Source organism: Stenotrophomonas maltophilia, from assembly GCF_023518235.1.
Lineage (GTDB): Bacteria > Pseudomonadota > Gammaproteobacteria > Xanthomonadales > Xanthomonadaceae > Stenotrophomonas.
This window is the reverse complement of sequence record NZ_CP090423.1, coordinates 624252-852452: the sequence shown is the minus strand read 5'-3', so window position 1 is coordinate 852452 and position 228201 is coordinate 624252. Positions and strand designations below refer to the sequence as shown.

At 67.7% G+C, this 228201-nt stretch carries 199 protein-coding genes and 3 pseudogenes (2 of these 202 running past the window's edge); 92 read left to right on the top strand and 110 right to left on the bottom strand.

Annotated elements, in window-relative coordinates; all coding sequences use genetic code 11:
• A protein-coding gene (locus LZ605_RS04140) for a tyrosinase family protein (protein ID WP_249843926.1) crosses the window boundary here: on the top strand, positions 1-1346 show its 3' portion. 319 nt of this gene lie to the left of the window's left edge; 1346 of the gene's 1665 nt are visible here — the last part of the coding sequence; its start codon lies off the left edge, out of view; it ends in the stop codon at positions 1344-1346.
• A gap of 97 nt (positions 1347-1443) precedes the next feature.
• Here the strand turns inward: LZ605_RS04140 and LZ605_RS04135 are convergent.
• Positions 1444-1497 (bottom strand): annotated as a pseudogene (locus LZ605_RS04135) (hypothetical protein); the annotation flags it as partial.
• Between LZ605_RS04135 and LZ605_RS04130 the strand changes: the two are divergent.
• The 4 genes from LZ605_RS04130 (at position 1487) to LZ605_RS04115 (ending at position 5584) form a co-directional block, all read left to right on the top strand.
• Positions 1487-1816: a hypothetical protein gene (locus LZ605_RS04130; RefSeq protein ID WP_249843925.1), complete on the top strand. Its 330-nt coding sequence runs from the start codon at positions 1487-1489 to the stop codon at positions 1814-1816. The pseudogene LZ605_RS04135 and the gene LZ605_RS04130 sit on opposite strands and share 11 nt — an antisense overlap.
• Before the next feature lie 102 nt (positions 1817-1918).
• Positions 1919-2527, top strand: a complete 609-nt coding sequence (locus tag LZ605_RS04125) for an AprI/Inh family metalloprotease inhibitor (protein WP_249843924.1) — start codon at positions 1919-1921, stop codon at positions 2525-2527.
• A 1-nt stretch (position 2528) separates the two neighbouring features.
• On the top strand, positions 2529-3719 hold the full coding sequence (locus LZ605_RS04120; RefSeq protein ID WP_249843923.1) for a M23 family metallopeptidase: 1191 nt from the start codon (positions 2529-2531) through the stop codon (positions 3717-3719).
• A gap of 140 nt (positions 3720-3859) precedes the next feature.
• Positions 3860-5584, top strand: a complete 1725-nt coding sequence (locus LZ605_RS04115; protein WP_249843922.1) for a sensor domain-containing diguanylate cyclase — start codon at positions 3860-3862, stop codon at positions 5582-5584.
• Positions 5585-5608: 24 nt separating this feature from the next.
• Here the strand turns inward: LZ605_RS04115 and LZ605_RS04110 are convergent, their stop codons facing one another.
• Together LZ605_RS04110 and LZ605_RS04105 are read right to left on the bottom strand one after the other, a co-directional pair.
• Entirely contained in the window at positions 5609-6736 is a 1128-nt protein-coding gene (locus LZ605_RS04110) for a DNA glycosylase AlkZ-like family protein (RefSeq protein WP_249843921.1), read from the bottom strand.
• A 12-nt stretch (positions 6737-6748) separates the two neighbouring features.
• Positions 6749-7351 carry a TetR/AcrR family transcriptional regulator gene (locus LZ605_RS04105; RefSeq protein WP_249843920.1) on the bottom strand — a complete coding sequence of 201 codons (603 nt, stop codon included), beginning with the start codon at positions 7349-7351 and terminating at the stop codon, positions 6749-6751.
• A 282-nt stretch (positions 7352-7633) separates the two neighbouring features.
• Here LZ605_RS04105 and LZ605_RS04100 point away from each other — a divergent pair, with 282 nt between their 5' ends.
• Positions 7634-9799 (top strand): TonB-dependent receptor, encoded by a 2166-nt coding sequence (locus LZ605_RS04100; RefSeq protein WP_423172562.1) that lies wholly within the window; start codon positions 7634-7636, stop codon positions 9797-9799.
• Between the two features lie 59 nt (positions 9800-9858).
• Here LZ605_RS04100 and lanKC read toward each other — a convergent pair whose 3' ends face one another.
• Both lanKC and LZ605_RS23075 read right to left on the bottom strand, forming a co-directional pair.
• Positions 9859-12552, bottom strand: coding sequence for a class III lanthionine synthetase LanKC (gene lanKC / locus LZ605_RS04095; RefSeq protein ID WP_249843918.1), 2694 nt, complete (start codon positions 12550-12552; stop codon positions 9859-9861).
• A gap of 169 nt (positions 12553-12721) precedes the next feature.
• Positions 12722-12847 (bottom strand): hypothetical protein, encoded by a 126-nt coding sequence (locus LZ605_RS23075; RefSeq protein WP_012511180.1) that lies wholly within the window; start codon positions 12845-12847, stop codon positions 12722-12724.
• Positions 12848-13104: 257 nt separating this feature from the next.
• On the opposite strand from LZ605_RS23075, the gene pip reads away from it, so the two are divergent.
• Positions 13105-14052, top strand: a complete 948-nt coding sequence (gene pip, locus LZ605_RS04090; RefSeq protein WP_249843917.1) for a prolyl aminopeptidase — start codon at positions 13105-13107, stop codon at positions 14050-14052.
• 124 nt (positions 14053-14176) lie between these two features.
• Here the strand turns inward: pip and LZ605_RS04085 are convergent, their stop codons facing one another.
• Genes LZ605_RS04085 through LZ605_RS04070 form a run of 4 tightly spaced genes read right to left on the bottom strand, consistent with a single transcriptional unit; the run spans position 14177 to position 20500 of the window.
• Positions 14177-15535 (bottom strand): heavy metal sensor histidine kinase, encoded by a 1359-nt coding sequence (locus LZ605_RS04085; RefSeq protein ID WP_249843916.1) that lies wholly within the window; start codon positions 15533-15535, stop codon positions 14177-14179.
• A complete protein-coding gene (locus LZ605_RS04080; protein WP_107230645.1) occupies positions 15532-16221 on the bottom strand; it encodes a heavy metal response regulator transcription factor in 690 nt (229 codons plus the stop codon). The genes LZ605_RS04085 and LZ605_RS04080 overlap by 4 nt, the downstream gene beginning before the upstream one ends.
• Positions 16218-19331 (bottom strand): multidrug efflux RND transporter permease subunit, encoded by a 3114-nt coding sequence (locus tag LZ605_RS04075; protein ID WP_249843915.1) that lies wholly within the window; start codon positions 19329-19331, stop codon positions 16218-16220. Before LZ605_RS04075 ends, LZ605_RS04080 begins: the two co-directional genes overlap by 4 nt.
• Complete coding sequence (locus LZ605_RS04070) at positions 19328-20500, bottom strand: efflux RND transporter periplasmic adaptor subunit (protein WP_249843914.1); 1173 nt, start codon at positions 20498-20500, stop codon at positions 19328-19330. The genes LZ605_RS04075 and LZ605_RS04070 overlap by 4 nt, the downstream gene beginning before the upstream one ends.
• 258 nt (positions 20501-20758) lie before the next feature.
• Here LZ605_RS04070 and LZ605_RS04065 point away from each other — a divergent pair, with 258 nt between their 5' ends.
• The 6 genes from LZ605_RS04065 to LZ605_RS04040 all read left to right on the top strand — a co-directional run bounded on the left by LZ605_RS04065 (position 20759) and on the right by LZ605_RS04040 (position 27055).
• A complete protein-coding gene (locus tag LZ605_RS04065) occupies positions 20759-21055 on the top strand; it encodes a hypothetical protein (protein ID WP_249843913.1) in 297 nt (98 codons plus the stop codon).
• A 281-nt stretch (positions 21056-21336) separates the two neighbouring features.
• Positions 21337-21636, top strand: a complete 300-nt coding sequence (locus LZ605_RS04060) for a hypothetical protein (RefSeq protein ID WP_107230649.1) — start codon at positions 21337-21339, stop codon at positions 21634-21636.
• Between the two features lie 62 nt (positions 21637-21698).
• Positions 21699-24458 (top strand): magnesium-translocating P-type ATPase, encoded by a 2760-nt coding sequence (gene mgtA / locus LZ605_RS04055; protein ID WP_249843912.1) that lies wholly within the window; start codon positions 21699-21701, stop codon positions 24456-24458.
• 31 nt (positions 24459-24489) lie between these two features.
• Positions 24490-25227, top strand: coding sequence for an MgtC/SapB family protein (locus tag LZ605_RS04050; RefSeq protein ID WP_249843911.1), 738 nt, complete (start codon positions 24490-24492; stop codon positions 25225-25227).
• A 138-nt stretch (positions 25228-25365) separates the two neighbouring features.
• Positions 25366-26421, top strand: coding sequence for a sensor histidine kinase (locus LZ605_RS04045; protein WP_249843910.1), 1056 nt, complete (start codon positions 25366-25368; stop codon positions 26419-26421).
• Positions 26414-27055 carry a response regulator transcription factor gene (locus LZ605_RS04040; RefSeq protein ID WP_249843909.1) on the top strand — a complete coding sequence of 214 codons (642 nt, stop codon included), beginning with the start codon at positions 26414-26416 and terminating at the stop codon, positions 27053-27055. Before LZ605_RS04045 ends, LZ605_RS04040 begins: the two co-directional genes overlap by 8 nt.
• Positions 27056-27069: 14 nt before the next feature.
• On the opposite strand, the gene LZ605_RS04035 is transcribed toward LZ605_RS04040, so the two are convergent.
• Both LZ605_RS04035 and LZ605_RS04030 read right to left on the bottom strand, forming a co-directional pair.
• Positions 27070-27462, bottom strand: coding sequence for a DUF3224 domain-containing protein (locus tag LZ605_RS04035; RefSeq protein ID WP_306803832.1), 393 nt, complete (start codon positions 27460-27462; stop codon positions 27070-27072).
• A 31-nt stretch (positions 27463-27493) separates the two neighbouring features.
• Positions 27494-27928: an EamA family transporter gene (locus LZ605_RS04030; RefSeq protein ID WP_249843907.1), complete on the bottom strand. Its 435-nt coding sequence runs from the start codon at positions 27926-27928 to the stop codon at positions 27494-27496.
• A 307-nt stretch (positions 27929-28235) separates the two neighbouring features.
• Between LZ605_RS04030 and LZ605_RS04025 the strand changes: the two genes are divergently transcribed.
• The 3 genes from LZ605_RS04025 to LZ605_RS04015 are packed head-to-tail and all read left to right on the top strand — an operon-like array spanning position 28236 to position 32386.
• Entirely contained in the window at positions 28236-29432 is a 1197-nt protein-coding gene (locus LZ605_RS04025; RefSeq protein WP_249843906.1) for a cell surface protein, read from the top strand.
• Position 29433: 1 nt separating this feature from the next.
• Positions 29434-30933: a DUF6384 family protein gene (locus LZ605_RS04020; RefSeq protein WP_249843905.1), complete on the top strand. Its 1500-nt coding sequence runs from the start codon at positions 29434-29436 to the stop codon at positions 30931-30933.
• Between the two features lie 16 nt (positions 30934-30949).
• Positions 30950-32386 carry a hypothetical protein gene (locus LZ605_RS04015; protein ID WP_249843904.1) on the top strand — a complete coding sequence of 479 codons (1437 nt, stop codon included), beginning with the start codon at positions 30950-30952 and terminating at the stop codon, positions 32384-32386.
• On the opposite strand, the gene LZ605_RS04010 is transcribed toward LZ605_RS04015, so the two are convergent.
• Positions 32383-33561, bottom strand: a complete 1179-nt coding sequence (locus LZ605_RS04010) for a low temperature requirement protein A (RefSeq protein WP_249843903.1) — start codon at positions 33559-33561, stop codon at positions 32383-32385. The genes LZ605_RS04015 and LZ605_RS04010 overlap by 4 nt on opposite strands.
• A gap of 9 nt (positions 33562-33570) precedes the next feature.
• Positions 33571-33837, bottom strand: coding sequence for a hypothetical protein (locus LZ605_RS04005; protein WP_213919266.1), 267 nt, complete (start codon positions 33835-33837; stop codon positions 33571-33573).
• Between the two features lie 204 nt (positions 33838-34041).
• Here LZ605_RS04005 and LZ605_RS04000 point away from each other — a divergent pair, with 204 nt between their 5' ends.
• The 3 genes from LZ605_RS04000 to LZ605_RS03990 all read left to right on the top strand — a co-directional run bounded on the left by LZ605_RS04000 (position 34042) and on the right by LZ605_RS03990 (position 37911).
• Positions 34042-34566 (top strand): RNA polymerase sigma factor, encoded by a 525-nt coding sequence (locus tag LZ605_RS04000; RefSeq protein WP_107230660.1) that lies wholly within the window; start codon positions 34042-34044, stop codon positions 34564-34566.
• A complete protein-coding gene (locus LZ605_RS03995; protein WP_249843902.1) occupies positions 34563-35405 on the top strand; it encodes a FecR family protein in 843 nt (280 codons plus the stop codon). Before LZ605_RS04000 ends, LZ605_RS03995 begins: the two co-directional genes overlap by 4 nt.
• A 76-nt stretch (positions 35406-35481) precedes the next feature.
• Positions 35482-37911 (top strand): TonB-dependent receptor domain-containing protein, encoded by a 2430-nt coding sequence (locus LZ605_RS03990; protein ID WP_249843901.1) that lies wholly within the window; start codon positions 35482-35484, stop codon positions 37909-37911.
• Positions 37912-37984: 73 nt separating this feature from the next.
• Here the strand turns inward: LZ605_RS03990 and LZ605_RS03985 are convergent, their stop codons facing one another.
• Positions 37985-38806, bottom strand: a complete 822-nt coding sequence (locus LZ605_RS03985; protein WP_249843900.1) for a hypothetical protein — start codon at positions 38804-38806, stop codon at positions 37985-37987.
• Between the two features lie 186 nt (positions 38807-38992).
• Here LZ605_RS03985 and blaL1 point away from each other — a divergent pair, with 186 nt between their 5' ends.
• Positions 38993-39862 (top strand): L1 family subclass B3 metallo-beta-lactamase, encoded by an 870-nt coding sequence (gene blaL1, locus LZ605_RS03980; protein WP_249843899.1) that lies wholly within the window; start codon positions 38993-38995, stop codon positions 39860-39862.
• Positions 39863-39939: 77 nt separating this feature from the next.
• Here blaL1 and LZ605_RS03975 read toward each other — a convergent pair whose 3' ends face one another.
• Complete coding sequence (locus LZ605_RS03975; protein ID WP_249843898.1) at positions 39940-40470, bottom strand: DUF411 domain-containing protein; 531 nt, start codon at positions 40468-40470, stop codon at positions 39940-39942.
• A gap of 482 nt (positions 40471-40952) precedes the next feature.
• Entirely contained in the window at positions 40953-43238 is a 2286-nt protein-coding gene (locus tag LZ605_RS03970) for an FdhF/YdeP family oxidoreductase (protein ID WP_249843897.1), read from the bottom strand.
• A 242-nt stretch (positions 43239-43480) separates the two neighbouring features.
• Between LZ605_RS03970 and fdhD the strand changes: the two genes are divergently transcribed.
• The gene (fdhD, locus tag LZ605_RS03965; RefSeq protein ID WP_249843896.1) at positions 43481-44326 is read left to right on the top strand and encodes a formate dehydrogenase accessory sulfurtransferase FdhD; all 846 of its coding nucleotides are present in this window, start codon (positions 43481-43483) and stop codon (positions 44324-44326) included.
• A 76-nt stretch (positions 44327-44402) separates the two neighbouring features.
• Here the strand turns inward: fdhD and LZ605_RS03960 are convergent, their stop codons facing one another.
• Positions 44403-44939: a carboxymuconolactone decarboxylase family protein gene (locus tag LZ605_RS03960; protein WP_249843895.1), complete on the bottom strand. Its 537-nt coding sequence runs from the start codon at positions 44937-44939 to the stop codon at positions 44403-44405.
• 106 nt (positions 44940-45045) lie between these two features.
• Here LZ605_RS03960 and LZ605_RS03955 point away from each other — a divergent pair, with 106 nt between their 5' ends.
• Positions 45046-45936 carry an AraC family transcriptional regulator gene (locus LZ605_RS03955; protein ID WP_249843894.1) on the top strand — a complete coding sequence of 297 codons (891 nt, stop codon included), beginning with the start codon at positions 45046-45048 and terminating at the stop codon, positions 45934-45936.
• A 161-nt stretch (positions 45937-46097) separates the two neighbouring features.
• Here LZ605_RS03955 and LZ605_RS03950 read toward each other — a convergent pair whose 3' ends face one another.
• From LZ605_RS03950 to LZ605_RS03915, 8 genes are all read right to left on the bottom strand, one after another.
• A complete protein-coding gene (locus LZ605_RS03950) occupies positions 46098-46655 on the bottom strand; it encodes a TetR/AcrR family transcriptional regulator (protein ID WP_249843893.1) in 558 nt (185 codons plus the stop codon).
• Between the two features lie 4 nt (positions 46656-46659).
• Complete coding sequence (locus LZ605_RS03945; protein ID WP_249843892.1) at positions 46660-48192, bottom strand: MFS transporter; 1533 nt, start codon at positions 48190-48192, stop codon at positions 46660-46662.
• A 124-nt stretch (positions 48193-48316) separates the two neighbouring features.
• Positions 48317-49051, bottom strand: a complete 735-nt coding sequence (locus tag LZ605_RS03940) for a hypothetical protein (protein WP_249843891.1) — start codon at positions 49049-49051, stop codon at positions 48317-48319.
• Positions 49051-49671, bottom strand: coding sequence for a DUF3299 domain-containing protein (locus tag LZ605_RS03935; protein WP_249843890.1), 621 nt, complete (start codon positions 49669-49671; stop codon positions 49051-49053). The genes LZ605_RS03940 and LZ605_RS03935 overlap by 1 nt, the downstream gene beginning before the upstream one ends.
• Positions 49661-50212 (bottom strand): DUF3299 domain-containing protein, encoded by a 552-nt coding sequence (locus LZ605_RS03930; RefSeq protein WP_249843889.1) that lies wholly within the window; start codon positions 50210-50212, stop codon positions 49661-49663. The genes LZ605_RS03935 and LZ605_RS03930 overlap by 11 nt, the downstream gene beginning before the upstream one ends.
• A gap of 2 nt (positions 50213-50214) precedes the next feature.
• Complete coding sequence (locus tag LZ605_RS03925) at positions 50215-51468, bottom strand: ABC transporter permease (RefSeq protein WP_249843888.1); 1254 nt, start codon at positions 51466-51468, stop codon at positions 50215-50217.
• Positions 51461-52156: an ATP-binding cassette domain-containing protein gene (locus tag LZ605_RS03920; RefSeq protein ID WP_249843887.1), complete on the bottom strand. Its 696-nt coding sequence runs from the start codon at positions 52154-52156 to the stop codon at positions 51461-51463. Before LZ605_RS03920 ends, LZ605_RS03925 begins: the two co-directional genes overlap by 8 nt.
• Positions 52153-52677, bottom strand: a complete 525-nt coding sequence (locus LZ605_RS03915) for a ZrgA family zinc uptake protein (protein WP_249843886.1) — start codon at positions 52675-52677, stop codon at positions 52153-52155. The genes LZ605_RS03920 and LZ605_RS03915 overlap by 4 nt, the downstream gene beginning before the upstream one ends.
• A gap of 32 nt (positions 52678-52709) precedes the next feature.
• Here LZ605_RS03915 and LZ605_RS03910 point away from each other — a divergent pair, with 32 nt between their 5' ends.
• Positions 52710-53183: a MerC domain-containing protein gene (locus tag LZ605_RS03910; protein WP_249843885.1), complete on the top strand. Its 474-nt coding sequence runs from the start codon at positions 52710-52712 to the stop codon at positions 53181-53183.
• A gap of 97 nt (positions 53184-53280) precedes the next feature.
• On the opposite strand, the gene LZ605_RS03905 is transcribed toward LZ605_RS03910, so the two are convergent.
• Positions 53281-54183 carry a LysR substrate-binding domain-containing protein gene (locus LZ605_RS03905; RefSeq protein ID WP_249843884.1) on the bottom strand — a complete coding sequence of 301 codons (903 nt, stop codon included), beginning with the start codon at positions 54181-54183 and terminating at the stop codon, positions 53281-53283.
• 118 nt (positions 54184-54301) lie between these two features.
• Here LZ605_RS03905 and dkgB point away from each other — a divergent pair, with 118 nt between their 5' ends.
• The 8 genes from dkgB to LZ605_RS03865 all read left to right on the top strand — a co-directional run bounded on the left by dkgB (position 54302) and on the right by LZ605_RS03865 (position 60885).
• A complete protein-coding gene (gene dkgB / locus LZ605_RS03900) occupies positions 54302-55105 on the top strand; it encodes a 2,5-didehydrogluconate reductase DkgB (RefSeq protein ID WP_249843883.1) in 804 nt (267 codons plus the stop codon).
• A gap of 11 nt (positions 55106-55116) precedes the next feature.
• Positions 55117-56064 (top strand): TIGR03571 family LLM class oxidoreductase, encoded by a 948-nt coding sequence (locus LZ605_RS03895; RefSeq protein ID WP_249843882.1) that lies wholly within the window; start codon positions 55117-55119, stop codon positions 56062-56064.
• Between the two features lie 26 nt (positions 56065-56090).
• Entirely contained in the window at positions 56091-57029 is a 939-nt protein-coding gene (locus tag LZ605_RS03890) for a cyclase family protein (protein WP_249843881.1), read from the top strand.
• The gene (locus LZ605_RS03885; RefSeq protein ID WP_249843880.1) at positions 57026-57349 is read left to right on the top strand and encodes a MoaF-related domain-containing protein; all 324 of its coding nucleotides are present in this window, start codon (positions 57026-57028) and stop codon (positions 57347-57349) included. Before LZ605_RS03890 ends, LZ605_RS03885 begins: the two co-directional genes overlap by 4 nt.
• Before the next feature lie 126 nt (positions 57350-57475).
• Entirely contained in the window at positions 57476-57853 is a 378-nt protein-coding gene (copC, locus tag LZ605_RS03880) for a copper homeostasis periplasmic binding protein CopC (protein ID WP_249843879.1), read from the top strand.
• 9 nt (positions 57854-57862) lie between these two features.
• A complete protein-coding gene (gene copD, locus LZ605_RS03875) occupies positions 57863-58747 on the top strand; it encodes a copper homeostasis membrane protein CopD (protein ID WP_249843878.1) in 885 nt (294 codons plus the stop codon).
• A gap of 45 nt (positions 58748-58792) precedes the next feature.
• A complete protein-coding gene (locus tag LZ605_RS03870; protein ID WP_249843877.1) occupies positions 58793-59491 on the top strand; it encodes a heavy metal response regulator transcription factor in 699 nt (232 codons plus the stop codon).
• Complete coding sequence (locus LZ605_RS03865; RefSeq protein WP_249843876.1) at positions 59488-60885, top strand: heavy metal sensor histidine kinase; 1398 nt, start codon at positions 59488-59490, stop codon at positions 60883-60885. Before LZ605_RS03870 ends, LZ605_RS03865 begins: the two co-directional genes overlap by 4 nt.
• 63 nt (positions 60886-60948) lie before the next feature.
• Here LZ605_RS03865 and LZ605_RS03860 read toward each other — a convergent pair whose 3' ends face one another.
• Genes LZ605_RS03860 through LZ605_RS03850 form a run of 3 tightly spaced genes read right to left on the bottom strand, consistent with a single transcriptional unit; the run spans position 60949 to position 66442 of the window.
• The gene (locus LZ605_RS03860; RefSeq protein ID WP_249843875.1) at positions 60949-64023 is read right to left on the bottom strand and encodes an efflux RND transporter permease subunit; all 3075 of its coding nucleotides are present in this window, start codon (positions 64021-64023) and stop codon (positions 60949-60951) included.
• Positions 64020-65198, bottom strand: coding sequence for an efflux RND transporter periplasmic adaptor subunit (locus LZ605_RS03855; RefSeq protein ID WP_249843874.1), 1179 nt, complete (start codon positions 65196-65198; stop codon positions 64020-64022). The genes LZ605_RS03860 and LZ605_RS03855 overlap by 4 nt, the downstream gene beginning before the upstream one ends.
• Positions 65195-66442: a TolC family protein gene (locus tag LZ605_RS03850; protein ID WP_249843873.1), complete on the bottom strand. Its 1248-nt coding sequence runs from the start codon at positions 66440-66442 to the stop codon at positions 65195-65197. Before LZ605_RS03850 ends, LZ605_RS03855 begins: the two co-directional genes overlap by 4 nt.
• Before the next feature lie 62 nt (positions 66443-66504).
• Between LZ605_RS03850 and LZ605_RS03845 the strand changes: the two genes are divergently transcribed.
• The gene (locus LZ605_RS03845; RefSeq protein ID WP_249843872.1) at positions 66505-67179 is read left to right on the top strand and encodes a response regulator; all 675 of its coding nucleotides are present in this window, start codon (positions 66505-66507) and stop codon (positions 67177-67179) included.
• Entirely contained in the window at positions 67172-68545 is a 1374-nt protein-coding gene (locus tag LZ605_RS03840) for a sensor histidine kinase (RefSeq protein WP_249843871.1), read from the top strand. The genes LZ605_RS03845 and LZ605_RS03840 overlap by 8 nt, the downstream gene beginning before the upstream one ends.
• A 222-nt stretch (positions 68546-68767) precedes the next feature.
• Here the strand turns inward: LZ605_RS03840 and LZ605_RS03835 are convergent, their stop codons facing one another.
• The gene (locus LZ605_RS03835; RefSeq protein WP_249843870.1) at positions 68768-71119 is read right to left on the bottom strand and encodes a GH92 family glycosyl hydrolase; all 2352 of its coding nucleotides are present in this window, start codon (positions 71117-71119) and stop codon (positions 68768-68770) included.
• 458 nt (positions 71120-71577) lie between these two features.
• Here LZ605_RS03835 and LZ605_RS03830 point away from each other — a divergent pair, with 458 nt between their 5' ends.
• Positions 71578-71823, top strand: coding sequence for a hypothetical protein (locus tag LZ605_RS03830; RefSeq protein WP_249843869.1), 246 nt, complete (start codon positions 71578-71580; stop codon positions 71821-71823).
• Between the two features lie 215 nt (positions 71824-72038).
• On the opposite strand, the gene LZ605_RS03825 is transcribed toward LZ605_RS03830, so the two are convergent.
• Positions 72039-72455, bottom strand: a complete 417-nt coding sequence (locus LZ605_RS03825) for a host attachment family protein (RefSeq protein ID WP_249843868.1) — start codon at positions 72453-72455, stop codon at positions 72039-72041.
• 162 nt (positions 72456-72617) lie between these two features.
• Between LZ605_RS03825 and LZ605_RS03820 the strand changes: the two genes are divergently transcribed.
• Positions 72618-72845 (top strand): hypothetical protein, encoded by a 228-nt coding sequence (locus LZ605_RS03820; protein WP_249843867.1) that lies wholly within the window; start codon positions 72618-72620, stop codon positions 72843-72845.
• 90 nt (positions 72846-72935) lie between these two features.
• Here LZ605_RS03820 and LZ605_RS03815 read toward each other — a convergent pair whose 3' ends face one another.
• From LZ605_RS03815 to LZ605_RS03775, 9 genes are all read right to left on the bottom strand, one after another.
• Positions 72936-73565, bottom strand: a complete 630-nt coding sequence (locus LZ605_RS03815) for an AAA family ATPase (protein WP_249843866.1) — start codon at positions 73563-73565, stop codon at positions 72936-72938.
• A gap of 3 nt (positions 73566-73568) precedes the next feature.
• Entirely contained in the window at positions 73569-73910 is a 342-nt protein-coding gene (locus LZ605_RS03810; RefSeq protein WP_107230701.1) for a type II toxin-antitoxin system prevent-host-death family antitoxin, read from the bottom strand.
• An 81-nt stretch (positions 73911-73991) separates the two neighbouring features.
• The gene (locus LZ605_RS03805) at positions 73992-75578 is read right to left on the bottom strand and encodes a PAS domain-containing sensor histidine kinase (RefSeq protein WP_249843865.1); all 1587 of its coding nucleotides are present in this window, start codon (positions 75576-75578) and stop codon (positions 73992-73994) included.
• Between the two features lie 9 nt (positions 75579-75587).
• The gene (locus tag LZ605_RS03800; RefSeq protein ID WP_249843864.1) at positions 75588-75992 is read right to left on the bottom strand and encodes a response regulator; all 405 of its coding nucleotides are present in this window, start codon (positions 75990-75992) and stop codon (positions 75588-75590) included.
• 132 nt (positions 75993-76124) lie between these two features.
• Positions 76125-77579, bottom strand: coding sequence for a surface lipoprotein assembly modifier (locus tag LZ605_RS03795; protein ID WP_249843863.1), 1455 nt, complete (start codon positions 77577-77579; stop codon positions 76125-76127).
• A 90-nt stretch (positions 77580-77669) separates the two neighbouring features.
• Entirely contained in the window at positions 77670-78434 is a 765-nt protein-coding gene (locus tag LZ605_RS03790; RefSeq protein ID WP_107230705.1) for a Slam-dependent surface lipoprotein, read from the bottom strand.
• A 54-nt stretch (positions 78435-78488) separates the two neighbouring features.
• Complete coding sequence (locus LZ605_RS03785; protein WP_249843862.1) at positions 78489-81611, bottom strand: TonB-dependent receptor; 3123 nt, start codon at positions 81609-81611, stop codon at positions 78489-78491.
• A gap of 179 nt (positions 81612-81790) precedes the next feature.
• Complete coding sequence (locus LZ605_RS03780) at positions 81791-82747, bottom strand: FecR family protein (RefSeq protein WP_249843861.1); 957 nt, start codon at positions 82745-82747, stop codon at positions 81791-81793.
• An 82-nt stretch (positions 82748-82829) separates the two neighbouring features.
• Positions 82830-83333: an RNA polymerase sigma factor gene (locus LZ605_RS03775; RefSeq protein WP_249843860.1), complete on the bottom strand. Its 504-nt coding sequence runs from the start codon at positions 83331-83333 to the stop codon at positions 82830-82832.
• A gap of 336 nt (positions 83334-83669) precedes the next feature.
• Between LZ605_RS03775 and LZ605_RS03770 the strand changes: the two genes are divergently transcribed.
• Positions 83670-84101, top strand: coding sequence for an OsmC family protein (locus LZ605_RS03770; RefSeq protein ID WP_249843859.1), 432 nt, complete (start codon positions 83670-83672; stop codon positions 84099-84101).
• 62 nt (positions 84102-84163) lie between these two features.
• Here the strand turns inward: LZ605_RS03770 and LZ605_RS03765 are convergent, their stop codons facing one another.
• The 6 genes from LZ605_RS03765 to LZ605_RS03740 all read right to left on the bottom strand — a co-directional run bounded on the left by LZ605_RS03765 (position 84164) and on the right by LZ605_RS03740 (position 90948).
• Positions 84164-84493, bottom strand: coding sequence for a hypothetical protein (locus LZ605_RS03765; protein WP_249843858.1), 330 nt, complete (start codon positions 84491-84493; stop codon positions 84164-84166).
• A 98-nt stretch (positions 84494-84591) separates the two neighbouring features.
• Positions 84592-86337 (bottom strand): putative porin, encoded by a 1746-nt coding sequence (locus LZ605_RS03760; RefSeq protein ID WP_249843857.1) that lies wholly within the window; start codon positions 86335-86337, stop codon positions 84592-84594.
• A gap of 42 nt (positions 86338-86379) precedes the next feature.
• Positions 86380-87045, bottom strand: a complete 666-nt coding sequence (locus LZ605_RS03755; RefSeq protein WP_249843856.1) for a cell envelope integrity protein TolA — start codon at positions 87043-87045, stop codon at positions 86380-86382.
• 39 nt (positions 87046-87084) lie between these two features.
• Positions 87085-87498: an ExbD/TolR family protein gene (locus LZ605_RS03750; protein ID WP_005409874.1), complete on the bottom strand. Its 414-nt coding sequence runs from the start codon at positions 87496-87498 to the stop codon at positions 87085-87087.
• A gap of 10 nt (positions 87499-87508) precedes the next feature.
• Positions 87509-89293 (bottom strand): DUF2341 domain-containing protein, encoded by a 1785-nt coding sequence (locus tag LZ605_RS03745; protein WP_249843855.1) that lies wholly within the window; start codon positions 89291-89293, stop codon positions 87509-87511.
• A 38-nt stretch (positions 89294-89331) separates the two neighbouring features.
• On the bottom strand, positions 89332-90948 hold the full coding sequence (locus LZ605_RS03740; RefSeq protein ID WP_249843854.1) for a ShlB/FhaC/HecB family hemolysin secretion/activation protein: 1617 nt from the start codon (positions 90946-90948) through the stop codon (positions 89332-89334).
• A gap of 201 nt (positions 90949-91149) precedes the next feature.
• Between LZ605_RS03740 and LZ605_RS03735 the strand changes: the two are divergent.
• Positions 91150-91482 (top strand): annotated as a pseudogene (locus LZ605_RS03735) (hypothetical protein); the annotation flags it as partial.
• A gap of 81 nt (positions 91483-91563) precedes the next feature.
• Here LZ605_RS03735 and LZ605_RS03730 read toward each other — a convergent pair.
• Entirely contained in the window at positions 91564-92013 is a 450-nt protein-coding gene (locus LZ605_RS03730) for a general secretion pathway protein (RefSeq protein WP_249843853.1), read from the bottom strand.
• A gap of 115 nt (positions 92014-92128) precedes the next feature.
• Here LZ605_RS03730 and gspH point away from each other — a divergent pair, with 115 nt between their 5' ends.
• From gspH to LZ605_RS03715, 3 genes are read left to right on the top strand one after another with little or no spacing between them, the layout of a single operon-like run.
• Positions 92129-92575 carry a type II secretion system minor pseudopilin GspH gene (gspH, locus tag LZ605_RS03725; protein ID WP_279923403.1) on the top strand — a complete coding sequence of 149 codons (447 nt, stop codon included), beginning with the start codon at positions 92129-92131 and terminating at the stop codon, positions 92573-92575.
• Positions 92572-92934, top strand: a complete 363-nt coding sequence (gene gspI, locus LZ605_RS03720; RefSeq protein WP_249843851.1) for a type II secretion system minor pseudopilin GspI — start codon at positions 92572-92574, stop codon at positions 92932-92934. The genes gspH and gspI overlap by 4 nt, the downstream gene beginning before the upstream one ends.
• Positions 92931-93545 (top strand): prepilin-type N-terminal cleavage/methylation domain-containing protein, encoded by a 615-nt coding sequence (locus tag LZ605_RS03715; RefSeq protein WP_249843850.1) that lies wholly within the window; start codon positions 92931-92933, stop codon positions 93543-93545. Before gspI ends, LZ605_RS03715 begins: the two co-directional genes overlap by 4 nt.
• A 219-nt stretch (positions 93546-93764) precedes the next feature.
• Here LZ605_RS03715 and LZ605_RS03710 read toward each other — a convergent pair whose 3' ends face one another.
• The 15 genes from LZ605_RS03710 to LZ605_RS03640 all read right to left on the bottom strand — a co-directional run bounded on the left by LZ605_RS03710 (position 93765) and on the right by LZ605_RS03640 (position 120526).
• A complete protein-coding gene (locus LZ605_RS03710; protein ID WP_249843849.1) occupies positions 93765-106157 on the bottom strand; it encodes a filamentous haemagglutinin family protein in 12393 nt (4130 codons plus the stop codon).
• A 204-nt stretch (positions 106158-106361) separates the two neighbouring features.
• Positions 106362-107558: a substrate-binding domain-containing protein gene (locus LZ605_RS03705; protein WP_107230722.1), complete on the bottom strand. Its 1197-nt coding sequence runs from the start codon at positions 107556-107558 to the stop codon at positions 106362-106364.
• A gap of 310 nt (positions 107559-107868) precedes the next feature.
• Positions 107869-109068: a type II secretion system inner membrane protein GspF gene (gspF, locus tag LZ605_RS03700; protein WP_249843848.1), complete on the bottom strand. Its 1200-nt coding sequence runs from the start codon at positions 109066-109068 to the stop codon at positions 107869-107871.
• Between the two features lie 7 nt (positions 109069-109075).
• Positions 109076-110509 (bottom strand): type II secretion system ATPase GspE, encoded by a 1434-nt coding sequence (gene gspE / locus LZ605_RS03695; protein WP_249843847.1) that lies wholly within the window; start codon positions 110507-110509, stop codon positions 109076-109078.
• A complete protein-coding gene (gene gspD, locus LZ605_RS03690) occupies positions 110506-112887 on the bottom strand; it encodes a type II secretion system secretin GspD (protein ID WP_249843846.1) in 2382 nt (793 codons plus the stop codon). The genes gspE and gspD overlap by 4 nt, the downstream gene beginning before the upstream one ends.
• Positions 112884-113411, bottom strand: coding sequence for a type II secretion system protein GspM (gene gspM, locus LZ605_RS03685; RefSeq protein WP_249843845.1), 528 nt, complete (start codon positions 113409-113411; stop codon positions 112884-112886). The genes gspD and gspM overlap by 4 nt, the downstream gene beginning before the upstream one ends.
• Positions 113408-114571 carry a type II secretion system protein GspL gene (gspL, locus tag LZ605_RS03680; RefSeq protein WP_249843844.1) on the bottom strand — a complete coding sequence of 388 codons (1164 nt, stop codon included), beginning with the start codon at positions 114569-114571 and terminating at the stop codon, positions 113408-113410. Before gspL ends, gspM begins: the two co-directional genes overlap by 4 nt.
• Positions 114568-115473 (bottom strand): type II secretion system minor pseudopilin GspK, encoded by a 906-nt coding sequence (gene gspK / locus LZ605_RS03675; RefSeq protein ID WP_279923405.1) that lies wholly within the window; start codon positions 115471-115473, stop codon positions 114568-114570. Before gspK ends, gspL begins: the two co-directional genes overlap by 4 nt.
• A gap of 9 nt (positions 115474-115482) precedes the next feature.
• Positions 115483-115920 carry a type II secretion system major pseudopilin GspG gene (gene gspG, locus LZ605_RS03670; RefSeq protein ID WP_249843842.1) on the bottom strand — a complete coding sequence of 146 codons (438 nt, stop codon included), beginning with the start codon at positions 115918-115920 and terminating at the stop codon, positions 115483-115485.
• A 57-nt stretch (positions 115921-115977) separates the two neighbouring features.
• Positions 115978-116562, bottom strand: a complete 585-nt coding sequence (locus LZ605_RS03665) for a hypothetical protein (protein WP_249843841.1) — start codon at positions 116560-116562, stop codon at positions 115978-115980.
• A gap of 120 nt (positions 116563-116682) precedes the next feature.
• On the bottom strand, positions 116683-117234 hold the full coding sequence (locus LZ605_RS03660; protein ID WP_249843840.1) for a hypothetical protein: 552 nt from the start codon (positions 117232-117234) through the stop codon (positions 116683-116685).
• A 57-nt stretch (positions 117235-117291) separates the two neighbouring features.
• Positions 117292-118272: a FecR family protein gene (locus LZ605_RS03655; protein WP_249843839.1), complete on the bottom strand. Its 981-nt coding sequence runs from the start codon at positions 118270-118272 to the stop codon at positions 117292-117294.
• A 69-nt stretch (positions 118273-118341) separates the two neighbouring features.
• On the bottom strand, positions 118342-118872 hold the full coding sequence (locus LZ605_RS03650; RefSeq protein WP_249843838.1) for an RNA polymerase sigma factor: 531 nt from the start codon (positions 118870-118872) through the stop codon (positions 118342-118344).
• A gap of 16 nt (positions 118873-118888) precedes the next feature.
• A complete protein-coding gene (locus LZ605_RS03645) occupies positions 118889-119572 on the bottom strand; it encodes a TonB C-terminal domain-containing protein (RefSeq protein ID WP_249843837.1) in 684 nt (227 codons plus the stop codon).
• A gap of 489 nt (positions 119573-120061) precedes the next feature.
• Complete coding sequence (locus tag LZ605_RS03640; protein ID WP_107230735.1) at positions 120062-120526, bottom strand: Lrp/AsnC family transcriptional regulator; 465 nt, start codon at positions 120524-120526, stop codon at positions 120062-120064.
• Between the two features lie 125 nt (positions 120527-120651).
• On the opposite strand from LZ605_RS03640, the gene LZ605_RS03635 reads away from it, so the two are divergent.
• From LZ605_RS03635 to LZ605_RS03620, 4 genes are all read left to right on the top strand, one after another.
• A complete protein-coding gene (locus LZ605_RS03635; RefSeq protein WP_249843836.1) occupies positions 120652-121386 on the top strand; it encodes an AzlC family ABC transporter permease in 735 nt (244 codons plus the stop codon).
• Entirely contained in the window at positions 121383-121697 is a 315-nt protein-coding gene (locus LZ605_RS03630; protein ID WP_005409898.1) for an AzlD family protein, read from the top strand. Before LZ605_RS03635 ends, LZ605_RS03630 begins: the two co-directional genes overlap by 4 nt.
• A 219-nt stretch (positions 121698-121916) precedes the next feature.
• Complete coding sequence (locus tag LZ605_RS03625) at positions 121917-122345, top strand: PAS domain-containing protein (protein WP_249843835.1); 429 nt, start codon at positions 121917-121919, stop codon at positions 122343-122345.
• Positions 122342-123871 carry a diflavin oxidoreductase gene (locus tag LZ605_RS03620; protein WP_249843834.1) on the top strand — a complete coding sequence of 510 codons (1530 nt, stop codon included), beginning with the start codon at positions 122342-122344 and terminating at the stop codon, positions 123869-123871. The genes LZ605_RS03625 and LZ605_RS03620 overlap by 4 nt, the downstream gene beginning before the upstream one ends.
• 85 nt (positions 123872-123956) lie before the next feature.
• Here the strand turns inward: LZ605_RS03620 and LZ605_RS03615 are convergent, their stop codons facing one another.
• From LZ605_RS03615 to moaA, 11 genes are all read right to left on the bottom strand, one after another.
• Positions 123957-124625: a sulfate/molybdate ABC transporter ATP-binding protein gene (locus LZ605_RS03615; RefSeq protein WP_249843833.1), complete on the bottom strand. Its 669-nt coding sequence runs from the start codon at positions 124623-124625 to the stop codon at positions 123957-123959.
• Complete coding sequence (modB, locus tag LZ605_RS03610) at positions 124615-125298, bottom strand: molybdate ABC transporter permease subunit (RefSeq protein WP_249843832.1); 684 nt, start codon at positions 125296-125298, stop codon at positions 124615-124617. Before modB ends, LZ605_RS03615 begins: the two co-directional genes overlap by 11 nt.
• Before the next feature lie 3 nt (positions 125299-125301).
• Positions 125302-126045 (bottom strand): molybdate ABC transporter substrate-binding protein, encoded by a 744-nt coding sequence (gene modA, locus LZ605_RS03605; protein WP_249843831.1) that lies wholly within the window; start codon positions 126043-126045, stop codon positions 125302-125304.
• Between the two features lie 22 nt (positions 126046-126067).
• Entirely contained in the window at positions 126068-126844 is a 777-nt protein-coding gene (locus LZ605_RS03600) for a helix-turn-helix domain-containing protein (protein ID WP_423172561.1), read from the bottom strand.
• 68 nt (positions 126845-126912) lie between these two features.
• Positions 126913-127278: a hypothetical protein gene (locus tag LZ605_RS03595; protein ID WP_249843829.1), complete on the bottom strand. Its 366-nt coding sequence runs from the start codon at positions 127276-127278 to the stop codon at positions 126913-126915.
• A complete protein-coding gene (mobA, locus tag LZ605_RS03590; RefSeq protein ID WP_249843828.1) occupies positions 127275-127823 on the bottom strand; it encodes a molybdenum cofactor guanylyltransferase in 549 nt (182 codons plus the stop codon). Before mobA ends, LZ605_RS03595 begins: the two co-directional genes overlap by 4 nt.
• 39 nt (positions 127824-127862) lie before the next feature.
• Positions 127863-128351: a molybdenum cofactor biosynthesis protein MoaE gene (locus LZ605_RS03585; protein ID WP_249843827.1), complete on the bottom strand. Its 489-nt coding sequence runs from the start codon at positions 128349-128351 to the stop codon at positions 127863-127865.
• A gap of 3 nt (positions 128352-128354) precedes the next feature.
• Positions 128355-128615 carry a MoaD/ThiS family protein gene (locus LZ605_RS03580; protein WP_249843826.1) on the bottom strand — a complete coding sequence of 87 codons (261 nt, stop codon included), beginning with the start codon at positions 128613-128615 and terminating at the stop codon, positions 128355-128357.
• Positions 128615-129868 (bottom strand): molybdopterin molybdotransferase MoeA, encoded by a 1254-nt coding sequence (locus LZ605_RS03575; RefSeq protein ID WP_249843825.1) that lies wholly within the window; start codon positions 129866-129868, stop codon positions 128615-128617. The genes LZ605_RS03580 and LZ605_RS03575 overlap by 1 nt, the downstream gene beginning before the upstream one ends.
• Entirely contained in the window at positions 129865-130878 is a 1014-nt protein-coding gene (gene moaCB / locus LZ605_RS03570; RefSeq protein WP_249843824.1) for a bifunctional molybdenum cofactor biosynthesis protein MoaC/MoaB, read from the bottom strand. The genes LZ605_RS03575 and moaCB overlap by 4 nt, the downstream gene beginning before the upstream one ends.
• An 8-nt stretch (positions 130879-130886) precedes the next feature.
• A complete protein-coding gene (moaA, locus tag LZ605_RS03565; protein WP_249843823.1) occupies positions 130887-131867 on the bottom strand; it encodes a GTP 3',8-cyclase MoaA in 981 nt (326 codons plus the stop codon).
• Between the two features lie 266 nt (positions 131868-132133).
• Here moaA and LZ605_RS03560 point away from each other — a divergent pair.
• From LZ605_RS03560 to LZ605_RS03530, 7 genes and pseudogenes are all read left to right on the top strand, one after another.
• Positions 132134-132507, top strand: a pseudogene (locus LZ605_RS03560) (hypothetical protein).
• Between the two features lie 173 nt (positions 132508-132680).
• Positions 132681-133214, top strand: a complete 534-nt coding sequence (locus LZ605_RS03555) for a hypothetical protein (protein ID WP_249843822.1) — start codon at positions 132681-132683, stop codon at positions 133212-133214.
• Entirely contained in the window at positions 133207-133728 is a 522-nt protein-coding gene (locus LZ605_RS03550) for a nuclear transport factor 2 family protein (protein WP_249843821.1), read from the top strand. Before LZ605_RS03555 ends, LZ605_RS03550 begins: the two co-directional genes overlap by 8 nt.
• Positions 133729-133831: 103 nt before the next feature.
• A complete protein-coding gene (locus tag LZ605_RS03545; protein WP_249843820.1) occupies positions 133832-134506 on the top strand; it encodes a response regulator transcription factor in 675 nt (224 codons plus the stop codon).
• The gene (locus tag LZ605_RS03540) at positions 134503-135735 is read left to right on the top strand and encodes a sensor histidine kinase (protein WP_249843819.1); all 1233 of its coding nucleotides are present in this window, start codon (positions 134503-134505) and stop codon (positions 135733-135735) included. Before LZ605_RS03545 ends, LZ605_RS03540 begins: the two co-directional genes overlap by 4 nt.
• Positions 135736-135794: 59 nt before the next feature.
• Positions 135795-136181, top strand: a complete 387-nt coding sequence (locus LZ605_RS03535; RefSeq protein ID WP_249843818.1) for a diacylglycerol kinase — start codon at positions 135795-135797, stop codon at positions 136179-136181.
• Positions 136182-136254: 73 nt separating this feature from the next.
• Complete coding sequence (locus LZ605_RS03530) at positions 136255-138066, top strand: phosphoethanolamine transferase (protein ID WP_249843817.1); 1812 nt, start codon at positions 136255-136257, stop codon at positions 138064-138066.
• Here LZ605_RS03530 and LZ605_RS03525 read toward each other — a convergent pair.
• Positions 137970-138893, bottom strand: coding sequence for a M14 family metallopeptidase (locus LZ605_RS03525; protein WP_249843816.1), 924 nt, complete (start codon positions 138891-138893; stop codon positions 137970-137972). The genes LZ605_RS03530 and LZ605_RS03525 overlap by 97 nt on opposite strands.
• A gap of 144 nt (positions 138894-139037) precedes the next feature.
• On the opposite strand from LZ605_RS03525, the gene LZ605_RS03520 reads away from it, so the two are divergent.
• From LZ605_RS03520 to LZ605_RS03495, 6 genes are all read left to right on the top strand, one after another.
• On the top strand, positions 139038-139691 hold the full coding sequence (locus LZ605_RS03520; protein ID WP_249843815.1) for a DUF3348 family protein: 654 nt from the start codon (positions 139038-139040) through the stop codon (positions 139689-139691).
• Between the two features lie 10 nt (positions 139692-139701).
• The gene (locus LZ605_RS03515; RefSeq protein ID WP_249843814.1) at positions 139702-141933 is read left to right on the top strand and encodes a DUF802 domain-containing protein; all 2232 of its coding nucleotides are present in this window, start codon (positions 139702-139704) and stop codon (positions 141931-141933) included.
• Entirely contained in the window at positions 141930-142568 is a 639-nt protein-coding gene (locus tag LZ605_RS03510) for an OmpA family protein (RefSeq protein WP_249843813.1), read from the top strand. Before LZ605_RS03515 ends, LZ605_RS03510 begins: the two co-directional genes overlap by 4 nt.
• The gene (locus tag LZ605_RS03505) at positions 142513-142935 is read left to right on the top strand and encodes a DUF2894 domain-containing protein (RefSeq protein WP_409461446.1); all 423 of its coding nucleotides are present in this window, start codon (positions 142513-142515) and stop codon (positions 142933-142935) included. The genes LZ605_RS03510 and LZ605_RS03505 overlap by 56 nt, the downstream gene beginning before the upstream one ends.
• Positions 142936-143239: 304 nt before the next feature.
• Positions 143240-145558, top strand: coding sequence for a TonB-dependent receptor (locus LZ605_RS03500; RefSeq protein WP_249843811.1), 2319 nt, complete (start codon positions 143240-143242; stop codon positions 145556-145558).
• A 21-nt stretch (positions 145559-145579) separates the two neighbouring features.
• A complete protein-coding gene (locus LZ605_RS03495; protein ID WP_249843810.1) occupies positions 145580-147040 on the top strand; it encodes an esterase-like activity of phytase family protein in 1461 nt (486 codons plus the stop codon).
• Positions 147041-147192: 152 nt separating this feature from the next.
• Here LZ605_RS03495 and LZ605_RS03490 read toward each other — a convergent pair whose 3' ends face one another.
• The 10 genes from LZ605_RS03490 to LZ605_RS03445 form a co-directional block, all read right to left on the bottom strand.
• Positions 147193-147663 carry an REP-associated tyrosine transposase gene (locus LZ605_RS03490; RefSeq protein ID WP_249843809.1) on the bottom strand — a complete coding sequence of 157 codons (471 nt, stop codon included), beginning with the start codon at positions 147661-147663 and terminating at the stop codon, positions 147193-147195.
• A gap of 204 nt (positions 147664-147867) precedes the next feature.
• Entirely contained in the window at positions 147868-148626 is a 759-nt protein-coding gene (locus tag LZ605_RS03485; RefSeq protein ID WP_249843808.1) for a 2,3-dihydro-2,3-dihydroxybenzoate dehydrogenase, read from the bottom strand.
• Positions 148617-152507 carry an amino acid adenylation domain-containing protein gene (locus LZ605_RS03480; protein ID WP_249843807.1) on the bottom strand — a complete coding sequence of 1297 codons (3891 nt, stop codon included), beginning with the start codon at positions 152505-152507 and terminating at the stop codon, positions 148617-148619. The genes LZ605_RS03485 and LZ605_RS03480 overlap by 10 nt, the downstream gene beginning before the upstream one ends.
• On the bottom strand, positions 152504-152761 hold the full coding sequence (locus tag LZ605_RS03475) for a phosphopantetheine-binding protein (protein WP_249843806.1): 258 nt from the start codon (positions 152759-152761) through the stop codon (positions 152504-152506). Before LZ605_RS03475 ends, LZ605_RS03480 begins: the two co-directional genes overlap by 4 nt.
• Positions 152761-153393 (bottom strand): isochorismatase family protein, encoded by a 633-nt coding sequence (locus tag LZ605_RS03470; protein ID WP_249843805.1) that lies wholly within the window; start codon positions 153391-153393, stop codon positions 152761-152763. The genes LZ605_RS03475 and LZ605_RS03470 overlap by 1 nt, the downstream gene beginning before the upstream one ends.
• Positions 153393-155045, bottom strand: coding sequence for a (2,3-dihydroxybenzoyl)adenylate synthase (locus LZ605_RS03465; protein WP_249843804.1), 1653 nt, complete (start codon positions 155043-155045; stop codon positions 153393-153395). Before LZ605_RS03465 ends, LZ605_RS03470 begins: the two co-directional genes overlap by 1 nt.
• The gene (locus LZ605_RS03460) at positions 155042-156235 is read right to left on the bottom strand and encodes an isochorismate synthase (protein ID WP_249843803.1); all 1194 of its coding nucleotides are present in this window, start codon (positions 156233-156235) and stop codon (positions 155042-155044) included. Before LZ605_RS03460 ends, LZ605_RS03465 begins: the two co-directional genes overlap by 4 nt.
• On the bottom strand, positions 156232-157428 hold the full coding sequence (locus tag LZ605_RS03455; protein ID WP_249843802.1) for an MFS transporter: 1197 nt from the start codon (positions 157426-157428) through the stop codon (positions 156232-156234). The genes LZ605_RS03460 and LZ605_RS03455 overlap by 4 nt, the downstream gene beginning before the upstream one ends.
• Before the next feature lie 153 nt (positions 157429-157581).
• Positions 157582-157893, bottom strand: coding sequence for a DUF3817 domain-containing protein (locus tag LZ605_RS03450; RefSeq protein WP_249844988.1), 312 nt, complete (start codon positions 157891-157893; stop codon positions 157582-157584).
• Positions 157894-158050: 157 nt separating this feature from the next.
• Positions 158051-158986, bottom strand: coding sequence for a TIGR03571 family LLM class oxidoreductase (locus LZ605_RS03445; protein ID WP_249843801.1), 936 nt, complete (start codon positions 158984-158986; stop codon positions 158051-158053).
• A gap of 66 nt (positions 158987-159052) precedes the next feature.
• Between LZ605_RS03445 and LZ605_RS03440 the strand changes: the two genes are divergently transcribed.
• A complete protein-coding gene (locus LZ605_RS03440) occupies positions 159053-159505 on the top strand; it encodes a GNAT family N-acetyltransferase (RefSeq protein ID WP_249843800.1) in 453 nt (150 codons plus the stop codon).
• 9 nt (positions 159506-159514) lie between these two features.
• Here the strand turns inward: LZ605_RS03440 and LZ605_RS03435 are convergent, their stop codons facing one another.
• Positions 159515-160276, bottom strand: a complete 762-nt coding sequence (locus LZ605_RS03435; protein WP_249843799.1) for an SDR family NAD(P)-dependent oxidoreductase — start codon at positions 160274-160276, stop codon at positions 159515-159517.
• Between the two features lie 38 nt (positions 160277-160314).
• Between LZ605_RS03435 and LZ605_RS03430 the strand changes: the two genes are divergently transcribed.
• The 5 genes from LZ605_RS03430 to LZ605_RS03410 all read left to right on the top strand — a co-directional run bounded on the left by LZ605_RS03430 (position 160315) and on the right by LZ605_RS03410 (position 164618).
• A complete protein-coding gene (locus LZ605_RS03430; protein WP_423172559.1) occupies positions 160315-161289 on the top strand; it encodes a LysR family transcriptional regulator in 975 nt (324 codons plus the stop codon).
• A gap of 101 nt (positions 161290-161390) precedes the next feature.
• A complete protein-coding gene (locus tag LZ605_RS03425; protein WP_249843797.1) occupies positions 161391-162914 on the top strand; it encodes a thioredoxin family protein in 1524 nt (507 codons plus the stop codon).
• 167 nt (positions 162915-163081) lie between these two features.
• On the top strand, positions 163082-163711 hold the full coding sequence (locus tag LZ605_RS03420) for a superoxide dismutase (RefSeq protein ID WP_249843796.1): 630 nt from the start codon (positions 163082-163084) through the stop codon (positions 163709-163711).
• Positions 163708-164286 (top strand): flavin reductase family protein, encoded by a 579-nt coding sequence (locus LZ605_RS03415; RefSeq protein WP_249843795.1) that lies wholly within the window; start codon positions 163708-163710, stop codon positions 164284-164286. Before LZ605_RS03420 ends, LZ605_RS03415 begins: the two co-directional genes overlap by 4 nt.
• Complete coding sequence (locus tag LZ605_RS03410) at positions 164283-164618, top strand: tetratricopeptide repeat protein (RefSeq protein ID WP_249843794.1); 336 nt, start codon at positions 164283-164285, stop codon at positions 164616-164618. Before LZ605_RS03415 ends, LZ605_RS03410 begins: the two co-directional genes overlap by 4 nt.
• A gap of 5 nt (positions 164619-164623) precedes the next feature.
• On the opposite strand, the gene LZ605_RS03405 is transcribed toward LZ605_RS03410, so the two are convergent.
• Together LZ605_RS03405 and LZ605_RS03400 are read right to left on the bottom strand one after the other, a co-directional pair.
• Entirely contained in the window at positions 164624-165772 is a 1149-nt protein-coding gene (locus LZ605_RS03405) for a fatty acid desaturase family protein (protein WP_249843793.1), read from the bottom strand.
• 11 nt (positions 165773-165783) lie between these two features.
• Positions 165784-166854, bottom strand: a complete 1071-nt coding sequence (locus LZ605_RS03400) for a ferredoxin reductase (RefSeq protein ID WP_249843792.1) — start codon at positions 166852-166854, stop codon at positions 165784-165786.
• Between the two features lie 92 nt (positions 166855-166946).
• Between LZ605_RS03400 and fabR the strand changes: the two genes are divergently transcribed.
• The 3 genes from fabR (at position 166947) to LZ605_RS03385 (ending at position 170581) form a co-directional block, all read left to right on the top strand.
• Positions 166947-167603, top strand: coding sequence for an HTH-type transcriptional repressor FabR (gene fabR, locus LZ605_RS03395; protein WP_249843791.1), 657 nt, complete (start codon positions 166947-166949; stop codon positions 167601-167603).
• 271 nt (positions 167604-167874) lie between these two features.
• Complete coding sequence (locus tag LZ605_RS03390) at positions 167875-170031, top strand: TonB-dependent receptor plug domain-containing protein (RefSeq protein WP_249843790.1); 2157 nt, start codon at positions 167875-167877, stop codon at positions 170029-170031.
• Positions 170021-170581: a thioredoxin-like domain-containing protein gene (locus LZ605_RS03385; protein ID WP_249843789.1), complete on the top strand. Its 561-nt coding sequence runs from the start codon at positions 170021-170023 to the stop codon at positions 170579-170581. Before LZ605_RS03390 ends, LZ605_RS03385 begins: the two co-directional genes overlap by 11 nt.
• Positions 170582-170650: 69 nt before the next feature.
• Here LZ605_RS03385 and mntR read toward each other — a convergent pair whose 3' ends face one another.
• Positions 170651-171121 (bottom strand): manganese-binding transcriptional regulator MntR, encoded by a 471-nt coding sequence (mntR, locus tag LZ605_RS03380; protein WP_249843788.1) that lies wholly within the window; start codon positions 171119-171121, stop codon positions 170651-170653.
• A 117-nt stretch (positions 171122-171238) separates the two neighbouring features.
• Between mntR and LZ605_RS03375 the strand changes: the two genes are divergently transcribed.
• On the top strand, positions 171239-172570 hold the full coding sequence (locus LZ605_RS03375) for an Nramp family divalent metal transporter (RefSeq protein ID WP_249843787.1): 1332 nt from the start codon (positions 171239-171241) through the stop codon (positions 172568-172570).
• A 131-nt stretch (positions 172571-172701) separates the two neighbouring features.
• On the opposite strand, the gene LZ605_RS03370 is transcribed toward LZ605_RS03375, so the two are convergent.
• The 4 genes from LZ605_RS03370 to LZ605_RS03355 all read right to left on the bottom strand — a co-directional run bounded on the left by LZ605_RS03370 (position 172702) and on the right by LZ605_RS03355 (position 177018).
• Complete coding sequence (locus tag LZ605_RS03370) at positions 172702-173028, bottom strand: thioredoxin family protein (protein ID WP_107230785.1); 327 nt, start codon at positions 173026-173028, stop codon at positions 172702-172704.
• Positions 173000-173479 carry a flavodoxin gene (locus LZ605_RS03365; protein WP_249844987.1) on the bottom strand — a complete coding sequence of 160 codons (480 nt, stop codon included), beginning with the start codon at positions 173477-173479 and terminating at the stop codon, positions 173000-173002. The genes LZ605_RS03370 and LZ605_RS03365 overlap by 29 nt, the downstream gene beginning before the upstream one ends.
• 13 nt (positions 173480-173492) lie before the next feature.
• The gene (locus LZ605_RS03360; RefSeq protein WP_107230786.1) at positions 173493-174533 is read right to left on the bottom strand and encodes a ribonucleotide-diphosphate reductase subunit beta; all 1041 of its coding nucleotides are present in this window, start codon (positions 174531-174533) and stop codon (positions 173493-173495) included.
• A 106-nt stretch (positions 174534-174639) separates the two neighbouring features.
• A complete protein-coding gene (locus LZ605_RS03355; RefSeq protein ID WP_249843786.1) occupies positions 174640-177018 on the bottom strand; it encodes a ribonucleoside-diphosphate reductase subunit alpha in 2379 nt (792 codons plus the stop codon).
• A gap of 434 nt (positions 177019-177452) precedes the next feature.
• On the opposite strand from LZ605_RS03355, the gene LZ605_RS03350 reads away from it, so the two are divergent.
• The gene (locus tag LZ605_RS03350; RefSeq protein WP_249843785.1) at positions 177453-178430 is read left to right on the top strand and encodes a zinc-binding dehydrogenase; all 978 of its coding nucleotides are present in this window, start codon (positions 177453-177455) and stop codon (positions 178428-178430) included.
• Between the two features lie 193 nt (positions 178431-178623).
• Positions 178624-181251, top strand: a complete 2628-nt coding sequence (locus LZ605_RS03345; RefSeq protein ID WP_249843784.1) for a TonB-dependent receptor — start codon at positions 178624-178626, stop codon at positions 181249-181251.
• A gap of 142 nt (positions 181252-181393) precedes the next feature.
• On the opposite strand, the gene betT is transcribed toward LZ605_RS03345, so the two are convergent.
• Together betT and LZ605_RS03335 are read right to left on the bottom strand one after the other, a co-directional pair.
• Positions 181394-183373: a choline BCCT transporter BetT gene (gene betT, locus LZ605_RS03340; protein WP_249843783.1), complete on the bottom strand. Its 1980-nt coding sequence runs from the start codon at positions 183371-183373 to the stop codon at positions 181394-181396.
• Between the two features lie 145 nt (positions 183374-183518).
• The gene (locus LZ605_RS03335) at positions 183519-183899 is read right to left on the bottom strand and encodes a VOC family protein (RefSeq protein ID WP_107230791.1); all 381 of its coding nucleotides are present in this window, start codon (positions 183897-183899) and stop codon (positions 183519-183521) included.
• Positions 183900-184047: 148 nt separating this feature from the next.
• Here LZ605_RS03335 and LZ605_RS03330 point away from each other — a divergent pair, with 148 nt between their 5' ends.
• From LZ605_RS03330 to LZ605_RS03320, 3 genes are all read left to right on the top strand, one after another.
• A complete protein-coding gene (locus tag LZ605_RS03330) occupies positions 184048-184566 on the top strand; it encodes a sigma-70 family RNA polymerase sigma factor (protein WP_249843782.1) in 519 nt (172 codons plus the stop codon).
• The gene (locus LZ605_RS03325; protein WP_249843781.1) at positions 184563-185507 is read left to right on the top strand and encodes a FecR family protein; all 945 of its coding nucleotides are present in this window, start codon (positions 184563-184565) and stop codon (positions 185505-185507) included. The genes LZ605_RS03330 and LZ605_RS03325 overlap by 4 nt, the downstream gene beginning before the upstream one ends.
• Positions 185508-185575: 68 nt before the next feature.
• Positions 185576-188524 carry a TonB-dependent receptor gene (locus tag LZ605_RS03320; RefSeq protein ID WP_249843780.1) on the top strand — a complete coding sequence of 983 codons (2949 nt, stop codon included), beginning with the start codon at positions 185576-185578 and terminating at the stop codon, positions 188522-188524.
• Positions 188525-188667: 143 nt separating this feature from the next.
• Here LZ605_RS03320 and LZ605_RS03315 read toward each other — a convergent pair whose 3' ends face one another.
• Both LZ605_RS03315 and LZ605_RS03310 read right to left on the bottom strand, forming a co-directional pair.
• On the bottom strand, positions 188668-188991 hold the full coding sequence (locus LZ605_RS03315) for a DMT family transporter (protein ID WP_005409978.1): 324 nt from the start codon (positions 188989-188991) through the stop codon (positions 188668-188670).
• Positions 188991-189344, bottom strand: coding sequence for an SMR family transporter (locus LZ605_RS03310; RefSeq protein ID WP_107230796.1), 354 nt, complete (start codon positions 189342-189344; stop codon positions 188991-188993). Before LZ605_RS03310 ends, LZ605_RS03315 begins: the two co-directional genes overlap by 1 nt.
• A gap of 160 nt (positions 189345-189504) precedes the next feature.
• Here LZ605_RS03310 and LZ605_RS03305 point away from each other — a divergent pair, with 160 nt between their 5' ends.
• Positions 189505-190356 (top strand): LysR family transcriptional regulator, encoded by an 852-nt coding sequence (locus LZ605_RS03305; RefSeq protein ID WP_249843779.1) that lies wholly within the window; start codon positions 189505-189507, stop codon positions 190354-190356.
• Between the two features lie 101 nt (positions 190357-190457).
• On the opposite strand, the gene LZ605_RS03300 is transcribed toward LZ605_RS03305, so the two are convergent.
• Complete coding sequence (locus LZ605_RS03300) at positions 190458-191378, bottom strand: M14 family metallopeptidase (protein ID WP_249843778.1); 921 nt, start codon at positions 191376-191378, stop codon at positions 190458-190460.
• 131 nt (positions 191379-191509) lie between these two features.
• On the opposite strand from LZ605_RS03300, the gene LZ605_RS03295 reads away from it, so the two are divergent.
• The 3 genes from LZ605_RS03295 (at position 191510) to LZ605_RS03285 (ending at position 196246) form a co-directional block, all read left to right on the top strand.
• Positions 191510-193591, top strand: a complete 2082-nt coding sequence (locus LZ605_RS03295) for a TonB-dependent receptor family protein (protein ID WP_249843777.1) — start codon at positions 191510-191512, stop codon at positions 193589-193591.
• Positions 193592-193653: 62 nt separating this feature from the next.
• Complete coding sequence (locus tag LZ605_RS03290; RefSeq protein ID WP_249843776.1) at positions 193654-195426, top strand: chloride channel protein; 1773 nt, start codon at positions 193654-193656, stop codon at positions 195424-195426.
• Positions 195427-195529: 103 nt separating this feature from the next.
• Positions 195530-196246 (top strand): MgtC/SapB family protein, encoded by a 717-nt coding sequence (locus tag LZ605_RS03285; RefSeq protein ID WP_249843775.1) that lies wholly within the window; start codon positions 195530-195532, stop codon positions 196244-196246.
• A gap of 15 nt (positions 196247-196261) precedes the next feature.
• Here the strand turns inward: LZ605_RS03285 and LZ605_RS03280 are convergent, their stop codons facing one another.
• Positions 196262-196663, bottom strand: coding sequence for a MerR family transcriptional regulator (locus LZ605_RS03280; protein ID WP_249843774.1), 402 nt, complete (start codon positions 196661-196663; stop codon positions 196262-196264).
• A gap of 63 nt (positions 196664-196726) precedes the next feature.
• On the opposite strand from LZ605_RS03280, the gene LZ605_RS03275 reads away from it, so the two are divergent.
• Positions 196727-197554 carry a class I SAM-dependent methyltransferase gene (locus tag LZ605_RS03275; RefSeq protein WP_249843773.1) on the top strand — a complete coding sequence of 276 codons (828 nt, stop codon included), beginning with the start codon at positions 196727-196729 and terminating at the stop codon, positions 197552-197554.
• An 85-nt stretch (positions 197555-197639) separates the two neighbouring features.
• Here the strand turns inward: LZ605_RS03275 and LZ605_RS03270 are convergent, their stop codons facing one another.
• The 4 genes from LZ605_RS03270 to LZ605_RS03255 form a co-directional block, all read right to left on the bottom strand.
• A complete protein-coding gene (locus LZ605_RS03270; RefSeq protein WP_057495982.1) occupies positions 197640-197930 on the bottom strand; it encodes a DUF6959 family protein in 291 nt (96 codons plus the stop codon).
• Positions 197931-198051: 121 nt separating this feature from the next.
• Positions 198052-198894, bottom strand: a complete 843-nt coding sequence (locus tag LZ605_RS03265) for an OmpA family protein (protein WP_249843772.1) — start codon at positions 198892-198894, stop codon at positions 198052-198054.
• Between the two features lie 61 nt (positions 198895-198955).
• Complete coding sequence (locus LZ605_RS03260; RefSeq protein WP_249843771.1) at positions 198956-204763, bottom strand: ESPR-type extended signal peptide-containing protein; 5808 nt, start codon at positions 204761-204763, stop codon at positions 198956-198958.
• Positions 204764-204998: 235 nt separating this feature from the next.
• Positions 204999-205979, bottom strand: a complete 981-nt coding sequence (locus LZ605_RS03255) for a helix-turn-helix domain-containing protein (protein ID WP_249843770.1) — start codon at positions 205977-205979, stop codon at positions 204999-205001.
• 690 nt (positions 205980-206669) lie between these two features.
• Here LZ605_RS03255 and LZ605_RS03250 point away from each other — a divergent pair.
• The 13 genes from LZ605_RS03250 (at position 206670) to LZ605_RS03190 (ending at position 219277) form a co-directional block, all read left to right on the top strand.
• Positions 206670-206861, top strand: a complete 192-nt coding sequence (locus tag LZ605_RS03250; protein ID WP_107230806.1) for a Flp family type IVb pilin — start codon at positions 206670-206672, stop codon at positions 206859-206861.
• 89 nt (positions 206862-206950) lie between these two features.
• A complete protein-coding gene (locus LZ605_RS03245) occupies positions 206951-207496 on the top strand; it encodes an A24 family peptidase (RefSeq protein ID WP_249843769.1) in 546 nt (181 codons plus the stop codon).
• Positions 207493-207969, top strand: a complete 477-nt coding sequence (locus tag LZ605_RS03240) for a TadE/TadG family type IV pilus assembly protein (protein WP_107230808.1) — start codon at positions 207493-207495, stop codon at positions 207967-207969. The genes LZ605_RS03245 and LZ605_RS03240 overlap by 4 nt, the downstream gene beginning before the upstream one ends.
• Before the next feature lie 23 nt (positions 207970-207992).
• Positions 207993-209033, top strand: a complete 1041-nt coding sequence (gene cpaB / locus LZ605_RS03235; protein ID WP_249843768.1) for a Flp pilus assembly protein CpaB — start codon at positions 207993-207995, stop codon at positions 209031-209033.
• An 18-nt stretch (positions 209034-209051) separates the two neighbouring features.
• Complete coding sequence (locus LZ605_RS03230; protein WP_107230810.1) at positions 209052-210410, top strand: type II and III secretion system protein family protein; 1359 nt, start codon at positions 209052-209054, stop codon at positions 210408-210410.
• Between the two features lie 26 nt (positions 210411-210436).
• Entirely contained in the window at positions 210437-211693 is a 1257-nt protein-coding gene (locus LZ605_RS03225; protein ID WP_306803819.1) for a fimbrial protein, read from the top strand.
• On the top strand, positions 211678-213027 hold the full coding sequence (locus LZ605_RS03220; RefSeq protein WP_249843766.1) for a CpaF family protein: 1350 nt from the start codon (positions 211678-211680) through the stop codon (positions 213025-213027). Before LZ605_RS03225 ends, LZ605_RS03220 begins: the two co-directional genes overlap by 16 nt.
• 2 nt (positions 213028-213029) lie before the next feature.
• A complete protein-coding gene (locus LZ605_RS03215; protein ID WP_249843765.1) occupies positions 213030-213986 on the top strand; it encodes a type II secretion system F family protein in 957 nt (318 codons plus the stop codon).
• Between the two features lie 28 nt (positions 213987-214014).
• Positions 214015-214950 (top strand): type II secretion system F family protein, encoded by a 936-nt coding sequence (locus tag LZ605_RS03210; protein ID WP_249843764.1) that lies wholly within the window; start codon positions 214015-214017, stop codon positions 214948-214950.
• Positions 214950-215843 carry a Flp pilus assembly protein TadD gene (locus LZ605_RS03205; RefSeq protein ID WP_249843763.1) on the top strand — a complete coding sequence of 298 codons (894 nt, stop codon included), beginning with the start codon at positions 214950-214952 and terminating at the stop codon, positions 215841-215843. The genes LZ605_RS03210 and LZ605_RS03205 overlap by 1 nt, the downstream gene beginning before the upstream one ends.
• Positions 215840-216298 carry a DUF3613 domain-containing protein gene (locus tag LZ605_RS03200; RefSeq protein ID WP_249843762.1) on the top strand — a complete coding sequence of 153 codons (459 nt, stop codon included), beginning with the start codon at positions 215840-215842 and terminating at the stop codon, positions 216296-216298. The genes LZ605_RS03205 and LZ605_RS03200 overlap by 4 nt, the downstream gene beginning before the upstream one ends.
• Before the next feature lie 8 nt (positions 216299-216306).
• Positions 216307-218460, top strand: coding sequence for a TadG family pilus assembly protein (locus LZ605_RS03195; protein ID WP_249843761.1), 2154 nt, complete (start codon positions 216307-216309; stop codon positions 218458-218460).
• A gap of 100 nt (positions 218461-218560) precedes the next feature.
• A complete protein-coding gene (locus tag LZ605_RS03190) occupies positions 218561-219277 on the top strand; it encodes a DUF2968 domain-containing protein (protein WP_249843760.1) in 717 nt (238 codons plus the stop codon).
• A gap of 74 nt (positions 219278-219351) precedes the next feature.
• Here the strand turns inward: LZ605_RS03190 and LZ605_RS03185 are convergent, their stop codons facing one another.
• Positions 219352-219738 carry a hypothetical protein gene (locus LZ605_RS03185; RefSeq protein ID WP_249844986.1) on the bottom strand — a complete coding sequence of 129 codons (387 nt, stop codon included), beginning with the start codon at positions 219736-219738 and terminating at the stop codon, positions 219352-219354.
• A gap of 185 nt (positions 219739-219923) precedes the next feature.
• On the opposite strand from LZ605_RS03185, the gene LZ605_RS03180 reads away from it, so the two are divergent.
• On the top strand, positions 219924-220748 hold the full coding sequence (locus tag LZ605_RS03180) for an alpha/beta fold hydrolase (RefSeq protein WP_249843759.1): 825 nt from the start codon (positions 219924-219926) through the stop codon (positions 220746-220748).
• 353 nt (positions 220749-221101) lie between these two features.
• On the opposite strand, the gene LZ605_RS03175 is transcribed toward LZ605_RS03180, so the two are convergent.
• The 7 genes from LZ605_RS03175 to LZ605_RS03145 form a co-directional block, all read right to left on the bottom strand.
• On the bottom strand, positions 221102-222748 hold the full coding sequence (locus tag LZ605_RS03175; protein WP_249843758.1) for an MFS transporter: 1647 nt from the start codon (positions 222746-222748) through the stop codon (positions 221102-221104).
• The gene (locus LZ605_RS03170; protein WP_249843757.1) at positions 222742-224025 is read right to left on the bottom strand and encodes an alginate export family protein; all 1284 of its coding nucleotides are present in this window, start codon (positions 224023-224025) and stop codon (positions 222742-222744) included. The genes LZ605_RS03175 and LZ605_RS03170 overlap by 7 nt, the downstream gene beginning before the upstream one ends.
• The gene (locus tag LZ605_RS03165) at positions 224004-225851 is read right to left on the bottom strand and encodes an amidohydrolase (protein WP_249844985.1); all 1848 of its coding nucleotides are present in this window, start codon (positions 225849-225851) and stop codon (positions 224004-224006) included. Before LZ605_RS03165 ends, LZ605_RS03170 begins: the two co-directional genes overlap by 22 nt.
• A gap of 119 nt (positions 225852-225970) precedes the next feature.
• Positions 225971-226396 (bottom strand): DoxX family protein, encoded by a 426-nt coding sequence (locus LZ605_RS03160; protein WP_249843756.1) that lies wholly within the window; start codon positions 226394-226396, stop codon positions 225971-225973.
• Between the two features lie 2 nt (positions 226397-226398).
• Positions 226399-227055 carry a hydrolase gene (locus tag LZ605_RS03155; RefSeq protein ID WP_249843755.1) on the bottom strand — a complete coding sequence of 219 codons (657 nt, stop codon included), beginning with the start codon at positions 227053-227055 and terminating at the stop codon, positions 226399-226401.
• Positions 227052-227468 (bottom strand): helix-turn-helix transcriptional regulator, encoded by a 417-nt coding sequence (locus LZ605_RS03150; protein ID WP_249843754.1) that lies wholly within the window; start codon positions 227466-227468, stop codon positions 227052-227054. Before LZ605_RS03150 ends, LZ605_RS03155 begins: the two co-directional genes overlap by 4 nt.
• Before the next feature lie 77 nt (positions 227469-227545).
• Positions 227546-227878, bottom strand: a complete 333-nt coding sequence (locus tag LZ605_RS03145) for a hypothetical protein (protein WP_249843753.1) — start codon at positions 227876-227878, stop codon at positions 227546-227548.
• A 96-nt stretch (positions 227879-227974) separates the two neighbouring features.
• Between LZ605_RS03145 and LZ605_RS03140 the strand changes: the two genes are divergently transcribed.
• A protein-coding gene (locus tag LZ605_RS03140; RefSeq protein WP_249843752.1) for a sensor histidine kinase crosses the window boundary here: on the top strand, positions 227975-228201 show its start. 2803 nt of this gene lie beyond the right edge of the window; the window shows 227 of its 3030 coding nt (coding positions 1-227); the start codon lies at positions 227975-227977; the stop codon falls past the right edge of the window.

Sequence of the window (228201 nt, the reverse complement as noted above, 5' to 3'; positions counted from 1 at the left end):
AGACCATCCGCACGCTCAGTGGTGATCCGCAGTTCGCGATGCCCTACTGGGACTGGACCGAGCTGCCGCGCATTCCGCCGGCGATGTTCGATGGGGTGCTGTCGCCTACTGACAGCGCCTACGCCCCCTACACGCGCAACCTGGCGGTGTTCACCCGCTTCATGCGGCCGGCGCTGCAGCGTTACTGGGATTCGCTCGATGCCGGGCAGCGCGGACAACTCAAGCTGCGCGGCTATCTCACCGCAGACGATGTCTGGAACGATGTGACCGGCTACAGCGCCACCGAGAAGACCGGCATCTCCGGCAACGCGGCCTACGCGATCACCTGCGGCGCGCGCTATCTGTGGCGGGAAAACCCCGGCTTCGACGACAAGACGCGCTCGGCGGTTTCACCCGACACCATCCATGCCGGGCTGTCGCCGGTGGAGTTCTACAACGCCGATGTCAGCCGCAGCTTCACCAGTTCGCGCACGGCCTCACACGTGGTGCAACCGGATGGCGCCACGAAATTCTCGGTGCTCGAAGGCTTCCCGCACAACAAGGTGCACAACTGCATCGGCGGTGTTGGCGCGGTCGATCCCGGCCCGTACGGCAACATGACCAACTTCCTGTCGCCGCTGGATCCGATCTTCTACCTGCACCACGCCAACATGGACCGCCTGTGGGATGTGTGGACGCAGCTGCAGTACCAGCGAGGCAAGCCGATCATGCCGGTGGACGTCGAGCAGCGGCGCCAGTTCATGAACGAGCCGTTCCGCTTCTTCGTCAACGCGCAGGGTGGCTTCGTCGGCGAGCGTCCGGCCAGTGCGTTCTTCTCCACCACGGCCTTCGACTACGACTACGTCTACCCGGGCCGCAACGACCTGCTGAAGACCGCCGCGCAACCGGCCGCCGCCGGTGCGGTGCGGCTGGTGCGCGGCACGCGTTCCGACGGCGCGGTGCGCGTGGCCATCCCCGATGAAGCGGTGCGCGCGCACCTGGCATCGGCAGGGCCACGTCAGCTGATCGCCGAGGTGACGCTGGAACGACCACGCGGGTTGAACAACACCCGCGAGTTCGACGTGCTGATCAACGCGCCCGCAGGCACCACCTCGGTAGCGGCCGACAGCCCCTACTACGCGGGCACCGTATCGTTCTTTGGCCCAAGCATGCCCGGCATGGACCACAGTCATCCCACCACGTTTGCGGTGCCGTTGCCGCAGAAACTGGGGGCACTACAGGCACTCAACGCCGCCGCTGGCGGGGCGAGGACGCTGGAGATCCGTCTGGTTGCGTCGTCCGGCCAGGCGCCGCAGACATTCCCGGTGCTGGATGCGTCCATTCTTGTGGCACCGCAGCAGCCATGATGGCGTACGGCAGGTGCCGGCACTGTCCGGCACCTGCCTTCGGCACGCCGGCCAGGTCCAGCAGCAGGCCGGCAATGATGCCGGTGCGGTCCTTGCCGGCCATGCAATGGAACAGCACCGCGCCATCCTGTTGTGCGGCGATGCCCTGCAATACCTGCCTGGACTGCGCTTGGCTGTGGCCCAGCCACTGCACATCGACCTCGCCGAGTAAATCGGGGAAGTGGGTCATCATCGTCGGCGGCCACGGGCTTCACGTTGGCGGCAGTAGCCTGGGGCGCGACGGCCTGCGGTGCATCGGCGACCAGCGCCTGGGCAAGTCCATCGACGAGGAACGGATCGCTGGCCGCACCCTGCTGCTGCGTGTGCTGGTGGAGGGCCTGGCGATGCGCGCAGTGCGCGATCCGGACCTACCGCCAACCAGGGTGCGTGCCCTGCTGGCCGATGCCATCGGCCGGGTGATGGCCGATTGAGAGCGGCGACCACGGTGGCTCGGAACGCAGCGATGTACCATCACGCGCTCTCCCGCCCCGCCGGTCGGATACTCGCCCGGACTCCCGCCCGAGGATCCTGCGATGGCTGCCGTGCTTGCCCGTACCTGCCTGTCCGCACTGTGCTGTCTGGCCCTGCCCGCCCTGGCCCAGGACGCCTCGTTCGGCGTCGGCCAACAGACCACCCGCACCGACCAGACTACACAGACCAGCAGCACCCAGACCCAGAGCGCTGACGTCTCCGCCGCCGGCAACAGTGGTGCGATGACCACCCAGACCACCACACAGGGCAGCTCACATACCGAGTCACGCAGCGAAAGCAGCGGCATGGATGTCGAGGTCGGTTTCCACGACCGGAGTGACGACTGGGGGCATGAGCACCGCCGCAATGAACCCGATGTACGCGACGGCGATCTGTTCGGCCGCTGGACGCTGGGCCAGGAAAACGGCAGCAGCTGCACCATCGAACTGAAGAACAACGAGTGGTTTGGCGGCTACAGCGCCTACGTGCCCGCCGGCTGCCCGGACGGCTTCTTCTCGGCCAACCGCTGGCTGCTGTCGGGCAACCAGCTGCTGCTGACCGATACCAACAACACCGTGCTGGGCCGATTCCGTGCCTCCGGTGGGGGGCGCTGGTCCGGCGCCCGCGAATCGGACGGGGCGCGCCTGTATCTGAACCCGACGGGGCGCTGACATGTTGCGCAGGCTGCATCTGTTTCCGGCCGGCATTGCCTGCGCACTGCATGCCGCCCTGCTGCTGCCCGCCCTGTCTGGCGCCGGCGCGGCCTCCGCGGCGCCGGCGCTTGCCCCGGTTGAGGCGCGCGTACCGTTCGCCCCCTCGCCCTTCAATGGCAGCGACGGCGCGCGCCACCTGGCCTATGAACTGCACATCAGCAACTTCTACGGGGATACCGGCGCGCTGGCACCGCAGGGACTGGAGGTGCGTGCAGACACCTCGGCATCGCCGTTGCTGCAGCTGGATGCTGCGGCATTGTCAGCATGGGCGCGTCCGGCCGCCGCAGAAGGCGCACCGTTGTCGATCGCTGCCGGCAAGCGCCTCACCCTGTTCATCTGGCTGAGCCTGCCAGCCGATGCACCGCTTCCGCACGTTCTCAGCCACCACATCGATTTCACCACGGACAAGGGCGCCACCGTTTCCCTCGACGGCGCTGCGGTGACCGTCGCTGCGCAGTCACCGCCGCAGCTGGGCCCTCCGCTGAAGGAAGGGCGCTGGCTCGCGCACGAAGGCCCCGGGGCGGCGCAGTCGCATCACTGGGGCAGCCTGGTGGCGGTGAACGGTGCGCTGACCATCCCCCAGCGGTTCGCGCTCGATCTGGTGGGGGTGGACGCACAGGGCCGTGCGGTGCATGCCGCTCCCGAGCGCCTGCAACACACGCGCCACCAGGACTGGGTCGGCTATGCGGCACCGGTCATCGCGGTGGCCCACGGCGTGGTGCGCGATGCCCGCGATGGCGAACCGGAGCATGCACCGCTCACCGCGCAGCCGGAGCCCACATCGCTTACCGAAGCCGGCCTGTTCGGCAACTACGTGGTGCTGGAAATCGCGCCCGGCGTGTTCGCCAGCTATGCCCATCTGCGCAAGGGCAGCATCAAGGTCAGGCCCGGGCAGACGGTGCAGCGCGGGCAGGCCCTGGCCGAACTCGGCCAATCGGGTAACTCGGCGGCTCCGCACCTGCATTTCCAGCTGAGCAACAGCGTGCACTTCGAGGGCTCGGAGGGGATTCCCTATGTCTTCGATCGCTTCCAGTACTTCGGTCCGGAATCGGAGGCGCAGCTGTTCGGGCAAGGGCCAGCCTGGAACAGCCCGTCGCCGCAGCCACGCCGGCAGCAGCTGCCGCTCAACGATGTGGTGATCGGCTTCTGATCGAGGCGATGCGCGCGGACCAAAGACCGCCCTCGCCTCACACTGGCATCACCCGTGCTTGGCACTAGATAACTCCGGCGGCGCTAGCATCGCCGGTGCCGTCGCAGCCTCCCGCCCACGCCCCTGCCCTGTCACGCACCATGGACGAAGCCGACCGACTGCTTGAAATCGACCGACTGAGCCTTCTGGATACGCCGCCGGAGCCGGTGTTCGACGCCATCGTCGCAGCGGCCCGTTCCGCCACCGGAATGACCATGGGGCTGATCTCGGTGGTCGCCGAGCAGCGCCAGTGGTTCAAGGCCAACATCGGCCTGGAAGGTGTCAGCGAGACCTCGCGCGACATCTCGTTCTGTACCCATGCCATCGAGCAGGACACCCTGTTCGAAGTCGCCGATACGCGCCAGGACCCCCGCTTCTCCAGCAATCCGCTGGTCACCGGCGGCCCGCGCATCCGCCACTACGTCGGCATCGCGCTCGGCTCGGCCTACGGCGCCCGCATCGGCACCCTGTGCCTGCTCGACCCGATGCCCGGCGTGCTGTCACCCTCGCAGCGCGAACTGATGGTGCACCTGGCGCGGGTCACCACCCAGGTGCTGGAACAGCGCAGCGCACTGCTGGCACAGGTCGGCCAGGCCAAGGCACTGCATCGCGAACTCAAGCGCAGCGAGGATTTCCTCGAGCGCACCAACCGCGCCGCGCGCGTGGGGGGCTGGGAGCTGGACCTGCACAGCAACGAGGTGCGCTGGACCCGCGAAACCAAGCATATCCACGGCGTCCGCGGCAATTACCAGCCGACACTGGAATCAGCACTGTCGTTCTATCGCGCCGACAGCCGCAGCATCATGCAGAGCGCGGTGCAACGCTGCATCGACGAAGGCACACCCTGGGAAATACAGGTGCCGATGACCACTGCCGACCATCGCGACATCTGGGTGCGCGTGGTGGGTGGGCGGCAGCAGGTCGATGGCCACACACGTCTGGTCGGCGCGATCCAGGACATCACCGACGAGCGCGCCGTGCTGGATGCGCTGGAAGCCAGCGAAACACGCTATCGGCGCCTGTTCCATTACAGCCTGGGCCTGATCTGCACGCATACCCTGGACGGCACGCTGACCTCGGTGAACCCGGCGGCCGTGCAGTCGCTGGGTTTCGAGGAGAGCCAGATGGTCGGGCGCAGCCTCGGCGCGCTGATGCCCGCAGATCGCCGCGACGCGTTCGACGCCTACCTGGCACGCATCGCCGCGGCGCACACCGATTCGGGCGTGATCGAGCTGATCGGCGCCGATGGCCATCGCCGCTACTGGGCCTACCACAATGTGCTCGACGAAGAGGCCGATCCGCCCTATGTGCTGGGGCATGCGCAGGACGTCACTGCGCTGCGCCAACAGGAGCGCATCCTGCGCGAGCTGTCCCAGCGCGACCCGCTGACCCACTGCCACAACCGCCGCTACCTGCATCGGCTCGATGCCCTGGTTGACGCGAACTGGGCCTGCCTGCTGTTCGACCTGGACCATTTCAAGCAGATCAACGATCTGCAGGGGCATCGGCGCGGCGACGCGGTGCTGGTGGAGTTCGCCACCTTCCTGCGCCGGCCGCTGGCCGAACGCGAAGTCGTGGTGCGGCTGGGCGGCGATGAGTTCCTGGTCGTGCTGGATGCCCCGCCCGCGCGCCTGGCCGCGCTGGAAGGCTGGTACCGGCAGCATGCCGCGGCCGCACCCACGCCGTTCTCGATGGGCAGCGCCGAGCACCGCCCGGGCGAGGCTTTGGCCGAGACCATCCATCGCGCAGATACCCAGCTGTACCGGACACGCGCCCGCATCCGCCAGCAGATGCGTCCGGCGCAGGCGCCCGATTCCGGGCACTGAACGCCGCCTCCGCTGCCGCCGGTGCTAGCGCCCGGCCGCCTCCAGGAACACGCGCATCCGCTCCAGCTCGTCCTGCAACGCCTGGCCAAACACCCGATCGCGCGCCAGCGATCGCCCGGCATAGCCCACGCTCGAGGCCAGCTCGCCGTCGCGCACGCTGAGATTGGCCCAGCCCACCACCTGGTCGTGCCACAACAGCGGCAGGGCGTAGTAGCCGTACTGGCGCTTGGGTGCAGGCGTGTACGCCTCGAACCGGTAGACCCAGCCCCACAACTGCTCGAAGCGGCGGCGATCCCACACCACCGGATCGAACGGTGCCAGCAGGCGCACCTGCTCGTCCGGCGCGTGGCGGCGGGAGCGTGGATTCTCATCCGCCGGCCAGTACCACGTGGTGCCGTCCAGCGTGCAACTGGCAAGTTGCTGCCTGGCCAGTTTCAGCGCGTGCCGGGTCTGCTCGGCCAGGTGTGGTGCGCCATAGCCCAGCAGGCGCACCAGATAGGTCAGGCTGGCCGACGGCAGCGGCGCGTACTTGCGCACCACCAGGTTGACCAGCGCCGCCGCGCGCTCGATCTGCGCAGCCTCGCTGGCATCGGCCTCGGCGTGTTCGGCCAACGTGTAGATGCGCGTGCCACTGTCGCGGCGCTGCACGCGCAACAGTCCGCGGTAATGCATGCCGTCAAGCAACTGGGTGCTGGCATTGCTGGTGCCACCCCAGTAGTTGGTCACCCGGCCATGCGCGAAGGCCTGATCGACTTCACGCGGGTGCACACTGCCGCGTTCGCGTACAAAGGCCAGCACATCGGCTGCACGGCGCCGGGTCTGCGCATCCCACACGCGCCGGGACACGCGCGGATGCATCAGCGCCAGATGCTCACGCGGCAGGAAACCGTAGTTGACCAGGCAGTCTTCTTCCACCGGCAGGCGCGCGTAGCGCCGCTCCAGATCTCCCGCGCGGTAGTCCTTCACCCGGTGTCGCAGGGTCAGGTCCTGCGCACGCGCCGGGGCGCGGATCGGGTCGGCCTGTACGAAGCCGAGCCGCCGGATCGCCGCCATCAGCGTGGTGGGTGCGAACAGGGTGCGCGCCACAGCGAAGCGGCGCAGGTCATCGAGGGTGGGCGTGGCAGGCATGGCCGCATTGTAGATCCACGCCATGCGTGGATGGGGTCACGGCGATCGGTCCGCGCCGTCCTCTTTCAAGACCTGCAACGACCCGATCACCAGCGCACGCAGACCCTGCCTGAAGTCGGTGATGACCTGGCCATCCTCATCGTCGGCGATCGCGTAGATGGTGTCGGCACCGGCGATGCAGTGGAACGCCAGGGTCGCCAACAACCAACGCGCCTTGTCGATCGGCAGCCCGTACACCTCGGCCACATGCACCTGGTGGGCGGCGATCTTTTCCAGCATCGGCGTGGTCGCCACCGAACGCCGCAGCAGATACGGCGGCAGCCCGGGATGCGCCTTCACCACCTCGCACAGCGACGCCACAAACGTCAGCAGGTAGCCCTGCAGTCCGCCCGCGGCATCACGCGATGCGCGCGGGATCTGCCAGCGCTGGAACACGGCATCGGCCACCAGCCGTTTCAACGCCTCCAGATTGGCCACGCGCTTGTACAGCGCGGCCTGGCTCACCGCCAGTTCGGCGGCAACGGTGGCCATGGTCAGGCCGGGCAGCCCCAGGCGGATGCCGATGTCGGCCAGACGCTCGGGGGTGATGGTGGGCGGCCGGCCACGGGGCGCCTGTGTTGGATCGGGTTGCGTACTCATAGCGTTGTCAGGGTGACAGCAAAGGGACCCTCTTGTCCGCTTCCTGTGATTTAGTTTACTGTACTCAACTAAATTGAAGTGCGCCCGGCTCGCCACCGTGGCCCACACCCGAATCGAGCCGGTGGCTCATCTCCCGCCAGGTCCCCACCCAGCCAACAACCCTGCGCTGCGCCCCCTCCCCGTGCTTGCCGATGGCAGCGCGCCAGGCGCGTTCGCGCCTGCGATCTACAGGAACCTGGCATGACCGTGTTTGATCTACCCGCTTCGCCCGTCCGTCCGGCCATGGCCGCTGCGCGGCTGCTGACACCTCCGCCGCGCGCGGACCGGCGCCACCGCGTCTCGGGCCTCGCGCTGGGCCTGCTGGCCTCGTTCGCCGCGTTGGCCGAATCTGCCGAATCGGCACCGTCCACCCTGCCCTCGGTGCAGGTGCAGGAACAGCGGCGGGTCACCAGCGACTACGCGGGCGGACAGGTGGCCGGCGGCGGCCGTGTCGGCCTGCTCGGTGACAAGGACTTCATGGACACACCGTTCAGCACGGTCAGCTATACCGAAGCGTTCATCCGCGACCACCAGGCCCGGGACATCACCGAGGTCATCGCCGCCACCGACCCAACGGTGTTCAGCAACGGCGTCACCGGCTCGTGGAGCGAGAACTACGCCATCCGTGGCTTCGCCTCCAGTACCAGCGACACCACCTTCAACGGTCTCAGCGGCATGGCGCCGTTCTACCGCACCTCGCCGGAAATGTTCGAGCGCATCGAGGTACTGAAGGGCCCGTCGGCGTTGCTCAACGGCATGCCGCCGGGCGGCTCGGTGGGCGGCGCGGTGAACCTGGTGCCCAAGCGTGCCGGTGAGCAGCCGCTGCTGCGGGTCAGTGCCAACTTCGCCTCCGATGCGCAGTTCGGCACCCATGTGGACGTCGGCCGCCGGCTGGGCACCGACAGGCAGTTCGGCATCCGCTTCAACGGCGCCTGGCGTGATGGCGACGGCGCCGTCGGCAAGCAGCGCAAGAAGGTGCAGCTGGGGTCGCTGGCACTGGACTGGCGCGGCAGCCGTGCGCGCCTGTCGGCCGATCTGTACAGCGCCGACGACCGCATTGACGGCCCGGCGCGCGGGGTCGGTCTGGCCCCGGGGGTGGCGATTCCGCGCCCGCCGCGCGGCGATACCCTGATCAACCCGGACTGGGCGTACGTGGACAGCCGGGACAAGGGCGCGATGCTGCGCGGCGAGCTGGACATCAATGACAGCCTGATGGCCTACCTGGCCTATGGCACCAGCAGGACCGACTACCGCTACAACGGCTCGATCAGCGCACAGGTGCTCAACCCGGCCGGCGATTTCAGCACAGTGATCGGCCAGCTGGCGTTCGATATCCGCAAGCAGTCCGGTGATGCCGGCCTGCGCGGCACGTTCCGTACCGGCAGCGTCGGCCATCAGTGGGCCGCCAATGTGACCCACTACCAGCACACCCAGAACGACTATGGCCGCCGCAGCGTGCCGGGCTGGGACTGGACCACCCACCTCTACCACCCGGTGTGGGGGCCGGCCGCGCCGTTCATCGCGCCGCACATCTCGCACACCGGACTGCGCCTGGACAGCCTTGGCGTGGCCGACACCCTGTCTTTCGCCGATGAGCGCGTGCAGCTGACGCTGGGCGTGCGTCGTCAGCAGGTACTCAGCGAGACCTTCAACGTGGCCACCGGTGCGCGCACCTCGCGCTATGACGAAAGCGCCACCACCCCGGCGGCCGCGTTGCTGGTGAAAGCCAGCGACAACGTCTCGGTCTACACCAACTACATCGAAGGCCTCAGCCAGGGCGCCACCGCACCGATGACCGCGGCCAACGCTGGCGATGTGTTCGCACCCTTCCGCACCAAGCAGAAGGAGCTGGGCCTGAAGCTGGACCAGGGCAGTTTCGCGCACACCTTCAGCGTGTACGAGATCAAGCGTCCGAGCAGCTACACCGACCCGGTCACCAACATCTTCTCGTTTGGTGGCGAGCAACGTAACCGTGGCCTGGAATGGGGCTTCTTCGGTTCACCGCTGGACGGCGTGCGCCTGCTGGGCGGCCTTGCCTATGTGCAACCGAAGCTGACCCGTACCGCCGGCGGCGTGAATGAGGGCCGCATCGCCACTGCCGTGGCCCAGCGCCAGGCCAAGCTGGGCGTGGAATGGAATGTGCCGGTGCTGCAGGGGCTGACCCTGACCGGGAATGCGACGGCCATGTCCAAGCAGTACATCAGTGCCGACAACCGCCTGTCGGTGCCGGGCCGCACGCTGTTCGATGTGGGCGCGCGCTACAGCACGACGCTGGCGGGCCGGCCGTTTGCGCTGCGTGCCACGGTGAACAACGTGGCCAACAAGGCGTACTGGGGCATGCCGTTGCTGTCGAGCCTGGCACTGGGTGCGCCGAGAACGGTGCTGCTCTCGGCCACGATGGATTTCTGAGGCGCCTGGCCCGTCCAGGACGCGACGTTGCCGGGCGCCGCACCGGCAACGTCGCGGGATCATGCGCCAGGTGCCGGCGACAGCAGTTCATCCAGCATCAGCAGGCGACGGCGGCGGTTCTGCAGTCGATCCAGGAACACACCAATGCCGGAGCCCCCCATGCCGAAGTCGTTGCAGAGGCGATAGTGTGCCGGCCCGGCAAAGGCGATGCCTCCCTCGCAGTCGATCGCGTGTGGCAGGATCGCCTCGGCCTGGTAGAAGGCGGCATGGCCGAAGCGCTCATCGCCGAGAAAATGCGCCATGTCCAGCATGAACTCACCGAAGCCGGCATTGCCGCTGTCCTGCCAGATCTTGTTGGTGACCCGTGGCCGCACCGAATGCGCGCAGTCCAGCGCCGCCTCGCGGAAACGCTCACTGCCGGTAGCGACGAAGTGACGCACGCAGGCCATGCCGATGCCTGCCGATCCGAAACGGGTATGCGGGCTGGCCGGCGCGGCCGGTCCGCTTTCAACGTGCGTGGGCCATACCGTTCTCCCGGCAATGCGCAGGCCATGGGCGAGATCGAAATCCAGTGCATCGGCGGCGGCATTGAGATAGCGCTGCGCGCCGGTCGCCTTGCCCAGATAGGTGAGAAACAGCGCGATACCACTCTGTCCATCGCCCAGCCCCAGGCCGGTGCGGTCCCCTGCCTTCCAGTACAGGCCGACGGCACCGCGCTGCCCCTGCTGCAACAACGCATCGCCGATGCGCGCAGCCGCCTCAAGGTAGGCCGGGTCGCGCAACGACCGCCAGGCGTGCAGATTCAGCAGGCCCAGTCCCGCGGCGCCGAAGTACAGCCCGGGCAGCACCCGCGCGGCCGGGTCATCGTTGATCTCGGCCAGCAGGCGGCGCGCCGTGTCCGGGCGGCCTGCGCACATCATCAGCAAGGCGACGCCGCCGCGGCCGGAGTACAGGCCGCTCGGGCATCGTTGCGGGGTGGCGCCGCGTTCGATCCAGTCCAGCACAGCCGGCTGTAGTTGGCCGCCCCGTTGCAACAGGAACATCGCAACGCCGGTCGCGCCGAACTGCAGCGAGACCGGGTTGGTCATGAACATCTGCAGGCCCGCCGGCCACAGGCGATCGCTGCGTGAGAGATCGCAGGTCGAGGCGAGGTAGCGTTCGTAGCCGTCCAGTACGGCAGCAATGCGCGCTCGCGTCTGCGCTGCCGGCGCGGCCACCTCCAGCAGTTGCGCGCGTGTCGGGAACATCAATCTGTCCGGTGCGGGCGCCGGCGCCTTGGCCAGGTGCGCCAACGCACGCGCGATGCTCCAGCGTTCATCCACGTCCTGAAGCGTCAGGCCCGTCACGATCTCGTGCAGATCGGCGGGCAGGCCCAGATCATCCAGCACCTGGCGCAGCTTGCGCTCAAGCAGGGCCTGTCGGCACAGATCCAGGCCGGAGGCACAGAAGGTGATCATGTCCAGAATGAGCGCGCCGAACGCGTAGTGATCCTCCTGCACCGTAGGGCGCTGCGCTTCCAACTGCTGCTGCGAGGCGTAGCCCGGCGTCCAGCCCTTGGCCCAGCGCGAGTCGACACCGATCTCGTGCGCGAACTCCAGATCGATGAACTTCACTTCCCCATCAGCGGTGAACATCACGTTGCTGCGGGTCAGGTCGCGCAGCACGACGTCGTGGTCGTGAACGCACTGCAGCGCCTCGCCGATCTGGCGGATCTTCGTGCGGATACGCTCAAAACCGTCGCGCGACCGCTGATCCTCATCGGCGAAGTAGAACGCCATCGCACTGTCCCACAGCGTGATCGCCTCCAGCTGCTCCTGGACCAGGAACCAGTTGTTCCATTCCTTGAACAGGTCCACATATACCGGCACCCGTCCGGTCCCGGACAGTTTCTGCAGGATCCGGGCCTCGCGCTGGATCGCATTGACCATACCGTTGGGTACATCGGTGCCATCGGCGGCGGAAAAGCCACGCACCTCGCGGATGACGACCTTGCGCCCGGTGGCGGTATCACGCCCGTGATAGATGCCGCCGGTGCCGTTGAACTTGAGCACCCCCTTCACTTCATAGCGGGCGTTGAGGGTGATCGGCCCCTGCGGTGACTGCGGCGCCGCTTCGGCGGCGCGGGTGACCGGATCGATGACGCCGGGCGGCAGCCGGAATGCCGGGCCACGCACGTCTTCCTGCCATGCGCCGTCACTGAGCGGGTAGCCCTGCTGCAGACTGCCGTAGGGATCCGGCCGCGATACGCCGGCATGCGCGCCATACCGGTAGTAGACCACCGTGCTGTCGGCGTAGGGGCGATCGGTCAGCACATGCGGGCCGGCCAGATCACAGGTGGCCTGATGCAGCTGTGGCAGCAACGCCTGGAACTGCTGCGGGTCCTGCGGGTAGATCGTGATGAACTTGCCCACCTGGAAGCGCGACCATCCCTTGCCCAGCGAAAGCCCGAGCATGAAAGGATCGGAGCAGAACTTGAACGCCACGCCGGCCTCCAGCACCACCGGCAGGATCGCAGACAGTGTGCGTTCGGCGTTTTCAGGAATACTGGACAGATGGATCTTCCACCCGTGGCTGGCCGCTACGCTCTGTGCGGGACGACAGGTGGTCCAGAAGCCCCGCGCCTGCATCGTCCAGCTGGATGGCAAGCGGCTGCGCGCGATCGCTGCATACTCATCGGTCGGCCGGTAGCGGTCCGGCGATTCAAAATGCAGGCTGTCAGCCAGCGTGTACAGACGTGCCGTCACCTCACTCACTCCACACCTCCTTGTCGACACGGCGGGATCCACCGTGTCCGCATCGCACGCGCCGACAGACTGCACCGTCCACCCAGGTGAACGGCGCAGCGACTTCAACCATTGAAGACTTCGCCACTGGCGCGGCGGACGCCGGCCGGTGGCAGAAGGTTCAGGGCAGCCCGATGGACTACGCCTTGTCCGAACCTTCGTCGATGCCCAGGCCCGAGCTGTACCAGGACAGGCAGACCACACACTCGGCTTCAGCTTCCAGCGACTCGATTTCCAGCGACTGCAGAGCAAGTACGTTGTTCATTCTTCACTTCCTTATTTTGTTGGGAGATGAACACTGCTGAATGCGGCGTCGTGATTGATCCTTGTCAACGCCGCCTGAAACTTATAAGCGCGACTCCAAATGCTGTCAAACGCGCTTGCAGCAATTTTCAGTTGCGCATGCATCGCACCGTGTCTACGCGCACCGACCAGTGCATTTACAGCATCTGCAACGTGGCATGCCCTGTGCTGGCACGCTGGGGGCGCTATGCTGGCGGCCCCGTTCGTGAGACGCCTGCCATGCGCACCCTGTATCCCGCCATCGAGCCCTACCGCGAGTTCACGCTGCCGGTCAGCGATCTGCACACCCTGCACGTGGAAGAATGCGGCACGCCCGATGGCATCGCGGTGGTGTACCTGCACGGTGGGCCCGGCGCTGGCATCTCGCCCACTCATCGACGCTTCTTCGACCCGGCGCGCTACCGCATCGTGCTGATCGACCAGCGCGGCAGCGCACGTTCCACCCCGTTCGGCGAACTGCGCGACAACACCACGCAGGATCTGGTGGCCGATATCGAGAAGGTGCGCGAGCACCTGGGCATCGAGCGCTGGCTGGTCTACGGCGGCTCGTGGGGCTCAACGCTGGCGCTGGCCTATGCGCAGGCGCATCCCGAGCGGGCCACCGGCCTGATCGTGCGCGGCGTGTTCCTCGGCCGCGAGATCGAGAATCGCTGGTTCGCCGAAGTCGATGGCGGTGCGCGCTGGATCTTCCCGGAGCGCTGGGACCGCTACGAGGCCCATATTCCCGTGGCCGAGCGCGGCAACATGATCGAGGCCTACTGGGCGCGGCTGGACAGCCCGGATGAGGCGACCCGCATCGCCGCGGCCCAGGCCTGGCTGGGCTGGGAAGACAACGCCGCCACGCTGCAACACCAGGTGGACGCCGAATCCAGCGATGACCCGCTGGATACGCTGGCCAAGGCACGGATCGAAGCGCACTACTTCCGCAATGGCATTTTCCTGGAGCCGGACCAGCTGCTGCACGGTATCGACCGCATCCGCCACCTGCCGGGCGTGATCGTGCAGGGGCGCTACGACATCATCTGCCCGCCGCGCAGCGCCTGGGATCTGGCCAAGGCCTGGCCGGAAGCGCAGCTGCTGATGGTGACCTCGGGCCACAGCGCCAATGAAGCGGCCACGACCGATGCACTGGTGCGCGCCACCGATGCGTTTGCGGACAGATTCTGACGGGGCATCGAGGGCGAACAGCCGCGGATCTTCGGAGAACTCGTGAAGAATCGGCCGGGGACATGGCTGGCGCCCCGCTCCTGGCAGGGTCGAGCACTGGTCGACTCTACCCAGCGGGATTCCTTCAGCCGACACTGAACCCCACCGTGGCCAGCCCGTCCTGGCTGGCCACGAATACTTCACCGCCGTGCAGCATGGCGATGGCCTTGACGATGGACAGGCCCAGCCCGTGGTGACGCTCGCCTCGGTACTCGCGGGCTTCATCCACCCGGTAGAAGCGCTCGAACAGCAACGGCAGGTGTTCGCGGGCGATGCCGTCGCCCTCGTTCAGCACCGCAATGCGGGCACCGCTGCCTTCGGCCTGCAGCTGCACCCGCACCACGCTGCCAGGCCGCGCGTGCTGCACGGCGTTGTGCAGCAGGTTGGTCAATGCACGCCTCAGCAGCGACGGATCGATGCGTGCGCTGGCGTCACCTTCAATGCGCAGGGTCAGCCCCGCCTCCTCGAACAGCAACTCGAGGAACTCCCCGGCCGTGGCCACCTCCTCGGCCAGGGACACGGTGCGGGTGTCCATGGCGATGTCACCCTGCCCGGCACGCGACAAGAAAAGCATGTCGTTGACGATGGCGCGCAGGCGCTCCAGCTCTTCCAGATTCGACTGCATCACTTCCTGCAGGTCGGCGTTATCGCGCGGCCGCGACAGCGCGACCTGGGTCTGGCCCATCAGGTTGGCCAGAGGCGTGCGCAGTTCATGCGCCACGTCCGCATTGAAGGCATCCAGCCGCGTATATGCGGCTTCCAGTCGATCCAGCGCGCCATTGAAGGCGCCGGTCAGGTGACCCAGCTCGGCCGGCAGCCCCGCAGTGTCCAGCCGCTGCGACAGCCGCTGGGGACTGAGTGAGCGCGCTTCGTCGGACAGCGCCCGCAATGGCGCCAATCCCAACCGCGCGATCCAGTAGCCCAGGCCGGCCACCAGCAGCACGCCCAGCACACCGGCCACCCACAGTGCTACAGCAAACCGCTGCAGTGCATGCGTATAGGGCTCGGAGTCGATGCCGATCCACAGGTCCACCGGCGGCCGTACGCCTTTGCCGGGCACGTGCTCGTAGAGCGTGCGCAGCGGGTGCGCACCCTCACGCTGCAGGGTCCCCATGCCATCGTCATGACTGCCGGGCGGTTGTACCTGCGGCTGCGCACTGCCGATACGGAAGGTCGGGTCATCGCTCCAGGCCCACACCAATGTGTCGCGGTCACCAGAAATCAGGTTGCCGACCTTCTCGCGCACCTTGGTCCAGCGCTCACGGGTATCGCACATCGCCACGCTGCCGCTCACCGCGTGCAGCTTGGTCTGCAGCTCGGCATGCTGATAACGCACGACCTGCCGTTCGAGCACGCCATACACACCGATGCCGAGCAGGGTGAACACCAGCAGCGCGGCCACAGCGAACATCGCCGACAGGCGCTGCGCGATCGACCACCTCATCGCGGCCCGTCCTCGTCTTCGCGCACCTCCAGCACATAGCCCATGCCGCGCACGGTGTGCAGCAGCTTGCTGGGGTATGGGCCATCGAGCTTGCCGCGCAAGCGCTTGATCGCCACTTCCACCACGTTGGTATTGCTGTCGAAGTTGATGTCCCAGACCTGCGCGGCAATCACCGTCTTGGACAGGATCTGTCCTCGCCGCTGCGCCAGCAGGGCCAGCAGCGCGAACTCCTTGCCGGTCAGGTCCAGGCGTGCGCCGTCACGATAGGCGCGGCGTGCCAGCAGGTTCACCTGCAGGTCACCCACCTGCAGTTCGGTCGGCTCCTGCTGCCGGCCACGTCGCACCAGTGCCTGCAGCCGTGCCAGCAGCTCGATGAACGAGAACGGCTTGACCAGATAGTCATCGGCGCCCTGCCCCAGCCCGTGCACGCGGTCATCCACGCGATCACGCGCGGTCAGCATGATCACCGGGGTCTGCTTGCTGCGGCGCAGCTCGCGCAGCACGTTGAAGCCATCCATGCCCGGCAGCATCACGTCCAGCACGATCACGTCGTAGTCGAATTCGCGGGCCAGGTGCAGGCCGGTCACGCCGTCGGCAGCCAGGTCCACCGCCCAGCCCTGCTCACCCAGGCCGGTGCGCAGGTAATGGGCGGTCTTGCTCTCATCCTCGACAATCAGCAGTTTCATCCGGGCTCCGTCAGCGCGGCACCTTCCTCTGCCCTGCGCTCGCGACGACGTTGCAGGAACAGCCGGTCCAGGGCCAGGTAGATCACCGGGGTACTGTACAGGGTCAGCAGCTGGCTGATCAGCAGGCCGCCGACCACTGCCACGCCCAGAGGCTGGCGCAGCTCCGAACCGGTGCCAAACCCGATCATCAACGGAATGGCGCCCAGCAGCGCGGCCAGCGTGGTCATCATGATCGGGCGGAAACGGGTCAGGCAGGCCTCGTGGATCGCCTGCAACGGCGACAATCCGCGGTTGCGTTGCGCGTCCAGCGCGAAGTCGACCATCAGGATGCCGTTCTTCTTGACGATGCCGATCAACAGCACGATGCCGATCAACGCCATGATCGAAAACTCCAGCCCCCACAGCCACAGCATCAGCACCGCGCCGATGCCGGCCGAAGGCAGCGTGGACAGGATCGTGAGCGGGTGCACGAAGCTCTCGTACAGCACGCCGAGGATGATGTAGACCGCCAGCAGCGCGGCCAGGATCAGCAATGGCTGGCTGGCCAGCGATTCCTGGAACGCCTGCGCGGTGCCCTGGAAGCGGCCGCTGATGCTGGCCGGCATGCCCAGCTGGACCTGGGCCTGTTCAACCAGCTGCACCGCCTCGCCCAGCGATACACCCGGGGCCAGATTGAACGACAGATTCACCGCTGGCAGCATGCCGTTGTGGCTGATCGACAGCGGCCCGTTGCCCGGCGGCTGTACCTGGGCCACCGCCGACAGCGGCACCATCTGCCCGGTCAATGGCGAGCGCAGGTGGAAGTAGGACAGCGCGTCGACCTCGCCGAGCATGCCCGGCGCGATCTCCAGGATCACCCGGTACTGGTTGGTCTCGGTCTGGAACTCGTTGATCTGGCGCTGGCCGAACGCATCGTAGAGCACCTGGTCGATGTCGTTGGCGGTCAATCCGAACCGCGCCGCAGCGGTGCGATCGATCTGCAAGCGGGTGACACTGGCGCCGACCTGCTGGTCGTTGGATACATCGCGCAGCTGCGGCAGGCCACGCAGGCGTTCGGTCAGCTGTTCGGCCCAGCGCGACAGTTCGCGACTGTCCTGTCCGCGCAACGCGTACTGGTACTGCGTGCGCGCCGGCCCTGCGCCCAGATTGATGTCCTGCGCGGCGCGCATGTACACGGTGATGCCCGGCACGCTGGCCATCTTCGCGCGCAGTCGGTCGATGAACGCATGCACGTCCACATCGCGGTCGCCGCGATCCTTCAGCACGAACCAGAAGCGGCCGTTGGACAGGGTCTGGCTGCCGCCGGTGGCGCCCACCGCATGATTGTAGGCCTGCAACGCCGGGTCCTCGGCAGCGATGGCGGCCAGCTGCCGGTGCTTGGCAGCCATCTGCTCGTAGCCGATGTCCTGCGCCGCCTCGGTGGTGGCGATCACGAAGGCGGTGTCCTGCAACGGGAAGAAGCCCTTGGGGATCATCACGTAGGAGGCCACCGCCACCGCCACTGTGGCGCCGAAGCCGAGCAGCACCGTACGTTGATGGCCCAGCGCCCATTGCAGGCTGCGGTCGTAGCCGGCCAACAGGCGACCGGCCAGCGTGTCCTGGCCGTCACGATGGGCGGGCATGCGTTTCATCAGGTGCGCAGCCATCATCGGCGCCAGCGTCAGCGAGGCCACGATCGAAATCAGGATCGCCACCGTGATGGTCAGCGCGAACTCGGCGAACAGGCGGCCGACCACGCCGCCCATGAACAGCAACGGGATGAACGCGGCGATCAGTGACAGGCTGATCGAGACCACGGTGAAGCCGATCTCGCCGGCGCCCTTCAGCGCCGCTTCCATCGGTCCCAATCCGGCCTCGCGATGGCGGTGTATGTTCTCCACCACCACGATCGCATCGTCCACCACGAAGCCGACCGCGACCACCAGCGCGACCAGGGTGAGGTTGTTCAGGCTGAAACCGGCCACGTACATCGCCGCGAACGTGGCCACCAACGCGACCACCAGCACCGCACCGACGATCAGCGTGGCCGACAGCTGGCGCAGGAACAGCCCCATCACCAGCACCACCAGCACGATGGTCAGCACCAGGGTCACTTCCACTTCATGCAGCGAGGCACGGATGGTGCGTGTGCGGTCATTGAGCACCTCCACGTCGACACTGGCCGGCAGATTGGCACGCAGCGCCGGCAACGCGGCCAGCACCGCATCGGTGGTGCGCACGATGTTGGCCCCTGGCTGGCGGCTGATGATCAGGCCCACGCCCGGCTGCCCGTTCGGCCACGCCTGCACATACGCGTTCTCGGCACCGTCGACCACCTGCGCCACATCGCCGAGCGTTACCGGCGAGCCGTCACGGTAGGCCACCACCAGCTGCCGATAGTCCTGCGCGTCGAACAACTGGTCGTTGGCCTCGAAGGTGGACGTGCGCTGGCCGCCCATCAGCGCACCCTTGGCCTGGTTGAGGCTGGCGTTCTGGGCCACGCCGCGCAGATCCGACAGGGTCATGCCCATCGCCGCCAGCCGCTCGGGCTGGGCCTGGATGCGGATGGCCGGGCGCTGCTGGCCGACGATGTTGACCTCGGACACGCCACTGATCTGGCTGATCGAGCGCGCCAGCCGGCTTTCAGCCAGATCGCTCAGTTCGGTCATCGACATCTGCGCCGAGACCACGCTGAGCACCAGGATCGGACTGTCGGCCGGGTTGACCTTGCGCCAGGTCGGCAGGTTCGGCAGATCGCTGGGCAGGCGCCCGGCGGCAGCATTGATCGCCGCCTGCACTTCCTGCGCGGCAGTGTCGATGTCCTTTTCCAGATCGAACTGCAGGGTGATCGAGGTGCTGCCCAGCGCACTGGTGGAGGTCATCTCGATGATGCCGGGCACGCCGGTCAGCTGCGTCTCCAACGGCGTGGCGACCGCCGAGGCCATCGTTTCGGCGCTGGCTCCGGGCAGGTTGGCATTGACCCGGATGGTGGGAAATTCCGCTTCTGGCAGCGGCGCCACCGGCAACTGCGGCAACGCGGCCACGCCGAGCAGGATCACCGCCAGCGTCAGCAGCGTGGTGGCCACCGGATGCCTGACGAACCAGCTGGACAGCGAAACCCGCGCGCTCATGGCGCGGCCCCGCGCTTGGCTGCCGGCGCAGACGCGGCCTCGGCAACCACCACGCCCGGGCGCAACCGCGACTGGCCATCACGGACGATCACATCGCCCACCCGCAGCTCGCCCTGCACCGCCACTTTGCCGTTCTCGGATTCACCGACGCTGACCGGCAGCACTTCGACGCTGCCATCGGCCACCACCCGATACACAAAACTGCCCTCGATGCCGCGCTGGATCGCGGCGGCGTCCACCACCAGCGTGGCCGCGCTCTGCCCGGTACGCACGCGCACGCTGACCAGCTGGCCTGGCCACAGGCGATCATCGGCATTGGCAAAGCGTGCGCGCAGGCGCACGGTGCCGGAGGTTTCCTCCACCTGGTTGTCGATCACCTGCAAACTGCCTTCGGCCAGCAGCTGGCCGCCATCGCGGTCCAGCGCCTGCACCGGCACCACCCCGGCCGCAAGGGCCTGGCGCAGCTGCGGTAGCGTGTCCTGCGGCAGCGCGAAGACCACCGAGATTGGATCGGTCTGCTGTACGGTCACCAGGCCCTGGGTATCGCTGGCGCGCACCAGGTTGCCCGGGTCGACCTGACGCAGGCCGATGCGGCCGTCCATCGGCGCCAGGATGCGGGTATACGACAGCTGCACTTGGGCGGCATCCACCGCCGCCTGGTTGCCACGCCCGGTGGCCTGCAGCTGCTGCACGGTGGCGGCCTGCTGCTCCAGCATCTGCCGCGACACCAGCTGGTCGCTGGACAGGTGCTGCAGGCGCGCCAGATCGGAGCGCGCGGCATCCAGCGTGGCCCGATCACGGGCTACCGCGGCCTGCGCCCCACCCAGATCGGCGCGGATCGCCCGATCATCGATGCGTGCCAGCAGCTGCCCCTTGCGTACCTTCTGACCTTCCTCGAACAGCACCTCGGTCAGCACGCCATCCACCTGCGGCCGCAACACCGTGCTCTGCAGCGACTGCACGGTGCCCAGGCCATTTCGCCAATGGGCGATGTCCTGTTGTTCGACCCGGCCGGTGACCACCGGCACCGGCGGTGGCGCGCTGGCCGGTTGCGCATCTCCGCGCGACACACCATGGAACAGCATCAGCAGCGAGAGCACGACCAGCAGCAGCGCCCCCAGAGCCAAGTGACGACGACGCAATCGTGCGGACAGCAGCGGAATTCGCATTGTGGGGGTCCATGCCGGTGCCGGCGCGGGGGCTGCGCGGGCCTGTTGCCATCCTCTCCGGCCGGCTCGGGCACCCTGCTGTCGCCTGCCTGACAATTTCGACAGGTGGATCTCCTATAGCTGTGCGCAGGCGCGGGTGAACGGGGTCCCAATGCCAGCGCCGGCAGCGCACGATTCTTCGCGTACCCCTTACAGATCGGCGCCGATCATCCGGCGGTGGGCGCCGTGGTGGCTGCCCCCCGCCAACAGGAGCACGCCATGACCGGTTTCCGTTTCGTTCCCGCCGCCCTCGTTGTTGCAGCCGGCCTGCTGCTGGGGGCGTGTTCCAAGCCACAGGAGCCCAGCAAGACCGCCGCCGAAGAGGTAACCCAGGTAAAGCTGATTCCGCCGTATGAATCGCTGGACAAGGACAAGGACGGCATCGTCACCCTCGCCGAGGTCGATGCGGTGGCACCCGATTGGGCACAACGCCTGCACGCCTGCGATACCGACCGTGACAAGACGCTGACCCGCGGCGAGTACGACGTGTGCAGGAACACCAGCGGTTCGCACTGATCACGATTCCGGCGCGGCCCGGCAGCCGGCTATACCAAGGTATAGCCCGGCTAACCCACGGGCCTCTAGGACTGCCCCATTCAGGGGCGGACAATAGCGCCACTGGCCAGGGCAACCCCGGCCCGCCCCTTCCCTCAAGGAGACGCAGATGGACCCCGACCCTGCCGGGCGCGATGCGCCCCGCACGCCCGCTTGCTGCCTGTTCCTGGCGCCTGCCCGCCGGTCCCTGCCTGCCTGAGTGACAGGGGATCGCCAGGCGCCGCCTGCCTGGAGATCGCCCCATGTCCTACAAGATCCTCTACATCACGTTGCGCCGCCTGATCGGTGAGCGCGATGTCGCCGCCCTGCGCAGCCAGCTGCTGCAGCACGGACCGGTCATGTTCGCCCGCGCCCTGTCGCTGGGCTCGCCACGCGTGGTGGCCGATGCGCTGTCGCTGCTGCCGATCAGCGAGCGCATCAACGTGCTGCGCCACCTGCCCTACCCGCTGCGCGATGCGATGAAGCCGCTGTGCATCGGCGGCAGCCAGCGCCTGCACATGCAGCCATGGTCGCCGGCCGTGCTGGCCATGCGCCACGCCTGAGCTGTTCCATCCCATCCGTTCGTGTTCCGGCCGCGGCCGGCTCTGACATTCGAGGAGTTCCCATGAGCCTGCTCAACGCCTGGTTCAATGCCTTCCTGCGCAGCCGTCGCGCAGGCAATCTGTTCGGCCGCCGCGCAATGCCCGAGGCTGGTTTCGGCCCGGGCAGCGCGGACGCTGCACCTTTCACGCTGACCACCGGCCTGGTCACCCTCGCCCAGCAGGATGAAGCTCGATTGCTGGACACGCTGGCCTCGCATGCCGATGGCCTCAGCGCGCATGAAGCCGAGGCACGCTTGGCCTCGCTCGGCCCCAACGAGGTGGATCACGAAAAGCCGCTGGCGTGGTGGCGGCACCTGTGGCAGTGCTACCGCAATCCGTTCAACCTGCTGTTGAGCGTGCTGGCAGCCGTGTCGTGGCTGACCGAGGACGTCAAGGCGACGATCGTGATCGGTGCGATGGTGCTGCTCTCCACCCTGATCCGCTTCGTGCAGGAAGGCCGTTCCAACCGGGCCGCCGAGCGGCTGAAGGCGCTGGTCGGCAACACCGCGCGCGTGCTGCGACGCAATCCGGGCACCGAGGCGGCCGATGTGGCCGACCAGTACTTCGGCGCGCATCTGCACAGCCGAGGCCCGGCGCGGCTGTTGGACCTGCCGATCCGCGAGCTGGTGCCTGGTGACCACATCGTGCTGTCGGCCGGCGACATGATTCCCGCCGACTGCCGCGTGCTGACCGCCAAGGATCTGTTCGTCGCACAGGCGGCGATGACCGGCGAGTCGCTGCCGGTAGAGAAGTTTGCCCACCCGGGCGACGGCCTGGCCGGCCTGCTGGAACAGCACAACCTGTTGTTCATGGGCACCAATGTGGTCTCGGGCACCGCCACCGCGGTGGTGCTGGCCACCGGCAACCGCACCTACTTCGGCACGCTGGCCCAGCGCAGCACCGCCACCGACCGTGCGCCGACCGCCTTCCAGGCCGGCGTCAACAGCGTCAGCTGGCTGTTGATCCGTTTTGCGCTGGTGATGGTGCCGTTCGTGCTGCTGATCAACGGCTGGACCAAGGGTGACTGGACCGAAGCCTTCCTGTTCGCGCTGTCGGTGGCGGTGGGCCTGACCCCGGAGATGCTGCCGATGATCGTCACCTCCACCCTGGCCAAGGGCGCGGTGCTGCTGTCGCGGCGCAAGGTGATCGTCAAGCGCCTGGACGCGATCCAGAACTTCGGCGCGATGGAGGTGTTGTGCACCGACAAGACCGGCACCCTCACCCAGGACCGGATCGCGCTGGAGCGGCACACCGATGTGTTCGGCCATGACTCGGAGGACGTGCTGAAGTTCGCCTACCTCAACAGCCACTTCCAGACCGGGTTGATCAACCTGCTCGACCGCGCGGTGCTGGAGCACGTGGAGCTGCAGAGCTCGCTGCGGCTGTCGCAGGACTACCACAAGGTGGATGAGATCCCGTTCGACTTCCAGCGCCGCCGCATGTCGGTGGTGGTCTCCGAACGCGAGGACCACCATGAGCTGATCTGCAAGGGCGCGGTGGAGGAGATGCTGGCGGTGTGCAGCACCGTGCGCGAGAACGGCCAGGACATGCCGCTGGACGAGCAGCGCCTGGCCCGCGTGCGGCAGACCACCGAAGAACTGAACGAACAGGGCCTGCGCGTGGTGGCGGTGGCGATGAAGGAGACCGCCGCCAGCCAGAGCGTGTACTCGCAGGCCGATGAGTGTGCGCTGACCCTGGTCGGCTACGTCGCCTTCCTCGACCCGCCGAAGGAATCGGCCGCACAGGCGCTGCAGGCACTTGCCACGCACGGGGTGGAGGTGAAGGTATTCACCGGCGACAACGAGCTGGTCACCGCCCGCGTGTGCGCCCAGGTCGGGCTGGATGCCGACACCATCCTGACCGGCCCGCAGATCGAGCGCATGGATGACGGCGCGTTGTCGCGGGCGCTGCACCACCACCGCGTGTTCGCCCGGCTGACGCCGCTGCACAAGGAGCGCCTGGTGCGCGAGCTGCGCGCCCAGGGCAAGGTGGTCGGTTTCCTCGGTGACGGCATCAACGACGCCCCGGCGCTGCGTGCGGCCGACATCGGCATCAGCGTGGACAGCGCCGTGGACATTGCCAAGGAGGCTGCCGACATCATCCTGCTGGAAAAGAACCTGATGGTGCTTGAGGAAGGCGTCATCCAGGGCCGGCGCACGTTCAACAACATGCTCAAGTACATCCGCATGACCGCCAGCTCCAACTTCGGAAATGTGTTCTCGGTGCTGGTGGCCTCGGCGTTCCTGCCGTTCCTGCCGATGCTGCCGTTGCAGCTGCTGGTGCAGAACCTGCTGTACGACATCTCGCAGATCGCCATTCCGTTCGACAACGTGGATGAAGAGCTGGTGCGCAGGCCGCTGAAGTGGAATCCGGCCGATATCGGGCGCTTCATGGTGTTCTTCGGGCCGATCAGTTCGATCTTCGACCTGACCTGCTTTGCGCTGATGTGGTACGTGTTCGACGCGCGTACCGCCGCCGACCAGAGCCTGTTCCAGTCCGGTTGGTTCGTGGTTGGCCTGCTGACCCAGACCCTGATCGTGCACATGATCCGTACCCCGAAGCTGCCGTTCCTGCAGAGCATCGCTGCGCCGCCGCTGCTGCTGATGACCGGCTTGATCATGGCCGTCGGCGTGGCGTTGCCGATGAGCCCGCTGGCCGGCTACTTCAAGCTGCAGGCCCTGCCGGCCGGCTACTGGCCGTTCCTGGTGGCGATCCTGTTCGGCTATGCGGTGCTGACCACCGCGCTGAAACGCTTCTACATCCGTCGCTACGGCTGGCAGTAACGGCCCGGCGCCCTGTCCAGGGAGAAACATATTGGACATCAATCCGAACCTGCCGGCGTTCAACGCCGGCGCGACCCTCAGCTCGCTGATCAGCCTGTCGGTGGCCTTCGTGCTGGGCACGGTCATCGGCCTGGAGCGGCAGCTGCGCCAGCGCACCGCCGGCCTGCGCACCAACACGCTGGTGGCGGTGGGCGCAGCGGTGTTCGTCGACCTGGCCGTACGCTTCCATGACCTGTATGGCGGCCCGCCGTCGCCGCTGCATGTGGTGGCCTACGTGATCTCCGGCGTCGGCTTCCTCGGTGCCGGCGCGATCATGAAGGATGGCGCGCAGGTGTCCGGCCTGAACACCGCCGCCACCCTGTGGGGTTCGGCAGCAGTGGGCGCATGTGCCGGCATCAAGCTGCTGCCGGAAGCGGTGATGGCTGCCGTGTTCGTGCTGGCCGCCAATACCCTGCTGCGACCGGTGGTGAACCGCATCCAGCGGCAACCGCTCCCGGAAGCCTTCAGCGAGGCGACCTATGCGATCAACGTGGTCTGCCAGCGCGAGCAGCAGGCCGAGGTGCTCGACCAGCTGTTGCTGCTGCTGGAGCAGGCGCAGTATCCGGTGCGTGCGGTGGACCAGCGTCCCTTCGGCGAACGGGATGTTGAACTCGAAGCGGTGCTGTACGCCACCACGGTCGATGCCGCCGAGCTCGATGCGCTGCTGACAACCCTGGCCACCACGCCCGGCGTGCTGCAGGGATTCTGGAACGCCAGCCTTGACGGGTAGTGCCGGCCGCCGGCCGGCAACCTCATGGACTCCGGCAACACCATGCAGCTGCCGGCCAGCGGCCGGCACTACCGGGCGCGCGCGTGCCGGCCGACGGCGCTTTGCTATCCTTTCCACCCACGCCAGGGAGCTGTCCCGATGCCATCGCTGTCGCCCCGTCGCCCCTTGGTGCTGCTGGCCCTGATCGTCGTGATGGCGGCGATCTTCCTGCTCGATACCGTCACTGATTATGCCGTCGCGGCGGCCTGCTTCTACGCTGCGGTCATTCTTGCCGCCTCGCGCGTGCTGGGCGCGCGCGGGCTGATCACCCTGGCCATCGCCTGCGTCGCACTCACCGCGCTGAGCTTCTTCCTGACCCGCTTCGGCACCTACCGCATCGGCCTGGTCAATTCGGTGATCGGCATGCTGGTCATCGGCATCACCACCTACCTCGCGCTGAACATGGAAGCGGCCAAGGCCGCGGTGCACGAAGCGCAGGGCCGGCTGCTGCGGGTCGCGCGGGCGTCCACCGTGGGCGAGCTGACCACCTCCATCGCGCATGAAGTGAACCAGCCGCTGGCGGCCATCGCCAGCAGTGCCGAGGCGTGCCAGCGCTGGTTGGCACAAGACCCGCCGAACGTGGACAAGGCGCGGCAGACCGTGGCCCGGATCCTGGCCGACGCGCACCGCGCCGGCGATGTGATCGCCCGCATCCGAGGCCTGACCCAGGGCGCGGCGCCGGAACGTCACGCCTTCGACCTGAACCAGGCCGTCGAGGAAATGCTAGCACTCTCGCGCAGCGAGCTGGATCGGCATGGCGTAGTCGTCGCCCTGCTACTGGAGGCCGATCTGCCCCCCGTGCGAGCCGATCGTGTGCAGGTGCAGCAGGTCATCGGCAACCTGATCCTCAACGCCGTGGACGCCATGGAGCCAGTGCCCACCGCCGACAGGCGCCTGTCGCTGCACACCCGGCGCGACGGCCCCTGGATCAGCCTCAGCGTGCGCGACCGCGGCGTGGGCCTGCCGGCCGACCAGCCCGAGCGGGTGTTCGATGCGTTCTGGACCACCAAGTCACACGGGCTTGGGCTCGGCCTGAGCCTGAGCCGTTCGATGATCGAGGCCAACCACGGCCGGATCCGAGCTGAGCGACCCGCCGGTGGCGGCGCCTGCTTCGTGTTCGAGCTACCCATCGCCACGGAAGCGCCCCATGCGTAAGCCTGCTGCCCCCCCCGCCGATCCGGCACCCATCGTCTATGTAGTCGACGACGATCCGTCGGTGCGCGCCGCGCTGGAAGACCTGCTGGCCTCGATGGGCTTGCAGGTTCGGGCCTTCGCCTCGACCCAGGCCTTCCTCGAGCACGAACGGGAAGATGCACCGGCCTGCCTGGTGCTGGACGTGCGCATGCCCGGCCAGAGTGGTCTGGAGTTCCATCGCACGATGGGCAACCTCGGCCTGCAGCTGCCCGTGGTGTTCATCACCGGCCACGGTGACATCGCGATGGGCGTCAACGCGATCAAGGACGGCGCCATCGAGTTCCTGACCAAACCGTTCCGTGACCAGGAATTGCTGGATGCGATCCACAAGGGCATCGACATCGACCGCCAGCGGCGCCGCGAAGGCGAGGCGCTGGACGCGCTGCAGCAGCGCTGGAACACGCTCAACCCAGGCGAGCGCGAGGTGGTTGATGGCGTGGTGCGCGGCCGCCTCAACAAGCAGATCGCCGGCGACCTCGGGGTCAGCGAAATCACGGTGAAGGTGCGTCGCGCGCAGGTGATGCGCAAGATGGGCGCGCGCACCCTAGTCGATCTGGTACGCATGTACGACCGCTTGCAGGCAGGCCCGGGCTGACTGCGGTCAGCCGTCTAGCCCGCATCCGGCAGGCTGTACAGCAGCCGGTAGTCGTGGCGTCCCTGGGTGATGCTGATCTCCAGCGTCCCGGCCAGGCCCTGCAGGCCATCGCTGCCCGAATCAGGCACCACCACCACGCTCAGCTCGGGCGTGCCGCGGGTCATCAGCCCGTTGTGCTGCAGGGTGAAAGCGCCCTCGCGGCCGGCCAGTACCGCGGTCACCCGTTCCATCGCCACGTACCCGGCCGAGCCTTCCACCGGCGTGCGGAATGCCAGCATCTGGCCGACGCTGCTGCCCTGCAGATCGCCATGGAAGATCTTGTCGATCGACAGCACGCCGATCGGGCCGTCGTTGCCGCCGATCGGCAACAGAGTCACCTCAAAGGTCCCGCGTGCTTCGCCCTGCATCCCGCACCCCCGGTTGATGGATGGATTCCGGCTACTTCTTTGTCGCCAGTACGATCACCCCGGCCAGCACCAGGCCGATGCCGCTCCATTCGCGCAGGCTCGGCCGCTCATCCAGCAGCAGGTAGGCCAGCACGATCACCAGCACTACGCTGAACTTGTCGACCACCGCCACCTTGGCCAGTTCGCCACCCTGCAACGCGCGGAAGTAGAACAACCACGAGGCGCCGGTCGCCAGCGCCGACAGTACCAGGAACAACTGGGTACGCCCGGGCAGCAGCAACGGGTTGGACCATTTACCGGTCATCACCACCATCGGCACGATCACCGCAGCGACCACCAATGTGCGGAGGGCCATGGCCAGGTCCGAATCGACCCCCTTGACGCCAATCTTGGCAAACAACGCGGTCAGCGCCGCGAACACGGCAGACAACCCGGCCCACACCAGCCACTGCGGTAGGTTCTGCACGGTCGCCTCGCCGGTCGCCCTCGATGGGCGTCCGGCAAACGCTACTCCACCCTGCCATCGGTGGGGCTTCACCTGACCCTCACCCTCGCTACAATGGGCCCAGAATCGCCAGGGGGCGATCTGCAGGGAACGCGTCATCCATGTTCGACCAGGACACCCTCCCCGCCCGCATCGGGCCGGTGGCCCTTGCCCGGGCCACCCTGCCGCGCAGCCGATGGCTGCCGCGCCCTATTCCCTTCGTTGCGCAGCACCCTGCCCGCTCGGCGCGGCAGGTTCCTCATTGCACGCCCTGACCGGAGCCATCGACATGTCCGACAACAACCTCCTTGCCACGCCGGCCGCTGCGGCGCCGATCAAGTACCTGGACCGCGCCATGGCCACCCTGCGCAGCCTGGGCCTGGCTGCACCGCAGGAGAACAACGCGCCTGCCGTCGCGCTGGTCTCGCAGCTGGCGACGCTGGACCAGGGCCGCGTGGTGGCGATTGCACGCGTGCTGCAGCAGTCGGGGCATTTCAACGCCGTGATGCGTGATGAAATCAGTTCGGCCAAGGTCTCCGACCGCTACACCGAGATCATCCGCGCTTTCGACAGCATCCGTGACGATGCCAGCAACATGGTCAAGCAGGTCAGCGACGGCAAGATCGACATGGGCGAGCGCCTGCAGAACCTGTGGATGAAGGTCACCCGCGGCGACATTCCCAGCCGCTTCGAAAAGATCCGCCACACGTTCCTTGACGTCAGCCGCGATTCGGCCGAGCAGCTGCAGCGCGAGTCGCGCGTACTGGAGATGTACGGCGATTTCCGCCTGTCGATCAAGGACGCCGAAATCCAGGCCCACGAGCTGCTGAAACTACAGGAACAGGCGCTGGCCGATGCGCGCGACGTACTGAAGCAGGCCCAGCAGCGCGTGGAATCCGCCGACCCGGCCGCCGATGCCGCCGACACCGGGCGCCTGGTGATGGCGCGCGACGAGGCCCTGCGCAATCAGCAGAACGAGGAATCGCGCTTCCAGCTGGCCAAGGACCTGGCAGAGAACCTGCAGGTCAACTACGCCACCTCCGAGGCGATCATGCTGCGCGTGCACCAGTCGCACGAGGTCAAGCGCCGCGTCAACGAGCGTTCGGTGGTGTTCTTCTCCACCAATGAAACCAGCTTCACCGCCTTGAACCTGGCCTTCACCACGCAGATGGGCCTGCACGAATCCACCCAGGCGCTCAACGCAATGACCGAGGGCACCTCCAAGGGCCTGGAGGCGGTCGCCGGCATCGGCGACGAGGTACTGCACCAGGGCCTGAAGGCCGGCTACGGCGGCACCATCGGTGTCGATTCGGTACGCAAGCTGGTCGATGCGGTGGTGCGTTTCCAGGAGACGTCGCTGCAGGAGATCGAGCAGCTGCGCAGCCAGGCCAGCCGCGATTCGGCGGAAATCGCCAGCTATGTCGAACAGGGCAAGCAGCGCTTCGCCGCTCTGCTGCAGGCACCGCCGAGCCCGGAGCCGCGCTGACGTGAGTGCGACGATGGCACCTGCCGAGCTGCAGGATGCGCTGCTGACCATGGATGTGGTCGACCAGCTGCGCTACCGCAATGCCGAGATGAAGGCACTGGCCGACAGTGGCCACGACAACGCGACGCTGAAGCAACGCCTGCTCGAGCTGTACCGCTCGCAGGGCATCGAGGTTTCCGACGAGATCCTTGAGGCCGGCATCCGGGCCCAGCGCGAACAGCGCTACGTGTACACCGCGCCGCGTGGCTGGAAGGCGTGGCTGGCCAGGCGCTGGATCGATCGCAGGCGGGTGCTCAGATGGGCGCTGATCGTCGCGGCGGCGCTGCTGGCACTCGGCATGGTGCTGCTGCTTGCGCGCGGCTTCGGCGCCTTCGTGCGTGAGGCCAACATCGAGAAGAATGTCCAGGTACTCAACGCCAGGGTCACCGCGCAGCAGCAGGCCATCGGTCTCGCTCGCCACGCGCTGGCCGCGCAGGAACAGGCGCTGCAGGGGCTGTTGCCGCGTACCACGGCCAGCGGTGAGCGCCTGCAACCGCTGACCGAGGGGGCACAGGCCGCGCTGTCTGAAGCGCAGCGGCGCTTCGCCGAGGTGCCGGCAGCGGACACTCTGCTGCCAACCCTGGTGCGCCGCGACCAGGTCACACGGGTCAGCCACGGCAGCACGGCCACCGCCGGCCAGGCCGCTGATTGGGTGGAACAGCAGCGCCAGGCCGCCGAGCAGGCGCTGACGCGGGCACAGCAAGCCCTGCCGGTACTGAGCGAACGGGTCGGCACGCTTGGCCAGGCCGCCGATGCAAGCGAACTGCTCGATGCCACCAACCTGGCCGCCAAGGCCGCACGGCTGACCCCGGATGCCGAACGGCTGCGCGCCCGCATCTACACCGACGGCGACGTGGCCCTGCGTGCTGGCGACATCGCAACGGCTGGCCAGGCCACGGCCACCCTCAAGGAGCTGATCGGCAGTGCCGGCAAGCTGGCCGCGCTCAATGAGCGCCTGGCCCAGCTCAGGACCGACGGCCTGGCCACCGGGGTTGCCGGCGACGACCGCAAGCGCCTGCAGCGTGCGCTGGATCATGCGGCCACCCTGATCCGCGTCGAGACACTGGCCGACGCCGGGCCGGCGCTGGACCAGGTCGCCGGGCTGGTGGCGATGCTGCAGCAGACCCTGGTCTACCGCATCGTCAACCGCGACGATGAGCGCACCGGCGTCTGGCGATACAACGAGAACGCCAATGGCGGGCGCAACTACTACCTGGTGACCGAGGCGCTGGACGAATCAGGCAACGCCGCCACCATCACCGTCCGCAACGAGGAAACCGGCAAGGACGAACAGGTCACGCTGTTTGGCGTGCGCGTGCCACAGGCCACCTACAACCGTGTGGCGGCCGACAAGCAGGACAACGGCATCATCGAAGACGACCAGATCGGCAGCAAGCCGCGCGGCAGCCTGTCGCCGCGCTTCCGCATGCCCACCACCGGCGGCTACATCACCCAATGGTGATGCCTGAGGAACTGACATGAGTGACTTGAATACCGCGTTGGCCGACGTCGAAGCCGAGATCGCCGACCTGCAGGCCCGCCTGGCCAGCCAGGGCAACCAATGCCGGGAGCTGGTCAAGGAACAGGACGTGCTGCGCGAGCAGACCCGTGCCGATTTCGATGCACTGGCCCGGCTGCAGGCCGAGGCCAGCAACGAGGTTGAACCTGCCGTTGCCCGCGATCTGCTGCTGCAGTCGCGTGCCGACCTGGACCGCCGTGAACGCAAAGGCCGTACGCTGGACGACGAACTGAAGCGGCTGCTGGATGAGGAGCAGGCATTGCAGCAGCGCTCGCTCGATGCCGCAGCCGCGCGTGATGCCGCCGGCGAGCGGCTGCAGCAGCTGCGGGATCAGGTGGAGGCCACACTGCGCAGTGACAGCGACTTCCTGGCCCAGCTGGACACGCTGCAGCTGGCACAGGCGCGATGGGATACCGCTGAGCGCATGGCCGCTTCGGCCCATGCCGAACATGACGCCAAGGCTGGTGCCTACCAGGCCGACCCGATCTTCATGTACCTGCTGTCGCGCGACTTCGGTGGCAGCGGCTACCGTGGCTGGCCGCTGCTGCGCACCGTCGATGGATGGCTGGCCGAGCTGTGCGGCTACGACCGTGCCCGCCGCGAGTACCGTACCCTGACCGAGCTGCCGGGCTACCTGCAACAGCATGCGGCGCAGGCCCGCGAAGAGGCCGAGCAGGCGCACGCCCCGGTACAGGCCGCCCGCGATTCAGCCGCGGCGCTGTCCGGTGGCGGTGTGCTGACCAGCATCCTGCGGGATGCGCAGGGTGCCTTGGCCCAGGCACTGCTGGACGAACAGCGGCAACGCCAGGCGGTGGATGCCCAGCAGGCGAGGATCACCGACTTCCGCAGCTGGTCCGACACCGAGGGCCGTTCGGTGCTGGTCACCCTGGCGCGCGCCCTGTCCTCGCGCAACCTCGACGATCTGTACCGCCGCGTCGCCGCGACTGCCACGGCCGAGGACGATGCGGTGCTGGAGCGGATCCATGCCCGTCGCCTGCGCCTGGCAGAGATCGAAGGAAGCGTCGGCCAGCACACGAGCGACATGGAGACGCTGAAGGCGTCGCTGGCATCGCTGCAGGCCACCCGCCGCAGCTACCAGCTGGCGCTCGATGCCGAGCGCAGCAGCTATCGCGCCCCGGCCCGCAGCGTCGCCGAGCCGATCATGACCTCGCTGTTCGCCACCGCCAGCAGCCGCCCGCGGCGCTCCAGCACCGCCTCTTCCGGCGGCCTGTTCGATTGGGGATCGAGCAGTTCCAGCAGCTCGGACTCCCGTTCGAGTTTCTGGTCGGGCTCCAGTTCCAGCACCCGCTCGGACTCCGGTTCCAGCAGCGGCGGCTTCCGCAGCGGTGGCGGTATCAGCGGCGGTGGCGGCTTCAAGACCGGGGGCGGCTTCTAGCCGCTTGCCTGCTGGATGCGCCGCTTCAGTCGCGTATCCAGCAACCCCACACCCAGCAGCACCAGGCTGGTCAACCAGCCGGCTGCCAGCAGGTGGGTCAGTGGCAGCAGCAGGCCCAGCACCAGCAGTGCCACGGCGCCGTACAGATGCGAGCGTGGCGCCCGGCCATACACCACGCGCTTGTAGAGCGCGCTGCCCAGCAGGTAGATCAGCGGGCCAGCCACCATCAGCGCGGCGTACGCCGGCGTCACCGCCGCCTCCGGGTGGTCCATCACCAGGTCGTTGCCGACCGCGGTGGCAATGATGCCGGCGATCAGCAGCGCATGCACATAGTGGAAGTTGGCGCCCATCCGCCCCGGATCGTCGGCATGGGTGATCGCCTCGGTGGCGTCGCCGCTGGAGATGCCGAAATACAGCCACCACATGGCGAGGGTTCCGGCGAAGGTGGCCAGCACGGCAGACACCACCGCACCGCGCCAGTGCTCCACCTCGCTGAGCACACCGCCGGTGGCCAGCAATGTCTCTCCCAGCGCGACGATGACGAACAGCTGGCAGCGCTCGGCCAGATGCCCACCTTCGATGGTCCATTCGCGTGTGTGCGAGCGGCCCAGCCCGGGAAAGGCAAAACCGAACATCGGCGAAACGTACTCGCAGGCCACCGCCAGCGCCCACAGCGCCAGCCGTGCATGGCCCTCGGCCGCCGCACCGGCCAGCCAGAAACAGGCCGACACGCACACCCAGGCCAGCATGCGGCGGAAGTTCGGCGCCAACGCATGCGTGCCTCCCACCTCGTACAGCACAAAAGCGGTGCGTCCCACCTGCATCGTCGCGTAGGCCCCGGCGAACACCCAGGCGCGGTCGGCAAAGGCCTCGGGAATGGACGAGGACATCAGCAGTGCCAACAGCATCGTGGCAAACAACAGCCCGCGGATGCGCGGCGCCTGCGGGTCGAACCAGTTGCTGACCCAGCAGGCGTACTGCCAGCCCAGCCAGACCGCAAACCACAGCACCAGCGTCTGCATCACCCCGGCCAGCCCCAGGTGGTGCAGCAGGTGGTGGCTGAGCTGGGTGACCGCGAACACGTACACCAGATCGAAGAACAATTCTTCGTAGGTGACCCGGGCGTGGTGGCCATCGCGCTGGCGCAGCGCCGGCAGGCGCAGGGGTGTGCTCATCGGACGCCCTCAGCGCGCCAGGCGCCAGTAGACAAGACCGGCCAGCAGCGCCGGCACCGCAAACACCAGCAGCAGGATCGGCACCTCTTCCCTGAAAGCGTAGCCGGCCCGGTAGACCCCCACCCACAGATTGGCCAGCGCCAGCACCAGCCAGGTGGCAACGAAGGCCAGCAACGCCGCCGGCAACTGCGAGCTGCCCACGCTCCAGAGACGCCCGAACAGCATGAACACCGCCAGCAGCAGCACACCGGCGATGATGACCAGAAGTACGTGCATGTCTCGCTCCCCTCAGCCCGGGTGCAGGCTGGCACGGGCCGATTCTGCGCGCCAGACGATGATCGTGTTTTCACCATCCAGGCCCACCGAACAATGGCCTGCATGCGGCATGGATGGCAAATGCGAACCGTTCCCATTAATATCCCATCACCGCGCAGGGATCGTCCTGTTGCGCGACCCGCCTTTCACCCTCGCCCGTTCCGGATGCACGAGTCGCCCTCATCGCCACTGCCCGCCGCGCCGCTGCTGTCGTCACTGGTGCGCCACTACGAGGAACTGGTCGACTACCTGCGCCGTCGCTTCCGCTCGCCCGGATTGGCCCGCGAAGTGGTGCACGAGGTCTGCCTACGCCTGCTTGAGCGCCCGGCCGTGCAGGACGCACGGCAACCGATCGCGCTGTTGCGCCGCATCGCCCACGATGCTGCGGTCGACCGTTGCCGTGCCGAAGACCTGCGCCGGCACTGGGTGGAGCCGCGCGCCGAACTGCCCGATGGCGCCTGCGCGCGCCCCGGGCCGGAACAGCAGGCGCAAGGCCAGCAGGCGCTGCAGCGCTTGAGCACCACCATTGAACGCATGCCCTGCCGGCGCCAGCAGGTGTTCATCCTGCACAAGATCCACGAGCTGCCGCAGGCCGAAGTGGCACAGCGCATGGGGATCGGCCTGAAGGCGGTCGAGCGCCACCTGCGCCTGGCCATGGCCGATTGCCGACTGCACGCCGGGCCGCAATGAAGCCGGTGCCTCCACCGCAGCCGCCGACCGAGCCGGTTGCCACCGAGCAGGTGCTGGAGCAGCACCGCGACGCGCTGAAGCAGCGCTTTCCGCTGCCGCCGCCGGCCGCCCTGCAGCGCCGACGCGGCGGACGCATCGCAAAGACCGTCCTGCCCGCGCTGCTGGTGGCCATCAGCGCCGTGTGCATCGCCGACCCGGCCTGGCAGGTGCGCGACTACCAGACCGCCGTGGGCGAACGGCGCCAGATCACGCTGCCCGATGGCAGCCATGTGCTGCTCGATGCCGGTACCCGGCTGCAGGTACGCCGCCACCTGCGTTCGCGGCAGGTGCTGCTGGCACAGGGCCAGGCGCGCTTCGACGTGCAGCATTCGGCGTGGCGGCCGTTCCAGGTCGAGGCCGGGCCGGTGCACGTGCGCAACTACGGCACCGTGTTCGATGTTGACCGCCAGGGCGACCTGAGCGAGGTGACCCTGTGGCGCGGTGAGGTCGGCGTGCGCGTGGAGGGCGGCGGCGCCGAACAGCGGCTGAAGCCTGGGCAGCGCGTGCTCGCGCAGGCGGGCTCACTGTCACCGCCGGAGCCGGTCAGCCCGGATCGCGCCGACTGGACCCGCGGCCGCCTGCAGTTCGATCGCCTGCCGCTGTCCGAAGTGCTGCGCATCCTGCAGCGCTATCACGACCGCCCGATCGTGCTGGACGATCCGGCGCTGGGCCCGTTGCAGGTCTCCGGCGTGTTCGATGCCGACCGCGCCGAAACCGCCGTGGCGCTGTTGCCGGAGATCCTGCCGGTGCAGGTGCTTACCGCCGCCGACGGCAGCCTGCACCTGCGCGCGCGCCGGTGATCCTCCCTGCAAGGCCGAGGGTGGGTTGCGCGCCGTCCCATCCGGCAGGTGCTTGAACCCCTCCGAAGGACCCCGCATGACCCGCCCCGTTCCGCCCGCCGCCCTGCGCCGGCTGGCCCCCGCCCTGCTCGCGGCCTGCCTGTGCGCCGCGTTGCCCGTTGCCGCGCAGACCCGCGCCCCCGCCACCGTGGAGTTGCACCTGCCGGCCGGTCCACTGCAGGCGTCGCTGAACGCACTGGCCCGGCAGAGCGGCATCCAGCTGCTGTTTGCCGCCGACAGCACCCGCGGCCGCAGCGCGCCCGCGCTGGAAGGCCGCTACACCCCGCGCGACGCGCTGCAACGCCTGCTGGCCGGCCACGCGCTGACCCTGCAGGAACGTTCGCCCGGCGTGTTCGTGGTGAGTGCCGCTGCGGCACCGGCACCGGCCCCCGCCAAGGCCAGCGCCCCGGCGCAGGCCACCCCGGCCGCGGGCCCGACCTCGCTGGCACGCGTCACGGTCTCGGCTTCCACCGCGCGCATGCCGCAGGGTGAAACCGCCATGCCCAACACCATCACCGTGCTCACCCGCGAGGACATCGCCCAGCAGCTGGCGCTGGGCTCGGACGTATCGCGCGTGCTGTCGGCGCAGATTCCGGCCTTCGCGCCCGCGCGCGAGAAGATGTCCAACTACGGCGAGAGCATGCGTGGCCGCGGCATCCTCTACATGGTCGACGGCGTGCCGCAGTCCACCCCGCTGCGAGATGGCTCGCGCGACTCGCACACCATCGACCCGGCGATGATCGAGCGCATCGAGGTCATCCACGGTGCCAACGCGTTGCAGGGCATCGGCGGCACCGGCGGCATCGTCAACATCATCACCCGCAGTGCCCCCACCGAGCCCGGCGCGTTCCTGCTGGACAGCAACCTGACCTACAGCAGCGCCCTGCCCAATCGCCATGATGACAACGGCCAGCGTGCCTCGGCCCTGGTGGGCGTGCGCGGCGATCGTTTCGACCTCGTCGCCGGCCTCGCCTACGAGCGCCAGGGCCTGTTCCATGACGGCGAAGGCCGCTCGATCGGTACCAATGCGCAGGGCGAGCTGATGGACTCGACCTCCTCCAACGTGTTCGCCAAGCTGGGCTGGAACCTGGCCGAGGGCCATCGCCTGCAGGTGATGGCCAATCGCTACGAGCTGCGCGGGCTGGACAACTACGTGGCGGTGAATGGTGATTTCCGCACCGGCCGGCCGACCCTTTCGGTGCCCGGCGATACGCCGCTGGACCCGCCGATGAACCGCTCGCGTTCACTGACCGTGGATTACAGCGCCGCCGATCTGCTGGGTGGCCGCTTCCAGGCCCAGGCCTTCGCGGTGGACTTCGAAGGACGCTATGGCGCCAGCCAGTGGGATCCGTGGGGCAATACCGGTGCCAACGCGGCCTGGGACCAGACCCAGAACGAATCGGACAAGCGCGGCTTCAAGCTGACCCAGAGCTGGACCCGCATTGCCGATACCCCGCTGGATGTGACCGTGGGCCTGGATGGCCTGCGCGATCGTACCCACCAGGTGCTGCTGGCCAGCGGCATGAACTGGGTACCGTTGACCACCTACCAGAGCCTGTCGCCGCTGCTGCAGCTGCACTGGTGGCCGACCGATCACCTGATGCTGTCCGGCGGCCTGCGTTACGAGAAGGGCGAGCTGGAAGTGGGTGACTACACCACCCTGCCGCGCTACGGCGCGCGCAAGGTGGCCGGTGGCAAGCCGACCATGAGCGAGACGCTGCCCAACATCGGCGCAGTCTGGTACATCAACGACCGCCTCAATGCCTACGCCTCGTACTCGGAAGGCTACACGGTGGCCGACGTCGGCCGCGTGCTGCGCGCGATCAACCGCGACGGCCAGCGCGTGGACAACCTGGTCGACCTGTCGCCGGTGGTGTCGGACAACCGCGAGATCGGCCTGGAGTACGACGACGGCCGCTTCAGCGGTGACATTGCCTACTACACCTCCGAATCGAAGCTCGGTTCGGTGCTGGTCTACGATGCGGGCATCGACGCCTACAACGTGCAGCGCCAGGCCACCCGCGTGGAAGGCTTCGAAAGCAACCTGCGCGTGCGCCTGGGTGATGCCCGCCTGGGCCTGGGCTATGCGCGCGCCAACGGACGCTACGACGCCAACGTCGATGGCCGCCTGGACAGCGACCTGGCCGGCGTCAACATCGCGCCGAACCGGCTGACCGCGTTCTGGGAGCAGAACTGGACCCCGCAGCTGAGTACGCGCCTGCAGGCCAGCCATGCCTTCGACCGTGATTTCGACCAGCTCGGCAACCGCGTGGCGACGTTCAACGGCTACACCACGATGGACCTGGTGGCGCGCTATGCGTTGGACAAGCACAGCTTCACCCTGGGCGTGCAGAACCTGGCCAACAAGCAGTACATCAGCTACTACTCGCAGACCACGCCGTCGAATCCGAGCTATTTCGCCGGCCGTGGACGAGTGCTGAGCCTGGGCTGGCAGTACCGGTACTGAGTCATCGCCGCAGCAGCCCTTGTGGGGGCTGCTGCATCTGCGGCAGGCCAGGCTCCCAAGTCTGCCATCCCTGTCAGGATTGATCGAACAGCCTCGCCCGGACCTCGCCGCTTATCTTCGGTTGGCCTTCGAGGTACGGCATCGCTGCAAGGTACTTCTCTGGATCGAAGCGGTATCCGACCTCGTGGCCCAGCACCGAGTTCCGGACCGTTCCAGAGTGCGTGACGACAATGGCAGCCTTCATTCCCACCAGCCCTTTGTCTTCACTGAACAGACGCAGCTCGCTGGCTTGGCCATGCTCACTCATCAGCAGCTCGATGTAGTTGACGAGCTTGATCTTCTCCACATCGGCCAATGCATTGAACGCGGCCTTGTCGTCCGCCTCCACGCTGGGCTTCAACAGCCCACGCGCGCGTTCGCTGCCCAGTGGGCATGCCAGCACGACGAGTGACAGCGGGTCCTGGAGCTCCCTGCCAGCGTCCCGCACGAACTCGACGACGCGATTGAACTCCTTCCGGACCATATTACCTGCGGTCTGTTTGGACAGCAGGCGCTGCGCCGAAGCAATGAACTGAAGATCCCGGGCCTGGTTCTGCGTCAACGAATCCAGGAACTCTCCGGATAGCACATGCTGCTCGGACACCAGATACTCTGAATCAACACGCGCCCTGCGGAAGAACCTACGCATGACAGCCTCCTCCCGGGTAATGCTCTCAATCACCGCAGCAGCATCACGGGACGCGCTCCTGCCAGTCTCGAGGACAGACAGCAGGGGGCTTGCGAAGTTCTTCCTCTTGTCGATCTTACGTACTTTGGCACCCATCGACGACCAATGGCCGGCGTTCATTCTCTCTATTTCGATTACAGCATTCCGGTCCAGAACATACTTTGGCATGCCAGCCTCCTTGCAACATTTGCCCATCAACCCGACGGACAGGGGACCGGAATGCTAACAGCTCCCCATTGAACGATCCGACCAATCGAGCCATGAGTAGCGCTCATGGCTCGGGTGAGAAATCAGCGAATCACTGGCGGAAAATGGCGTGCTAGCCTCGCTCCATCTTCCAGATAGGCCATTTACATGCATCTGCGCCTGCTCGCCTTCGCCCTGGTCGCCACAGTCCAGATCACTCACGTGGCGGCAGCTGAGGCGCCGCTGCCGCAGCTGCGGGCATACACCGTGGACGCGTCCTGGCTGCAGCCGATGGCACCGCTGCAGATTGCCGACCACACCTGGCAGATCGGCACCGAGAACCTGACCGCGCTGCTCGTACAGACCAGCGAAGGTGCGGTGCTGCTGGACGGCGGCATGCCGCAGATGGCCGACCACCTGCTGGCCAACATGAAAACACGTGGGGTGGCCCCGCAGGATCTGCGATGGATCCTGCTCAGTCATGCGCATGCCGATCACGCAGGACCGGTGGCGGAACTGAAGCGGCGTACCGCTGCGCATCTGGTCGCCAATGCTGAATCGGCCGTGCTGCTGGCGCGCGGCGGCAGCAACGATCTGCACTTCGGCGATGGGATCACCTACCCGCCGGCCAGCGCCGACCGCCTCGTCATGGACGGTGAGACTGTCTCCCTCGGTGGCATCACCTTCACCGCCCACTTCATGCCCGGCCACACCCCGGGCAGCACCGCCTGGACCTGGACCGACACCCGCGATGGCAAGCCGTTGCGCATCGCCTACGCCGACAGCCTGAGTGCACCGGGCTACCAGCTGCGTGGCAACGCGCGCTATCCCCGCCTGGTCGAGGACTACCGACGCAGCTTCGCTACGGTGCGCGGCCAGCCCTGCGACCTGTTGCTGACCCCGCATCCGGGCGCCAGCCGCTGGGATTATGCGGCCGGCAGCAAGGCGGCGGTCAACGCAATGAGCTGCAACGCCTACGCCGATGAGGCCGAGAAGAAATTCGACGCGCAGCTGGCCAAGGAAACCGCATCGCGCTGATCCTGTAGAGCCGAGCCGATGCTCGGCTTGCCGGCCGCAGACAGCCGAGCGTGGGCTCGGCTCTACAGGGAAGGCGATTACGGGTGCTGGGCGAACGGCTCAGTGCTGCCATCGGTGCGCACCAGCTCGACGGTGTACGGTTGCACGTAGCCATCGGGCATTTCCATGCCCGGCGAACCGGCCGGCATGCCCGGCAACACCAGCCCCCGCGCAACCGGGCGTTCGGCCAGCAGGCGCTTGATGTCCGCAGCCGGAATGTGGCCTTCCACCACATAGCCGCCGATCTCGGCGGTGTGGCAGGAGGCCTTGCCGACCGGCACGCCGAGGCGGACCTTGATCGGGTTCATGTCGTCGGTATCGCGCACATCCACCTGGAAGCCGGCGGCTTTCAGGTGGTCCACCCAGACGCCGCAGCAGCCACAGCTGGCGGTCTTGTGCACGATCGCAACCGGCAATGCCGGATCGACCTGGGCCACGACGGCCGGTGCAGGTACAGGTGCAGCGTCGCTGGCGACCGGGGCGGCGCTGGATTCGTCGGCAGCGCGCGCGCAGGCGGCGGTGGTCAGAACGGTGCCCAGCAGCAGGCCGAGGGAGAGAGAACGGCTCATGGAATGATTCCTTTGCAGTAGCGGGCAATGCAGCCCGCCGCCCGCGCGTTGAAGGCGCAGGCAGAGACAAGAATGTGTCGTGCAATCGAGACGGACGCAGCACGCCCGCAGGGAATCAACCGATGGGGGGCCGCAACGGGTCGAGCATCGGCGGCGGCGCGCGTTGCGATGAACTCACCGCCAGCGGAGCCTCGCGCCGGGGCGAGGCCGGTGTTCGATTCGCGGTCGCCAGCATGCCCAGGCAGGCAGGCGGGCACTCACACTCTCCGCTCTGGCAGGCCATCGAAGCCGCATCATCGCAGCAGCCAGCCCCGGTCATCGCGGCCGAGTGCGGTGCGGCACAGTGCTCCTGCCCGGCTGTTCCGCTGTATGCAGGCACGGCAAACGCCAGCGCCGGTGCATTCAGCACCAGGGCAACGAGCAGCATCCATCGCAGCAGCAGGCCAGGCAGGTTCACCCGCCGATGATAGCCGATGCAGATGTCACGCAGAGACCGTTGCCATCGCCCGCATCCGCACTGGAATCGACTTGGCCGCCGGGGTGCCACTGATCCGGTCATGGTAATCCAGCGGCAGCAGCGGATTCAGTTCCGGGTAGTAGCCTGCCAATGCACCGCGCGGCATCGGGTAGTCCAGCACGGTGAGCCCCTCGATGCGCCGGTCCACGCCGTCGGCGCTGATCGTTTCCAGGCTGACCAGCGCTTCCTTGGCCAACCCGCGCGCCAGCCGGTCTTCGATGTTCATGAACAGCACCATGCGGTCGTTGTACACGCCACGGTAGCGATCGTTGTAGCTGTAGATGGTGGTGTTGTACTGGTCATGCGAGCGCACGGTAGCCAGCCGCAGCATCTCCGGGTCGTCCACCGGGTCATCCACGTCCAGCCCGGGCATCAGCAGGATGTTGGCCTTGCCATTGGGCGTGGGCCACACGCGGCGGCGCGGCGGGATGTCCAGATGGAAACCGTGCGCCTGCTGGATGCGCGTGTTGAAGCCGGTATAGATCTCCGGGTACACCGCAGCAATCAGCTCGCGGATGGGCGCATAGTCGTACATGCAGCCTGCCCAGTCGACCCGGCTGTGCGGCAATGTGGCCATCGCCATGCGGCAGACGATCTCCACTTCGGGCAGCACTTCGGCACTGACCGGCTCCAGCACGCCGCGCGATGCGGTGACGTTCGACATCGCATCCTCGATGGTGACGAACTGCTCGCCAGCGGGCGTCACGATACGTTCCGAGCGTGCCACCACCGGCAGGATCAGAGCATCACGGCCATGCACCAGATGCCCGCGGTTGAGCTTGGTGGCGATGCCCACGGTCAGCTCCAGGCCGCGCATCGCCTCATAGGCGCGTGGTGTATCGGGCACGGCATGGATGAAGTTGCCGCCCAGCCCGATGAATACCTTGGCGCTGCCGTCCAGCATCGCCTCGATCGACTCGACCACATGATGGCCATGTTCGCGCGGCGGATCGAAACCGAACACCTGCTGCACCCGGTCCAGATAGGCCGGCTTGGGCTTCTCGTCGATGCCCACGGTGCGATCGCCCTGTACATTGGAATGCCCGCGGATCGGGCCGATGCCCGCGCCGGGCTTGCCGAAATTGCCGCGCAGCATCAGCAGGTTGGCCACCTGCTGAAGCAGGCGCGAGCCGTACTGGTGCTGGGTCAGGCCCATTCCATAGCAGATCACCGTGGCCTTGGAGCGGATGTAGATTTCCGCACAGCGGCGGATCTGCGCCTGCGAAATGCCGGAGACCCGCACGATCTCCTCCCAGTCCTGCCCCATCACATCCTCGCGCAGCGCCTCCAGGCCCACTGTGTGTTCGGCCAGGAAGTCGTGGTCGAGCACCCGTTCGCCCTGCGCTTCACGCTCGAACATCACCTTCATCATGCCCTTGATCAGCGCCAGGTCGCCGCCGATGCGGATGTGCACGAATTCGCTGGTGATCTCGGTCGAACCGAACGTAGCCATCTGCACCACGTCCTGCGGCTCGGCGAAGCGGATCAGGGCGCGCTCGGGCATCGGGTTGACCGCCACGATTGGAATGCCGCGTTTACGCGCCTCGACCAGGTTGCTCATCATCCGTGGCGAATTGGTGCCGGTGTTCTGGCCGATCACGAAGATCGCCTCGGCGTGCTCGAAGTCCTGCAGCACGATGGTGCCCTTGCCCACCCCGATGGCCGGCGGCAGACCCCGGCTGGTCGGCTCATGGCACATGTTCGAGCAGTCCGGGAAATTGTTGGTGCCGAACTCGCGCACGAAGATCGAATACAGGAACGCCGCTTCGTTGGGCGTGCGCCCGGAGGTGTAGAACTCGGCCTGATGCGGACTGTCCAGCGCCTGCAGATGACGACCGATCAGCGCGAACGCCTCGTCCCAGCTGCACGGCACGTAGTGATCGGTGGTCGCGTCGTAGCGCATCGGCTCGGTCAGCCGGCCCTGCATCTCCAGCCAGTAGTCGCTCTGCGCCATCAGCTCGGTGACCGTGTGCTGCGCGAACAGCTCGCGGCCAGCGCGGAACTGCGTTGCCTCCCAGGCCAGGGCCTTGGCGCCGTTCTCGCAGAACTCCAGCTTCTTGCGCTGGTCGGCATCGGGAAATGCGCAGCTGGGGCATTTGAATCCGCCCGGCTGGTTCATCGCCAGCAGCGCCTTGGAACCCTTGCCGATCACGCTCTGCTGCAGCAGCACCTTGGCGGTGGCGCCGGCGGCACCCCAGCCACCGGCCGGTTGGTTGTAGGGCTTGTAACGCGGCGGCTTCTGCTCGGACATGTTCGGCGACCCGGTCTGAGGAACTCCACGACGAACGGCCGCACAGTATCGGCCGCCTGCGGGCGCCTTGCCCGCCGCTTCAGTCAATCACGGCGCCCTGCCAGCGCGCCAGAGGGCCGTGCTGCTTTGCGGCCAGCCTGGCATGGCAACGGTTACACCTGCGTCAGCGGCCGGGTACTGCGCTATCCTCGATTTCGCAGGCACTTCGTTGCCTGCGCACCTTCCCTGCCCGGATGCGCTGCATGCCCGACCCGACGCCGCCACACACCCCGCCTGCGGGCACGGCCCAGCGCCCGCTGCATCGCTGGCGTGGCGGACTCCCGCAGCTGCAGCTCGACGTGGTGGCCGAGGAGGTACCGGTTGCGATGCGTTACAACGGTGCCGCGTTCTCGGTGATGATGGCCACGCCGTGTGACCTGGAGGACTTCGCGCTGGGCTTCTCGCTCAGCGAGGGCTTGATCACGGCGCCCGCGCAGCTGCTGGCGGTCGAGGTGAGGCCGCAGCTGGAAGGTATCGAACTGCAGATGACCGTGGCCGCGGATGCGCCCGGCGCCGCGCTGGATCCGGATGAAGAACGCCTGCTGCCCGGTCGTGGCGGCTGCGGTCTGTGCGGTACGCGCCAGCTTGAGGATGTGCTGCGGCCCCTGCCGCCGATCCGCGAACGCCGCACCTACGCACCGGCTGCGCTGCAGCGTGCCCTGGCCGAACTGGCACAGCACCAGCCGATGAATGCGGCGAGCGGCGCCATTCACGCCGCGGCCTGGGCCGACGCCAGCGGGCGGATCGGCTGGGTGCGCGAAGATGTTGGCCGCCACAACGCGCTGGACAAGCTGATCGGCGCCTTGCACCACAACGAGCACGCCATCGACGGCGGCCTGCTGGTGATTTCCAGCCGCGCCAGCTACGAGATGGTCAGCAAGGCAGTGCGTGCCGGCGCCAGCGTGCTGGCCGCCGTGTCGGCGCCGACCGCACTGGCGATCGACCTGGCCCGCAGCGCCGGGCTGTGCCTGATTGGGTTTGCGCGTGAGAGCGGGTTCAATGTGTACACCCATCCAGAGCGGCTCCAGGCCGACGAACCATCTCGGTAGAGTCGACCGTTGGTCGGCCAACTGAGCGAAAGGCAGTCGACCAGCGGTCGACTCTACCGGAACGCGAAACGGTGGGTCAGCGCAATGCCACCTTCGGGAAATCCACTGGCACATCGAAGGCCACGTTGACGTAGTTGGTGAACAGGTTGAGCGCCACGTGCGCCAGGATCTCCACGATCTGCTCATCATCAAAGCCCGCCGCGCGCAGCCCCTGCACGTCGCCGTCTGCGATCTGTGCACGCTGCTCGACCACCTTCAGCGCGAACACCAGCGCTGCCGCAGTGGCCGGATCGCTGGACTGGCCGATCTGTGCGGCCGCCATCTGCTCGCTGCTGGCCCCGGCCTTGCGGCCCAGCGCGGTGTGCGCGGCCAGGCAGTACTCACAGGCGTTGCGGTTGGCGATGGCCACGGCAATCTGCTCACCCAGCAGCGGCGACAGTCGCCCGCCTGCCAAGGCGCCGAACGAAGCCCACATGCTCTGCAGGGCGGCCGGCGAGTTGGCCACGGCGCGGAACATCGCCGGGGTGGCGCCAAAGGCGGCGTGGACCTGGCCCAGCAGGGTCTGGCGATCGGCCGTGGTGTGGGTGGCATCGATCAGGGGGATACGGGACATGGGGAATCTCCTTGGAAACGCGCCCGGGATTGGACGACCCGGCCATCCTAGGTAGACTCCATGGACGATACGTGCCATATAAGCCACATCCATTATCCATTCGTCCATGACCTTCTCCGCCGACCCCGTTGGCCGCCCGGCGCCTGATCGCCTCTCCTCCCTGCTGGAGCGCTTCCGCGTGCAGGCCGCGCTGTTCCACAGCGGGCCACTGTGCGGGCGTCATGACTTCGCGCCGCAGCCCGGGCGCGCCTTCCTGCACATCCTGCGCCAGGGGCAGATGGAAGTCCGGCACCCCGATGGGGATGCGGTCCTGCCTCGTCTGAAGATCGACACCCCCAGCCTGCTGCTGTATCCGCAACCGCTGCACCACGTGTTCCACAACGCACCGCTGGATGGCCCGGACTTCACCTGCGCCACGCTGGATTTCGATGGTGGCGCGCGCAACCCGATCGTGCAGTCGCTGCCGCCGGTGATGGTGGTACCGCTGGCCGCCATCGGCGAGCTGGACGACACCCTGCGCCTGTTGTTTGCCGAAGCCGACCGCCAGCGCTGCGGGTCGCGGTTGCTGACCAATCGCCTGTTCGAAGTGGCACTGATCCAGATCCTGCGCTGGGTGGTTGATCACCCGGACGCGGCCGGGGTCAGCCATGGGTTGATGCGGGGGCTGTCCGATGCGCGGCTGGCACGCACGCTGGTGGCGATGCACCAGGCGCCCCAGGACGAATGGACACTGCCACGCATGGCTGCAACCGCCGGGATGTCTCGCAGCGCCTTCGCTGCGGTGTTCAAGGAGGTGATGCAGGCCACACCGGCCAGTTATCTGCTGGACTGGCGGCTGAGCCTGGCGTGCGCGCAGTTGCGGGCCGGCGTGGCGGTCAAGCAGGTGGCGATCGAGGTGGGGTTTGCCGATACCGCGTCACTGTCCAAAGCCTTCCGCAAGCGGTTGGGCGCATCGCCGCGGGCGTGGTTGGCCGCAAGCGCAGCACATGCCCGGTAGATGGATCAGGGCTAGAGTCGACCGCTGGTCGACTATCGCGCGAAGCGCGGGGTTTTCGTGGCCTGACCGGAAGGCAGTCGAGCATGGCTCGACTCTAAGTGGCAGCCGACCAGCGGTCGGCTCTGCCACAAGCGATGTCCGCGCGCGCGTTGGCCCATGGCCTAACTGGCCGCCCCGTCGTTCTTCGCCAGCAACCCGGCGATGCGCTCGGCCACCTGCGCGCGCACCGCTTCATCCAGCTGGCCTTCGTACATTGCTTCGTAGATCCACAGGCCATCTGCCGCCAGCCGCGCCACGAAATTGTCGAGCGCGGTGGAATCAACACGGCCGGCCTCCGGCGCGGAGGGTGCCCAGCGGCGTACCGCCGGCCCCCATGGGCGCTCATCGGCCTCCGGGTCGGCCGATTCGAGCATGAACATCAACTCGGCGCGGGTGGCGCTCTGCGCCGACACCCGCACGAAGGTCTGGTAACGCTCCAGTGCGGTCGCCTCATCCGCACGCTTGCCCAGCAGCGCCTCCATCGACGCCTCCCAGGCCTGCACCAGATGCTCGTCAATGCCGCGCAGCAGCGCTTCGCGCGACGGGAAGTGGTACAGCAGGCCGCCGCGGGTCAGCTGGGCTTCGGCCGCTACCGACTCGAAGGTCACCGCACGCACACCGTCACGATTGATCACGTTGACGGCGGCGTCGAGGATACGGTCGCGCTTGCTGGTTCTCATCGCGTCATTTTACGCGATCGGCCGCACCCTCGCGGCCACCGACCCGGCCACGCAGCAGGCGCGCGATGATCGCCGCGCCTGCGGCCAGTACCACGGTGATCGCCAGCAGCACGATCTGGTAACCGCGGTCATAGGCCGCCGCGGCCAGCGCGAACCACTCGCCCTGCCCGCCCGCACGCGCGGCATGCAGCGCCTGGGTGAAGCCTTCGCGGGCCAGCGCCGGCATATCGGCCGAGACCGGCAGGAACGCGCTGTACATCGCCGCGCTGAGGCTGCCGAGCATCGCCACTGCCAACAACCCACCGAATTCGTAGGACACCTCTTCCACCGACGAGGCCATGCCCGCACGGTGGGGCGGCACGTTGTTGAGGATGGCCGTGGACGCCACCGAGATCGCCGCGCCCATGCCCAGGCCGGTGATCGCCATGCCCGCCACCACCCATTCCAGGCCATGCGGGAAGCCGAAGGCCACCACCGCCACACCCAGCGCGCCGGCCGCCAGGCCGCAGCAGATCAGCGGGCGCAGGCCAACCCGATGCAGGATGCTGCCGCCCAGCAGCGCGCTGGGCAGGCTGCCCAACGCTGCCACCGACACCAGCAGGCCAGCCTGCAGGGGCGTGAAACCTGCCACCAGCTGGAAGCGCTGGGTGGTGAGCAGCTGCAGCCCGGCCATCGCGAACAGGGTGAACACCGCCGACAGCGTGCCGGCCAGGAACGCCGGATTGCGGAAGATCGCAAAATCCAGCAACGGGTACGGCAGCTGCTGCTGGCGGCGCGCGAACGCCGCGCCGGAAACCATGGCCAGCAGCAGTGCACCGGCGCCCAACGCGTACGACGGCGGCGTGGCGATCAGCGATTTGATCGCCAGCACCAGCCCGGACAGCGCCGCCAGTGCCAGCAGCGAGGACAGCAGATCCCACGGGCGCGCGGTGTCGCGCTGTCCTTCCGGCGCCAGCAGCACGGTGGCCACGAAGGCGACCACCACCACCGGCACGTTGACCAGGAACACCGAGCCCCACCAGAAGTACTGCAGCAACCAGCCGCCGATGATGGGGCCCAGTGCTGCACCGACAATCGCCACCGAGCCCCAGATGGCGATGGCGATATTGCGCTCGCGTTCTTCGTGGAAGCTCAGGCCGATCAGCGCCAGGGTGGCCGGCATCATCGCCGCCGCGCCCACCGCCAGAAACGCACGTGCCGCGATCAGCTGCGCCGCGCTGCCAGCGAAGGCCGCGCCCAGCGAGGCGATGCCGAACACCACCACGCCGATCAGGAACATGCGGCGATGGCCGATGCGGTCGCCCAGCGTGCCTGCACCCAGCAACAGGCCGGCCATCACCAGCGGATAGGCGTTGATGATCCACAGCGCCTGCCCAGCACTGGCCGAAAGTTCTTCGGTCAGCGTGGGCAGCGCGGTGTACAGCACGGAGTTGTCGAGCGTCACCAGCAACAAGCCGGCGGCAACGCTGAACAACAGCGCCCAGCGACGGGCGCGCGACAGGGCCGGAGCACCGGCCAAGGGCTGGGACAAAGCCATGGGACAACCTGACAAGGAGGGATACGGCCATAACTATACCGGACGTCCTGTATAGTTATGAGGCATCAATGCAGCGATTCAGGTTGGCTGGCGGGCAATGTTCATGTTCCAGCGCAACCCGGCGTCACCGACAGTCCTGCGGCAACGCAACGATCGCCGCCACCACCGCCGCCTGCATGCCCTGACCCACGGCCGGGTCCAGCTCACCGTCGATGCCGCCATGCTGGCGACGCAGCTCGTCCTCGCACAGCCCCCGCACCCGCGCGCGTGCATTGGCGCGCAGGCTGCTGCACCGCCAATCGGTACCGCCCAGCGGCAGCACCGAGTACACCACGCTGTTGCAGGCGTTGTCGGCCCGCTGTTGCAGCGGCAACCCTGCGAAGTCACGCGGCTCACTGCTGCGCTGCGGGTCGAAGTAGCTGTCGGGGAAGGTACGCGCGTACTGCTCGACATCCACCGCCATGCTGCCACCGGCTGCCAGCGGCATCTGCAGCGGCTGGCCACACCGCACCTGGTCTGCGCGATGCTGGATGTACTGGTAAATCGGCCGATCCAGGGTCGGATCCTGCGACGTCACCGCGCTGACCGCCGCCAGCACCGGCAATGACGCACGGTTGGCCATGCGCGCCAGCAGACCTGCCTGCGCCGGTTGGCAGCGGTCGCGCAGCGTGGCCGCCAACAGGAACAGCACGTCGTTGCGGAAGGCGATGTCTTCCACCAGCCGCTGTTGGATGCGCCGCGCGGCGTCGGCGGCCGGCGCAGGAAATGGCACCGCCATGGGCCGTGGCCAGCACGCCACCAGCACCGCTGCCGCAGTCGCTGCCAGCAGGCCCGCAGCCAGGATCCAGCGCGCACGCATCAGGTGCCGATCGCCGTCAGCGTCGCCGCTGCCGCATCGTAGGAGGCACTGGCGATGTCCGCATCGAAGCGCTTGATCTGCAGGCGCCCGGCCAGCCGATACGGATCCCACAGGTTACCCAGCGCAATCGGTGTGGCCAGGGTTACATGGATGATCTGGTTCGGCGGCGGTGGTGGCACATGGATGCAGGCCCCATAGAACGGCACGAACAGAAGCTCGTCCACCAACCCGGCATCATTGGTACCCAGCGGCACCACAAAGCCGTCCAGATCCACCATGCGACCGTCGAGAGCATCGACCACGCGCGAAGAACCGAACTGGCTGGCCCGCTCCGGGCTGGAATGGTCGATCGCCTGACCGGGCGGCGTACCGGAACCGGTGTCGTCGATCAGGCCGCCCACGCCGTCCATGCCGTTGCGCGACAGGCCGATCTGCGGCGGCGGTCGCTGGTAGGTCACCTCATCGGGGCGCAATGCATCCCAGCGCTCGATGGCGGCATCGTGTGCTTCTGCGCTGGCCGCAGGTGCAGCCCGTGCTGCTGTCACGTCATCATCAACGCGCGGCCCGCAGCCGGCCAACGCCAGGCAACCTGCGAGTACCAACAGATGTCTACGGTTCATACGCCCTCAGCTGCGCATCGCGCATGGTGTAGGCCGAACCGGCCAGTTCGTCATCCAGCCGCTCGGCCTGCAGGGTGCCGGCCAGGAAGAACGGCGAATACATGTCCGGCATCGCGATCGGTCGCGACAGCAGCACATGCACGATCTGGTTCGGCGGTGGCGGCGGCACGTGGATGCAGGCGCCGTAGTACGGCACGAACAGGAATTCGGTCAGGCGCCCGTCCTGCGCAGTGGCCAGTGGCACCACGTAGCCCGGCAACCGCACCGGCCGCTGCAGCACCGCGCCCACGGTGCGGAAGGTGCCGAACTGCGGCATGCGCCGGTTGCCGTTGTGTTCGACCTGCGGGCCCTCGCCGCGCTCCAGCGCCGCCAGCTCGTCACCGGGCATCATCTGCAGCCAATCCAGTTCCTGCTCCTGCATCGCCGCCGCAGGTTCGTGATCGACCACCGGCGACGGTGGCAACGCCTGCACACCGGTATCGACCGGTCGCTGGCAGGCCGCCAGCACCAGCATCATCGGCAGCAGCCGCAGTACGCGCATGCTCAGGCCCCCGGCGACAGGCCATCGGCCAGGGTACGGCGGTAGGCCAGCCACGCAGGCAACAACCCGGCCACCGCGCTGATCGCCAGTACGCCTGCCACCCAGGCCAGCTCGCGCAGCTCCGGCCAGACATGGGTGATCGACAGGCCGAAGGTGGCCAGGGCCCAGCCGCGCCCAGCAATGCTGGCGGCCACCAGAAGCGCCAACGCCAGCACACAGGCCACCGCGCTGGTGGCCACCGCTTCCACCACCAGCAGGCCGGCGATGTAACCCGGTCGCGCGCCGATGGCACGCAGCACCGCCATCTCACGACGCCGCTCCTGCAGCGTGGAAACCAGCAGTGCCACCAGCGAGACCATGCCCAGCAGCACCACCATCGCGCTGATCAGCTGCAACGCCCGCTCGGCCGTGCCCAGCGACTGCCACAACTGCTGCAGGGTCACACCGGGCAATATCGCCAGCATGGCTTCGTCGGGATACTCGTTGATCCTGCGCTGCACCGAGAAGGTCGCCACGCGCGAGTTCAGCCCGAGCATGAAGGCGGTGACGCTGGTCGGGGTCAGATCCAGCTGTCGGGCCTGGTCGGCGCTGACATGCTGGCCGGGCAGCTGCACCCCGGAACGCCAATCGATATGGATCGCCTCGATGGCTGGCAGCGATACCAGCAGCGATGAATCGACCGGCGTGCCCGTCCGCTGCAGGATGCCCGCCACCCGGAACGGCTTGTCGGCATGCGTGGCCAGGGTCACCGTACCGGTGCCGTGGGCCAGTACTACCTCATCACCGATGCCGATCTTCTGCGCGCGCGCTACCTCTGCGCCGATCACCGCATCGTACAGATCGTCGAACGCATGCCCGCGCGTGAATGCCAGTGCGTGGCCCGCGCCGTAGCGGTAGTGCTCGAAGAAGCCGTCGCTGGTGCCGACCACCCGGAAGCCGCGCCAGGAATCGCCCAGCGACAGCGGCACCGCCCACTTCACCTGCGGCAGCGATGTCAGAGCCTGGTAGGACTGCCAGGACACATTGTTGGTCGGGTCGCCGATGTGGAACACCGAGTACAGCAGCAGATTCACCGGCCCCGAACGCGCGCCGACGATCAGATCGGTACCCGAGACGGTGCTGGCGAACCCTTCGTGTGCCTGCGTGCGCACGCGTTCGACGCCCAGCAACAGCACCACGCTGAGGGTGATCACCAGTACCGAAAGGCCCACGCTCAACGCACGACTGCGCAGGCTGGCCCAGGCAAGCTCAAGCATGGGCCGCCCCTGCCTGATTGATCGCCGACAGCGCGACCGTACGGTCGAACAGCGGTTCCAGGCTGTCGTCATGGCTGACCACCAGCACGGTGGTGCCGGCGGCCTGGCATTGGGAGGACATCAGCCGCAGGAACGCGGCGGCCGCCTCACGGTCGAGCGCCGAGGTCGGTTCGTCGGCCAGCAGCAGCGCCGGACGACCGATCAGTGCACGCGCGGCGGCCACCCGCTGCTGCTGGCCGACACTGAGCGTGCCGGCCGGGCGCCGCATCAGTGCCGGGTCCAGTTGCAGAGCGCGGAGCAAGCGCACGATCTCGTGATCCAACGGTCCACTGATGCGCGCACTGCGCAGCGGAGAGAAGCGCAATCCCAGCGCGATGTTGTCGCGCACGCTGAGGAAGGGCAGCAGATTGAACTGCTGGAAGATCACCCCCAGGTGGTCGGCGCGGAAACGGTCGCGTGCCGGACCGCGCATGCCCGGCAGCGCGTGGCCAGCCACTTCCAGCCTTCCCCGGCTCGGCAGCAGCACCCCGGCCAGCAGGCCCAGCAGGGTGCTCTTGCCGCCTCCGCTGATGCCACGCAGCAGCACGCTGCTGCCCTGTTCGATCCACAGCCGCGGAATATCCAGTACCAGACGCAGCCCGTAGCCGAACTGCACATCCTCCAGCGCGATCACCGGCCGTACGCTCACGGTGCCAGCACCACGCGCAGATTGCCTGCGTTGAGCACGCTGCGACCCTGGCCACGGTCGGTGGCGGTATGGACGATGACCTCGTGCAGGCCCGGGAACAGTGTCGGCAAGCGCACGACCAGAGCGCGCAACGCCAGCGGGTTCGCACAGCGATACTGCAGGCTGGCGCTGAAGCCGGCATGGCGGTGCTGCCCGGCCGCGGCGGTTGCTTCAAAGCCCTCGGCCTTCGCGCTGCTGCGGGACAGGCGGCAGTGCGCTGCGGTGGGCAGGGTCACCCAGCTGCCACTGTTGAGCACAGCGGTGGCGCGTGCCAGCGCCGCGCGCTCGGCAGCGGTGGCCGGTGCGCGCTCGAAATCGACGATGCCGATACCAGGCGCCTGCAGCTCCAGCGCGAGGGTGGCCTGGTCCAGCGCCAGATCGACGGTGGCCTGGCCGTGGACGTGCGCACCCAGATGGCGAAGTTCGTGGGCCTGCGCGGTGCTGGCAACCAGCAGCAGAAAAAGAGCAGCAGGGCATTTCATGGGGGAGGCTCCAATTGTTACTATGTAACATTATGGACCACAACCCCACGACGCCCGCAAGAGCCCTGCCCCAGCCGCCAGCATCGGCACGCTGGCATCCCCGCTTCGATCTGGCTGGCGCCGGGCTGTCCCTGGCCTGTGCCGCGCACTGCGTTGCGCTGCCCCTGCTGCTGGCCTTCGTGCCGGCAGCGATGATGGCGCTTCGTTCGTTCCAGCATCCCGGCCACGCGCTGATGACCACCCTGCTGCTGATGTCGCGTTGGGAATGGCTGTTCGCGCTGCTGGCCTCGGCGATCGCCCTTGTCAGTACCCTCGCCGGTTCGCACCGCCACGGCCAACGCTGGCCCCGGCGGCTGGCGGTGGCCGGCACCACGCTGCTGTTGTCCGCATCGCTGTACCCGCCGTTGAAGGAATCGCTGCTCTGGCATGGCCTGGCGACCGCCTGTGGCGGCGTGCTGCTGGCGGCGGCGCACCTGGCGAACCGAAGCGCATTGCGCAACCGGTAGTGCCGGCCGCTGGCCGGCAGGAATACGGCATCCCCGCATGGCGTGGCTCTGCCGCAGCCAACGGCCAACGCCGGCCAGCGGCCGGCTCTACCCATCTCTATTCGTCGAACGGGCGCTGCCCCAGCGTCTGCGTCACGTGGTCGACGAAACAGGTGATGCGCGCGGCCAGCGCGGTATTGCGGTAGTACACCGCGTTGATCGGCTGCCGTACCTCCTGCGTCTGCCGGGCGAACAACTGCACCAGCCGGCCATCACGCCGGTCCTGGCGGGTCAGGAAGTCGGACAGGCAGGTGATGCCCAACCCGGCGACCGCCATCTGCCGCAGCGTCTCGCCACTGGACGAAGCAATCGCTGGCTCGATCACGAAAGGCCCGCCATCGGCATCGTGCAGCGGCCATTCGTTCAACGAACTGGGCTGGGTGAAGCCCAGCAGGTCATGCTTGTGCAGCTGCGCCACGCGCGTGGGCGTGCCGTGCCGACGCAGGTATGCGGGGCTGGCCACCACGCGGATGCGGCTGTGACCGATCGGTCGCGCATGCAGGGTGGAATCACGCAGCACGCCGATGCGGAACGCCACGTCGGTGCGCTTCTCGATCAAGTCGGTGATGCCTTCATTGGAATTCAGCTCCAGCTCCACCTGCGGGTAGCGCTCGCGGAAGCCCTCCAGCAACGGCACGATCACGTGCAGCATGAACGGCGTGGCGGCGTCCACGCGCAGGCGCCCCACCGGCTGCAGCCGCCGCGCGGCCATCTGTTCTTCCGCCTCGTCCACGGTGGCCAGGATCGTGCGCGCGTACTCCAGGAACGCCGCGCCCTCCTCGGTCAGCTCCAGCCGCCGCGTGGTCCGGCGCAGCAACGTGGTCTGCAGCTTGTCCTCCAGCCGCGCCAGGGTGCGGCTGGTGGCCGAGATGGTCAGCTCCAGCGCCTCGGCCGCAGCGGTGATCGAACCACTGTCGACCACGGCCACGAAGGCCTTCAGCTCATCCAGGGTTGTTTTCATTTTTTACCTGTACGCAAAAGCATTTCCCGTATACACGGCTTAATCAACAAATGTAAAGCACCCACACTTCGCCCTGTCCCGAGCCCATCGGCTCTCAATGAAGTCCCTGGAGTCCAACATGCGCGTTCCTTCCTTTGGCGTCGGCACCTTCCGCCTGACCGGCCAGACCGTCATCGACTCGGTGCGCGACGCCCTCGAGATCGGCTACCGGGCGGTTGATACCGCTCAGATCTACGGCAATGAAGCCGAGGTCGGCCAGGCCATCGCCGAATCCGGCGTACCACGCGACCAGGTGTTCCTGACCACCAAGGTCTGGGTGGACAACTACGCCGCCGACAAACTGGTCCCGAGCCTGCGCGACAGCCTGGCCAAGCTGCGCACCGACTACGTGGACCTGCTGCTGATCCACTGGCCGGCGCCGGGCAACGGCGTTGAACTGCGCGAGTACATGACCGCGCTGGCCGAAGCCAAGGCGCTGGGCCTGACCCGCCAGATCGGCGTGTCCAACTTCAACATCGCACTGACCCGGCAGGCGATCGACGTGGTCGGCCCCGGTGAGATCGCCACCAACCAGATCGAACTGAGCCCCTACCTGCAGAACCCGGCACTGACCGCTTTCCTGCAGGCGCAGGACATCACCGTCACCTCCTACATGACCCTGGCCTACGGCAAGGTGCTGAAGGACCCGGTGCTGGCCGCCATCGCCGACAAGCACCAGGCCACCGTGGCCCAGGTCGCGCTGGCATGGGCGCTGCAGCGGGGCTACTCGGTCATCCCGTCCTCGACCAAACGCGAGAACCTGGCCAGCAACCTGCTCGCCCAGGACCTGCACCTGGATGCCGATGACCTGGCCGCCATCGCCGCGCTTGACCGCAACAGCCGCCAAGTCGATCCGTCGGGCCTGGCGCCGGCCTGGGACTGAGGTGCCTGGCCATGCGCAGTGCATTGACGCAGCTGCGGGCCGGTGGCTTCAGCATCGGCATCGAAGCACCGCTGGACAATGACTGGACCCCGCTGGGCGAGCAGGCACGGCGCGCCGCGCGACGCCTGCCCGGCGAACCGGACCTGCGGCGCCACGCAGAACTGGCACGGTTGTCCGACCGCCTCGGCTTCCGTGCGCTGTGGGTGCGCGACGTGCCGGTATACGACCCGGCCTTCGGCGATGCAGCGCAGGTGTTCGAGGTGTTCAGTTACCTCGGCTACCTGGCCGGCATCACCGAGAACATCCTGCTGGGTACCGCCGCGGTGGTGCTGCCGATCCGCGAGCCGCTGCTGACCCTGAAGTCGGCGCGCAGCGTGCAGCGGCTGAGCGGTGACCGCCTGCTGCTGGGCGTGGCCAGCGGCGATCGCCCGGTGGAGTACCCGCTGTTCGGGCGCGACTTCGACAGCCGGGGCAACCGCTTCCGCGAGCAGATCGCACTGCTGCGCGAAGGCGCCGCCGCCCACCTCCCGCAGGGCTTGGACGTACTGCCCACCGGTGGCCCCGCCCTGCCGCTGTTGGTGGCCGGCCTTGCCCAGCAGCAACCGGCGTGGATCGGCCAGCACATGGACGGCTGCCTGGCCTACCCGGGCTCGCCACAGGACCATGCGCAACGGGTGGCGGCCTGGCGCGCCGTGGCCGGCAACAAGCCCTATGCCAGCTTCATCCACCTGGACCTGATGACCGATGCAGATGCCCCGCTGCAGCGCTGGCGCTTTGGCCTGCGCGGCGGCCGCAACGCCCTGCTGGCCGAGCTGCACGCCCTGCAGGCAGCCGGTGTCGACCACATCGGCCTGCAGTTCCGCCGCAACGAACGGCCGTTGGCCGAGACCTTCCACGAAATCGCCGAGTACGTGCTGCCGCACTTCCCGGCCCATGCCGGCGCCGCCGCGACGGCCTGACCGTCAACAGTTACCGGAGCTTTGCCATGAAGATGAAGACCCTGGCCGCGCTTGCGCTGGCCACCCTGCCGCTGTCCTTCCAGGCCACCGCCGAAGACTGGTATCCCTCTGCCTACGGCCCGAACGACGAGATCGGTGCGGCCAACCTGCTGACCGCAGAGGTGGTCAAGCATGCGGTCTCGCTGGTCAGGACCGGCAAGACCTATCCGCTGGCGGTGCCGGTGGACAAGAACCTGCCCGCGTTCCGCCATCGCAGCTTCCGCCTGTACAACGTGCAGGTCGGCCAGCAGGCTGGCAAGTCGCTGGGCCCCAACAAGTTCACCTTCAACGATGAACTGGTCAACGCCTGGACCGGCGTTGGCACCCAGCTCAACGGCATCGGCCACATCGGCATCGACAACGTCTACTACAACGGCAACAAGGCCGCCGACTTCGTCAGCGTGGACGGCGTGCGCAAGCTCGGCGTCGAGAAGGTGCCGCCACTGGTCACCCGCGGCGTCGTGCTGGACATGACCGCGTACTACGGCAAGGCGATCGTGCCCGGCGGCACCGAATTCAGCGTGGCCGACATCCAGGCCGTGCTGAAGAAGCAGGGGCTGCGCCTGCGCAAGGGCGACGTGGTTCTGTTCAACACCGGCTGGCTGGAACTGATCGGCAAGGACGACGCGCAGTTCCTGGCAGTGGAACCGGGCATCGGCATGGAGGCCGCGAAGTGGCTGGCCGACCAGGGCATCGTCGCTTTTGGGGGCGACACCTGGGCCTCGGAGGTCTACCCGAATCCGCACGGTGCCGAGGAGTTCCCGATCAACCAGTACATGCTGGCCAAGCGCGGCATCTACAATCTTGAGCTGATCGACAGCCGTGCACTGGTGCGCGACAAGGCCTGGGAATTCCTGTTCGTGCTCGGCCAGCCGCTGTACGTCGGCTCGACCCAGGTCAACATCAACCCGGTGGCGATCCGATGAGTACCGCCACCGCCCTGCCGCTGTTCGCCGGCCGCTGCTTCCGCGTCAGCTATGACGGCCTGGCTGCCGACAACGTCTACAGTGCCGATAGTCGCCACGTGCACTACGCCATCGTCTCCGGCGCCCATGCCGGTGCACGCGGCGAAGCCGCCTGCCAGTGGCAGCAGCTCAGCGAGGGGGTCTATGCTGTTTCGTGGCAGGAAGCCGATGGCGCTACCGTCGTGCATGTCGATGAATTCGTGGGCGGGCGTTCGCTGGCCTGGTTCACCGCCGCCGATGGCAGCTTCCATCGCATGCAGGGGCCGCTGCGCGTGCTGTGATGCCGGCCAGCGGCCGGCATGACCTGTTGGCAGACGGAACCTGACAGATCGGTAATGTACGGGTCAGGGCAGCGAAAGGCGCGGCCCTCCACCCTGAGGGCCATGTCTTCCACAGGTATCCTACGCATGGCCCGCCCCCTGCTGCGCTCAACCGCCCTTCTCGTCCTCGTGTCCGGCCTCGCGATTGCGCCACTGGCACTGGCCCATCCAAGCCTGGTGCGCTCGACGCCGGCCGCCGACGCAACCGTGGCCCCGGCCAGCCAGATCGAGCTTCAGTTCAGTGAGAAAGTGATGCCCCGTGCCACGCGCATCGAGCTGAGCATGGACCATGGCCGCATGAAGATGGCCATGCCGACCGCCACGCAGGAGATCTCAGAAGATGGACATAGCCTGCGTGTCCGCTTCGCCGCGCCGCTGCCCGCAGGCAGGTATGCACTGCAATGGCGTGCGGTCGGCCAGGACAGCCACCCGATCACCGGCAGCTACCGCTTCGCGGTGAAGTAGGCCCGGGTCATGGCCGAGCTCTCCACATATGCGCTGCGGCTGGCGCTGTACCTGGCGCTGATGCTGCTGTTCGGGCGGACGCTGTTCGTCCGGCCCGCGCTGCCGCGCGCTGCCGGCTTGGCACTGCCCCTGATCGCGCTGGCACTGGTGATCATCGACGCGGTGACCCGTCTGTCCGGCGTGCTCGGCGTTGCGCCGCTCGACCTTGATCACGAGACGGCGCACTGGTTCCTCACCGGTACACCGGTGGGTGAGGCGGGGCTGCTGCGCATCCTCGCCGTGCTGGCGATGCTGCCGCTGCTGGCCTTGGACCGGCCGCTGCAGGGGCTGCGCCGGTGGGTCGCACTCGTGCTTGCGGCCACAGCCCTGGCCAGTCTGTCCTGGAATGGGCACGCCGCCGCCGGCGATGGGTTGGGCGGCGTTCTGCGGCAGATGGCAGGCATCGTCCACCTGCTGGCGGCCGGCGCCTGGGTCGGCGCGATCGCCGCCATCCTGCAATTGGCGCTGCGCCCGCAGGGCCTGCGCCTGCGCGAACGCACCCATGCGCTGTGGCAGGCCGCGCATGGGTTTGCGCTGCCCGGCACGATCATCGTTGCCACCCTGGCGATGACAGGCACCTACACCTATGTCGATCTCGGTGGCTCCGCACAGACCCTGACCGGCACCGCGCATGGGCGCTGGCTGCTGTTGAAGCTGGCGCTGGTGGCCGGCATGCTGGGGCTGGCTGCACTGCATCGCTGGCGCCTGGTGCCGGCGCTGGCCACCTCCATCCGTGGCGGCTGGCAACCGCGGCCGCTGCGCGCGCTGCGCCACAGCCTGGCCTGCGAGTCGGCGCTGGTGCTGCTGGTGCTGGCCTGCGTCGCTGTGCTGGGCACGCTGGACCCGCTGGCATGAACCCTGCCTGCCGATGACAGCTCAAACTGCGATGATGGGCGCACCATGAAGCTGCTGATCGTCGAAGACGAACCCAAGACCGGAAACTACCTGCGCCAGGGCCTGATCGAGGCCGGCTACGTGGTCGATCTGGCCTGCAATGGCCTTGATGGCCTGCATCTGGCGAGCGGCGGCGAGTACCAGCTGGTCATCCTCGATGTGATGCTGCCGGGCATGGACGGCTGGAACGTGCTGTCACGCCTGCGCGCCACCGGCGGGCAGGTGCCGGTGCTGTTTCTCACTGCGCGCAGCAGCATCGCCGACCGGGTGCAGGGCCTGGAGCTGGGTGCCGACGACTACCTCGGCAAACCCTTCGCCTTCGCCGAGCTGCTGGCGCGCGTGCGCACCCTGCTGCGCCGTGGCCAGGTGCTGCCGCAGGCCGAACGCATCGTCATCGCCGACCTGGTGGTGGATACCCTGCGCCGCCGGGTGGAGCGCGGCGGCCAGCGCATCACCCTCAGCCCCAAGGAATACACCCTGCTGGAGCTGCTCGCACGCCGCCGTGGTGAAGTGCTGCCGCGCTCGCTGATCGCCTCGCAGGTGTGGGACATGAACTTCGACAGCGACACCAACGTGATCGATGTGGCGATCCGGCGCCTGCGAGCGAAGATCGACGATGGCTTCGATGCCAGGCTGATCATCACCGTGCGCGGCATGGGGTACGTGCTGGAGGCGCCTGACGAGGGCGCCGCCCGCGAAGGATGAGCCTGCGCCGTTCCATCGCGGTACGCCTGACGCTGCTGTTCGCCACCGTTGCTACGCTGGTACTGGCGGCGCTGGGCGTGGCGATCTATCTCAGCGCCCGTCACGATCTGGTGGCGCAGGATTTCATCGAACTGGAGAACAAGGCGGCCTTGATCCGCGACCTGGCCGGCAACGCCCCTGCATCCGGACGCGCTCAGCGCCTGGGCGAGGCGCTCGGCCACCATCCTGATATCGCCTTCCACATCCTCGATGACCGCGGTGCCGTCCTGTTCTCCACCGCCCCGGCGCTGCTGCGCGAACACGCACGCCGCCAACCCATCGACACCACGCCGCGCCGGCACGACTGGATCCTCACCGATGGCCGCTGCATGCATGCCCTGCATCTGCGGCAGACTCTGACCGACGGCGGCTCGCTGGTGACCCTGCTGGCCATTGACGACGATCGCCACGCCGCCTTCCTGCAACGGTTCCGCCATCTGCTGGCAATTGCCATCATCGGCGCTGCCCTGGCCAGCAGTCTGCTGGGGAGCTATGTGGTGCGGCGCACCCTGCGGCCGCTGCACACGCTGGCTGACGAGGCCCGGCAGATCACCGCCGGTCGATTGCAGCGCCGGCTGAGCGCACGCAGCGCGCCGGCCGAACTGGAACAGCTGGCACAGACCCTCAACGGCATGCTGGCACGCCTGCAGCAGGACTTCGCGCGGCTGACCGGGTTCTCCGGTGATCTGGCCCACGAACTGCGCACGCCCATCACCAATATGCTCACCCAGGTGCAGGTGGTGCTGGCGCACCCCCGCAGCAACGAGGCCTATCGCGAAACCCTGGCGTCCTGCGCCGAAGAGCTGCAGCAGCTGGCCCAGACCGTGGGTGACCTGCTGTACCTGGCGCAGGCCGAAGCACCCGGTGCCCTGCCCTCACGCGAGCCGGTGCCGCTGGATGCCGTGGCGGACGCGCTGCTGGAGTTCTACGAGCCGCTGGCCGAGGATCGGCAGTTGACGCTGCGCCGGGAAGGCATGGCGAGGGTCAACGGCAACCGGCTGATGCTGCACCGGGCGATTGCCAACCTGCTTTCCAACGCACTGAAGCACGCCGCTGCCGGCAGTGAGGTGCGGATGCGGCTGGCCGAAGCCGAAGGCCTGTGCAGGATCAGCGTTCATAACATCGGCATGCCGATAGCCATCGAGGCGCTGCCGCGCCTGTTCGACCGCTTCTACCGTGGCGAGCGTGGCCGGCATGAAGGCGCCGGGCTTGGCCTGGCGATCACCCGTGCCATCGCGCAGGCGCACGGCGGCAGCGTGAGTGTTGTCTCCGACGAAGCGGGTACCGTGTTCGAGATGGTGCTGCCGGTCGCGCAGCGGCAGGCTCCATCCACGCATGGCGTGGATCTACTGTAGAGCCGAGCCACGCTCGGCTGCTTTTCGTGCGGAGGCCAGAAGCAGCCGAGTGGGGGCTCGGCTCTACAGTCTGGCCTCCCGTCGCCGGTGCACCCAGTAATACAGCGTCGGCAGCACCAGCAACGTCAGCAGCATCGCCGACAGCAGGCCACCGATCACCACCACCGCCAGCGGCTTCTGGGTCTCGGCGCCGATCGCGTGCGAGGTCGCCATCGGCAGCAGGCCGAACATTGCCAGCAGCGCGGTCATCAGCACCGTGCGCAGGCGCTGCAGCGAGCCCTGCACAACCGACTGCAGCAGGTCCATGCCCTGCTCTCGCAGCTGCGCGAAGCGACTGAGCATCACCACCCCGTTCAGCACGGCCTGCCCGAACAATGCAATGAAGCCGATCGCCGCCGACACCGACAGTGGAATGCCGATCAACCACAGCGCGAGGATGCCGCCGATCATCGCCAGTGGCACGTTGGCCAGGATCAGGGCGGCACTGCTGATGTCCTTGAAGGCATCGAACAGCAGCACGAAGATGATCAGCACCGACAGCGGGATCACCCAGCCCAGCCGCTTCATCGCACGCTGCTGGTTCTCGAACTCACCGGACCACTCCAGCCGGTAGCCCTCGGTCAGCTGCACGTTGGCGTCCACGCGCTTGCGCATGTCGGCCACGACGCTGCCCATGTCACGCCCGGCAATGAAGATGCTGACCGCCTTCACCCGTTGGGCGTTCTCGCGCGAGATGTTGATCGCGCCGCTGGCCATGCGGAAATCAGCCACGTCGGACAGCGCCACTGTATGGCCGTCGCCGATGCCGACCGGCACCATGCGCAGGTGTTGCAAGTCACGGTCAGCGTCGTCCAGGCGCAGCGTGATCGGGAACCTGCGGTCGCCTTCCCACAGTTCGCCGACCTGGCGCCCGCCCAGTGCGGTCTCGATCACCTCGTCGATGTCGCGCACGTTCAGGCCATAGCGCGCAGCACGGTCACGGTCGATCTCGATCTGCAGCTGCGGCAGCGAACCGTCGCGGTCGATGAAGGCGCTCTCCACGCCCTCCACGCCACGCACCTGGCCCAGGATCGCCTGCGCCTGCCGGTTCAGCACGTCCAGGTCCGAGCCGCTGACCTTGATCACCACCTGACCCTTGATCTGCGAAATGCTCTCCAGAATGTTGTCTCGCACCGGCTGCGAGACCGAGAACTCCGGCCCGGGAATGCGTTGCTCCAGCGCACGTTGCAGGTCACTCACCAGCTGCCGCTTGTCCACGCCCTTCGGCCACTCCTTCTCCGGCTTCAGCGCTACCAGCGCCTCGATCTGGTTGGCGCCCTTGGCATCGGAGCCGTCTTCCGGGCGACCGAGCTTGGCCACCACCGTCGACACCTGCGGGAAGGTGCCGACCAGCTCGCGGATCCGCCGCGACTGCTGCTGCGCTTCGGCCAGACTGGTGCTGGGATCGAGTGTAGCGGTCAGCCAGATCGAACCCTCGTCCAGCTCCGGCAGGAACTCCGAACCCAGCCGCGTACCCAATGCCAGCGTGCCGACCAGCAACGCAACCGCGGTCAGCACCACCGCACGGGGTCGCGCCAGGGCGCGCTCCAGCACCGGCTGGTACCAGCCGGCCAGGCGGTCCATCAACGGATTGCCGTCGCGCATGCGGTCGCGCCGCAACCACCAGTAGCAGAACAGCGGCACCACGGTCAGCGCCAGGATCAACGCACCAATCAGCGCCGAGGTCACCGAGTAGGCCATCGGCGCGAACATGCGGCCTTCCTGGCGCTGCAGGGTGAAGATCGGGATGTGCGCGGCGATGATGATCAGCATCGAGAAGAACGTCGGCCGCCCCACTTCGGATGCGGCCGAGAGGATGGTCGAGAAACGCGTCTTCCGGTCGGCGTTGGGTGGCAGCTTCGAGAGTCGCGAAACGATGTGCTCAGTCACGATCACCGCGCCATCGATGATGATGCCGAAGTCCATCGCACCCAGCGACAGCAGGTTGGCCGGCACGCCCCACAGGTGCAGGCCAAGGAAGGTCGACAGCAGCGCCAGCGGCATCATCGCCGCCACGATCAGCGCGGCTCGCGCGTTGTACAGGAACAGCCACAGCACCAGGAACACCAGCACCGCACCTTCCAGCAGGTTGCGGAACACCGTCTTCAAAGTGGTCGAGACCAGCCACGAGCGATCGTAGAACGGCTCGATGCTTACCCCGGCCGGCAGCTGGTTGGCCTGGATCTCGGCAATGCGTGCATGCAGCGCATCGAGCACGTCGGACGGGTTCTCGCCCTTGCGCATCAGCACCATGCCGAACACCGCATCATCGTTGTCGTCCTGTCCAACCAGGCCCTGCCTTGGCAATCCGGTATCGGCGATGCCGGCCAGGTCGCGTACCAGCACCGGCGTACCCCCGCGCTGCGCCACCACCACGTTGCCGATGTCGGCCGGCGTGCGCATCAGGCCAACACCACGAATCAGGAACTGCTGCTGGCCACGCTCCACATAGCCGCCACCCGCGTTCGAGCTGCCCTTCTCCAGAGCCTCGGCAAACTCGCCGAGACTGACACCGCGGTCGCGCAGCTTGTCCAGGTCCGGTTTGACCTGGAACGTTCTGGCGAAACCGCCGAAACTGACCACATTGGCCACTCCCGGCACGGTGCGCAGTCCACGCTCCATCACCCACTCCTGGGTGGTGCGCAGCTGGGTGGACGTCATGTGCGGGCCTTTCAGCACGTAGCGGTAGATCTCGCCCACCGCCGAACTCATCGCCTCCAGCTCCGGGGTCACCCCTTCCGGCAGTTCCACACCCTGCAGGCGCTCCAGCACCTGCTGCCGCGCGAAATAGTCATCGGCCTTGTCGTCGAAGGTCAGGATGATCATCGACAGGCCGAACTGCGTATGCGAGAACACCCGAACCGAATGCGGAATGCCGGACAGCGCCACTTCCAGCGGCATCGTCACCTCGCGTTCCACCTCTTCGGCGGCACGGCCCGGGTGCAGCGACACCACGGTCACCTGGGTGTCGGACACATCCGGGAAGGCTTCCACCGGCAGCACGCGGAACGCGGCGATACCGGCGCCGATGAACAACAGCAACGCCAGCATCACCATCAACGGCTGGCGCAGGCAATAGGCAATCAGGCGATCGATCATGGCGCGGCATGCCCCGTGCCACCCACGGTAGCCGCAGCAGCCGGTGCGCTGTCCACCAGCTGCTGCAGCAGCAGCCCGCCCTCGACCACCACGCGGCTGCCGGCCGCCAGGCCCTCACGTACCCACAAGCGGCCATCACCGAGTTCTTCGGCATGCACGGCATGGCGCACGAAACGGCCCCTGCCTTCTTCCACGAACACCACCTGCTTGCCATCGATCAGCAGCACCGCCGCATCCGGCAGGCTGACGCCACCCTCGGCCGGCAGCGCCACCTGCGCGCGCACGTACTGCCCGGCCTTGAATCCGCGCGTGCGGTTGTCCAGCTCGGCGCGTGCCTGCACCACGCGGCGCTCGCTGTCGACGAAGTCGTCCACGTGCTGCAGCGTGGCTTGCAACGGCGTGCCGTCGGCGCCAGGTACGCTCACCTGCATGCCGGCCTTCAAGCGTCCGGCCAGGCTCTCGGGAATGTCCAGCAGCAGCCACAGGCGATCCGGGTCACCGATCACCGCCAACGGCTGCTCGCTGTCCGCGCTGACCGCCATGCCCGGGCTCATCCGCCGCTCCACCAGCACGCCATTGATGGGCGCGCGCAACGGCAGGCGCTGATCGACGTGCTGGCCATTGCCATAGGCCTTGGCAAAGGCGGTTGCGCGCGCGTGATCGGCCTGACTTCCGGCGAAGTTGGCCTCGGCCTCGTCCAGCTCGCGCCCGGACGCTACGCCTGCGGCGTGCAGCTCGCGGGTGCGTTCCAGCTCCTTTCGCGCCTGCTGCAGTTCGGCGCGGCCGCGTGCGCCCTCAGCCTGCGCCTGGCCGAACTCCGGCGAGGTGATCCAGGCGATGACCTGGCCGGCCTTCACCTGCTGCCCCGGCTGCGCCTCGATGCGCGCCACCTGCCCCGGCAACGGCGTGCGCAGTGCACTGGAGCGGGTTTCATCCCAGACCACGCGGCCCGGCAACTGCAGGCTGGCACTGGCACCGGCGGTCACCGCCTCGCTGCGCAGCACCTCCAGCTGGCGGCTGTCGGCCGGGAACTGGATCTGCCCGGCACTGACCTGCGGCGCATCCTCGGTGTACGACGCCGGCTCGCGACCGCAGCCGTTCAGCAACAGCAGCGCCAGCAACACCGGCAGCACGGCACGTCGCGCCCGCGGGCGATGGGCGAAGGTGGACTTCATCGGGATTCTCCTTCAGCAACGGATGTGGCCGCTTCCCAGCGCGCCAGGGCAATGGCATGGTCAGCGCGCGCTTCGATCAGCGCGGCCTCGAAGTCGCGCCAGCTACGGCGCGCATCCAACAGATCGGTCAGGCTGGCAGCACCACGGCGGTAGGCCAGCTCGATGCCCTGCACCGCCTTGCGTGCGGCGTCGGCGTGCAGCCCTTCATAGTCGGTGCGGCGCTGCGCGGCGGCCTGCGCGCTGGCCTGCAGCTGGTCCAGTTCGGCACGCGCCTCACGCTGCTGCACCTGCAGTTCCAGCGCGGCCGTGTCCCGATCGGCTTCGGCGCGCTGGATCGCACCGCGTGCACGCGCCGGGCCGCCGAGCGGAATGGTCAACGACACGCCCCAGGTAACGCCACTGATATCAGTCGGCTCACGTTCGGCCTCCACGCCCAGCTGGATATCCCGGTGGCGCTCGCTGCGTGCCAGCGCCACGCCGGCATCGGCGGCGGCCAGGCGCGAGCGCGCGGCTCGCAGATCGGCGCGCTGCTGCGGATCGAAGGCCCGCGTACCGGCCACATCGGCGGCGTCCGGCCACGCGTCATCGGCGCTCAGTTCGCCGCTGTCATCGCGGCCGAGCAACAGGCCGAGCGTGTTCCGCGCATCGCGCAGGTCCAGCGCCGCCTCGCGTGCTGCGTCGGCCACTGCCAGATCGTCCACCGCCAGCCGCGCGCGATCCACCGGCGCCATCGCACCGGTGGCCACCTGCTTGTCCGCCGCTGCCATCTGCTCGGCCGAACTCTGCCGGTTGGCCTCGGCGATCTGCGCGCGCTCCTGTGCGCCCTTCAGCCCGAAATAGGCTTCATGCAATGCCACCTGCTGGCGGCGACGGGTATCAAGCATCTCCAGCCCGGCCACCTGCAGCAACGCATCGGCCTGGCGGATGCGCAGCGCTCGCTTGCCGCCACGCTCCCAGGTCCAGCCCAGGCCCAGCGTGCTGTCCACCCGCTTGTCCTGCCAGCGACCGGGGCCGATGCCATGCTTCGGGCTGATCTTGCTGCTGCCGATCGACAGCTCGGCTGCCGGCCGCAGCGCGGCGCTCTGCGCATCGCCCTGGACCCCGCGCAGCTCCAGTGCCGCCGCACGCAGGTCCGGGTTGTGGGCGTCCATCGCACGCTGCGCGTCGGCCAGCGACAACGCTGACGCCGTGGGTGCGCACACAAGGGCGGCCAGCACGGCCGCAACATGAAGGGAGAAATTCATGCACGTCACGTTAAGGTGACGCACTTGCGCCAAACTTGCCCCAACCTTGCACGAAGCTTGCAATGCGAATCCTGCTGATCGAAGACGACGCCGCCCTGGCCGATGGGCTGATCCGCGCCCTGCAGGGTGCCGGCCATCTGTGCGACCACCTGTCGCGTGGGCTGCATGCACCGGCGGCACTGGCCAGTGCGCCGTATGACGTGATGGTGCTGGACCTCTCGCTGCCCGACGTGGACGGACTCGATCTGCTGTCGCGGCTGCGCAACGATGGCGTCACCCTGCCGGTGTTGATCCTTACCGCACGCGACGGTGTGGAGGACCGCATTCTCGGGCTGGACCGCGGTGGCGACGATTACCTTGCAAAGCCCTTCGCGCTCGGCGAACTGGAAGCGCGGCTGCGTGCGCTGTCACGCCGGCGCAGCGATGCACCGGCACAGAAACGGCTGGGCCGCTTGTGCTTCGACAGCATCCGCAACGAGGTGCAGGTGGAGGGCCAGCGCGTCGAGCTGACCGCGCGCGAGCTGGCGCTGGTCGAGGCGCTGATGCAGCACCCCGGTCGCACCGTGACCAAGCAGCGCCTGTTCGACGCGTTGTACAGCTGGGACCACGAGGCCAACCTGTCGGTGATCGAGGTGCATGTCAGCCGCCTGCGTCGCAAGCTGGAACAGGCCCGCGCTGGCGTAGGCATCCGCATGCTGCGCGGCCTCGGCTATCGCCTGGAGGCCGGTGGTGACTGAGCGCGTGCATAGCCTGCGCGGCCTGCTGCTGCGCCGCCTGTGGCTGCCGCTGCTGGTACTGATGCTGTGCAGCGCGGTCGGTTCGTTCGCGCTGGCCCGCTTCTATGCCGGCCAGGTCTACGACCGCTGGCTGCTGGACTCGGCGATGTCGTTGTCCGAGCTGGTGAGGGTGCAGGACGACCGCGTCTCCATCGAGATCACGCCGGCGGTCTCGCGCATGTTCACCTGGGACACCGCCGACGAAGTGCATGGCGAGGTGGTCGATGCCGCCGGCGGGCGACTGTATGGGGATCTGCCCGAGGCATTGCCGCGCCCAGCGCTCGCCGCCGACGGCAATGACGCGGTCTACTACGACGCTCGTCTGCGCGGCCAAGCCGTACGCATGGTGGAGGTGGTGGTCAGTGCCGGGCCCGGCCATGAGATCCGCCTGCGCGTGGCCGAGACACTGCGCAAGCGCCATCGGCTGGAGCGCAAACTGCTGATGACCAGCGTTCCGTTCCAGGCCGCGATCCTGGCGCTCGCTGCATGGCTGGCCTGGTCCGGCACCGGCGCTGCCGCACGCCATGCCAACCAGGTCGCGCGCCGGCTGGCGAGCCCCCGCCCGGACCCGTTGGCGCCACTGGACCCTGCACAGGAAGCACCGCGCGAACTGTGGCCAGCGGTGGAAGCCTACAACGCCCTGCTGCAACGCCTGGACGCGATGCAGGACGCACAGCGGCGTTTCGTCAGCAATGCCGCCCACCAGCTGCGCACACCGTTGGCGGCCATGCAGGTGGAACTGGAGAGTTCGCTGCGCCAGCACGACCCGCACGCGCAGCAACTGGCGTTGTCCGGCACCCTGGCCGGGTTGGCGCGGCTGCAACACCTGGTCAATCAGTTGCTGATGCTGAGCCGTTCCGAGGATTCGCAGGGCAGCGTGCTGTCATTGCAGCCGGTGGACTTGGCCTCGCTTGCCCGGGGCGTGGTTGAACGCTATGCCGACCGGGCACTGGCCGCGGGTGTGGACCTGGGTTACGACGGCCCGGATGAAGGCGTTCAGATTCAGGGAGACCCGCAACTATTGCGCGAGGCGCTGGGCAACCTGGTGGACAATGCACTGCGCTATGGCGCCGTGCGCGGCGTGATCACGCTGGGGGTGCGCAGGGATGCCGACGGTGTGCAGGTGTGGGTGGACGATGATGGCCCCGGCATCACCGAAACCGAGCGTGGACGTGTCACCGAACGCTTCTATCGTTCCAGCAGCGAAGGCGACGGGTGCGGACTGGGGCTGGCGATCGTGGCCGAGATCGCGCAGCGGCATGGCGCGATGCTGGCGATCGATACCGCCCCCATCGGCGGCGCACGGGTCAGCCTGCGGTTCGCCTGACATCTACAGAACACCCCCCTGTAGAGCCGAGCCCACGCTCTGCTGCCGTTGGCGGCGTACCTGGATAGGCGCCAGCCTTGGTTGGCGCCGTTGATCTCCCGCGTGCCAACCAAGGTTGGCACCTACCAAAGCGGGGTTCCTCGGTAGGCATGCTCCAGTAGCGGCCAACCCTGGTTGGCCCCCACCACAAGCGGGGATCCCCGCATACCAACCATCAACGCATCACCGGCTCATCGAATATGGCGCCTGCGCACCCTGCCCCGGCCAGTCCTTGTTCGCTTCAGCCTGCATGCTGAAGCGCAGTTCGCCGCCGGCCAGAATCTCGTCGTGGCGCAGGAACGTGCGCTGCAGCGGCTTGCCGTTGAGGTTCACACTGCCTACATAGGTGTGCTTGTCATCCAGACCATCGGCCACGATGGTGAAGGTCTTGCCGTTGGGCAGGCGCATCGCGGTCTTCGGCAGGAACGGCCGGCCCAGGATGTACTCCCCCGAACCCGGCGCCACCGGGTAGAAACCCAGCGCGGTGAACACATACCACGCCGACATCTGGCCCACGTCATCATTGCCGGCCAGGCCATCGGGGCGGTCTGCGTACTGGGTATCCATGATCTGCTTCAGGCGGGCCTGCGTGCGCCACGGCTGGCCCGCGTACGAATACAGATACGCCACATGGTGGCTGGGCTCGTTGCCATGCGCGTACCAGCCGATCAGCCCGGTGATGTCTTCCATATGCTCGAAGATGGAAGGATCGACCTTGGCGTTGAACACCTCATCCAACCGCGCCAGCAGCTTGTCGCTGCCACCATGGGCGGCGGCCAGACCCGCCACGTCCTGCGGCACGTACCACGAGTACTGCCAAGCGTTGCCTTCGGTGTAGTCGGTGCCGTAGCCGCTGGCGCTGGGGTCGAACGGGGTGCGGAAGCTGCCATCGCGCTTGCGCGCGCGCATGAAGCCGGTGTCCTTGTCGAAGGCGTTGCGCCAGTTGCCGGCGCGCTTGTCGAAGGTTGCCGCCACATCGGTCTTGCCCATCGCCTGGGCCATGCGCGCGATGGTCCAGTCGTCGAACGCGTATTCCAGCGTCTTGCTGGCCGCTTCGCCTTCTTCATCAATCGGCACGTAACCCAGCTCGCGGTACTGCGCGATGCCGTCATAAGGGCCGTAGTTGGCGGTCTCCACCATCGCCTTCAGCGCCTTGTCGGCATCGAAGCCACGAATGCCCTTCACGTAGGCATCGGCGATCACCGGCACGGCGTGGTAGCCGATCATGCACCAGTCCTCCAGCCCGTGGAACGACCACACCGGCAGCATGCCGTAGGGGCTGTGCTGGTGGTGGGCCAGCATCGAATTGATGAAATCGCTGTTGCGCTTTTCCGGCTGCACCAGGGTCAGCAGCGGGTGCAGCGCCCGGTAGGTGTCCCACAGCGAGAACGTGGAATAGTTGGTGTAGCCCTTGGCCTGATGCACGGCATTGTCCGGGCCGCGGTACTGGCCGTCGGCATCCATGAACAGCGTCGGCCCCAGCATCGTGTGGTACAGCGCGGTGTAGGCGCTGCGCCGCGCGTGTTCCGGCGCGTCGATATCGAGCACCGACAGCGCCTGGGTCCATTCCTGCTTGGCCTGCGCACGCACGCGGTCGAAATCGAAGTCGGCCACTTCGGCATCGAGGTTGGCGATGGCACCAGCCTCGCTGACCGGCGAAATCGCCACCTTCACCACCAGCGGTGCATCCAGCTTGCCGAAGTTGAAGGTGCCGACCAGCTGCCGGCCCTCGATCTGCGCACGCTGTGCCGGGTCCTTCTCGCCCGGCGGCGGGAAGCCCTTGTAGACGATGTCCTGCTCGGTGTTGTGCAGCGCGTGGCCGGACAGTGGGCGCGAGAAGCGCATCGCGAAATACAGCTGGCGGCCCGGCGCCCAGCCACGGGTTTCACGGAAGCCGGTCACGGTGCCATCAGCACGCACGCGCACCCGCGACCACAGGATCTTGCCCGGGTAGTCGTACATGCTGGTGCGCATGTCCAGCAGCACCTTGGCCTCGGTGCCCTTGGGGAAGGCATAGCGGTGCACACCCACGCGCGCACTGGTGGTCAGTTCGGCGCGCACCTTGTAGTCGTCCAGGGTGACCGCGTAGTAGCCCGGCTCGGCCTTCTCGTCGTCGTGGCGGAAGCGCGAGGCATAGCCGCTGCGAGGTTTTTCTGGATCACCGCGCTCCAGGCCGGGCGTGCCGGTGAACGGCATCACCAGGATGTCGCCCAGATCGGAATGCCCGGTGCCGGAAAAATGCGTGTGCGAGAAGCCGACGATGCTGCTGTCGTCGTAGCGGTAGCCCGCAGCCCAGCCGTAGGCCTTCTCGCGCGGCTGGATGCGCGTGTCCGGGCTGAGCTGGACCATGCCGAACGGCACCGTCGCACCCGGATAGGTATGGCCTTCGCCGCCCGTGCCGATGAACGGGTCGACGGAGGCATAAGCGCGTTCTGCGGCGGATTTCGGCGGTGCCCCCAGGGCCGCGCCGGAGGCGAGCATGGCGGTAGCGGCGACAGCGATCAGGAGACGACGGTCCAGCATGGGCATCGGCATTTGGATCGATTCAGATGAAAGCCGGATGCTAGCACCCAGCCAGTCCTGTCGCATGCTGCACTGCGGCCGCCGTGCCCGACCTGATGATTTGCACGTATTTGCATGGCCGAGCCATCAGTCAATCTATAGCTTTTGTCGTTTCCTTCCCTTCAACGGGCGCTGATACGCCAACTGATGTCTGCATACACTCCGTTGAGAGACTCCGCCTTGGAAACTAGAAAAGCCAAGAAGAATCATCAATTGGTTAGCCACGCCGCCACGTGTGCACGATGGCGCCGCAGCGGGGACTCCGCTGCCGGGATTGGAACCCCTGTTTGAAACTGAAGAACTGCCTGTCGTGACTACGGCGGGCGCTGCGTGTGGCCGCCTGGCCATCGGAGTACTTCAGTTTCTCCGGGTTCCAACCTCGCATCGCCCGCCACCCTTGCGGTGGCCTTCGCTACCCAAGGAGTGCCCGCATGACGTCCGAACGCACGCTCAGCCCGGCCATGGAATCGCTGTTCCATCGTATCGAACAGGCATTCAACAGCGCCGAAGGCATGGCCATCCTGATTGGCGAACAGTACGGCCCCGAGCCGAAACCGCCGGCACCGATGGACTACGACCCCAAGCAGATTGCCGTGGCGATGGTGATGCTGAGCCAGCACGGCCGATGCCTGCTGCAGGAGCTGCGGGCGGAAGCGGAAAAGGTGACGTATCACTGAGGGCCTCGTGGCGGGCGAGGCAGACGATGCCGGCGGCATCGACGGCATCGACCGGGTAGAGGCGACTGTTGGTCGACTGCTCTTTGTGATTGCCAGAAGCCCGCGCTTCGCGCGATAGCCGACTAACGGTCGGCTCTACCCCGCCGGTTGCCGTCGTCGGCCCGTCGGTTGCCCCCGTCGGTTGTTGCCGACCCGTTCGGTGGCTATCCAGGCGCCTACGCGGCAACCGCCTTCTGGATATCCGCCAGCGGGGCGTTGGTCAGATCCTTGGCGATATCGCCCAGCAGCCGCGCCTGGGTTTCCTTGTGCAGCAGCGGGCGGATGCGCCCCAGCGTGGTCGGGTCGGCCACCAGCACCAGGTGGGCGTAACGGTTGTTCAGGGCGTCGTCGTTGAGCTGCTCGGCCACCTGTTTGGCGAAGGTGGCTTCGTTGAGCTGCGACACGGACATATCCTTCGGCACGGCACCGGCCGGGCCCTGCCCCGATATGCCCTGCGCGCTGATGTCCTGCAGGCGCAGTTCGCCTTCCTGCTTCAAGGTGAGCTCGCGATCGCTGCCCACGTTGGTGAACACACGGGCCGAGCCGCCATCGGCGACGACAATCAGGGTTCCTTCGGGAATGGTACGGGCCATTGCAATCTCCAGCAGACAGTGGATGTGGGGTGGGTTCCAGCCTAGGCAGCACGATGTAAGCGCAACGCGCACGGCCTGTGATGCACGCCTCGCAATCTTCAACCGGGGCTAAATTCGCGCGTTGCGCGGCCGCTATGGCCTGCATCTTCGCGAGGTACATCTGTGTACGCTGGCTCCGTGTTCCCCGTTTCCCTTGCCACCAGCCTGGCCATTGCCGGCTGTGCCGGTTGCATCCATCAGTTCCTGCGCGGCGAGCCGCTGCTGGCATTGGCCATTGTGTTTTCAATGCTGGCCGTGGTGGGCGCGGCGTTGGTCAGCCGGCGGCTGACGGTGCCGGCTTGGCTTGCGTTGGCCGGCACGGTGCTGGGCATGGCGGCCCGCGCGGGTTGATTCAAGCGTGCGAACCCAGGTTCGCACCCACCAGAGCGGTTGGCTGCACCCACCGGTGCGGTTGGTTGCACCCACCACACTTCCCTGCGGTCAGTCGTGCGCGCTGTTCAATTCCATGGCGCGCATCACGATGGGCTTGGCCCAGTCCGGGGTGTGCAGCAGCTCAGCCACGGACTCCGGGTACTGCAGCTGCCCGTGTTCCATCGCCAGCACCGGCAGCGGCTCGACGCAGCCTTCGGCGTCGGCCGGGGCGCTGTTGTCGTAGACGTGCAGCTCGGCCAGATACGGCAGCAGATCCAGCAGGTTCTCGCGTGCCGAATCGAAGCGGGCGTGGATCTTCTCCACGGGGATATCGTGGCCGCCCGCCGCCACCCGCGCGGCGACACGGGCGATGTGCAGCTCTACGGTTGCCAGGCCGCAGAACCAGATGGCCACCTGGTGGTGATCGCAGGCCTCGCGCAGCAGGCGCGGAATGGTGTTGCCGCCCAGCGTGGTCTCGAACGCGAAGTCGCTGCCCTCGGCCATGGCCTGGCGCAGCCGCCGGGTGCCTTCCTGCCACGCCTCGGCGTTGGCCTCGGCCAACGGCCAACCGGCCTCGACCAGGCGACGGGTGAAGCTGTCGGGGTTGAACCAGGCCAGGCCGTCGGCTTCCAGCCAGGTGCCCAGCAGCGAACTCTTGCCGGCGCCATTGACGCCGGCCAGTACCAGGATCCGCCCCATCGGTCAGAGCGGGCGGCCGAGGGCCACCTTGCGGCCGCGGCGGATCGGCTTGCCCAGCACCTTGCCCAGGCCCTGCCCGCGCTGCAGCCCGGCCAGGGTCTGGTCGAACTCGGTGCGCAGGCGCAGCAGTTCCTCGCTGCGCTCATCGGCATCGCCACCGGCGGCCTTGGCCAGCAGTTCCTGGTAGGTGCGGATGTCCACGATCACCGCTTCGGGGTGGTTGTGGTTGGTGATGACCAGCGCCTGCTTCTCGCGCACGGTACGCATCAGGCTCGGCCAGCCACGGGTCTTCACCGACGAGGCAGGGGCCTTTTCCAGGCCAGGCAGGTCCAGCGGAAGGGTCATGGCACGGCTCCAGGCGGGAACGATTGAGCCCATTATGCCCAATTTGGCCCAATTGGGGATAAATGCCCCATTCCCCCTGCGTCAGCCCCCAGACTGGGCCTGCGGGGCGTCGGTCTGCAGCAGGCTGCCGCGTTCCCGCAAGGGGAAGCCGATGCGGGCATCCAGGCCCTGCGGCCCGAAGCGCAACCGGCCGCTGCCGGCCAGCTCGTACGGCACCCGCTGCTCGATCAGGGCCCGGCCCAGGCCACGCTGGCGCGGCAGCGCCCAGCCCTCCACCTCGGCATGGCGCTCGCACCAGTGCAGTTCCAGCCAGGGCTCACCCTGCCGCTCCTGCAGCCGCCAGCTCACCTGGATGCGGCCGTCTTCATGGGCCAGCGCACCGTGCCGCAGCGCATTGCTGGCCAGCTCGTGGATGGCCAGGGACAATACCTCAGCCGCCTTCGGTGGCAGCAGCACATCCTCGCCCTGTAGCTGGCAGGCCGCCGCCGCAGGCACCTGCGCCGCGATCTCCTGCTCCAGCATGCCGCGCAGGCAGACGCCCGCGTTGGCACCGCGGGTGAGCAGGCTCTGCGTGCGCGCCAGCGACATCAGGCGCCCGCACAGCCGGTCGGCATACTCATCCACGCTGCCGACCGATTCGCGGGTGCGCCAGGCGATGGCATGGATGGTGGACATGATGTTGCGTACTCGGTGCTGCAGCTCGGCCAGCAGCACCGACTGGCGCTCGGTGGCGCGCTTGAGATCGTCGATGTCCACGGCAATGGCAAACACGCCGCTGACCTCCCCGTCGGCATCACGCAGCGGCGCGGCCGCCACCCGTGTCCAGAGGGTGCGGCCATCATCATGCAGGAACTGCAACTCCAGCCCCGGCACCACGGTTTCGCCGCGCATGGCCCGCGCAATGGCGAAATCCTGCGGTTCGATCGGTGTGCCATCGGCATGCCAGCCACGCCAGCGGTACTGGTTGGCCGTGTCGGCCGAGGGCACCTTGCCGGTGGGCAGGTAGGCACGCATCTGGTCGTTGGACAACTGTATGTGGCCCTGAAGATCGACGATGCACAGGCCCACCGGCAGTACCTTGAAGGCCAGTTCCAGGCGCCGTTCGCTCTCGCGCCGGCGCTGCTCCTCGCGTTCGCGCGCCGCCAGCGCCTGATGCGCGGCGGTGGTCTCGAACAGGGTCACCAGCACCCCGCAGATGCGCCCTTCCCCGCCACGGATCGGGCTGCAGGTCAGGGTGAACCAGCGGTCCTCCAGGCGACCCTGCCGCGCCAGCGGAAAGCGCTTGTCCTCGAAGGTGAGTGTTTCGCCCTGCCAGACGCGCGTGTAGAGCGGGCCATTGATGTGCCACACCTCCGGCCAGCATTCGCGGGCTGGCTGGCCGAGCCCCGCAGGGTGGCGGTCGTCCAGGATCTCGGCATAGCCATCGTTGTACAGCTGCACCAGCTGTTCGCCCCACAGCACGATCATCGGGAAGCCGTGGGCCAGCATCAGATCGACCGTGGCGCGCAGATGCGGCGGCCAGTGCTCGATGGCGCCCAGCGGCGTGCTGGACCATTCGTGCTGGGCAATGCGTGCGGCCATGCCGTCGCGGCGCGCGCGCCGATGCAACGGTGCGGGCATCGAGCCCCGCAGGCCGTCGGCATGTATGTCGTCTCTACGGCGTGCCATGCGCTGCGATCAACGCACGCACGCAGACACCTGCGGAGCTGCCACCAGCCCAGCCAGCTGCTGGACCAACGCCTCGATGTGGTAGGGCTTGGTGCAGCGTGGCGCCGCCGCGAAGCGGCTGGGCAGGTTGTCGTCGTAACCGGAGGTGAGCAGGAACGGCGTGCCGGCTTCGGCCAGGCGATCTGCCAACGGATAGACCTGTTCCCCCCCCAGGTTGATGTCCAGCAGCGCCACGTCGATGGGGTGCGTATCGACCAGCTGTCCCAGCGCCTGCAGATCCCCGGCCGGCCCGACCACCTGCGCCCCTTTCAGTTCCAAGTAGTCCACCAGGAACATCGCGATGGCGAACTCATCCTCCGCCACCAGCACACGCAGCCCTTTCAACCCTTCCGCTGTGTTGCCTGCTTCCCGCACGCGCCGCACTCCTCGGTACCCGCGGCCTGTCGCGCCGCAACGTGGGCAGGATGCGCGAACTGGACTACAAGGGCGCGTGACGATCGATGAGGATCACGCCCACGGCGCATTCACCCAGGGCACGCACACGGCTCAGAACGCACGCTCCCACTTCAGGCTGAACAGGCTGCGGTCATGGCTGTACAACCAGCCGACGTTGCTGTCGATACGGGCATAGCGCAGGCTCAGGCTGGGCACCAGACCGGCCACGCCCAAGCGCTCGCTGCGCACGATGGCGATCAGGTTCTGTTCGTCGTCCTGTCGGCGCGCTTCCAGCAGCGAGCTCCAGGCGTCGTAGTCACGTTGGCGCAGCGAAACGAACACGGTGGCGGTGGTGCCGCTCCACTGGCGTGCCGCGCCCAGCCGCACGCCGCGCTGGCGGTAACCGTTGGCGTCGTCGGCAGCATGGCTGTCGGTCAGGTCCACGCCGGCAAACACGGTCCAACGCGGGTTGAGCGCGCGGAACCAGGTGGCATACAGCGCGGCCAGCTCACCATCGTAGTTGTCGGCCAGGCCCGGCTGCCGATAGCGCTGGCGTTTCCAGTCGGCCTCCAGTTTCAGCAGGCTGCGGGCATCGAGTGCGTACTGCCACTCGCCATGCATGCCGCTGCCGCCCTGCAAGGCGTGGTTGCCCAATGCCTGGTAATCGTAGCTGGGCGCCAGCAGCACGGTGTGCCGCGCACTGCGCCAGCTGTACCCCGCCTGCACACTGGTGTTGAGTTCGTTGTAGGCGCTGTGCCCGCGCCACGCCTGGCCGAACGCCAACCCACGCACGTACAGGCCATGATGGCCGGCCAGCGCCCAGCGCCGCTCCAGGCTGGCATCGTAATCCAGGCCGACGGCGTGCTGTGCCTTCGGCAGTGTGCGTTCGATGATGCAGTTGTCGCCCACGCCGAACAGGCAGGTGCGGCTGGCCGAGCTGCGGTTGATGTTGTCGCTCCAGGCAGGCCCGGCCGCCACCGCGCCTTTCCAGCGCTGGCGCGCCTGCAACGCGGCCAGATAACCATCGACCCGTGCGCGCACGCCGGCAGTGGCCGGATCGTCGCTGTCGATGCCGGCCGCGATCGCCGCGAACAACGCCGCCGCCTCACGGTCGCGCTGGTCCTCGGCGTAGACGCGCGCCAGTTCAAGGCGGGCCGGCAGGAAGTCCGGCTGCGCCTCCAGCAGGGCTTCATACTCGCGCGCGGCACCGCGATGGTCACCGGCCACCCGGGCCAGCGCGCCCTGTGCGTAGTGGCGCAGCAACGGGTCGTGCCCGGGTAGTTCGATGTACTCGCTCAGGAACGCTGCGGCGGCCTGCCATTGCTGGTGCTGCAACGACAGATACAAGGCCTGGCCGAGATCGTCGATGGTGCGCTCCACGCGCACGGTCTGGCCGTCGACGGTGATGGTCGGGCGTTGTGATTCGGCCTGTTGCAGGCGCTGCTGGTCCTGCTGCTGATGGCGCAGTTCGCTGCCCTGTTCAAGCACACGACGCAGATCGTCCTGCTGGGCGCGCACATCGGCGACGGCCAGCAGCAGGACGAGAAGGAGGATGGGATGGCGCATGGTCGATCCGTGATGATGCATGCAGCGGGCCGAAGCAGGGACTGGCGGATCGCGGCTTGTCCCTGCCCTGCCCCATCAGGGGCGTGGCGATCAGTTCTTGCTGCCGCCGAAGGCGGTGTCGTACTGGCTGTTGCCGGCGAAGGTAGCGATGCCGGCCAGGGTGGCGGCGTTGGCGCCGAAGAACTGGCCCTGGGTGGTGCCGGTGACCGAGCCGTTGGCGGTGGCCGAGCCGGCGAACGAGGCGTTGGCGCTGTTGATGGAGGCATTGACCGCAACCGACAGGCCGCCGCCGCTGATGCCACCGGCCAGCGTGCCGTTGCCGAAGTTGGCGCGGAAGGTACCCGACAGCAGGTTGCTGCCGTTGAACTTGTTCAGGCCCGCCACGCTGTAGGTGGCCACGCCGGCCGGCAGCGTGGTGCCGGTGCGGTCACCGACGAAGTAGACCTGGCGGTTGTTGAAGCCACCGGCGGCGCCATCCTTGGACCACTCGCCGAACCACACGTCGCCGCTGCCGACCTTGACGAAGTTGAAGTGGCCCATGCCCGAGTGGCTGCCCGGTGCGCCGGTGATCGGCATGGCCAGGGTACGCACGGTGGTGCCGTTGACGGTGGTCGGCACCGAGTAGGCCGACAGGCCCTGGAAGTCGACACGGCGGGCGCCGGAAACGGTGCCGACGCCGATACCGGCCTTGCCGGCCGAGTGCGGGCCACCGTTGACCTGGGAATCGCCGACGGCCACGTACAGCTCGGCGTCGGTCACCGGGCTGGCCGCACCGACGATATCGGCCGCCTGCGCGGCGCCGGCCAGGGCGAAGGTGGCTGCAACGGCAAGAACCGAACGGGAGATCATCTTCATGGTATTGCTCCTTGGATTGAGGGAACTACGGGTGAAACGCTTGAATGCGGAAAGTCAGAAGCGCGCGGTGACGCCGAGCTTGATCGTGCGGCCCGGCGCCGGCAGCGTGGAGCGGGTGGCCGGGTCGACGTAGTAGCGGTTGCCGAGGTTGCTGCCGACCAGCTCCACGCTGGCGTGCTCGTTGAAGCGCCAGCGCGCATAGGCATCGACGGTGGTGATGTTGCCCCAGGTGAACGGCACGTTCTGCCAGAGCAGGCTGCTGCCGCCGGCCAGCAGGCGGTCGCGGTAGGCCTGCAGGTCCGGGTTGTCGTGGCGCTGGTAGTGCACGATGCGGCTGCCCAGTTCCAACCGCTCATCGAACAGGCGGGTGCCCAGCGACAGGTTCACCGACAGTTTCGGAATGGCCTGGGTCAGCAGGTAGCCACCGACGAAACCATCCTGCACGCAGTTCGGAACCAGTCCACGGTTGGCATCGAGCAGCACCGCGGTGCTTTCGTCGCACACTTCGTTTTCCAGCGTGCGCGCGATGCCCAGGTCGGTGAAGTAACGGCGGTTGTCGAAGCGCGCCTGCAGCTCGATGCCACGGATGGTCTGCTTGTCGATGTTGTCGAACAGGAAGTACGCATCACGCTCGATCACATCGCGGGTCTTGTGCACGTAGTAGGACAGCTTCACGTCAGCGTCGGCGGTGTTGCCGAAAAGCCCTGACAGGTTGTGCACGTAGGCCAGTTCGTAGTTGTAGGCGTGTTCGGGCTTGAGCGCATACAGCGGGTTGAGGCTGCTGGAGAAGGCGATGGTGCTTTCGAACATGCTCGGGAAGCGCACCGCCTCGCTGTAGCGCAGGTAGACACGTGCGGCCGGCGACAGGTTTACCGTAGCCGAGAAGCTGGGCAGCCAGGCATGGTCACGACGGCGTTCGTTGCGCCCGTCCACCGGTCGCGACTGCAGGGTGCTGCCGATGCTGCAGACCAGGTCGCTGCCCGCGTAGAGCGGCAACGCACCGGGAATGCCCGCCACCTGGCCATTGAGGCAGGGGTTGGTGGCACGGCTGTAGTTGCCATCGGCATCGGGCTGCCAGGCGATGCGGTGCTCCACCGCCTGGGGGGTTTCGTAGTAGGCCAGCAGGCCACGCAGCGAATCATCGACGAACCAGCCCATGCCGATGCTTTCCCAGAACTCGCGCTCGGATTCCAGCGCATCGATCTGCGCCTGCAGGCTGGCCGGGCGTTCGGGCAGCTCCTTGGTCCGGTAGGTCGCTTCCTTGCTGCCCACGCCCTTGGTAAGCAGCTCCGGATGCGCCTGCAGGAAGTCGTCGAACGCCCAGTAGCGGCTGTAGCGCACTCCCGCATTGAGGGTGAGGAACTCGAACGGGCGCCATTCCAGGTTGAGGTAGCCCTCGCCTTCCTGGCGGCGGCCGGCACGCGGGAACATGCGCCAACCATCGGAAGGACCGAAGTACGGGTCACGCGAGCCCAGCGATTCGTACTGCCAGTTGCCGCCCACGGTCAGATCCAGGGTGGAATGCAGGGCGAAACGGTTGCTCAGGGTCAGGCCGGTGCGGTCGTTGCGCGCATTGGCAAGCGCGGTGTTGCGCAGGATCGGGCTGGCGTCCGGGTTCCAGGCCGGGTTGCCCGGCGCGAAGTTCGGAAAACCGCCTGCGGTGTAGGTGTCGCTGTCGGTCTCGGTGCGCCACAGGTTGGCGTACAGGTCCAGCCAACGGCTGCCGGCTGGCTGGAAGCGGTATTCCAGGTTCCAGGCATCGGAGGCGACGCGGCTGAGCGGCCACTGGATGCGGCCGTAGTCCGGCGCCGACAGGATGCGCGAGGGCATGATCTCGCCATAGTGCGACAGCGTTCGCCGCCACGTGGCCTTCAGCTGCTGGTCGTCGTTGATCTGCCAAGTGCCTTTGAGCAGCCACGATTCCTGTTCGCTGGAAGTGTTGGGCACCTCATCACCGGGCTTGAAGTAGCGCGCCAGCGTGGTGATGTAGTCGATGCCCTGGTACTCGTACTGCTCGCGCGGGTCCTGGTCGTAGTAGGCGCTACCCTTGCTGCCGGAGAAGTAGTTGCCACGCTTGCGCCAGGCATAGGCCGCCATCAGGTCGACGGTGTCGCCACGGTAGCCGAGCGCCAGGCGCCAGGCCTGGTCCTCGCCGTCGAAGGGATTGTTGCCACTGCGCGACTTCACCGGCACCACCAGGGTGCGGTCGTCATAGGGCGAGGCCGGCGAGCCCTGCGGGAAGCCGGATACCGTGCGGTAGTCTTCGCCGGTGTGCAGGCGTGGCAGGCGCGGCGCCACTGCATTGCTGCTGCCTTCGATCTTCAGCTCCCCGCCGAAGCGCTCGCCGGCGGCCACGATGTCATCGACATCGATGGTCTTGATCACCAGCGCACCGCCGATCCCGCTGTGCACATCGCGCACCAGCCCTGGCCCCTTGATGACCTGGATGCCACCAATCAGGTTGGGATCGATGTAGTTGCGGTTGCTGACCCCGTTGTAGCCGCGCCAGACGGTGAGCGCCTGTTCGCCACCATCGATGCTGACCGGCACCCGCCCCGGCCCCTGGATGCCACGGATGTTGATGTCCAGCGCGCCGCTGTTGCGTGCGTCGCCACTGAACACACCGACCAGATCCTTGACCACGTCGGCCGGATTGGAGCCGCGATAGCGCTCCACCCGGTCACGCCCCGAGTACGCCGTGGTCAGGTCGAGCGCGAACACATCATCGTAGCCACGCCGATCGCGGGCCTCGCCCCCCTCCGCTTGCAGGCGACCGGCCACGTCCAGTGTGTCGGTCACCCGCCCCCCCTCCCCCTCGGTTGCCTCCGCAGCCGCGCGCAGGCTCCAGGTGCCATCGATGCCGCGCTGCGCGCGCACCCCGCTGCCGCGCAGCAGCTGCTGCAGGGCCTGCATCTGGCTGTACTCGCCGTTCACCGCGCTGGAGCGGCGGCCTTCCACCAGATCGCTGCGGAACACCACCTGCACGTCGGCCTGGCGACCGAACGCCCGCACCGCGTCGGCCAAGGGTTGATCCGGAATGGCGTACGTGCGCAACGGCGCGACGACCGCCGGTTGCGCCTGCGCGCTCGGCACCCAGGCCATCGGCAGCAGTGCGGTGGAGATGGCCAGGGCCAGAACGGTGGCGCGACGGTGACAGGCAGATGCCGTAGACGGCATGGACAGGAACTCCTCAAGCGGGGCGGAACCACGGGCAGATCCGCTGCCGGCGGTGGGTCTGGCTTGAGGAGAAACGGTGTTTCGCTCTGGCTATACCTCTATAGACAGCGGGGTGCGGCGGCTGCCCACGGTTTTTTCATGTTTTTTCATGCGGCCGATTCGTCCACGCGCCGCCCCCATCACCACAGCACCATGGCACCGCCTGGCAGGCGCTGCACACGCAGGCCGGCCTGCGCGGCCACGGCATCGATGGCGGTCTCCGGCTGCTGCACATGGAACAGGCCGCTGACCCGCACCTGCGCACCCTGCCCGCCCAACACCCACACCGGTGCACGGCGATAACGCGCCAGATCGGCGATGGCCAGCGCGGCAGGGCGATCATCGATGGCCAGTTCGCCACGGCGCCAGGGCGCGATGTCCTCCGGCACACGCTGCTGCACCGGCAGCAGCCAACGGCCGTCACGGAACGTCCGCGCCTGCCCGGCGTTCAGGCGCTGAGCGCTGCCGTCGCCCGGACGCACCTCGACCACGCCTTCGCTGACCTCGGTACTGACGCTGTGGCCGTGCAGGGACACGCTGAACGCCGTGCCGATATCGTGGACCTGGCCGCCACCGGCCTCGACCCGGAACGGCCGCGATTCATGGGCCACCTGGAACCAGGCCTGGCCGCGCAGCAGGCGCAGGCGGCGCTGCCCACCGTCGAAGTCCAGCGCCAGCGCGGTGCCCGCATCCAGCACGGCGGTACTGCCGTCGTCCAGCTGCACCACACGTGGGGCGTCGCTGCTGCGCAGGTCACTGCGCGCCAGCAACAACGCGTGCGGTGCCGCTGCGACCATCAGGACCACCGCAGCCGCGCTGGCCAGCAGCCAGGGCAGCCGACGACGCGACGCGATCGCGCGCAGGCCCCGGTCATCGGCAGTCAGCGCCGGCAGCGCCGCCAGCACATCGGGCCCGGCGGCATCGAGCCGCTGCCAGAACGCCTGTTGCTGGCGCCAGGCCTGTGCATGCTGTGGATCGGCCTGCAGCCAGCGCTGCAGGGCTCGTTGCTGGCGATCGGGCAGCGGGCCTGCACTGCACCGTATCACCCAGCGCAACGCCTGCCTGGCCTGACGCGGCGAGGGTTCGGACGTGATCATGGTTGTGGCCTGCCGCACCACGAACGGGTGCACCTTCCTGTTGTGACAACGGCGGGGGCCATCTGCCCACGGCAATCGCGGCTCATCGGCGGGTTCCCTGCTGGTGCTGCTGGATCAGCAGCGCCGCGCGCAGCACGTACTTGCCGACCACGCTCTTGGAAATGCCCAGGCGGGCGGCGATCTCGCGCTCGCTCAGGCCCAGGTAACGGTTGAGCACGAAGCACTCGCGCACCTGCGCCGGCAAGGCCAGGATGGTCTGGGTGATCTCGCGCAGCTGGGCCTGGTCAAGCACGTGGGCCTCACCGTCGTGGCCGGCATCGGCCATGTCGGCGGCGTACTCGGCCATCGCGCGCCGCTCGCGGGCGTCGGCCTGGCTGCGGTTGAGCGCGTGATGGTAGGCCATCCGGTACAGGTAGCCGCGCGGCTCCAGGATCGGCGGATCGCCGGGCACGCTGCTGGCCTTCAGGTACAGGTTCTGCAGGGTGTCCTCGGTACTGGCCGGGTCGAGGTAGCGTGCGATGAAACGTGACAACGCACGGCGCTCGCGGATCAGCAGCTCGACCAGCGCCAGGGCATTGGGAGACATAGGTGCCAAGGCCGGACCGGGGAATGATGGGCGTGATGGCGACGGTCCGGAGGTGGATTGTGGGCTGCGCGGCCGCACGCGGCAAGCAACGCCTTGTAGCGCCGAGCCCATGCTCGGCTGTTGTACGCCAACGGCAGCCGAGCATGGCTCGGCTCTACAGTGGATCCACGCCACGCATGGATGGGGGCCTACGGCTCGTCCAACGCTTCGAAACGCTCGACGAGTCAATCGATCAACGCGCCACTGGGCTGCACGGCCGGCATCCAGTTCTCGTACGATCGTACCGAGTGAGCGCCGTCGAGCATGGCTCGACGCAACAGACAGAAGGAGACCCCGATGGCCTACGCACGCGTTGTTTCGACCGCCGACAATTACCTGCACCACATCAGCAATGGCAGCTTCGATGTGGACGCGGACGAGCCCGCCTCGCTGGGCGGCCAGGGCAAGGGCTTCGCGCCATTTGATCTGTACCTGGCTTCGCTGGCGGCCTGTACGGCCATCACCCTGCGCATGTACGCGCAGCGCAAGGGCTGGGACCTTGGCCAATTCCATGCCGAACTGCGCTCGGAGCGTGACGCCGACGGACGCTTCCATGTGCACCGCGTGCTGCATGCCAGCGCCGGACTGAGTGATGCGCAATGGCAGCGCTTGCTGGAGGTGGTGGAGAAGACACCGGTGACGCTGGTGATGCGTGAGGGTGCGCGCATTACCAGCGAGCGGGGGGGCGACCGCGTAGCCCCATCCACGCATGGCCTGGATCTACTGTAGAGCCGAGCCCATGCTCGGCTCCGCAGCGTGCAGCCGTGCATGGGCTTGGCTCTACAGGCCGCTCAGCGCCGTGAGTGCATCACGGTGCGCTGGCGCATCGCGTTGAACTCCTGTTCCACCTGCTGGATATCCTCGGCCTGGAAGCCGGCCGCATCCAGCAGCTGATCGGCCGCCGCAGCTGCCAGCGGATCGTCGTCACGCTGGCGCCAGCAGCGCGCCGGCAGGAAATAGCCCACTTCGCTGCGCCCGCGCATGATCACCACCGGCCGGCCCGCATACAGCAGGAACTCCGCCAGGTGCTGGCGCAGGCCCTCCACCGAGACGTAGGCCGGACCGATACCCAGCGACTGGCTGGACGGCTCGGGACTCTCGAACAGCTTGCGACGGCTCATCCACTCCTCCTTTTGAACAACGCGTGGTCTCCTCTCCTTAGACGGGCGCATCGCTGCGCCCCCGCCACGTGCCACGTGACCGCTATTACGCCCGCTGTCTAGAACCCGGTGTTGAACTCCAGCTGGAAGACATCGATCGACAGCGGCGCACCGGACACCTCCTTGGCCGCCATCCACTTGCCGCTGATCCAGCTGCGCGCATCCAGCGCGTAAGCGCCGCCCACGTAGTAGCCGCGCGCATTGGTGCCACCCAGGTGGAAGTTCGGATCGTTGTAGGCATCGGGCAGCGCGTCGGCCTCGATCCGCTTGTAACCCAGCAGCGCCTGCCACTGGCCCTTCTCCCTCAACTCGGTGGCGCCGAAGGTGGCCTGCAGCATCCACGCGGTATCGCCACTGCGGAAGGTATCGATGCTGGCGGCACCGCCGGCACCGTAGTTGTTGACGATGCCATTGTTGGCGCGGTTGAACATCGCCTGCTTGTCGTAGGCAAGATTGCGGATATAGTCGCCGTCCAGGCGCAGTCCGACGCCCTGCGCCAGCTGCGTATCCCAGCGCAGGTTCAGCGTGGCCAGGCGGAATGCCGACGCCAGACCGACGTACTGCGGGGTGGGCGTGTTGGCCGGATCCAGTGGGTTGCGCGCGATGTCGCGGATCAGCATCAGGGTGTTGCCCTTCTGCATGAACGCCGGTCGCGACCAGTCGGTATCGCAGCCGTCGGCGCCGGCATACAGCAGGCACGGTGAGGACAGCCGGCCGCTGATGTTCTTGAAATCGTAGTAGCCGACTGCGGCGCGCAGGGCATTGTCTTCATTGAAGCGCCAGTTCACGCCCACCTGCGCGCCCGACAGCCACTTGTTCTCGTTGGGTGTCTTCACCTGGTTGCGGTTCGGCGCATTGTCGGAGGTGTACTCCAGCGGGACCACCGCAAGATTGCCGAACACATCGAGATCACCGCCGTCGAAGTCGTACTTCAGGTTGGCGGCCAGCCCATCGAAGTTCAGATCGTTGGAGAACAGCGTGTCGCTGGTCCAGAACGGGTTGCCGAAGCGACCACCCCGCACCGTCACCCAGTCGGTCGGGCTGTAGGCCAGCCACGCCTGGTCCAGCCACACGTCCTTCTTGCTCAGGCCGCCGCCCAGCTGTTCGGTGGTCGATACCGGGCCGTTGCTGCTGCCGCTGGCCAGGCGTACGCCGGCGGTGGTGTGCTGGCCGATGGTCGCCTCGATACCCAGGCGGGCGCGGATGCGCCACAGGTTGCGGCGGTCCTGGCGGGTGTTGAGCAGCGGCGGCAGCTGCAGGTTGGTGTTGGTGTTGGTATCGAAGCCGCTGCCGGAGTTGATCGCCGCCCAGTTGCTCACGATGTCGCTGTTGCGCTCGGAGTAGAACCGCGATTCGCTGCGCACGCGCATGTCACCGGTAACCTTGATCCGCTTGGTCCACTCGGCCACCTCGTTGGGTGCTGCCCAGCCTTCCGACTTCGCCTGGGCCATCACCTCCTGGCGCACTTCATCGCGGATGCCATCGCGCACGCTCTGCGGCACATAGGGCACGCGTACATCGCCGGCCTCCAGCGCCACGCCGCCGCTGGCGGGGGCTCCACTGGTGGCTGCAGTGCGTTGTGCCGCAGCGGCTTCAGCCTCAGCCTGCACCAGCAGCGCCTGGCCGTCTTCCGGCTTCAGCGCACCGCTGGCGATCAGCCCCTTGATCAGCTTGACCATGGTGGTCTCGGCGGCCATCGCACCAGCCGGGGCGGCCAGGCTGAGCAGCACGGCGCAGCACAGCAGCGCCCGTCGGGCCGGCCGCGGGCGGCGGGAGTCGGTACGTGCGCGGTGGTGGTCGTTCATCACGGTTCTCATCGAAAGAAGGGAAATCACGGAAGTCGGGAATCAGGCGCCGGGACGGCGGCCCTGGATCAGCACGCGTGCGGGGAAATCGAGCGAGGGCGGCGGCGCCTGGTCGACCTTGCCGATGCGGCGCAGGGCGTCGAGCACGGCCGCGTCGGCCTCCTCGTTGCCACTACCGCGCACCAGCTCGACCTTTTCCAGGCGGCCGTCCGCGCCCAACCAGACATTCACCTGCAGCTGGAACGCCAGCCGCTTGACCTTGTCGTCGCGCGAGATCGCCTGCTGCATGAGGTAACCGAGGTAGCGACCATAGGTGGCATTGCCGGCGCCACCGCGGCCGACGCCGGATGAACCGCCGCCACTGCCGGACTGGATGCCGAAGTTGTCACCGCCGGCCTGCGCGTCGGCGTTCATCGTCACCGGGTCGGCGTTGTCCGGCGTCGGCGTGGGCTCTTCAGCCGGCGTCGGCTGATCCAGCGGTTCCGGCTCGGGCATCGTTTCTTCCGGCGGTGTCTCCGGTTCCGGCGGCCTCTCCGGCGGCGGCGGTGGCGGCGGAGGGGGTGGCGGCAGCGCCAGCATTGGCGGTTGCACCACTGGCCGGCGCGTGCTGGCGGTGTCCTTGAACAGCAGCCACCACACCGCGATGCCAAGCGCCAGCAACGCGACCAGCACCAGCGCGACGGTCACCAGCAGCTGGCGACCGCGCATGCCGGGCTCTGGCCGAGGGGGTTGACGGGCGGTCATGCCTCAGCCCTGTGCCTTGCCGGTGACCAGGCCGACCTGGGCCAGCTCCAGCCGGCGCAGCAGGTCCAGCACCTCGACCACGCGGGCGTACTGCACCTGTGCATCGCCGCGCACGATCACTGGAAAATCCGGCGTGGTCGCGCGCTCGGTGCGCAGGCGGTCCTCCAGCTCGGCCATCGTCACCGGGTACGCATCCAGAAACACCTGGCCGCTGGGGTCGATGGTGATCGCCTTGGTCTTGGGCTTCTCCAGTGCCACGCTGTTGCTGGCCTTCGGCAGGTTCACCTCGATGCCGGGAATGGAGGCGTTGCTGGTCAGGATGAAGATCACCAGCACCACCAGCAGCACATCGACGAAGGGCGTCACGTTGATGCCCTTCTCGCGCTTCTTGATGCCGAACTTCGCCTTCTGGCCCATGGCGCGCCCCTCAGCCCTGGACCGCGGCGGGGCCGCGCCCGTCCTGCTCTTCGGCCAGTCGTGCGGCGAACTCATCGATGAACACCGCCATATCGGCGCCGATCGCCTCGGCGCGTGCGCCCAGATAGTTGTAGCCGAACAGTGCCGGGATCGCGACGCCGAGGCCGGCCGCCGTACACAGCAGCGCTGCGGCCATGCCCGGTGCCACCGAGTTGATGTCCACCGCGCCGGCCATCGCCGCCACCACGAACACCAGCATGATGCCGATCACGGTACCGAACAGTCCCACGTAAGGCGCACCTTCGATGGTGGTCGACAGCCAGTTCATACGGCGGGCCATCGCTTCCTGCTCGCGCACCATCACGGCATCCATCGAGGCGCGGATCGCGGCGATGGTGGCCCCACTGAGGTAGCCACTGTTGCCGTCGCGCTGATGGCGCTGCTGCATCTCATCGATGGCCACCTGGTAGATGCGCCACAGCGAACCGTCGTGCATCGCAGTGGGCGCCTTGCCCTGGCGATCCATGTCGGACAGGGTGCGCAGCGGCACGCCGGACAGCTTGCCAAAGCTCTCGGTGAACACCGCATTGGCCTTGCTGGTGCGGCCGAAGTGGCGGCTCTTGGCGATCATGATCGCCCACGACAGCAACATCATCAGGCCAAGGATGGCGACCACCACCCAGGCATCGAACGGCATCGCCTTGAGGATGAAGGCGAAGTGGCTCTGTCCGGCCGACTGTTCGTCGGCGCCGTAGCTGATCAGGCGCGAATCGGCACCCTGCGCGGTGGCATCGGCCAGCAGCAATGCTGCCGGACGCGCGACCCGCGAGATGCGCAGCTCATCCAGCGCGCCTTCGAAGTTGGCCAGTGGCTGCGTCGCGCCGGGCGCGTCGGCACCCAGCACCGGGGCGGTGGTCAGCGCCGGAAGATCACCATTGAGCTGCGCCACCACGCGACCGTTGAGGTACAGCTGCACGGCGCCCTTCTCTGCGGTGATGGCCACGTGCGCCCACTGCCCTTCCGGGATCGGTTGCGCCGGCGTGCTGCGCTGGCCGTTGAGCCGCACGAACGGCACCCGGTTGTCGATGCCCAGCACCAGCTCGGACGCGCCATCACGGCGGGCGTAGATGGCCTGTGCGGCGTTGTTGCTGCCCGGCTTGATCCAGGCTGAGACAGTCAGCGGTGCGCCCGCCTCCTGTGCCAGCGAGGCGCTGGCCGGCAGCGGCAGCGGCGCGGTGCCCAGCTGCACGCCACGGCCGATCACCGAACCTTCCGCCGGCGGCGCCACCGCACCGGCATTGTTGCCGTAGGCGGTGGTATCGCGCGCCGGGGCATTGGCCTCGACAAAGTGGTAGACCAGCGTGTAATCCGGGTCGAACACCTGCTGGCCGTTGCCGCTGGCCGGGGCCTTTTCGTTGCCGTAGTACATCCAGATCGTCTGCGGCGCTGCGGCGCTCAGCGCCGGCACGTCCACCCAGACCAGGGCAAGGCCCAGCGTGGGATCGAACTGCTCAATCTGGTGGGCCAGCACGGTGCGGCCATCGCCCGAGACGAAACGCAGGTCGTTGCCCGCATCCTGGGTGCCGTCGAAACCGAAGTTGCCGGTATGCAGGCGCATCAGCAGCGGCGTGCGGCCCGGGTCACCGGCCAGGCCCGCGCCCTGCGGGCCAGCGTCGACGGTGATCGGCTTGCGGTACTTCCATTCGGCCTGCCACCAGTTGGCATCGGCCGCGGCGGCGGGCAACGCGACCAGCGCGGCCAGCAGCAGCAATACTCGGGAAAGCAAACGGTCCATGCGAAGGGTCTCCGGAGAACGCATGTTCAAGGAAAGGGTCAGTAGCTGGTGCTGATGTTGAAATGCAGGCGCGGGTCGTCCTTGCGCGTGACCGGGCCATCGGCGTAGGGCCAGGCGTAGTCCAGGCGCAGTTGCAGGTGCTCGCCCAGGCGCAGCTGCGCGCCCAGGCCGACCGAGGCCAGGTTGTACTTGTCACGCTGCTCGGGCAGCGACTGACGCAGGCGCAGGTACGCCGCATCAGCAAAGCTGTAGACGCGCAGATCGGTGCCGCTCCACAGCGACCACGCCGGGGTGCGCCATTCCAGGCTGGCCAAGCCGCCGTAGTCGCCGATCGCCTCGGCCGACAGGTAACCGCGCACGGTGTACATGCCGCCGGCGGCGAACTGTTCGGCCGACACCAGCGGCGCGTCGGTCACCTGCAACGAGCCGCGCGCGTACCACTGCCAGTCACTGCCGAAGGTGTGGGTGTTGGCCACATCGGCCTTGAACGCCACGAAGCTCGGGTCGGCCCAGTAGCGCTTCTGGCCGAACGCGGTGGCATCGCTGCCATAGCCGAACAGACGCCGGGTGCCGGCCACCAGCTGGGTATTGATGCTCAGCTGATCGTGCTCGCCCTGGCGCACACCGACGAAGCCCAGGGTGACCGGGGCGTACTTCAACGGCGTCTTCAGGCTGTCCTTGCCCATCTGCGTATCTTCTTCGGTGTCCTTGAAATCCACACCGAGGCTGAGCTGGCGCCACCACTGGCTGCTGCCGGCCAGGCGGTAGTTGAGCTTGAGGCCGATCGAATGGCCGTTGCCGATCACATTGGTGCCGGTACCGGTACCGACCTGGCCGCCTGCATTGAGCACGCGGCTGTCGGATTTATAGCCGGACGCTTCCAGGCTCCACGGCGTGCCCTCGAACGGCATCGTGTATGACGCCGAGAACACCTTGGCCTGCTTGGTATCTTCCGGCGCCATGTAGACGCTCACGCTGGCACTGTGCCCGCGCTTCCATAGATTGTCGTAGGCCAGCGACGCGCTCAGCCGCAGCTTCTCGGTGTCGGCGCTGTGGTCGTTGTTGAGGGCCGCACTGGCGCGCCACGGCGACTTCTCCTCCACCTGCAGATCCACGTCCATCGTGCCCGGCACCTGGCCCTCGCGCACCAGCGGCATCACCTGGCGGCGTCCGCCTTCGTTCAACGCGGTCAGTTCCTTCTGCGCCTGGTCGAAATCCGGCACCTTGCCCTCGGCCAGCGCAGGCACGCGCTCGCGGATGCGGTCGGGGGACTCATGCTTGGTGCCCACCACACGCAGCTGGCCGATCGGCGTCTGCTGTACTTTCAGCAGTACCACGCCGCCACTGACCTGCTGTTCCGGCAGCTCGACATGGACCGACTGGTAGCCGGCCTGCTGGTACAAGGCGTTCACCGCATCGCGCGCCTTCTCGACATCGGCCAGCGTCTTGCCAGGGCCCAGGAACGGCTCCACCGCGCGTTCGATCTGGCGTGGGTCGAGTACCGTGTTGCCACGCACGATGTACTCGTTGATGTTGACGCTGGGCGCCGGCGCCACGTCCTGCGCAAGCAGTGGCAGCGGCAACGCGGCCAGGGCCAGCACCAGCGGATGCAGGCGCAGCGTGAGGCGGTCGGCTCGGCACGGAACAGGAGTCATCGAAGGCATCGCGTCGTATCGAAGGGAATGGCCAGGGAGCGGCGCGTGGGTCTACCAACAGGACGTGTACGCCGCGTCAAAGCCGCCAACAGTTTTGTGACAGCACTGTCATCTTTTGACAGCGCCGAAACGCCTGCCGGCGGACCCTGCCTTCGCCACACGTCTTCATTGCAGAACGTCAATTGCTGCGGGAGATTCGAGATGCGTGAATCGTTGATGGCGTGCCTGCGCGCCGCCCTCTCCCTTGCTCTGCTGCTGTCGCTGCCGTCGGCTCGCGCCGATGAGACGACCAAGCAGGAAGACGCCGCGCCCTGCATCGAAGTGCAGGTCAACGGCGAGCGCGTCCCGGCATGGGAGTGCCTGCAACGCAAGCTGGCCCCGCCTGCGAACGCGGCCAAACCGGCAACGCTGCCCGAGGCCGAACGCGTGATGCGGTTACCGGGAAACCAGCGCATGCAGTACAACCTGGAAGGCACGCGGCAGCGCATGGGCGATGCCTTTGGTCGCTCGGTAGTGCCGCAGCGACCTGCGCGCCGAACCATCGCTCGGCAGGAGTCTGTAGCGTCGAGCCATGCTCGACTGTTCTCGCAGACGCAGCCGAGCGTGGACCCGGCTCTACCGTGCGGCCGGCACGATGCCATCGGTCGGCATCGGGGGCAGCCCAGGCACCGGTAGACTGCGTGACTGCCCGGCCTGTGTCAGTTCCACGGTACTGGCGCTGACGCTGGCCAGCACCGTAGACGGGCCCAGCCGTTGCCCAGGCGCATAGGCCACGGCGGGCCGGCCATCCACCGAAAGCAGCGCCAGCGGCGCGTGGTCGCCGGCCATCACGCCCAGCACGACAACGTCGGTCTGCACCGCGCCCGGTGAAAGCAGCCGCACCAGCGGCACGCTTGCAGCGGCATCGAAGGCGGGCCGTGCGGGAGGCCCGGCGTGCGCTTCGCTGGCGGCGGCCGCCGCTACCGGCGCGGCCAGGGTCACGCCCCAATAGACCACCACCGCCAGCAGCAGCGTGGCTGCCAACAGGGTCAACATCCGATTGCGATCCCAGCGCTTGCCATCCATGTTCCGCACCATCGACACCTTCGTGTACGCCCACGCTAGCAGCTGCCGCTGACGCTTTTGTTTCATCATGGACGCGTAGGCTGCCAAGCGTCGGCAAGGACAGGAGGCGATGTCGATGCAGCGCATTCCGCGCGGCTTCACGCTGCTGGAACTGATGGTGGTGCTGGTGATCATCGGCATCTGCACGGCCGGTATCGGCCTGGGGCTGGGCAGCCTGCTCGACCCCAGCCGCCAGCTGCGGCAGGAGGCTGAACGGCTGGCGCAGCGCCTGCAGGTGGCGCGCGACGAGGCGCGTATCGATGGCAGGGCCCTGCGCTGGCAGGCCGATGCCTCCGGCTATCGATTCAGCCGCCGCGACGGCGCCCACTGGGTGGACGTGCAGCGCGACGATCTGCTGCGGCCGCAACGCTGGCAGGCGGCGGGCGTCACGGTACAGCCCGCAACCGCCATCGAACTGAGCCCGGAGTGGATCGGGGTTCCCTGGGAACTGGCACTGTCGCTGGATGGCCGCAACGTGCGTCTTCGTGATGATGGCAGCGGACAGTTGCAGGTCATGCAATGAAGCGGAACGCGGGCGGATTCACCTTGATTGAAGTACTGATCGCACTGGCGATCGTGTCGATCGCGTTGGCCGCGGTGATGCGCTCGGTGGCCGTGGCCACCGACGATCAATCGCGCCTGCGTGATCGTCGCCTCGCGCTGCTGTGTGCGCAGGATCGCTGGCAGGAACTGCGCCTTTCCGGGCAGGTGCCGCAGCAGGGGCAGCAGCGCTGCGTGCAGGGGCGCGGCAGCTTCCTGGTACTGCAACAGCTGGGGTCGGGCGCAGACGGGCAAGCGCAGCTGGAACTGAGCGTGGTTGCCGAGGATGCGCCGGCGCAGGCGCTGGCACGGCTGCAGCTGCCGTGGACATCGCCGCCATGAGACGCCCTGCCGGCGGGTTCACCCTGATCGAGGTGATGATCGCGATCACCATCATGGGCGTACTGGCACTGATCTGCTGGCGCGCGCTGGACAGCGTGGCCAGCAGCGACCAGCGCCTGCGCCAGGCCGATGCCGAGACCACCACCGCGTTGCGGGTACTGCAGCAGTTCCAGCGCGATATCGAAATGCGCGCAGACGACGCGCTGATGAACGGTGCGGTGCGCCCTGCGGACCAGCCGCAGCGGCTGCTGCCACCTTCGCTGGCGAGCGAGCGGCACCCGGATGGCAGCTTCGCGTTGGAGATCACCCGCAGCGTGGGCAGCGACGGGCTGCGCTGGCAGCGGGTGCGCTGGTGGCGGCAGGGCAACACGTTGTGGCGGGCCAGCGGTGCAGCCACCGACCGGTACCCCCTGCCGGCACCGGAGCCGTCGAAGGGCATTGCCGTGGCACGCGATGTACAACGGTTCGAACTGCGTGCCTGGGAGCCCGGTGCGGGCTGGTCGGCGTTGCCGGGCCAGGGCGAGGTGATGCCCGCCACCGGGCTGGAACTGCGGCTTGGGCTGCGCGATGGGCGTGGGCCGCTGAGCTACCGGCGGGTGTTGGCGTTGTAGGATTCTTCCCTGGCAACGCATCCACGCATGGCGTGGCTCTACCACCCTCCTGCCGCCGGGCGCACTCCTGCACCCGGCGGCGCCGTGTCGGTGGTCCTCACCGCCGATGGCCGCTCCCTGCCCTCCGTGCCGTCCTGGCTGGGGCCGCTGCCGTTCCGTGGCGGCTGGCCCGATGCTGCGTGTTCCTGCAGGGTGGTCGCATTCACGCAGGGCGTGGATCTACCGACGCTGCGTGCCCTCCTCGGGGTTCGCCTGCGGGAACTGGAAGGCGCTGTTGCTGTCGTAGCCGCTGCTGACCTGGGTGCCGCGCGCCGGCGGAGCGATGCTGCTGGTGCCGCCGCCAAAGCCCAGAATCTGCACACTGATCACCGACGGCTGGTTGCGCCGCGCATCATCCTGGCTCTTGCGCATCACGTCCTGTGCGGCCTGGCTGGTGCTGTTGGCCGCCGCACTGGCCGAGGCCAGCGCGTTGACGTTCACCGTGGCCAGCACCGGCAGGCCCTTGCTTTCGCCCTGTACCTGGATGTTGGCGGCGTTGAGCACCTGCAGGGCGGCAAGGTTGATGTTGCCCGACACACGGATGCCAGCCTCGCCCGCATCGATGGTGCCCAGCGGCGCGATCAGGTCGACGTCGCCCGGCGGCACTTCGGCAATGGGGTTCAACGTTGCGATGCCTGCACCGCTGGCCGGGGCCTGCGGCGAAAGGATCACGTTGCCCCAGCCGTCATAGACGCGTCGCGGTGGCGTGTACAACAACGTGGTCTGCGAACCACGACCGGCATTGATGTCACCCTGCTCCGACCAGGCCAGGATGTCTCCGCCGAAGGTTGTCATCACCCGCGACAGCCCCAGCAGAACGCTGTCCTGGCTGAACAGCCGGATGTCACCCTGCCCCTGCGTCACCAGCCCGGCACTGGCCGGTGGCACCACACCCTGCACACCGACCACGATCTGCCCGCCCGGCGCCATCAGCTCGATGTTGCCACCGGCTTCAGTACGCACGCCCGAACCGCCGTACATCACGATATCGCCGGTACGGTCGATGGCCGTTCCGGCAGCATCCTTGTCCGGCATCAGCGTGGCGATCGCCTCGCGCCCGCGCAGGTACGAACCGAAACGCGGGCCTTCGGCATCGGTGTACTCGCGCCCACCTTCACGGAGTTCGGCATAGTAGACCTGGCGCAGGAAGATGCGCTGCTGTTCCTTCGGCAGCCGGTCGAACGCTGCCAGGGCCTCGGCGCCCTCCACAACTGATCCGAAGCGCTGCTGCAGCCACTGCCTCAACTCCTTGTCGTAGATCTTCACCGCCTTGCCCGGCTGCGAGGCCAACGACTGCGAGGCATCGGCGAGGTTGGCCGGATCCAGGTAGCGGGTGCGCACTGCGTCGAAATCAATGCCCTGGTTGCCCGCCGTCAAGGCAATGCTTGCGCCCGGGCGCGTATCGCCCTGCACGATGCCGCCCAGGCTGACGATGCTGCCCGCCTCCTCCTGGCGCAGCTGGCGACCGGCGCTGACCTCGACATTACCCGGGCCGGCCACCGTCAGGTTGCTGCGGATGATGTCCCGGCCCGCCTCGATCCCGCTGATATCGGTACCGCTGGTGTTGAGCGCGGTGACGTCGGCGCCGATGACATCGCGGCCGGCGCGCAGCCGTACCGCCGAACCCGCCTCAAACCAGTCAAATACGGTACGCCCATCATTCTGGCCATTGCGCGAGAGCTGCCGCCTGCTGCCGCTGCCCAGCCCGATGATATCGCCGGCCACGGCATAGAACCGGCTGACCGCAGTCGGCGTAGCCGGCAACAACGCACCCAGCGCGGTATTGGGACCGAACGCGAAGTACGGCAGCACGGTGCCGGGGCTGGCCGCATTCCCATCGACGGATACATTGCTGCGGACGGTTCCCGCGTTTCCTGGTCCCTGCGCGATGAAACCGGGATCGAACGGGCCAGGGATGCGGGCATCACTGCTGGAGCGCGCGATCTGGGTCGCCCGGTTGGCAGCCAGGATCGATCCTCCCGCCAACACCTCCAGCCGCCCCGACGCCGACGGCGCCAGCAGGATGACGTCCTGGGCATCGGGCACACTGCTGCTGCGCAGATTGGCGAGATTGATGTTGCCGGAGGCCGCAATGGCGGTGAACCGGGAGGGATACAGCCAGTAGTTGAGATAGATGTCGCCATTGCGGGCGTTGCTCTCGACCACCTCCCTGGCCTGGTTGCTGCCGCTCGCATGCTGCGTGCCCACCAGGCCCGGCGAGAGATTGCCGCCGGCGGAGAACAGGTCCAGCGCGGTGCGCGGCGTCCATAGCGAGAACCAGCTTGTGCCAGACGCGCGGCTGCCATCATCCAGCACGATGGTGTTGAAATTGGCCACGGGAACCCGGCCTGGATCGGCTGCACTACCCAGCACCACGTCGCCGCGTGCCTGCAACTGCGCGGTTGAGTCGCCCAGCACCAGTACCGGTCCGGCCATCGCAATCGGGCTGTCGGCCACCAGCGGATCCTTCAGGCCCAGCTGCCCATAGCTGGCCTGGACTGCACTGAGGCCACCGATGCGCGCAGCGTCGATGCGGGTATTGCCACGAACATTGGTCACCACGCCATTGACGTCCAGGTCCTGCTGATCCGATGTGCTGCCACGACTGCTGGCACGCAGGCCCGGATTCAGTGCCCCCGCGCTGCGCAGGGCCATGTCACCACCGCCGGTGACATGCAACTGGCCATCGACCACGCGCCCGGTTGAGCCGACCGCGACCGAAAGCGCACCCGAATGCGGCGAGATCTCGTACCCCAGCGCGTTGCCCATGCTGTCCAGCATGCCCATATGGCGGCCTGCGTCCAGGCTCAGATTGCCGCCCCCCAACGTCCCGAACCCGGTGAAGCCCACCAGGCGGGGGGTTGCATCCAGTTCGGGCCTCACCGTGCTGTAGGTTCCGAAGTTGATCCACCAACTGGTCGGCGTCTGCACGACACCACCGGTGGTGCCCGATCCCTGCCGCCACAACCAGTTGCCCACCGCTGCGCTTGAGTGGCCAGCCTGGTCGCGCTGGACCGTGCCCGATTCCGCGCGGAAGCTCCATGTATCGCCGATGATGTCGCGCCCCGCCTCGATGCGCAGATTGCCACCCTGGTCCGGATACCACGCCTGATAGCTGGCGAGGGCCGCGTCGTAGGCCCCGGAGGCCTGGGTCGAACCGAGCAGCACGGTGTTCTCCGGCTTCGGCGCACGCGCCGCGTTGAAGCGCGGATCGCTGCCATCACCCAGATGGGTGGGCGTACCTGCGGTGTAGACACCGAAGCCGGATTTCATGCGCACGTCCTGCGCCGCCAGCAGCGCCAGGTCTCCCTTGCCGGTACGCAGCACGCTCCAGGCCGGCGCGCCCAGGCGCTTGCCGTAGGTGGTGACTTCGGTAAGCGTACCGCCGCCGTAGCAGTAGCCGGTGACTGCACAGATATCTTCCTCGGACATGCCCATCTCGGCGCCAAGTTCCGATGCAGGCCGGCCGACCCAGGACTCGTCTCCCCACCACATCAGCGAACCCTCCTTGTCCACCAGGCGCGGCGCCGCGCCGCAGAACGGTCCCAGTTCGCAGATGTCACCTTCGGCGACACCGAGCATTTCCGCCGCCTCCCGCGGCGACTTGCCGACCAGACTGTCGTCTCCCCACCAGAACAGCGAACCTTCCAGGTTGACGACACGATCGCCTTTCCATTCCGTCGTGGTGGTCACCGTACCGATGGTGCTGTAGTGGCTGTCGGCGAGCACGATGCTGCCGTCACTGCCCCAGCGGCGCGTGCGCGGATCGGCAGACGCCGTATCTGCACCGGCCACGGCGGTCATGTCCCATGACGTGGTCCCTTCGGGCAGCATCGCGGCCAACGCCCAATTACGCCCCTGTCGGCCGCTGGCGTCGGCCACCCTCAGTTTCACCGGAGCGTCGCCAGCCAGTTCCACCTTGGTCATCGAGGGGATGATGGCGCCGGCATGCAGATCCAGTGCGCCGGAAAGCTTCATTGCATTGGGCAGTGCGACGCCGGCCGGCCACACCTGTGCGGCCACCGGCGCCGGCGTGCGCAGGCGGAAGCCGGCACCCAGCCGTGCGCCTGCCTGCAGGGTAAGCGCCTGGGCCAGCACGGTGCCTGCTGCCAGCACCTGGCCGCCATCGGTGGTCACCGCCGCCCCCAGCACACTGCCTGCGGGCAGCGTGAGCTCTGCCGACAGCGTCATGGGCGCCGGCAGCACCGTACCGGACGGCAAGGTCAGCGCCTGGAACGGCAGTGCGTAATTCAGTGTCGCACCGGCGCGGAACTCGGTGCCACTCTGGAGCTTGACCCCCTCGCCGGGCACGATCAGATCGCCGCCAAATGCGGTGTTCGGCGAGCCTGCGCTGCGCCCTTCCAGCAGCATCCAGCCGTCTTCATCCGGGTTGGCAGGCGGCGGCGCGAATCCGTCGTTGATGCTGCCATAGACGTTGATATCGCCCTCGGCACGCAGCACCAGCGCTGCCGACTCGCCGAATCCACGGCGTGCAGGATCGACACGGTTCGACTGCGGTCCGTAGCGGTAGCCGGACAGATCGATATCGCCGGCCACCACCAGGTCGCCACGCGGATTGTCGCTGCTGCTCCGCGCCACCAGCTGCATACCGGGGCGCAGGCGGTAGCTGCCCAGGGCGGCGGTGCGCTGCTGCAATCCGGTATTGGCCAGCGCGGCGTTCATCCACAGGCTGTTGTCCGGGTCCACCACCGTATCCAGCCATTGCTGGTTGATCACCTGCGGACGATGGCCGTGCACGTCTGGAGCGCTGGCCAGCGGCGCCGAATCGTAGCTGCGGAAGGCGTTGACCTGGAGGTCGCCGGCACCGGCAATGCGGATGCCGCTGGCCACCTCGATCGCTGCATCGTTGCTGCCCACGCGGGGCACGTTGAGCTTGACGCTGGCGCGTGCGCGGCCGTCGTTCTGGCCCGGGCCGCTACCGGTGGCCACCGAAGTGCCGGCGCGCAGGTCCATCGAGGCAGCCGCACCCAGCTGCAGGCTGCCGTTGGACGAGGTCAGTTCAATCATGGCCCGGTTCGGGCTGTCGATGATCTTGCCGTAGCTGTCCACGCGCAGGCCGCTGCCATGCGCATCCAACGTGCCATCGATACGCAGCACATCGCGCGCGGACAGGCGGATGCTGCCGACCTGTTCGCCACTGGCATCGATGCGGCCCGAGACCTGCAGGCTGCCGCCATCGACGCTGATATCGACATTGCGGGCTTTCACCTCATCGCCGATCAGCAGGTCGCCTTCACGCAACTGGAAGGTCCGGCCACCGGTGATGCCACCGGCGGTAAGCCGAGTGTTCAGTCCGGAGAAGTCCTGCAACTGGCGTGCACGCAGCACCAGCTCGCCACCGTCGTAGGGCACTTCGGTGCCACCGGCGTCGTAGCGGCCGCTGGCGCCGCCCAGCAGGATCCCGGCCAGATCGACGCGGCCGCCCTGCGGGCCCAGCGCAGCGACAGTCAGGCGGCCGCCGCGGTTGTTGCGGGCGGATAGGTCGATACGCGACCCGGCGTCGGCAACGATGTCACCTTCGCGGCTCGTCAGCGCCACGTCGCCGCCCCAGCTGTACTTGTCCACGTCGAACAGGGTGACCTTGCGTCCGGCCATGTCCAGCACCGCGTTGCTGCCAAGCGCCACGTCCTGGCGGGCATTGGCTTCGAACCGGCCGGACGCCAGCGCCACCCGGCTGTCGATGCCGATCCGTTCGGCCGTTATCGACAACTCCGCACCCAACGCATCGCTGCCCGTGGTCGCCGCAGCACCGCGCAGCTGCACCGTTCCGCCATTGCGGATGGCCAGCTGCGCACCCGCGTTGCCGGTCAGCAGCGGGGTGACGATATCCAGCGCGCCGCCGCTGAACTGCCAGCCGCTGCCTGCCACGTAGTCGCCCTGGCGCTGGAAGACGTCCAGGCTGCCCTTGCCGGAGAACAGCATGCGATCCGACGCCGCCAGCGTAACGCCGGCGAAGCCGAGCACCTGGCGATCTGCGGCCACCGACGAGCTGGGCCGGGTGAAGGGCGCACGCCCCAGCTCCAGCACCCGCGTACTGATCTCCAGCTGTCCTTGGCCAAGCCGCCCCACCATCGCCTCGCCGGCCGGTTGGGTCTGCTCACCGCCGGCCAATGCGGTGCCGGCCAGCGTACCGTCCCAGACCAGCGTATCGGCGAAGATGCGCGCGCGATCGGTAGCGCTGCCGTAACCGTGGATGGCCGGTGCGCCCAGCACCAGGCTGCGCAGGCTGCTACGGCCGGTTGCGCCCTCACGGGTGTCCAGGTCCACGCTGCCGAAGACGTTGATGGCATCGCGCGCAGTCAGGCTGAGCGCCTCCAGCGCCGGCGCGCCGGTGGCGGTGTTTCCGCGCAGCAACCGCTGCAGCACCTCCTGGTTCATGGTCATGCCGGCCGGCAGGCCACCGGCCGCCGTTGCCGCCGCAATGGCTTCGGCGCTGCCGAGATTGAGGGCCGACATGCCCAGGCCGAGCTGGCGCGTGCCATAGCTCACCGCGTCGCCAATGTTCAAGGCGCCGTCGGTGACCACATTGATGCTGCCTGCCGACAGCAACCGGGTCTGGCCATTGCAGCCCACCACGCATCCGCCGATGTCGATCGCCACCGGACCGGCGGCAGTGCCGCCCTGCGCACTGAGCGCCGTCAAGCGCTGGTTGGACACGGCAAGCAGGCCGCCCGACACCAGATAGGGCGCCGTGGGCTGCACCACGCGCGAGGGATCGGCCGCGGTCAAGGTATCGATCGAAGCACCCTGCTCGACCAGGATTCCCTTGCCCCCGAACGCGGCCGACAGCAGCACTTCCTGCGCCGTCAGGTTGACGCCGTTGCGCACCACGATGTGCTGCGCGCTGCCCTCCAGCGAATAAGTCGTCGCGTCACGCCGCAGCACGCCGCCGATCAGCATCGTTTCCGGGCGGAACGCATTGAGCGCCGAATCGAAGAGGGTGGCGCCGCTGCCGCTGCCGGCACTAGCGCGCTGGGTGGCAATCTCCAGCAACGCCTCATTGGAAGCGAGCAGATTGACCAAAAGGGTGCCGCCCCGTCCGTCATTGCTGCCGGCGTTGAAGCGTGACACGCCCTGGAAGATCGCGGCCGGCACGCTGGAACGTCCGGCGCCATCGCCCAGCACCAGATTGAGGTTGCCCGCGTCCGTTGGCCGCCAGCGCAGCGCTTCACCACGCCGCTCGGCCACGCCCTGTACGAACGCGCTGTAGGGCGTCTCGTTGTAGCTGGCATGGCGGCGCACCACATCCGCCGGCGTCAGCACCAGATCGGTGAGCAGCGATGAGACTGCACCACCCAGGCTCTGCGCCTGGTGTCCACTGACGCGCCAGGAGCCGGTGCCGGTGGCCACGGGCTGGCGGCTGCCAACGGCGCTCTCAGCCCCGACTTCGACGCGGAACGCGCCCTTCTGCAGTGCGTAGCTGGCCGGCAGCAGCGTGTAGGTTCCCGCCGGGAGGCCGGGAACCCCGGCAGGAATGACAATCTGCTGGCCAACGCGCGGATCGGCGCTGCTGTCAGCGATCGCCTGCGGCGCCTGCGTGCCCGAGCGTCCCGGCATGATCGCGTAGACCGCATTGTCACTGCCGCTGAAGCGGTAGCGCGGGTTCGCGTCCGCCAGCGCGTGCCGCAGGATGTCCACCGAACCGCCTCGCCCGGCCACGAATGCGGCACCGGACAGCTCGCCGCCGCCGGACACGTCCAGCACGCTGCCCGCCACGCCATTGAAGGCGTTGGCCACGATGTCGATACCGATCGGGATGTTGGTCGAGCCGGGGCCCAGCACATCGAAGTCGGCACCATTGCGGCGCCAGCCCACACCATCGACGGTGCCGCCAAACGGAAGCTGCAGGCCCGCTCCGCTCACCGACGTCACGCTGCCTGCAAGCAGGTCGACGCGGCCGGCCACATTGGCGTTGAACTGCCGGCCACCGAGCTGCACACGGCCCCACGGTGCCTGCACATTGCCGCCCTGCACCACCGTCGCCGCCACCAGCTCCAGGCTTCCGAACGCAGAGTCCGGTGCCGGTTGCGCGCCGCCTGCAACGCCATGGATGCGCAGCACGGCGTCGGGGTTCTGCCAGAACGGCTCGCCCGAAGGACCGATGTCGGGCACGCCGGCCACGATGCGTCCCTTGGCCCGGGCCGCCGGGTACAGGCGTGCGGCGCTGATGTCGATCGAACCCGGGCTTGCCAGCGTGGAGACCAGTGAACTGCTGGCGACCGGGGCCAGCATGCGGATGTCACCGCTGCTGCGCAGCGCGACCTGATCGAAGCCCGCCAGCCAGGTCACATCGCGCAGGTCGATCAGATCGGCGCCCACCTCCAGGCGATGCTGCCGGCCGGAGTCGAGGGGCGCCTCCAGCGGGCGCAACGTGCCTTCGCCGGCCGGTTGCCACCAGCGGCCCTGCGCAAGGCGGACATACGGCGCGGCCAGTTGCAGGCGGCCGCCCTCGCTGCCACCCGGGACGAAGCCGAGGTAACGCTCATTCAAGCCCTGGATGCGCAGGCTCTGGTCCATGCGCAGATTGACATCCCCCTGCGCACGGATGTCACCGAACAGGGCCAGATGATCGAAACCACCGGCCTCGATCTGCTCCACCGACAGTGCCGCATGGCCGTATTCAAAGCGTGCAGGCAGGTCCGCCGTCTGCGCGGCGTGCTGGGTCAGTGAGATCACCCGCGGTGCCAGCACGTCCTTGCCGTTTGCCGTCCTGCCGTAGGTGCCGCCACCGAAGGCAACCCCCAGGGTGCCGCCGCGCGCGCCGTCGCCGCCGGCCGCTGCGTCCAGTTCACCCTGCAGGTACAGGGCATTGCCGGTGCGCAGCACGATGCTGCCGCCGTCGCTGTCCACGCGGGTGCGCCCGCTGCCATCGATGTCGAGCATCGCCGAGGCACCGGACGCATCCAGCCGCGCCCCACGCTCCACCACCACGAAGGTATCGGGCGGCAGGTGGCGTACGTTGTCCTGGTCTTCCCAGTCCAGCGCGCCCCCGATCTCGATCGTTCCGCCCTTGCGCACCTGCCCGCGCAACGTCCCGCGCGCGTCGGCCAGCGAAACGGTATCGCCACTCACGTCCAACAGTGCGCCGTCGGCGATCGTCCACTGGCGCTCGCGGCGCGCATCACCACGTACACCGGATGGATCAAATGCCTCATCCAGGCGGATGCGGCCGCCGGCCGCCTTCAGACGGCCGGCCACACTCAGGTTGCCGGCGCTGAACAGTTCGATCGACTGGCCCGGGTCGACCTCGATCCCGGCCCCCTTGCCAACGCGCAGGTCGGCCGTGGACAGCAGATGCCCGGCGCGCAGTGTCAGGCTCGCGCCGCCGCGCTGCGATACGCGACCACTGCTCGGATCGGCCTCGTACAGCGATGGCGTCCAGGCCTGCACGCCCTGCTCGCGGGCCAGGGCCTGCGCTGCGCCGTCGGCCAGGCGCAGCCCAGGTCGCTCCACCTGCAGCTGGGTGCCCTGTTCAACCGTCAACCCGTTGTGACCGGCGATGTCATAGCCGGCGAAGCCGCTGTTGAACAGCGCTGCCTGCAATCGCAGCGAGGCTGCCGATGCATCCGTGCCAGCCGCGCCGATGGACACCGCACCGCCGGTTGCCAACGTGAAGTTGCCGCTGCCATTACCGAGCGCGCTGAAGCGCGCGCCCTGGCCGAAGCGCAGCCGGCCGCTGCCGTCGGTGGCGACCTCGGTGCTGGCCGCGAGCAGACTGACGCTGCCGCCCTTGCCGACGCGCCCCTTGCCGTTGGCATCGATCGCGCCGCCGGCATCGACCAGAATCGTCGCTCCCTCGCCCACACCGATGTCGTGGCTGCTGTTGAAGCGCACCTGTCCGCCGTCGATCCACGCCTGTGCCGGACCGCCCTCCGGCGCTGCAAGCGCGTTGCTCCAGCCACCGCCAAGATCAATCCGCGCGCCCGCCGCAACGTCCACCGCGCCGCGCCCGGACCTCAGCAGCGCCGTGGGCCCGCCAAGCGCCGCAAGCAGGTTGCCGGCGTCCACCTGCCCACCGGCAATCTGCACCGTTCCACCGAAGCTGACGCGGCTTGCGGTGAGTCCCAGCCGGCCGCCTTCCTGCAACCTGAGCGTGCTATCAAGGTCGATACGGCCCGCCGAAGCGAGGTCCACCTGCCCCCAGCGCTGGGCGCTCAGCACCTCACTGTCCAGCCACACCGTATTGCGCTGTGCTTCCGCGATCGGCGCCTGCAGTGTCCACGGCCGGGCGTCGGCCTGGATCTCTCCGATGCGGACATTCGAATCGAACACCGCACTGCGACCGGTGTTGTCGAAGCGCCCGAGCCACAGCTGGGCGTTGCGGGCCACGGCCGTCTGCGCCTGCGCGTACCCGTCCTGCACCGGGTCGGGGCGGCGCGTCTGCTGCAGGCCCTGGAAGGCCGCCGTGTCCACCTGGCCCTGCAGCACCGCTGTCGGCGCCGAGATCAGCAAGCGGCCAGCATCGCGTCCCACGGTGTACCCATTGTCGAAGCGTTGACCGGGGGCGACCAGCGGGTTGCGGAAGGATTCGGTGACGCCCCAGCGCTCCTGCTTCAGTTCGTAGCCCTGGTACAGACCGTCGTACAGCATCTCCGCCGGTGCATCGTCAAGGCGGTACAACTGGCCATTACGGCCACGCAGCCAGCTCTGCTGCACCACACCGGACTGCACGTCCAGGCTGCCACCGGCCAGATTGATGCGTGAACCGGCGTGGCTGACCACTTCCTTGCCTGCCAGCTGGACGGTGCCGCCCTGCGCCGCCCATTCGCTGATCGAATGCCCCTGATTGTCCAGGTACCCACCCACTTCCAGCAGGCCGCCACCGGCATACCAGCGCGTGCCTTCATAGCCACCGGTACCGGCGGCGACTTCGGTCAACTGGCGGCGGTCGATCCACACCTCGCTGCTGATCAGCTTGCCGCTGTCACGGTTGTCGGGCGAATCGCGCAGCTCGTTGCCCTGCACCTTCACCTTGACGTTGTTGCTTTCCATCGCCACCTGCACGCCCACCGCACCGGAGACGTCCACGCGTGCGCCATCATCCAGATAGCTGCGGCGGCCGGCGTCGGCGATCACCTGGCCGCCGGTGGCCACTGCCAGCGAGCCGGCCTGGAAGTCCACATCGCCGCCGGAGACGACTTCGATGCGGGATTGCTCGCGGCGGTCCTGCAGGCGCGAGAGATTGTCGAAGGTGCCACTGTTGCTGGCACCGCGAAGTTTGTCCTGCTCGGCCGACTCCTTGATGAGGGCATCGCGCTGGCTGTCCAGCGCCGTGCTCTTGCCATCGTCTTCCAGCAGCACGGCCGTAGTCGAACCGGAAGCCAGGGTCACGCGGCCCGCCGCATCGGACGCCGAGTTCAGCAGGTGTACGGTGCCGCGCTGATTCAGCGTGGTGGTGGCAACCGCAACGCCGGCCTGTTCCACCGTGCGACCGGCCAGCGTGATGTCGCCCTCGCGGGCCTGGATCAGACCGCTGTTGCGAACGCTGCCGGCCGTGCTGTCGGCGACGAAGCGCGGCGCGATCTCGTTGCCACGGGTGGTCGATGCAGTGTTCTGCGCCGTGCCCGCGCCACGGCGGATCACGAAACTGTCGCCGGCGGCAAGCTGGGTCTGGCCTTTGCGCGTCTCGATCTGGCCCGCGTTCTCCACGCTGTGGCCGGCCAGCAGCACGTAGCCACCGCCCCGCGTTGCCGTGGTGGGTTCGTGGGTGGTGATGCGTGCACCGCGTTCGACCATGACCTTGCCCAGGGCGTCGGTCATCGCCGAGGTGTTCGCGTCGGCACTGTACAGACCCTGCTCACGGAACTGCGCGTCGCTGATGCGTGCCGCCGCCGCCACCAGGTTGCGGACATTGACCTGGCTGTTGTTGCCGAACACCACGCCATTGCGGTTGGCAACGAACACAGTGCCATTGGCCTTCAGCTGGCCAAGGATCTGGCTGGGCCGTGCGGCGGGATCGTTGACCCGGTTCAGCACGGCCCAATCGGCGTTCTGCAGGAAATTCAGCGTGGTGTTGCCACCAATGTTGAAGGTTTCCCAGTTCAGGATCGCCTGATCGGCGGTCTGCTCGATGTTGACCAGCACTCGCCCGTCGGCCGCCTGCGACTGGATCGCTTCGCGGGCATTGATCCAGCCACGCGTCAACGGATTCTCGTCAACCTTCAGGCCATCCTTGCCCAGGCCATCGGCCACTACGAAGCCCGCCTCGCGGCGCGTCTGCCGTGCCTGCTCCTGCAGGCGCTGCTGCAGGGCAATGGCCTGCGCGGCCGTGCCGAGGTTGTCAATGGACTGCTGCAGCTTCTGCCGCGCCGCATCCTGCTGCTGCGCGGGCAGCTGGAACTGGATCGGCACGCCATTGGGCATGCGCCCGCTCTGTGCCGCCGCGCCCTGCGCCGCACCGCGTTCGGCGAACCAGCCGGGGCTGAACGCCTGCTGGGCCTGGCTGGCCGGGGCCACCACGCTGCCCAGGGCCACGGCAACGGCCCAGGCCATCGGGTGGCTGCGCCACAGGGCAGCAGGGAAGCGGGCGGTGGGCGAATGCGGGTGCGACATCGGGGACCTCGTCAACCTGATGGGCCGCGTCGGCGGCGGCGTATACGGATGGGCCTGCGCCAGGCACGCCCTGCACCTCATAGACGGTGGTGGCGGCGTGAAGGCGACATGCCCATCACTGTCATGCGGCGGACATACGCAGAAGGCGCCGGCATTGCTGCCGGCGCCCTTCTGCATCTCCTGCAACTACAAAAGCAATTGCAGTTACAGCGGACGACCGATGCCCGAGCAGGTGCTCGGATTGTTCACCGCACCGGCATTGCTGGCGGTGGCGAAGCGCGTACGGACGGCATCACGCCAGGCCTTGGTCAGCGGAATGAACTTGTGCGCGCGGATCGCGTCGTCATTCGGGCCCTTCTCGACGCCGTTGGCATCGACGACGCTGCCGTAGTGACGGGCCAGGAAGGCACGCACGTTGGCGCCCACAGTGCCGTTCTTGTAGCACTGGCCGAACACGAAGTTGGTGTAACCGGCAATCGGATAACCCGCGTTCGGGTTGCCGAACACCGGCACCCAGTTCGCCGGGTTCTCGGCAGCGGCACCGGTCGGCGGCGCAGCGGTTTCCAGCGTGGCCTGCACGCTCACTTCATCCGGCGAGAAGCCCTTGACCTTGGCGATCTTGGTGGCATCGGTCAGGCTCGGGATCACGTCCGGACCGACGTAGCCGACGCGGCCGTCAACGGCATAGACGGCGTTGTACAGCGAGGTGCCACCGGTGGCCGGTGCGGCGATGAAGTTCGACGGCACGGTGGTGAACAGGTTGGCGAAGGTCGACTGTACCGAGAATGCCGGCACGCCGTTGGTCAGCTTCAGGTTGGTGCCCGACACGTCAGCCGGCTGGCAGGCGCTGGTCAGGAAGCGGCTCAGCAGTTCGCTGGTGCCGCTGCTTTCGCCGCGGTAGACAACCTGGATGGCGCCGGTACGGCCCAGGCCCGCCAGCTGGCTCCAGTTGTTGATCTTGCCGGAGAAGATGCCGCAGATCTGGGTGACCGACAGGTCAACCGCCGAACCGGCCTTGTTGAACGGAATGGTGACCGAGGTGGCGACCGACGGGATCTGCACCAGTGCGCCATAGCGGTTGGCATCGCCGGACACGTTGTAGGTGCTGTTGTAGGTGCTCAGCTCGGTGCCGCTCAGCACCGAGTCGCTGCCGGCGAAATGCACGGTGCCGGTGGCCTGGAACAGGCTGGAGTTGTTTTCCAGGAAGGCCTTCTTGCCGGTGCCCGAACCGGTCACGGCGTAGCTGAAGTTGGCCGGCAGGATGCTGTCGGCCTGGCCCTTGTACAGGTCGGCCGGCAGTGAGGCGCCGCCGCCGGTGACGGCGGTCTGGGCCGAGGCGGCACCGGCGGTGGCCAGCAGCGCGGTGGCAACCAGCGCGGCCAGGGTCTTGTACTTGTTCATGATCTTCTCCTGAAGGGTTTACTGCGAAGGTGAAACACCAAGGGAGGAACGGTCACTACACGCCTGCTGCCGCCGAGGGCCTCCCAGCCCACTCTGCGGCGACGTGGCTATGCTGGTCCGCGCCGATGACAGGCCGCTTAAGAAACCTGTGGAGGACCGGAAAAAGGTGTGGAGCTTTGTGTGGAGAATCGAAAGCGTGGCGACATGCCAACCGTGACTGTCGTGACGGGTAGCGTCCCGCGTCGACTGTGTAGAGCCGACTGTTGGTCGACTCGCGCGCGAAGCGCAGGCCTTTGACGCCATCTGCGCATCATTGCACCAGCTGGTTCATTTCCATGATCGGCATCAGCACCGCCAGCACGATGGTCAGCACCACGCCGCCCATCACCAGAATCATGGTCGGCTCCAGCAACGCGGTCAGTGCCATCGCACGGCGTTCGATCTCGCGCGAGATGGTCTGTGCGGCGCGATCCAGCAGCGATGCCAGCGCGCCGGTCTTCTCGCCACTGGCCACCAGATGCACCAGGATCGGCGGATACACCTTCTGCACCTTCAACGCCGCGCCCAGTGCCGCGCCTTCGCGCACCCGCGCGGACACGTCATCGGCGCAGCGCGCCAGCAATGCATTGCCAAGTGTCTGCCGTGCCGCCTCCAGCGCACGCAGCAACGGCACACCGGCATCGAGCAGGATCGCCAGCGTCGAGGCAAAGCGCGCACTGTTCACGCCCAGCACGAAGCGCCCGATCATCGGCACCCTCAGCAGCAGCGCATCCCAGCGCAGGCGCAGCTCGGGCCGGCGCAGCGCCAGCCGCCACGCCACCACCAACGCGGCAAGGCCCAACCCCATCCACACGCCCCAGCTGCGTACGAATGCACTGGCCGCCAGCATCACCTGGGTCAGCATGGGCAGCGTCTGCCGCGCCTGCACGAACGCGGTCACAACCTGTGGCACCACGTAGCTGAGCAGGAAGATCACGATGGCCACCGACACCAGGCTGATCGCCGCCGGGTAGATGAAGGCGGTCAGCACCTTGGCCTGCAGCGCGTTGCGCTCTTCGATGTAGTCAGCCAGGCGCTCCATCACGCGCGCGAGGTCGCCGGAGTCTTCGCCCGCACCCACCAGTGCCCGATAGATCGGTGGGAAGTCGCGTGGGCGCGCCGCCAGTGCTACCGTCAAACGCTGACCTGCACGCACGTCGGCGCGCACAGCGGTGAGCGCCTGGGAAACATGCGGGCGTTCGGCCTGTTCGATCACCGCACTCAACGCCGCTTCCAGGGGCAGGCTCGCCGCCAGCAGGCTGGCCAGCTGACGCGTGGCCCAGGCCAGCTCGCTGGCAGACAGCCGTCGCGCGCCCCAGCCGGCACCGGCACCGCGTGCCGCACTCACCTGTACCGGCGTCAGTCCACGCCCGCGCAGCAGCTGGCGAGCGCCGCGCGGGCTGTCGGCATCCAGTTGCCCCTTCTCGATGCGCCCCTGTGCGTTGGCCGCCTGATAGTCGAACAGTGCCATGGCCGCCTCAGCCGTCGCCGGTGACGCGCAGGATTTCTTCCAGCGTGGTCACCCCGCTGTCAACCCAGCGCTGGCCGTCCTCGCGCAGATTGCGCATGCCGGCACGCCGCGCCGCCTCGCGCAGCGCGGGCTCGCCCTGCCCTTCATGGATCAACGCACGCACACGCTCATCCACCACGAACAGTTCGTGGATGCCGGTGCGGCCGCGATAGCCACTGTTGGCACACGCCGAACAGCCCACCGCACGCCACACCGTGCGGCCCTCGTCATCCACCTCGGCACGCCGGCACTGCACGCACAGCCGCCGCACCAGCCGCTGCGCCAGCACGCCACGCAATGAAGAGGCCAGCAGGAACGGCTCCACCCCCATGTCGGCCAGACGGGTTACCGCCGAGATTGCATCGTTGGTATGCAGCGACGCCAGCACGCCATGGCCGGTCAGCGATGACTGCACCGCAATCTGCGCGGTTTCCAGGTCACGGATCTCGCCGATCATGATGGTGTCCGGGTCCTGGCGCAGGATTGCGCGCAGCGCGGCGCCGAAGCTCATGCCGATACGCGCATTGACCTGGATCTGGCCGATACCGGCGAAGTCGTACTCCACCGGGTCTTCTACGGTGAGGATGTTGCTGGTGCTGCTGTCTAGCTGGCCCAGCGCGGCGTACAGCGAGGTGGTCTTGCCGCTGCCGGTCGGCCCGGTGACCAGCACGATGCCGTGCGGTTGCCGGATCAACCCGGTGAATGTGGCCAACGTATCGTCGGCCATGCCCAGGCGCTGCAATTGCAGGCGGCCTGCGTCCTTCTCCAGAAGGCGCAGCACGGCGCGCTCGCCGTGCCCGGTCGGCACGGTGGAGACACGGATGTCCAGCGGCCGGCCGCCGACCCGGATCGCGATGCGCCCGTCCTGCGGCAGTCGCTTCTCGGCAATGTCCAGGTGGGCCATGATCTTGATGCGCGACACCAGCGCTGCATGCAAGGCGCGGCGCGGCTGCACCATGTCGCGCAGCGTGCCGTCGACGCGGTAACGCACCACCGAATGGGTCTCGAACGGTTCGATGTGCAGGTCGCTGGCGCCGTCGCGCGCAGCCTGTGCCAGCAGCGCGTTGATCATGCGGATCACCGGCGCGTCGTCCTGCGCATCCAGCAGATCGGTCACCTCCGGCATGTCCTGCATCAACCGGTCCAGATCCACTTCACTTTCAGCGGCACCGACCACCGCTGCGGCATCGCCGCCGTCACGGTACTGCTCGCCCAACCGTTGCTGCCATGTGGCCGTGTCCAGCGCCTGGAATGGCAGCGGTCCGTGGCGGCGACGCAGCTCGGCCACCGCCCACGCGGCGGTTTCGGCCGTGCCCAGCAGCACGGCCTCTCCCCCCGCTTCGGCCAGCATCACGCCATGGCTGCGCACCCAGGCGTACGGCAGTGGCGCGGGCGCGCTCACGGCCCGATCACCAGTTCCGGGGTGTAGCCCAGCCCGCGCAACTGCTGCAACGCCGGGTCCAACCTCGCCGGATCACGCGGCAGGCGCACCCGCAGGCGCTGGCCCGTTTCACCCGGCGTGGCCTCGGCATAGGCCTGCAATCCCAGCGCCCGCACCTGCGCCACGCCTTGGCTCGCGCGTGCCGGGTCCAGTCCCTGCGCAAACTGCACCAATTGCGCATCGCCGTCGCCGGCCGGATACAGCGCGGCCAGGCTGGTGCTCTGCAGCGGCTGGCCCTGGCCATCGCGCGCGTTGCCCTGGCCGAGCACGGACAGATCCTGCGGCGGCAACTGTGGCGCCGACAATGCCGGCAACGCCCAGCTCTGTACCGGCTGCGCACCCGCCTGTGCGTTGCGCATGTAGTCGTAGCGGTCGCGGGTCAAGCGCTGCCCGGCGGCCGGGTCGCGCACCACGTGCGGGCGCAGGAACACCATCAGATTGGTCTTTGCACGCTTGCGGGTGTCACTGCGGAACAGCGCCCCCAACACCGGGATCTTCCCCAGGCCCGGCACCGCATCGCGGCCATGGCTGACGCTGTCTTCCAGCAGGCCACCGAGCACCATGATCTGGCCGTCGTCCAACAGCACGCTGGTGTCCAGTGCGCGCTTGTTGGTGATGATGCCGGCCGTACTGTTCGCGCTCTGCGCATCGATGCTGCTGACTTCCTGGTAGATGTCCAGCTTCACCGTGCCGCCTTCGGAGATCTGCGGGCGCACGCGCAGCTTCAGGCCCACGTCCTCGCGCACGATGGTCTGGAACGGATTGTTGCTGCCGCCGCCGCCATCGGTCACGTAGCGGCCGCTGACGAACGGCACGGTCTGCCCCACCATGATGCTGGCCGCCTCGTTGTCCAGCGTCATCAGGTTGGGCGTGGACAGGATGTTGGCGCCGCCCTTGCTCTGCAGCGCATTGGCCAAGGCCTTCATGTTGAGGATCTGGCCGACCCCGGGCAAGTTGAGGGTGCCGTCGATCACGCCGATCTTCAGGCCATCCTTGGGCAGCACGTCCAGGGTGGTGCGCGCGGCGGTGTTCAGGCCACTGCCACCGGTGGCGCCACCGAAGTGGGTGCCGCCGAAGGTACGCCCATTGCCCAGCATCCACTGTACGCCCAGTTCGGCCGCGTCGGTCTGGTTGACCTCCACGATCAGGCTTTCCACCAGCACCTGCGCGCGGCGCTGGTCGAGCTGGTCGATCACCCGGCGCAGATTGCGGTACACCGGTTCCGGCGCCGAGATCAGCAGCGTGTTGGTGGCCACATCGGCCTGCACCGAGATGCCGTTCTGGCTGAAACCGGTGCTTCCGGCATCGATCGGATCACGCCGGTTGGGATCCAGCCGCTGTGATTCCAGCGCATTTCCCCCGCTCTTTGCCTGCTGTGGCTGCGTCGGCTGTACCGGCGGGGTGCGGCCGGCGTCGCCGGGCAGCGGCGTGACGCCTTCGGTGCTGCCCATCGCCGGCGCATCACTCTGCCCGGCCACCACCCCACGCAGCACGCCAGCCAGCTGGTTGGCCTGGGCGTTGCGCAGATAGACCACGTGCAGGTTGCCCGACTCGTCCTGCGCGCGATCCAGCTTCTCCACCAGCTGCCTGGCCAGGCGGGTGCGGCCAGGGCTGCTGGAACGGAGCAGCACGCTGTTGCTGCGCGGATCGGCCATCACCACCACCTTCTGACTGGTTTCGGCCCCCTGCGCATCCAGCAGCGGCGCGACCATCGCCGCCACATCCACCGCGATGCCCTGCTGCAGCTTGACCACGTCGGTGTCCATGCCGGCCGGGGTATCGACGCTGGCGATCACCCGCGCGATGCGCTCAAGGTTGTCCGCATAGTCGGTGATCACCAGCGTGTTGTTGCCCGGATTGGCGGTGATCGGATTGTCCGGGCTGATCATCGGTCGCAGCACCGCCACCAGCGCGCCAGCATTCTCGTAGCGCAGCGCGAAGGTGCGTGTGACGATCTCACCGCCCGCGCCGCCGCTGCCCACGCGGCCGCCCAGCAGCTTGGCCTCGGCCTGTGGCACCACCCGGCTGACGCCGCCGTTCTCGACCACGGCAAAACCACGCATGCGCAGCGCCCCCAGCAGCAGCTGGTACGCCTGGGTACGGCTGACCGGGCCGTCGGAAACAACGGTCATCTTGCCGGTCACGCGTGGATCGACCAGGAACTGGCGGCCAGTGAAGCGGGCCGCCATGCGCAGCACGCCACCGATATCGGTATCGACCAGGTTCAACTGCACAGGCTCATCGTGGGCGTCCTGCGCCCATGCCGACGCCGGCGCGTGGGCCATGCCCACGATCAGCGCCAAGGTAGTGCTCCAGGCAAGGCTGCGCATCGCCCTCATGGATGGCCACCGGTAGCGAGCGCCATCACGATGTTTCCGGAAATCCGTGCCGCCGGCATGTTCGCATCCCCTGTGCGTGTCAGTTGCAGCTGCTGAAGCTCGATGGCCGGGTCGGCCAGCAGCGGCAGCAGCCAATTCCACAGCGCGTCGGCGGGCACGGCCTGCACCTGCAGGTGCCAGCGCCCTTCACGCGCTTCGATGTGCAGGCCGTCGGCAAGACCGGCCACCTTGATGCCATTGCGCAGCCCCGCCAGCGTCGGGCGCTGGCCCTGCGCCTGTTGCTGGCGCTCGCGGGCTCGCAGCAACGGAGCCAATGCACGGGCCTGTGCCTGCAAGCGCGGCAGCTCGGCCTGCCAGTGGCTGCGCTGCTTCAGCAGCGGCTCCAGCCAGAACGACCAGAGCCCTGCGGCCAGCAGCGCCACCGCCATCACCCCCAGCATCAGACGCTCGCGCGGTGGCAGGCGCTGCCAGCGCTGCGACAGGCCGGCCAGCGAATCACCGAAGCGCGCAGCACGAGTGGTCACTGCCCGCCTCCGCTCACGCGCAGGCGTCCACTGCGCTCGCGCGCCAGCTGCAGGCCCTGCGCCTGCGTCGCCTGTTGCCACTGCTCCAGCCGCTGAGCGTCGTCGGCCACGGCCTGCGCATCGGCATCCAGTTCCAGTTCCAGCTGCCCGGGTTGGTAGTGCAGGCCACGCACCCGCCCCGCCAGCGCCGGGATCGCCTGCAAGGTGCTGGCCGCCTGGCGCTGCACCGGCGGCAATGGCACTGCCGGCAGCGGCACCGCCAACGCCCGCCGCGCCTGCAGCACCGGGTCCACCACCTCGGTGATCTCCGGGAAGTGCGCACTGAGCTGCCGTGCCATGTCCTGCTGCAGCGCCTCGCCTTCGCTGCGCCAGCGCGACACCTGCAACTGCAGGCCAAGCGCTGCCAGCAGCATCGCCGCCAGCGCCAACCCGATCGCCAGCCGCGGCGCCTGCCGAGCGTTGCCAGGCAGAGGCAGAGACCAGCCGGGCAACGGTCCACATGCCTGCTGTGGCTGCCCGACCGCCGTTGCCGGCAGCGTCGTCGGCCATGCCGATGGCACGCTGCCGATCCATTGCACCGTGTGTGCACCGGTCTGCTGAAGCCGCGCGGCCAGCGCCTGCATCACCGCCGCTGCGTCACGTCCGCCACACCACTGCGCGAAGCCGCGCTCGCGCCCGCTGCGCACCAGCAGGTGTTCACCACAGGCCTGCAACGTGGCCTGACCCGGCGCCCACGGCAGCAGCAACGGCGTGGGATACAACGCACGCAGCTGCAATCCGCTGGCGGCGAGCACCTGCTGGGCCTGCATGACTGCCTGCTGGCCAAGCCAGGCCACCGGCACCGTGCCATCGACGGCCTGGCTGCCATGCGCCAGCGCCACGTCCTGCAGGTCATCGAGCAGCATCGCTTCCACTTCGCCGTGCAGCGCCGCTTGCAGCCGGCGCCCGGACAGCGGCGGCAGCGCCAGCTCCAGCAGGATCAGATCGTGCGCATCGAGGCAGGCCAGCACCTCGCCCCGCGGGTGCCGCTGGCCCAGCACCGCCAGGGCGTCACAGCCATGCGCCAGCACCTCGCCTTTGCGCATCAGCGCCCACGCCACCGGACTGTCGGCACGCAGTTGTTCCAGCACCGGCAGGCGTACCCGTAGCTGAGCGTTCATGCACCGATCCTCGTCCACACCCGCTGCACGCGCACCCCGTCATCCCGGTACTCGCGCCAGATCAGCGCGCGGAACTCGACCGCACTGCCGTCGGCCTGCACCTGGCCGACCGCAAGAAACCATTCACTATGGATACCCAGGGGAAGCATCGCCATCTGTTCGTCGCTCAGTTGCAGTCGGTTGGCGATGTCGCCACGGTTGAGCAGCCAATGGCCACCATCGCGGTCGCCCAGCAAGGCCTGCAGCCGCCCGCGCTCGACACCGGGCGCAACGGCCTGCAGCACGCTGATGTCACTGGTATTGGCGTTGATCAGCGTTTGCGCCGGCAGTACCACCGTGCGCCGCGACAGCGCCTGCACGACCATCGGGTCGGAACCGGCCAGCGCCTGTTCGATCAGCGACTCACGTGGCAACGGCGCCTGGGCCTGCATATCACCATCACGCAGGCGCGCCTGGATGTAGTCGGCAGCGCTGCCGCACGCTCCTTGCTCCAGCCCCTGGCTGCTGCACAGCGCCACGAACGCACGGCGCGCGTCGGCATCGGCCTGGCCGTGCGCGAGCAGGTTGCGCAGGTTGAACAGCGACTGCGCGTCGACCAGCTGCAGCTGCACCGGCAACGGCGCCTGCAACTGCAACGGGCGCGCCCACCGGCCACTGCGGACCGTGGTCAGCTGCTCGCGCACATCCTCACGCAGCTGCTGCGCGGCGCGCTCCAATGTGGCATCCACCGCCATGCGCACCTGCGCGCGCAGCTGGTCGCCACGCAGCGCGCGCAGCTGGGCGGCCTGGCGGGTCAGCAGGGCGGTGGCGATCACCGCCACCAGCGCCACCACCAGCATCGCCACGATCACCGCCATGCCGCGCTGAGGGGCAAACCGAACCGAACGCTTCCGGGGTGACATCGACCCGCCTCACAGCTGCCAGGAGCCGATGTCCGCGTTTCCGGCGTCGCCGCCGGGCTTGCCGTCCGCGCCCAGCGAAAAGACATCGATATCGCCGTGGCTGCCGGGAACCTGGTACTGGTACGGATGCCCCCAGGGGTCATTCGGCAGCCGGTCGAGGTACGGCGTGGCCGACACCGCGCCACTGCCCTGCGGTGGCTTCACCAGCGCCTGCAGGCCCTGTTCCGCACTGGGGTAGCGCCCATTGTCCAGCTTGTACAGTTTCAACGCCTGCATCAGGGCGGCGATGTCCTGACGCGCTGCCACCATGCGCGCCTGATCGGGGCGATCCATCAGGCGCGGCACAATCAACGCGGCCAGAATGCCGATGATCACCACCACCACCATGATCTCGATCAGGCTGAAACCCTGCTGCCGCGCCCGGCGACCACCCAACTGCCTTGCCATTGTTCCGCCCTCGTCATCCTGGAAGAGACCGCTGCACCATGGTCAGCGGTGCATGTGTCAGTACGATAAACATCCGCCTGCAATTCGCTGCGCAGGTGCCTGCGCTGGCGTGCCACGCGCACGCTGGCGGCACACCGCCTCCAGCAGATGCGGTGGAACGGCGGCCAGCGCGCTGTCGATGCAGTCGCGCAGCAGTGGCTGCGTGCAGGCGTGCAGCAGACGCACACACTGCATCGGCGACCAGGCCGTGCCGTGGTCGAGACCGATGAACTGCCGGTAAGCCTGGTGGTAGCGCAGGTCGTCGTAAACGCGCTGCGCGCTGTCCAGGCCCTGAAGCATCACCAGCAGTGCAGCTCGCTGCAGCGTGCGCGGGTTGCCTGCCTCAAGTGGCAGAGCGCTCATGGCCGCGTCGGGCCAAGGGTGCAGCTGCAGATCGAGGGCACTGCGCAGCGCCATCAGCGGGTGCGAACTGCTGTCCAGTGTGGCCCAGCGTGCGGCATCGGCCCAGGCGTCACTGGACAGCACCCAGACCCACGGGTGGCCGTAACGCTGCACATTCAAGGGCGCGTGCCGCGCCTGCTCCAGTGACTGGCTCAGGTGGCGATCCAGTTCCAGCATGCTGATCCTGCGACTGTCTGCCATCGGCGTCGCCTGTGCTCCGCGACGCGGGATGCGCCGTACTCTGGAGAAGACGTCAGCAAGGCAGGTGAAGCGACAGCGCAATCGCAGCGGTGTGCGTTGGGTGGCGATTCATCGGTACTGTCACCGCAACGTCATCCGCCTGCAGGCTTCGCGCTCCAGCCGTGGCGCATCGCCACCGCAGCGGCGCGCCAGCATCGCCACATCACTGCGGGCGGCGAACGCGGCCAGCGCATCGGTCATGCCTGCGTCGTCGCAGCACGCCGCCATCGCAACGCGCAGCGCTGGCAGCTGCCATCGGTCCATCACGCCACGGGAGCCGGCCACGAACCAATGCCACAGCCGATGGTGCAGCACCTGCTCGTGCAGCTGCGCCAGTGTGTCGACGCCGTGCATGCCTGCCAGCAGCAGTGCGCGGGCAAGCGCTGCGGGCGGCAGCACACCGCCTTCAGCCAGCGGCAAGGCCTGTTGCTGAAGGCGCAGCAGCATCCCCAACGGATGCGACTGGGGATCGAAGTCCAGCAGTACCGCCTGTTGCTGCCACAGCGCGTCGGACACCACGCACACCCATGGCGAGCCGTAGCGATGCACCATCAATGGCCGTCGTTGCGTGGTTTCCAGCAACGCCGACAGATTGCGGCGCAGATCCAGCACACCGATGGTCTCGTTGCGCATCCTTGGCCTCCCTTGCTTGCAACAACCGTCCGCGGCGCGCACGGCCAGCGTCTTCACCTAACCAAGGACGGCAATGCCACCCGGAAAGCGACGCAGATCCAGCGACATCGTCAGCCGCAGCTGCTCCAGCGCCGCATCCGGATCATCAATGCGGAAGCGGCCGCTGACCCGGGCACGCGCCAGTGCCGTCCCGCCCAGCAGCACCTTGCCACGGCGATAGCGGTTGATCTCGTCGACCACCTCGCGCAGCGGTGCGCGGCGGAACACCAGCATGCCTTCGGTCCAGGCACTGGCTTCGGACGCCACCGCTTCAGCCACAACCCCGCTGAGGCGCTCGTCATACCGGGTCTGCTGACCGGCCTGCAGTTGCAGGCGGCCCTGCGGGTGTTCGATGCGGACCGTACCCCGCAGGCAGGTCACCCGCACCTGGGCGTTGGTGTTGCGCACGTCCAGCCGCACCGGGCCGTCATCGACGATCACGCACCCCGGCCCGGCGAACAAGGCCAGGTGCAGGCCAGCCCGGGTTTCAATCGCGGCCTGTCCCTGCACCAGTTCGAAGCCTTCACCTTGTGCGTCAGCGCGACGGCGCAGGCTGCTCTGCGTATCCAGGTCGATCTTCAGCTTCGGCGAGGGCGCGAACTGCAGCCGTTCACCGGTGCCGGTGTGGAAATCGGCGGTCATCGCCGTCACCGACGGCCACAGTCCCAACGGTGGGCGGATCGCCGCCGCCACCACCAGACTGGCCGGTGCGGCGATGGCCGCACCGAGGAACGCGCGGCGGCTCCAACGCTGCACCTGGGTGGGAGCCACCGGCTGGCGCGCGGCCGCCGGCAGCTGCTCCCCGGCCAGTCGCACCTGATCCCATTGGCGGCGCGCGCGGCCGAACGCCTCGCGATGACGCGGGTCGGCCTCGCACCACGCGCGGAACCTGCGTCCATCGGCAGCGGTCGCTTCACCCGAGGTCAACCGCACCACCCACGCGTGGGCCTGACGCTCGACGGCATCCAGCGGGCGTTGCGGGCGATCGTCAGCGTCCATGGGGGCTCATGCCGGACCCGCACGCTGCGGGGTTCTGCTCGGCGTCAAAGTGTAGACGGTTGCCGTCGCTCAGAACCGCACCTGGCGCCCCTGCCCATTGCGCTCGGCCAGGTAATCCTGGGCCGCCTTCAGCTCGCGCTGCACCAGCCGCAGCGACACGCCCAGGTGGTCGGCCACATCGCGCTGCTGCAGGCCATCGACGCGGATCGCCAGCAGGATGCGGCGGCGGCGCTCGGGCATGCGCTGCAGCAGGCCGACCATGTCCTCCAGCGCGAAGTCCAGCTCGGCCGCCTGCGCCGGGCCCGGCGCCGGGTCGGCCATGTCCATCAGCGTATCCACCTCTTCCAGGCTCAGCAGGCGGTGGTCGGCGCGCTGGCGGTCGATCACGGTGTTCATCGCCATGCGCAGCAGGTACGCCGCCGGGTTCTGTACCGCGTCCAGACGATCACGGCGCGCGCTCAGGCGCAGCCAGGTGTCCTGCAGCGCGTCGCCGGCCAGCTCCTCCGAACCCAGCTTGCGCACCAGCCGGCGCTTCAGCTCGTCGTAGGCCCCCAGAAGGTGATCCATCAGGTCAACTGCCCCAGCCGTACCGTTGCTCATGTTCGAATCCTTGAAATCATGGAAGGGGCAAGCGCCGGCCACAGTCGTGGTCGGTGCCGGAAGGACGGATCTGCAGCGTCACCGGCTGCGGCAGCGCGGCGGCATCGGCCGCCACCACCAGGCCCTGCAGCGCCTGCAGCAGCCGCGCGTCACGGCGGGCACTGCCACTGCCGGACACCAGTTCGGGCGCCTGCACCCGGCCTTTGCTGTCGACACCGAAGCGCAGCGTCGCGGCGTAGGGGCCAGGGGAGATCCCGGGGTCATCACAGAACGCTTCACGCAGGCGCTGCTGCAGGCCGCCGTAACGGCGCCGGCGCTCGGCCTCGCCAAGCCCGCCGTCGAAAACTGCGTCGGCCATCGGCTGCGAACCCCGTCGCAGCACCACGCGCTGCTCACCGATCACCTCGGCCTCGATGCCCGAATCCTGCAGCAGGGCCAGCAGCGCGGGCAGCGGCGCCAGGCTGGCGCGCAACGCATGGCTGCTGCGGCCTGCGGCAAGATCGCCCGGGTACATCACCGACCACCCGCTGATGACGCTGAAGCGCTCGATGGCCTGTTCCAGCGGCTGCGCGGGCATGTCGTAGGCGTGAACCGCGTCCTGCGCGACCGCAGCGGCAGAGGCCAGCAGCAGCCATCCGGCGATGGCCAGCCTCCACGTTCTGATCGCACGGTGTCCATTCAGCCCCCTGACGTAGAACACATGACCCTCGGCAGCGACAGCAGCTGCAAGCGGGACACACCGTACCGGGGGCACATGTCATTGCGATGACTGCCGCCGGCGGCCTGGCGTCGGGGCAGGCTCCGTAAAGCCAGTCACGCATCAGGAATCAAGGAATCGAACAGACATGATCATCTGCTCCTGGGGTCAGAGCCTGTTGCGCAGCATCGGGATCCGACCCCGTGCCGCCCCAAACGTGTCGACCACGGTCGACACCCACCAAACGCAGATCATGCCGTTCCGGCAGATCGTGGAAATCTGTCGAAGGCGGGGTGGGTCCGGTTGCAGGGGTGTCCGCGGCATGGATGCCGCGGCCAAGCCCCCATGGACGGGTTTACGGCGTCCCCTGCAACCGGACCCACCCCGCCATCCCACGGAATGCACGCTGTTGCTTCGGCTGTTGCTCCTGAGGTTGCCGGCCAGCGGCCGGCACTACCGCGGGGGCCGGGTGCACCCCGGTCAGGCGCCCGCTCAGAGCGGCAGCTGGGTGGTCTGCTTGATCCGCTGCATCGGGATCTCGGTCTTGGTGTTCTGCACCCCGGCGATCCGGTTCAGGTGCTGCATCTGGAACTGGCGGTAGGCGTCGAGGTCGGCCACCGCCACCCGCAACAGGAAGTCGCAGTCACCAGCCATTAGATGACATTCAAGCACTTCCGGGAAAGACTTGATGCTGTTGATGAAGTGGTTGGTGGTGTCCTCGTCCTGCCCGCGCAACCACACCCGCACGAACACGGTGAAGCCACGGCCCACCTTGGCCTCGTTCAACAACGCCACATAACGGTCGATATAACCGCCCTCCTCCAGCAGCCGCACCCGGCGAAGGCAGGCCGAGGGCGAAAGCCCCACCTGGCGGGCCAGTTCCAGGTTCTGCAAGCGGCCGTCGCGCTGCAGGGCATCGAGGATGCGGCGATCCAGATTGTCGAGCTGGTAGTGCATGGCATTTCACTCATGGCCGGATGGGCCGCATGGAATGCCAATATTCCTCAAAGTAATGGCAGCAACGCAACCCGATTTCGCGAACGGACCGCTAGCATGGGCCATCCCCACTTCGTTGCTGCTTCATGGACGCCCGTACCACCCTCCCCCTGCCGGATGCCGCCTGCGATACCGCCCCGCGCGCCGAATTCCTGCGCGGCCTGCGCGCCGCCGTGCCGGTGATGATCGGCTTCATTCCCTTCGCCCTCGTGCTCGGCGCCCAGGCCGCCCAGAAAGGCCTGAGCGCACTGGAAGTGCCGCTGATGACCGGCCTCAACTTCGCCGGCGGCTCGGAATTCGCCGCCGTTGAACTTTGGACCTCGCCGCCGCACATCGCGCTGATCGTGGCGATCACCGCGCTGGTCAACAGCCGCCATCTGTTGATGGGGGCCAGCCTGGCCCCGTTGCTGCAGCACCTGCCGCGCCGCCGCGTGCTGCCGGCATTGTTCTTCATGTGCGACGAGAGCTGGGCGCTGGGCGTGGCCGACGCACGCCGCCGCGCCCTGGGTTTCAGCCTGGCCTACTACCTGGGCGTCTCGGCCGGCCTGTACACGGTGTGGGTGGCCTGCACCGCGCTGGGCGCGATCATCGGCCCGATGCTGGGCGATATCCACGCCTATGGCTTCGACATGGCCTTCCCCGCCGTGTTCCTGGTGCTGCTGCGCGGCATGTGGCAAGGCATGAAAGCGGCGCGGCCGTGGCTGGTGAGCCTGGTGGTGGCCGCTGCCACCTACCTGCTGATCCCGGGCGCGTGGTACGTGGCCAGCGGTGCACTGGCCGGCCTGGCCGCTGCCTGGCTGCTGGCGGAGGACGCGGCATGATCTTCAACGGACTGATCCACTGGACCTCGGTGCTGACCATCGTACTGATGGCCGCCGCCACCTACCTCACCCGCATCGTCGGCTTCCTCGCGCTGCGCAACCGCACGCTGAGCAAGCGCGCGGTCACCGTGATGGAAGCCGCGCCAGGCTGCGTGCTGATCTCGGTGATCGCCCCGGACTTCGTCGCCGACAAGCCGGCCGACCTGGCCGCGCTGGCGATCACCCTGCTGGCCGCCACCCGCCTGTCGATGCTGCCGACCGTGCTGATCGGCGTGGTCTCGGCGGGTGTGCTGCGCTACCTGATGGGCTGAAACGCTCACCCCACCTGTAGCGCCGAGCCCATGCTCGGCTTGCGCGAACCGCAGCCGAGCATGGGCTCGGCTCTACAGATCGAATCTGCGCTGCGACACCGCGTCGCAGCCCATCGCGCCACCCGCTTGACCAATATCAAAACGCCCGCCGCCGTGCGGGCGTATCTCTATGCAGGACCCGAACACGCCGGCGTTTCCGGCCTCCACAAGGACCCTGCGATGAGCTACACCCCCGACAACGCCCAGCTGCTGAATGCCCTGCAGAACGTCATGGTGATCTCCATCACCGACCTGCAAGGCAACATCACCTATGCCAACGACCTGTTCTGCACGCTCACCGGCTTCGCCCGCGAGGAGCTGATCGGCCAGCCGCACAGCATCGTGCGCCACCCGGATGTGCCCAAGGCGGTCTACAAGGACATGTGGGACACCATCAAGGCCGGCAAGATCTGGACCGGCATCGTCCCCAACCTCGGCAAGGGCGGCGTGCTCTACGTGGTCGATACCACCGTGCAGCCGCTGTTCGACACCGAGGGCAACATCGCCTCCTACATCAGCATCCGCCGTGTAGTGAACGACCTGATGCAGAACTACGACCTGGTCGAGTTCAGCAAGGACAAGTTCGACGACTTCTACGAGGCAGCGTGAACGCCCTGCCAGCACACTCGCCCATCAGCCGCCTGCTGGTGGGCTTCGCCTCCGAGTCGGGCAATGCCCGCGCCCTGGCCCAGCGCCTCGGCGCGGGCCTGCAACCCCATCAGCCGCAGGTGCTTGCGTTCAACGACATCGATGTGGCCAGCCTCGGCCAGGGCGATGTACTGCTGGCGATCTCCAGTTCGTTCGGTGACGGCGAACCGCCGGCCAATGGCGAACAGTTCTTCGAAGCCCTGCGGCAGACGCCGACCCTGAACGGGCTGCGCTACGCCGTGTTCGGTCTGGGTGACACCGGCTACCCCCGCTTCTGCGGCTTCACCAAGGCGCTGGACAACGCACTGAGTGAGCGCCAGGCGCAACCACTGCTGCACCGCGTGGACGCCGACCGCGGCTACGAGCAGTTCTTCCAGCAATGGCAGCCGGTGCTGGGCCAGGTGCTGCAGGGCGACCTGGGCGCTGGTCGTGACCTGCGCCTGCAGGTCACCGCCTATGCTGAAGACAACGCCTTTGCCGCGCGCGTGCTTGAACGCCGCCGTTTGAACAGCAGTGACCCTGCCGCCTGGCATCTGCAACTGGATATCGCCGGCAGCGGCATCGCCTACCGCGCAGGTGACACCCTGCATGTGGTGCCGGAGAACGACCCTGCGCTGCTGCAGGGGCTGGCGGACTGGTACGGTGATGCCGGCGCCGTGGCCACGCTGCACGACCGCGAACTGCGCCTGCTGGGCAAGGGTGTGCTGCGCGAAGTAGCCAAGCTCGGTGGCAGCGAGGAGCTGAAGGGCCTGTTGAAGGTCAGCCAGAAGCGCGAGCTGGAGGCCTACCTGCACGGCCTGGACCTGCTGGATGTGCTGCACGACCACGCCACCCCGGACAGCCTGCCGCTGGCACGCCTGCGCGAGCTGCTGTCGCCGTGCCTGCCACGTGCCTATTCGATCGCCTCGCACCCGCGCGACGGCCAGCTCAGCCTGTGCGTGCGCGAAGTGCGCTACACCCTGCGCGGTCGCGAACGCTGCGGCACCGCCACCGGCAGCCTGCTGCATGGCGGCACGCATGCCCGCGTGTACTGCCGTTCCAATCCCGACTTCCATCTTCCTGATACGGATGAAGCGCCGTTGTTGCTGGTCGGTACCGGCACCGGCATTGCACCGCTGATGGGCCTGATACAGGAAGTGCAAGCCAATGCCGGCCAACACGAGGTGCATCTGGTGTTCGGCGAGAAGCATCGCGCGCACGACTTCCTGTACCGCGAGCAGCTGCAGGACTGGCAGGCAGGCGGTGTGCTGGCCGGCCTGCATACCGCGTTCTCGCGCGATGGTGCCGAGAAGGTCTATGTGCAGCATGTGCTGCAGCAGCGCGCTGGCGAGGTGCGCGACGTGCTCGCCCGAGGTGGGCATCTGTACCTGTGCGGCAACAAGCGCCATCTGGAAAGCGCGGTACGCGACGCCATCGATGCCATCGGCGATGAAGGACGGTGGGATGAGCTGCGCAATGAAGGCCGCATCCATTGCGAGCTGTATTGACGTGTCCATGGGGTAGAGCCGGCCGCTGGCCGGCTGTCCACGATTTCCCGGTTGCCGGCCAGCGGCCGGCACTCCCCCCCACCGCTCAGCCGCCGACGATGCGACCGTCCACCACCCGCGCCACCTGCTGGCCGAACATCGCCACGTCCTGGGGGTCGTGGCTGATCAGCAGCAACGGAATGCCCGTCTTGTCCAGCACGGCGGCCAGTTCCTGGCGCAAGTGGTCGCGCAGGTCATGGTCCAGCGCAGCGAACGGCTCATCCAGCAGCAGCGCCTGTGGCTGCGTCACCAACGCCCGAGCCAGGGCCGTGCGCTGGCGCTGGCCGCCAGATACCTGCGAGGGCAACAGATCGCCCACACCGTCGATGCGGAACGCCTGCAACCATTGCTCCGCGGCATCGAACCGCTGCGCGGGGCGCGGATTCAACACGCCCTTGCGCAGCCCGAACGCCACGTTCTGGCGCACGCTCAGATGCGGGAACAGCGCGTAGTCCTGGAACACATAGCCCAGCCGCCGGCGCTGCGGCGGCAGATCGACACCGCGGGCCGCATCGAACAGGGCGTGGCCCTGCAGGTGTACATGCCCCTGGTCAGGCCGCAGCAATCCCGCCACCGCCTTCAGGGTCAGGCTCTTGCCGGCACCAGAGGGGCCGCACAGCACCACCTGCCGCTGCGTGCACTGCAACGCCACGTCCAGCACGAACTCCTGGCCCGCAGCCCGCAGTCGACGCTGCACCCGCAGATCAAGCCACATCGCGCAGCTCCCGGCGGCGTCCGCCCACCAGCCGCGCGGCCAGCAGCAGGATCACGATGCAGACCACCGACGTCAGGATCACCAGCGCATTGGCCCGGCCATCCTGACCGGCCTGCACCGCCTCATAGATCGCAATCGACAGCGTCTGTGTGCGGCCGGGAATGCTGCCGGCCACCATCAGCGTGGCGCCGAATTCGCCCATCGCACGTGCGAAGGCCAGCAGCAATCCAGCAAGGATGCCGCGCCAGGCCAGCGGCAAGGTGATGCGGAAGAACACCTCCACCTCGGAAACCCCCAGCGTGCGTGCCGCCTGCTCCAGTTGCCCGTCCACTTCTTCGAAGGCCGCCCGCGCCGGCTTGAATACCAGCGGCAATGACGCGACGGCGGCGGCGATCACCGCCGCCTGCCAGGTAAATACCAGATTGATGCCGAACCACGACTGCAGCCACGCACCGATCGGGCCGTTGCGCCCGATCAGCACCAGCAGGTAGTAGCCCAGCACCGTCGGTGGCAGCACCATCGGCAGGGTCAGCAGCGAATCCAGCAGCTCGCGCCCGGGGAAGCGACGGCGGGCCAGCAACGCGCCCAGCGCCACGCCCAGCACCAGATTGATCGCGGTGGCCCATCCGGCCACCCTCAGCGACAACCCCAGCGCACTCCAGTCCAGATCCATGCTTCAGGGCTTGCCGAACCCATGCCGGGCCAGGATTGCCTGGCCCGGTGCCGAGCGCACGAAAGCGGCGAAGCGTTTCGCCTCCGCCGGCTGCGCGCTGGCCTTGATCACCGCCAGCGGATAGGCGATACGCCCGGCCACCGGCACCGCGAAGGCGCGGCGAACACGGTCGGGCATCGCCTGCGCATCGGTGGCGTAGACGAAGCCGGCGTCGACCTCACCGCGTGCCACATAGTCCAGCGACTGGCGCACGTTCTGCGTGGTGATGGCCTTGCCCTGTACTGCCGGCCACAGGCCCGCCGCTTCCAGTGCGCCCTTGGCGTAGCGGCCGACCGGCACGCTGTCCGGGTTGCCCAGTGCGACGCGTTGCACGCCGGTACCGGCCAGGTCCTTCAACGTGCGCGGCGCCACTTGCGCCTGTGGCGGCACCACCACCCAAAGTGCATTCACCGCAAACACCTCGCGGGTGCCGGCGGCCAGCAGGTCCTGCTGCTGCGCCTGGTCCATCGTGGTCTCATCGGCCGAGGCGAACACATCCACCGGCGCACCGCGGCTGATCTGCTGCAGCAGCACCCCGGAGGCGGCGAAGTTGAAATCCACCTTGGTGCCCGGGTGCGCCTTCTCATAGGCCGTGCCCAGCTCACGGAAGCTCTCGGTCAGGCTCGATGCCGCCGACACCGTCAGCTCGGCCGCCCACGCGGGCATCGCAGCCAGCATTCCCAGCAACAACAGTCCCGCGCGCTTCATGGTCGGCCCCTTGGCTGTCTCGTCAGTCCGGATCGGATTCCCTGGCCACGGCCAACGCCGCCAGCCGTTCGGGTTGCAGCAACAGCATCTCACGTTGGTTGACGGCAATCACACCTTCATCGCTCAGCCGGCGCAACACCCGGCTCACGGTTTCCGGCGCCATCCGAAGGTAGTTGGCAATCTCGGTCCGGGCCATGCTCAGGTTGAAGCGGGTGGCCGAGAAGCCACGCCGCGCGTAGCGCTGGGAAAGATCCAGCAGGAACGCTGCCATGCGTTCCTCGGTGCGGTGGTTGGCGGCCAGCGTGGCGACCTTACCGATTTCGGCACTGAGCAGGCTGAACAGCCGTGCCTGCAGTCCCGGCATGCGCGTGGCCAGCAGGCTCAGCCTGGGAAACGAGATCCTGCACAGATACACCGTATCCAGCGCCACCGCGTTGCAGGGGAAACGCGCGCCATGGATGGCATTGAGCCCGATCACCTCGCCGGGCAGGCTGAAACCCAGCACCTGCTCGTTGCCCTGGCTGTCGTCGACGAAGGTCTTGACCATGCCCGCACGCACTGCCGCGATCGAGTCGAACGGATCGCCGGCACGGAACAGGTAGTCACCGGCCTGGAACGGCCCCACGTGGTCCACCAGCACATGCAGCTCACCCAGCGCGGTCTTGTCGTAGCCCTGCGACATGCAGGCATCGGAAAACGCGCACGTGCTGCAGAAATGCAGTGCGTCGCCATCATCGGCCGCCGCCGGGTTCGGCGTGGCCGCTCGGGGCAAGGAAGGAGCTGGTGGCTTGAGGGGCATTGCAGCAACGAAGGAACGAAGGACACCATCATACGACAGCGCCGCACCGCCCCCTGTGCAGCGCGCACCTACTCCGGCGTGGGCTCTGGTCGCCGATGCGGACCACGCTGGCGCACGCTGTCGCGCACGTCCACGTCGAACTGCAGTTGCAGCAGGCTGTCGTCATCCAGCGCGATGCTGAAGCCCAGGCCGTCGCGGCAGGGCAATCGCTGCGCCAACGCCTCGACCTCTGCACGCGGCAACACCAGCCGGCAGAACGTGCCACCGTCGAGCAGCACCGCCTGCTCCCCGGCATGCAGCGACAGCGCCACACCCCAGCCACCACTGCCGCCGAAGCGGGTCAGGTTCTCCAGCGACTCGCCGGCCAGCAATCGTGCCAGATCCTGTTCATCCACGCGCAGGCGCATCGATTGCTGTTGCAGCTGGACTTTCATGGTGCGATGGACTCCCACTCCGACGGGGTATTGCAGTTGAGCAGCAGGGCGCGATCCTCCGCCGCAAGGGGCAGCCGGGTCACGCCCAGGTGCTCCTGCAGCGCGCGCAGTGAACGGCGCGCCGTGGGATCTTGAATCAGTTCCTGCAGCACGCATCGGCAATGATCATCGATCTGCAACCGCATCGGCAACGGTTCATCGGCAAACACCGTGCAGGATGTGCTGGTTTCCGCGCGTAGCCGTTGCAGCAGCGCCGCGCACAACAGCGGCGTATCCACCGGCACCACCCAGGCGGGCCCATCCGACATCTGCATCGCCACGCTGTAAAGCCCGCCCAGTGGACCGCAACGCGCGACGCTGTCCGGTACGCCACCGAAAGCCGGGTAGTCACCACTGATCCAGACCCGTCGTGCGCCGGCCTGCAGCAGCAGGGTCTGCATGTGTTCCAGCAGGGCGCGCCCCTGCCATTGCAGCAGCGCCTTGTCGCGCCCCATGCGGGTGGACAGGCCACCGGCCAGCACGATGCCGTCGATGGTCCCGCTCACGGCAGGGCCCCATCCACGCGTGGCATGGATCTACTGGCGTCAGGGGCTGTGGCTGTGCGCATGCGCCGGCCCGTCGTCAGCGTGGCACAGGCTGCAACCCTCGCTCCACGCGCTGTCGCCGTCCACGTAATGCTCCTGCTTCCAGATCGGGCACTGGTGCTTCACCGCCTCGATCAGCTGCCGGCAGGCGCGGAACGCCTCATCGCGGTGTGGGCTGCCTGCGGCCACCACCACCGCCACATCACCGATGCCAAGCCGGCCCAGGGCATGGGCCACATACAACTTCAACTTCGGGCCGAAGGTGGCCTCCACCTCGGCGGCCAGGCGCTTGAACTCATTCAGCACCAACGGCTCGAACAGATCGTAGGTAATGCCGGTCACCGCGCGCCCAGCGTTGACGTCGCGCACCTTGCCGATGAACACATCGATGCCACCGAATCCCGGATCGGACACCGCAGCAATGCCCTCGGCCGGATCGATCGCGGCCTGCGCGCGGTCCACCACCCTGGCGATGATCGTCTCGCTCATCGCTCAGCCCCCACTGACCGGAGGCAGGATCGCCACTCGGCCATCGTCGGGCAGCGCCTCGTGGTCGCGCAGCACGCGTTGCTGGTCGGCGAACGCCGAATAATCCAGCAGGCCGGCGCGAAACGCTGGCCAGCGCACCGGCAGCAGTTCACGCAGTGCCTGGCGCAGATCGGCCACGGTGCCACCGCTCACGTCCACTGCAATCTCGCGCCGGGCGTCCAGATCGGAAAACGCACCGAACAACTGTACTGTCACCTGTTTCATCACGACTCCTGGCCTACCAGCCGCACCGGTTCGTGGTGGCCCCAGCCCTGCACACGCACGTAAGTGCCGGCGCGGGCCAGGTCACCGTCAGCCTCCAGCACCACCCAGGCATTGGCCTGCAGCATGGACATCAAGCGGAACGATTCCTGCCCGGACAACACGCGCGCACTCAGCCGCCCCTGTGCATCCACCTCCACCCGCGCCCGCGCGTGGAAGCGCAGGCCCGGCGGCTTGCGCACGTCGGCCTGCAACGGCAGCTGCAACACCGGTTCCGGGGCCAGCCCCAACAGGCGGCGCAGCACCGGCTCGACGAAGAAGCGTTGGCCCACGGCCGCCGATACCGGGTTGCCCGGCAGGCCGAAGTACAGGGCGCCATTGGACAGCACCGCAAACAGCAGCGGCTTGCCCGGACGGATCGCCACCTTGTGGAACACGATGCGTGCACCGCGCCCACGCAGCGCATCGGGAATGAAGTCGTAGCGACCCGCCGAAACCGCGCCGGTACTGATAAGCAGCTGCGCGCCAGCGCCCAGCGCCTCATCCAGCACCGTATTGAAGGCGTCCGGGTCGTCGCCCACCGTGCCCTGCCAGACCACCGCAGCACCGGCCGCCTGCAGACGACCGACCAGGTAGGGCCGGTTGCTGTCACGAATCTGGCCCGACTCCAGCGCCTGCGCCGCTTCGGTCACCAGCTCCTTGCCGGTGGCGATCACCGCCGCCTTCGGCCGCGCCACCACTGCCACCTCGCCCACGCCGAGCGCGTGCAGCAGGGTGCGGGCATTGATATCCAGCGTCTGCCCCGCCTGCAGCACGCGATCACCTGCACTCACATCCTGGCCGCGCAGGCGCACGTTCTGGCCCGGCTTCACCGTTGAGGTCAGTGCGATGCGGGTCGGTCGGCCCGCTTCGCTGGCAAGGATCTGCACATTCTCGACCGGCACCACCGTATCCAACCCAGACGGCATGCGTGCACCGGTCATGATTTCCCAGGCACCCTCGCCGCCTTCGGCGCCAGCATCACCGGCGGCCTGCCAGCCCTGCACCGCAAATTCGGTACCCGATTCGAACACGCGGCCTTCGGCGCGCAGCGCGAAACCATCCATTGCCGAGTTGTCGAACGGCGGCAGCGACTGCGCACTATGAATGTCACTGGCCAGGATGCGGCCCGCCGCCTCATGCAACGGCAGGTGCTCGGCCGGCAGCGGCGTGGCCGCGTCCAGCAGATGCTGCAACGCTTCACTGTAGGCAATCATGCCGCGTTCCCATCGGCGTGGCCACCGCCATCGACCATCGCCAGTGCGTGACCGAGCACCGGCGCCAGGATGTCCAGGCACTGTGCCGCCGCCTTCGGGCTGCCCGGCAGCGCGAACACCAGCATGCCGCCCAGCTGCACCACCTCGGCACGGCTCAGCCAGGCCATCGGCGTGTGCTGCGCACTCAGCGCGCGCACCATCTGCGCCAGGCCATGCACCGGCCGCGCGTTCAACGAACGCAGCGCCTCCGGGGTCAGGTCACGTGGGCCCAGGCCAGTGCCGCCGGTGCATAGGCACAGGCGCACGCCCTCGCCCGCCAGCGCCTGCAATCGGCTGGCCAACGGCTCGATGCCATCGGGCAGCACTTCGGTCGCCACCACTTCTCCGCCCATCTTCTGCAGGCCGGTCACCAGCGTCGGGCCGGATACATCTTCATAGGTGCCATCGCTGGCGCGGTCGCTCAGGGTGATCACCGCGCACCTGGCGCGCTCAAGGCCCTTCGGCGCGCGCGGCTTGAAACGCGCGCGCTCGGCCTCGTCCATGCCCTCGGGGTGCAGCCAGACGCCGCGTTTGCCACCCTCCTTGAACAGCAGGCGGATGCCTTCGATGCGCAGCGCCGGTTCCACCGGCTTGCTAAGGTCATACAGCGTCAGCAGCGCCGCGTTGACCCCGGCCAGCGCTTCCATCTCCACGCCGGTGCGCGCCTCGCTGGCGCACTCGCACCACACGCGGATCGCCTGCCGCTCCGGCACCGGCGCGCAGAACACCTGCACCAGTTCCAGCGGCAACGGGTGGCACAGTGGCATCAGCATCGAGGCCATCTTGGCGCCCTGCAGGCCGGCAATCTCGGCCATCACCAGCGCATCGCCCTTGGGCAAGCGGCGCTCGACAATCAGCGGGTACGCCACCGGCCCGGCATGCAGTTCGCCCACCGCCACCGCGCGGCGGCGGGTGATGCGCTTGTTGCGCACATCGGCCATGTGAAACGCCGCATTCCATTCCCTACTCATCGTGTTGCTCATCCTCCGATGGAGGCCAGATGCGGGGTCAACCCGGTCTGGCCCTGATGCAGGCCATGCCCGGCCGCTTTCAGGCCAAGCTGGGTGGTGATGCGCGCCAGCAGCGCGTCATGGTCATCGTCGTTCTGCAGCAGCGGCCGCAGCGGCACGCCGAACTCGCCGAACAGGCACAGCCGCAGGTCGCCCTTGGCGGTCACCCGCAGGCGGTTGCAGCCCTTGCAGAAGTCACGCGAATACGGCGCGATGATGCCAATGCGGCCGCGATGGCCCGGATGGCCGAACTCGCGCGCCGGACCGGCGTCGGCCGCGCGCGGTCGTTCGTGCCAGCCGGCCGCCAGCAGCTGCTCGATCACCACGTCGGCGCGCAGGTGATGGCGCTGGAAATAGGCTTCGTTGTCGCCGGTGCGCATCAGTTCGATGAAGCGCACGCTGAAGGGGCGCTCGCGCAGGTAGTCCATCCACTGCGGCAACTCGTCATCATTCAGGCCACGCAGCAGCACCGCATTGAGCTTGATCGACGGCAGGCCCAGTGCCTGCGCCAGCGCCAGGCCCTGCTCGATTTCCGGCAACCGGTCATGCCCGGTGATGGCTGTGAAGCGCTCGCGCTGCAGGCTGTCCATGCTCACGTTCAGCGCGGTCAGCCCGGCGCGATGCCAGCCCGGCAGGCGCCGCGGCAGCAGTGTGCCATTGGTGGTGATGGCCACCTTGGCGATGCCCGGCACCGCCGCCACGGTAGCAATGATCTCGTCCAGATCCTTGCGCAGGCTCGGCTCGCCGCCGGTCAGGCGGATCTTGCTCATGCCCAGCGCGGCAAAGGCCCGCACCAGGCGCGCGATTTCATCCACCTGCAGAAAGCGCGGGCGGCCGTCGGGCTGGTAACCATCGGGCAGGCAGTAGCTGCAACGGAAGTTGCAGGCTTCGGTGAGCGACAAGCGCAGGTACGGAAAGCTGCGTCCGAAGCTGTCGGTGAGTTGGCTCATGGCTGTTCCACCTCCTGGCACCACCCTGCAGCCTGCCCCCTGAACGGGTTGTCGACCCCAGTGCCCAGAGTGCGCTGGGGCGGTGAAAGCGTCAACCCGGGGAGTACCCGGGCCTGAATTGGGGGAACTTGTCGCGTTAGGCTCGGTTGCGCCGCCGCATTGACCCCCACAACCCATGACCCATTTCGCAGATTGCCCGGTGCCGCTGGATCGCCGCGCCAGCCAGCACTGCCGGCACTCAACAGCGTGGGAGACGGAGCCTTGCCATGAACGAACCCGACTTTCCCCATCTGCATGCCTACCGCGGCCCGGCCAACGCTGACGCATCCCCAGCGCCAGGAGCGCCCGTCGATACCCATACCTTCATTGCCCATCTGAACCGCATCAACAGCGGCGCCACGGCGGATGGCCGACCGTGGCCGGAACGCTACCTGCTGCCCGGACGCCGCTTGCCCTGGCCGACGGCGATGGTGCGCTTGCCGGGCTGCGGGTGGTGCACGAAGTCCTGCTGGCCGCCAAGCGCACCCGGCAGAACGGCGAGCCCGACCAGTACGTGGGCGATCGGGTGATGGAAGGACTGAAACAGGCGGCCCTCGCACTGGGTGCGCAGGCGGTGGTGCGGTTGCAGGTGGATGCGTGACCGTAGCGCGACGGCCTGCCTGGTGGGGCGGCAAAATCCGCTCCGCCTCGTCCTCCGCGGTGCCTGCTTCTTGCGCTGTGCATATCAGCGCGATGGCTACTTGTTGACGTGAACAGCCATGCTTAATATCCACGCCTATCGGCACAGGAAGTACCTGCCCTCAAGGAAGAAGCATGGCCCGTTCGTTGAAGATTCTCCTGATCGCCATACTGCTTGTGGGCGCGGCGGTATTCGTCTGGAACTACACCACACTGCAACAGCAGGCCCATGACGTACGCACGACGGATTCACGCAATGCGGGGATCAAGGTATTCACGCACTATGGCTACTTCGTCAACCCGAACGTGCTCGTGTTCGACCTCCGTGCACTGTCCGGCGACAACAGCCCGGTGGATGTGACCCGGACACTGCTGCAGTTTGCCGAACGTCAGAAGCATCGCAGGTTCGACCGGGTCATCCTGGCGTACAAGGGAACCGCAAAGTTCGAGCTGAAGGGCGACTACTTCCATACCCTGGGCAACGACTACGAGCACCAGAATCCGGTTTATACGCTGCGCACGCTGCCGGAGAACGTGTACCAACTGGACGGCACGCCGGCTTTCGGCACCTGGACCGGTGGGCTGCTGGGCGTGGTCGGCAAACAGATGGAAGATCTGAATGCGATGCACAGACAGTGGTATCTGGCGGAGTACGCGACCGGTGGCTGATACCAAGCTCATTTTCCCACTGCTCCTTCTGGTCGCCTGCCTGCCCGCCCACGCCGCGCAGAACGCGCCTGCCGACGTCAAGGCCATCGAACAGGTAGTCGAGTCCTTCCGTACCTCGCTGATCAACAAGGACAAGCCGACCTACATGGGCCTGTTCTTCTCGGACAACCCGGAAGACATCGGCTGGCAGTTCGTGTCCGAGGACGTGCGCCTGCAGGACATCCGCAAGGCCAAGCCCGATGCGATCAAGGCGCGGAAGATCCCCGCCAACAATTTCATCGCGCTGATCGACGGCGCCGTAGCGTCGCCGAAGCCGAGGGAGGAAAAATTCTTCAATACAAAGATCGAAACCGATGGCGACGTGGCTTCGGTGTCCTTCGACTACAGCTTCCATGACGACGGCGAGAAGACCAACTGGGGCAAGGAGCTGTGGCAGCTGATCCGCACCGAACAGGGCTGGAAGATCTTCTCGGTGGTGTACTCGATGCGCGATTCGCGCAGCCCGGCCGATTGAGCAGGGTTTGATTCGGGCGCACTCACCCGCGATCCGTTCAGCAAGGGCATTGGCATTCGGCGAGCGATCGGGCAGAGTTCGGCCACGCGCAAGGACGCATGCCATGACCCGCCTGCTGATCATCGAAGACAACCCCGAGCTGGTTGCCAATCTGTATGCCTTCTTTGAACCCCTGGGCTACGTACTGGACGACGCCCGCGACGGCGCCAGTGGACTACGCCGGGCCACGCAGCACGACTACGACGCCATCCTGCTGGACCTGATGCTGCCACGTCTGGACGGCATGACGCTGTGCCAGAAGCTGCGCCAGGAGTTCCAGAACCCGGTACCGATCCTGATGTTGACCGCGCGCGATCCGGTCGAAGACCGGGTTCAGGGCCTTGCGTTGGGTGCGGACGACTACCTGGTCAAACCGTTCTCGCTGACGGAACTGGATGCACGGATCAAGGCCCTGGTGCGACGGGCACAGGGTCGCCAGGTCCAGAGCGTGCTGGCGTGGAGGGACCTGCAGGTGGACACGCGCTCGCCACAGGCCTGGCGGCAAGGCCACTGTATTGCGCTGACGCCCACATCGCACAAGCTGCTGATGTGCCTGGTGCGTGCGGCGCCTGCCGTGGTGCGCAAGCAGGAGATGGAATACCTGGTCTGGGGCGACGAGCCACCGGACAGCGGCGCGCTGCGAACACACATCCATGAGCTGCGCCTGCAGGTGGACCGCAGCTTCGACACCGCGCTGATCACCACGGTGCACAGCGTCGGCTGGCGCATGCAGGCGTGAGCCCTGCCTCTCTCTACCGCCGCCTGAGCCTGCGTACCCGGATCACGATCTCGTTCGTGCTGTTGATGGCCGGTGCCATGGGTTTTATCGTTCTGGCCGAACAGGTGGACTACGACCAGGTGCGGGCTGCTGTCGTTGCGCGGACCCAGCACGGCGAAGTGCAAAGGCTGCAGGCCGCGCTGGCTCGTGGCCAACGCCCCGCTCTGGCACCGGGGACCCAGCTGTTCGATGCCCATGACGTGCCTGTCGTGCTGCGCCAATACAGCCCGGGCTATCACGGCGAAGAGGCGCCCAACGAGTGGCACCTGCGCGTGTTCGATAGTGACGGCCAACGCTACTACCTGCTGCAGGACGCGGCACCCTATGGCTATCTGGAACACCTGATCAATGCCTTTGCGGCACTGGTCATTTCGATCTGCGTGCTCGGCGCCTTCCTGATCGGTCGCAAGGTGGCGACGCACGTCATCGCGCCCATCACACGATTGGCAGACGCGGTGCAGAACGGCCAGAAGCCTTTTCCCTACCAGGATGCGCGCGATGAGATCGGTGTACTCGCCCGTGCCTTCGCCCGACACAGTGACGAACTCGAACGGTTCCTGCATCGCGAACAGTGCTTCAGCGGTGATGCCAGCCACGAACTGCGCACACCTCTGGCGATCATCGGCGGCGCTGCGGAGACATTGGCCTGCCAGCTTCCGGCCGACAGCCACCTGGTTCCCAGTGCAGAGCGCATCCTGCGCACCACCCAGGAGATGCAGCGCCAGCTGACCTGCCTGCTGCTGCTCTCACGCGCCCCCAGCACCGTGCCACGCAATGAGGTGGCCCTGCGTCCGCTGGTCGAATCCTGCATGGAGCGCTGCCAGCCCTGGCTTTCCGGCAAGCCAGTGATCATTGCGTTTGATGCCCAGCATGACGCCGTGCTGGACACCAACGCGGATCTGGCGCAAAGCGTGATCTGGAACCTGCTGCGCAATGCCTGCCAGTACACCGATCGGGGCGAAGTGCGGATCACCCTTTACGACTCTGCACTCATCATCGCCGACACCGGACCAGGCCTGCCCTCCAGTATCGACCCAGAGCAGTTCGAGCGTTTTCTGCCCGGCAGCCGGCACAATGGCGAGGGACTCGGTCTGTCGATCGTCCAGCGCATCGTCGGGCACCAGGGCTGGAGGATGACGGTGCATTCCTCGCAGCAGGGCTGCCGGTTCAGCCTGGAGTGGCCCATCTGACGGTTTCCTGACGCGCGCGTGCACATGCTGGGGATTGCTCACTTCACGGCGGAAACGTCATGCAGCACCCCAAGGACAGCGGCAAGTACCCGCACGGCAAGACCGGCCTGAGCCGCATCTTCCACACCCTCATCCATTCGCGCGATGGTTTCATCGCCACCTTCCGCGGCGAGGCCGCCTTTCGCCAGCTACTGCTTCTGCACACGCTGTTGATCATCGCAGCGTTCGTGCTGGACATCAGCAAGGTCGAACGGGCGCTGGTGCTGGCGGTCTGCTTCATCAGCCTGCTGGTGGAACTGCTCAACTCGGCGATCGAAGCGGTGGTTGATCGCATCTCTCTGGAACAGCATCCACTGTCCAAGAACGCCAAGGACATGGGCAGCGCCGCGCAGACCACCGCACTGTTGATGGTGGGCGCGGTGTGGGGCGTGATCCTGCAGGGCTAGTCCTCCCATCCTGACAACTTCCTGATAAAGCCGTTTCGATACTGCGCGCACTCTCGTTCCCCGGAACCTGCTCGTGCGTCATTGCATCCGTTCTCAACGGCCCCATCCGATCGTTCTGGTCTGGGCCGCCGCACTGTTCTTCACCACGATTGGAAACATCGCCCTCTGGAAGACACTATGGGGTCTGATCGACCTCAACAGCCTGCGCAGCGTGCTGTTCCTGGCCAGCCTGCCGGTGGTGCTTTTCTGCCTGTTCAACCTGATGCTGTCGCCACTGCTGGCGCTGCCGTTCCTGCGCAGGCCGCTACTGGTGCTGCTCGTTGTCATCAGCGCCGCCTGCAGCTACTTCATGCTCCACTACAACGTTCTGATCGATCGCAGCATGGTGCAGAACGTGTTCGAGACCAACCAGGCCGAACTGAACGCCTACTTCTCGCTGCCACTGCTGTTGACCCTGCTGGCGCTGGGCGTACTGCCCGCTGCCGGGCTGGCCCTGATGCCCACCGCCAGCGGAGCAGGTTCGATACGTTCGCTGCTGGTGTGGCCGGCCAGCGTTCTGGCGTCATTGCTGGTACTGCTGGCAATCGGCTTCGCGTTCTACAAGGACTACTCCTCGCTGCTGCGCAACAATCGCTATCTCCGGGACCAGATACTGCCATTGAACGTCGTGCGCCATACCCACGGCTATCTGAAAGGTCTGTACAGCACCCGCCAGCAACCCTTGCGCCCGATCGGCAAGGACGCACGGCGCGTACTTGGCCCGCGTCCGAAGCTGGTGGTCATTGTCGTCGGCGAGACCGCGCGCTCACAGAACTTCCAGCTCAACGGCTACCCCCGCGCGACCAATCCCCGGCTCTCGCGCAAGGAAGGTGTCATCAGCTTCAGTGATGTTTCCTCATGCGGGACCGCAACGGCGATCTCGGTGCCGTGCATGTTCTCGCAGATGACCCGCGGCCAGTACGACGATGTACGTGCAGCGACCGAGGAGAACGTGCTCGACATCCTGCAGCGTACCGGCATCAGCGTGCTCTGGCGCAACAACAACAATGGCGGCTGCAAAGGCGTGTGCGAACGCGTGCCGACCGAGGACATGCCCGCGCAGCAGGTAGCCGGCCAGTGTGTCAATGCAGACGGTACCTGCTACGACGAGGTGCTGCTGCATCGGCTCGGTACACGCATTGACGCCATGAACGGTGACGCTCTGGTCGTGCTGCACCAGCTGGGCAGCCACGGCCCGACCTACTTCGAACGCTACCCGGCACAGTCGCGGGCATTCAGTCCGACCTGCGACAGCAACCAGATCCAGCATTGCAGCAACGAGGCGCTGGTCAACACCTATGACAACACCCTGGTCCATACCGACCGCATGCTTGGCAAGACCATCGACCTGCTGCAGGGCTATTCGGACCAGCGTGATGTCGCCATGATCTATGTGTCAGACCATGGCGAGTCGCTGGGCGAACGCGGCATGTACCTGCACGGCACGCCGTACTTCATCGCACCGCGCGAGCAGACCCAGGTGCCGATGGTGATGTGGTTCTCACCGGAATTCAGCCGCAACGCGGGCCTGGATCTGGCCTGCCTGCGCGAGAATGCCCTGCACCGAGCGCACAGCCACGACAATGTTTTCCACTCGCTGTTGGGTCTATTCAGCGTCAGCAGCGCGGTGTACCAGCGCGATCTGGATGTCTTTGCCGGTTGCCGGGCGGCGGCCACGCCACCGGTGGCCCCCTCGCCTGCGAAAAAACGGCACCGGCTGATGCCGGTCGCCGCCCGGAACGTGGCGCGTTACTGCGCGGCCAGGGCGAAATCCAGGCCCGCACACACCGCCGCCACCTGGGCGTCGTTGCATTCCTGCGGGCTGGTACGCGGGCTGTCCGGGTAGACCTCGGTGGTGGTGGCAAAGCGCGCGTCGGTGAAGCCGGCGCAGGCGCCGATCGAACGCGACTCGCCCCATACCACGCCCGGCGACTGCAACGGCAGGCCGACCAGGTTGCCCTCGGCATCGGCCGGGGCGATGTGGGTGACCGGCGCGACCGCCGCGATCAGCGCCTTCTGGAACTCGGCCTGCGGATCTTCGCTGTTGCCGATCACGTAGAAGCCATCGGGAATGGTGTCGCGCTCGAACGGCTTGCCGTCGCGGGCACAGCGTGCCGGGTCGAACTCGTGCAGGTCGCTGTCGGTGGTCTCGTGCAGGTCCAGGTGCACCAGCAGGTTCGGCTTGCGCTCGGCCACCCAGCGCATCAGCGCGGCGGCCTCTTCGATCAGGCCACCGTCACGGAAGCTGCGGTTCGGATCGATCGCATCCGGGTTCCAGCGCTGGATGCGCTCGTAGCCCCAGGGGCTGACGCACGGCGCCACGATCAGGTTGAGCCGGCCCAGGTAGCGCTCGGCCTGCTGTTCCAGGAACTGCAGGGCGCCATGCACGCCGCTGGTCTCGTAGCCATGCACGCCGCCGGTAATCAGCACGGCCGGCAGGGCCGGGTTCCAGTCGTGGTTGACCACGGCAAACAGCGGGTAGTGGTCCGGGGCATAGTCCAGCTGGCCATACTGGATCACGTCGAAGACGCTGTCGTCCAGGCGCTCAAGGGCCGCCACCACGTCGTCGTGGTAGCTGCGCTGGCGCTGCTGGCGGGCCCGCCACTGTGCGCGTTCCGCATCGCCCCAGGGCTGTCCGGGGGTGCCGATCGGATAGAACTGCGCAACAGTCATGGGGTACTCCAAGGGTCGAACGGGTGGGTGCAGCCGGTCATTCTAAGCCTTGTCGCGCCTGCGGGTCCTGCCTTGCCGACGCCCCTTCATCCAGCCGGGGTCATCTGGTTGTAAAATCAACGGTTTTTGGCCCCTCACCCCTTGATGGCGAACGCAGCGCAGCCGGTCCTGGGTGGACCGGAGTTCCTCCGCCTGCTCGCCCGTCTCAGCGACGGCGCGATGCCGGCCAGCAGTCCCGCCCTGACCGATCGCCTCGGCCAGTGGGTGGACTGGAGCCGCGCCGTGGCCCTGTCCGGGGCCCTCGGCGGACGCCTGCCCGAGCCCGGCGAGGCCACCGAGGCGGTCGAGGATGTGCTGGCCGACTGCGCCCAGGCCCAGGCCAGCCTGCGCGCCTCAATCAGCGAGGATGCCGAGGCCGAGCGCCTGCTTGACCTGGCCGAGGCCGCCGCCGCGCCCAACTTCGCTTCGCTGCGGCAGCGCTACCGGGTGCTGCAGCAGGCCATCCAGACCGCCACCGGGCGCCTGCGCGGGCGCCTGCGCGACCAGCTGGTACAGGCGTCGCCGGAACAGGCCCGGCTGGCCGAAGTCGACGCGGTGATGGAGCAGACCCTCACCCCGCGCGAACACAGCCTGCTGGCCACCGCGCCGGCCGTGCTCGGCGCCCGTTTCGAGCGCGTGCACGGCCAGCCCGGCTGGCGCGCGGCCTTCCGCCACGACATGCGCACGCTGCTGCTCGCCGAGCTGCAACTGCGCTTCCACCCGATCGAAGGGCTGCAAGACGCCCTGCGCTCCCACTGACCGGAACACCATGTCCAGAACTGCTTTCCATGTCGTTGTCTTCCTTGTCGGCCTGCTGGCCGTGTGCTGGATCGGCATTGGCTATGTGTCGGTGCATCCCCTGGGTGCGGCGGTGGCGGCGATCATCGCGGCCTGCTACATCGCCGGTGGCGTGGAGCTGTACCGCTATCGCCAGTCCAGCAACGGCCTGCGCAGTGCACTGAGTGATCTTTCCGCTGCGCGGGAAAGCCTGTCCCCCTGGCTGGAGCGCGTGCCGGTGGGCCTGCGCAACGCCGTGCGCCTGCGCGTGGAGGGCGAGCGCACCGCCCTGCCCGCACCGGTTCTGACCCCGTACCTGGTCGGTCTGCTGGTGCTGCTGGGCATGCTCGGCACCTTGCTGGGCATGATGGATACCCTGCGCGGCACCGGCCTGGCGCTGCAGAGCGCGACCGACATGGCCGCCATCCGTGGCTCGCTGGCCTCGCCGGTACAGGGCCTGGCAGTGGCATTCGGTACCTCGATTGCCGGTGTTGCCAGCTCGGCCATGCTCGGCCTGCTGGCCGCCCTGTTGCGCCGCGACCGCCTGCAGGCCGTGCAGCAGCTGGACCGCGCCATTGCCGGCGACCTGCATCCGTACTCGCAGGCTTGGCAGCGCGCCGAATCGCTGCGCCTGCTGCAGGCGCAGTCCGCTGCGTTGCCGGCGCTGGTGGACCGCCTGCAGGCGCTGACCCAAACCTTTGAACAGCACAGCACGGCCGCCAACGAGCGCCTGCTGGCCGGCCAGGCCGAGTTCCTGACCCATAGCCAGGCGCTGCAGGAACGCCTCGCGCTGTCGTTGCAGCAGTCGCTGCGCGAAGGCGCCGAAGCCAGCGCCGCCGCCATCGGTGGGGCGCTGCAGCCGATGGCCGAAACCACGCTGGCCGGCCTGGCTCACCATGGCGAAGCGCTGCACGCCCGTGTCGAGCAGGCCGTGCAGGCACAGCTGGCCGGGCTGGCCGATGGCTTCGAGCGCAGCCGCGTGGCCACCGAAGCCAGCTGGGCCAAGGTCTTGGGCGAACAGACCCAGGCGCAGCAGACGCTGGTCAGCGATCTGCGGCAGCACCTGCAGGGCTTCAGCGAGGGCCAACGCACGCAGGCCGACGCACTGGTCGCGCGCCTCGGCGAGCGCCTGCAGGCCGATGCCAGCGGCAACGCCGAGGCCTGGCGCAGCGCCGCCGAGCAGCAGCAGGCGCTGAACAGCGCGCTGGTCGAACGCCAGCAACAGGCCCTGCTGGCCGCCAGCGAGCAGCTGGACGAGCGTGCGCAGGCGCTGCTGCAGGCACTGGACGAACGCCATGCCGCCAGCCAGTCGCTGCTGCAGGACCACGAGCAGCAGCGCTCGCAGGACTGGCAGGCCGCGCAGGCCGCCGCCGCGACCGCACATGCCGAGCTGCAGGCCAGCCTGGACCGCCGTGAACAACAGCGCCAGGCGCGCTGGGACGCGGTCAGCGCCGAACTGCAGCAGGCGCACGCCACGCTGCATTCGCAGTTGCAGGCCGGCGATGAGCAGCGCCTGCAACACTGGAGCGACGCATTGCAGGCCATTTCCCGCGATCTGGCCACACAGCAGCAGCAGGTCTGCGACACCCTGGCAGCGACCGCGCAGCAGATCGGCGACAACGGCCGCGCGCAGGCCAACGCCACCCTCGCCGAAGTCTCCACCCTGCTGCAGACCGCCGCCGACGCGCCGAAGGCCGCCGCCGACGTCATCAATGAACTGCGCAGCACGCTGTCGGAAAGCCTGGTGCGCGACAACGCGATGCTGGAAGAACGCGGCCGCCTGCTGGCTACCGTGCAGACCCTGCTTGATGCGATCAACCACGCCTCGCACGAACAGCGCACCGCGGTGGACGCGCTGGTCGGCGGTTCGGCCGAGCTGCTGGAACGCGTCGGCAACCGCTTCACCGACCATATCGCCGCCGAGACCGGCAAGCTTGATGCCATCGCCGCAGCACTCAGCGGCAGTGCCGGCGACGTGGGCCAGCTGGCTGGCGCCTTCGGTGAAGCGGTTGCGCAGTTCGGCAGCGCCTCCACCGAGCTTTCCAGCCGCCTTGAACTGATCGGCGGTGCGCTGGACGCCTCGCTGGCGCGCAGCGACGAACAGCTGGCCTACTACGTGGCACAGGCACGCGAGGTGGTCGACCTGAGCCTGCTGTCGCAGAAGCAGGTGATGGAAGAGTTGCAACAGCTGGCCACGCGCCGCGGCAAGGCCGGCAGCGCATGAGCGACGAGCTGGAGGTCGATGGCGGCTCGCACGCCCCGATCTGGGCCGCCTTCGGCGACCTGATGTCGGTGCTGCTGGGCGCATTCGTGCTGATCCTGGTCGGCGTGGTGGCCGTGCAGCTGGAACTGTCGCAGCGGCTGGACCAGGAAGTGAAGCAGCGCCAGGCCGAAGCCAAGCGCCTGCAGACCCTGGAACAGGCACTGGCCGGCCCGCTCGCCGCCGGCCGTGTGACCCTGGTTGATGGCCGCATCGGCATCAGCGGCAGCGTGCTGTTCGCATTGAACTCGGATCAGCTGCAGCCGGAAGGCCAGGAACTGCTGCGCAGCCTGGCCGCTCCGCTGGCCGCTTACCTGGGCAGCCGCGAGGAGATCCTGATGGTCAGCGGCTTCACCGATGACGCACCGGTGCGCGAAGGCAATCGCCGCTTCGCTGACAACTGGGAGCTCTCCGCGCAGCGCTCGCTGACCGTGACCCGCACCCTGATTGCCGACGGCGTACCCGCCGACGCCGTGTTTGCCGCCGCGTTCGGCAGCGAGCAGCCGGTCAGTTCCAACGCCAGCGAGGACGGCCGCGCGCGCAATCGCCGCGTCGAGATCGCGCCGATTCCCAAGCCCAAGACCCCGGATGGCAAGTAAGCCGCCCGCACGCGAGGGCCTGCGCGCCCTGGTTCGCGATCTCGACGCGGGATCGCGCGCCTTGGCGCATTACCCGCAGGTGCCGATGCTGGCGCAGGCACAGCGCGAATGGTCCGAGCTGCGCAGCGAACTGCAGGTACGTCGCTCGCTGCGCGCCGAAGCCCCGGCCGACGGCGGCCCGCTGAACTCGGCGGTGCTGGTGCAGCGCATGCTGGACACGATGCAGTCGACCAGCCCCGGTTACCTGCGGCATTTCATCGATTACGTCGACACCCTGTCGTGGTTGCAGGCGCTGCAGGACGGCGCCGCCAGCGGCGCTGATACCGGCAAGCCCAAGCGCACGCGCAAGCCGCGCAACACGGGTTGATCGCGCGTTGACGCCGACCTCGTTCGGCGCCCCTGGACCTGTTCCGCGCGCCTGGTAGCCGCCAACCTTGGTCGGCGCTCCACCAACGACGCGGCGCATGCCAACCCAGGTTGGCATCTACCGATGCCTGCGTCGGCATGCCACGTGTGTAGCGGTGTCACCAGACAGTCATCTGTCTAGCGCACCATTTTCACGTTGGCCCACGGCGCCTGCAGCGCTGCCGGTCGCATCGGCTGTCTCCCCTTTTGAACTCCATGAGCTCCGCACCCACGCGGTGGCTCTTGCCTGCCTGAGTGTCCGTAACATGACCAAGACTTTGTTGGCCGCTGCGCTGTCCATTGCGCTTGCCCCCGCGGCCTGGGCGCAGGATGCTGCCCCGACCTCCAGCAGCACCTCCGCTACTGAACTGGACACCGTCTCGGTGATCGGCAGCGGCGAAGCGCGCCAGGTGCAGCGCATCACCCGCGAGAACCTCGACATCCTGCCGCCAGGCACCAGCCTGCAGAAGACCCTGAACCTGCTGCCGGGCGTCAACGCGCAGTCGGCCGATGCGCTGGGCACCAACGAGCAGTCGATGACCCTCAGCCTGCGCGGCTTCAACTCCACCCGCCTGGGTTACACCCTGGATGGCGTGCCGCTGGGCGATGGCGCGTACAACAACTACAACGGCCTGACCATCAACCGTGCGCTGATCAGCGAGAACATGGCCGGCGCGGAACTGGCGGTGGGCATCGGCAGCCTCGGTACGCCGTCCACCAGCAACCTCGGCGGCACGATCTCCTATACCTCCGACCGCCCGGCGCAGGAACTCGGCGGCCGCGTGGTGCAGACCTTCGGCAGCGATGCCAACCGTCGCACCTTCGTGCGAGTGGACAGTGGCGAGTACAACGGCTTCTCCGGCTACGTGTCGGGCATGAACGCCGTCTCGGACCTGTGGAACGACCAGACCGCTTACAACCAATCCATCACCAAGCAGTTCAACGCCAAGGGCGTGTGGAACTTCGGCCGCGGCCAGATCACCGGCTTCGTCGATACGTCGCGCACCACCCAGGCCGACTACTTCTACCTGTCCAAGGACGAGATGTCGCGCGGCCTGGGCTGGGACTGGGGCGGCTACGCGCCGGACTGGAACAAGGCGGTGGCCAAGGCCTACTGCAATACCGCCAGCTTCAATGCGAAAAAGTGCGACAACAGCGGCCCGGACAAGGATGCCGACGGCGCCTTCACCGCCGGACAGATCCTGCGCGATGACAACCTCTACTACCTGGCCGGTGACTTCTTCCTGGCCGATGGTTTCAGCCTGCGGGCCCTGGCCTACCACCATGACGACCGCGGCGAAGGCCACAACTGGAACAGCGGCGCGTGGTCGAACAAGGGCAACGCGCAGGAAATCCCGATCATCTTCCGCAACACGATCTATACCATCGACCGCGATGGCGGCACGCTGTCGTTCGATTGGGAACTGGGCGCGCACCGCATCGAGGGTGGCGTCTGGTACGAGCGCAACACCAGCAGCGCCGAACGCTACCAGACCGCCGTGGACGGTCCGCGCGACCTCAGCGGCATGAACACCCTGCCCTCCGATGTCGGCGTGTTCGCCCAGCGCACGCGTTGGAAGACCCATCAGTTCTTCCTGAAGGACACCTGGCGCCTGCTCGATGATCGCCTGACCCTGGAATTCGGCGCCAAGAGCCCGCATGCCACCTCCGACGCGCAGGCCCTGCCAGGCGATGCGAAGACGCCGATCTCGCCGACCTCCAACAACCAGTTCGCCACCGGCTCGCTGAAGGCCAGCAAGGATTTCCTGCCGAGCGTGGGTGCCAACTTGCGCCTGGCCGAGCATCACGAAGTGTTCGCCAGCTACGCCGAGAACATCGCCATGTTCCAAGGCGGCTTCAAGCTGGGCCCGCAGGCGGTCAGCCAGGCCACCTGGAACGCGCAGGGCAACCTGAAGCCGGAAGAATCGCGCTCTCTGGAAGCGGGCTACCGCTTCGTCACCGACACCCTGCAGGCCTCGATCGCCGCCTACAACGTACGCTTCGACAACCGCCTTCTGCAGTACAACCCCTGCGACTCGCGGCAGCCGGTCGGCCCGACCTGCGGCAACCGCTTCTACAACGTGGGCGGCGTCGACAGCCGTGGCGCCGAGCTGACCGTGCTGTGGACCCCGAACGCGCACTTCAGCTGGTACACCTCGGCCTCGCTGAACCGTTCGACCTATGCGTCGAACTACGTGCAGGCCGGCGTCGAACAGCAGATCAAGGGCAAGATCCAGACCGATACCCCCAAGCAGCTGCTGGCCACCGAGATCACCTGGCGCGACAACGGCTGGTTCGCCAGCCTGCGTGGCAAGTACACCGGCGAGCGCTTCTACACCTATACCAATGACCAGGGCTTCGGTGGCTTCACCCTGTTCGATCTGGCCGGTGGTTATGACTTCGGCCAGTTCAGCTTCGCCAAGGGCGTGCGTCTGTCGTTCAATGTGACCAACCTGACCAACAAGCGCTACGCCAGCAACCTGGATTCGAGCGTGTTCGCACCGAGCGATCCGGCCGGCAAGCTGTACGTGTTCCATGCGTCGGCACCGCGCCAGGTGTTCGGTACCCTAGACCTTCGCTTCTGATCGACGGCCGGGAGTCCACTGATGCTCGCAACCGCCCTGCTGCTGGCCACATTGTCGGCCAGCGGATACTCCGCCCCGCATGAGGCCAGCGGCGCGCCGCCGCGCACCCTGCAGCTGGGCGGTCGCACCTATGCGGACAAAGGCCTGGTTGCAGCGGGGCGACTGCCGGCGGGCACGCTCGACTTCCTCGGCGACACGCTGGGCTCGTTCTCGTCGCTGGCGGTACAGCCCGGCACCTGGAAACGTACCGCCAACGGCTACGAGGGCGTGCTGTGGACCCTGCCCGACCGTGGCCGCAACGATCCCGAGGCCGGCTTGTTCTACGACTACGCCGGCCGCGTGGAGCGCATGCAGCTGCGTATCGACACGACGCAGGGCAAGGCCGGTACGCTGGGTAGGCTGACGATGGTGCCGGACAAGGGCGTTGTGCTGAAGGACTTCAACGGTCAGCCATTCACTGGCGCCGACCCGGGCGACCACACGATCACCCAGCGCGAGGTGGTGCTGCCCTCGCCGGCCAACGGCGCCGGTGCGGGCAAGGTCTCGCTGGATGCGGAATCGCTGCAATTCACCGCAGACGGCCATTTCTACATCGGCGATGAGTACACCGCCAACGTCTACTACTTCGATGCACAGGGCCAGCTGCAGGGCGTGATCGTGGCACCGCCGGCGATCAGGCCGCAGCGCGATGGCAAGCCGGCGTTCGGCTCGCTGGCCCCACCGCAGAGCGGGCGCCGCAACAACCAGGGCGCGGAAGGCATGGGCCTTTCACCCGATGGCAGCCGGCTGTTCGTGGCCCTGCAGAGCGCGACGATGCAGGACAGCGCACAAGGTAATGCCGCAGGCCGCATCAATACCCGCGTGCTGGTCTACGACGTGACGTCCTCGCCTACGCCGCAGCAGCCGATCAGCCATTACGTGATGGCCCTGCCCGCCTACGCCCACGACGGCAAGGGCAAGCTGGACCGCACCGCCGCGCAGAGCGAACTACGCGCCCTGGACGCGTACCGCTTCCTGCTGCTGGCGCGCGATGGCAATGGCCTGGGCAAGGACGGCGATGATCCGATCGTCTACAAGTCAGTGCTGCTGGTGGATGTGGCCGGTGCCAGCAACCTGGCCGGCTCCCCGTATGAAACCGGCACCACATCGCTGCTGGCCGACCCGACCGGCACCGCGTTGAAGCCGGAGATCATGCCCGCGCGCAGCGACGAACTGCTGAACCTGCTCGACCGACCGCAGCTGGCGCGAGCCGGGCTGGATCTGGAAACCCGGCGCGGCCCGCACGACGGCCTGCTGTCGGAGAAGTGGGAGGCGATGGACCTGCTGCCGGCGATGGACCCGCAGCATCCGAACGACGTGCTGCTGCTGATCGGCAACGACAACGACTTCATCGCCCGTCATTGCCGCATGCAGGGCGAGGTATGCGACAGCGCCTACGACAACGACAACCGCGTGCTGGTGTACCGCCTGGCCCTGCCCTGACCGGCGGTGTATCCCGGTAGTGCCGGCCGCTGGCCGGCATCACAGCAAACGGATACTCCCCGATCGCTCCGGTCCGCCCCTCGCCGCGTGGTCAAAAGAAGATCCCGGAAACTTGACTGATTCTGCCGGCCAGCGGCCGGCACTACCTGCAGTCACCCGCCCTTCCTCGGTAGTGCCGGCCGCTGGCCGGCATCAAACCAAACCGACCATGCAAACGGATACTCCCCGATCGCTTCGGTCGGATTCCCCATGATGTACAGGGCCTGCCGCTCAAGCGACTCCGCGGCCCTCAGCGCGTGGTCGTAATAGCCGGACTGCCATACCACACCCCGACGATCGGCCAGCCGGTTCAATGCCAGCGAGCTGGAGGACTTGAGCCGGCGCGCAACATCGGCCAGGTTCGCAGACGTCAGCTCCAGCATCCAATGCACGTGATCCGGCATCACCACCCAGGCCAGCGACCGTACAAGTCCTCGTTGTTCGATGTAGTGGAATTGATCGATCACGCAACCGGCGGTGGCGTTGCTTTCAAAGAGCCGGCGACGCTGATGCGTCGTTGTGGTCAGAACGTAGGCCTGGCCGATGATGGAGTGACGGCCGAGACGTAGGCGATGGCTGCTCATGGCCCATGGTGGATCGGGTGACTGGGCTTGAATGTCGGGGCGTGCCTTGGTGAAGGCAGGGAGATGCCTGAAAGCTGTCTGAGGTTGCCGGCCAGCGGCCGGCACTACCGGGCTCTGTGGGTTGCCGGCCAGCGGCCGGCACTACCGACATGTGTGGGTTGTCGGCGAGCGGTCGGGCGTCAGCGGATGTTGCGCGGTCTGGGTTCAGCCGTGCAGGGTGGCGCCACCGTCTACGTACAGGTCACTCATCGCCACATGGCCGGCCTGCTCGGACAGCAGGAACATCACCGAATGGGCGATGTCTTCGGGCGTGGCCAGCTTGCGCAGGGGAATGCCGGCCTTGTAGGTCTCCAGGTTGCCGGCGATCACCCGCTCGGCGCCGCGCGCGTCCTGCCACATGCCGGTCTGCATCGGGGTCAGCGTGGAACCCGGTGCGACGATGTTGCAGCGGATGCCCAGCGGCGCCAGCTCCAGCCCGAGGCAGCGCGTGAACATGGTCGCTGCCGCCTTGGACGCGGCGTAGGCCGCCATGCCGTGCCGGGGCACGCCGGCGGCGTTGGAGCTGACGGTCACGATGGCACCCGCACCGCGCGGCGACATGACACGCGCCAGTGCACGCCCGACATGGAACACGCCATCGGCATTGACAGCGAACACGCGGCGCCAGTCGGCATCCGAGGTCGCCGCCACCGCGCCCACATGCAGCACCCCGGCCACGCTGGCGGCCAGCTGGATCGGCCCGATGTCGGCCTCCACGCGGTCCACCAGCGCATCCACGGCCGCGCTGTCGGTCACGTCCAGTGCCAAGGCCTGCACGCGCGGTCCGGCCACGGCAGGCACTTCGCGATCAGTCGCCAGTACCGTGCATCCGGCCTCGGCCAACAGCCGCACCAAGGCCTCGCCGATGCCACCGGCAGCACCGGTCACCAACGCCACGCGGCCTTCAAAACCGGTCAACTGCATGTTGCGATCTCCTGTTGTTCATCCCATTGGCGCAGACGCGCCGACAACCACGGTGCCAGCTGCGCCACCGCATCGCGTCCGGTCAGTTCGGCATGCAGGAACGGCAGTTCCAGCGCCTGCACCTTGTGCGCGTGTGCACGCCACAGCGCCGACTGCAGCTGCGGCCGCGCCTGGTGATCGCGACCGGCGCGAACATGCACCAGGGTGCCGATGAATGGCCGGTGGTGATGTTCGCGGATCAGCCGGTTGGTGCCGGTCACCGCACGCACTACGCCGTCGAGCACCACATCCGGCAGGCTGCCCAGCGCACTGCCGCCGCGACGCAGGAACGCCAGGATGCGCTCACGGCTGTCCAGTTCCGGATGCGCGTCGGGCTCGTGCCCGGCGATGGCCAGCAGCGCACGCAGCGCTGCAATCGGGTCCGGTTCGGGCTCGGCCCGCCAGCACTCGCTGGGATAGGCATCGAGCAGCACCAGCTCACCCACCTCGCGCCCGATCTCGTGCAGGCGCACCGCCATCGCCTGCGCCAGGATGCCGCCCACCGACCAGCCCAGCAGATGCACCGGCCCGTGCGGCTGCAACGCAATCACGCGCTGCACGTAGTCGTTGGCCATCGCCTCGATGCTGCCAGGCAGCGGCTGCTGTGCGTCCAGCGCCGGCGATTGCAGCCCATACACCGCACGCGCCGGCTGCAGCGCGCGCGCCAGGGTGCGGTAATTCCAGGCAATGCCACCGGCCGGGTGCAGCACGAACAGCGGTGAAGGCTCGATGGCGTCGGTCACGGCCAAGGCGATCACCGGCCCCAACGCGTGGTCGGCCAGCGCCGGGGGTTCGGCGATGCGTACGGCCAGCGCGGCCACAGTCGGCTGCGCGAACAATGCGCCCAAGCCAAGATCACAGCGCCAACGGTGTTCAATGGCCAGCAACAGGTGCACCGCAGACAGCGAATCGCCGCCCAGGCTGAAGAAGTCGGCGTCGACCGCTACCGGATCGGCGCGGCCCAGGGCCTGGGCGAACAGGCCCGCCAGCTCCCGCTCCAGCGGTGTGCGCGCGGCCAGCCCAGCCACCGCCTGCTGCGGGGGTTTCGGCAACGCGTTGCGGTCCAGCTTGCCGTTGGCGGTCACCGGCCAGTGATCCACGCCCACGACGGCCGATGGCACCATGTAGTCCGGCACGCGTGTGGCCAGATGGCTGCGCAGCACCGCCGCGTCGGCCAGCGCGGCCGGCACATAGGCCACCAGCCGCGCATCGTTGGGCGCATCTTGGCGCAGCAGCACTTCCACCCGGTCCATGCCCGGCAGCTCGCGCAACGCTGCTTCGATCTCGCCCAGTTCGATGCGCAGTCCACGCAGCTTCACCTGATGATCGCTGCGGCCGAGATACTCGACCGCGCCATCGGCGCGCCAGCGCGCCACATCGCCGGTGCGATAGATGCGCTCGCCCGGCAGGAACGGATCGGCGAGGAAGCGTTCGGCGGTCAGGTCGTCGCGGCCCAGGTAGCCACGCGCCAGCTGCACGCCGCCCAGATACAGGTCACCGGGCACGCCCACCGGCAGCGGTTGCATCCGCGCGTCCAGCACGTACAGGCGTGTGTTCCAGACCGGGAAGCCGATCGGCACCGGCCGTGACCGATCCTGCGAAGATGCAGGCCAATAGCTGACGTCCACGGCCGCTTCGGTCGGGCCATACAGATTGTGCAGTTCGGCCTGCACACGCGCGTGGAAGCGATCGCGCAGCGAGGCGTCCAGCGCCTCGCCGCTGGTGAAAACCCGGCGCATCTGCAGGCCGTGGGAGGCCGGCGCCGCCAGGAAGGCATCCAGCATCGACGGCACGAAATGCGCCGTGGTGATGCCTTCCGCCCTGATCAGTCGCGCCAGCTCGGTCGGATCACGATGCGCATCCGGCGCAGCGATCACCAGCGTGGCACCGCACAGCAGCGGCAGGAAGAACTCCCATACCGAGACATCGAAGGTGGCCGGCGTCTTCTGCAGAATCCGGTCGTCGGCGCGGATACCGTAATGCTCGCGCATCCACAGCAGACGGTTGACGATGGCGCGGTGCTCGATCACCACGCCCTTGGGTTCGCCGGTCGAGCCGGAGGTATAGATCACGTAGGCCGCATCATCGGGTGCCGGGTCGGCCCAGGGCGCGGCAAAGCTCAGCGCGGTCCATCGCTCCGGTGCAAGAACCGGCACGCCGGGCATGCGCATCTGTGCGTCCGCCACGGCCAGAACACAGGCCGGCTGCGCAGACGCAAGGATGCGCGCCAAGCGCTCATCGGGGTGGGCAAGATCCAGCGGCAGGTAGGCCGCCCCCGCGCGCAGCACCGCCACCAGTGCAATCACCAGTTCCAGCGAACGCGGCAATGCCACCGCCACCACGCTGCCGGGGCCGACGCCCGTCGCGCGCAGCTGTGCCGCCAGTGCGAAGCTGCGCGCTTCCAGCGTGGCATGGTCCAGCGCCGTTTCGCCGAACACCAGCGCGGGCGCCTGCGGATCACGATCCATGCCCTGCTGCAGCAGCTCGACCAGCGTGGTCTGCGGGAGTGCGCGCGTGGTGGCATTGAAGCCGAACACAACCTGCTCTGCCTCTTGGTCGGTGGCCAACGGCACCGTTGTGATGCTTTCCGACACAAGTGCCGTCGACACGAAATGCAGCAGCCGCGCCGCATGCGCTTCCACATCCTCGCGGCTGTAGAGTGCGGGATTCGCTTCGATCTCCAGATCCAGCAGCGCCTGGCCGTCGCCGCGGAAGCCCAGCGTCAGATCGTCAACCGGGCCGGTACACAGCACCTCCAGCGTCGCCTGTACACCCGGCAGCGCCAACGGCTTGTAGAACGGCTGCACGTTCACCATCGGGCCGTGCAGGCGCTGCTGCGCGCCGACCAGGCCGAGATCACGGCGCAGTTGCTCACCCCGGTAGCGACCGTGCTTGCGACTCTGACTGAGTTGCCGGCCCAGCGCGCGGGTGAAGGCCTCGACGCTGCCCTCGCCGGCTGCTACACGCAGTGGCAATACGTTCATCACCATCGCCGGCACCCGCGCCGACGCGTTGCCGAGCCGGTCCATGTAGGGCACGCCCAGCACCACTTCGTCGGCCGCGCTCATCCGCCGCAGGTACTCGGTCGACAGTGCAGCCAGCACATCCGGCCAGGGTTGCAACCAACCTGCCGACACCTGCAGCAGGCGCTCGCGGAACGCCGCATCCAGCGGCTGCACCCAGCGCAGCGCGTCGCTGCTCGCCTCCAGCGATCCGGCCAGGCCAGCGCCAGCCGGGGCGCCCTGCATCTGCTCGCGCCACCACTGCCCAGCGGCAGCACGGCGTGGATCGGCCCGGTAGGCGGCATCATCGGCCAGCACCGCTGCCAGTCCTGGCAGCGGCTCGCCCGCACGACCGGCGTACAGCGCGCAGACGCGATCGGTGAACAGCGCCATACCGTAGCCATCGGCGGCAAGGTGGTGTACGCGCAGATACCAGACCCAGCGCTGCCCGCCCAGGTCGAACAGCACCTGCTGGCTGATCCGGTCGCGGGTTGGATCGACCGCACTGAGCCGGTCAGCCTGCATCAACGCACGTGCCACTGACGCGGGCTGCGCCTCGGCCGATACATCACGTACCGAAAGCCGTGGCACGTGCGCCGGCTCATGCCACTGCACGGGCTGACCATCGGCACGCTCGGCAAAGCGCAGCGCGAAGGCCTCTGCCTCGGCCGCCGCCTGGTCGACCGCCGCAAGGAACGCCGCCACATCCAGCGGTCCGTCGATCCACACCGCATGGGCAGTGTTGAAGGATGGATTGTCCGGCGCCAGCCGCTGCGCGAACCACAGTCCGGCCTGCGCCTCGGTCAACGCCACCGGTGTGGCCAGCGCAACGGCATTCATGCGTTCTGCGACGCCTGCAGTGTCTGCACCACACCCCACCACTGGCGCAGCGTGGTGTGCTCGGCCAGCTGTGAGAACTCCAGCGGCAGGCCGGTGTTGCTCCAGGCCAGCACCAGGCCGAGCATGCGCATTGAGTCCAGGTCCAGATCCATCAGGTTGTCGTCGTCACCGATCTCGGCCGGCATGCACTCCAGCACCCGCGCCACATCGGCGCGCATGCGCTCCAGGTCCAGCGCTTCACCCGTGGCCGCCATCACAGCACCTCCAGCAACTGGTCGGTGGTCATCGGCACACCGCTGGTGCGCGCGATCCAGTGCAGCGCCTGATCGTGGTCGGCACGCGAGAAGTCGGCCACCGCATCGGCGGCAATGAACGCTTCGATGTCGCGCTGGAAGGCCTCCACCACCGTCGCGGTGCAGCCGATGTGCGCATACACACCAGTCACCAGCAGCTGGTCGCGGCCACGAACCCGCATCATCGTTTCCAGGTTGCTGCGCTGGAACGCGCTGTAGCGGTGCTTGACCAGCACATGCTCGCCCGGCTGCGGTGCCAGCGCTTCGATGATCGGCTCGTGGTCGGCACTGCGGCGCATGCCCGGGCCCCACAGGTCAGCCTGCAGGCCACGGTCACGACGATCCTGGTCGCCGTGCTGGGCGGTATAGAACACGGGAATGGCGTACGCGCGGCAATGGGCCAGCAGTCGCGCGATGTTGCCCACCGCCGGCCGCAGCGGCGCGTTGCCGGCGTCGAACGCAGCCAGGAAGTAGCGCTGCATGTCATGCACCAGCAGCGCGATGCGATCACGCTGCGGGCGCCACGGGCCGCGTGCCGGCGGCAGTTCGGCAGCCGTCGGCAGGGGATAATCGGTAATACGGGGCAGCGCCATCAGCGCGTTCCTCCTGTCTGTTGCAGATGACGCGCGCGCAGCTGCGCGCGCAGTTCGCGGCGGCTGATCTTGCCAACCGCAGTGGTATCGAAACTGTCGACGAAGACGATCTGGTCCGGCACCTTGAACGCGGCCAGGCCACGCCCGCGCATCCAGGCCTTCAGCGCCGGCGCCTTGAACGGCTCGCCCTGCGGTATCACGAAGGCACAGCTGCGCTCGCCCAGATACTCATCGGGAATGGAGACCACGGCGGCGTCGAACACGCCAGCGTGGGCCAGCAGGTGGTCCTCGATCTCCTCGGCGGAGATCTTCTCGCCCGCGCGGTTGATATGGTCACCGGCACGGCCCTGCACCACCAGGTAGCCACCGGGCAGCTGCTGCACGCGATCACCCGTGCGGTAGAAGCCGTCGTCGGTGAACGCGCGTGCGTTGGCTACCGCATCGTTGTGGTAGCCACGGATGGTGTACGGACCACGGGTCAGCAGATGCCCGACCTCGCCTTCGGCGACCGGCTGGTCGTGGTCATCGACCACGCGCACTTCGTCATGCTCGCTGATCGGCCGGCCCTGGCAGGCCACGATCAGGTCTTCCGGATCATCCAGCCGGGTGTAGTTGACCAGGCCCTCGGCCATGCCGAACACCTGCTGCAATGTGCAGCCAAGACCCTCGATGACCCGCCGCGCCGCCTCTGGCACCAGCTTGGCACCGCCCACCTGCAGCACCTGCAGGCTGGACAGGTCGTGCTTGGCGGTGGCTGCGGCCTGCGCCCACAGCAGCGCCAGCGGCGGCACCAGGCCGCAGCAGGTCACCCGCTCGCGGGCGATCAGCGGGAAAGCGGCATCCGGCCCGGGGCCGGGGCTGAGTACCATGCGGGCACCGGCATACAGCGCGCCGAAGAAACCCGGCGAACTCATCGGGAAATTGTGCGCGGCCGGCAGCGCGACCAGGTACACGCTGTCGCGGTCGATGCCGCAGATCGCGTTGCTGGCGCGGAACGAATAGATGTAGTCGTCGTGGGTGCGCGGAATCAGCTTGGACAGGCCGGTACTGCCACCAGAAATCTGCAGGAAGGCCACCGACTGCGGGTCCGGGTCGGCTGGCAACCGGGCGCGGTCGCCCTGCAGGGCATCCAGCGCGGTGAACGCCTGTGCATTGCCATCGATCACCACCTCGCGTATCGCCGGCACTTCGGCCTGCAATGCCTGCGCCAGCGCCCGGTGATCGAAGCCATCGTGCAGGTCGGTGGTGATGTAGGCACTGGCTTCGGCCTTGCGGGCGAAATGCACCAGTTCGGTGATGCGGTGGGCGGGCAGCGCGTACACCGGCACCAGGCCGGCGCGGAACAGGCCACAGACCGTGGCGATGAATCCTGCCGTGTTGCCCAGCTGCACCAGCACCCGCTCACCCGGCTCCAACCCGCGTTCCAGCAGGCCCGCGCCGATACGCCCGGCTTCGTGCCAAAGCTGCGCATAGCTCAGGCGCACGTCGCCGGCGACGACGGCGATGTCATCGGCATAGCGCTCGGCACGTTCGCGCAGGAAGCCCGGGAAGGTTTCGCCGCGCCAGTGGCCGGCCTCGCGATAGCGCGCCACCAGGGGCTCGGGCCAGACCTGCTGCAACGGCAGGCGGGAGGAAACGGTCGGTGTGTTCATGCGGCGGGCTCGATCGCGGGCGCTGTGTCATGCACGCCCAGTGCGTTCAACAGGGCAGCGAACTTCGCTGCGGTTTCGGCCACTTCGGCCTCCGGCTGCGACTCGGCAACGATGCCGGCACCGGCGTACAGGCGCAGCTGGGTGCCCTGCAGCCGCGCACAGCGGATCGCCACGTACCAGTCGCCGTCGCCTTGTGCATCCAACCAGCCCACCGCGCCGGCATAGAAGCCACGCGGCACCGGCTCCAGTTCGCGGATACGCTGCAGCGCGGCCGCACGCGGCGTGCCGCAGACCGCCGGCGTGGGATGCAGCTGTGCCAGCAACTCGGCGGCCGAGGTCTGTGGATCCTTCAGCGTGGCATGGATGCGGGTGCCCAGGTGCCACATGCTGGCCGTGGCGTGCAGTGCGGGACGAGGTTGCGCGTCGATGTGGCGGCAGTACGGTGCCAACCCATCGACAATCGCCTCGACCACGTGGCGGTGCTCGTCGTGATCCTTGGCCGAGGCCAGCAGCGCCTGTGCCGCGCGCTCGTCTTCGGCGGCATCGGCACTGCGTCGCGCCGAACCGGCCAACGGATGCGACAGCAGCTGGGTGCTGCGCTTGCGCAGCAGCAGCTCCGGCGTCGCCCCCACCAGCCAGGCCGGGGCCTGACCCAGCTCCACCGGCAGCGGCACCGCATAGGTCGCCACCGAAGGATCGGCACCCAGCCGCGCCAGCAGCACCTCCGGTGACAGCGCATGGCGGGTGTGCGCCAGCAGGCTGCGCGCCAGCACTACCTTGTGCAGATCGTGTTCCGGTGCGCGCAGCACCTGCACCGCGCCCGCCACGGCCGCCGCGTAGACCTGCGGCGCAGGCTCGGCCCGTAGCGTACCGTCCAGCGGCGGTGCTGCCTGCGGCTGCAACGGCAACGGCGGCAGCAGGCGTTCGGGCTGGTACAACGCATCGTCGGCGCGCGGCTCGAAGGGCACCGCACCGACCAGCAGGCCCGGCCCGCCGCGCTGTTGCGCGAAGAACGTGCTGGCACGTTCGGCCAGCGTCGCCAGCGCCCCAGCGGGCAGTAACGCGCGGCAACCACGCGCATGCACATGCTGGCCGGCGTGCTGCAACAGGAACAACGAGGCGTCGTCCGAGGTTTCCAGCGGCGCTGGCGCAGCCTCCGGCCACGCGCCCTGCATCAGGGAATCGTTCATGCGGTCTCCTTCATCCGATGCGCTGCGGCCAGCGCACACAGCAACAGCAACAGCGCGCCCACCAGCAGGTAAGGCAGGCTCGGCCCGCCCCGATACAACAGCGTGCCGAGCATCGGCCCGGCCACCATGCCCAGGCCCTGGGCGGCGGCCACGGTACCGGCGGCGGCGCCTTGCTCCTGTGCCTGCACCGCATCGGCAGCCAGCGCCTGGAACGAGGGGAATACGAAGCCCATGCCGAAGGCCGCCAGCGCGTAGGCCGCCGGCAACTGCCAGGCCTGCTGCACGCCCGCCACCGAGGCGAAACCGATGCCGGAAATCAGCGCGCCCAGGATGATCCAACGGCGCGGGTGCACGTCCAGCTTCATCACCAGCGCCTGCGCCAGGATCAGGCCGACGCCGACTGCGGTGAGCGCGATGCCCGCCATGCGCGCACCGGCTGCTGCATCAAGTCCCAGACGGTCGATGGCGAAGAAGCCGACCGTGACCTGCGCGATGGTCACCGAGACCATGGCGATGAACGCCGCCAGCTGCGGCAGGCGCAGGCGTGGGTCGAGGCGGCGCATCGGTGGACGGCGCGGCGCGGACGCGCCAACCACCGGTTCGGTGGCCGGCAGCCGCCAGGCCAGCAGGGCCAACGCCAGCAGCGGCAGCAGTGCGGCCACATACAGCGCCAGGGAAAGATTGGTATAGGCCAGCCAACCGGCCGCGGCCGGGCCCAGCACCATGCCCAGCGCGTTGGCGCTGCCCAGCCGGGCCAGGAACCTGGCACGTTGCCCGGTCGGCGCCTTGTCAGCGATCAGCGCCGCGGCCGTGGGCGGCACCGCGGCGTAGAACAGGCCGATCAGGCCGCGCGCGCCGACCAGCACCAGCACCGAGACCAGCACCGGTGGCACCGTCTGCAGGGCCACATCGATGAACACCGCCAGCGCGATGTAGACCACGGTGTAGGCGCTCATCGCCAGCATCAGCACGCGCTTGCGACCGATGCGGTCGCTGAGCTGGCCCCAGGGGCGTGCGGCCAGCATCCACAGCACGCCGGCAGCCGTCACCGACAGGCCGGCATGCCATTCGGACAGCCCGAGCAGGCGGACCACCGGCCCGATCACCGCGACAAAGGACATCATCGCCATGGTGCCGATCAGGGCCGCCAACACCAGCGCCGGCAAGCCGGGAACGACGGGACGTGCGTGCATGGAACACCAGCCGTAACAGGGAAGGATCACCGGACGCGCAGCTGCGCCCGGCCCGGCATCCGTTCCGTTCGGGACCGGACGCCACCCTCAAATGATAACGGCTCGTATTTGCATTTGATACCCATTCTCTTGAATGGGCATGCAACAGCGGGTTCAGCGCGTTGCACGCAGACCCAGCAGGCCGCGGCGCTTGAACCACCACTCCAGCGGCAACGTCACCAACGGCGGAACCGCTGCCAGCAGCGCCAGCGCACTTGCCCACCACGGCCAGCGCAGGCGTACTGCGGCAAACAGGGTGACCGCCACGTACACCAGGAAGGCCACGCCGTGCAGCGGGCCGAACAGCTTCACCAGCGCCACGTTGGCCATCGGCCCGTACTTCATCCACATGCCGATCAGCAGGCCGGCCCAAGTGATGGCCTCGATGAAGGCGACCGCGGCAAACAGCCGCCCGCTCGGGTGCATGGGGGAACGTTGGGTCACGCGGGGCTCCGGCATCGGGACATCAAATGCGAATGATACGCAGATGCACGCCCCATGTAGAGCCGAGCCTTGCCAGACTGCTCTGGCTCGGAGGGGCCATCGGCCGCAACGGCAACCCCGTGTCCACCAAGGTGGACACCTACCGAAGCACATCCGGCAGCACGTGCCCGCCGATCTCGCGCACCACCTGCTCCACCGGCCGCCCGTTGTCGACCAGGTTGAACATCACATGCGCCACGCCCTGCGCGTGCACGCGGTGCAGGTAGTCGCGCAGCCCATCGCGGCCGACCTTCAGCCCCAGCGGCAACGGCTCGGGCGGCGCCTGCGGGTCGGCCTGCAGATCCAGCAACATCGACTGAACGAACGGCTTTGCCGGTCCGCCCTGCTGCGCCAGCGCCTGCTGCCACAAGCCGATGCGGCCTTCCTGCGCCGCCTCTTCGCGATGGTAGGTGGCCCAGCCTTCGCCCTCGCGCGCGATCCACTGCAGGCTCTGCCGCGCGGTACCCACCACCAGCATCGGAATGCGCGTGGTGGGCGCTGGCAATACATCGAAACCACCGGTGGCCTGCCGAACCGAAGCTCGTTCCTCCGCATCGACGGACAGCGCCGCGCGCAGCAGTGACCAACGCTCACGGAACGTCGCCCCCCTGCCCTCCAGGTCTTCGCCGAACGCCGCGAACTCTTCCGGGCGATCGCCCGAGCCCAGCCCCAGCACGAAGCGCCCGTCGCTGATCCGCTCCAGGCTCAACGCTGACTTCGCCACCTGCAACGGCTGCCGCAGCGGCAGCACGATGGCTGCGCTGCCGACCGCGATATGCTCGGTGGCCGCCGCCAGCATGCCCAGCCACAGGAACGGATCGTCCAGCGCGCTCGCTGTCGCGTCCGGCCCCTGCGGCACCATCAGCGGCACGTCGCGCGTCCACAGCGCGGCAAAGCCGAGGTCATCGGCCAACCGCGCAATGCGTCGTGCCACATGCGGATCGGCCAAGCCCTGCGCCGCCACCGGCGTCATCAGACCCAGGCTCAGGCCCTGCCCCGGAAACACCAACGCGTGCGCAGCATTGAATTCACTCATGGCGACAGCTTAGCGTGCAGGGCTGCGGCGGCGATGACGCGCCGCCCACCACAGGAAGAACAGTGCATGCCGAGGATCCGCCCCGCCCACGTCGATGATCTGCCCGCGATCAGCGCGGTATGCCTGGCCGCCTTCACCACCGCCGTCGCGCCTTCCGTCAGCGAGGTCGGCATCGCGACCTTCGGCAGCGTCGCGACCGCCGATGCATTCGCTGCGCGCCTGTACGGCGACAACCACATCCTGGTGGCCGAGCACGAAAACCGCATCGTCGGCGTGGTCGAACTGAAGGAAGGCCGGCACCTGGCCATGCTGTTCGTCGATCCCGACTGCCAGGGCCAGGGCATCGGCCACGCGCTGTTCGAGGCGATACTGCCGCAGGTGCGCGAACCGGTACTGACGGTTCGCGCCTCGCTCAACGCGGTGCCAACCTACCAGCGCTACGGCTTCGTGCTGGACGGCGACGTCGGCGAGTTCAACGGGCTGGTGTACCAGCCCCTCCGCTACGCCGCGCCCCGGTAACGGCGGCGATCAGACAAACATGCCACCGGAGGCTTCCACGCGCTGGCCGTTGACCCAGCCCGTGGACGGCGACAACAGCGCCACCACCACCGGACCGATGTCATCGGGCCGGCCGGCACGACCCAGCGCGGTGATCGACGACACCATCGCATTGACCTGCGCGTCGTCGCGCACCCGGCCACCGCCGAAGTCGGTCTCGATGGCACCCGGTGCCAGCGTGTTGGCGCTGATGCCACGCGCGCCCAGCTCCTTGGCCAGGTAGCGGCTGAACACCTCGATGCCGCCCTTCATCATGGCGTAGGCCGAGCTGCCCGGCAGCGAAAAGCGCGCCAGCCCGCTGGATACGTTGAGGATGCGGCCGCCATCGGCGATCAACGGCAACAGCGCCTGGGTCAGGAAGTACGGCCCCTTCAGGTGCACCGCCACGGCATGGTCGAACTGGGCCTCGGTGGTGTCTGTGATCGGCGCGTACAGGCCCTCGCCGGCATTGTTCATCAGCCCCTGCAGCGTATCGGCTCCCCACGCCTGCAGTGCGTCACGCAGGCGAACTGCGAAGTCAGGAAACACTGCGCTGTCGGCCACGTCCAGCGGCAGCGCCTGCGCGCGACGGCCCAGTGCCTGCACCTGCTGGACCACCTCGGCCGCCGCCTCGGCCTGGGCGCGGTAGGTGATCACGATATCGGCGCCGTCGGCGGCCAGCGCGAGGGCGGCGTTGCGGCCGAGGCCGCGGCTGCCGCCGGTAATGAGGACAACACGGGAGGAAGACGTCATGGCCAGGCACCGGGTAAGGAGAAGGTGCGTCCAGACTATTGGGATTGCCGTCGCACATAAATCGCGCGATCCTGATTTTACTGTTCAACCCAGGTGAACAATTGATGGACCGCCTCGACACCCTGCGCGTGTTCCTGCGCGTTACCGAGCTGGGCTCGTTCACCCGCGCCGCAGACAGCCTCGGCCTGCCCAAGGCCAGCGTGTCGCAGGCCATCGCCCGACTGGAAACCGACCTGGGTACCCAGCTGCTGCACCGGACCACCCGCCGCGTCCACCTCACCGCCGACGGCGCGCAGTTGCAGCAGCGCGCGCACGATCTGCTGGACGACATGGAGGAACTGCAGAATCTGTTCCGGCGTCAGCCCAGCGAACTGAGTGGGCGCCTGCGGGTGGACATGCCCGGCGGCATGGCCCGCAATGTGGTGATCCCGCAGCTGCCAGCCTTTCTGGCGCTGCATCCGGGCCTGGAAGTGGAACTGAGCGCCACCGACCGGCGTGTGGATGTGGTACGCGAAGGCTTCGACTGCGTGCTGCGCGTGGGCCATCTGGACGACAGCAGCCTGGTGGCCCGTCCGCTCGGGCAGATGCGCATCGTCAACGCAGCCAGCCCCGGCTACCTGACTGCACACGGCGTACCGCAGGTGCTGGCCGATCTGGACCAGCACCACCTGGTGCATTACGTCGGCACTCTCGGCCAGCGCTCGCCGGGTTTTGAGTACTTCGACGGCCAGCGTTACCAGAGCTGGCCGATGCGCGGCGCGCTGACCGTCAACAGCGCCGATGGCTACAGCGCCGCTGCGCTGGCCGGGCTGGGCATCATCCAGGTGCCGGAACTGGGCGCCCGCGATGCACTGCGCACTGGACGCCTGGTGGAAGTGCTGCCCGACTGCGTGGCCGAGCCGATGCCGGTCCATCTGGTCTATGCGCAGCGCCGCCACCTGCCCCGCCGTGTCGAAGCCTTCATGACCTGGATGGCCGGCGTGCTGGCCGCGGAGCTGCAACGCCCGGGTTGAGCGCAGGGCGCATATGCCCTGCTCATTGCTGCTCATGATCAAACTGAATCAATGCAGCCGATCACCCTTCCTACAATGCCGGCCTACCCTGCCTCTTCGAGATGCTGCCGATGCGCGCCGCCTTTCCTCTGTTGTTGCTGGCCACGGCGCTGAGCGCCTGCTCCCCGGCGCAGGCGCCCATTGCCGCGGTGCAGGCCTCCGAGCCGGCAGCGGCCAACGCCATCGCCTGGCGCCAGGGCGATGTCGACGATGCCTTCGCCGAGGCCGCCGACAGCGGCAAGCCGGTGCTGCTGTACTGGGGCGCAGTCTGGTGCCCGCCCTGCAACCAGCTCAAGGCCGGCCTGTTCAAGGACCCGGCGTTCATCGCGCTGACCGGCAAGTTCGTACCCGTCTATCTGGACGGTGACGAGGAAGGTGCACAGGCCTGGGGCGAGCGCTTCGGCGTGCGCGGCTATCCGACCCTGATCGTGCTGGACCCCAAGCGCAACGAGATCACCCGCGTGGCCGGTGGCAACGACGCGGCCGAGCTGACCCGCGCACTGACCCTGGCCGCAAGCCGCCGCAGCGCGGTGGCCGCCACGCTGGCCACGGCACTGGCCACGCCGGACAGGTTGGCCGCCGAGGACTGGCAGGTGCTGGGCGACTACGGCTGGGAAGTGGACGCCAACCGCTTGGCCGGCGAGCGCGGCAGCGCCGACGTGCTGCGGCAGCTGTCCAGGGTGGCACCGGATGCAGCGCTGCAACGTCGTTTCGCGCTGCTGGCGCTGGCGACTTCGGAAAAGCCAAGCACCGCCCCCACCCAGGTGCGCGAACTGCTGCAGGCGGTCCTGGCGCAGCCAACCGAGGTCCGTCGCAATCGCGAACTGCTCGGCTATGCCGGCGCGCAGCTGGTCAAGCAGGCCAGTGCCGGCCCTGCCACCAGCAACACATTGGGCCAGCAACTGCTGGTGGCGCTGGAACGTGCCGACACCGAGCGCGGTGACCGCGCCGACGATGCGCTGTCGCGCGTGCTGACAGAAGTGTCACTGGCGCGCCAGGCGCAACCCAAGGGCACGTTGCCGGCCGCGTTGGTCGAACGCGTGCAGCAGCGCGTGGCTGCCGCCGATGCCGCCGCCAGCGATGCGCATGCGCGGCAGGCCACGATCAGCAGCGCGGTCTACGCCCTGCGCCAGGTCGGCGACGATGCCGGCGCCGAGGCACTGCTGCTGGCCGAGCTCAAGCGTAGCGAGCAGCCGTACTACTACATGCCCGAACTGGCCGAACTGGCCGAGCAACGCGGCGACAACGCTGCCGCACTGGAATGGCTGAAGCGTGCGTACGACAGCGCGCAAGGGCCGGCGACCCGCGTGCAGTGGGGCGTGCTGTACGTCGAAGGCCTGCTGAAGCTTGCACCGGACGATGCACCGCGTATCGAACAGGCCACCACCGCGCTGATCGCCGAACTGGACGCCCAGCCGTCGGGCTACCACCAGCGCACGCGGCAGCGTTTCGAGCGGCTGGCCGGCCAGCTGAAGACCTGGAGCAGCAAGCACCAGGGCGCGCAGACGCTGGCGCGACTGCAGCAGAGGATGCAGCAGGCCTGCGGCGAGCAGGCCGATGGCGCGTGCAGGGAATGGCTGAGCTGATTGCGGTAGTGCCGGCCGCCGGCCGGCATCCCGATGTTGCCTGATTGCCGGCCAGCGGCCGGCACTACCGCGCCTCCACGCGGCGCTTGACCTCAACCAATGTTGAGGTGCGATAACGATCTCCGCACCGGCCAGCCCCCCTGGCCTTCCCCACGGAGATCGCTTCAATGTCGTACTCGCTTCCCCCGCTCCCCTACGCCTACGATGCCCTTGAGCCGCATTTCGATGCGCGCACGATGGAGATCCATCACAGCAAGCACCACCAGACCTACGTCAACAACCTCAACGCCGCCATCGAGCAGGCCGGCCTCGCCGAACAACCGGTGGAAACGCTGATCGCCCACCTCGATGCTGTGCCCGAGGCGCAGCGCGGCGCGATCCGCAACAATGGCGGCGGCCATGCCAACCACAGCCTGTTCTGGACCGTGCTGAGCGCCAACGGTGGCGTTCCGGACGACGAACTGAGCGCTGCGATCGAGCGCGATCTCGGTGGTTTCGATGCCTTCAAGGAGACCTTCAGCAAGGCCGCGCAGACCCGCTTCGGCAGTGGCTGGGCGTGGCTGACCACGGATCGCGACGGCCACCTGCAGGTCGAAAGCAGCGCCAACCAGGACAGTCCGTTGATGGGCGCTGCCGTTGGACTGTCCGGCAACACCCCGATCCTGGCGCTGGATGTGTGGGAGCACGCCTACTACCTGCACTACCAGAACCGTCGCCCCGACTACATCGGCGCGTTCTTCAACCTCATCCACTGGGCCGAGGTCGGCCGGCGTTACCGCCAGGCCCGGGCCTCATGAGCGGCGAGACACGGCCCTACGCCGGGCCGTGGGCGGGGGTGTTCCCCGCCCCGGCCCCGGTGCCGTCGGTCGAGATGCCGCCGCGCGCCCTGCGTCGGCTGCTCGGCCATTTCCCCACTGGCGTGGCCATCGTCTGTACGCGCGATGCGCAAGGCAAGCCGGTGGGCCTGACCATCAATTCGTTCGTGCCGGTCTCACTGCAGCCGCCGCTGGTGCTGTGGAACCTGGCACTGCACGCGCAGAGCCTGCCCACCTTCCAGCGCGCCACCCGCTTTGCGATCAGCGTGCTCGCGGCGGGCCAGGAAGCGTTGGCCCGCCGCTTTGCCGATCCACAGGCGCGCGATCGCTTTGCCGGCCTGGCACTGCTGGAGGACGCCGACGACGCACCGCCGCGCATCGCCGGTGCGGTCACCCATCTCACCTGTACCCGCCATGCGATGTGGCCGGTGGGCGATCACCTGCTGCTGGCCGGGCGCATCATCGAAGTCAACGAGAACGGCGGCGCACCATTGCTGTTCCATCGCGGCCGGTTCCAGCCAGGACCGGCCGAACTGCTGGTGGAGGTGCGGCCATGAACATCGAAGCACTGGAATGCATGCTCGCCACCGGCAAGGACGGCGCGTTGCTGCGTTTCGGGTTGGGCAAGGGTTGGCTCGATGCGGGAAACCCGGTGCGCGCGGCGACCCATCTGGGCCGATGCGTGGTGCTCGACCCGCAGTATTCGGCCGCATGGAAACTACTGGGCAAGGCCTGGCTGGCCAGTGGCCAGCCGCAGGCGGCGCGCGAGGCGTGGCAGCGCGGGCTGAGCGTGGCCGGCAGCAAGGGCGACCAGCAGGCACGCAAGGAAATGCAGGTATTCCTGCGTCGCCTGGACCGCGAACAGGCGGCCCTGGCGAAGACGGGCTGAGTCGATCAGCCCGCGTTGGCCGATGCCGGGGCGGACATGATGTCCGCCATCGGCAGGCGGCGCGGCTTGCTCGGGAACGCGTGGCGCAGAATGCGCCAGACCACCTGGCCGAACTGACGCGGCAGCGAGCCGTTGTTGTAGTGCTGGCCGTAGCGGCGGCAGATGTCCTTCACTTCCTTGGCAATGGCCGCATAGCGGTTGGCCGGCAGGTCCGGGTAGAAGTGGTGCTCGATCTGGTGGCTGAGGTTGCCCGACAGCACGTTGATCAGGAAGCCGCCGCTGATGTTGGACGAACCACGCAGCTGGCGCAGGTACCAGTGGCCACGCGATTCGTTGCGCAGGCATTCCTTCGGGAAGGTTTCCGATTCGGCGGTGAAGTGGCCGCAGAAGATGATCACGTAGGTCCAGATGTTGCGCAGGCCGTTGGCCACCATGTTGCCCAGCATCACGGTGAGGAAGAACGGGCCGGCCAGCAGCGGGAAGAACACGTAGTCCTTCAGCACCTGGCGGGCCATCTTGCGCGCCACCGGGCGGGTCTGCAACCACATCGCACGGGCACTCATACGGCCCTTCAGCCAGCGGCCCAGGCGCAGGTCCTGCGCGGCCACGCCCCACTGGAACAGCAACGCGAAGATCGGCGCGATGATCGGCTGCAGCAGGTAGAACGGCTTCCAGCGCTGTTCCGGGAAGATGCGCAGCAGGCCGTAGCCGATGTCATCGTCCATGCCGCGCACGTTGGTGTAGGTGTGGTGGCGGAAATTGTGGGTCTTGCGCCAGTTGTCGGCGGTGGCCACGATGTCCCACTCGTAGGTGTTGCCGTTGAGCTTGGGGTCACCGGTCCAGTCGAACTGGCCGTGCATGACGTTGTGGCCCAGCTCCATGTTCTCCAGGATCTTCGACAGCGCCAGCAGCAACGTGCCGGTGATCGCGGCCGGCCACAGCAGCGGCATCCAGTACAGCGGCGAGAACGCCGCCAGGAACAACAGGCCACGGCCACCTACGCCGAACCAGCGCACAGCGGCGGCCACGCGGCGGATGTAGCGGGTATCGGAGGCGCCGAGGCTGCCGATCACACGGTCGCGGATCGCGTCGAGTTCCTCACCGAAGGCCTGCATCTCGGCAGTACTCAGGGCACGGTCGGTAGCGCGGGTCATGGCAGGCGTCCTCAGAGATCCAGGGTCAGGTCGGTGGTCGGTGCGCTCACGCAGATCCGCACCGGCTGTGCCGATTCGGACTGCAGGTCGCCGGTGCGCAGGTGGCGGGTAGCGCCACTGACGCGATCGCAGGTACAGGTGTTGCAGATGCCCATGCGGCAGCCATGCTTGGGCTTGATGCCATGCGCTTCCAGGCTTTCCAGCAGCGAGCGGCCACGCGGCACGCTCAGCTGGCGGCCACTGCGGGCCAGGGTCAGCGACACTTCGCCCTGGCTGTCGGCATCATCGATCGGCGCCGGCGGGGTGAAGGCTTCGGCCTGGAAGCCGGCGACCTGCTGCGCCAGCCGCGCACGTGCAGCGGCGACGAACCCATCCGGGCCGCAGGCCAGCACGTGGCGCTGCGCCAGTGGCGTGTCATCGCCCGCGACCTGCAGATCGTGGGTATCGATGCGCGCGGCCGGCACCTCGCCGTCGCGGGTGCTCAGCAGGTGCACGCGCAGGTTCGGCTGCGCCGTGGCCAGCGCCTGCAGTTCATCACGAAACTGCAGATGGGCCGCGGTGCGCTCCCAATAGAACAGGTCCACCGGCGCCGCCAGCGGGCGCTGGCAGGCCTCACGCAGCAGGCTGCGCATCGGCGTGATGCCACTGCCGGCGGCCAGCAGCAGCACCGGGGCGGCGGCCGGCATATGGAATTCGCCAAAGGCGGCATCGAGTCGGAACACCTCACCCGGCTGCGCGTGGTGGACCAGATGCTGGCTGACCCGGCCGCCTTCGACCGCCTTGACGGTGATCGCCAGTTCACGCCGCCCCAGCACGGTCGGGCTGTAGCTGCGCTGCCACTGGCGGCCTTCAATCTCCACGCTCAGGGTTACATGCTGGCCGGCTCGCATGCCTGCCCAGTGCCGGTTGGTGCGCAGCACCAGGGTCGCCGCGCCCTCGCCGGCCGGCTCGCGCCGGACCAGGCGGGCCATCGGTGCGCGCAGGGTCCACAACGGATTCAGCTGGCCCGCCCAGAAATCGAACAGCGACGGCGAGACCCAGCGGTATGGAGAGAACAGGGACGGACGGACGACAGCGCTCATGGGCGCACTATACGGGCGCACATACACCTGTGTATACATGTGTATATTGAACCGGATTGGGTATGATTCAGCCTCGCCGCACCGGAACCCCCATGGCCGCCGCCACCGCCCTGACGCCGAACGAAGATGCCAGCAGCCCGGCCCGCCGAACGGTGAGCCGCGAGGATCTGCTGGCCGCCGCGCTGAAGCTGATCGGGCCGCACCGCAGCCTGTCCACCCTGAGCCTTCGCGAAGTAGCACGTGAGGCCGGCATCGCGCCGAACAGCTTCTACCGGCAGTTCCGCGACATGGACGAATTGGCCGTGGCCCTGATCGACGTGGCCGGCCGCTCGCTGCGCACCATCATCGGTGAGGCCCGCCAGCGCGCCACCTCCAGTGCCACCAGCGTGGTGCGGGTGTCGGTGGAAACCTTCATGGAGCAGCTGCGCGCCGACGACAAGCTGCTGCATGTGCTGCTGCGCGAAGGCGCGGTCGGCTCGGACGACTTCAAGCACGCCGTCGAACGCGAGCTGCACTATTTCGAAGAAGAACTGCAGCACGACCTGGTGCGCCTGGCCGCGCTGGATGGCGCGGTGCTGCACAAGCCGGAACTGGTCTCGATGGCGATCACCCGCCTGGTGTTCGCGATGGGGGCCTCGGCCATGGACCAGCCCCCCGAGAAAGACCCGGAACTGGTCGAACAGATCTCCACGATGATCCGCATGATCATCGTCGGCGCCCGAAGCCCCGCCGCCTTCCGCCGCGGCTGATCGAAGCCGGATCCTCGGGGTCGCCCCCCCTATCCGCAGGACAGGGCTCTGACCCCGTTGCCCTCCGCAGCCCCAGAACGACATGACCACCGGCACGGTTGTTGCGCTTTAATGTAATGTTATAACACGCCTATGATCCACCCGCCGGCCAGGCCCTCGCGCCGATCCCATCATGCAGCTATATAGCAATTGCTATATATCAAAGCACCTGCTCTTATATGCGCCAGCCAGGCCGCCCTCGCCGCCCTCCCTCCCCAAGGACGACGCCCTCATGCCGCGTGACTCCCGCCTCCCCCGCCCCCTGCAACTGACCACCGCCATCGCGCTCACGCTGCCGCTGCCTACCCTGGCCGCCGCACCCCAGCCAACCGAATTGGACCGCGTGCAAGTCAAGGTCAGCACCGCCACCCGCAGCGAACGCCTGCTGTCGGACGTGCCGATCCGCACCGAAGTGCTGCGCAAGGAAGACATCGCGCTGCGCGCGGCCACCGACTTCTCGCGCGCCGCCGAGCTGATCAACGGCCTGCGCGTGGAAAGCAACTGCCAGAACTGCAACACCAGCGAAGTGCAGCTGCTGGGCCTGCCCGGTGCCTACAACCAGCTGTTGTTCGATGGAATCCCGCTGCTGTCCACGCTGGGCAGCGTCTATGGACTGGAGCAGATTCCAGCCGGGTTCGTGGACCGCATTGAAGTGGTCAAGGGCGGCGGCTCGGCGCTGTACGGCCCGGGTGCGGTGGCTGGCGTGATCAACCTGATCCCGCCGCTGCCGGCGCGCAGCGGTGGCCATGTGCAGGCCGGCGTGGACGTGTTGAAGGGCACGCCGCAGAAGAGTGCCGACGTGCGGCTGGACCTGGTGGCGAAGGACGCCGACGCCGGGCTGTCGGTGATCGCCCAGCGCAACTGGAACAGTGGCATCGACTACAACGGCGACGGCTACACCGAGATCACCCGCAAGAACCTCAAGGTCGGCGGGCTGCAGGCCTGGTATGCACCCACGCCCGGCACGCGGCTGCGGCTGGACCTGCAGGTGACCGATGAAACCCGGCGTGGCGGCAACCGGCTGGATCAGCCGGAATACCTGGCCAACATCGCCGAATCGCTGGATACGAAATACCGCCGCGGCAGCGTGTCGTGGGACCAGGAAATCAATGCCGACGTCGGCTTCCGCCTGGCCTACGCCTTCGCCGATATCGACCGCGACAGCTTCTATGGCGGCCTGGGTGATGTCGTGACCGATGCTTCGCCCGGCTATGACCCGACGCAGCTGGATCCGAACGTGGCCGGCAGCGCCGCCTCACGCTCGTGGCGGCAGTATGGTCGCACCCACAACCCGCTGCACTACATCGACAGCCAGTTGAACTGGCGACTGGGTGCGCACGCACTAGCGTTCGGCGTGCAGTACAAGCACGAGGGGCTGCGCGACGACAACCGCACCGGCGGCGGGCAGCGTATTGCCGTGCTGGAGGATGCGACCTTCCACAACCTCGGCGCCTTCATCCAGGACGAGTGGAGCCTGCGCGACAACGTCGACCTGGTGCTGGGCGCACGCGTGGACAAGAGCTCGGAGCTGGACAACGCGGTGTTCTCGCCGCGCATCGCGCTGGCCTGGCAGGCGACGCCGAACCTGAAGTGGCGGGCCGGTATCGCCACCGGCTTCCGTGCACCGGAGATCTTCGTCGAGGATGTGCACGTCGATACCCTCGGCGGCGAACAGGTGCGCGTGCGCAACACCGATGGCCTGAAGGAAGAACGCGCGCTGACCACCCTGTTCGGTTTCGACTGGCGATCGGACCCGGCCAATCCGGTATGGAGCTGGGATGCTACCGCCTCCTATGCACGCATCCGCGACACCTTCGCACTGGGAGAGATCCAGCGCGGAGACGATGGCCAACTGAGCCAGCTGCGCTACAACGCTTCCGGCTCCAACGTGCTGGGTGCGGAAACCAACCTCGGCTGGCAGCCGTCGCCGCAGTGGCGCCTGACCGCCGGTGCCTCGTGGTACCGCTCGCGCTTCCGCGAACCGCAGCGCATCTTCGACGACACCGGTGACGGTGGCGACACCGTCATCGATAGCCGCGACTACCTGAAGACCCCGCGCTGGACCGGTCTGGCCCAGCTCAGCTGGATGCCGGCCGAGCCGTGGGAGACCTTCGTCGCCCTGCGCCACACCGGACCGATGTCGGTGCTGAACAACCGGCTGGGCGAGCTGCACCGCACGCGTTCGTTCCTGGTCACCGATCTTGGTGCGCGCTGGCACCGGCATCTGGGCGCGCAGGCACAACAGGAAGTGTCGGTGGCCGCAGGCGTCAAGAACGTGTTCGACCAGCGCCAGAAGGATCTGGAGGTGGGCGCGCTGCGAGACAGCGACTATGTCTACGGGCCACGTTTCGCGCGCTCGTGGTACGTCAACCTGCGCTATGCGTTCTGAACCACTGCGCAGGTTGCTGATGGCCGCTGCGCTGCTGTTGGCGGCGCCGGCCATGGGCGCGGACCTGCATGCGCAGGTCTCCGCCTCGCTGATGCGGCCCGAACAACGCTCGCTGCGACCGATGCAGTGGTCGCCACCGCCGAAGCTGGTCGCGCTCTACTTCGGTGCCGACTGGTGTGCTCCCTGCCATGCCTTCATGCCAACCCTGCGCAGTGTGCGCGATGCATTGCGCGAGGCCGGTGCCGACTCCGAGGTGGTGTACGTCAGCCTGGACGAAAGCGAGGCCGCGCTGCGTCGCTACATGCACGCGCAGGACATGCCGTGGCCGGTGCTGGACCCGCGCCGTGCCGCGCGCATGCCGGCGCTACAGGCCCTGGCCGGGTTGGGCCCACCGAACCTGGTGCTGATCGACGCCGACGGCAGGGTGCTGGCCAATGGCTGGCACGGGCGCCGCTACGAAGGCCTGCAACCGGTATTGAAGGAATGGACGAAACGGGCGTGCGCGCAGCAGCAGGCGCGATGCCCCAACGGCGCCATCCAACCGCGGTAGCGCTGGGCCATGCCCGGCGAAAACCATGAAGACGGCGACGCGCCCGCCAGGCATGGCCCGGTGCTACCGCTACGTTGCCCCGCCCTCGGCCTTACGCACGAACGCTTCGAACAACGCCAGCGTCTGTTCGCTCACATGGTGCTCGATGCCCTCGGCATCACGCCGGGCGGTATCCGCGTCCACGCCCAGCGCCAGCAGAAAACGCTCCACGGTCTGGTGCCGCTGTCTGCTGGCATGGGCCAGCGCCTCGCCTTCCGGGGTCAGGAACACGCCGCGGTACGGGCGCTGCACCACCCAGCCATCACGGGCCAGCCGCCGCAGCATCTTCGCCACGGTCGGCTGGGCCACGCCCAGGCGCGTGGCTATATCGACCTGGCGGGCCTCGCCGCCGTCGGCCAGCAGGTCCGAGATCAGCTCGACATAGTCCTCAACCAGCTCCATCCGGTGCGCCTCGCGCACTTGCCGGAAGCTCTCGACCTGACGCTCGGCCTCGATCAAGGGGGTGCTTTTCAGCGATGTCGAATCGTCGGTCTTGCCCACGCCTACGCCTGTCCTTCCGGTGTACTCCGGGGTTGAACCTGAATTCTGGACCAGTGACGCGATAAAGACGATTGTTTCACATTGCTAATGACTATAGCAGGAGCTATATTCGGATCCATGAACACCCTGGCGCCCCGCGACCCATCGGCCTCCACCCCGGCCAGTCTGGGTGCGCTCAATGCCTCCGTGGCCGTGCCCGACAAGGGCCACTGGTGGTTCCGCCTGCTGGCCTTCCTCGGCCCGGGCTACATGATCTCGGTCGGCTACATGGACCCGGGCAACTGGGCCACCGATCTGGCCGGCGGCTCGCGCTTCGGCTACCTGCTGCTGTCGGTCATCCTCATTTCCAACCTGATGGCGGTGATCCTGCAGGCGCTGTCGGCGCGGCTGGGCATCGCCACCGGGATGGACCTGGCGCAGGCCTGCCGCGCCCGCTACCCGAAGCCGGTGAATCTGGCGCTGTGGGCGCTGTGCGAGGCGGCGATCATCGCCTGCGACCTCGCAGAGGTGATCGGCACCGCGATCGCGCTGAAACTGCTGTTCGATCTGCCCCTGCTCTGGGGTGCGGTGATCACTGCGCTGGACACGCTGCTGGTGCTGCTGCTGATGAACCGTGGCTTCCGTGCACTGGAAGCCTTCGTGATCGCGTTGCTGATGGTGATCTTCGCCTGCTTCGTGGTACAGATCGCAATGGCGGCGCCGCCGGTGATGGCGGTGCTGGGCGGCTTCATTCCGCGCGCGCAGGTGGTGACCGATCCGCATGCGCTGTACATCGCGATCGGCATCATCGGTGCCACGGTGATGCCGCACAACCTGTACCTGCATTCGTCCATCGTGCAGACCCGCGCCTACCCGCGCACCGATGAAGGTCGCCGCAGCGCATTGCGCTGGGCGGTGACCGACAGCACCCTGGCGCTGACCCTGGCGCTGTTCATCAACGCCAGCATCCTGATCCTGGCGGCGGCGGTGTTCCATGCCAACGGCCGCTTCGATGTGGAAGACATCGAACAGGCGCACCAGTTGCTGGCACCGATGCTGGGCGTTGGTGCGGCGGCCACGCTGTTTGCCATCGCGCTGCTCGCCTCGGGCCTGAACTCGACCGTGACTGCCACGCTGGCGGGGCAGATCGTGATGGAGGGCTTCCTGCGCCTGCGCCTTCCGCCCTGGCTGCGCCGGCTGTTGACGCGGGCGCTGGCGATCATTCCGGTGGTGGTGGTGATCGTGATGTTCGGCGACCAGGGCGCGGTGAAGCTGCTGGTGCTGAGCCAGGTGGTGCTGTCGATGCAGCTGCCATTCGCGATCATTCCACTGGTGCGGATTGTTACCGACAAGGTGACGATGGGCGCGCTGGTGGCACCGCGCTGGCTGGGCGGCATCGCCTGGGTGATCGCGCTGGTGATCGTTGCGCTGAACGTGAAGCTGCTGCTGGATACCTTCAGCGGAGCCTAGCGCGGAATGCCCGCGATGCCCCGGTAGATCCACGCCATGCGTGGATGCCTTTTCGCACCGCGCGGAGAGCGGCCGAGCATGGCTCGGCTCTACAGAAGCAGGAACCCGGCGCCATCGGTACACCCACCTCCCTACAGATGCAACGCGATCGCCGCTTCGATCTGCTGCGGCGACTGGAACCCAGCCAGGCGCGTGCGTTCATCGCCATCACGGAACAGCGCCAGCGTCGGTGTCTGGCGCAGGCCCAGCTGCCGGAAGAACGCCTCGCCCAGCACTTCCAACTGCACGCGCAGCAATGTGGTGCCCTGCCCCGCCACGCTGTTGGCTACCCGATGCAGCGACATTTCCAGCATCCGGCAACCCGGGCACTGGTCCTTGTGGAAATCCACCAGCACCCGTGGATGCTCAGCCAGCACCTGCTGGAACTGCTCAGGCGTGGTGGCGTCGATGATCTGCATCGGTGTTGCTCCAGTAGTGGGCCAGAACCACGTCGGTCCAGGCGCCGATAGCTTCGGCATGACGCTCGCCATGCGGCATCTGCTCGATCTCAAGCGGCGGGTACTCGCTGCGGAAATAGCGGATCAACCGATGCACGGCGCCGCAGTAGTACTCCTGCCCCCACTGCGTCTCGCCGGTACCGAACACCGCCAACTGCCGGGGCCGCTCGCCGCGCTCGGCGATACCGGCCACCCAGGCCTTCATCTCCGTGGGCGTACGTCCTGCGTTGTCGGTCCAGCTTCCCAGCAGCACCAGGTCGGCCTCGTCAGCCGCCAGGACAGGCATCTGGCGCAGGTCGTCGGCCTCCTGCCAATGCACGGCATGACCGGCGGCCCGGCAGAGCTCGGCAATCTGCCGGCCCAGTTCGCGGGTGTTGCCGCTCAACGAGGCCACCACCAGCAGGATCCGCAGTGCCCGGCGCGGCTCAGAGATCGTCGAAGCCGTTGTCGACGTTGGTCTTCTTGTAGCTTGCATTGCGCATCTCGAAGAAGTCGGTCTTGGTCTCGGTGAAGTTGTCGGCGTAGGCCTTGATCCATGGCATCACGTTGTCGGTGGTGTCGCTGTACAGGCGCTCGATGCCGAGCATGCCGGCCATCTTGTTGGCGCGGTACTTCACGTAGCGCACCATCTCGTCCACGTCGATGCCATCGATGCCGTCCAGCACTTCCGACGACCACTGGGTCTCCAGCTCGATGGCGTGCTGGAAAGCGCCGTGCACGTAATCGGTCAGCTCATGGGTCTGCAGTTCCGGGTTCTCGCCGATGATCGCGCGGATCAGCTCGCTGATGAACTTGGTGTGGGCCAGCTCGTCGCGGTTGATGAAGCTGATGATCTTGCCGGTTCCGGTCATGCGGTTCTGCCGCACCATGTTGTAGAAGTAGGCAAAACCGGAGTAGAAGTTGATGCCCTCCAGGATCGACGACTGGATCAGCGACTTCAGCAGGGTCTCGGCGGTTTTCTCGCGCATGAAATCGTCATACGCCCCCATGATCGGCGCGTTGCGCTTGATGATGGTCGGGTGCGTGCGGGCGATCTCGAAGATGCGGTTCTGGTTCGGCAGATCGGTGATCGAGGCGAGCACGTAGCTGTAGCTCTCGTTGTGGATAACTTCCTGCTGGCCGATGATCGCCGCATTGGCATGCGCCGCCGGGTCGGTGATGTACTCGGCCACGTTGTAGATGAAACGCGTCTGCGGCGAGTCCAGTGTGGCGAGCAGGCCGATGATCGAGTCGTAGGCGTTCTTCTCGCGCCCGGACAGCTCACCGTACTGGCGCGCATCCAGCTTCATGTCCACTTCGTCGGGGATCCAGAAGTTGGTCGACAGCTCCTTGTAGGCCCGATAGAACGACGGATACGGAATGTCGTTCCAGTTCAGGATGCCGCTGGTGCGGCCATTGATGATGCCGGTGCTGCGGTTCGGGTGGCGCGGTTCGAGGATCTTGATGCGGTCGAGCGGGGTTGCCATGGTCGTCTGCCTTCGGATTGCATGCGTTGCACTTGTAGAGCCGAGCCCACGCTCGGCTGCGTTGCTTGAGCCGAGCATGGGCTCGGCTCTACAGCAGTCCCAACGATCAGCTGGCGCACCACTCGCATTCGCTGATGTCGATGTCGTTGGAGCGCACGTAGTAGGTGGTCTTCAGACCCTCGCGCCACGCCGTCAGATGCAGTTCCAGCAGCGTGCTGGCGCGGATGGTGCTGGGCACGTACAGGTTGAAGCTGATCGACTGGTCGACATGACGCTGCCGCCGCGCGTTCTGGCGCACGCTGGCGAACTGGTCGACCTTGTAGGCGCCTTTCTCGTAGTACGGCCAGGTTTCCAGCGACAGGCCCGGCGCAGCCACCGGCCGCCGGAAGTCCTTCTTTTCCTCGTAGTAGAACGCGCTGTAGATCGGGTCGATCGATGCAGTGGAGCCGGCGATCTGCGCGGTGCTCATGTTCGGCGCCACCGCCAGCAGCCAGCCGTTGCGCAGGCCGTGCGTGGCAACGTCGCGGGCCAGGCTGTCCCAGGCGGCACCGCTGTAGTTGCGGTCACGGAAGTAGCGGCCATTGTGCCAGTCGCTGCCGGCGAACATCGGGTAGCTGCCCTTCTCTTTGGCCAGTTGTGCGCTGGCCTGGATGGTCAGGAAGTTGATGCGCTCATACAGGCGGTCGGCCAGCTGCTCGGCGTCCGGCGATTCCCACTGGATCGCCTGCTGCGCCAGCAGGTGATGCCAGCCGAACGTGCCCAGGCCGATGGCGCGGTACTTGCGGTTGGTGATCGTGGCCTGCGGCACCGGCAGCGCGTTGAGGTCGATCACGTTGTCGAGCATGCGCACCTGGATCGGGATCAGCCGCTCCAGTACGTCGGCCGCCAGCAGGTCATCCGGTGCGCTGATCGCACGGCCGAGATTGATCGAGGACAAGTTGCAGACCACGAAGTCACCGGCCCGGCGGGTGGTGACGATCTGGTCGCCGCTGACGATCTCCTGGATCATCCGCGTCGGGCTCATGTTCTGCAGGATCTCGGTGCACAGGTTGCTGGAATAGACCATGCCTGCGTGCTTGTTCGGATTCCTGCGATTGACCTCGTCGCGGTAGAACAGGAAAGGGTTGCCGGTCTCCAGCTGGCTGAGCATGATCCGCTTGAACAGGTCGATCGCCTTCACCGTGCGGCGGCTGATGCGCTCGTCGGCCACCAGTTCGGCATAGCGGTCGCGGAAGCTGCCCGCGCCGCGCTTCTCGTCGTAGAAGTCCTGCAGGTACCAGCCCTTGGCGCTCTTCACCTCATGCGGGTCGAACAGGTACCAGTCGGCGCGGCGCTCCACCGCCTCCATGAACAGGTCCGGCACGCACACCGAGGTGAACACGTCGTGCGCGCGCAGGCGCTGGTCGCCGTTGTTCAGGCGCAGATCGAGGAAGGCCTCGATATCGCGGTGCCAGATATCCAGGTACACCGCCACCGCGCCCTTGCGCTGTCCGAGCTGGTCCACCGACACGGCGGTGTTGTTGAGCTGCTTGATCCACGGCACCACGCCGCCGGAAGAATTCGGCACGCCCCGGATCGGCGCACCGCTGCTGCGCACATAGCCCAGGTAGGCACCGACACCGCCACCGTGCTTGGACACGCGCGCGATATCGGTGTTGGAGTCATAGATGCCCTGCAGGCTGTCATCCACCGTGTCGATGAAGCAGCTGGACAGCTGCCCACCCACCTTGCCAGCGTTGGCCAGGGTCGGCGTGGCCACCGTCATGTACAGGTTGGACAGCGCCCAGTACGCCTCGCCGACCAGCTGCATGCGGCGTACCCGGCCGCTCTCACCAGGCCCGCCCTCCTCCTGCATCAGGTAGAGCGCGATGGTCAGCCAGCGCTCCTGCGGCAGTTCGTAGACCTCGCGGCTGCGATCGCTGGCCAGGTAGCGTGTGGCCAGCAGGTACAGGCCGTTGTAGGCGAACAGGCGGTCGCGCTCCGGCTCGATCATCTCGCCGGCCTGCTGCAGTTCTTCCTTGGAATAGCAGCGCAGGATGTCGTTGCTGTAGATGCCACGGTCGGCCAGGCTTTCCTGCAGGCCGACATACGAGCCGTACTTCAGGCTGACATCGTAGAACCGGTTGCGGCTGGCGCGCTTGTACAGGCGTCGCAGGTAGATGCGTGCAGCGAACTGCTCCCACTCCGGTGCCACCAGGTCCACGCGCGACTCAGCCTCGCGGATCAGCAGATCGACCAGGTCATCGGCACTGAGGCTGGGCTTGCGCTCGACCATCGCCTGCACCACACGGCGGTAGTCGCTCACATCCAGCTGCGGAAACTCGGCATGCACGGCATCGATGCTGCGTTGCAGGCGTTCGGCGTCGAACGGCAGGCGACGATTGCCGGCCTCCTTGGTAATCCAGGTCGGCACGCGCTCGCCGCCAGCACGCAAGGCGTCGCCGGCGCCGGCCAGGTCGGCCACGCGGAAGGTACTGTCGGTCATGGTGGTGAAACTCCAGGCTCGCACGCGATGTGGCGGTCGATGCCGTGGCGGCCCTGCACGCGATACCGGCGCACGGGGCGGTCGGGGTGGGATGCCATAACGCAGGAACACCAGGTCGTCGGCATCTGCCTGCGCCTGCGGCCGGTATCCGGGCCGTGGGGGCGATCTGGGTCCGCGCGATGGCGGCCGCGTCGACACGGCAAGCCTTCAGGGGCGGGCCGCGGGACGTTTGCTGCATGTCCGGCGGCGGCGGCTGACCGGGAGTGACGGCCACAACATAGTGGGGATATTTCGCGCCGTCAACACAAGATGCGGTAACCACCACATGCCGCGACGATCAGTCGCAGGATGCCGTGTTGCACCGCCGTCGCCTTGTCGACGCCGCCTGCGTCCCCAGTTCGTTACAACCTCCCTTTTCCCCTGGAACACCCCCTATGCGCGCAGCCCTGTATTCCTCCTTCGGCGATCCGGCCGATGTCCTGGCCATCGGCGAAACAGCCCTGCCCGAGCCCGGCCCGGGCGAAGTGCGCATCCGCACCGTGCTGGCCTCGATCCACAACCACGATCTGCTGACCGTGCGCGGCCTGTATGGCTACAAGCCGACGCTGCCGGCGATCGGTGGCAGTGAAGCGCTGGGCGTTGTCGATGCACTCGGCGAAGGCGTCGATGGCCTGCAGCTTGGCCAACGCGTTGCCGCCGCCTCGGTGCACGGCACCTGGGCCGAGGCGTTCATCGCACCGGCGCGGATGGTGATTCCGATGCCGGACGCGATCGCCGACGAAACCGCGGCGCAGCTGATCGCGATGCCGCTGAGTGCGCTGATGCTGCTGGAATTCCTGCATGTCGAAGCGGGGCAATGGATCGTGCAGAACACCGCCAACGGCGCGGTCGGCAAGTCGCTGGCGATGTTGGCAAAGGCGCGTGGCGTGCATGTGGCCAACCTGGTGCGCAACGCTGCGGCGGTTGCACAGTTGCATGCGCTGGGCATCGATCATGTGTTTGACACCTCGGTGGAGGGCTGGAAGGATCGTGTGCGTGAAGCCACTGGCGAAGCACAGGCCGCAGCCGCGGTCGATTCCATCGGCGGTGAGGCCAGTGCCGATCTGGTCGAGCTGCTCGGCCACCACGGCACCCTGGTGTCGTTCGGGGTGATGAGCGGCGAGCCGATGCGCATTCCCGCCGGCGGCCTGATCTACAAGGAAGCCACGGTGAAGGGCTTCTGGGGCAGCAAGGTCAGCCAGGCGATGGCGGTGGAGGACAAGCGCCGGTTGGTCGGCGAGCTGCTGAAGCGTGCGGCGCAAGGTGAATTGACCCTGCCGGTGGAGCAGGTTTTCGCGCTGGACGATATCGCCCAGGCAGCGAAGGCCGGTGCTGGGTCGGGGCGTAACGGCAAGGTGTTGCTGCGCCCATGACAACCGGGGTCAGGTCCCTTTCCGTTGGAAAGGGATCTGACCCCCAGGAGGAGTGCGGACCCACGGTCCGCGCCCACCGAGCCGGCTCGTTAAGAACCTGTGATGTATAACTGAATGCGCTTTCGTCATTGGAGGGCGCAGGCGCTCGCATGCGGTACTGGGGGCTCCTTCCCCGTTCGGCGCTGTCGCTTCCATGTACCGCACCACCCTGAACCTGCTTGCCGGCGCCATCGCGCTGAGCCTCACCGCTGGCGCTGCCGGCGCCGCTGAAACCGCCGAGTCCGGCAAAGACAGCACCACCCTTGGCGCCGTGCTGGTGACCGGCTCCAACATCAAGCGCAGCGATACCGCCGGGCCCAACCCGGTACAGATCGTCAGCCGTGAACAGATCGAACAGACCGGCCGCTCCACCCTCACCGACGTGCTGCGCAACCTGTCGGCCAATGCCGGCAACAGTTTCGACGAGCAGTACACCGGCAGTTTCGCCGCCGGCTCGGCCTCGATCGGCCTGCGCGGCCTGTCGCCGAAGAACACGCTGGTGCTGGTCAACGGCTACCGCGTGTCCAACTTCGGCTTCGCGCTCAACACCCAGGACACTTTCGTTGACCTCAACGCACTGCCGATCAGCGCGGTCGAACGCATTGAAGTGCTGAAGGACGGCGCCTCGGCGGTGTACGGCTCCGACGCCATTGCTGGCGTCATCAACATCATCCTGCGCAGGAACTTCCAGGGCGTGGAGGTCGGCGGCGGCTTCGGTACTGCCACCCAGGGCGGCCTGGACGAACGCAAGGCCAACCTGCTGGCCGGCTTCGGTGACCTCGAACAACAGGGCTGGAACGTGCTGTTCGGGCTGGACCTGCTCAAGCGAGACCGCCTCGACGCCGACCAGCGCGCCTACACCCGCAGCGGCGATTTCCGCGACAAGCCCGGTGGCCGCCTGGCCGGCTGGTCCACCGCCGGTGGCAACTGGCTGTCCAACCCGCGCGCGCCGCAACCGTTCGCCAACTGCCCCGATGGCAGCCAGCTGCGCCCGTACAGCGACTTCGGCAGCACCCTGCCCGGACAGGCCTGCGCCTTCAACGCGCAGCCATTCAAGACCCTGCAGCCCGGCGCCGAGCGCCTGCAGGCGTCATTGAGTGCGACCTACCGCTTCAATGACAGCGTCGAGGCCTTCGCCGATGTGCTGTACAGCCACAACAAGGCCGACCAGATCTTCAGTGCGCCGCTGACCGTCGGCCCCGGCCTGCGCGCGTACAACCCGGCCACCGGCACGCTGATCGACGTGCCGGCGGTGCTGCCGGTCGGCCATCCCGACAATCCGGGCATCGCGCCGCTGCCGTTCGAGTACACCTTCTTCGACCTCGGCCCGCGCCTGAAGGACAACACCCAGGTGTTCTACCGCGCCCTGGCCGGCGTGCGCGGCAGTGGCGAGCGCTGGGACTGGGAAGTGGCCGCGCTGACCTCGCAGAGCGCGCAGCGCGAGTACGTCGACAACTTTGTCAATCGCTATGCGTTCGAGCAGATCCTGCGCGACGGCAGCTACAACTTCCTCAACCCGTCCAGCACGCCTGGGGCACTGGATGCACTGCGCCTGCAGACCAAGCGTCCGGGCTGGTACAGGTTGCACTCGCTGAACGTAAAGGCTTCGACCTCGTTGTGGGAGCTGCCGGCCGGTGCGGTTGGCTTCGCCTGGGGCGCTGAGTTCCGCAAGGAATCGCTGGACGCGCGCACCAGTGCCCAGGTGCTTTCGGGCACTGAACTACGCCCTGCGATCAACGTGGTCAACGGCGAGCGCCAGGTCAGCGCCGCCTACGCCGAACTGAGCGTGCCGCTGCATCGCACCCTGGAATTGCAGGTGGCCGGTCGCGGCGATCACTACGATGACTTCGGCAAGGCCTTCTCGCCCAAGGTGGCGCTGCGCTGGCAGCCGCTGGACAGCCTGTTGCTGCGCGGCTCGTTCTCGCGCGGTTTCCGCGCGCCGTCACTGCCGGAGATCGCGCCGGGCCAGACCGTCAGCTATGGCTCGGTGATCGATCCGCTGGATCCGCTGCAACCGGGCGGCAGCCGCGGCGTGACCAACATCCGCACCGGCAACCCCGACCTGAAGGCCGAGCGCTCGCGCAACTTCAACGTGGGTGCAGTGTGGTCGCCCAATGGCGATACCAGCATCGGCCTGGACTGGTACCGCATCGAGCAGGACAACCTGGTCAAGCCGGACAGCGCGCAGTTCATCGTCGACAACCCGTCCCTGTTCCCGGGCCGGGTGCAGCGTGACGCGCAGGGCCGCATCCAGTTCATCACCAACCAGTACGCCAACCAGGGGGAGCTGACCACCTCCGGCCTGGACCTGGACGCCAGCCGCACCTTCCGCACCGACGGCTGGGGCAACTTCACCGTGGCCGGCAGCTGGACCCACCTGCTCAGCTTCAAGCAGCCGCTGGTGGCCGGGCAGGCACCGTATGATGGCGCCGGCAACAACCGCCACGGGGCGCTGCCCCGCACTCGCGGTACCACGTCGCTGAACTGGGCGGCTGGCGACTGGAGCAGCACGCTGAGCCTGCAGTACGTGAGCGGCTACGACCAGCGCGTAGCGACGGCGACCAGCAACCCGGGCCTGCGCGACCGCGTCAAGCCGTATCACCAGCTGGACCTGTACGTGGCCTACGAAGGCGTTGCCAACACCACGCTGTCGCTGTCGGTGCTGAACCTGACCGACAAGGATCCGCCGTTCGACCCGGCTGGTGGTTCCAATGGTTTCGACATCAGCCAATACAACCTGCGCGGGCAGTTCGTCTCGCTGGGCGCGCGCTACCGGTTCTGATCGGCCACCCGTAGCGTCGAGCTTGCTCGACGGCCGTTGCTGCAGAGCCGAGCCCATGCTCGGCTGCTTGGCTCCGGAAGTCCAGCCGAGCATGGGCTCGGCTCTACAGGTCGGTGCGGACCCACGGTCCGCACCGGCCGCATCACCGGCTCAGGTGCAGGAACTGCAGGTGCCGTTCGTACTGGCTGATGATGTCGTTGATGATCTGCTTGCGGCTGTACCCCACCAGGTCGTAATCCTGGCTGCCTTCATACAGGTGCACTTCGGCGCGGTAATAGCGCTGGTTGCGCAGCTGCTGTGCGGCGAACGACGGGGTTAGGTAGCCGCTGAGGATCACCCGGTACAGGAAGTCCTGCTGCTCACCGTGATTGACCGACAGCTCCATGTCGCCCGCTTCGAAACGCGTGGCCACATCCCAGCCCTGCCCGCGCAGCTGCTCGGCCACCGCCTCCATCGCCGGCTTCACCGTGTCGTCCATGAAACGGTAGACCTGGTCGCGTACCGGGAAATGCATGGCCTGGCTCAGGCGCTGGCGCCAGCCCTGGTGGTGGCGATCGTCACCGATCAACGGTGATGGGCGGTACTGCAACGCGCGCTTGCGGTGCGACTCGTCGCTGAAGGCGCGGGTCAGGCCCCACATCATCAGCAGCAGGATCGCCGAGAACGGCAGTGAGGCCAGCACCACCGCCGATTTCAGTGCGTCGATGCTGCCGGCCAGCAACAGGCCTGCGGTCAGCACCGCGATCACCGTGCCCCAGAACACGCGCAGCCAGCGTGGGCCATCGTCCTCCGGCGCCCCGCCATGCGACGACAACGTAGACAGCACCACGGCACCGGAGTCGGCTGATGTCACGAAGAAGATGAAGCTGACCAGCACTGTCACCGTGATCACCGCACGGCTCCACGGATAGCCGTCCAGCAATGCGTACAGCACCGTCGGTGGATCATCCACGGCCAGCTGCGCCAGCTGCTGCTGGCCGTGGTGCAGCACCTGGTCCAGCGCACTGTTACCGAAGATCGACAGCCACGCCAGGGTGAAGCCGAGCGGGATCAGCAGCACGCCGAACACGAATTCGCGGATGGTGCGGCCGCGCGAGATGCGCGCGATGAACAGGCCCACAAACGGCGCCCAGCCGATCCACCAGGCCCAGTAGAACACCGTCCAGCCGCCCAGCCATTCCGGCCGGCCGCCGTAGGCGTACACGTCGAAACTCTTGCCGACCACGCTGCCCAGGTAGTCGCCCAGGTTCTGCATCAAGGTGCTGAACAGGTACTGCGTCGGCCCGGCGAACAACATGAACAGCACCAGCGCGATCGCCAGCAGCATGTTGATGTTGGCCATCCAGCGCACGCCCTTCTCTACGCCGGACACCGCGACCGCCACGGCGGCGCCCATCATTGCCACCACCAGGAGGATCTGCACCAGGTTGGAGTGCGGCACGTTGAACAGGTGCGACAGGCCAGCGTTGAGGTGCAGCACGCCAAAGCCCATGTCGGCGCCGATGCCGAACACGGTGGCGACAATGCCCAATGCATCCACGGTGTAGCCGATCGGCCCATTGATGCGTTTGCCGATCAGCGGATACAGCGCCGAACGCAATGCCAGCGGCAGGTTGTGGCGGTAGGCGAAATAGGCCATGGCCATCGCCGCCAGTGCGAACACGCCCCAGCCATGCAGGCCCCAGTGCAGGAACAGCAGCTGCATGGCCTGGCGCGCACCGGCCTCGCCTGCCGCCGGATCGCCCTGCGGCGGCTGCAGGTAATGGGTCAGTGGTTCGGAAACACAGAAGAAGAACAGGGTGATGCTGATGCCCGCCGCGAACAGCATGCCGGCCCAGGAGAGGTAACTGAACTCCGGTTCGTCATGGTCGGCGCCGAGCTTGATGCCGCCGTACTTGGACAGCGCCACGCCGACCACGAACACCAGGTACAGGGTCATCGCCAGCAGGTAATACCAGCCGACATTCAGGGCGGCCCAGTCCTGTGCCTTGAGCAGAAGGCGGCCTGCCCCCAGTGGGAACAGGCTGACGAACAGCGCGAACGCCACGACAACGATCGCCGCGAAGGCGAACACAGGCCGAAGGGTGCGCACCGGGGATTGTTGCGGCTCCAGTACATCCATGGGGCGGCGTTCTCCGGTAGATCAAGGAATTAGCCGACCGATTCTGGCTGAACCGCAGTGGACAGAGCATGAAGTTGCGGCCTGCTGTCACGGCCGGCGCGCGTGGTTTCGTGCTATCACGCGCGCGGCGCCTGCCCGCTGCGCGTCACGACATCACATGCACCGCGCACAGCTTGTTGCCATCGGGATCGCGCAGGTAGGCCAGGAACAGCTGGCGGCCGGCCATGTTGCGGATACCGGCCGGATCTTCGATGGCAGTGCCGCCCTGCGCCACGCCAGCGTCCTGCCAGCCACGCACGGCCTCGGCGCTGTCCAGGGTGAAGCCGATGGTGCCGCCGTTGGCGTGGCACGCCGGCTGACCATCAATCGGCGCGGTGACGATGAACATGCGGCCGTCCTTGAAATAGACCAGGCGCCCCTTGTCGTCGAACACACCCGGGCGTGCGCCCAGCGCGGTGAACAGCGCATCGTAGAAGCGATGCGCGACATCCATGTTGTTGGTCCCAACGGTAACGTGGCTGAACATGTGGCACTCCCTGCGGAAAACCGCAGTGTCGGCGAGCCCGCCGGGCATCGCAAATGGGCCCGCCACCCCACTGCGCGCTGCGCAACGTTTGTCGAGTGCCGCCCGATCACTCTATAATGGGAATCATTCTCATTAATGACCGAAGCCGATGGCTGTGCCCGCCGCCTCCAGCGCCGCGCTGGCGGGGTTCTACCGCGAACATCATGGCTGGCTGCTCGGCTGGCTGCGACGCCGCACCCATAACGCCGAGTGTGCCGCCGACCTGACCCAGGACACCTTCCTGCGCCTGCTCAGCCGCTGCGTTGACCCGGGGCAGCTGCGGCTGCCACGCGCCTACCTCAGCACCATCGCCCACGCCCTGCTGGTCAACCATTGGCAGCGCGCGGATCTGGAGCGCGCCTATCTGGCCGCGCTGGCTGCCCAACCCGAGCCGGTGCACCCTTCGGCAGAGGAACGGACGCAGGCGCTGCAGCTGCTGCACGCCATCGCCGACATGCTGGCGGGGCTGGCCGAACGCCCTCGTCGCGCCTTCCTGCTGGCGCGCCTGTCCGGCCTCGGCTATGCCGAGATTGGCCAGCAGCTGGGCGTGTCCGAACGGATGGTCAAGAAGTACATGGCGCAGGCGATGCTGCATTGCCTGCGCCTGTCCGGCGATGCCGCCGCATGAGCACGGCATTGGCCAGCCCCGCGCTGGAACAGGCCGCCGAGTGGTTCGCACTGCGCGAGCACGGATGGAACGAATACGAGCAACAGCGCTGGCAGGCCTGGCTGCACGCCGATGCGAGCCACGCCCACGCTTGGCACCGGGTCGAGTTGGTCTGGCAGTCGTTCGCACCGCTGTCGGCCCCCGCCGCCGCAAAGGCGCTGGGCACCGCTGGCCATCGGCGTCGGCAGGCACTGCGCGGTCTCGGCGGTGCACTCGGCATCGGCGCCGTTTCGCTGCTCGGCCTGCACGCGCTGCACCTTCAGCGTAGCGTGCACACGCAGCGCACCGGCGCCGGCCGCACCGGGCACTGGACGCTGGCCGACGGCAGCCAGCTGTGGCTCAACGCCGGCAGCGAAGTGGCGATCCGCATGGGCGACGGCCAGCGCGCCGTGCATCTGCTGCGAGGCGAGTTACTGTTGCTGACCGGTCACGCAGCTGCCTTCGACGGCCTGCCATTGACCGTGCACGTGCCCGGCGCCCGCCTGCAGCCGATCGGCACCCGTCTCGCGGTAGGCCGCGAGGCCCAGGGCAGCCGCCTGGATGTGTTTGAAGGCGTGGTGCGCTGCCTGCCGCAGTTCAGTGCGGCACGGGATGTACCCGCCGGCAGCGCCGTGCAGATCGGCCCGATGGGCGGACTTGCAACGGTCGAGCCCGATCCGCTGCGCGGCGATTGGCAGGACGGTCGCCTGCAGGTGCAGGACACTCGGCTGGTCCGCGTCGTCGAAGAGCTGGCCCGCCACCATCGCGGCTACCTCGGCTGCGATCCCGCTGTCGCAGCGCTGAAGGTCACTGCTGTGCTGCCGCGACTGCACAGCGCACAGGCCCTGCAGTTGCTGACGCGTGCGCTGCCGATCCGCATCGAACAGCGCTGGCCGTGGTGGACCGTCGTGCATCCGCGTTGATGCGCGGTTCCCCTTTTGCGCGCTCACCGGGCAGTACAGGGGAACCCATTGCGGACGTTGCCGCCCCCATGAAACTGCCCTGCCCCTCCCCTCGCCCCCTGGCCATTGCGCTGTGCCTGGCCCTGGCCAGTCCCTGCCTGCTGCCCGCCACCGCCTTTGCGCAGAATTCCGCAGCGACGCTGCGCTGGCAGATTCCAGCAGGCCCGCTCGACCAGGCGCTGACCGCATTCGGCCAGCAGTCTGGCCTGCCGATTGCCGCCGATGCGCGCCTGACCCGTGGCCGCCACAGCAACGGCGTGCACGCCACGCTGGGCACCGATGCCGCCCTCGCGCAGCTGCTGGCGGGCACCGGCCTGACCTTTCAACGTGATGCCAGCGGTGTAGTGCTGCGGACCGCACCTGCCGCCGACGCCGGCGTGCGCCAGATCGGCACCCTGCGCGTGGCCGGCCAGGCCAGCGAAGGCGCCTCACCGTGGGGCCTGGCCGATGCCGACGCGGTCTTCCGCGACAGCGGCTCGCGCGTGCACCTGGACCGCCAGCAGCTGGAGCGCTTCCGCGGCCAGTCGATCGGCGATGTGCTGGCCGGCGCCGTGGGCGTGCATACCGCCGACGTGCGCAATGGCGGCGCACTGGACGTGAACATCCGCGGCCTGCAGGGCCAGAACCGGGTGCCGGTGATCATCGACGGTGGCCAGCAGGCCATCGACGTCTATCGCGGCTATGCCGGCGTGCAGCAGCGCAGCTACCTCGACCCGGACCTGATCAGCTCGGTCAGCATCGAGAAGGGACCAAGCCTGGCCGCCAACGCCGCCAGCGCGATCGGCGGCGTGGTCTACATGGAAACGCTGAACGCCGATGACATCCTCGACGACGGTCAGGCCTGGGGCCTGCGCGTGCGTGGTGGCGTGGCCGACAACAGCATCGACCGCACCCGCACGTTCAAGCAGATCGCGCGCGGCAGCGACAACCGCAACAGCCTGCGCGACCCGCGCGACTGGAACGGCAGCGTGGCCTTGGCCCAGCGCGGTGAGGACTGGCAGCTGGTGGCCGCCTACGCGCGGCGCCGCCAGGGCAACTACTTCGCCGGCAGCAACGGCGCCCATCGCTACGACGACCAGCACCTGTCCAGCGGCGGCACCGGCATGTCCAGCCAGGCGGTCTCGGACATGTACCACCCGGGCGACGAGGTGCTCAACACGCATACCGACAACGAATCGGCGCTGCTGAAGTTCACCTGGACGCCCAACCCCGACCAGCGCCTGGAGCTGAGCCACCGCTACTTCAACTCCAGCTTCGGCGAGATCATGCCGTCGGCGATCGGCCGTGTCGGCGAGTCCAACGAATGGGTGACCTACGTGGACAAGGCCAACACCATGTTCCAGTTCGAGCCCGGGAAGATGCGGCTCAATGCCACCTCGCTGCGCCACCGCTACCGGCCTGAAGCACACCCGTGGCTGGATCTGAGCAGCACGCTGTGGTTCACCACCGCCACCAGCCGCATGTTCAACAGCAACATCGCCAACACGCCGCTGTTCAAGGACGTACCCAACGACCAGATGCCGGACACGCTGGGCGAGACCTATGGCCCCGGCCTGCAGTCAGACGTGAAAACCCGGCGCTGGGGCGTGGACAGCAGCAACACCACCCGCTTCAACAACCGCCTGGGCGACTGGACGCTGCGCTATGGCGCGGCCTTCCAGCACGAGGACACCGCACCGAACTCGCCGGTGCTGCCGGTGGACTACAACAACAACCGCTACCTGCGCTCGGGCACGCGCCGCGAGGCCAGCGTTGTCGCCTCGCTGCAGTGGCAACCGTGGGACTGGCTGTCGCTGACCGCTGGCGGCCGCTTCATCGACTACCGCACCCGTGACCGCAACCGCGTTGCCTTCGTCAGTGAATCGCGCGACCTGCGCTACACCTTCGCGCGCCTGAGCAAGGGCGGGCAGCTGCTGCCCGGCTGGTACAAGGAGTGGTACCCGGATGCACAGGGCAACTACACCTACGACTCGCTGCGGGCCACGCCCTACGGCGACAGCACGCTGGGCCAGAGCTACGACTTTGATGGTTTCATTGCCGACCCGCGCGGCGCCAACGGCTTCTACACCAAGCAGATTCCCACCGCCTGGGGCTACAAGCCGGCGATCCGCCGTTCCGGCCACGGCTTCGCGCCGTATGCCGAGGCCCGCTTCAACCTCGATGCGGACATGTTCTTCTACGTGAAGTACGCGCAGGGCTGGAAGATGCCCAGCCTGTTCGAATCGACGCTGGGCAACAGCACCTCGGCACCGGTGGCCGACCTGAAGCCGGAGAAGAACCGTTCCTGGGACATCGGCTTCAGCCTGCTCAAGCAGGACCTGTGGCGCGATGGCGACCGCCTGGCGTTCAAGGTGGCCTGGTTCAAGAACGATATCGACAACGCGATCACCCGCCGCTTCGATTCCAGCAACTGGGCCTTCTACGTCGACAACGTCGACAACTACACGGTGTCGGGCTACGAGCTGCAATCCGGCTATGACGCCGGCATCGCCTACCTGGACCTGTCGGCCGGCTACTACCAGCGTGCGCGCACCTGCGATGCGGCCACCGCCAAGCGCCTGCGCGAAGACCCCTATGCGAAGTGGAGCAAGCTGGACACCACCCCTGACTGCGTGGATGGCGGCTTCGGTACTTCGTTCGTCAACGCGCAGAATCCGCCGAAGTACTCGATCCACAGCACATTGGGCTTCCGCCTGTTCCACAGGCGGCTGGATACCGGCATCCGCCGCACCTACAACAGCGGCCCCACCCATGAACTGGACAAGCCCTGGAACACCACCGGCTCGACCGGGTTGCAGAACATCTACCTCCCCACCGCGATCTACGACTTTTACGCGCGCTGGCAGTTCACTCCGAAGGCCGAGGTGGAACTGGTGGTCAACAACCTGCGCAACACCTACTACATGGACACGCTGGCGATGAGCCTGATGCCCGGCCCGGGGCGCACCACGCGACTGAATTTCACCGCACGCTTCTGAGTCCGTCGGAAACGGCAACGCCCCGGGGAGATCATCCCCGGGGCGCCTGCAAGTGGCGGCTCACGCTCTGGCAGGTAGCAACCCGGGTTGGCACAGCGCCTCAGCACGTGTAGATGCCAACCTTGGTTGGGACAGCGAAGCTGTCACTTCGCAGTACTCAGCAGAAGCACCGCCACGGTGACCAGCGCGATGCCGACCCAGCCGATCGGGCGCAGGCGGTTGCCGAACAGCAGGCGACCGCAGGTGGCGGTACCGATCACGCCGATCGCACCCCACATCGCATACGCAGTGGCCAGGTCCATGTAGCGCACCGCCTGGCCCAGCAGGGCGAAGGCGATCCAGACCATGACGATCGCGCCGACACCCCAGCGCCAGCGGCGGAACCCCTCCGACTTGGCCACCATCATGTTGGCGGCGACGTCGATCAGCGCAGAACAGATCACGAAGAACAGGGCGAGGGTATTCATCAGTGCGCCTCCCCGAGGGTGACACAGACGATGCCGACCACCGCCAGCACCAGGCCAGCCAGCTGCTGCAGCGACAGGCTCTCGCCGAACACGGTCAGGCCAACCACGGTCAACAGGGTCAGGCCCAGGCCTTCCCACACTGCGTAAGCGACACCGACCGCGATGCGGCGCACCGACAGGGCCAGGAAGTAGTAGGACAGTGCCAACGCGCCGGCCATGATCAGGTAGCCGGTCCAGCCGCCGTCGCGGGCGGCATGGGCCATGAACGAGGTGCCGACCACTTCGGCGACGATCGCCACGGTCAGGCAGGCCCAGGCGACCAGCGCGCCACGGGCGGGAACAGTACGGGGCATGTGAAACTCCTTGCGGGACGGGGACCGCGCCCCGCCATCAGTAGATCCACGCCATGCGTGGATGATCCGGAACGCCCCGCTGACAGGGGCGACGGCGGCCATTATCATCGCCTTTTACGGTCGATTAAAAATGGATTCCATCGACAGGAGCGATGGATCAATGCCCTATTCCCCTGAATCCCTGCAGGCGTTCGTCGAAGCGGCCGCGCTGGGCTCGTTCTCGGCAGCGGCACGCCGCCTGCGCAAGACCCAGTCGACGGTCAGCACCGCCATCGCCCACCTGGAGGCCGACCTGGGCGTGAGCCTGTTCGACCGCAGCGGACGCTACCCGCAGCTGACCGAAGCCGGGCGCCAGGTGCTCGGCCACGCACAGGAAATCCTCGCCGCCGATGCACGGCTGCAGCAGTTGAGCGTGCGGCTGGCGGCGCCGGTCGAAGCGCGGCTGACCGTGGCGTTCTCCGATGTGTACCAGCTCGATCCGGCGCAGCATGTGTTGCAGCGCTTTGCCGAGGCGTTCCCGGAAATCGAACTGGAATGGCTGGATGCCGAAGGCGATGACGTGCTGGAACTGGTCGGCAACGGCCGCGCCGCGCTGGGCCTGTTGCCGCGACAGGAACGCTATCCGGACGCCCTGGTGGCACGGCCGTTGGCCCATCACAGCGAACTGTCCGTGTATGTGGCGCGCGGCCATCCGCTGGCCGACGCCGGCCAGCGCGCGGCTGCCCAGCTGGCACGGCACCGGCAGGTGCGGTTGAGCGCGGAGGTCGACCCTGCGCGCCCGGTTACCGGGCTGGCCTGGACCGCCACTGATTACCTGATGGTGATGGAGATGGCCGAGGACGGCATCGGCTGGGCCGAGCTGCCACGCGCGCTGGTACAGCGCTACGACCGCGGGCAGCTGGTGGAACTGACGCTGCCCGGCTGGCCACGGCGCATCCACAGCGACCTGTTGTGGCGCCGCGACACGCCGCCGGGGCCGGCGGCGCTGTGGTGGACCGACGCATTGGGGTGACACGAAAAAGGGACGGAGGGGATTAAGTCGTTTGTGGCACAAACGACTTAATCCCCTCCGTCCCCTTTTTTTGGTTGCCGGCCAGCGGCCGGCACTACCGATCAGCCAAGGGCCAGCGCGTAGTCCAGCGACGCGCACACCGCCGCCACCTGCGCGTCGTTGCACTGCTGCGGGGTAGCGCGCGGGCTGTCCGGGTAGACCTCGGTGGTGGTGGTGTACGTTGCACCGGTAATGCCGGCACACAGGCCCAGCTCCACCAGCGGGTACTCGATCACGCCGTGGGCCACCACCGGCGAACCGATGATCTCGCCCTTGTCGTCGGCCGGGGCGATATGGGTCACCTTTTCCACCGCGGCGATCACCGCCTGCTGGAAGGCCGGCTGCGGGTTCTCGCTGTCGTCCACCAGGTAGAAGCCATCGGGAATCAGGCCCGGTTCGAACGGCTTGCCGTCGCGCGCCGCCAGCGCCGGGCGGAACTCGCTCTCGTCACTGTCGGTGGTTTCGTGCAGGTCGATATGCAGCACAAACTGGCCCTTGTACGGCGCGATCAGGTCGATGACGGCGGTCGATTCGCGGGCCGGGCCGTCGGCACGGAAGTTGCGGTTCGGGTCGATCGCATCGAAGTTCCAGCGATTGATGCGCTCAAAACCCCACGGGTTCACGCACGGCGCCACCAGCAGGTTGGCCTTGCCGGCATAGTCGGTGGCATGCTTTTCAAGGAACTCCAGCGCGCCCATCACGCCGCTGGTTTCATACCCATGCACGCCGCCGGTGACCAGCGCGGCCGGCAACGCCGGGTTCCAGTCGCGGCTGCGCAGGGCGAACAGGGTGTAGGTCTCGCCAGCGTAGTCGAGCTGGCCATAGGCCACCTTGTCAAAGCGCGAGGCCAGCGCCTCGATGCGCGGCAGCACCTCCTCGTCGTAGCGACGCAGGCGCTGCTGGCGGCCCCGCCACGCCTCCCGTTCCGCCGCTCCCCACGGCTGGCCAGGAGTTCCGACGGGGTAGAAGGCAGCTTGGGACATGGCGGATCTCAACGGGTCTGGGAGCAATCGCCCACTCTACCACCGGGGTAACAGCGTGAACCGGTGGCGCATTCCATTGGCGAATGGAATCAGCAATAATTCTCATTTACGACCTTCCACGACCTGCACCGATGCCCACCCACGCCCCGCAACCGGCCCGCCTGCCACTGGCCGCCGCTCTCGCCCTGTGTCTGCTGCCGGCCGCCACCGCCTTCGCCCAGGACAGCGCCACCACGCTGGACAGCATCCAGGTTTCCGGCAGCTGGCTGGGCACCGGCCTGCATGACAGCGTCAAGAGCTTCGCCGGCGCGCGCACCGTGGTCGACCGCCAGCGCATCGAGGCCAGCGGCGCGGCCAGCCTCGGCGATGCCATGCGCCGCATCCCCGGCGTGCAGGTCACCGACAACTCCGGCACCGCCGGCAGCTCGGTGTCGCTGAACATCGGCGTGCGCGGCCTCACCGGCCGCTACTCGCCGCGCTCGACCGTGCTGCTCGATGGCGTGCCGCTGGCGGTGGCGCCGTATGGCCAACCGCAGCTGTCGTTCGCGCCGACCAGCCTGTCCAACATCGAGTCGATCGACGTCGTACGCGGCGGCGGCGCGGTGCGCTACGGCCCGCAGAACGTGGGCGGCATCATCAACTTCAGCACCCGTGCCATTCCCACCGAGGCCGGCCTGCACGGCGAAGCCGGCGTGCGTTACACCGCCTACGACCACGGCGGCGGTGACAGCACCCAGTACAACGCCTTCCTCGGCGGCACCGGCGACAACGGGCTGGGCGCCGCCCTGCTCTACTCCGGCCAGGATGGCCGCGGCTGGCGCCAGGGCAGCGATGACCGCTTCAACGATCTGGCGCTGAAGTTCGCCTACGCCATCGACGAACAGCAGGAGCTGCGCGCCAAGCTGTCCTACTACGACGTTCGCTCGTTGACCCCGGGCGGCCTGACCCGCGCCCAGTACGAGGCCGATCCGTTCCAGAACACCCGTCCGACCGACTTCTGGAAGGGCCACCGCACCGGCATCGATCTGGGCTACACCAACACGTTGTCGGCCAACAGCGAGTTCGAGGTGCTGGCCTATTACAACGAAAGCACCCGCGCCAGCTCGCTGATCAACGCCGCCAACACCCAGCTGACCGTGCAGCCGCGCGACTACCGCGTACTCGGCATCGAGCCGCGCTACACCCAGCGCCTGCACTGGGGCAGCACGGTGCATGACATCACTGCCGGCTACCGCTTCCTGCGCGAGCGCGGCAACGACCGCAGCTACACCGTCAGCCGCCGCACCGGCGCGGCCAGTGCCACCACCCGCTTCGACAACGCCACCGACGCACACTCGTTCTACATCGACGATCGCATTGCGATCGGCCAGTGGCGGATCACGCCCGGCGTGCGCATGGAATGGATCAACATGGACCGTCGCCAGTCCGGCGGCACGGCCACCTTCAGCAGCCGCAACGACAAGGCCCTGCCCTCGCTCAACGTCGCCTACCTGCTGACCCCGCAGCTGACCGTGTTCGGCAGCTACACCACCTCGTTCGGTCCGGTACAGAACATCCAGCTCAATTCGCAGAGCGCCAGCAACCCGCTGAACCCGGAAGTGGCCAAGACCACCGAACTGGGTGCGCGCTGGCAGGATGGCGCGCTGCGCGCGGAAGTGACCGTGTTCAAGATGCGCTTCGACAACCAGATCCTGCAGGTGCCGGGCATCACCCCGCCGACCTTCCAGAACATCGGTGCCACCGACCACAAGGGCGTGGAGAGTGCTCTGGAGTACCACTTCGCGCAGGACAGCGCGCTGGCCGGGCTGGAGCTGTACGCCAACTACACCTGGACCAAGGCGATCCAGCAGTCCGGTGACAACCGTGGCCTGGACGTGCCGTTCTATTCGCGGGACACCGACAGCGTCGGCGCCCGCTACGCGATGGCCGGCTGGACCTTCAACGTCTCCAGCACCCACCAGAGCGGCCAGTTCTCCGATGCCGCCAACACCTGGGACGAAACTGCCGATGCGCGCGTGGGCCGCGTGCCCGGCGTGCGCCTGTGGAATGCACAGGTGGCCTGGCAGGTGCCGGGGCTGGGCGACAGCGAAGTCGCACTGGGCGTGAACAACCTGGCCGACAAGCGCTGGTACACCCGCAACGTCGATGGCAACGCCGGCCGCATGGTGGCCGCGCCGCGCACCTTCTACGTGCAGGGCCGCTACCGCTTCTGAGCAGGTAGCCGCCCGATGCGGTGACGGTGGCGCTCACGGTGGCGGCGTATCATGCCGCCACCATGTCTTCGCCCGTTTCGCCATCGCGCCTGCATCTGGCCTTCCAGGGCCTGCGCCTGCGCCTGCGCGGCAGTGACCTGTGGTTCATCGCGCTGGCACTGCTGGTCGGGCTGATCGCCGGCTACCTGACCCTGTTGCAGTCGGGCATCGCACGCTGGCTGCAAGGCGCTCTGTATGGGCTGGACGACGGCATGCGCCTGAGCTCGCTGCCCTCGCTGACCTGGACCGCGCTGCTGGTGCTGCCGCTGGGCGGCCTGCTGGTGGGCCTGGTCAGCATGGCGGCGACACGGCTCAAGCGCCCCCTGCTCGATGCGGTGGAAGCCAACGCGCTGCACGGTGGCCGCATGTCGATGCGCGACAACCTGATCGTGCTGACCCAGACCCTGCTGTCCAACGGCTGTGGCGCGTCGGTCGGCCTGGAGGCGTCATACACGCAGATGGGCGCCGGCAGCGGCTCGCAACTGGGCCGGGTGATGCGCCTGCGCCGCAACGACGTGCGCATCCTGGTCGGTGCCGGTGCCGCCGGTGCCATTGCCGCTGCCTTCGGTGCGCCGCTGGCGGGCGCGTTCTATGCGTTCGAGATCGTCATCGGCGCCTACACCCCCGCTGCGCTGGCGCCGGTGGCGGTCGCCGCGCTGGCCGGCGCCTTCGTGGCCGACCAGGCCGGCATCGAGGCCTACCTGCTGCCCGCCGCCTCGACCATCGATGTACGCGCCGCCGACTACGCCATCTACGGCCTGCTCGGCTGCTGCTGCGCAATGGTCGGCATCGCCATCATGCGGCTGATCGCCTCGATTGAAGGCACCGTGAAGCGCAGTCCCCTGCCCGCGTGGGGACGGCCGGTGGTCGGTGGCCTGCTGCTGATTCCATTGGCGCTGGCCAGCCCGCAGGTGCTGTCGTCCGGGCACGGCGCGCTGCACCTGGACCTGACCACGCACCTGCCGCTGATCTGGATCGGCGGCCTGCTGACCCTGAAGTGCCTGGCCTCGGGCATCTCGCTGGGCTTCGGCTTCCGCGGCGGCCTGTTCTTCGCCTCGCTGTTCATGGGCACGCTGGTGGGCGCGCTGTTCGCCGGCCTGCTGGGCATGGCCGCCGGCGTGCCGGTGGTCGATGCCACCTCGGCCGCACTTGCCGGCATGGCCGCACTGGCGGCGGCCGTGGTCGGTGCACCGATGACCATGGCCATGCTGGTGCTGGAAGGCACCCACGACTTCCTGCTGACCAGCGTGGTGATGAGCGCGGTGATGGTCTCCAGCACGCTGGTTCGGCAATGGTTCGGTTATTCGTTCTCGACCTGGCGCATGCACCTGCGCGGTGAAACCATCAAGAGCGCCCGCGATGTCGGTTGGGTGCAGAACCTCAATGCCGGCCGGCTGATGCGCAAGGGCGTGGCCACCGCCCCTTCCGACCTCGATACCAGCGCGTTCCGCCAGCGCTTTCCCCTGGGCTCCGGAACCCGGGTGGTCCTGATCGACGGCGAAGGCCACTACGCGGGAATCGTGCAGGTTCCGCATGCCTATGGTGACGGCGTGAAGCCCGACACACCGATCGGGGAACTGGCGCAGAACCGCGATATCTCGCTGGCGCCCTCCTCCGACGTGGTCAGCGTGATGCAGCGCTTCGACCAGACCCAGGCCGACGAACTGGCCGTGGTCGGCGCCGACGGCGAGGTGCTCGGCGTGGTCTCCGAAGCCTTCGTGCGCAAGCGCTACGCCGAGGAACTGGACAAGCGCCAACGGGAGCTGATGGGCGAGCGCGTCGAGGACACCGACTGACCCCGAAAAAAGGGGACGGAGGTGATTAAGTCGTTTCTGGCGCATCCCTATATCCACGCGTGGCGTGGATCTACTGTCACGTCGGCGGAGTAGACTCCGGGCCATGCGCTTCATTGAAACCTTCCAGGCCGGCCCCTTCGCCGATACCGTGGTCAGCCTGCTGGCTGCCTTCGTGCTGGGCACGCTGATCGGCGCCGAACGCCAGTACCGGCAGCGCACCGCTGGGCTGCGCACCAACGTGCTGGTGGCGGTGGGCGCCGCCGCCTTCGTCGACCTGGGCATGCGCATTGCCGGCAGCGCCGAAGCAGTGCGGGTGATCTCCTACGTGGTCTCCGGTGTCGGCTTCCTCGGCGCCGGCGTGATCATGAAGGAAGGCATGAACGTGCGCGGCCTGAACACCGCCGCCACGTTGTGGTGTTCGGCGGCGGTAGGCAGCTGTACTGGTGCGGACATGTTGGCCGAGGGCGTGCTGCTCACCGTGCTGGTCATCGCTGGAAACACCCTGCTGCGACCGCTGGTGAATGCGATCAACCGCATTCCGATCAATGAAGCTGCCACCGAAGCCACCTATGAAGTCCGTCTCAGCGTGGACGCCGAGGCCGTGCCGCGGGTGCGCGAGCGTCTGGTCGACGCACTCGAAGCGGCGCAGTACCCGGTCGGCGATGTGCAGGTGGTCGAGCATGCCGATGCGCCTACCGACGTGATCGCGGTGCTGGTCAGCACGGCCGTCAGTGCCGAGGAGCTGGACGTGGTGCTGGCGCGAATGGAACAGGTACCGGGCGTGCTGCATGCGAACTGGGAAGTCAGCACCCGGGATTGAGGGGGTTACGGTGGTTCATCCACCCATACGCTGCTGCACGCGCAGCAGTTTCCGGAACGAACCGCACTTCCGGGCATCCTCTGCCTGCGGGCAAGCGGCAGCGCGCTGCAGGTGCCGGCGCACCCGTTGCAGCTGGGTGATCTGTCGCTGCAGCACCTCGGCCTGCGCCAGCAGTGCCTCGCGATCCAGGGTGATGCAACCCTGCTGAGGCAACGACAGCCCGATCTGCTGCAACGACAGTCCGGCCGCCTGGCCCAGGCCGATCAGCGCCAGCCGTTCCAGCACCTGCTCGTCGTATTGCCGGCGCAGGCCACGACGACCCAGAGTCTGCAGCAATCCCAGCTGTTCGTAGTAGCGCAAGGTCGAGGCCGGTACGCCGCTACGGCGTACCACCTCGCCGATATCCAGTTCACGCATGGGCTTGACCTCAAGTCGCCTTGAACCGCCAAGCTATGGGCAAGTTCCTGCAGAGACAAGGCCATGACCCGTACATCCCCTGTTGATCAGAACGCCCTGTGGAACGGCCCAGGAGGCCAGGTCTGGGTCACCCAGCAGTCCATTCTTGATGGCCTGTTCCAACCGATGGCCGACCTGCTCGCCGCCGAGTTGCCGCAGACCGTCACGCACCTGCTGGATGTCGGCTGCGGTACCGGTGCCAGCCTGCTGGCCGCGGCCACTGCCCGCCCGTCTGCCCACTGCACCGGCCTGGACATCTCCGCACCCATGCTGGCGCTGGCCCGGCAGCGTGCGGACAGAGCCGGGCTGGAGGCAGACTTCATCGTGGCAGATGCCGAGCGGCACCCGTTGCCGTCCGCGCACTTCGACTGGATCCAGTCACGGCTGGGTGTGATGTTCTTCGAGGACACCGCCGCAGCCTTCAGCAACCTGCATCGCGCCGCACGGCCCGGCGCCGGCCTGCGTTTCATCGCCTGGCGCGGCGCCGACGAAAACCCGTTCATGACCACCGCCGAGCGCGCGGTGGGCAATGCACTGGCGCTGCCGCCACGGATGGCGGGCGCGCCGGGGCAGTTCGCCTTTGCCGATGGCCAGCGCGTGCGGCACCTGCTTCAGGTGTCTGGCTGGAAGCAGGCGGAAGTGGTGGCGGTGGAGGTACCGTGCTCGATGGCGCGCGACGATCTGCCGGCCTACGTCGGCCAGCTGGGCCCGGTGGGCCTGGCGCTGCGGGCACTGCCCGAAGCGGAGACCGCCGCGCTGCGCGACCAGGCTCTGGCGGCATTCGCACCGTTCATCGAGGGCGACCGCGTGCGCGTGGACGCCGCCTGCTGGTTGATACGCGCGCGCGCCTGACACGAAAAAGGGGACGGAGGGGATTAAGTCGTTGATGGCCCAACTGCGCCGAGAACGACTTGATCCCCTCCGTCCCCTTTTTGTGCTACAGCGCTTCGCCGGCGTCGGCCAGGCGCGATTCGATCAGCGCGTACCACTGCTGCAGCACGTCGATCAGCATGTCCAGCTCGGCATCGGTGCGTTGCGCGCGTCCGCTGCGCAGGCAGGCCTGCGCCTCCTGCAGCTGGGCGAGGAACCCGGCCACGGTATCGGCCTGCAGGATCAGCCCTGGCAGGCGCCGCCCGGGAATGCGCACCACCGCATGGTTGCCGAGTTGGCCGTACACGCTCAGCGTCGTTTCCGTCTTCATGGCAAGGGGCAGGAATTGGGCGTTCATGGCGTGCACCGTATGAAAACCTGAGCCGCCGGCAGGCGTGGAAGACGGGGGAGACGTTGCCACGTCCTGCCGGCGATTCAGGGGGACTCGGGATGCCGGGGCACTGCCCCGGCACAGGACGTCAACGAGGCTGCGCGACCCCAGCAATCTGCACCCGCCGGTTCGGCGCCAGGCAGGCAATCAGCTCGCGGCGGTTGCGCTGCGCGCATTGCACCATCGGGTCGGCCGCGCCACGGCCTTCGGCGCTGATGCTTGCGGCCGGCACCCCGCCTTGTACCAGGGCGCTGCGTACCGCCTCGGCGCGGCGCAGTGACAACGCCTGGTTGTAGCTGGCACTGCCGATGCGATCGGTATAGCCAGTCACGCGGATGGACTGCACCTGGCTGGCCTCACGCACCTGCGCCAGGATGCCCTGCACGGCCTGCTGCCCTTCGCTGCTCAGCACCGCGCTGTCGAAGCCGAACAACGCATCGGCAGACAGGCGCAGGGGCTGCTCCGGCAGCGGCGCCGGAGGCGGCGGAGGCGGCGCCGGGGGCCGCGGCGGCTCGAGCACGGCGGCGCACGATTCGGGCTTCCAGTAGCCGCCCTGGGCAATGCCCTTGCTGTCGAAGCGCACCTGGAACTGGCAGGTGAAGTACTCCGCGCCTTGCGCCGTGCGGAAGTTGAACAGGTAATTCCACTCGCGCACGCCCCACATGCCTTCATTGAAATGCGGCGTCCCCAACAAGGTGTACAGCTGGCGCTTGCTCATGCCCGGCGCGAAACGGCGCAGGTCGGCAACGTCCGGATAGATGCCCTCCTTCAGCGAGGCCTTCGATGCCTCCGGGAAGTGCACGGCGGTGGCTTCGGCCGGACCGTCGGCTACCGGTGCGTGGCTGCGGCAGGCGGCCAGCAGGCCGATTCCCAGTACCAGGCCCAGCGCGGCGGCGAGCTGGCCGGCGCAGGCGATGCGATGCTGATTCATGTCATTCCCCCTGTAGACGTTTCCGCGATGCCGGGCCGCCTCTGCGGCCCGGCGGCGGGGATCACCACTGGATGCCGGCACCGACGGCCACACCGGCCTCGCCGCGGCTGTTGGTCGAGCCACTGAACTTGTAGATCCAGCGCCCGCCCTCGGAGACACCCGAGATACCCAGCGCGACACCGGACTCACCGTTGTAGCTGCCGGCCGCGATCGAGGCCATGCTGCGACCCGCTTCGCTGGGCTGCGGCAGCGCTGCAGTGGCCATCGCCGAGGCGATACCGGCCGAGGCACGGTTGTCGGTCTTGCGCAGGTCGCGCTCGAAGCCGCCCATGCGCTCGTCGGTGTAAGCCTTCGACCAGTCCAGGGTCTGCGCCATGCCCGACTTCAGCTGGTCCACGTTGACCGCGTCGGTGCCCGCGGTGCCGGCGGCGACGTTGCGCACCGTGGTCGGGCCGCTGTTGGTGCTGCCCAGGGTGACGCTGTTGTAGTTGGTAGCACCGTTGACGGTGGTGTCGTAGCGGATGGTGCCCTGCTGCGATGCCTGCAGCTGGCGCACGTTGACCGCGTCGGTCGCCTGGCTGCCATCGGCCACGTTGACCACCTGGCGCTCGGCCCCGCTGGCACCGACCGAGACCGTGTTGGCCCGGTTGGCGACGGAGCCTGCACCCAGCGCCACCGAGTTGTCGGCCTGCGCCTGCGAGCCATTGCCCAGCGCGGTCGAGTTGGCTCCGGCTGCGGTGGAACCTGCACCACCGGCGGCCGAGTTGGCACCGCTGGCGGATGGATCGGCCAGGTTGTTGGTGTTGTTGGCGCGGAAGCTGCCGGCCACGTTGGTGATGTTCTGGATCTTCTGGTCGGTATAGGACTTGGACTGGTCGATGGCGTAGTTCACGCCATTCTTCAGCTGGCCGACGTTGGTGGCATCGTGGTCATCGGAACCATCGGCCACATGAGTGATCTTGCGCTCGCTGCCGGTGCTGCCCACCGACACTTCGCCGGCCGAGTTGCTGGCACCGGCCTGGCCATAGGCGGCGGTGTAGCCGCTCTGCGCGCCCACGCTGGCCACCGAGCCGGCACCCAGCGCGACACTGTTGCCGGCGCTGCTGCTGGCACCGTTGCCGACAGCCACGCTGTTGGCGCCGGCGGCGCTGGCCTGCGGGCCCACCGCCACCGCTTCGGCGCCGGCGGCCGTTGCCGCCGCAGCCGTCGAGTTCACGGCCAGGTAGGCACTGGTGCCACCGTTGGTGATGCGCTGGTTGAGCACCCTCAGCGAGCCGTCCACCGCAGTGAAGGCAGCGGTGACATTGTTGTAGTCGCCGGTGCTGAAGGTACCGTCGGTCGCAATGGTGGAGATGCTGAACTTCGGCGCGGTCCACACGTTGGTGGTGCCGTTGTAGGCCGTGTCGCCACCGAAGTAGTTGGCAATGGTGCTGTTCGTACTGAACAGCTGGTCGCCGGTGATCGCATCACTGCTGCCGGCCAGGATGCTGCCGGCGGCGACGTTGGTCACCTTCACCGCACCGGTGCCGGTGCCCTTCAGCGAGACACTGTTGATCACGTTGCCACTGCCATCGACGTCGTACTTCACCGCCAGCTTGTCGATCTCGCCGGTCTGGTCGGCGACGTTGGCCAGCGAGTTGCTCACCGCATCAAAGGCGGTGCCGACGTCGTTGTAGCTGCCCTGGCTGATACTGCCGTTGGCGGCGATGTTGTTGAGGGTATAGGTGGGTGCGGTCAGCACGCCGCTGGCATTGACCGCCGCGCCGCCGCCGAGGTGGGTGGCCACGGCCTGGTTGGCGGCGAACAGCTGCGCACCGTTGATGGCTTCGCTGCTGGTGGCGCTGACCTGGCCCGGGCCGAGGTTGCGCAGGGTGGTGGCCGTTCCGCTCTGGCCCAGCGTGGCGCTGGCGTAGTTGACGCTGCCATCGCCATTGAGGTCATAGCGCAGCGCGCCCTGCTCCGAGGCCTGCAACTGGCCAACGTTGACCGCATCGGTGGCCGCGGTACCGGCGGCCAGGTTGGTGACCTGGCGTTCGGCACCGGCTGCACCGAGCGAGACACTGTTGGCACGGTCAGCCAGGCTGCCGGCGCCGACCGCGATGCTGTTGGCGGCAGTGGCGCGGGCATTGGTGCCGACCGCGATCGAATCGGTGCCGGTTGCCAGTGCCTCGGTACCGGTCGAATTCACCCGCAGGTACTTGGTGCCGCCGTTGCGGATGTCGGTGATCTGCGTATTGAGGTTGACCAGCGAGCCATCGACCGCAGCGAAGGCATCGGTGGTGTTTTCGTACAGCCCCTTGGCAATGGCACCGGTGGTGGAGATCGTGCTGATCTCGAACAGCGGCGCGGTGAAGGCACCACTGGCCGGATCGAACGCAGCGCGGCCGCCGAAGAAGCTGGCGATGGCCGTGTTGGTCGCCGCAAGCTGCCCTCCGTTGACGGCTTCCAGACTGCCCGCGGTTACCGCACCCGCAGCGAGGTTGCCGATGGTGGTGGTGCCGGTACCAGCGCCGAGCGTGACGCGGCGATAGTTCGGATTACCCGCGCCATCCAGGTCGTAGGTCACCGCTGCAGCCGCCACATCGTTGATGAGGCTGATCGCGCCCTTCAGCTGGACCACATTGACTGCATCGGTATTGGCGCTACCGGCAGCAACATTGGTGATCTGGCGTTCGCCGCCACCGGCCGTACCCACCGACACTTCACCGGCGGAGACCTGGGGAGCAGTCAGGCCGTAGGCGGTGTAGCTGGCCTGTGCGCCGCGCAGTGCCGCCGAACGGTAGCCCAGGGCAACCGAATTGGCCTGGTTGGAAGTGGACTCAGCACCCAGCAGGGTCTGGCCGTTGGCGGTGCCGACGGCACTGTCGCCGACGATCACCGAATGGCCCATGCGCGCAGCATAGTCGGCCGTGGGCACACCGGTCGGGTTGCTCGGATCATTCACGCCATCGCCGGGGAAGGCCACGTTGGCATCGACCTTGGGCAGCTCGTGGCGTGCGTTGGCGCCGATCACCACTTCCTTCGAGCCGTTGGCGAAGGCGCCATCGCCCATCAGCACCTGGTAGTCCTGCGCGGCGTTGACCGCCCAGCAGGAGATGTCGGCCAGGGCGATATCCAGGCACTTGGCGGCCCAGGCCGGCGAATCCTTAGGCAGCAGCAGGCCCAGCAGGCCACCCGGATTGCCGTTGTTGATGTTGTAGATGTAGCTGTCGGAGGTGACACCACCGATCAGCGTCAGGTGCGAGCTGCCACCGGTGACGGCGCCGCCCAACCCATTGAGCGTACTGCCGACCGGCGACAGGTTGACCACGGGCAGGCCCAGCACGTTGACCGTCGAGTAGGTCTGCATCACGTTGGCATTGCTCAGCTTGAGGTTGCCGTTGCTCAGATAGCCGTTGCCGCCGAACAGGCTGGTCGTGGTCGGCCCGATCAGCTGGCCGACATTGCCGACCAGGCCACCGGTGCCGATGATCAGGCCCGCGTTCGGGTCGGCCGCAGCCGGGGCTTTCGGGCTGGTGGGCGGGATCGCGGAGGGCTTGGTCAGGCCAAGGCCGCTCAGCGTGCCACCGACCAGGCCACCCACGGCACTACCGAGATTGCCGACGGTGCCGGTGAGATTGCCGTTGAGCAGATTGCCCACGGCGCCGCCGACATTGCCGAGGGTGTTGCCAAGCAGACCGCCCAGGCCGCCGGCCGTCGTGCCGTTGAGCACGCTACCGACGGTCGTGCCGACCGTGCCGACCGCGTTGTTCAAGGTCCCGCCAACGGCCCCACCCACCGCACCGACCGTGTTGTTGAGCGTGCCACCCACCGCACCGCCCACGGTGCCGACGGTACCGTTCAGTGCGCCGCCCACTGTGCCGCCGACTGCGCCGCCGACAGCACCGACGGTGCTGCCAACGGCGCCAACCGTGTTGTTGAGCGTGCCGCCCACGGCACCACCCACGGTGCCGACGGTGCCGTTCAAGGCGCCACCCACTGCGCCGCCGACAGCACCAACAGTGCTGCCAACAGCGCCGACCGTGTTGTTGAGCGCACCGCCCACTGCGCCGCCGACAGCACCGACGGTGCTGCCAACGGCGCCAACCGTGTTGTTGAGCGTGCCGCCCACGGCACCACCCACGGTGCCGACGGTGCCGTTCAAGGCGCCACCCACTGCGCCGCCGACAGCACCAACAGTGCTGCCAACAGCGCCGACCGTGTTGTTGAGCGCACCGCCCACTGCGCCGCCGACAGCACCGACGGTGCTGCCAACGGCGCCAACCGTGTTGTTGAGCGTGCCGCCCACGGCACCACCCACGGTGCCGACGGTGCCGTTCAAGGCGCCACCCACTGCGCCGCCCACAGCACCGACAGTGCTGCCAACAGCGCCAACCGTGTTGTTGAGCGTGCCGCCCACGGCACCACCCACGGTGCCGACGGTGCCGTTCAAGGCGCCACCCACTGCGCCGCCCACAGCACCGACAGTGCTGCCAACAGCGCCAACCGTGTTGTTGAGCGCACCGCCCACGGCACCACCCACGGTGCCGACGGTGCCATTCAGTGCACCGCCCACTGCGCCGCCCACAGCACCGACGGTGCTGCCAACAGCGCCGACCGTGTTGTTGAGCGTGCCGCCCACGGCACCACCCACGGTGCCGACGGTGCCGTTCAAGGCGCCACCCACTGCGCCGCCCACAGCACCGACAGTGCTGCCAACAGCGCCTACTGTGTTATGGAGCGTGCCGCCCAGGCCGCCACCCACGGTGCCGACGGTGCCATTCAGTGCGCCACCCACTGCGCCGCCCACAGCACCGACAGTGCTGCCAACAGCGCCTACTGTGTTGTGGAGCGTGCCGCCCAGGCCGCCACCCACGGTACCAACCATGCCGTTCAAGGCACCGCCCACTGCGCCGACTGCATGGCCGACGGCCTCTACGCCGCCGTTGACCAACCCACCCACGCCCAGCGCGCTGTTCTGCGCGGCAACGGTGGCCTGCCCGGCCAGCTTGAGATTGCGATCAGCCACCACTTCCTGGCCGTCCGGCGCCTGCACGCGCACCTTGCCGGCAACGCCGGTGTCGAAGGCGGCACGGATCGCGCGATCATGCGTTTCACCCGGCAGTTCTTCCTTGGCCGGCAGCTCAGCGGCCACCACCGCCTTGGCCTGGCCCTGTCCGCTGATCGTGTGCCCGGCCAACGCCAGGCGCGCATCGGCGTCGCCGCCGACCGCCGCCTTCACGCCGGATAGCGAACCGTCAGCAGGCCGGCCGACGTCGGCACGGACCTGGGCTCCGGTGTCGAGCGTGGCGATGGGATTGCCGGCAATTTTTGCTTTGGCGCCAGCACGTGCGGCCACGCCCGCCTTCGCGCTCAGCGAGGCGTCGATGCCAGCCGAAGCAGCCACCGCACGCCCCACGCCAACAGTGGCCCGCACGTCGGCGGCCAGGCCCGGTACCGGCACCTGGCGCGGTGCCGGGTTCGCCGACAGCTTCACTTCCACACTGGCCGGCAGGACGTCGCGCACCACCGGCAACGAAGCGGTGTTCAGCTGCAGGCCGACACGCGCATCGGCGCTGATCGCCGGGCTGCTCTGCGCCTGCCGGGCTGCGGCGGCCAAGGCCACCTCCGCGTCGATCTTGACCGGCATCGGCTGTGCGTACTTGGCGGCCAGTGCCTGTAGATCGCGCAACGATTGATTGGTTTCCGATGCGCCTGCGTGCCCACTGGCCAGCGCGCACAGCAGTGCCAGCGCCAGGGTGGTGGGCATCAGCAGGAAGGCGCGCGGATCACGCGCGGCGCTGCCGCCGCTATCGCCGGTGGCCAGTTCCGAGGCCACAACCAGAGCATTGAGCTGGCGGTTCCATACACGCCGGTAGATGCGGTTCATGAGCATTTCCCCCGTAGACGAACAGCTGGAATGACAGTGGACTTGCCGTTAGGCAGGTGACTGACATTTCAGCGGTTGTCACGGCGGGCGCGCACTTCAATCCGGCACGGCAATCGCGCATTCCGGCAAATCCACGGCCGGAATCGGCAGCCGGTTATGCAGAAGCGGCAACGCTATCGGCAAGCACATGGGCATTTCCGGCAGAAACCCGCCGGGAACCCTTGATACACCTGGCTCAGGCAGGCTGGCCGATCTGCGCGGGCGCGCGCATCAGGGTATCGCGTGGCAGCTCGCCGAATACCTTCCGATAATTGTCGGCGAAGCGTGAGAGATCCCACAGGCCGCAGCTGAGTGCGATGGCCTTGACCGAACGGCGGCTGGAATCGGCCATCGACAGGCTGCGGCAGGCCGCGCACAGCCGCAGCATCGACAGGTAGCGGTTGGGCGAGGTTCCGAACAGATCTTCAAATGCATAGCGCAGGCCGCGCTCGCTGACGCCAGCGGCATCGCAGATCTCGTTCATGTAGATATTGCGGCGCAGGTTCAGCCGCATGAAGTTCTCCGCCCGCTGCGCAATCAGATAATGCGTGCGTCGGGCACGGCTGCAACCCGGGCGATCAGCACTGCCGGCCGCCAGCAGTGCCTGCACGTGCTCATGCAGCAGGCGCTCGGTTTCCTCGGGCTGCAGGCCGCCGCCCTGCCCCAGCTCCAGGTGCAGCTGCTGGTAATGGCGTGCCAGCGGTGCCGTCTCGCTGGGCAGATTGAACAGGGAAAGTGCCTGGCCGGCCGGCGGCGTGTTGCGTAGGCTCAGCTCGGTCAGTTTGCGCTGCACGCGCGCCACCGGCACCAGCATCAGGGTCATGTGCGTGCCCGGGCTCAGGGTGAACTCGCTGATGCCCTCCGGCATCACGGTCAGCGCCATGCCGGTGGTCAGCGGCACGCCGTGGCACCAGCTCAGCGTCTCGTCGGTAGCGTGCAGGTAGCCCAGCATTGCCCAGTCCGGCGGCAGCATGAAGCGGCCGCGGCAATGGAACCCGCAGCTGATGCTGCAGAACAGGGCTTCCTCGTGTACGCGCGAAACGAATGCCGCCCGCGGCCCGTTGCCATCGAGCAGCAGGAGCTCGACATCACATACGCGAAGCACGCCGCTCAACGTCGCCAGGTCTATCGACCGCAGGTCGCCGTCGCCGCTGTCTCCCACCCCACCATCGACCATGACAGTGTTGTCCCCCGTTGATCCGCATTGCGTTGCGGCCCCCACTGCCTGACAGGGCGCGCAGCGTTCCTGGAACCGCCACTGCTGCCGGGCTGGCTGCCGCCGATGCGGCAAACACCATCCGGGTAACTACTGCACCTTGAATACGAGTATGCCCGATAATCCACGCTGGTAAACCCATGGGCCGCATTGAACAAAATCGATACACAGGTGAAGAAAATGTCTTCGCCACTGGCATGGTTTTCGCATGCGAAAACCACGCGGCCCATTATCTACACATCGATGAATCGTTTTGCCAGGAAACGGATTTGCGTCACATAAACAGTATGAAGACTTAAGAGCCGGGCATTTTCTGCCGAATTTGCATATAGGTTCCGGTTGCAGCGGACTGCCATTCAGGCAAAGTCGATATCACGGTGATCGGGCCGCGCGGAAGCGGCCACACCCAGGGGGACAGCATGACCATGCACCGATCGCACGACCTTGCAACCCGCGGCCCGGCGCCGCGCGGCAGGGTGCGCGCGAAGGGTGTCCCATCTGGAGCCGATCACCCTGCTTGAGCACAGCGGGCCATTGCCCGCAGTGCCTCCTCCGCCAGGATGTGCGGAGGTCCACGGACGATCCCGGCGGAGCCGGGCCACCGCCCAACGCAGGTGTCCTGTCGAAGACAGGTAGAGGGAGACAACCGTCATGAACGCTTCCATCCGCAGGTTCCTGAAAGAAGAAGACGGCGTGACCGCACTCGAATACGGGCTGCTGGCCGCGGTGATCGCCGGCGTCCTGATCGCAGTCGGCAACGACAAGATCAAGGGCTTCTTTGAAACCCTGTTCGACAACCTGTCCGCGCTCGCCACCAAGGCCTCCGGCTCCGCACCCAAGTAGTGCGTCGGCGCACAGGTCGCGGGCCTTGGCCCGCACGCGAAGACTTGGGCCTTGGACAGACCGTCCAGTGACGGACGATGGGGTGTGCGATGACACTGCTGGGATTGTTGGCCATCGGCGTAAGCCTGCGGATCGCCATCAGCGATCTGTATGCCCGTCGGGTGCCCAACGCCTGGCTGCTGACGGCATGCGCGATCTCCATTGCACTGATCATCGCCGGCCAGTTCAGCGCACCGCGCCTGCCGTGGGGTTCCCACGTCGCCGGCGCGGTGCTCGGCCTTGTCGCCCTGCTGCCGTTCTACGCCATGCGCTGGATGGGCGCAGGTGACGTCAAGTTCTTCTCGGTGCTGGGGCTGATGCTGGGCTGGCAGGCATTGCTGCCGGTCTGGATCGCCGCAAGTCTGGCCGCGGGCCTGCATGCCGTGCTCATTCTGGTGTCGCGGCAGCTCGGCGCCGTCCTTCCACTGGGCCTGCAGGGCCAGGTCGACCGCGCCAGCGCGCAGTGGCAGTCGCACCCGGCGCTGCGCGACATGCTGGCCGCCCGCCAGGGACGGCGCGGCATTCCCTATGCCGCGTACCTGGCACTGTCGGCCATCGGCTGGGTCCTGGTACGCACCTACGGAGACGTGTCATGAGCAGGCGCAGTCCTCGTCGGCAACGTGGCGTGGTCAGCATCGAATTCGCACTGATGCTGATGCTCGGCCTGCTTCCGTTGCTGCTGTTCACCTTTTCCGGCGTGATGATCATGGCCGCGCAGCAGACCTTGGCCACCGCCTCGGCGGAAGGGGCCCGGGCATCGTTGCGCTACGGCACTGCGGGCGAGCGCCGCACCGCAGCCTGCGTGGCGGCGCGCACCTCGATGCAATGGCTGTTGCAGTTTTCCAGGCAGGCGGTTGACTGCAGCAACGGCGGCAGCAACGCCATCGTGGTTTCGGCGCAGGCCCCTTGCGAAGGCCTCGCCACGGCGCAGTGCATGACAGTGACCGTCAGCTACGACTATGCCGCATCCCCTTTTCTGCCCGGCACCGCCACGCTCTACAAGTGGGTGATGCGGGCGCCCATCCGTAGCGTTGCGGTCGCCCAGCTCGACCTCGGCAGCGGCAACTGACGATCGGTACAGGAGACGCATCCATGCTCAAATTGACCCGCATCGCTGCCATCGGCCTGATCGGTCTGGCTGTGCTGCTGGCGCTGATCGCCTTCATGATCGGGCGCAAGCCGGATGCGCCTGCCACGGTCGCCCCGACCGCGCACGGCCCGGCCGAGACGATCACCGTGGTGGAGGCCGTGGCCCGCCTGCCCGCAGGCGAACCGATCACCGCCAACGGGCTGCGCCTGGCGCAACGCACCACACCGGTGGCCGGTGCGGCCACCTCCCTGGCCGCCGTGGTCGGCAAGGTTCCCGTGCAGGACATCGCCGAAGGCACCGCCATCAGCGGCAGCGCACTGGCGCAGGGCTTCTCGCTGCAGCTGCGGCCCGGCGAGCGCGCACTTGCGGTGCCGGTGGACGAGCTGGTCGGCGCGGGCAACCGCATCCTGCCGGGCGATTTCGTCGATGTCTTCCTGAACCTGCGCAATGCCCAGCCCAACGTCAGCAGCCCTGGCGAGGCCGCGCAGACCCGTCTGCTGCTGTCGCGCCTGCGCGTACTGAGTTACGGCCAGCAGGACATCGCACCCGTCGCCATCGAGGCCACCGACAGCAACGGTACCGACGCCCGCAACGACCCGCGCGCGGCCGATATCACCAGCGGCAGCACCAGCAGCCACGGTAGTGCCAGCGAAGCCACCCAACCGGCACGCAGCGCGGTGCTGGCGGTGCCGGTGGCCGATGCCAACCGGCTGCTGCTGGGCGCCCAGCAGGGCAAGCTGTTCCTGGCGCTGCGCAATCCCGCCGATACCGGCCTGCCCGATCTTGCCCTGTTTCCGCAGTCGCGCGGCGTGATTGATCCGATGCGCGGGCTGGATGCGGAGCAGCAACTGGCGCTGCAACGCCCGGAAAACCATGCCTTCGCGGGCCTGGACAGCGATGCGCTGGCCGGTCGCGGCGCCGCGCCGGCGCGCACCGCCAACGATGGCCCCGCCCGCGCGCCGGCTCCGCGTCGCAGCGCCCCGCGTGCGTCGGGCATCGAAATCATCCGCGGCGACAGCTCTACGCCCCGCGGCTCCCTCTGACCTGCATCGAGCGCCTCCATGACCGAACGTCGCCGCAGCCCACGCCCCTCCACCCGCCAGCGCTGGCTGGCCCTGCTGCTGGTGCTGCTGGCACCGGCAACGAGCGTGGCCGCCGACGATCTGGTGCTGCAGGCGCGCGAGCAGCGCCCCTGGACCCTGCCGGCGGATCTGGAGCGGGTCGCCATTGCCGACCCCGGCGTGGCCGACCTGGTAATGCTGCGCGGCCAGCGCCAGGCGCTGCTGGTGGGCAAGATGCCCGGCACCACCACCCTGCTGCTGTGGCACCGCAAGCAGGCCGAACCGCAGCGCGTGCAGGTGCGCGTGCAGAGTGCGGTACAGGGTGCGGCCGGCAGCGGCGGCAACGATCTGCTGTTCACCCAGCAGGACCAGCAGGGCCTGTTGCAGGGAAGCACCGACAGCATGCTTTCACACATGCAGGAACAGCGGACCGCGGCGATGGCGCTGGGCAAGGATGGCGCGCTGGTGGATGCCTCCACCATCAGCAGCGGCGGGGTCGTGCAGGTTGAAGTGAAGGTGGTGGAATTCAACAAGACCGCCATGAAACAGATCGGCATCAACTTCCAGAACCGCAATGGCGGCTTCGCCTACGGCTTCGCGCGCCCCGGCTCCACGCTGCCGGGCAATACCGGCCTGCTGCCCGGCATGACCGAGGGCGAAAGCAGCAACGAAGCCAGCTCGCCGATCTCCTCCGCCTTCCGTCTGGTGTTCGGCTCCACCAAGGGCCTGTGGAACGCCGATGTCGAACTGCTGCAGAGCAATGGCATGGCGCGCGTCCTGGCCGAGCCGACACTGGTTGCGCTATCCGGGCAGAGCGCCAGCTTCCTGGCCGGTGGCGAGCTGCCGATCCTGGAGCCGCAGGGCCTGGGCACCACCACCATCACCTACAAGCCGTTCGGCATCGGCCTGACCGTCACGCCCACGGTGCTGGCGCCGAACCGCATCGCGCTGAAGGTGGCACCGGAAGCGAGCGACCTGGACTACAGCAACGCCATCGTGCTCAACAACGTGCAGATTCCTTCGATCACCACCCGTCGCGCCGACACCACCGTCGAGCTCGGTGATGGCGAGAGCTTCGTGATCGGTGGGCTGGTCAGCTCCAACATCGTCTCCAACGTCAACAAGATTCCGTTGCTGGGCGATCTGCCGATCATCGGCTCGTTCTTCCGCAATTTCGACTACAAGCGCCAGGACAAGGAGCTGGTGATCATCGTCACCCCGCGCCTGGTGCAGCCGCTGGCACGCAACACCGAACTGCCGCTGCCCGGCGAGCGCGAAGCCAAGCCGAACCTGCCCGAGTGGGGCGCCTGGCTGCTGGGCCCGGTGAGCCGGGACCCGGTGCCGGGCTTCTCGCGCTGATTCCCAATGCCTGCGACCCCACGCCCATGCCCTACGCCACCGCCCAGACGCTGCATCCGCAAGGCCCGCCGATGAATCTGGTCCTGTACGGGATGGATCGCGAATTGCTGCCCCGGCTGGCGGCCAAGCTGCCGCCGACCACTACCCTGCATTGGCAGGACAGCGGCGCACCGACCTCCGCACAGGACCTGCAGCGCGGTCCGCAAAGCCTGGTGCTGCTGGACTTCAGGCCCGAACATGCGGCCGCGTCCAGCGTGCTGGCGCAGCAGTTGCAGCAGACGCAGCCGGAGCTGACCCTGGTGGCGGTCGGGGCCACCGGTGCCGGCCAGGTCGAAGGCGTGGTCATCGCCCTGCGCGCCGGCCTGCGCGATGTGCTGGATCTGGACAGCGACAATGCCGGCATCGAGGCGGCGCTGCGCCGTGCCCTTTCGCCGCGCCCGGCGGCGGTGGCACAGCACGCGCACAAGGCACGCCTGATCGTGCTGCTGGGCGTGCGCGCCGGAGTCGGCACCAGCACCCTGGCCGCGCATCTTTCGGTGCTGGCACAGCAGACCCGTGCGTTGGCCCAGGGCGACGGCGCGCAGCAGGATGGCCTGCTGGTGGAACTGGCACAGCCTTCCGGCGACCTGGCCCTGTATCTCAACCTGGACAGCCGCTTCCACTATGAAGATGCGCTGCGCAATGCCAGCCGCATCGACGCCACCCTGGCGCGCACGGCGATGGCGCGCCACGACTCGGGGCTGGTGCTGCTCGACCGCGCCTGCGGCAGCGATGCGTTGCCGCCGTCCGACCCCGGCGCGCTGCTGCAGCGCCTGCGCGCGGTGTTTTCCAGCGTCCTGTGCGACGCCGGCGGCAGCCCGCTGCGGCAGCTGCCGCCGCTGCTGCTGGACCAGGCCGATGAAATCTGGCTCATCACCGACGCATCGATCGCCACCCTGGTTTCGCTGGACCAGGCGCTGAAGCATCTGGCCGGTCAACGTGAGCGTGAGAAGCGCCTGCAGCTGGTGATCAACCGCCATGACGACAGCAGCGGCATGAGCCCGGAACAGATCGCACGACGCTTCGAGGTTCCGTTGCTGGCCACCCTGCCCGAACGTCCGCGTGTACGCCTGGCCGCCAGCCAGGGCCATCTGCTGCTGCAGGATGCACCGCGCGACCCTTATCTGCGTGCCCTCGCCCCGCTGGTCTCGCGCCTGGATCCGGCAGCCTGCCCGGTCCAGGCACAGGGTCTGCGGGAAAGACTCTCCCTTGCTCTGGGTGGATCGCAATGGAAGACAAGGTAACTCCGTTCCCGCACGCCGTGGCCCGCCCGATGCAGCCTGACAGTGCGCCGGGCCACCTGCCGTTCGCGCAGACCGAGCAGTACCAGAAGGTGCTGTCGGCCGCGCACGAGCACCTGCTCAACAGCATCGAAGACGAGCGCATCGACATCGACTCGTGGGCCCCGGACACCATCGCCCGTTGGGTGCAGGTGCAGACCGTGGGCTTCATCCAGGAATGGCGCATCCCGATCAACGAAGAGGAGATGCAGGTGGTTGCCGAGGGCCTGGTCAAGGAATTGACCGGTTTCGGGCCGCTGGACGATCTTCTGCACGATCCGTCGATCGAAGACATCCTGATCAACGGCTTCAAGGATGTGCACGTTTCCCAGGGCGGCCAGCTCAAGCGTGCCACCCAGCGCTTCACCGATGACACGCATCTGCTGCGCATCCTGCGCCGCATTCTTGCCCCGCTCGGCCGTCGCCTGGACGATTCCAACCCGATGGTCGACGCGCGCCTGCCCAACGGCGGACGACTCAACGCGATCATCTCGCCATTGGCCGTGGATGGGCCGATGGTGTCCATCCGCAAGTTCCGCAAGGACCCGTTCACGCCTGACGAACTGCTCGCCAAGGGCACCTTCGATGCCCCGATGCAGGCGCTGCTGAAGGCCATGGTCCTGGGCCGCTGCAACATCCTGGTGTCAGGCGGCACCAGCTCGGGCAAGACCTCGCTGCTCAACGCACTGGCCAGCTATGTGCCGGCCAACGAGCGGGTGATCACCGTGGAAGACACCGCCGAGCTGTCGCTCAACCATCCACACGTGGTGCGCCTGGAAAGCCGCATCGGCGGTGCCGAAGGCCAGGGTGCGGTGAGCATCCGCGATCTGGTGCGCAACAGCCTGCGCATGCGCCCCGATCGCATCGTGGTGGGCGAGGTCCGCGGGGCCGAGGTGCTGGAGATGCTGCAGGCGATGAACACCGGCCACGATGGCTCGATGGCCACCATCCATGCCAATTCGCCACGCGACTGCCTCTACCGCATCGAGATGCTGGCCGGGTTCGCCGGCTTCCAGGGCAGCGAGGACAGCCTGCGCCGCCAGATTGCCAGTGCCATCGACTTCATCGTGCAGATCTCGCGCCTGGGCAGCGGCCGCCGCGTGCTGGTGTCGATCACCGAAATCACCGGCGTCAGTGACAATCTGATCACCACCCAGGAGATGTTCCGTCACGAAGTCCAGATCGACGGCACTGGCCGCGAAACCGATCGCTGGATCGGCCTTGGCTTCCATCCACATTCGCACAAGTTGGAGCCGTTCCGGCAGCAGCTGCGCGAATCGCTGTACGGAGACTTCTGAGCATGGGTGCCGGCCTGCTGCTGGGTGTGCTGAGCATCATCTCGGTGCTGCTGGCGCTGGCGGCATGGCTGTGGGGTACGGCCAGCAGCCGCGAGCAGCGCCAGGCTTCGTTGCAGCACACCGAGCAGCAGTTGGCGCGCGGCAGCGGCGCCTGCACGGTGCCAGCTGGTGCGTCCATCGGCGCCGCCAACGATCCGGCCCGTCCGGCGTCCAGCAGCCGCCGTGGGCTGCCCTGGGATGGGCTGCTGCAACGGGCGGGGCTGGCCCCGGGCTGGAAACTGCCGTTGCTGCTGGTGGTGCCCGGGCTGGTGCTGTCGGTGGTCGCGGCGATGCGGCTGGGAACCGCGTGGATGTTCCCATTGACCCTGCTGCTGTATCTGCTTGGCTGCTGGCTGTGGGTGATGCGGCGGATCACCAAGCTGCGCGCGCAGCTGCTGCACCAGATGCCCGACTTCCTCGACAACTTGGTACGCCTCACTGCGCTGGGCAACAGCCTGCAGGCCGCTTTCCAGGTCGCCTCGATGCAGACCAGTGCACCGCTGCGCGGCCTGCTCGACACCACGGTGCGCTATGCCCGCAGTGGCATGGATCTGGACCGTGCGCTGGGCCTGGCGGCGCAGCCCTACCGCATGGACGTGCTGAAGGTGCTGGCGGTGGTGATCGGCGTGAGCGTGCGCATCGGTGGCCGCGCCGACCAGATCCTGCAGCGCATGGGCGACTTCATGCGCGACCTTGAACAGGCCCAGCAGGAACTGGCGGCCACCACCTCCGAAACGCGCATGTCGGCCTGGGTGCTTGGCCTGCTGCCGCCGGCCAGCGCGGTACTGATGGCCATTTCCAGCCCCGATTTCTTCCAGCCGGTGCTGCACGATCCGCTCGGCCACAAAGTGCTGCTGATCGCCCTGGGACTGGAGCTGGTCGGCGGCTTCCTGCTGTACCGACTGGCCAAATCGCTATGACTGCCCGCTGCCGCCCGGAGGGTGCCCGATGAGTGCCAGCGTCTGGTTCATGCTCTCGCTGCTGGTGCTTGCCGCCGGCGTGGCCCTGCTCGGCATCGCCGGCTGGATCCGCAGCGACCGCGAACAACGCACGTCTTCCACCCTGAAGACCGCACTGCAACCGCGCGACGAAACCCGCGAGGCCGAGGCCACGCGGCGCGATTCGCTGGGCTGGCTGGAACGTTTCGGCCGTGCGCTCAGTGGCGGCCGCCTGGAGGCCGCGCTGCTGGCCAACGAGGACCGCCTGCTGCTGGACCTGGCCGGCTGGAACACCCGCCGCGGCACGGCCATCTACCTGGGCCTGCGCCTGCTGCTGGCGCTGCTGGTATTGGCACTGGCGCTGGCGTTCAGCGATGCGCAGGGCCTGGGCAAGGTCATGGTGGTGATCGGCGCACTTGCCGCCGGCCTGCTGCTGCCCAAGCTCGTGCTGTCTTCCTGGGTCAAGCGGCGCCGGCGCGCGGTCGACAACGAACTGCCGCTGCTGATCGATCTGCTGCGCCTGCTGCAGGGTGTGGGATTCAGCATGGACCAAAGCCTGCAGACGCTGGGCGACAAGCTGCGCGATGCACTGCCGGTGCTGGGCGGTGAACTGCAGGACGCCAATGTGGCCTACACCCACGGGCGCACCCGCGCGCAGTCGCTGCGGCGGCTGAGCGAAGTCTACGGTGATGACGACCTGGCCAGCCTGATGCAGCTGATCCTGCAGGTGCACGCGCACGGCGGCGCGGTGCAGGAGCCGCTGCGGCAGTTCAGTCTCCGCCTGCGCGAGCAGCGCCGGAACACCTTGAAGGAGAAGGTCGGCAAGCTGTCGGTGAAGATGACCGTGGTGATGATGCTGACCCTGTTGCCAGCCCTGATGCTGGTGCTCGCCGGTCCGGCGCTGGTTGCGCTGGCCACCACCATGTCCAAGATGGGATCTGCCTGATGCCTGCCCTGCGCACCACCTGCCTGCTTGCCTTCAGCCTGGCCACCTTGGCCAGCGGCTGCGCCTCGACCACGCCCAAGTACCTGCGTACGCCCACCCTGGCCGCTCCCGAACCCGCCCCGCAGGACAGCCGCAACGCCTACCTGGAGCTGATCGGGCGCATGCAGCTGCAGGGCGCCTGGTATGCCTCGCTGGCCCACGTCGATGCGTTCCGCCAACGCTATGGAGACCCCCCGGCGCTGCGCCTGCTGCAGGCCGACGCACTGCGCGAGACCGGCCAGGCTGACGCTGCCATCGCCCTGTATCGCGAACTGTCCAGCGGTCCGCAGGCGGCGGCCGCCGCGCACGGGTTGGGCCTGATCGCCGCCCGTCGCGACGATGACACCGGCAGCGAACAGGCGCTCGAACGCGCCACCCAGCTGCAACCGTTGAATACCGACTATCTCGGCGATCTCGGCTACGCCCGCCTGCGTGCGGGCCGGTTCGAGCAGGCCCGCGAGCCGTTGGCCAAGGCGCTGGAACTGTCGCCCGGCAACGCCAAGGCCACCGCCAACCTGGCGCTCTGGGCAGTACTGCGCGGCGACAGCGCCACCGCCGAGCGACTGGTTGCGCAGGGCAACCTCAACGAGGACACCCGCCGCAGCATCCAGCAGCAGGCCCAGCAGATCCGCCTGCGCCTGCAACAGCGAAGCGCATCTGTGGCGGCAGAGACAACGGCCCCCGCGCGCGCCGTCGCCGTCCCCGCTGCCGTATCCGAGCGAGCCGGCAGCAGCAACCGGGTCGCCTCCGAACCGCGCCGTGAGCAGCGCGACACGCGCGATCCGCAGCGCCTGCCCCCCTCGATGCTGGAGCGATTCAGCACCGCCACCCCCACAACCGGGAATACGCCATGACCGCGACGCCTCTGATTCGACGCCTGCTGCCTGCGCTGGCGTGTGCGCTGGTCACCAGCGTCGTGCATGCCCAGCAGCCGCCGCTGACCGGGCAGATGCTGGGTGGCCCGGCTCCGGCACCGACTCCGCAGCCGATGCAGGCCGATACAGTGGCAACGGTGGATCTGACCACACCGGGCGCGCCGCCGCCGGCCATTGCGTCGGCGCCGCCGGCCGAGGCCGCAGGCAGCCCCCTGCCCACGCCTCGCCGCGAACCGCTGCGCGACGGCGACACCACGCGCAACCTGTTCCGCCTGCAGGCGTCCGGGCAGCGCGCCGGGCAGCGGCTGCCGATCCTCGGCGACCAGGCCACGCTGAGCTACGCCCGTTATCTGAAGAGCTTCGAACACGAGATTCCCGACTTCTTCGAAACCGATGTCGCCAGGTCCAAGGACGCATCCTCATCCGGACGCTGAGGTAGGCCATGAGACGCCCACGCCAGTTCAGCTTCAACCGCCCACGCGGCGGCATGTCGATCACCATGATGCTGGTCATGCTGGCGATGCTGGCGATGCTCGGCCTGATCGAGATCGGCTACCTCTTCTGGGCCAAACGTGATGCACAGAAGGTGGCCGACCTGGCCGCGCTGGCCGGCGCGCAACGCCTGGAACTGTGCAGCGCGGACAACAGCGACAACAGCGCCGCACGGCAGAGCGCGGTAACCCAGAACGGCTTCGCAGGCTCGCTGCAGATCCGCTGCGGCAACTGGAGCGCCAGCCGCGGCACCGGCAATCGTTTTGCCGCCACCGTGGACGCCAGCAACCCGCGCAATGCAGTGCAGGTTGTCGCCGAGCGCAGCGTGCTGCCGTTCTTCGGCCAGAACACGAGCCTGCCCACGGTCAGCGTGGAGGCGGTGGCCCGCCGCTCCGAACCCACCGCGGTGTTCGCGGTCGGCTCGCAGCTGCTGCGTACCAAGGGCGACTCGTTGCTGCTGTCCACCCTGCGCATGGTCGGCCTGGATGTGACCAACGCCACTGTGCTGTCCTACGACGGCCTGGCCCAGGCCAACGTCACCCCGTCGGGTCTGTTGAAGGCATTGAACATCCCGGTCACCGCCAACCTCAGCGTGGCCGACTTCAATCGACTGCTGTCGGTGAACAAGATCTCGCTGGCGCAGCTGGTCGACGCCACCGCCACCGTGGTCGGCCGCGATACCACGGTCGGCCTGCAGCTGCGGGCACTGTCGGATCTGGTCGCCACCCAGCTGGACATCAACAAGCTCAACATCGTGCTCGGCAGCCAATCCGGCGGCGGCGGTCTGTTCGCCGAGGTCGTCTCGCCCGACGGTACGGTCGGCAGCGCGCTGGAATCACAGATCAACGTTCTCAATCTGGTCACCACCGCCATCTCCATCGCCAACGCCGGCAACGCCGTCACCGTGCAGGGCCTGAACCTGCTCGGCATCAACGTGCAGGCAGGCGTGGTCGAACCCCCGTCGATCGCGATGGGCGGCGTCGGCACCCGCGCCTACAACGCCCAGGTGCGGCTGATGGTGGATGTGGACAGCAACAACCTGTTCGCGCTCGGCCCGCTGCTGAATCTGCTGGGCACGCGGCTGCACCTGCCATTGCACGTGGACGTCGCCAACGCGATGGGCACGCTGACCGGCATCCAGTGCGGCGCCAGTCCGCCGAAGGCAACCATCCAGGTGGACTCTTCGGTGCTGCGCGCCTGCGTGGGCAATGTTGCGCCCGCGCAGCGCTTCTCCAAGAGCAATGTCTGCGACGCCACGCTGCAGAACGAGCAGCTGCTGAAACTGCTCGGCCAGCCGTTGATCACCGACAAGATCACCCTGCCGGCGCTGACCAGCTCGCAGAGCCTGACCCTGGCCGCCGGCGAGACCGGCTCGACCCAGATCAATCCATTGGCCCTGGGCAACGCGGTCTCCGACCTGGTCAATGAACTGCTGCGCGTGCTGTCGGGCATGCTCAGTTCACCCAAGCAGGGCATGAGTGCCAACGACACCGCCAAGGCGCTCGCGGATCGCTATCTGCAGGCCACCTTCCCCCCCAACACCCGCTACGACGTGGACAAGCTGATTCCCCTGCTGCGCGACGGAGACCCCAGCCGGCAACTGGCGCCGCTCAACAGCTGGAACGTGCCCGGTGGGCTGCCCTATGCGTGCGGACTGCTGAACCTGGCCACCTGTCACAAGGACGGCCCGGTCTGGGATGCGTTCAAAGTGACGGTGACCGGCCAGGGGCTGGGCGTCCTCGACGGCCTCCTCGGTTCCCTGGTGGGTGGCCTGCTGATCAACCGCTGCGACAGCCTGCTCGGCAACCTGATCGACTACAACGGCTGCGTGCGCAACAACCTGGCCTCCTACATCCAGACCGCGCCGGCCGGCTTCCTCGACGGCACCGGCGGCAGCGGCGTCTCCAATCCCGACGGCACCGTCAGCTGCAGCGGCCTGCTGTGCACACTGCTCAAGCCGGTCCTGGCCGCACTCAAGCCGGTCCTCAACAGCATCGGCACGCTGCTGACCAACCTGCTGGCCAATGTGCTGGGGCTGGAGCTGGGCCGCACCGACGTCAACGTGCAATCGATCCAGTGCAGCGCCGCGCAACTGGTGTATTGAGCCGTGACGGGCGCCCTTGGCGGCGCCCGTACCCATGCTAGACTCCCGGCGGGGAACCACCTTCATCTCAACCCACACTTCACCCGTGGATGGTCTAGACATGCGAGAAACTTCAGGGGGCCCGGTCTTCGCCCGGCACGCGCGCAGCGCGGCAGTGCTGGCCGTGGCCATGATGCTGGTGGCACCGGCGGCCATGGCGGCCCGTGGCGACCGCGCCGCTGCGACGGAAGAACCGGCGGCCCGCACTGCACCGGTCGTGCGCAACACCGTGGATGAGCTCAAGCAGTTGATGGATGCGCGCCAGCTGACCGAGCTGCGCACCACCTACAACGGCAACTACGGCGCCAGCCTGCTGTTCAACGCCAGCACACTGACCTACTACGTCGCGCTGTTCCAGGAAAAGAACTTCTGGCGCGTGATCAAGACCGACGCCGTGGACAATGCCGAGCGCGTCTACCGCACGTTCGCGCAGCAGTCCGAGCAGCTGGCGCAGGTCTATATCGACACTACCCGCCTTGAAGCAGGCAAGCGCTACACCGAGCGTCTGGTGGCCTACAACGAGGCACGCCTGCGCACCCTGCAGCAGGAAATGGAACAGCAGCAGGCGCAGTCGGCACAGGTCAGCGCCGCGCTGCAGCAGGCCCAGCAGCAGGCGGTCAGCCTCAGCACCGACGTGCAGAGCACCAACAGCCAGCTGGACGCCCTGCAGCGCCGCATCCAGATCCTGCAGGCCGAACAGGGCAACCCGGAGTTGAGCCTGCCCAAGCCGGAGAGCGTGCCCTCACCGGCACCGGCTGCGGCCAGCGACGGTCGCTGAGCGCCGGTCTTCACCCCCTCGCACAACGGCGCCCCAGGGCGCCGTTGTCGTTTCTGGCCTCCGATCGGTTCCGGTCAGCGGCAGGCGTCGTATACCGCATCATCCAGCTGGCGACGTTGCACCAGATCCAACCGGACGCGCCTGGCCAGCGCCGCCTGCCGTTGCCGGCGAGCGCGATCACAGCCGCCGGGATCGGCACTGATCGCGATCAGCGCCGCCTGTGCACGCCGTGGCGGCATCGCAGCCGGTTTCGGCCGGCTCTCCCTGCGCTCCGTCACCGCCGCAGCCGACGATGGCCCGGGTTCGGCAGCAACCTCCCAACGCCACTCGGCCCGGCCCTGGCAAGGCGTCTGCTGGTAGACCGGATGCGGTCCGTCCACGCACTTGTAGACGTTGGTCTGCGCCTGCACGTTCGCGACCAGCAACAGACCCGGCAGCAGCCATGCGCACGTTTTCAGCATCCGATCCACACCCGATGACCCGGCCGCCATCGTCGGTGCCGGGTCGCCCGTGCGCCAGAGCGAGAGGCGTCATGCCGGCAGCAATCCGGCACACCGGTGCAAGCCACCCGCGCGGTGCTGCGCTGTACTGCCCAGGGCCCGGCACTCCGCCCGGCGCCCTCCTCCCTTCCGCCAAGGAACCTGCAATGAGCAATTACGTCACCGTCGCCGATGGCGCTCGTATCTTCTACAAGGACTGGGGAACCGGCCAGCCGATCGTGTTCGCCCATGGCTGGCCGCTGTCCGCCGATGCCTGGGACCCGCAGATGCTGTTCATGGGCCAGAACGGTTACCGCGTGATCGCCCACGACCGCCGCAGCCACGGCCGCTCCAGCCAGACCTGGGACGGCAACAACATGGACACCTACGCCGACGACCTGGCCGCGGTGATCGAAGCACTGGACCTGAAAGACGCCATCCTGGTCGGCCATTCCACCGGTGGCGGTGAAGTGGCGCACTACATCGGCCGCCATGGCAGCAAGCGCGTGGCCAAGGTGGTGCTTGTCGGCGCCGTACCGCCGCTGATGCTCAAGACTGCCGGCAATCCGGCGGGCCCCCCCCTGGAAGTGTTCGACGGCATCCGCAAGGGCACCGGCGGCGATCGCTCGCAGTTCTTCAAGGACCTGACCACGCCGTTCTTTGGTGCCAACCGCGATGGCAACAGCGTCACCCAGGGCATGCGCGATGCGTTCTGGCTGCAGGGCATGCTGGGCGGCGTCAAGGGTCAGTACGACTGCGTGCACGAGTTTTCGGAAGTGGACTACACCGATGATCTGAAGAAGATCGACGTGCCGGCGCTGGTGGTACACGGCGACGATGACCAGATCGTGCCGTTCGATGCCTCGGCCAAGCTGTCCTCGCAGATCATCGCCAATGCCGAACTGAAGGTCTACGCCGGCGCCCCGCACGGCCTGACCGTGACCCACGCCGACCAGTTCAACGCCGACCTGCTGGCGTTCGCACGCAGTTGATGTACCGCGGCGGCGCCTCACCGCGCCGCCGCCCCATCGGTAGTGCCGGCCGCTGGCCGGCAACCCGATCAATCCATCGCAATCTGCACAGCCGGCCAGCGGCCGGCTCTACCCGGGGCCGCTCAGATGTCGTTGTGGTGCCGCCGCCCCTTCGGTAGTGCCGGCCGCTGGCCGGCAACCCGATCAATCCATCGCAATCTGCACAGCCGGCCAGCGGCCGGCTCTACCCGGGGCCGCTCAGATGTCGTTGTGGTGCCGCCGCCTCTTCGGTAGTGCCGGCCGCTGGCCGGCACTACCGATCAATCCATCGCACTCTGCACAGCCGGCCAGCGGCCGGCTCTACCAGGGGCTGCTCAGATGTCGTTGTGGTGGTGAGGTACGGCTGCGGGCAGCGGGTCGTGTCCGCCGACGAAATGGCGCACCACCGGTGCCCGTTCACCGCGATGCAGCGCGCGCAGCACTTCCTGGATCGCTTTGTCATCGGCGGTGATGCGTTCGTGCTGGCGCAGATGCTCCAGCCATGACGGGGTCACGAAATACTCCAGGTGAATGCCGGGGCTGGCTACATCCTCGACCACGCCCCAGACCACCGCGCCGTCACGGCGGCGAATGGTTCCCAGCGCACGCATCTGCGCCTGGAATGCAGCGCGATCCCCCTCCTCGATGCGGTACTCGATGGTCACCAGCACCGGGCCACGATCATTCGACACCGGCACCGACAGCTCCGGCGCCGGCCAATGCCCGGCCGGGCGCAGGTTCAGATCCTCGGTACCGGCAATGCGTACGCGCCACACCAGCATCCCGCCGACCACCGCTCCGGCCGCCGCCACCAGCAAGGCCAGTTCCGGCGAGGTGCGCTGCGCCAGCGCACCCCAGCTCAGGCCACCGGCGGCCATGCCTGCGGAGAACACCACGATGTACAGCGCCAACGCACGTGCGCGCACCCAGGCCGGCACCGCGGTCTGCGCCGCAATCTGCAATGACGACAACACGGTGATCCAGGCAAACCCGTTGACCAGCATCACCAGCGGCAGCACATACCAGCTACGGGTCAGCGCCAGACCGACCAGGCTCAACGCCAGCGAAAGCGTGGCCAGCAGCACCAGCAGGTCACGGTCCAGCCGCGCGCGCAGCTTCGGCAGCAGCAGCGCACCTCCCACCGCGCCGATCCCGATGCAGCCCAGCAGCATGCCGTACTGCCCCGCCCCGCCGTGCATCTGCCCACGCACCACCACAGGCAGCAACGCGTTCATCGCCGCAGCGAAGAAGAAGAACCCGACCGACTTGATCAGCACCGCCTGCAGCCGCCCGGCGCGGCTGGCGTAACGCAGGCCCGCCTTGAGGCCGGCGCCAAAGCCTTCCGGCGGCAGGCTCGACTGTTTCGGATCGCGCTTCCAGCCCCACACCACGAACAGCATCGCGGCGAAGGTGATCGCGTTGAATCCGAACGCCCACACCGCACCGAGCTGGGCGACGATCACGCCACCGATGGCCGGGCCGATCGAGCGCGCGATGTTGATGCCGATCGAGTTCAATGCCACTGCCGAGGCCAGCATCGGCTGCGGCACCAGCTCGGATACGATCGCCGCCTGCGCCGGCATCGCCATCGCCGCGCCGCAGCCCATGCAGAAGGTCAGCAGCACCAGCAGTTGCGGGGTCAGCAGATCCATCGCGGTCAAACTGGCCATCACCGCCGCCACCAGCAGCATCCAGCCCTGGGTTGCCAACAGGTACCTGCGGCGATCGACGATGTCGGCCAGCGTGCCGGCCGCCAGCGCCAGCAGCACGATCGGTACCGTGGTGGCCGACTGCACCAGCGCCACCATCAACGGTGAACCGGTGCGTTCGGCCATCACCCAGGCGGCGGCGACGTCGTTGACCCAGGTGCCGATGTTGCTGGCCAGGATCGCCAGCCAGATCGAGCGGAACATCCGGATCTTCAAAGGGGACCAGGCACCTGCGGCCTGTGCGGGAGGTTGCGACGCGCTTGCGTTCACCATTGCCATGCTCCAACGATCGAGGCGAACAGCGTGTCCTGGCCGCCGGCCTGCGTCAGCGCAGGTCCGGCGTCGACCCAGGCCAGCTGCAGCTGCCATTGCCAGTGTTCGCTGGCCTGCCAGCGGGTTTCGGATTTGTATTGAGTGCCGATCCGGCGTGCACCTCCGGCAGTGCCGGGCAAGGCCACCAGCGGTGCCGGCGTGGTGTACACCGCGTCAGCACGACGATGCTTCCAGGCCATCTGTACGCCCAGCTCCGTCGTCACCGTGTCGTGCAGGCGCAACGACAGGGTCGGCTGCACGTCCATCAGGTTGGCCGGAGACAGCAGGCTGGCCTCGCTGAAATAGGCCGACTTCGGGAACAGCGCGTTGAACGTGCCCAGCCGCCCATCGCGCAGGCTGCCATCGCCGCTGGCGATGTCGGCCTTCAGTCCCAGCCGTGGTTGCAACGGCAGGCGGCTCCAGCGCCAACCGGTATCGGTGGCCAGCGTCCACGCGCGGATGTCGAGGTCGCCGGTGGTGGTGCGCAGTTCACCGCCCTGCGCGACCAGCTCGCTGTTCCAGTCCAGTGCGCCGGCCTGGCCGAACCAGCGCGCGCCGACGGTCTGTCGACGCTCGATGCCGGCACCGGCGGCGAAGCGCGCACCTTCGCGACGGTAGTCCAGCAGGTACAGGTCCCATTGACCGGGCCAACGGCCGCGCGCCGTGGTGGCATATGCGCCCCACAGGTGCGCCCCCGGCTCACCGCGATCATCGAACGCGCCCGGCCGGTTCTCCACCGGTCGCAGTGCCATCAGGTCCAGCGTGCCCAGCCGTCCCTTCCAACCTGCGCGGGCGCCATCGAAGGCCAGCCGGATGTTCGGCCCATCGCGCACCGACAGCAGGCGCGAGCTGCCATAGCCCGCTTCCTGCCGACCCAGCTGCAGGTGGAAGCTGTCACGCTGCCAGCGCCAGTACACCTGCTGCACGTCCAGTGCACTGCGGTCGGTCCGGCCCGGACCGCCCGCCTTGCCATCTTCGCCATGCAGGCCCAGCTGCAGCTTCGCCTGCCAGGTGTCCTCCACATAGCTGGCCGAAGCCAGCGCGCGCAGCAGGCCATAGCCATCTTCCGCGCCGCCGATGCCGAACCGGGTCGGGTCGTAGTACAGGCCGCGCACGCGCAGTGACGCGTCCCATTGCAACTTGCCGTCGCCAGCTTCGATGCAATGGCCACCTCCGCAGGCCAGCGCCAATGTCGGCGCAACCAGCAGCGCCAGGCTCAGAACGCGAAGCACGAGCATCCCATCGCGCCCCAGAACGCGGTCAGATCGTCGGTCGGTGCGGCATGGTGCGCCGCATGCCCGTGCGCGCCGTGGGTACTGCAGGCAACGCCGTGATGATGGTGGGGGGCCGCCGCCAGGCCGGTGGCCGCGCCGCCAACGTGGTAACCCCCGAAGCGGTTCACCGGCGACCAGTCCGGCATCGCCGGCGGCAGCTGCGGGGCCAGGCCCGCATAGTCAGCGTCGGCGTGCACGATGCGACCACCAACCACCGTCAGCACGCTGGTGATGTCGGCGATCTGCGCGTCGTCGACGCGGAAGAAGTCAGCCGACAGCACAATGAAGTCGGCCAGCTGGCCAGCCTTCAATGTGCCCTTCACCGCCTCATCGCCGGAGAACCAGGCACTGCCCTGGGTCCACAGGCGCAGCGCCTGTTCGCGCTCCAGCAGATTCTCATCGCCGTACAGGGCCAGGCCACCGACGGTGCGCCCGGTCACCAGCCACGACAGCGCCACCCACGGGTTGTAGCTGGCCACACGGGTGGCATCGGTGCCAGCGCCGACCGGCACGCCCTCGGCCAGCATGCGCTTGACCGGTGGCGTATGCCGCGCCGCCTCCACGCCATAGCGCTCGACGAAGGCTTCACCCTGGTAGGCCATGCGATGCTGCACGGCGATGCCACCGCCGAGCGCACGGATGCGCTCGATGTTGCGCGGTGTGATGGTCTCGGCGTGATCGATGAACCAGTGCAGCCCGTCGAACGGCACTTCACGGTTTACCTGCTCGTAGACGTCGAGGATGCGGCTGATGCTCTCATCGTAGGTGGCGTGGATACGGAACGGCCAGCGCTTCTCGACCAGCAACCTGACCACATCGTGCAGCTGCGGCTCCAGCTCCGACGGCAGCTCCGGCCGCGGCTCGTTGAACAGCTCGAAGTCGGCGGCCGAGAACACCAGCATCTCGCCCGCACCATTGTGGCGAAGCAGGTCATCGCCCTGGCGGGGTTGCAGGATCTCGCTCCAGCCACGGAAGTCATCCACTTCCTTGCCCTTGTTCTGGGTGAACAGGTTGTAGGCGATGCGCACGGTCAGCTGGTCATCGCGATGCAGCTGCTCGATGACCTGGTAGTCCTCGGGATAGTTCTGGAAGCCACCGCCGGCATCGATCACCGAGGTGATGCCCAGCCGGTTCAGTTCGCGCATGAAGTGGCGGGTGGAGTTGGCCTGGTACTCAATCGGCAAGCGTGGGCCCTTGGCCAGCGTTGCATACAGGATCAGTGCGTTGGGCTTGGCCAGCAGCAGGCCGGTGGGGTTGCCCAGCGAATCACGCACGATCTGCCCACCCGGCGGGTCGGGGGTGTCCTTGGTGTAGCCGCAGGCGCGCAACGCGGCGCGGTTGAGCAGCGCGCGATCGTACAGATGCAGCAGGAACACCGGTGTATCCGGCGCAATGTCGTTGAGCTCCTGCAGGGTCGGCAGGCGCTTCTCGTTGAACTGCGCGGCGGTGAAACCTCCCACCACACGCACCCATTGCGGCGCCGGGGTGCGATCGACCTGGGCCTTCAGCATCGCCATCGCGTCGGCCAACGAACGCAGGCCATCCCAGCGCAGTTCCAGGTTGTAGTTCAGGCCACCGCGGATCAGATGCGTATGGCTGTCGTTGAGCCCCGGCAGCAGGCGCCGGCCCTGCGCGTCGATCAGGGTCGCTTCATTGCCCCAGTCGCGCATGATGTCCGCGTCGCTGCCGACTGCGACGATACGCCCTTCCTGCACGGCCAACGCCTGTGCATGCGGCTGCTGCGGATCGAGCGTGGTGATGCGGGCATTGCGGATGACCAGCGTGCTCATGCGACGCTCCTTGGAAGTGGAATCGAGTGCGGCGCCGGCGCGGCCGGCCAGGCCCAGCGCCACGGCAGCGCCGCTGGCCAGCACCACGTTGCGGCGGCCTTGGTCGAGTGGATCGTGACTCATGCGAAATCTCCCGCAAGGCGTTGGCCGTCCAGCGCCCAGGCGCCGGGGCCGGTCAGCGCGAGGGCCAGCAGTACCGCCGTCCACATCAACGGGTACTCCGTGCCGCCGCGCATCCAGAACCAGCCCTTGGGCAGGGCCAGCAGTACGGTGAAGCCGATGAAGGCGGCGGCAACCAGGGCGGCGATGCGGGTCTGCCAGCCCAGCAGCACCGCCAGGCCGGACAACACCTGTGTCAACGCCAGCAGCAACGGCAATGGTGCGGCCGCCGGCAACCCGAAGCCGCGCAGCTCGCTGGCGAAGCCGGCCAGGCCCGGGCCGCCCCACCAGCCCAACAGCTTGCCCAGGGCATGCGGCAGCAGGAAGCCTCCCGCCACCACGCGCAGCATCAGCAGGGCCAGGTCGAGGCCATGGCCGGCCATCATGCTCAGTGCCCGCCTTCCTGCGCGCCGAACATGCGCTTGGCGTACTGGATGCCGATGCCATAGCCGCCGGCGTGGTCACCGGCGATGCCGGTGGTCAGCGCGTAGGTTTCACCCCGCGCCCAGTCACGCTGCAGCTCCAGCAGGTACTGCACACTGGTCATCGGCACCGCACCGGCCTGAACCATGCGGGTGATCGCGCGCTCGTGCGCTTCCTCGCTGACGTCGCCGCAGGCATCGGTGATCACGTAGACCTCGAAGCCCTGCGCCAGTGCCGACAGGGCCGGGCCCACGATGCAGACACTGGTCCACAGCCCGGCCATCACCAGCCGACGCTTGCCGATGCGGTTGATCTCATCGATCACCGGCTGGTCTTCCCAGGTGTTCATCGAGGTGCGGTCGAACACCGGCTGCTTCGGGAAGATCGCCGGCAGCTCGGGGAACATCGGGCCGGAGAACGAGGCTTCGGCCACGGTGGTCAACACCACCGGAACATTGAAACCCTTGGCGCCCTTTCCGATCAGCGAGACGTTGTTGCGCAGCGCGGAAATGTCGATGGTGTGGGTGGCAAAGGCCATCTGCGACTGGAAGTCGATCAGCACCAGAGCATGGTCGCTCGGCGACAACAGGGACGGGGCGGGCGTGGCGGTGGCAGGGCTCATGGGTGGACTCCGTGGGAAACGTGGTCGGTAGGAAGACGCAATCCGGCATCGCCGGCCAGGTACTGCCCGGGGCTGCAGCCGGTCTCGGCGCGGAAACTGCGTACGAAATGGCTCTGGTCGAAGAAGCCCAGCTGCTGCGCCAAGCTGCACATCGGCAGCTGTGCGGAGGGAAGCAGCTGACGGGCGCGCTCGATGCGCCGCCGCCGCACATAGCGCAACGGACTGGCGCCGGTCCCGCTGCGGAACAGCCGAACCAGATGGAAACGGCTGACGCAGGCCGCTTCGGCCAGCTCGGTCACCCGCAGGGGCTGCGACAGATGCTCATCGACATAACGCAGCGCACGCTGCAATGCCGCCATCTGGTGCGGAGACAAGGCAACGGCGGGCGAAACCGGTGGAGAAGCGATAGCCATCGGGGATGCCGCGAGGGGGTGGCCCATGGTGCGTGGCGTCGGCTTGACGCCCTACCCCCGACGGTCGGGGCCGGCACTTACCCGAATGGGGGAGGCCGACGGCCGAGCACGCGGCGCCCGAACCATCGCGCGTCCAGCGAATAGGCACCGGGCCCGAGCGGCAGCAGGGCCAGCGGCAGCAGCGCCACCGGCCATGGCATCGCCTGCGCCTGCAGGCCAAGGACAGCCAGCGCAGCCGCCAACGGGGTCAACACGCCCAGCACCAGCATCGCCGCCGCCAGCAGCCACAGCAGCGCCAGCCATCCGCCCTGCGTTCCAGGCAGGCACAGGGTGGCGGCCACGCACAACCGCAACCACAGCAGGCCGACGCCCGGGCCACGGTCGGGAAACATCACGAACAGGCGCTGCATCGCCGCGCTCCATGGGGCATGCCGGCGTGATAGCCCATGCAGACGCGCCACGCCTACCCCGTTAGGGTCACCCCGGCCTGCCCCGCACCTGCCAGAATGCGCCTCATGCGTGGCCGCCCCTTCCCGTTCCTGCGTCGCCTGCCGGCGCTGCTGACGTGCCTGCTGCTGTTGACTGCCCTGCCCGCGCTCGCCGTGCAGCATCCGCTGTCGGGCAGCGGGCTGCCCGGCTACGAGCACACTGCGTGGCGGGTCGGCCAGGGCGCGCCCGGTGATATCTGGGACATCGCCCAGGACCGCGATGGGCTGCTGTGGTTGGCCACCGG

What these genes read in the sequence shown, in the direction of transcription:
- LZ605_RS04130 (WP_249843925.1), top strand. Translation starts at nt 1,487, where the DNA reads ATGCCCTGCAATACCTGCCTGGACTGCGCTTGGCTGTGGCCCAGCCAC.
- LZ605_RS04125 (WP_249843924.1), top strand. Translation starts at nt 1,919, where the DNA reads ATGGCTGCCGTGCTTGCCCGTACCTGCCTGTCCGCACTGTGCTGTCTG.
- LZ605_RS04120 (WP_249843923.1), top strand. Translation starts at nt 2,529, where the DNA reads ATGTTGCGCAGGCTGCATCTGTTTCCGGCCGGCATTGCCTGCGCACTG.
- LZ605_RS04115 (WP_249843922.1), top strand. Translation starts at nt 3,860, where the DNA reads ATGGACGAAGCCGACCGACTGCTTGAAATCGACCGACTGAGCCTTCTG.
- LZ605_RS04110 (WP_249843921.1), bottom strand. Translation starts at nt 6,736, where the DNA reads ATGGCGTGGATCTACAATGCGGCCATGCCTGCCACGCCCACCCTCGAT.
- LZ605_RS04105 (WP_249843920.1), bottom strand. Translation starts at nt 7,351, where the DNA reads ATGAGTACGCAACCCGATCCAACACAGGCGCCCCGTGGCCGGCCGCCC.
- LZ605_RS04100 (WP_423172562.1), top strand. Translation starts at nt 7,634, where the DNA reads ATGGCCGCTGCGCGGCTGCTGACACCTCCGCCGCGCGCGGACCGGCGC.
- LZ605_RS23075 (WP_012511180.1), bottom strand. Translation starts at nt 12,847, where the DNA reads ATGAACAACGTACTTGCTCTGCAGTCGCTGGAAATCGAGTCGCTGGAA.
- pip (WP_249843917.1), top strand. Translation starts at nt 13,105, where the DNA reads ATGCGCACCCTGTATCCCGCCATCGAGCCCTACCGCGAGTTCACGCTG.
- LZ605_RS04085 (WP_249843916.1), bottom strand. Translation starts at nt 15,535, where the DNA reads ATGAGGTGGTCGATCGCGCAGCGCCTGTCGGCGATGTTCGCTGTGGCC.
- LZ605_RS04080 (WP_107230645.1), bottom strand. Translation starts at nt 16,221, where the DNA reads ATGAAACTGCTGATTGTCGAGGATGAGAGCAAGACCGCCCATTACCTG.
- LZ605_RS04075 (WP_249843915.1), bottom strand. Translation starts at nt 19,331, where the DNA reads ATGAGCGCGCGGGTTTCGCTGTCCAGCTGGTTCGTCAGGCATCCGGTG.
- LZ605_RS04070 (WP_249843914.1), bottom strand. Translation starts at nt 20,500, where the DNA reads ATGCGAATTCCGCTGCTGTCCGCACGATTGCGTCGTCGTCACTTGGCT.
- LZ605_RS04065 (WP_249843913.1), top strand. Translation starts at nt 20,759, where the DNA reads ATGACCGGTTTCCGTTTCGTTCCCGCCGCCCTCGTTGTTGCAGCCGGC.
- LZ605_RS04060 (WP_107230649.1), top strand. Translation starts at nt 21,337, where the DNA reads ATGTCCTACAAGATCCTCTACATCACGTTGCGCCGCCTGATCGGTGAG.
- mgtA (WP_249843912.1), top strand. Translation starts at nt 21,699, where the DNA reads ATGAGCCTGCTCAACGCCTGGTTCAATGCCTTCCTGCGCAGCCGTCGC.
- LZ605_RS04045 (WP_249843910.1), top strand. Translation starts at nt 25,366, where the DNA reads ATGCCATCGCTGTCGCCCCGTCGCCCCTTGGTGCTGCTGGCCCTGATC.
- LZ605_RS04040 (WP_249843909.1), top strand. Translation starts at nt 26,414, where the DNA reads ATGCGTAAGCCTGCTGCCCCCCCCGCCGATCCGGCACCCATCGTCTAT.
- LZ605_RS04035 (WP_306803832.1), bottom strand. Translation starts at nt 27,462, where the DNA reads ATGCAGGGCGAAGCACGCGGGACCTTTGAGGTGACTCTGTTGCCGATC.
- LZ605_RS04025 (WP_249843906.1), top strand. Translation starts at nt 28,236, where the DNA reads ATGTCCGACAACAACCTCCTTGCCACGCCGGCCGCTGCGGCGCCGATC.
- LZ605_RS04015 (WP_249843904.1), top strand. Translation starts at nt 30,950, where the DNA reads ATGAGTGACTTGAATACCGCGTTGGCCGACGTCGAAGCCGAGATCGCC.
- LZ605_RS04010 (WP_249843903.1), bottom strand. Translation starts at nt 33,561, where the DNA reads ATGAGCACACCCCTGCGCCTGCCGGCGCTGCGCCAGCGCGATGGCCAC.
- LZ605_RS04005 (WP_213919266.1), bottom strand. Translation starts at nt 33,837, where the DNA reads ATGCACGTACTTCTGGTCATCATCGCCGGTGTGCTGCTGCTGGCGGTG.
- LZ605_RS04000 (WP_107230660.1), top strand. Translation starts at nt 34,042, where the DNA reads ATGCACGAGTCGCCCTCATCGCCACTGCCCGCCGCGCCGCTGCTGTCG.
- LZ605_RS03995 (WP_249843902.1), top strand. Translation starts at nt 34,563, where the DNA reads ATGAAGCCGGTGCCTCCACCGCAGCCGCCGACCGAGCCGGTTGCCACC.
- LZ605_RS03990 (WP_249843901.1), top strand. Translation starts at nt 35,482, where the DNA reads ATGACCCGCCCCGTTCCGCCCGCCGCCCTGCGCCGGCTGGCCCCCGCC.
- LZ605_RS03985 (WP_249843900.1), bottom strand. Translation starts at nt 38,806, where the DNA reads ATGCCAAAGTATGTTCTGGACCGGAATGCTGTAATCGAAATAGAGAGA.
- blaL1 (WP_249843899.1), top strand. Translation starts at nt 38,993, where the DNA reads ATGCATCTGCGCCTGCTCGCCTTCGCCCTGGTCGCCACAGTCCAGATC.
- LZ605_RS03975 (WP_249843898.1), bottom strand. Translation starts at nt 40,470, where the DNA reads ATGAGCCGTTCTCTCTCCCTCGGCCTGCTGCTGGGCACCGTTCTGACC.
- LZ605_RS03970 (WP_249843897.1), bottom strand. Translation starts at nt 43,238, where the DNA reads ATGTCCGAGCAGAAGCCGCCGCGTTACAAGCCCTACAACCAACCGGCC.
- fdhD (WP_249843896.1), top strand. Translation starts at nt 43,481, where the DNA reads ATGCCCGACCCGACGCCGCCACACACCCCGCCTGCGGGCACGGCCCAG.
- LZ605_RS03960 (WP_249843895.1), bottom strand. Translation starts at nt 44,939, where the DNA reads ATGTCCCGTATCCCCCTGATCGATGCCACCCACACCACGGCCGATCGC.
- LZ605_RS03955 (WP_249843894.1), top strand. Translation starts at nt 45,046, where the DNA reads ATGACCTTCTCCGCCGACCCCGTTGGCCGCCCGGCGCCTGATCGCCTC.
- LZ605_RS03950 (WP_249843893.1), bottom strand. Translation starts at nt 46,655, where the DNA reads ATGAGAACCAGCAAGCGCGACCGTATCCTCGACGCCGCCGTCAACGTG.
- LZ605_RS03945 (WP_249843892.1), bottom strand. Translation starts at nt 48,192, where the DNA reads ATGGCTTTGTCCCAGCCCTTGGCCGGTGCTCCGGCCCTGTCGCGCGCC.
- LZ605_RS03940 (WP_249843891.1), bottom strand. Translation starts at nt 49,051, where the DNA reads ATGCGTGCGCGCTGGATCCTGGCTGCGGGCCTGCTGGCAGCGACTGCG.
- LZ605_RS03935 (WP_249843890.1), bottom strand. Translation starts at nt 49,671, where the DNA reads ATGAACCGTAGACATCTGTTGGTACTCGCAGGTTGCCTGGCGTTGGCC.
- LZ605_RS03930 (WP_249843889.1), bottom strand. Translation starts at nt 50,212, where the DNA reads ATGCGCGTACTGCGGCTGCTGCCGATGATGCTGGTGCTGGCGGCCTGC.
- LZ605_RS03925 (WP_249843888.1), bottom strand. Translation starts at nt 51,468, where the DNA reads ATGCTTGAGCTTGCCTGGGCCAGCCTGCGCAGTCGTGCGTTGAGCGTG.
- LZ605_RS03915 (WP_249843886.1), bottom strand. Translation starts at nt 52,677, where the DNA reads ATGAAATGCCCTGCTGCTCTTTTTCTGCTGCTGGTTGCCAGCACCGCG.
- LZ605_RS03910 (WP_249843885.1), top strand. Translation starts at nt 52,710, where the DNA reads ATGGACCACAACCCCACGACGCCCGCAAGAGCCCTGCCCCAGCCGCCA.
- LZ605_RS03905 (WP_249843884.1), bottom strand. Translation starts at nt 54,183, where the DNA reads ATGAAAACAACCCTGGATGAGCTGAAGGCCTTCGTGGCCGTGGTCGAC.
- dkgB (WP_249843883.1), top strand. Translation starts at nt 54,302, where the DNA reads ATGCGCGTTCCTTCCTTTGGCGTCGGCACCTTCCGCCTGACCGGCCAG.
- LZ605_RS03895 (WP_249843882.1), top strand. Translation starts at nt 55,117, where the DNA reads ATGCGCAGTGCATTGACGCAGCTGCGGGCCGGTGGCTTCAGCATCGGC.
- LZ605_RS03890 (WP_249843881.1), top strand. Translation starts at nt 56,091, where the DNA reads ATGAAGATGAAGACCCTGGCCGCGCTTGCGCTGGCCACCCTGCCGCTG.
- LZ605_RS03885 (WP_249843880.1), top strand. Translation starts at nt 57,026, where the DNA reads ATGAGTACCGCCACCGCCCTGCCGCTGTTCGCCGGCCGCTGCTTCCGC.
- copC (WP_249843879.1), top strand. Translation starts at nt 57,476, where the DNA reads ATGGCCCGCCCCCTGCTGCGCTCAACCGCCCTTCTCGTCCTCGTGTCC.
- copD (WP_249843878.1), top strand. Translation starts at nt 57,863, where the DNA reads ATGGCCGAGCTCTCCACATATGCGCTGCGGCTGGCGCTGTACCTGGCG.
- LZ605_RS03870 (WP_249843877.1), top strand. Translation starts at nt 58,793, where the DNA reads ATGAAGCTGCTGATCGTCGAAGACGAACCCAAGACCGGAAACTACCTG.
- LZ605_RS03865 (WP_249843876.1), top strand. Translation starts at nt 59,488, where the DNA reads ATGAGCCTGCGCCGTTCCATCGCGGTACGCCTGACGCTGCTGTTCGCC.
- LZ605_RS03860 (WP_249843875.1), bottom strand. Translation starts at nt 64,023, where the DNA reads ATGATCGATCGCCTGATTGCCTATTGCCTGCGCCAGCCGTTGATGGTG.
- LZ605_RS03855 (WP_249843874.1), bottom strand. Translation starts at nt 65,198, where the DNA reads ATGAAGTCCACCTTCGCCCATCGCCCGCGGGCGCGACGTGCCGTGCTG.
- LZ605_RS03850 (WP_249843873.1), bottom strand. Translation starts at nt 66,442, where the DNA reads ATGAATTTCTCCCTTCATGTTGCGGCCGTGCTGGCCGCCCTTGTGTGC.
- LZ605_RS03845 (WP_249843872.1), top strand. Translation starts at nt 66,505, where the DNA reads ATGCGAATCCTGCTGATCGAAGACGACGCCGCCCTGGCCGATGGGCTG.
- LZ605_RS03835 (WP_249843870.1), bottom strand. Translation starts at nt 71,119, where the DNA reads ATGCCGATGCCCATGCTGGACCGTCGTCTCCTGATCGCTGTCGCCGCT.
- LZ605_RS03830 (WP_249843869.1), top strand. Translation starts at nt 71,578, where the DNA reads ATGACGTCCGAACGCACGCTCAGCCCGGCCATGGAATCGCTGTTCCAT.
- LZ605_RS03825 (WP_249843868.1), bottom strand. Translation starts at nt 72,455, where the DNA reads ATGGCCCGTACCATTCCCGAAGGAACCCTGATTGTCGTCGCCGATGGC.
- LZ605_RS03815 (WP_249843866.1), bottom strand. Translation starts at nt 73,565, where the DNA reads ATGGGGCGGATCCTGGTACTGGCCGGCGTCAATGGCGCCGGCAAGAGT.
- LZ605_RS03810 (WP_107230701.1), bottom strand. Translation starts at nt 73,910, where the DNA reads ATGACCCTTCCGCTGGACCTGCCTGGCCTGGAAAAGGCCCCTGCCTCG.
- LZ605_RS03805 (WP_249843865.1), bottom strand. Translation starts at nt 75,578, where the DNA reads ATGGCACGCCGTAGAGACGACATACATGCCGACGGCCTGCGGGGCTCG.
- LZ605_RS03795 (WP_249843863.1), bottom strand. Translation starts at nt 77,579, where the DNA reads ATGCGCCATCCCATCCTCCTTCTCGTCCTGCTGCTGGCCGTCGCCGAT.
- LZ605_RS03790 (WP_107230705.1), bottom strand. Translation starts at nt 78,434, where the DNA reads ATGAAGATGATCTCCCGTTCGGTTCTTGCCGTTGCAGCCACCTTCGCC.
- LZ605_RS03785 (WP_249843862.1), bottom strand. Translation starts at nt 81,611, where the DNA reads ATGCCGTCTACGGCATCTGCCTGTCACCGTCGCGCCACCGTTCTGGCC.
- LZ605_RS03780 (WP_249843861.1), bottom strand. Translation starts at nt 82,747, where the DNA reads ATGATCACGTCCGAACCCTCGCCGCGTCAGGCCAGGCAGGCGTTGCGC.
- LZ605_RS03775 (WP_249843860.1), bottom strand. Translation starts at nt 83,333, where the DNA reads ATGTCTCCCAATGCCCTGGCGCTGGTCGAGCTGCTGATCCGCGAGCGC.
- LZ605_RS03770 (WP_249843859.1), top strand. Translation starts at nt 83,670, where the DNA reads ATGGCCTACGCACGCGTTGTTTCGACCGCCGACAATTACCTGCACCAC.
- LZ605_RS03765 (WP_249843858.1), bottom strand. Translation starts at nt 84,493, where the DNA reads ATGAGCCGTCGCAAGCTGTTCGAGAGTCCCGAGCCGTCCAGCCAGTCG.
- LZ605_RS03760 (WP_249843857.1), bottom strand. Translation starts at nt 86,337, where the DNA reads ATGAACGACCACCACCGCGCACGTACCGACTCCCGCCGCCCGCGGCCG.
- LZ605_RS03755 (WP_249843856.1), bottom strand. Translation starts at nt 87,045, where the DNA reads ATGCGCGGTCGCCAGCTGCTGGTGACCGTCGCGCTGGTGCTGGTCGCG.
- LZ605_RS03750 (WP_005409874.1), bottom strand. Translation starts at nt 87,498, where the DNA reads ATGGGCCAGAAGGCGAAGTTCGGCATCAAGAAGCGCGAGAAGGGCATC.
- LZ605_RS03745 (WP_249843855.1), bottom strand. Translation starts at nt 89,293, where the DNA reads ATGGACCGTTTGCTTTCCCGAGTATTGCTGCTGCTGGCCGCGCTGGTC.
- LZ605_RS03740 (WP_249843854.1), bottom strand. Translation starts at nt 90,948, where the DNA reads ATGACTCCTGTTCCGTGCCGAGCCGACCGCCTCACGCTGCGCCTGCAT.
- LZ605_RS03730 (WP_249843853.1), bottom strand. Translation starts at nt 92,013, where the DNA reads ATGGATGGCAAGCGCTGGGATCGCAATCGGATGTTGACCCTGTTGGCA.
- gspH (WP_279923403.1), top strand. Translation starts at nt 92,129, where the DNA reads ATGCAGCGCATTCCGCGCGGCTTCACGCTGCTGGAACTGATGGTGGTG.
- gspI (WP_249843851.1), top strand. Translation starts at nt 92,572, where the DNA reads ATGAAGCGGAACGCGGGCGGATTCACCTTGATTGAAGTACTGATCGCA.
- LZ605_RS03715 (WP_249843850.1), top strand. Translation starts at nt 92,931, where the DNA reads ATGAGACGCCCTGCCGGCGGGTTCACCCTGATCGAGGTGATGATCGCG.
- LZ605_RS03710 (WP_249843849.1), bottom strand. Translation starts at nt 106,157, where the DNA reads ATGTCGCACCCGCATTCGCCCACCGCCCGCTTCCCTGCTGCCCTGTGG.
- LZ605_RS03705 (WP_107230722.1), bottom strand. Translation starts at nt 107,558, where the DNA reads ATGAACAAGTACAAGACCCTGGCCGCGCTGGTTGCCACCGCGCTGCTG.
- gspF (WP_249843848.1), bottom strand. Translation starts at nt 109,068, where the DNA reads ATGGCACTGTTCGACTATCAGGCGGCCAACGCACAGGGGCGCATCGAG.
- gspD (WP_249843846.1), bottom strand. Translation starts at nt 112,887, where the DNA reads ATGAGGGCGATGCGCAGCCTTGCCTGGAGCACTACCTTGGCGCTGATC.
- gspL (WP_249843844.1), bottom strand. Translation starts at nt 114,571, where the DNA reads ATGAACGCTCAGCTACGGGTACGCCTGCCGGTGCTGGAACAACTGCGT.
- gspK (WP_279923405.1), bottom strand. Translation starts at nt 115,473, where the DNA reads ATGTCACCCCGGAAGCGTTCGGTTCGGTTTGCCCCTCAGCGCGGCATG.
- gspG (WP_249843842.1), bottom strand. Translation starts at nt 115,920, where the DNA reads ATGGCAAGGCAGTTGGGTGGTCGCCGGGCGCGGCAGCAGGGTTTCAGC.
- LZ605_RS03665 (WP_249843841.1), bottom strand. Translation starts at nt 116,562, where the DNA reads ATGGCAGACAGTCGCAGGATCAGCATGCTGGAACTGGATCGCCACCTG.
- LZ605_RS03660 (WP_249843840.1), bottom strand. Translation starts at nt 117,234, where the DNA reads ATGCGCAACGAGACCATCGGTGTGCTGGATCTGCGCCGCAATCTGTCG.
- LZ605_RS03655 (WP_249843839.1), bottom strand. Translation starts at nt 118,272, where the DNA reads ATGGACGCTGACGATCGCCCGCAACGCCCGCTGGATGCCGTCGAGCGT.
- LZ605_RS03650 (WP_249843838.1), bottom strand. Translation starts at nt 118,872, where the DNA reads ATGAGCAACGGTACGGCTGGGGCAGTTGACCTGATGGATCACCTTCTG.
- LZ605_RS03640 (WP_107230735.1), bottom strand. Translation starts at nt 120,526, where the DNA reads ATGCACTACCAGCTCGACAATCTGGATCGCCGCATCCTCGATGCCCTG.
- LZ605_RS03635 (WP_249843836.1), top strand. Translation starts at nt 120,652, where the DNA reads ATGGACGCCCGTACCACCCTCCCCCTGCCGGATGCCGCCTGCGATACC.
- LZ605_RS03630 (WP_005409898.1), top strand. Translation starts at nt 121,383, where the DNA reads ATGATCTTCAACGGACTGATCCACTGGACCTCGGTGCTGACCATCGTA.
- LZ605_RS03625 (WP_249843835.1), top strand. Translation starts at nt 121,917, where the DNA reads ATGAGCTACACCCCCGACAACGCCCAGCTGCTGAATGCCCTGCAGAAC.
- LZ605_RS03615 (WP_249843833.1), bottom strand. Translation starts at nt 124,625, where the DNA reads ATGTGGCTTGATCTGCGGGTGCAGCGTCGACTGCGGGCTGCGGGCCAG.
- modB (WP_249843832.1), bottom strand. Translation starts at nt 125,298, where the DNA reads ATGGATCTGGACTGGAGTGCGCTGGGGTTGTCGCTGAGGGTGGCCGGA.
- modA (WP_249843831.1), bottom strand. Translation starts at nt 126,045, where the DNA reads ATGAAGCGCGCGGGACTGTTGTTGCTGGGAATGCTGGCTGCGATGCCC.
- LZ605_RS03600 (WP_423172561.1), bottom strand. Translation starts at nt 126,844, where the DNA reads ATGCCCCTCAAGCCACCAGCTCCTTCCTTGCCCCGAGCGGCCACGCCG.
- LZ605_RS03595 (WP_249843829.1), bottom strand. Translation starts at nt 127,278, where the DNA reads ATGAAAGTCCAGCTGCAACAGCAATCGATGCGCCTGCGCGTGGATGAA.
- LZ605_RS03585 (WP_249843827.1), bottom strand. Translation starts at nt 128,351, where the DNA reads ATGAGCGAGACGATCATCGCCAGGGTGGTGGACCGCGCGCAGGCCGCG.
- LZ605_RS03580 (WP_249843826.1), bottom strand. Translation starts at nt 128,615, where the DNA reads ATGAAACAGGTGACAGTACAGTTGTTCGGTGCGTTTTCCGATCTGGAC.
- LZ605_RS03575 (WP_249843825.1), bottom strand. Translation starts at nt 129,868, where the DNA reads ATGATTGCCTACAGTGAAGCGTTGCAGCATCTGCTGGACGCGGCCACG.
- moaCB (WP_249843824.1), bottom strand. Translation starts at nt 130,878, where the DNA reads ATGAGTAGGGAATGGAATGCGGCGTTTCACATGGCCGATGTGCGCAAC.
- moaA (WP_249843823.1), bottom strand. Translation starts at nt 131,867, where the DNA reads ATGAGCCAACTCACCGACAGCTTCGGACGCAGCTTTCCGTACCTGCGC.
- LZ605_RS03555 (WP_249843822.1), top strand. Translation starts at nt 132,681, where the DNA reads ATGGCCCGTTCGTTGAAGATTCTCCTGATCGCCATACTGCTTGTGGGC.
- LZ605_RS03545 (WP_249843820.1), top strand. Translation starts at nt 133,832, where the DNA reads ATGACCCGCCTGCTGATCATCGAAGACAACCCCGAGCTGGTTGCCAAT.
- LZ605_RS03535 (WP_249843818.1), top strand. Translation starts at nt 135,795, where the DNA reads ATGCAGCACCCCAAGGACAGCGGCAAGTACCCGCACGGCAAGACCGGC.
- LZ605_RS03525 (WP_249843816.1), bottom strand. Translation starts at nt 138,893, where the DNA reads ATGACTGTTGCGCAGTTCTATCCGATCGGCACCCCCGGACAGCCCTGG.
- LZ605_RS03520 (WP_249843815.1), top strand. Translation starts at nt 139,038, where the DNA reads ATGGCGAACGCAGCGCAGCCGGTCCTGGGTGGACCGGAGTTCCTCCGC.
- LZ605_RS03515 (WP_249843814.1), top strand. Translation starts at nt 139,702, where the DNA reads ATGTCCAGAACTGCTTTCCATGTCGTTGTCTTCCTTGTCGGCCTGCTG.
- LZ605_RS03510 (WP_249843813.1), top strand. Translation starts at nt 141,930, where the DNA reads ATGAGCGACGAGCTGGAGGTCGATGGCGGCTCGCACGCCCCGATCTGG.
- LZ605_RS03500 (WP_249843811.1), top strand. Translation starts at nt 143,240, where the DNA reads ATGACCAAGACTTTGTTGGCCGCTGCGCTGTCCATTGCGCTTGCCCCC.
- LZ605_RS03495 (WP_249843810.1), top strand. Translation starts at nt 145,580, where the DNA reads ATGCTCGCAACCGCCCTGCTGCTGGCCACATTGTCGGCCAGCGGATAC.
- LZ605_RS03490 (WP_249843809.1), bottom strand. Translation starts at nt 147,663, where the DNA reads ATGAGCAGCCATCGCCTACGTCTCGGCCGTCACTCCATCATCGGCCAG.
- LZ605_RS03485 (WP_249843808.1), bottom strand. Translation starts at nt 148,626, where the DNA reads ATGCAGTTGACCGGTTTTGAAGGCCGCGTGGCGTTGGTGACCGGTGCT.
- LZ605_RS03480 (WP_249843807.1), bottom strand. Translation starts at nt 152,507, where the DNA reads ATGAATGCCGTTGCGCTGGCCACACCGGTGGCGTTGACCGAGGCGCAG.
- LZ605_RS03475 (WP_249843806.1), bottom strand. Translation starts at nt 152,761, where the DNA reads ATGGCGGCCACGGGTGAAGCGCTGGACCTGGAGCGCATGCGCGCCGAT.
- LZ605_RS03470 (WP_249843805.1), bottom strand. Translation starts at nt 153,393, where the DNA reads ATGGCGCTGCCCCGTATTACCGATTATCCCCTGCCGACGGCTGCCGAA.
- LZ605_RS03465 (WP_249843804.1), bottom strand. Translation starts at nt 155,045, where the DNA reads ATGAACACACCGACCGTTTCCTCCCGCCTGCCGTTGCAGCAGGTCTGG.
- LZ605_RS03460 (WP_249843803.1), bottom strand. Translation starts at nt 156,235, where the DNA reads ATGAACGATTCCCTGATGCAGGGCGCGTGGCCGGAGGCTGCGCCAGCG.
- LZ605_RS03455 (WP_249843802.1), bottom strand. Translation starts at nt 157,428, where the DNA reads ATGCACGCACGTCCCGTCGTTCCCGGCTTGCCGGCGCTGGTGTTGGCG.
- LZ605_RS03450 (WP_249844988.1), bottom strand. Translation starts at nt 157,893, where the DNA reads ATGCACCCGAGCGGGCGGCTGTTTGCCGCGGTCGCCTTCATCGAGGCC.
- LZ605_RS03445 (WP_249843801.1), bottom strand. Translation starts at nt 158,986, where the DNA reads ATGAGTGAATTCAATGCTGCGCACGCGTTGGTGTTTCCGGGGCAGGGC.
- LZ605_RS03440 (WP_249843800.1), top strand. Translation starts at nt 159,053, where the DNA reads ATGCCGAGGATCCGCCCCGCCCACGTCGATGATCTGCCCGCGATCAGC.
- LZ605_RS03435 (WP_249843799.1), bottom strand. Translation starts at nt 160,276, where the DNA reads ATGACGTCTTCCTCCCGTGTTGTCCTCATTACCGGCGGCAGCCGCGGC.
- LZ605_RS03425 (WP_249843797.1), top strand. Translation starts at nt 161,391, where the DNA reads ATGCTGCCGATGCGCGCCGCCTTTCCTCTGTTGTTGCTGGCCACGGCG.
- LZ605_RS03420 (WP_249843796.1), top strand. Translation starts at nt 163,082, where the DNA reads ATGTCGTACTCGCTTCCCCCGCTCCCCTACGCCTACGATGCCCTTGAG.
- LZ605_RS03415 (WP_249843795.1), top strand. Translation starts at nt 163,708, where the DNA reads ATGAGCGGCGAGACACGGCCCTACGCCGGGCCGTGGGCGGGGGTGTTC.
- LZ605_RS03410 (WP_249843794.1), top strand. Translation starts at nt 164,283, where the DNA reads ATGAACATCGAAGCACTGGAATGCATGCTCGCCACCGGCAAGGACGGC.
- LZ605_RS03405 (WP_249843793.1), bottom strand. Translation starts at nt 165,772, where the DNA reads ATGACCCGCGCTACCGACCGTGCCCTGAGTACTGCCGAGATGCAGGCC.
- LZ605_RS03400 (WP_249843792.1), bottom strand. Translation starts at nt 166,854, where the DNA reads ATGAGCGCTGTCGTCCGTCCGTCCCTGTTCTCTCCATACCGCTGGGTC.
- fabR (WP_249843791.1), top strand. Translation starts at nt 166,947, where the DNA reads ATGGCCGCCGCCACCGCCCTGACGCCGAACGAAGATGCCAGCAGCCCG.
- LZ605_RS03390 (WP_249843790.1), top strand. Translation starts at nt 167,875, where the DNA reads ATGCCGCGTGACTCCCGCCTCCCCCGCCCCCTGCAACTGACCACCGCC.
- LZ605_RS03385 (WP_249843789.1), top strand. Translation starts at nt 170,021, where the DNA reads ATGCGTTCTGAACCACTGCGCAGGTTGCTGATGGCCGCTGCGCTGCTG.
- LZ605_RS03375 (WP_249843787.1), top strand. Translation starts at nt 171,239, where the DNA reads ATGAACACCCTGGCGCCCCGCGACCCATCGGCCTCCACCCCGGCCAGT.
- LZ605_RS03370 (WP_107230785.1), bottom strand. Translation starts at nt 173,028, where the DNA reads ATGCAGATCATCGACGCCACCACGCCTGAGCAGTTCCAGCAGGTGCTG.
- LZ605_RS03360 (WP_107230786.1), bottom strand. Translation starts at nt 174,533, where the DNA reads ATGGCAACCCCGCTCGACCGCATCAAGATCCTCGAACCGCGCCACCCG.
- LZ605_RS03355 (WP_249843786.1), bottom strand. Translation starts at nt 177,018, where the DNA reads ATGACCGACAGTACCTTCCGCGTGGCCGACCTGGCCGGCGCCGGCGAC.
- LZ605_RS03350 (WP_249843785.1), top strand. Translation starts at nt 177,453, where the DNA reads ATGCGCGCAGCCCTGTATTCCTCCTTCGGCGATCCGGCCGATGTCCTG.
- LZ605_RS03345 (WP_249843784.1), top strand. Translation starts at nt 178,624, where the DNA reads ATGTACCGCACCACCCTGAACCTGCTTGCCGGCGCCATCGCGCTGAGC.
- betT (WP_249843783.1), bottom strand. Translation starts at nt 183,373, where the DNA reads ATGGATGTACTGGAGCCGCAACAATCCCCGGTGCGCACCCTTCGGCCT.
- LZ605_RS03335 (WP_107230791.1), bottom strand. Translation starts at nt 183,899, where the DNA reads ATGTTCAGCCACGTTACCGTTGGGACCAACAACATGGATGTCGCGCAT.
- LZ605_RS03330 (WP_249843782.1), top strand. Translation starts at nt 184,048, where the DNA reads ATGGCTGTGCCCGCCGCCTCCAGCGCCGCGCTGGCGGGGTTCTACCGC.
- LZ605_RS03325 (WP_249843781.1), top strand. Translation starts at nt 184,563, where the DNA reads ATGAGCACGGCATTGGCCAGCCCCGCGCTGGAACAGGCCGCCGAGTGG.
- LZ605_RS03320 (WP_249843780.1), top strand. Translation starts at nt 185,576, where the DNA reads ATGAAACTGCCCTGCCCCTCCCCTCGCCCCCTGGCCATTGCGCTGTGC.
- LZ605_RS03315 (WP_005409978.1), bottom strand. Translation starts at nt 188,991, where the DNA reads ATGAATACCCTCGCCCTGTTCTTCGTGATCTGTTCTGCGCTGATCGAC.
- LZ605_RS03310 (WP_107230796.1), bottom strand. Translation starts at nt 189,344, where the DNA reads ATGCCCCGTACTGTTCCCGCCCGTGGCGCGCTGGTCGCCTGGGCCTGC.
- LZ605_RS03305 (WP_249843779.1), top strand. Translation starts at nt 189,505, where the DNA reads ATGCCCTATTCCCCTGAATCCCTGCAGGCGTTCGTCGAAGCGGCCGCG.
- LZ605_RS03300 (WP_249843778.1), bottom strand. Translation starts at nt 191,378, where the DNA reads ATGTCCCAAGCTGCCTTCTACCCCGTCGGAACTCCTGGCCAGCCGTGG.
- LZ605_RS03295 (WP_249843777.1), top strand. Translation starts at nt 191,510, where the DNA reads ATGCCCACCCACGCCCCGCAACCGGCCCGCCTGCCACTGGCCGCCGCT.
- LZ605_RS03290 (WP_249843776.1), top strand. Translation starts at nt 193,654, where the DNA reads ATGTCTTCGCCCGTTTCGCCATCGCGCCTGCATCTGGCCTTCCAGGGC.
- LZ605_RS03285 (WP_249843775.1), top strand. Translation starts at nt 195,530, where the DNA reads ATGCGCTTCATTGAAACCTTCCAGGCCGGCCCCTTCGCCGATACCGTG.
- LZ605_RS03280 (WP_249843774.1), bottom strand. Translation starts at nt 196,663, where the DNA reads ATGCGTGAACTGGATATCGGCGAGGTGGTACGCCGTAGCGGCGTACCG.
- LZ605_RS03275 (WP_249843773.1), top strand. Translation starts at nt 196,727, where the DNA reads ATGACCCGTACATCCCCTGTTGATCAGAACGCCCTGTGGAACGGCCCA.
- LZ605_RS03270 (WP_057495982.1), bottom strand. Translation starts at nt 197,930, where the DNA reads ATGAACGCCCAATTCCTGCCCCTTGCCATGAAGACGGAAACGACGCTG.
- LZ605_RS03265 (WP_249843772.1), bottom strand. Translation starts at nt 198,894, where the DNA reads ATGAATCAGCATCGCATCGCCTGCGCCGGCCAGCTCGCCGCCGCGCTG.
- LZ605_RS03260 (WP_249843771.1), bottom strand. Translation starts at nt 204,763, where the DNA reads ATGAACCGCATCTACCGGCGTGTATGGAACCGCCAGCTCAATGCTCTG.
- LZ605_RS03255 (WP_249843770.1), bottom strand. Translation starts at nt 205,979, where the DNA reads ATGGTCGATGGTGGGGTGGGAGACAGCGGCGACGGCGACCTGCGGTCG.
- LZ605_RS03250 (WP_107230806.1), top strand. Translation starts at nt 206,670, where the DNA reads ATGAACGCTTCCATCCGCAGGTTCCTGAAAGAAGAAGACGGCGTGACC.
- LZ605_RS03245 (WP_249843769.1), top strand. Translation starts at nt 206,951, where the DNA reads ATGACACTGCTGGGATTGTTGGCCATCGGCGTAAGCCTGCGGATCGCC.
- LZ605_RS03240 (WP_107230808.1), top strand. Translation starts at nt 207,493, where the DNA reads ATGAGCAGGCGCAGTCCTCGTCGGCAACGTGGCGTGGTCAGCATCGAA.
- cpaB (WP_249843768.1), top strand. Translation starts at nt 207,993, where the DNA reads ATGCTCAAATTGACCCGCATCGCTGCCATCGGCCTGATCGGTCTGGCT.
- LZ605_RS03230 (WP_107230810.1), top strand. Translation starts at nt 209,052, where the DNA reads ATGACCGAACGTCGCCGCAGCCCACGCCCCTCCACCCGCCAGCGCTGG.
- LZ605_RS03225 (WP_306803819.1), top strand. Translation starts at nt 210,437, where the DNA reads ATGCCCTACGCCACCGCCCAGACGCTGCATCCGCAAGGCCCGCCGATG.
- LZ605_RS03220 (WP_249843766.1), top strand. Translation starts at nt 211,678, where the DNA reads ATGGAAGACAAGGTAACTCCGTTCCCGCACGCCGTGGCCCGCCCGATG.
- LZ605_RS03215 (WP_249843765.1), top strand. Translation starts at nt 213,030, where the DNA reads ATGGGTGCCGGCCTGCTGCTGGGTGTGCTGAGCATCATCTCGGTGCTG.
- LZ605_RS03210 (WP_249843764.1), top strand. Translation starts at nt 214,015, where the DNA reads ATGAGTGCCAGCGTCTGGTTCATGCTCTCGCTGCTGGTGCTTGCCGCC.
- LZ605_RS03205 (WP_249843763.1), top strand. Translation starts at nt 214,950, where the DNA reads ATGCCTGCCCTGCGCACCACCTGCCTGCTTGCCTTCAGCCTGGCCACC.
- LZ605_RS03200 (WP_249843762.1), top strand. Translation starts at nt 215,840, where the DNA reads ATGACCGCGACGCCTCTGATTCGACGCCTGCTGCCTGCGCTGGCGTGT.
- LZ605_RS03195 (WP_249843761.1), top strand. Translation starts at nt 216,307, where the DNA reads ATGAGACGCCCACGCCAGTTCAGCTTCAACCGCCCACGCGGCGGCATG.
- LZ605_RS03190 (WP_249843760.1), top strand. Translation starts at nt 218,561, where the DNA reads ATGCGAGAAACTTCAGGGGGCCCGGTCTTCGCCCGGCACGCGCGCAGC.
- LZ605_RS03185 (WP_249844986.1), bottom strand. Translation starts at nt 219,738, where the DNA reads ATGCTGAAAACGTGCGCATGGCTGCTGCCGGGTCTGTTGCTGGTCGCG.
- LZ605_RS03180 (WP_249843759.1), top strand. Translation starts at nt 219,924, where the DNA reads ATGAGCAATTACGTCACCGTCGCCGATGGCGCTCGTATCTTCTACAAG.
- LZ605_RS03175 (WP_249843758.1), bottom strand. Translation starts at nt 222,748, where the DNA reads ATGGTGAACGCAAGCGCGTCGCAACCTCCCGCACAGGCCGCAGGTGCC.
- LZ605_RS03170 (WP_249843757.1), bottom strand. Translation starts at nt 224,025, where the DNA reads ATGCTCGTGCTTCGCGTTCTGAGCCTGGCGCTGCTGGTTGCGCCGACA.
- LZ605_RS03165 (WP_249844985.1), bottom strand. Translation starts at nt 225,851, where the DNA reads ATGAGCACGCTGGTCATCCGCAATGCCCGCATCACCACGCTCGATCCG.
- LZ605_RS03160 (WP_249843756.1), bottom strand. Translation starts at nt 226,396, where the DNA reads ATGATGGCCGGCCATGGCCTCGACCTGGCCCTGCTGATGCTGCGCGTG.
- LZ605_RS03155 (WP_249843755.1), bottom strand. Translation starts at nt 227,055, where the DNA reads ATGAGCCCTGCCACCGCCACGCCCGCCCCGTCCCTGTTGTCGCCGAGC.
- LZ605_RS03150 (WP_249843754.1), bottom strand. Translation starts at nt 227,468, where the DNA reads ATGGCTATCGCTTCTCCACCGGTTTCGCCCGCCGTTGCCTTGTCTCCG.
- LZ605_RS03145 (WP_249843753.1), bottom strand. Translation starts at nt 227,878, where the DNA reads ATGCAGCGCCTGTTCGTGATGTTTCCCGACCGTGGCCCGGGCGTCGGC.